This window comes from Paraburkholderia sp., from assembly GCF_028283785.1.
GTDB lineage: Bacteria > Pseudomonadota > Gammaproteobacteria > Burkholderiales > Burkholderiaceae > Paraburkholderia.
This window is the reverse complement of the sequence record NZ_JAPWKB010000021.1, coordinates 1-170790: the sequence shown is the minus strand read 5'-3', so window position 1 is coordinate 170790 and position 170790 is coordinate 1. Positions and strand designations below refer to the sequence as shown.

The following is a 170790-nucleotide window of genomic DNA, read 5'->3' as shown; positions in this document are numbered from 1 at the left end:
CCGTGAACGAATCCCGCCATCACCGCGCCGACACCTGAGCCATCGACGACGCTCGGCGCGAGCATGCCTTGCAACCCGAGTTCGCCCTGAAACGCGATCGGCACGACGATAAACATGAACAGGCACAGCAAGCCCGACGAAAAAATCGCCTTGAACGTGTCCTTCTGCGGATCGCGGAATTCGCGGGTGTAGCAGACCGCCGTTTCGAACGCGAAGGTGGACCAGCATGCGAGGAACATTGCGCCCATCGCGGTGCTGACGCCTGCCGCGTTCCAGTGACCCATCACGGCCGCGCCGGACGCGTCATGCGTCAACGGCAGCAGCGGCAGGAAATGCGTGGACGGCATATCGCCGGTGACGAGCGGCACGATCGACACCACCAGCAGCGGCGCCAGCGATGCAATGCCCAGAATGCGCTGCGTCTTCGCCGCCGCCGACACACCCGCGTGTTGCAGCTTGAACGCGATCAGCAGGAACGCAGTGGCGAGCAGGAAGGTCGCGTTGATGCGCAGCGTCAGCCCTTTGGTGATGAAGCCCAGATCGAGCAGCGTCAGATGCCATGTATTGATCGCCGCGTCGGCCGGGAACAGACAACTCAGCATGTAGCCGGCAGCGAGACTCGTGCCGAGCGCGAGCATCGGCGACCACGCAATCCAGTTGCACCAGACGGACACCGGCGCGACGAACTTGCTATAGCGGACCCAGCCGAGCGCGCCATACACCGACGCGCCGCCCGACTTGTGCGGATAGAGGCCGGAGATCTCCGCGTAGGTGAAGCACTGCGCGAAACCGATCAGGATCGCGACGATCCAGATAAACCACGCGGGTTGGCCGATCGTCGCCGCGACGCCGCCGATCGTGAACAGCACGCCCACCGGCACGCCGCTCGTGACCCAGAACGCGTCTTTCCACGTCAGGTCGCGCTGGAGTTCATGGTTGTCCCCGGCCGCGTGGCCGGTTTTGCCCATCTGACTGGTTTGAGGGTCCAGCACGCGTGCCTCGGTCGATGCAGTGCGCGCGGCGTCGGAAGCCGCAAAGGTTTCGTCTTGCACGCTCATCATCGCTCTCCTTGGCGCAGCGCGTCGGCTGCGGGTGCGAGCGTCGCGCATTGCGCAACGTCGGAAATGGCTGTCTGCATGGATGTCACTCTCATCTCGGGGTTGTACGGCGATCTCGCGATGAGTGAATCCTAAGCACACAAATTACGCGTGTGTATACTTTTTTACCCTAATACCGTTGCAATGCGCAGTTTTGTCATTTGAATTTTGCGCTTTGCGCATAACAGGTGCGTGGTGCACCGATGCCGTGCGGCACGGATGCGCATCGCGTGAAGTGGGATCTGGCGTGGCGCGCGCCCGCAGCACCGGGCAATGGCCGGACTGGGAACGCATTCGGGGAGATAGGAAGGCGCGCGCGAAGCATGCACGATGCGCCATTTTGAAGCATCCGGACTGCGCGATGCGCAATTCCGGACTGTCATTCTTGCGCAACATTACTTGCGTCGCTGCCCGTGCGGATTGCGCAACACGACGGCGCGCGCCGCCGGTTCCGCAAACGTGCGCACGGTCAGTCTTCGGCTTGCGCTTCGAGCGGGGGAATCGTGAAACGGATTTTGTGGACCTTGACCTCGTGCATCATCCGCACCGCCAGCACGCCGGGCAGCGCACGCACCTTTTGCTGCAACGCGAACAGCGCTTCGTCGTCGCGACACAGCACTTGCACGCACAGATCGGCGCCGCCGAGCGTGGTGGACAGATAGCTCACTTCGGTCCAGCGGCCGAGGTTATCGACCGTGCGTTCGTGATCCTGCGGCGCGATATCCACGAACAGCAGCGCGAGTTTCGCGTCACCCAGTTTGGACGGATTCGTGAACGCGAGAATCTGCAGGATACCCAGTTCCTGCAAGCGTTTGACGCGCGTGCGAACCGTCGCTTCGGGCACGTTGACGTTGCGCGCGATCTCGCGGAACGCGCGTCGTCCGTCCTCCTGCAGTTCGCGAACGATCTGAAAGTCGAGGGGATCGAGAGTCGAAGTGGGCATAGGCGATAGTCGGTTGGAAGGAGGTGCGCAAAAACGCACCCATATTTTAACGCATTGCAAACAATTTAATGCCGTAGTAGATTGAATGCGCAATCCAAGGACACGAAAAAAGCGATTAGGGCCAATTCGAGCCGTCTGGACTGCGCAACGCGCAATATATTTGACCGTGTTCTGCGCGTTGCACGATTGCGGAGCCGTACGTTCCGCTACGGCCTGAAGCCCTCTTCGAGCGTTGATCGACATGCCACCCACCGACTTTTCGCCCCGTCGCACCTACCGGACCCGCCACGCGGAACCGGTCGGCGCACGCACGCGACTCGTCGCGGCGCGGCTCAATCCTGCGGTCAACGTGATCCTCGCTTTCTGGGCGCTGTTCCACTGCCGCCACGCGCGCCCTCCGCTACCGCCGCGCGTCTACGGCCGCTGATCGGTACACAACGCCGCATTCGGTCGCGCGCGGCATACGCGCCGCACACACGGGTCGCACATCGCCGCCCATTGCTATCCATTCGTGCTTCCGCACTTCGCGGAGGACGACCCACGCGCCAACGCGCGAAGAGAGTCACCATGTCATTCGCCAATACCTTTGCTGACGAACAGGAAGCCCTGAATTTTCTCGAACAGAATCCGGATATCGACCTGTTCGAACTTTTTATCGTCGATGCGGCCGGCGTGCCGCGCGGCAAGCTGCTGCATCGTGAGGAACTGCTCGCCGTGTATCGCAGCGGCCGCCCGTTGCCAAGCGCGATCATGAACCTGACGATCAACGGCGACGACACCGAAGACAGCGGGCTCGTGTGGGACGTCGGCGATATCGATTGCCGCGCGTATCCGTTGCCGGGCAGCCTGGTCCGCCTGCCGTGGCGCAAGATGCCGACGGCCGCCGTACAGGTGCAGATGCATCCCGTGGAAGGCTTGCCTGCCGGTGTCGCCGATCCGCGTCAACTTCTCGCTCGCATCATCGACGGTCTGCAAGCGGACGGCTTGTATCCGGTGATGGCGTGCGAACTGGAGTTCTATCTGTTCGACGCGAAGCGCGATGCGAAGGGCCGTCCGCAACCCGCGCTCGATCTCGACGGCGACCGTCCGCGCACGACGCAGGTGTACGGCTTGCGCGAACTCGAACAGATCGAGCCGTTCCTGAAAGACCTGTACGACGCGTGTCGCGAACAGAAGATTCCCGTGCGTACCGCGATCAGCGAATACGCGCCCGGTCAGGTCGAAATCACACTGGAACACGGCCCCGCGCTCGAAGCGATGGATCACGCAGTGCGCTACAAGCGCATCGTCAAGGGCGTGGCCGCCGCCCACGGGATGAACGCGTGCTTCATGGCGAAGCCTTTCGCCGAGATCGCCGGGTCCGGCATGCATATGCATGTGAGTCTCGCAGACAAGGACGGCGTCAACCTGTTCGCGTCAGAAGACAAGGCCGGCACGCCGCTGCTGCGCGAGGCTGTCGGCGGCATGCTGCACGGCCTGCTCGATTCGATGCTGCTGTTCTGTCCGAACGCGAACTCGTACCGCCGTTTCCAGGCGAACAGCTACGCACCGTTCACGCCGACATGGGGTGTCGATAACCGCACCGTGAGTCTGCGTGTGCCGGGCGGCCCGGCGTATAGCCGCCACGTCGAGCATCGCGTCTGCGGCGCTGACGCCAACCCCTATCTCGCCGCAGCGGCGATTCTCGCGGGATGTCATCACGGCGTGCGCGAGAAGCTCGATCCGGGCGCACCGGTCGAAGGCAACGGCTATGCGCAGGCCACCGCGCTGCTGCCGACCGACTGGCTCAGCGCCCTGAATGCGCTGGACCGCTCCGACTGGGCGAAAGACGTGTTCGGCGCGAAGTTCCTGAAGGTGTTTATGGCGATCAAGCGTGCCGAGTACCGGCAGTTTATGAGCGAAGTCGGCGAGCAGGACTGGCGCTGGTATCTGAACCAGGCGTGAGCATCGCGCGACGCGAAACCCCGACTTTGATCAGGATCACCAGGAACTCGTGATGAATGCAGCACTCCCTCTCAACGCGGCTGCGCCCGAGCGCAGCCCGTCGTACTACACCGCGACGATCGGCCAGGAGACCGCCTATCCGCAACTGGAAGGCGAGCAAACGGTGGATGTCGCGATTATCGGTGGCGGCTTTACCGGCGTCGCAAGCGCCGTCGAACTGGCCGAGCGCGGCCTGAAAGTTGCCATCGTCGAAACGAACAGGATCGGCTGGGGCGCGAGCGGTCGCAACGGCGGACAGATTACCGGCAGCCTGTCGGGCGACGCCGCGATGCGCAAGCAGATGCGCGCGACGCTCGGCAACGACGTCGACGACTTTATCTGGTGGCTGCGCTGGCGCGGTCACGAGATCATCGAATCGCGCGTCAAGAAGTACGGTATTGCGTGCGATCTCAAGCACGGCCATTTGCATGCGGCGATGAAACCCGCGCACATGCGTGAGTTACAGGAAGGTCTCGAAGAAGCGCAACGGCGCGGACTGGGCGACGCGGTCGAACTGCTCGACCGCGACGGCGTGAAAGCGATTCTCGACACCGATCTCTACATCGGCGCGCTGAAGAATATGCGCAACATGCACGTTCATCCGCTGAATCTGTGCATCGGCGAGGCGGCCGCGGCCGCGCAACTGGGTGCGCTGATTTACGAGCATTCGGAAGTGCTGGATATCGTGCATGGCGCCAGGCCTGCGGTCATCACGTCGGGCGGCAGGATCAACGCGCGACAGATCCTGCTCGCCGGCGACGTCTATCACAAGCTCGAAAAGAAGCAGCTGGACGGCAAGATCTTTCCGGCGATGGGCGGCATCGTCGCGACCGAGCCGTTGGGCGAGTTGGCGTCACGGATCAACCCGCAGGATCTCGCGGTGTACGACTGCCGTTTCGTGCTCGACTATTACCGCCTGACCGCCGATGGCCGTCTTCTGTTCGGCGGCGGCGCCAACTATTCGGGCCGGACATCGCGCGATGTCGCGAGCGAACTGTTGCCGTGTATCGAGCGCACGTTTCCCGCGTTGAAGGGCGTGCGGATCGATTTCGAATGGACGTGCGCGATGGGGATCGTCGTCAACCGGATTCCACAACTGGGCAAGCTGTCGGACAACGTCTGGTATTGCCAGGGCTATTCGGGGCACGGCGTCGCCACCAGTCACATCATGGGCGAAATCATGGCCGAAGCGATCTCCGGCACGCTGGAACGGTTCGATACGTTCGCCGCGTGCCGGCATATTCGCGTGCCGATGGGTGGGTTGATCGGCAATCCGTTGCTGGCAGCGGGTATGTGGTACTACCAGATGCTGGAGCACATGCGGTAGCGGTGGGCGTGGGGTTTATTTCCCACGCGTCACTCGACACACTCCCCCACCTTGCGCTCAGCGCAGTCACAACCGATCGCCCGCATCCCGTACTCACGACCCGGCGTCAGATTCCGCAATGAAAGCGCATGGCGGCGCACTTCTTTCGCGGGCAACGGCCCGCCGTGCCCCATATGAAAACGCTGCATGCCCGCGTCGACCATGCCCATCAGTTCAGCACCGACGGCATGCGGATCGTCCTCGAACGGTGGCCGTATCGCGTGACTCGTGCGGATCAATCCGCCAAGCAGGACGCCGGACGCGACGAGGTCGCCGACCAGTGCGTCGCCACTACTCAGTTCAACCGATACGGAGCCCGCCGTGTGGCCGGGCGTGTGCCTTGCCACGCCGTCGATGCCATAGCGGCTCAAATCGAAACGGGCGTTGTCCTGCAGCAGGATGTCCGGTGTGAAAGCCGAGTACGGCTCGCCGGGCACGCCCGATCGCAGGAACAGCGGTCCCCACCAATGGGCGACGCAGTACGTCATTTCCTTGCGCCGCTCGTAGTAATCCAGATCGCCGGCATGCGCGAGGATCGGTGCGCCCGTCAATTCGCGTAAGCGCGCCGCCGAACCGGCGTGGTCCGTATGCGCATGAGTGACCACGATCAAGCTGACATCGCTAAAACTGCGACCGTGCTTCGCCAGCGCGCGCCCGATCTTGTCCTCCGAGCCCGGCGTGCCCGTGTCTACGAGAACGCAGCCCTTTTCGCCGATGATCAGGTGGCAGTGAACCATGCCGAACGGCAGGATCGGAATCGTGATGATGGTCGGTGTGTTCATGATGTGCGTCCCAGTCGGTTATTCATGGCGTCATTCCCCGGACGGTTCAGTTCAACCCGAGCGGATTGGCGACCAACTCGACCGCTGCAACGAATCGCGCGATGATCTGCGCCACCTCGTCCGGTGCTTCTAGCGGCGACAGGTGCCCGGTTCCCGGCAAAATATGCATCCGTGCATGCGGAATACGCGGCAGCAGTTCCGCCTGCAAGGTGGCGACGCGATCCACCTGGTCAAGCTCGCCGGAGATCACAATGGTCGGCGCGTCGATCGACGCCACCGCTGCGGTGATGTCTTCGCGCATGCCGATGTTCGGCCACGCCGCCTTCGCCTGCGGTGCCGCCTTCAGGCTGTCCTCGATCACTTGCTCCCGGCGCGCAGCGTCGAGCGGTTTTGCGGTGAGCACGTGATCGATCACGAATTCGACCGATTCACGCGACTGATACGCGCCGGTCAACGTCGCGCGCTGCTCGTCGGAAAGACACATCGGCGACGGAGGCGACGGCGCAACGAGAACAAGCCCCTCCAGCCCGGCCGGCCGGCGCGATGCGATCAGTTGAGCCACCTTGCCGCCCATCGAATGGCCGACCAGCACATAGCGCTGCAAACCCAATGCATCGATGACACCTTCGGCGTCGGCGGCAAGATCGGCAATCCGGTAGCCGTCGGCGGGCGCATCGGAATCGCCCCAACCCCGGTGATCGATCGCAACGATCCGGTAGCGATCGGCCAATTCACTTGCGACGCCGTCCCAGGTCCGCGCCGAGCCACCGTAGTAGTGCAGGAACACCAGCGCCAGCTCGCCGTGGCCGCGCTGCGTGACATGAATCTGCGTACCGTTCGATCCGATTTTCATCTTCCTTCCCCTCACCATTGCGTAGTGTTCGAATGGTAGATTCAAGTGGCCAGTTTGATAATTGCCGGATTGATGTATTCAGTCGATAATGCTGTTATCGAATCGGAGGACACAATGGACCGCCTGACGAGCCTTGGCGTGTTCGTCTCTGCTGTAGAAGAAGGCAGTTTTGCCGCTGCCGCGCGCCGTTTCGGGCTATCCGCAGCAATGGCGGGCAAGCATGTCAGCGCAATCGAGGCCGAGCTGAATACGCGGCTCCTTCAGCGCACCACGCGTCGCTTGAGTCTGACCGACGCCGGCCAGACTTACTACGAGCGCAGCAAGCGGATTCTCGAAGCATTCGACGAAGCGAATCGTGAAGCGGGCGATGCGCAAGGCACCGCGCGCGGCGTGCTGCGCGTCGCCGCGCCCGTCACGTTCGGTGCGATGCACCTGGGCGAGGTGGTCGCGCGCTACCTGGACGACCATCCGCACGTCAACGTGGAAGTGGTGCTCGGAGACCGCTATGTCGATCTGATGGATGCGGGTGTCGACGTGGCGATCCGGATCGGACGGTTGCAGGATCCCGGTCTGGTCACGCGCCGGCTTGCGCCGTGCCGGATGGTCGTCTGTGCGTCCGCCGCATACCTCGAACGCCACGGAACGCCACGCAAGCCCGAAGACCTGCAACGCGCGCAGCGGCTTGCTTTCAGCGAGGCCGTGTCGGCCGGCGACTGGACGTTGTTCGATGCGAAAAACCACGCGCACGTTATCGACGGTCCGTGCCGGATGGCCGCTAACAATACGCAAATGCTGCTCGCGGCCGCCCTCGCCGGCGCCGGCATCGCATACGGCCCGACCTTCGTATTTGGAGAACACCTCCGGCGTGGCGAACTGGTGGCGCTGCTGCCCGCTTATCGCGCGGCGGATCTGGTGATTCAAGCGGTGTATCCGAGCGCACAGCGCATCCCGCTCAAAGTGCGTCGATTCGTCGACTATCTTGCCGAAGCATTCGGCGATGAACCGCCGTGGGACCGGAAGACGGGGTTTTGAAGAGCGCTCGGCGCCGCATTTCAAAGACCCAGCTTCCGCTCGCTCATCCATTTCACGATCGCCGGATCGCGATGAGAGAAGAAGCTGCTCTTGCCCGTCTCCAGCGTGGTGACGAACTGCATATCGTCTTCGGATAGTTCGAAATCGAAGACGGCCAGGTTCTCCTGCATCCGCTCTTTCCGCACGGATTTCGCGAGCGCGACGACACCGCGTTGAACCAGCCATCGCAGCACGACCTGTCCAACGGTTTTGCCGTAGCGCCCGGCGATCGCCACAAGGTGCTCGTTCTGAAACAGGTTGTTCCGGCCTTCGGCGAAAGGCGCCCACGCCTCCGGCTGCACGCCCAGCTCACGCATGAAGTCGATGCTTTCGGTTTGCTGGTGGAAGGGATTCACTTCGATCTGGTTGACGGCGGGCTTCACGTCGTTGAAAGCCGTGATGTCCATCAGCCGGTCCGGCTGGAAGTTGCTGAGTCCGATCGCGCGCAACTTACCCGCGCGGTGCGCGTCTTCCATCGCTCGCCACGCGCCGTGAACGTCCGAGAACGGCTGATGGATCAGAAACAGGTCGAGGTAATCGAGGCCGAGCCGCTTCAGCGACTGGTCGATCGCCACGCGCGCGCGTTCATACCCGGCGTCTTCGACCCACAGCTTGCTGGTGACGAACAACTCGTCACGCGGTACGCCGCACTGCTTGAGGCCTCGCCCGACGGCTGCCTCGTTCTTGTAGGACGCAGCCGTGTCGATCAGCCGATAGCCGGCCTGTACCGCGTCCACGACGCAGCGTTCGCATTCCGCGTCGTCGGCGATCTGGAAAACGCCGTAGCCGAGGATCGGCATCTTCATGCCATTGTTCAGTGTCACGTGTTGCATGGTTGATCTCTTGTGTGGATAGTCGATGGAACCGGCAGGAACGCTCAGGACGCCGGGGATGCCGCGTTCCCGGCGTGTCATGCCGCTTCGTGTCAGCGACCGACGCGAGCCTGCAGCGCGGCCGGGTAGCGGTCGCCATGAATGGCGACCGATGCGAGTGCCTGTGCAATAAGCTGAAGATCGGACGCAGACAGTTCCACTGCTGCGGCGCCCAGGTTTTCGTCTAGTCGATGCAATTTCGTCGTGCCGGGGATCGGGACGATCCAGGGCTTCTGGGCGAGCAACCAGGCCAGCGCGATTTGCGCCGACGTCGCGCCCTTGCCGCGGGAAATTTCGCCAAGCACGTTCACGAGCGCCTGGTTGGCCTCGAGCGCTTCGGACGTGAAACGCGGAACGACGCTGCGGAAATCATCGTTGCCGAAGGTGGCGTTGCTGTCGATCGCGCCGGTGAGAAAACCCTTCCCGAGCGGGCTGAACGGCACGAAGCCGATACCCAGCTCCTCCAGCGTGGGCAGGATTTTGTCTTCAGGCTCGCGCCACCACATCGAATATTCGCTCTGAACAGCAGTCACGGGCTGGACCGCGTGCGCACGCCGGATGGTCTGCTCGCCCGCCTCCGACAGGCCGAAGTGCTTCACCTTGCCTTCGGCGATAAGCGCCTTGACGGTGCCGGCGACGTCCTCGATTGGTACGTCCGGATCGACGCGATGCTGATACAGCAAGTCGATGACGTCGGTCTTCAGCCGCTTGAGCATCCCATTGACCGTCTGGCGGATGTGATCCGGCCGGCTGTTGAGGATTTGCTGCTTGCCGTCGTCGCCGAAAGTGAAGCCGAACTTCGTCGCGATCACCACCTGGTCGCGGAACGGCGCCAATGCTTCACCGACCACGTCCTCGTTGACGTAGGGCCCGTACACCTCGGCGGTATCGAAAAACGTCACGCCGCGGTCGAAGGCGGCGCGAATCAGCGCCACGGCTTGCGGCCGATCGGTAGCCGGTCCGTAGCCGTGGCTCAGACCCATACAGCCCAGACCAATCGCCGAAACTTCGAGCCCGGACTGACCGAGTTGTCTTGTGTTCAAGATGCGCTCCTGGTAGTAGACGACAGGGCCAGTGGCCCGATGTCCATGACTTTAAGCGCCTCAGTTTCAAGCGAATAGCCGAGTTTGACTTGTTCCAGTATCAATCTATGATTGATACTGACGATCGGCGCGTGCGCGCTTTTTGCGCCCGGCACACGGAGTGAACATGCCCATCAACGACTTCAAGGCCATCGCGACGTTCGCGAAAGCCGTCGAGCTCGGCAGTATCCGGCAGGCTGCGCTGGCGCAAGGCGTCACGCCTCAGGCGGCCAGTCAGGCCATCGCGCAACTGGAGCAACATCTCGGCGTCCGCCTGTTGCACCGGACGACGCGCAGCCTCGCACTAACCGAGGAAGGGCAACGTTTCCTGGAGAACACGCAGCCCGCACTGGCGGCGCTCGACAGGGCGCTCGCACTGGTGCGGGAGTCCAAAGAGGACATTGCCGGACCGCTGCGTATCGTTGGCCCGAAATCGTCGTTTGCGACCATTCTGATGCCGCTGCTCGACGCGTTCTGCCGCGAGCATCCCGGCATTCGGCCCGATGTCCAGCTCGACGACGGTATCGGCAACTGGGTGCTGGACCGCGTCGATGTCGGCTTCCGGATCGGCGAGTCGGCCAGCGAGGGCGTCATCGGCCGACAACTGTTCCCGATCCAGATGATCGTGTGCGCGACGCCTGAATACCTGAAGGCGCATGGGACGCCGTCGAGTCTGGATGACCTGACCGCGCACCGCTGCAGCGTGTTTCGGCATCCGGTCACGGGAAAGGTCACGCCCTGGTATTTGACCGTCGATGGAAAACTCGAACATCGACAGATGTCTCCCACGTTCGCCACCAACGATTCAGAGCTTGAATTGCAAGCCGTGCTGGCAGGGCAAGTGATGGGACAGCTCGCGAGTTTCTCCGCTGCAGCCCATATCCGTTCGGGACGACTGGTGCCGGTGCTGCTGGAAAACATGAGCGCCCACATCGGTTTGCATCTTTATTACGGAAACAGGACAGCACAGCCCAAGCGGGTGCGCGCATTTCTGGATCTTGCGCTCGCTCGCCTGCATGACTGCAGCGACTACGTCCTCTCCGACAAAGAACTGGGGCGATTTAGCGCGCGACCGAAGCGGTCCGGTCGCGTGGAATCTTGATCCCTGTTGAACCCATTGGCCGGGCGATCGGCCACGTCGCGAAGCGGGCATTCTCCTTGCATCGTTCAAGCGTCAGCGATGGGTCGCTTTATGGCAGTCGCGGGCCCCGAAACAGGTGCGCCCGATGCGCCCGCGCATGCCGTGCTGCACGGCCGGCGCGCGCCGCAAAGCGCACGCGGCTCAGAAAAGAAGCGGCCCCAGCACGTCCGGTCGGCTATCATGCCACTCCTCTCCGAAGTAGCTCCTTATGATTTCCGTCCGTAATCTCACGCTCCGCCGCGGTATCAATGTCGTACTCGACCGCGCATCCATCACCTTCACTCCCGGCGAAAAGATCGGTCTCGTCGGCCGCAATGGCGCGGGAAAATCGTCCTTCTTCGGTCTTCTTAGCGGCAAATTGCACGAAGAAAGCGGCGAATTCTCGATTCCCGCTGCGTGGAAGATGGGCCAGGTCGCGCAGGACATGCCGGAGACCGAGCAAAGCGCCACCGACTTCGTGGTCGAAGGCGACACCGTGCTGCTGGCCGCGCAGGCCGAAGTGACCGAAGCCGAAGCCAGCGACGACGGTATGCGCATGGCGCACGCGTACATGGCCCTGCACGACGCCGGTGCACACGATGCCCCCGCACGTGCTCAAGCGCTGATCCAGGGCCTTGGCTTCACCGCTGCGCAGTTGAGCCAGCCGGTCAACAGCTTCTCCGGCGGCTGGCGCATGCGACTGCAACTGGCGCGCGCGCTGATGTGTCCGTCCGACCTGCTGCTGCTCGACGAACCGACCAATCACTTGGACCTCGACGCACTGGTCTGGCTGGAAGCGTGGCTCAAGCGCTATCAGGGAACCATGGTCGTGATCAGCCACGACCGCGAATTCCTCGACGCGGTGACGCAGGTGACGGTGCACGTCGACAACGCCAAGCTCGTGCGTTACGGCGGCAATTACAGCAAGTTCGAAGAGATGCGCGCCGAACAGCTCCTGTTGCAGCAGGCAGCGGTAGCACGGCAGGCGGACAAGATCGCTCACCTGCAGAAATTCATCGACCGTTTCAAGGCCAAGGCCTCGAAGGCGAAACAGGCGCAGAGCCGGGTCAAGGCGCTGGAACGTATGGAGAAGATCGCACCGGTGCTCGCCGACGCGGAGTTCACCTTCGAGTTCAAGGAGCCCCTCAACGTCCCGAATCCGCTGTTGTCGATGCTGGACGCGAGCTTCGGCTATCCCGCGCCGACCGACGCACTGCCGGGCACGCCGCCTACAGTCATCGTCCAGGGCATCAACCGTTCCGTGCTGGCGGGCCAGCGCATCGGCATTCTCGGTGCCAACGGCCAGGGCAAGTCCACGCTGGTGAAGACGGTAGCGCACTCGCTGGCGCCGATCGCCGGCGAAATCAGCGAAGGCAAGGGCCTGAATATCGGCTACTTCGCCCAGCAGGAGCTCGACGTGCTGCGCCTGCTCGACACGCCGATGGAACACATGATCCGGCTCGCGAAGGACACGCCGGCTCATATGCGCGCGCCAGGCCAGAGCGGAACCGAGCAATCGCTTCGCACCTTCCTCGGCACCTTCAACTTCAGCGGCGACATGGTCCATCAGGTGGTCAGCACCATGAGCGGCGGCGAAAAGGCGCGGCTCGTGTTGTGCATGATCGTGTGGCAGCGCCCTAACCTGCTGCTGCTCGACGAGCCGACCAACCACCTGGACCTGGCCACCCGCGAAGCGCTCGCGATGGCGCTCAACGAATTCGAAGGCACGGTGATGCTGGTCAGTCACGACCGGGCCCTGCTGCGCGCCGTGTGTGACGAATTCTGGCTGGTCACCAAGGGCGGCGTCGAACCCTTCGACGGCGATCTCGACGACTACCAGCAGTTCCTGCGCGACGAAGCCCGTCGCATGCGCGACGAAGCTGCGGCCGAGCAGAAGGTCGTCGGCTGACGTACGGCTACGCCGCCATTCGAACCCGACACGTAGATCGCCGACACGGGGACGTGTCGGCGTCGGCCCACTCGCAGCAGCGTGTGACGGCACTGCGCGTCAAGGTTCTTCACGCGCAAATGCCGCAACCAGATAGTCGATAAACACCCGGACCCTCATCGGTACGCGGCGACCCGCTGGATAGACAAGGTGAATCGGCACGCGCTCGGGTTGCAGATCCGGCAGCACCACGTCGATCTCGCCGGACTGAATCTCTTTCGCCATCAGCCAGTACGGCGCCTGGGCAATGCCCAGGCCGCACAACACGGCCGCTCGAATATGCTCCGCATCGCCCGTCAGCAGCGAGCCGTGCGGCACATACGACACTCGCTCCTTCCCAACCTTCAGCGACCACGGATAACGCTCGCGGCCATTCGCAAAAACGATGCAGGTGTGCTGATCGAGGTCCGCAAGCCGCGTCGGAATGCCGTGAGCCGCCAGATAAGCCGGGCTTGCCGCAAGCACGAAGTCGGTCTCGGACAGCTTGCGCGCGGTCAGGGACGAGTCCACCAGCCGTCCATGACGAACCGCCAGATCGACGCCGTCGCCGACCAGATCGACATGCCGCTCCGACACCGACAACTCGATCGCGACGTCCGGATACTGACGAAAAAACGCCGGTAGCAGCGGCGTAATACAAAGCCGGCCATGCGCCGGCGCCGTATTGACTCTGACCACGCCGCGTGGCGACTGCTGGCGCTCACCGACCGACGACTCGAGCGCGTCGAAGTCGTCCACCAGTTGCCTCGCCGACTCGTAGAACGTTTGTCCCGCGTCCGTGATCACGACCTGGCGCGAAGTCCGCAAAACGAGCTGGGCACCCAGATGCCGCTCCAGCGCACCGATCTGCTTGCTGACCGCAGGCTGTCCAATGCCTTCCTCCCTGCCGACGGCGGAAAAACTGCCGCACTCGACGAGGCGTACAAACAGGCGAATCGCGTTCACTCGATCCATAGGGGCTACTCGCATCAATTCCAGAATGGAATGGATGGTATGTCCTGAGACAGCGTTTCGGCAATGACTGAAGTTGCTTATCGTACGGGTCATGCAGTCACCGACACCTAAACCAGAGGATCTGAACGATGAAAGCGATTTGTGTAACGCCTGGCCGCGAGCTTGAGGTTCGTGACATCCCGACGCCGAACGAACCTGCGCCCGGTCATGTGCTGATCGACATGGATGCGTCGGCGATCAACCACGGCGACAAGACTTTCCTGAAGATGCCCACGGCGGCCGGCAATGCGTTCGTGCTGGGTCAGCATGACGTGTGGGGTGCGTCGGGAGCCGGACGCGTGATCGCGGTGGGCGCCGGCGTACCCGTCGAATATATGGGCAGGCAGGTGGCGATCTACCGGTCGCTCGACAGACGCCCGGAGAGTGTCGGGCTGTGGTGCGAACGGGCACATGTGCCTTATATGGCCTGCCTGATCTTGCCGGAGCATGTCCGCACGCGCGACTATTGCGGCTCGCTCGTCAACGTAATGACGGCCTACGCGTTTCTCGACGAGATCGCCGACGCGGGCCACAAAGGTGTCATCGTCACGGCCGGGAATTCGGCCACCGGCCACGCGCTCGCTGCGCTTGCGCGCAGCAGAAACATGCCGGCGATTTTTCTGGTGCGGACCACGGCCGCGCGCGACGCGCTGTCCCGTTTGGGCGTCGAGCATGTCATCGTCACCACCGAGGGGCTTCACCGACACGCTCGGTGCGCTGGCCACCGAACTCGGAACGACGGCGGTATTCGATGGCGTCGGCGGCGACCTGCTAACGACAATCGTACCCAGCTTGCCGATGAATTCGACGATCTATTTCTACGGGTTTTTGGGCGGCGCTGCGCCGGTCTCCATTCAGTCCGTCCTGTTCATGATGAAGAACCTGACCATGAAGCGGTTCAGCAATTTCGAAAGCCGGACGGTAAAGGAGCAGACAAGGCTCGTTGCCGCGCTGAAAACGCTTGAAGGCATGATCGACGATCCCATGTTCACGACCCGAATCGGCAAGGAATTCCGTAGCGATCAGATCGAACTCGCGATGGCTTACGGGTCGCCGGATGGGGCTAAAGCGGTGCTCGTGATGTAGGTGTTTGCGGACCCGGTCGCAGCGTACGCAGGCCGGGTTACATACTCACGAATCGCTGTAGAAGCCGTCGTTATCGAGCCGCGCGCAGAGATACAATTTCTTCTCTCCCCATGCCCGAATTTCGCGATTTTCGCGGCATGAAGCGCAAAATTTTTGCGCGTGTGCGGGGATCGCGTGTGTACAGAGTCGCTTGCCGACCTGGCCGGTACGGCGACCGACAACGTCGTCTGCTCCGAAGCAGGTATGGCACTGTCGAAGATGCCGGGTGGCTCGGCATTTGTCGAAAAGATAGCGAGAGGACGGGTATCTCAAGCCCGCGCAGTGAACTGGCGTGTCCCCACGCCAGTTGAACTTCCGGCGAAGCGTCCTCTCGACGCTCACTTCGCGTTGCTATCCAGCTTGGGCTCCATATGCGTCAGGTCGAACACATTGGCTGCGCCGTCCGGCTGATTGCCATTGTCCGGCGGCGGAACCGGTTGCGTGTCGTCCTTCTCCGTCCAGTTATCGGTTTTATAGTTGAGCGATTTTCCGCGGATATAGCCGTACCGGTCCGCTGAGATCGCTTTCAATGTGGACGCGTCCTTTACGATCACCGGCCGCAGAAAGATCAGCAGGTTCGTCTTTACTCTGCTCTTCGTTTCGTTCCTGAACAGATATCCCAACAACGGTACCTTTGAAATCCACGGCAGCCGGCTGTTCGCATTGTCATACGCATCGCTTATCAAGCCGCCCAGCACCACGATCTGACCATCGTCGGCAAGGATCGTGGATTGCAGCGAGCGCTTGTTGATACTCGATCCGCCGGCATTGTCCGCCGATCCGCTGATGACACTCGAATCTTCCTGATAGAGCTGCAACTTGATCGTTCCGCCCTGGTTGATCTGCGGCTTCACGTCCAGCATGATCCCGACGTCCTGGCGATCGTACGTATTGAATGCCGACGCAGAAGAGGAACTCGTACTCGCGGTCGAATACGTACCGGTCTCGACCGGAATGTTCGTTCCGACGAGTATCCGGGCTTCGTGGTTGTCGAGCGTAACCAGACTCGGCGTGGATAAAATATTCACGTCGGAGCTCGTCTGTATGGCCTGGAATAGACCTTTGGTGCCGAGAATATTTCCAAAGCCCGCGACGATCCCCACATTGGTCGTCGTTTCGGCGAGGGCCGCGAGGCCGGTCGTGGTCAGCCACTGAATACCGAACTGCCCGGTTTTATCCGACGACACTTCCATGATCAGCGATTCGATATAGACCTGAACCTTGCGTTGATCCAGCCGGCTGATAATCGTACTGAGATTCCTGAAGACGGGTTCCGACGCGGTGATGATCAATGAATTGGTCGACACATCGGCGACGATTTCGCCGCTCGCTTTATCGTCGCCGTCACCTGTTCCGCCTGAAGCACTTCCGGTGGCGCCGCTAAACGGAGACGACGATGAAGACGACGTCGACGACGTGCTCGACGTACCCGAAGAGCTTCCGCTACCGGAACTGGGTAATGGCGGCAATGAGCCATCGCTATCCGAAAGCTTGGATGCGCTTTGCCCGCTGCTTTTGGATTGGCTCGTGCTGTCGGTCGAATTCCCGGCGCTCGACAGACCCAGTACCTTGCGAAGCGTCTTTGCCATTTCTGTAGCATCGGCATTTCGCAGGCTAACGATGTGAATATTTCCCGGCGTCCGAACCGGTGTATCGAGCTTGATAACGAGTGCTTCCGCCTCGCTCAGGCGCGCGGCCTCATTCGTGCGCAGCACGACCGAGTTGGTGCGGGGGTCCGCCGCGACGGTCACTTTCTGCGTCGGGTCCGATTCACCAAGCGCACTTAAATCCAGCAGCTTTTGAAGCTGGGGAACAATGGTCGCAGCATCGGCGAAGTTGAGCTGTACGACATCGATATGCGCGTCGGAAGCGGCGTCGATACCGGCGATAACCGCCGCGATTCTCCGGATATTGTCCGCGTAATCGGTGACCACAACCGTGTTGTTGCCGGAATAGGCGCTGACCGTGTTGTTCGGCGAAATGAGTGGGCGCAGGATCGGCAAGACGCTACTCGCGGAAGCCCTGCGCAGGTGAAACACTTGAGTGACAACCTGGTCGCCTTTGGCGACGGGCTCATTTCCAACATAGGTCGACACGCCTTGCAGCTTTGCGTCAGCCTCCGGCACGATCTTGTATACGCCGTGATCCTGTAATAGCGAGAACCCCTGCATCCGCAATGCGGACTGAAGTGTCTTGATGGCCACCTCCTCGGACACAGGTTTTTCCGATGTCAGATCGATGATGCCTTTCACTCGCGGATCGACGATTATGGTCTTTCCGGTGGCCACGCCGATCGCGCGCGCCACCTCAGTGATATCCGCACTCGCAAAATTCATCGTGACGCTGGCCTGGGACTCATGCGAACAAAGCAGAAGCGATGTACAGACCACGGAGGAAAACAGACTGCGAAGAGATTGTCGTTTCATGTAGATTGTTTGCCGAATAATCGATGAACTTGCCGCTGATTCTTTGGATTAATTTCGGCGATATTTTTTATTTTTCACTAAACAGTCACAGATATTTCGAAAAGTTTCTAATTAATTCGTGCTGCAATGAGTTTGCATACATATTAAAAATCTAAAATTTCGTGGCGAAAAAGCGGATTATATGGCGATGTAGTTTCGGTATTAAGAAAGCGTGCATTTGATTTTCTAACCGAAACTTTTGATAATATTTTGCAATATCTGGCTGTATCGGCAGCCGCAATCATTGAGGATTTGCTGGTCTTGCGCCACGCGTCGCGGGCACTCGGGAAGCCATTCGTTGCGCCCAACCTCGCAAGCCGGAATCCATGCCGGCTGATGTCTTGCGAGTGGGCACGGCAGCACCTGACACAGCGCGACCATTCGGTCCGTATCCGCAAACAGCGAGACGAAGAGAGAACATTCGAAGAAATATCTCGAATGTAATGAAACTTTAAAAATGTAAATTTACGATGCGCGATTTCCCCCGGTCTTGTCCTTAAGGATTTCCGCGTATGTTTCAGCTAAATAGCAGATCTCTCCAGATTGCATCATTCGTGAGCCTGGCATTGCTTTCTGCATGTGGCGGCTCCAATTCAGCAACGACCGCAAGCTCGACGACCGTGCCGTCGGCGCCTGCCGACCCGAGTACCGTCGACAGTGCGCCGGTCAACACGTCGGTTCCGGCCTACGTCGACACCTACTACACCAATCTGGCGGACAATTCCTGCTACGACTCGGTCACCACCAACGCTGCGGTCCGGGCGCTCAAGGGCTTCCTGGATCTGTGGACGCCGGTTACCGCCTATGTCGATGCCGATACCTACAGTGGTTCCGGCTTGAGCGCGAGCACCGACCCGGATACCGGCGTCGCCTGCGCATCGGTTCCTGCCTCGACGTGGGACGGCACGGCCAGCAGCGGCGGCACGATTCTCAACAGCAGCATCATCAGCACCAACACCAGCTACGTCGAATCCGTCGCAGCCAGCCGCGACAACAGCGTCAACGGCACCTCCAATACCGCCAAGGACAGCGACGGTGAAGTCGCGTACAAGGTCGATGTGGGCTCGAAGGATTACAACCTCGGTGAAGGTGCCGGCGTGCTGGCTACCGCCTGGCGCAGTGGCCTGGACGCGACTGAAACCATCACCTACGTCAACGCGACTTCCGGTAGCAGCGCCACAGTCTCGGAAGGCGATGCGTCGGGCCAGCTGGCCAACGTTTTCACAATGGCCGGCAGTAGCGGTGTCGGCAGCTTTGCGACGGGCAACACGACCAAGTACTACTTCAAGTACGCGCGGCCGTACATGTGGTCCAGCCAGGGCGTGAGCATCGTGGTGCCGGCGTTGCAGTCCGCGCAGACCCCGACAGCGGGCCTGAGTGCTGCAAAGAACGGTGGCTTTGCGAGCGGCCACGAAGCCGAATACGTGCGTCGCGCCGCCGCGATGGCCTATGCGCTGCCGGAACGCTTCCAGGAGTTCTACTCGGCGGCGCTCAAGTTCGGCGAATACCGCATCATCGCTGGCGTGCACTCACCGCTGGATGTGATGGGCGGCCGCGTGGTCGGCCTCGCGGCAGCGGCGGCCAATCTGTACAGCGCAGAGAATTCCGCGCTCGCCAGCAAGTACGTCAATACCATCCTGACCACGAGCTTCAAGACCTCGACCCGCAGCCAGGCGCTCTCGACGATGCAGTCTGCGGCAGGCACAAGCACGTGGAAAGACTTTTACGACTATCTGCACTCCGGCACGCAGAGCACGGACAGCACCGCCAGTGGCTTCGACCTGTACTACGACCACGACAAGAACAAGACCGAGTTCGAGCGCCGCATGACGGTTGGCATGTCGGGTTACGCCAACCTCTACTCGACGACCACGGATCCGATCGTGCCGAAGGGCGCCGAAGTGCTGCTCGAAACGCGCTATCCGTACCTGAGCGCCGATCAGCGCCGCGTCGTGCTCAAAACCACCGAGCTCGCGTCGGGTTACCCGGTCATCTCCGATGCCGAAGGCTGGGGCCGCCTCGACATGTTCAAGGCAGGCGATGGATATGGCGCGTTCAACGGTCTGGTTACCATCAGCATGGATTCTTCACTCGGCAGCTTCGCCACTTACGACATCTGGCGCAATGACATTACCGGTTCGGGCAAGCTCAAGTTCAAGGGTGACGGCACGCTCGAACTGGCGGGTGCGAACACCTACAGCGCGGGTACGGAAGTCGAGGGCGGCACGCTCGAGGCAGGATCTGCCACCGCGTTCGGTACTGGCGACGTGTACCTTGGGGCAGGCACTATCACCATTGCCGCATCGGTGCCGGTGAAGGTGGCGGGCAAGTTCACCGAACTGGCCGGCACGACGCTTGAACTGGACATCGATGGACAGGGCGGCGGCCAGTTGTCGGTGGGTGACCAGGTGACCGTTGCTGGCGGCACGCTGCACGTGACATTCGTCAACGGCTATACGCCGAAGGCGGGCGACACGATCACGTTGATCAATGGCGCAGCGGCCAGCGCAAAGTTCACTTCGGTCGTGGTGGATGGCGGGTTGAAGGGCACGCTGACGTATTCGTCGAGCGGCGTGTCGATCAAGCTGTCGGCCTGATCGAGAAGCACAGACGGTTTGATCAACGCGTGATCGTCAGGCGGTTGGCATCGGTGACCACCATGCCAACCGCCGATCTACAGACGGGCGTTGTATTTTTCCTGGATGGGTCGTATCAGGATTTGACGCGACGGTGTGCACGACACCGCCGCGTCAAGATCCAGAACCCCATCAGTCGAACTTCACCAGATCCTTGAAGATCAGTTGACCCCAGACGTTTCCACGCGCGTGCACGAGCAGTCCCCCTTCCGAAAGCCCGCCCAGTTTGATCGGCGCGAAACCGAGATTTTCCGCAAGCGTACCCATCTCCGTTGCGGCGGCGTCATCGTCGCTCGCGAGGAACACGACTCGCCTGCCACCACGTGCCACCGGATCTTGCGCTAGGACGGAAGCACCCAGATGATTGAAGCCCTTGACCAGTCTACCGCCGGTGAAGGCCTGCGCGACCGCCCTGGAAGAAGGTTGTCCGCCCAGTTCCTCAGGGGATACACCGTAGGTATTGGTCACATCGACGATGGTCTTGCCCTCCCAGCTGGGCAGCGCCTTCGCGACATCCCGATGCGACTCGAAACGGACAGCCAGAAAGACGATGTCCGCCTTGACCGCATCCGCCAGTGTCTTGGGAATGATCTTGGGTCCGATCGCGGCCGCATCGGAAGCAAAGCTTTCCGGATCGCGAGTGGTTGCAACGGATACTTCGATGCCGCTTCGGGCAAATGCCTTGGCCAGCGCCTGGCCGATCTTGCCGAAACCGATAATTGCGTAGCTCATCTATTTTCCTTGGGTTGACCACGCCCGACGGGCTCCGGATATCGATTGGAGCGACCGGCCGGGCGCAGCGTGTGTGCGTGCTTGCGTAGCGTGTCAGAGTTGCGCAAGGCCGCCGTCGACGGCGACCTCGCTGGCGGTCATGAAGCTGCTGTCCGGCGACGCGAGAAAGGCGGCCACCGCTGCGATCTCCGCAGGATCGGCCATGCGCTGAAGCGGCGTCATCGACGCGAACACTTTCTGACCCTCCTCGCCTAGCGCTTCCTTCGCGAGTTCGGTCGCCGTCGCTCCGGGTGACAACACGTTTATCCGGATGCCGGTGCCCTTCAGATCCTCCGCCCAGGTCCGCGCAAGATTGCGCACGGCCGCCTTGCTCGCGCTGTAGGCGCTCATTGCCGGAGCGCCCGTGGTGCCGGCGCTCGATCCGGTCAGGATGATCGAACCGCCGTTGCCCATCAGCGGCAGCGCCTTCTGGACCGTGAAGATCGTCCCCTTCACATTGGTGTCGAAGGTTTCGTCGATGTGCGCGGCGGTGATCTTGCCGAGCGCAAGCTGGCTTCCCGCTCCGGCGTTGGCGAAGACGATGTCGAGGCTTCCGCGCTCGGCTTTCACCGCCGCGTAGAGCCGGTCGAGGTCGTCCAGATCGGAGACCGAGCCTTTGACCGCACGCGCATTGGGCCCGAGGTCGGCCACAGCGGCGTCGAGCGCGTCCTGCCGCCGGCCGAAGATAAAGACGAACGCGCCCTCGTCGATGAAGCGCTTTGCTGCGGCGCGGCCGATGCCGGTCGCGCCACCGGTGATCACAGCGGTCTTTCCATTCAATCTGTTCATGTCATGCATCCTTCGAAGCAAAAGTGACAAACACGATTCTGAAGGGCTTGATTCATGAAGCCAATTGACTAAATATCTATATGTTCCATCTACTCTTTAGATACCTATGCTCGATAACGTCACGATCAATCAGCTTCGGGCCTTCGTTGCCGTGTGTGACCAGGGAAGCTTTTCCGGGGCTGCAAGGGAGTTGAGGCGTGCGCAGTCGGCGATCAGTCACGCGATCAGCGCGCTCGAGAGTGCGTTCGATGTGCTGCTGTTCGAGCGCAATGCGCGCAAAGCGACGCTTACGGCCGCGGGCCGCAGCCTGCTGCCTGATGCGCGTGCGGTGATCTCACGCACCGAGGAAATGAAGATGCGCGCGGTGGCGATTGCTGAAGCGGGGGTGCCGCAGGTGTCGATTGCAGTGGATACCTATTTTCCGCGCGCGCACCTGATCGAATGTCTGCGCAGCCTGCAAACGGACTTTCCGACCGTTGCAATCAATCTGCGCATGACGTCGATGCAAGGCGGCGAGCGTCTGGTTCTCGACGGCACGTGCGCATTGTCGGTGACGATCACCGACGTGCCGGAGCTGAGCCCGGGCACCATCGAGAGGCTGCATTTATGTGAAGTGCAAATGGTGACCGTCTGTGGGCCATCGCATCCGCTGGCTGCAATCGCGGGGCCGATCCCGCGCGAAGAATTTGGCCGGCATATCCAGCTCGTCGTCACCGACAATCAGCCCGATGCGGAAAAGACCCAACAGGGGGTCGCCGGTGAACGTCAGTGGCTGGTGAATGACCTCGGCGCGAAGTACGATTTGCTCAAGGGCGGCTTATGCTGGGGGCACATGCCGCATCACGTGGTCGCGGAAGACCTTGCGAATGGAACGCTTGTCGAACTTCAACGGCGCGCATGGCACATGCGCCCGCTGACGTTCATGATCTCGCAGCGGCGCGGGTACTCGTTTTCCGAATCCGAGACACAGCTGGTCGATCTACTTGGCAGTTGTCAACGCGCGGCGAAGCGTACGGGCAAACGCTCTGTTTCACGTAAAGGCAAGGATGCGTGAGGGGCTGGGCCTCGCCACCGATGCGTATTCCAACGCCATGCGGCCGACATAGCCCGTCGCGCCGCAAATCATCAGCGTCTTCATGTCAGTGCTGCCACTCCTTGTAGACGAATTCGACACTATAGCCGTCGGGATCGCGAACCTGAGCCGCGTAGTAGCGCGGGTCGTAATGAAGCTGCGCTCCGGGCGGATGGATTTTAGTGGCGCTTGCGGCTATCGCCGCGGCAAAGGCCGCATCGACCTCGCGCTTGCCGTTCGCGATGAAGCCCACATGAGCGGCACGGCCTTCGACCGTCCCTTCGCGCAACCAGAAGAACACGCGACCGTTCGCGCCGAAACCCTTGAGGTCGGGGTGGCCGGCAGGGCCTAACCTGCCGTCGTAGTCGACCGCATGCGTAATGCCGAGCGGTCCAAGCGTTTTCTCGTAGAAAGCAATCGAGCGATCGATATCGCTGACGGAGATAAAGACGTGGTCGAGCATGGTGTTCCCTCGTCGATTCAGATGATGTAGCCGCCAGCCACTTCGATATTCTGGGCGTTGATCCAGCGATTCTCTTCGGACAGCAGGCTGGCGATGACGCCGCCGATCTCTACCGGCTCACCGACCCGGCCGAGCGCCGTCTGTCCCGCAAGCATGGCCTCGAATTCATCGTTCAATCCACCACCCAACTCAGTACGGATCGCGCCGGGCGCGATCGAGTTCGCCCTGATCCGGCGCTCGCCGAACTCCTTCGCCATGTAGCGCGTCAGCACCTGCAGGCCACCCTTGAAGGCCGCATAAGGCGCGACGCCGGCAGTGGCAACACGGCTGGTCGCACTCGTGACGTTGACGATATGGCCACCGTCTTCGATGAGCGGCAAGAGCGCCTGAGTCAGGAAGAACGGCCCCTTGAGGTGGACGTTGAACAGACCGTCGAACTGCGCCTCGGTTACGTCCGGGATCGGAGCGTAGAGCCCGTACCCGGCGTTGTTGACCAGGAAGTCGAAGGTCTTTCTGTCCCAGATGGCATTGAGCTGTGCAGACAGCGTTTGGCGAAACTCGGGAAACGAGCGGCTATTGCCGACGTCGAGCTTCAGAGCGACCGCCTTCCCACCCATCCCGGCGATGGCCTTCACGACGTCTTCCGCCTTTTCCGGATTGCTGTTGTAGGTGACGACCACACCCATGCCGCGCCTCGCGCATTCGAGTGCGGTGCTGGCGCCAAGGCCGCGACTGCTGCCGGTCACGATGACAATCTTCATTGCGTCTCTCCTGTGTGTCTGGTGAGTGTGAAGATACGACTCCCGACCGTTGACTACTCACCCGATCCTCCTCGAAACTTGCCTATTTCTGCTTTCACGTTGCGTGCGCTGATGGCCTCTGTTAGCGTCCGACCATGGAACAGCAACTGCAAGAACTGAGAGCACTGGCCTCCCGGGCAGAGAACAGGCGCACGGAAACCGGCATTCCGCGTGTGGCAATGGTTCAAGGTGAAATCCCAGAGCACCGCCTTGCTGCCGTCTACGATCCAATGGTCAACCTGATCCTGACGGGGTCCAAAACGATGACAATCGGCGACCGGACGTTTCACTACGATCCGGCGACCTACTTCGTCATGTCCGTGGATCTCCCGGCCGTCGGGGCCGTCCATCCTTCAGCGACCGGCGCACCGTATCTTGCGGTCAGCCTGACGCTCGACGCCGCTATCGTCGCGGCGCTTATCCGCGACCTGCCGGTGAAGGTCGGCAGCGCGCTGTCCGACTCGGGATTCTCGGTTGCGCCGGTCAATGGTGAGCTTCTCGACGCATGGATCCGAATGCTTCGGCTGATCGAAAAACCGGACGAGATCGCGGTGCTTGCACCGTCGTACGAGCGGGAGATTTTGTTCCGCGTACTTCAGGGGCCGCTCGGCTGGATGCTGCGAGACATCGCATCGCCGGACACGGCGCTTTCGCGTATCGGTGTCGCAATCAACTGGATACGCGGCAACTTTGCCGAACAGATAAGAGTGGAGTCGCTGGCTGAGATGGCAGCGTTGAGCGTGTCGGCATTCCATCGCCATTTCAAGGCGGTGACGGCGTTGAGCCCGTTGCAATATCAGAAGCGAATCCGGTTGTTGCACGCACGGTCGCAACTGATCGCCGGCCAGGGCAGCGCGACGTCGATCGCATTCAGCGTCGGCTACGAAAGCCCGAACCAGTTCAGCCGCGAATATGCGCGCCTGTTCGGGCTACCGCCTTCCAAAGATCTTGCGAAAGCCACGCGAGAATTCCGGGGCGTTTAACAACTGCGCGAAGAACAGATTTGAGGCGGTGTTCGTACGCGCATCGAATATCCGAGGTGCACCTTCGATGGAGATACCGGTCATCGTGAGAAACGGCAATAGTGCCGTGAAGCATGGGTAACAGGCCTCTAAGCAAAAGCATAAAAAGTCGAAGTAGCACCGCTCACACTCTGGCGCGTCACTACAGGCTTTGTCGGCAGACGCTATCAATCGTTGAATCTGTATGGTGACATGCCCGCGCACCAGGTCCAAACACGATGACGCCGAGTAGTGCCAGCACCCACGCTCCAACCATCCCGTACAGCATAACGAGTCCGAAACCATGCACGAGCGCGTCATGGACGATCACGCCCCGTGGGTCGGCGACAGCGAGTTCGGCGCTGTCCTGAGCGATCCGGGACATGCCGCCTGCGGCGATCTTTTCCGCAAGCACGCGCAATAACGCGGGTTGTGAGAAAGCGGGAAGCGCGCGCGTGAGGTACGCATGCACGCCTTCGACAAGAATCAGCCCCATCAGCGCGATATTGATGGCCAGGCTGATCATCCTCGCGCTCATGTCGATACCGGAGGCCATGCCCGCACGGTTCGAGGAAACCGAACCGGTGGCGGTGTTGGTAACCGGCGTATTGGTCAGGCCCAGCCCGACGCCACACAACAGGCAACCCGGCAGCATCGACAGCCAGCCAGCGTGCTCCGTCGTCACACCGAACCTCATCAACATAAATCCCGCGCCGATCGTGAACAGTCCCAACGGGATCACCCTGCCCGCACCGAACCGTAGAACAAGCCGCTCCGCAACCGGCGGGATCACGAGCGTCGGTAACGTATAGGCGAGGAGCGACAGTCCGGTCTTAACGCTCGAATAGCCGAGCCCAACCTGAAAATAGATCGGCAGATAGATCATGAACGGCCAGTAACTGAAGTTCATGCCCATCGATCCGAACATCGCGCCCGAAAACGGGCGGACCCGGAACACCGAAATATCGAACATCGGTCGAGGACTACGCATCTCGACAACGATAAAGGCGATCACACTCGCCACTGTCGCGCCGAATACGCCGATCGCGCCGGCACTAGCGAATCCCATTACTGGCGCCTGCGTAATGAAATAGACCAGCCCGAAGACCGACATCGACAGCGTCACCACGCCTGGCACGTCCAGGTGTTGCGCATTCGGATCGCGCGATTCCTGCACGCCGGCGAAGAGAAGCCCGAGCGCCACGATCGAGATCAGCACGTGGACCAGAAAAACCCATTGCCAGTTGGCAACCGCAATGATGAGCCCACCGACGATCGGACCGAATCCCAACCCGATGCCGGTGACGATGCCCCACACGGCAAATGCCCGGCTTCGTTCACGGCCCGCCTGAAACTGATGCGAAAGCACGGCGACCTGGCAGATCAGCATCGCGCCGCCGCCCATGCCTTGCAGAAACCGGCTGACGATCAGCACCGGCGCACTGTGCGCATATCCGCAAACAAGCGACGTCATCGCGAACAAAACGATACTGGCTGCATAGATGCGCTTACGTCCGAAGCGGTCCGCCAGCGCACCGGTCGCCATCAGAACCGTGGTACACGCGAGCGTATAGGCGTTCATGATCCACTGCATCTGCCTGAAGTCCGCGTGTAGCAGTGTCTCCAGCGTGGGAAGCACGGTCGGGACGCCAGAGATCTCGAGGCCGAACATCAGCGAGGTCAGGCAAACCGCGGCGAGTGCCAGCGCGTTGTGTGGAAGACGGGAAAGAGTCATGACAGTCACGGAAGAATGAGCGTTTTGCCCGTACGCATGCGCCGTACACGGCAGCAGCGGCTGATACATCAACTTGCCGGATGTACTATATCGGGAACTGCATTCCCGATTGACGCACGTTTTTCCCAGAATTTATTCCACAAAGGACCCAATGTGACGGACAAACTGGATGGCGTGGCGGTGTTCGTTCAGGTCGTCGAAGCCGGCAGCTTTACGCTTGCCGCTGAGCGCCTGAATGTCACGCGCTCGGCCATCGGCAAGGTGATTGCACGACTCGAAAGCCGACTCGGTGTGCGCCTGCTTCAGCGGACGACGCGCATTCAGACGCTAACCGAAGCGGGCCACGCGTATTACGATCGATGCGTGCGCGCACTGGCCGAACTCGACGCTGCCGAGGCAGAACTCGAGAGCGGGCATCGCGAGCCACGCGGCCGTCTGCGAGTCAGCGTGCCGATCGCTTTCGGCCATCTATGCGTGGCGCCCGTGTTATTCGGCCTCGCACGCAAGCATGCCGGGCTCCAGATCGACATCTCGTTCACAGACCGTCAGGTCGATCTGATCGAAGAGAACATCGATCTCGCGGTGCGCATCGGTGCGTTGCGGGATACGACGAGCCTCGCGGCACGACGCCTTGGCGTTCAGGAGATCAGCATTGGCGCCGCGCCTTCGTATCTGACGCGTCATCGCACGCCCATCGGCATCGACGACTATGCGGGACATCAAGGCATTGCCTACTCTCGTGCCGGTGCGCCTTTGCCCTGGCGCGTGCTCGACCCGCACGGCGTCGAGCATGAGTTGCGGATCGAGCAGCAGTTGAGCCTCGACGACATTCAGGCCATAGCCGGAGCCGGCATCGCAGGGCTCGGACTCGTCCAGTTGCCGTGCTGGCTCCTGACGCGGTACGTGGCGACAGGTGAGCTTGTAGCGTTGTGGGAGCGCTGCGGCGTCCGACCGGAGGAGATCCACGCGGTGTGGCCCAAAACGCCGTATCTGCCACTCAAGACCCGCTGCGCGATCGACGCGTTAGCCACGGAAATTCCAGCGATGAATCTGGGTTAGGAAGATTTAGTCTTGTGGTGTTTGTGACGCGCGGTCGGAACGCCGTCGGCCACTTTCGACTGTTCGACATCGTCGATGAATTCGTCGACAATCAAACGTAACGCCACGCGTTTCGCTGCACGCGGATAGCTCGGCTCACTTTGCAGTTCCAGTCCGCGGAGACCGACCGTATAGCGAAGGCAATCGCATCGACACACCCGTGCAATTGAAATCCCTGACAAGCAAAAACCAGATTACCTATAGTCTTTTTTCGTTAAGTCGTTGGGGCTTATTCACCAACGAGCGGATCAGCGAACACACTCAGAGCGGCGATCGCCATAGAATTACGCCGCTGTAGAGCCCGATCAAACCGTCGAAGGACGTTAGTACCGCACAACGCACTCGCTCCGTGAAGCGAGTATCGAAGATCAATAAAGGTCGAGTATCAACTTACGACCGACTGAGAGCGGCTAAAAAACTCGCCTTATGGGATTGCCCAGTCGGGCAATGAGTTTGCACCTAACCCTAATAGTAAAACGGTCTCCCGTATTGGATTCTTAAGAGCGTGAAAACGTTGTTGACCCCAATCTGGAGGCTGTCATGTCGGAACCGAAAGAACCCGCAGAGCCCGGTGCACGCAGAGCATTTCTAAAGAATGTCGCAGTCGTTGGTGCAGCAACCGGACTGTCAGGCGTTGTCGGGGAAACGTTAGCTCAATCCACTTCTGTAAGGTCTACTAGCGCTGCCAATAAACCGGCAACGCGTGCGACGCTCGATATCAACCGACAGTACGCAGAATTTCTGTCATTCGCCGATACGCAGGATTTCGACGATGCCAGTCGCGGGCTCGTCGCAACGCTTCCCGAGCCGGTCATCATCAAGGGAACAGGCGATTATCCCGCGTGGGATCTACAGCAGTTCTCCTTCATCAAGGGCGGCCCGGAAAACAACGCGCCACCGACGGTCAACCCGAGTCTCTGGCGCAATGCCAAACTCAACATGCATCACGGCCTCTTTCAGGTGGTCGACGGCATCTGGCAGGTACGCGGCTACGATCTGTCCGTGATGAGCATCATTCGTGGAGACCAAGGCTGGATTGTGGTCGATCCGTTCGTCACATCAGAAGTCGCAACGGCTGTCTGGAAACAACTGGTTATTCCGCATCTTGGCGATAAGCCCATCACGCATGTCATCTACACGCATAGCCACGTCGATCACTATGGGGGCGTACGCGGCCTTGTCAGTGAGGACGACGTCAATTCGGGAAAAGTGAAGATCGTCGCGCCGGCAGGATTCACCGAAGCGGCCGTGGGTGAGAACATCATCGCGGGTAACGCAATGGGCCGGCGAGCAAGCTACATGTACGGCTCGTTATTGAACCGTAGCCCGACCGGCGGCGTCGATGGTGGTCTCGGCAAGACAACCTCAGTCGGCACCATTACCCTGATCACGCCAACGGTATTCGCCGAGAAGACCGGACAGAAAATGACGCTCGATGGCGTCGACATTATCGTGTTGATGGCACCCGAGTCGGAAGCGCCGTCTGAATTCATGTTCTACCTGCCGAAATTCAAGGCATTCTGTGCCGCGGAAGATGCGACGCATACGCTCCACAACCTGTACACGCTGCGAGGCGCGAAGGTCCGCGATGCGTTGCTCTGGTCCAAGTACTTGCAAGCCGCTATCGACATGTTCGGCGGGGATATGCAGGTGCTGTTTGCATCGCATTACTGGCCTACCTGGGGAAACGACCGCATCGTCCCCTTCCTCGGTGCGCAGCGCGACATGTACCGCTATCTGCACGACCAGACCTTGCGACTCGCGAACATGGGCTACACGCCGCGCGAAATCGGCGAGACGATCCGTTTACCCGACAGCCTCGCCAAGCACTGGTATTGCCGCAGCTATTACGGCACGGTCTATCACGACGTAGTCGCCCAGTACAACCTGCGCCTCGGCTTCTTCGACGGCGTGCCTGCCAATCTGCATCAACTGCCGCCAGCAGAGAACGGCAAGCGCTATGTCGAATTCATGGGCGGGAGTGCTGCGGTGTTGAGCAAGGCGCAGGCGTATTACGACAAGGGTGAGTATCGGTGGGTTGCCGAAGTCGTCAATCACGTCGTCTTCAGCAACCCGCAGAACACTGCCGCAAAACAGCTTCTGGCGGATACCTATGAGCAGCTCGGCTATCAGTCCGAGTCCGCGTCATGGCGCAATTTTTATCTGACTGGCGCGATGGAATTGCGTGACGGCATCAAAAAGGTACCAGCGCCTGCGCCGCAGAGCCCGGACACGATTCGTGCGATGCCACTCGATATGTTTCTCGATTATCTCGGCATACGCCTCAATGCCGATCGCGCGGCGGGCAAAGCGGTGTCGTTTAACCTGGCGCTTACCGACACGAAAGAACAGTACGTATTGGGCGTCGAAAACAGCGCACTGCATTACTCGAAAGGCAAGACCTCGAGCAACGCAAACGCGACCATCACCATGACGCGTGCCGACCTCAATAACATCATGCTAGGCCAGACGACCATGCAAAAACTGGTGATGGCCGGAGGCGCGAAAATCGACGGCGATAGCCAGAAACTCGGTGAGTTCGTCTCGTGGCTCGACAATTTCGAATTCTATTTCAACATCGTCACCCCCTGAGGTGCTGCAATGTGTGCAATCTGCGATTTCAAGATCGAGTTCAGCGTTGGGCATCCGCAGGCGCTGACAGTCGCTGTCGCGACACGAAAGGCAATCGAGGCCGACCTGCTCCGGCAAGTCGAGGTAGAAGGGGCACTTGCGCAAGCACGCTTGAGGATCACAGCGGTCGAAACGCTTAACGGCCTGCAAGACCGTATTCAGGAAGCCTTGCCGGTCGATCAGCTTTTGAGTCTGCCGGATTTCTATGTATTGCTCATCGAGAACGACACGTGGGGTTTCTTCCATGCAACGCCGGAGGGTTTTGATCCCGACATCGTGCCGGACCTGCCAGATATTCTTTCCGACAACATCGACGAGCGCAGCCTCGTCATCGTGACCTCTCAGGTCGCGCTGCAAGCATGGCTGGGCGGGGAGATAAACACGCGTCAGCTCACGACGGAAGCCCTCCTGTTTATCGATGGACCGCGCGAGTTGAGCGACACACTCCTCTCGACGCTGCACGCGGCTGCGGCGACTCCCGTTAAGGATGAGGCCGTTGCGGCATGAGTCCGGGGCGCGGGTCGTCTACGGGCCGCGCAATACGCATGACAACGCGAGTCTGGAGACTCATCGACCATTCACAAAATAAATTTGATGTGCCACTATGGGCTGCATGGAACTCCGTAACGTCCTGATCCGATTTCATCACCACGGTCGCAAACACTTGCGCCGTGGTTCGTTACGTCCATAGCATTGAATTCGACCTCACCGGTCCAACTCGATGTGCAAACGATCAAGGCGCCTAAGGCGCCTTTTTTTATTCCGCCCTAAAGATCTGACGATGACCGAGCCGATACGCTATCGACGCGCAACCATAGACGACACGTTGACCATTTGCGAATTGGGTCAAATCTTGAACGCGATCCACCACCACGAACATCCCGACATCTTTGCCGATGCCACGACCGCGTTCGACCGTGACAAACCGCACTGGCTGCCTAGCCTTCAGGAAGCAGACCGCGCGACCTTTCTCGCCGAGTGTGGCAGCACGCCTGTGGGCTTCATTACGATTCAGGTGGTGACGCTGACAAGCCCGCTATTGCAGCCGATGGTGGTGGGTCGCATCGGCTCGGTGGCTGTTTCGGAACACGTCAGGGGTCGCGGCGTCGGCGGCACGCTGATGACACTCGCCGAACAGTGGGCGCTAAAACAAGGTGCGACCGATATCAGACTGGGAGTCTGGGCGTTTAACGATCGCGCGATCGATTTATACCGGGAGCTTGGCTACGCAATTCGCGCGTTCGAGATGGGCAAGCCGCTGCAGCTTTCGCAAGCGGATTAGATAGCGAGTGGTCTCAAGTGGGCCGATCGTCCCGATCCCAAGGAGGCGTCCCGCCGAACGCATCGACCAGAAAATCGATCATCACACGCACTCTGGCACTCAGGTGTCGACGGCTCGGGTACATGGCGAGTATGTCGATCTCCGGCAGACGATACTCACGCAACACGGGAACGAGCGTGCCGGCACGCAGATCGTCGCCGATCAGGAAGGTGGGTTGCCAGATCACACCATGCCCGGCGAGCGCCGCTGCGCGCGCCGTATCGCCGTTATTCGTATGCATGTGGCAATCCACCTTGACCGTGTGCGTCTTGCCGCCACGGTCGATCAGTTGCCACTCGTCGCCGGTGGCGGCATACGTGTACCCGATGCAGCGATGGTCGATCAGGTCCGGCGGCGCTGCCGGAACGCCGGCGCGCGCCAGATAGGCCGGCGACGCGCACAGGATGTTTTGCGAAGTCGCCAGCTTGCGGGCTGCATGGCTAGTCGAACCGGCACGCGAAATCCGAATGGCGAGGTCGTAGCCTTCATCGACGATATCGACGACGCGGTCGATCAACCCGACGTCGAGCTCGATGCCAGGATATTTCGACATGAACGCGGGCCATAGCGGCGCCAGATACTGGATGCCAAAGCTCACGGGCGCATTGATCCGCAAGCGTCCGCGCGGCTCGACCGATGCGGACGACACCAGCCCCTCGGTCTCGGCGACATCGTCGAGGATCGACTTGCTGCGAGCGTAAAGCGTCTCGCCGGCCTCGGTCAGAGACAGCGTCCGGGACGTCCGGTTCAGCAGTCGCGTGCCGAGGTGCGCCTCCAGTTCGTTCACATAGCGGGTCACGTTGGCGGGCGACGTGCCGAGCATATCCGCCGCGCGCGCAAAGCCGCCCCGGCTTACCACCGTCACGAAAACCTCGAAGGCACGCAGGCGGTCCATACCACTCTCCCGACATTCACAAAAAGTGAATGATAGGACCACGTTTTAGGCCTTTCTGCCATCAGGACTGAAGCCTATATTGCTTTCACCGGCCGACGCACAGTGCACTGGCCAACCAGAAGCATCAGGAGAAAGAACATGCAACGCTTGACAGGAAAAGTCGCCATCGTGACCGGTGCCAGCGCAGGAATTGGCCGGGCAACCGCAAAGCTGTTCGCAAAGGAAGGCGCCAAGGTGGTGATTGCGGCGCGCCGCGCGACGGAACTCGAAGCGCTCGCTGCGGAGATCGTCGGCGAAGGCGGCGAAGCTGCGTATCTGGCCGGCGACGTGCAGTCGGAGGACTTCGCGAAGGCACTGGTCGAATTCGCAGTGAGCCGCTTCGGCCGCCTGGACATCGCCTACAACAACGCGGGCACGCTGGGCGAGATGGGTCCGACCACCGGCATTTCCGAAGCGGGCTGGAACGCCGCGCTTGCGACCAACCTGACCAGTGCCTTCCTGGGCGCGAAGCACCAGATTCCCGAAATGCTGAAGCAAGGCGGTGGATCGATCATCTTCACATCGACGTTCGTCGGTTACTCGTTCGCGTTCCCCGGCACTGCGGCCTACGCGGCGAGCAAGGCCGGACTGATCGGCTTGACGCAGGCACTCGCCGCCGAGTACGGTGCGCAAGGCGTGCGCGTCAACGCCGTGCTGCCGGGCGCGGTGGACACGGAGATGTATCGCGACATGAACGACAGCGACGAATCGCAGGCGTTCATCACCGGGCTGCATGCGCTCAAGCGCGTCGCCAAGCCGGAAGAACTGGCGCGTCCGGTCCTGTATCTCGCGTCGGACGATTCGTCCTTCGTGACCGGCACTGCTTCACTGGTTGATGGTGGCGCATCGATTACACGTACGTGAACTTCCTCGCGGCATCCGACGTGTGAATTCCGATGCCGCCATTTCTCCTTCATCTTTTAAAAGGGCATCAATCATGGATCTGAATCTGACAGGCAAACTCGCACTGGTGAGCGGCAGCACAGCCGGCATCGGTCAAGCAATCGCCAGCACGCTGGCACACGAGGGCGCGCGCGTGATCGTGAATGGCCGCTCCCAGTCATCCGTGGATGACGTGGTCGCGCAACTGAAAGCGGAGACCGGCAGCGACGTGCTGGGTTTCGCTGGCGATCTCAGTACGGCGGCGTCAGCAGAAGAACTCGCGCGCCGCTATCCGGGCGTCGAAATTCTGGTCAACAACCTGGGCATCTTCGAGCCGAAGCCGTTCGAAGAGATTCCCGACGCGGACTGGCAGCGGTTCTTCGACGTCAATGTGTTGAGCGGCGTCCGTCTCGCCCGGCTGTTTTTGCCCGCGATGAGGCAGGCCAACTGGGGGCGCATTATTTTCATTTCGAGCGAAAGCGGGGTGCAGATTCCCGCCGAAATGATCCACTACGGGATGACGAAAACCGCGCAGCTGGCGGTGTCGCGCGGACTCGCTGAATCTGTCGCCGGCACGGGCATCACGGTCAATAGCGTGCTGCCGGGTCCGACGAAATCGCGGGGCGTGGGTGAATTCGTGGAGACGCTTGCGAAGGCCGACGGCAAATCGTTCGAAGCGTTCGAGAAGGAGTTCTTCGAGAAGGTCCGTCCCACCTCGCTTATCAAGCGATTTGGCACGCCGCAGGAAGTCGCATCGCTTGTCGCGTATATCGCCAGTCCGCTTTCGTCGGCGACGACGGGCGCTGCGTTGCGCGCCGACGGTGGCGTGATCAAGAGCGCGTTCTAGCACTCAATCAGCATTCGGCCGGGCTTTCCGTGTGTTTCGTCGATCAGGATTCCGACGAAACTCCACCGGCGCTGCTGCCGCGCGTTTTCGACCGCTTTTTCCGGGTCAGCGCGGATATCGAAGGAACCGGGCTCGGTTTATCTATCGTGTGCGACGCGAAAGTTAGCAGAGAATGAGGACGACGCCCGATGGTTGGGATGCGCGCGGTTGCGTTTTCCTGATGCGATTCCCCCGCTCCTAAACCCGAAGCGCCAACTCATCGATACTGCGCTGCTGTTCCTTTGCGCGCGCAAGCAACCAGCGATGAAACGCCCGGCACTGCGGGCGATCGAAAGTACTCTCGCGCCAGCTCAGAAAATACGGCGACGGCAACGGAATCGCCGTAGCAACGGGCATCGAAAGCCGTCCGGCTGCGAGATCGTCCGCAACCATCGAGCACTGCGCGAGCACGAAACCCTGGCCGTCGATCGCCGCCTGTATCGCGACGCTCGACAGCGAATGCACCTGATGCGGCTCGCGCAGCGTCGCGGTGTCCAACCCGTTCGCGGCGAACCAGTCGCGCCACGACGGCGGCGACGCGAACTTCGGCAGCCAGTCGACTGCGATCAACTCGAACCCGGCGAGATCGGCAGGCTTCAGCGCAACCTTGCCCTTGCGCGGCAGGAGCTGCGGACTGCATACCGGCACGACACTATCGCGGAACAGTTCGATAGACGTGCCCGCGTCATCGATACGATCGCCGTAGCTGATCCGGAAATCGATCTCATACACATCCGGCGACGGCTCCGCATGCGAGCCGTCCAGATACACGTTGATGTCCGGATGCGTCTTTTGCCACGCATTGATGCGCGGCGCCAGCCATTTCGATAACAACGACGGCAACGCGCTGACGTTGAGACTGCGCACGTTTTTCGAACGTTCGATGTCGTCCTGCGCGATGCGCAAGGTTTCGAGCGCCGCGAGACAACTCTCATGATATCGACGGCCTGTCGCGGTCAGGCGCAGCCGTCTCCCCTCTTTCGTGACGAGCTTCACACCAAGCGACGTTTCAAGCAGCTTGATTTGCTGACTGACCGCACCGGGAGAAATGTCGAGTCTGCGCGCCGTCTCGACGAGACCGTCGCAACGGCCAAGCGTTTCGAAAACCTGGATCGCGCGAAGCGGAGCGAGCGTGTTCATGTCGAATTCGATCAGGGATGATATTTTAGAAATTCTAAAGTAAATCGCACTTTCTACCTGCTGTTCTTTTCTATTTTGATTTTCTACAGTCGATGCAAAGGCTGCGGGACGTAGCACGCAGGCCCGGTTGCGGTGAATACAGGGGAAGTAGCGATGTTCGTCAGAAACGCGTGGTACGTCGCGGCGCGCAGCGCCGAAGTCCAGCAGTGCCTTATGCCGTTGAAACTGCTTGGCGAGCGGGTTGTGCTGTTTCGCACGCCGGAGGGCGCCGTGGCCGCGCTCGAAGACGCGTGCCCGCATCGCAAGCTGCCGCTGTCGATGGGTCGATTGCTGGGCGACCGGATCGAATGCGGATATCACGGCCTGACCTTCGACTGCGCCGGCGCATGCGTGCGCGCGCCGGCCCTCGCACGCATTCCACGCTCGGCGCAGGTCCGCAGCTATCCGGTCGAAGAGCGTTACGGTCTGGTCTGGATCTGGATGGGCGACGCCCAATCCGCCGACGCCGCCCAGATCTTCGATGTTCCCGAATGGGGCGACCCCGCGTGGGGTTTGAACGAAGGCGATGCGATGACAGTGGCGTGCAACTATCTGTACGTGACCGATAACCTGCTCGATCCGTCGCACGTCGCGTGGGTGCATCCCGGCTCTTTCGGCAACGCCGCGTGTGAAGCCGAGCCCCTGAAAACCGTTGCAAGCGATGCCGGCGTGACCGTCTCGCGCTGGATGCGCGATGTCGAGGTCGCGCCGTTCTATGCGAAGTTCGTCAAGTTCTCAGGACGCTGCGACCGCAAGCAGCACTATGAGGTGCGGTTTCCATCGCACGCGATCATCAAGGCCGTCTTCACGCCGACAGGCACAGGTAGCGACGACGGCTCGCAGCACCCCGACGTGTTCCTGATGAATTCGTACAACTTCATCACGCCGATCGACGAATCGCATACGCGCTATTTCTGGTTTCAGATGCGCAATTTCGACCAGCAAGACGAAGCCGTGTCGCGCCAGTTCAACGAGGACGTGCGCCACGCATTCGACGAGGACCGCGTCATTCTGGAAGCCGTGCATGAAGGCATGGCGAACCGGCGCACACCGAATCTCGACCTGGGCATCGACGCTGGACCGCTGAAGTTCCGTCGCGGTGTGCAGCGGCTCGTCGATGCCGAAGTTGCCGCGACGGACTCCGCGCCGCTTGTCGTGTAACACACGACGGGTACTGTGCAGCGCCACATCATCAGGTCCGACACGATACGGGAGCGACAATGAGCGCCATTTTCTCCGACATGCCGAATTTCGCCGATCAGCGCGAGCGCTTTCTCGCGGCGGCCGCGCGCGCCAACGCGACGCACATCGCCTATCCTCACCCGATGCGCGGCCCACGCGGCGAAGCGCTTTCCACCGACGTCGCGATCGTCGGCCGCGCCGATGCGCACAAGCGCCTCGTGATGATGTCGGGAACCCACGGCGTAGAGGGCTATTACGGCTCCGACAGTCAGATCGCGTTACTCGATACGCTGCAGGACCGCGCGTTACCCGACGACACCTGTGTCGTGCTCATGCACCTCGTCAATCCGTGGGGCACCGCGTGGCTGCGTCGGGTGAATGAAGACAACGTCGATGTGAACCGCAACTACATCGACTTTTCTCGGCCGCCACCGACAAATACCGCTTACGAAGCGCTGCACGAGATCTATCTTTGCCGCGATCTCGATGGTCCGGAGCGTCGTCGTGCGGATGAGCAATTCGCGATGCACATACGCGATCTCGGCGAAACATGCGTGAGCAATATCGTCGAAGCGGGACAGTACCTGCATCCGGACGGCATCTTCTTCGGTGGCAAACAGCAGACGTGGACCAACCGCACCGTGCGTCGGATCATGCAGGACCATGTCGCGGGCGCGCGCACAGCCATCGTCTTCGATCTGCACACCGGCGCGGGTCCGTACGGACATCCGATGCTGATGACAATCGCCGAGCGCAAAGTGCCCGCGCACGACACCGCGCAAGCACTGTACGGTCCCTGGCTGTACACGATCCTCACTGCGGCGAACGCGTCGTCCGACAGCGGCGTCGCCGCGACGGCGACCGGTTATGCGTCGCAGGCACTGATCGATGAGCTTGCGGACGTGGAGTTGATGCCGCTCGTCATCGAATGCGGCACCTACGACGGCACGCGCGGACACGCGTTGCTGCGCGACGATCATTGGCTGCATCTTCATGGCGATCCTTTCGACGCGACCGGACGACGGATCAAAGCCACTTTGCTAGAGCACTACTACCCCGCCGATTCCGACTGGCGCGATCTGATCGCGCTGCGCACGCGGCAAATCTGGCAGCGTGCACTCGACGCACTGACGAAGATGTGACCGCGAAGACGGTCGCACGACACGGTTATTTCACCCCACGCACCGGCGACAACGTCGTGGCGTAACACACGAACGGGAGCGCATATGAAACGCATCATGTTGGGTGCCGTGCTGGCAATGGCTGCACTGGCCGCCCAGACCACGCAGGCGAAAGATCAGACGGAGTTACGTTTTGGCGTCGATCCGACTTACGCGCCGTTCGAGTCGAAGTCGCCTTCCGGGCAACTCGTCGGCTTTGAGATCGATCTGGGCGACGAAATCTGCAAGCGCGTGAAGATGCATTGCGTGTGGGTCGAGACGGGTTTCGACGGCATTATTCCCGCGTTGCAAGGCAGGAAATTCGACGCGATTTTGTCGGCGATGTCTATTACGCCGAAGCGCGAAGAGCAGGTCGCGTTCTCGCAACCGCTGTTCAACACGCCGAGCCGGTTGATCGCTAAAGATGGTTCAGGTTTGCTGCCGACCGTTCAGTCGTTGCGGGGCAAGGCCGTTGGCGTCGCTCAAGGTTCGACGCAGGAAGCGTATGCGAAGGCGAATTGGGCGACGGCGGGGATTAACGTGGTGTCGTACGCGAATCAGGAACAGGTCTATCCGGATCTGCGCTCAGGCCGGATCGATGCAACGTTTACCGATGCGCTTGCGGGTATCAACGGTTTTCTGAAGACACCGCAGGGAAGTGGGTACGGCTTCGCCGGTCAAGCGGTTAGCGATCCGCAGACGCTTGGCAAAGGGGCCGGCATTGGCTTTCGCAAGGATAATCCGGCGTTACGCGAGAAGGTCGATCAGGCTATTGATTCGATGCTGAAAGACGGTACGTATAAGCGGATTGAAAAGAAGTACTTTGATATTGATATTCATGGGAGTTGAGGGGATTCCTGGATGGGCGATGGGGGATCGCGTTGTGCTTGATCGTAGATCCAATCATGTAGTTGAAAAGATCACATCGCAGCGACGGCCCCCCTTCAAGTCTCATCTGGTAGCGTTGGTGAGTCCAGCACCGCTGCTTTCGCCCGTAGCAATGCATCGGGCGTGACGTCCAAGCGTCGCAGCCAGGCATTGCTCGACGTTTGTTGTACACGGCGCGTCGCCGCTCACCGTGCCGCGTTGCAGGCTGCTGACGCTGCTCGCCAGAATCTCTCGCCCGGTCTTTGATTTCTTCCCCAATACTCCCCTACCGTCCCCCCTTCCCCGTATCGCTATACCGCATCCCCGCAGGCAACCGCCCTTCCACCCCATCCTCGAGCTTCCCCCGCAACCGCCCGATAAAATCCCTCGCCGTCGCCGTCAACAACGCCTCACTCGCATAAGCGAGGTACATCCCGACCCGCGGCGGCGGCTCGACCAGACTCAGCAACCTGATCTCGCCCGCCGCCGCACGTTGCGACAACAGCGGCATCGCCAGCGATGTAAACACCGACACCGCTTCCATCTGCATCGCCAGATCGAGGTAGAGATTCATCGCGGAACACCGCATCGTTCGTGCGGGCAGCGGCAGTCCGTACTCGCCGAACAGCGTCGCGACAAAGCTCGACTCGTCGTCCGGCGAATCGAGCAACAGCCACGGCAACGTATGAATCTGCTCGACCGACAGCCGGTCACTGCCCTGATACGACGCGGCAATCGTCAGTTGCACATCGAGTTCGTACAAACGCTGCCACTCGAACGCGGCATTCTTCGGCTCGCCGTATTGCGTGAAAATCGCAACGTCGATCGTGCCGTTGCGCAGTCCGTCCGCGATGTTCTCGCCACGCCACTCGATCACCTGCAACTTCACCGCCGGCCGCGCGACGGTCAGCTCGATCAGCGAGTCGGCAAGCGCCCGCGTCGACGCAGGCGGCGTGACGGCGAGCGTCAGCTGGCCGCCCAGTTCGCCGCGCGCGGTCTGCGCGTCTTCGACGATGCGCCCGACTTCACGCTGCACGACCAGCACCCGTTTGAGCATGTGATGCGCGAACGGCGTCAACGTCGCGCCGTTCGCCGACCGGGTCAGCAACTGCATGCCCAGCTCGACCTCCAGTTCCCTGATGGACCGGCTGATCGCGGGCTGCGTCAGGAACAGACGGCGGCCCGCTTCATGAAGGCTGCCGGCTTCGGCAACCGCCCGCAGCGCTTCGAGTTGTCTCAGCTTCACAGGGCTCCCAGATCGTGTCGGTCAGGAACATAGCTTAGCGGGACAAAAATCGATCCGGGCGCGTGCGACCGTCAGGCCGCCGACTTCGGCAGCGGTGGCTTCACGCCCTCCGGAATCGGACACACATACGGCTCTTCCGCGAGGCGCTCCGCCAGCTCCGTGCGCGCCGCCGCGAGCAGCAGCGGATTCGTGTACAACTCCAGCGCGGTGGCCGCCATCGTCTTCGCCGCGAGCACCATGCCCTTGTGCGCGATGGCGCTCTTGCCCTGCGCGACCCACTGCCACGAATGCGGCGACGTGCCGAATGCAAAGCACGCGGTCATGCACTGCACCGTCGGCGTGACCCAACTGACGTCGGCGACGTCCGTCGAGCCGCCCATCTTCGACGGCCGGTCGTTGTCGAGCGCGTCGATGCCGTCGAACAGCGCCTTCGGTTGACGCCACGCCGCGGCCAGCATCCGCCCCGACATCTCGATCTCGTCCGGACGCGTCGTGCGATGGATCGACTCCGCGAATTCCAGCTCGGCACTGTCGTACTTCGGCGCGCCGAATTCCTTCAGTTTTGCATGCATCAGTTCGTTCAGCGTCGTATTGCGGATCAGGTTCGAGCACGCCGAATGAACCTCGATCTCCAGTTCGCAATCGGTCATCATCGCCGCGCCTCGCGCGATGTTGCAGACGCGTTCGTACAGTTCCTGTGCATCGCGATTGCGCGGCGCGCGGATCATGTACAAGGCCGCTGCATTCGGCTGCACGACGTTCGGCGCGACGCCGCCCGCGTCGGTGATCGCGTAGTGCACGCGGGCGTCCGGAATCATGTGCTCGCGCAGAAAGTTCGTGCCGATGTTCATCAGTTCGAGTGCGTCGAGCGCACTGCGGCCGAGATGCGGCGACGCGCCCGCATGCGCGGCGACGCCCTTGAAGCGGAAATACGCCTGTTTGACCGCGAGACTCTCGATGTTCATGATCGTGTTGGCGACGCCGGGGTGCCACGTGATCGCGGCCGATACGTCGTCGAACAGGCCTTCGCGCGTCATGAAGGTCTTGCCCCAGCCACCCTCTTCGGCCGGACAGCCGTAAAAGCGCACCGTACCTTCGAGGCCGTTGCGCTCCAGCGCATTCTTGACGGCGACGGCCGCCAGATGCGCGCTCGTGCCGAGCAGATGGTGACCGCAGCCGTGACCGTTACCGTTGACGATCTCGCTCGACGGGCAGCAACTGATCGCGAGGCTTTCCTGGGTCAGCCCGGACAACGCATCGAACTCGCCGAGTATGCCGATCACCGGGCCGCCCGAGCCCGCTTCCGCGACGAACGCCGTCGGAATGCCGGCGACGCCTTCGCGTACGGTAAAGCCCGCCGACTTCAGAAACGCAATATGCGCGGCCGCGGATTTCTGTTCGGTGTAACCCAGTTCGGCGTATTGCCAGATATCGTCGGACAGCTGTATGTACTTGTCCTTGCTGCTTTCGATGAAGTCTTGAACCATGTCGATCGACACAATATGCTCCTCAGTCAGGGTGGCAAAAAAGGATGCGCGACGCACGCGCATCAGAATTGATGGTTGACGCCGAGCGTGACGCTCGTCACGGTCCGTCCGGCTGCGGGCGCGGGCGATCCGCTGTCGTAGTTGTAGGTGACGCTCGAATGCGGGCCGTTGCGCATCAAGCCGACGCGGCCGTACAGCGATGTGCGCTTCGACAGGAAGTGATCGATGCCGAGCGTCGAGCCGTACGCGTAGTTGCCCGAGATGCTGGTATCGCGAAACGCCGCCGTCGCGCGCAACAGATCGACGCCGAGCCACTTCTGCATCCCGATCAGGTAGAGACTGGCAATCGCGTTGCCTGCCATCTTTGGCACGTAGCGGATATACGCACCCTGCGCGACGAACGGGCCCACATCGACCATCACGCTGGAGAGATACGTGTCGGTGCGCTGCGTCGGCGCGACGGTGCTGGTGCTGCTGGCGCAACTGCCGCTCATCGACGGATCGCACCAGCTCTGGCCGAACGCGAGCGTCACGCTGGTGCGGCCGTCCGCGTAAGACACCATCGCCGAACGCTGGTGGACGGCGGGCCCGACGGTCTGGTCGCCCTTGAACGAATAGCTCACATCGATGCCGAACGGCCCGAAGCGCGGCGAGATATAGCGCAACGTGTTCGGCAGGCGGCCAAGCGCGTCGCTGCTCGCGCCGACACCGAGATCCGATGTGCCGAGAAAATACGTGTAGACGGATTCATGCGCGACACCGAGAAACGGATCGGCGCCCAGCGCGGCCGCACCGGCCGACGTGTACTGACGTCCCGCGAGCAGTTCGCCGTAGTGCGGGTTTTGCATCCCAACATACGACGCGCGATTGAACAGCGAGGTCGAATCCTGCGCCGCGCCGCGATTGGACAGAAAGCCGTTTTCGAGGCGGAACAGCACCGTCCACTGATCGCCGATATATTCCTGCCCGTAGAAGCCGAACTTCGATGTCAATGCGCCGCCCGACTGCACGCGCTCGATCGTGTCGGGACCGGCCTTCGTATAGTTGAGGCCGGTGTCGATCGTGCCGTACAGCGTCACGAAGCTGCGTTGCGGCGCGACGCCCAGCGTTTGCGGGCCCAGTCCGCCGCCCCAGTAACCGTACATCGACTGCATCTGCGTGATGTCCGCGTAGGCGCCGCCAGGCGCGCCGACGCATAGTGCAACGAATAGCGCATGCCACTTCCACGTCTTCATTACCGATCTCCGCTTGCGTATGTCGTGTCGTGAACCGTCGGGACAACGGCGCGAACCGTCCTCTCGCCCATCGCGCCGACGCGATGTCGATTCACTTCGTGTTGTTGGAAAAATCAGGACACAGCGCCGGACCGATGCAACGGCGTCGTTGCCGTCCGCCGCGCGATCAGGCGCGTCTGCCGCGCTCGGGCAGACTTGCGATCGCGCAGAAGGCGACCACGCCGCACGCGAACATGTAGATCGCAAGCGACAGCGGGTTGCCGGTCTTGCCGAGCAGCCAGGTCGCGATGAATTGCGCGGAGCCGCCGAACAGCGCGACACCGATGCTGTAGATCACCGACAAGCCGCTTGCACGCACGCCGGCCGGGAACATCTCCATCAGCAGCAGCAACAGCGACGCGCCGCCCAGACTGCTGATCGCCGTCAGGATCGCCGTCACCGCCAGTGCGAGCGGAACGCCGGGATACGCGTTGATCAGCCAGAACGCCGGATAGACCAGCAACGCGGTGAGTGCGACGGACGTGAGCGCAATCGGCTTGCGTGCCACGATGCGGTCGGCGAGACGTCCGGAGACGAGGCTCATCACGAACATCGTGCCGCCCGATACGCATCCGGCCATCAGCGACAGCGAGGTCGGCAGATGCAGGACGCGCACCAGATAGGTCGGCATGAAGAACACGATCAGATACATACCGACCGTCCCCGCGACGATCGACAGCACGCCGCGCACGATCTTGCTGCCGTGTGCGGAGAACAGCGTCGCCAGCGGATGCGATTCGGCGACGGTGTGGTCGAGCGTTTCGTCGAGATGCGCGCGGATATACAGCCCCACCGGCGCGATCAGCAGACCGAGCAGGAACGGCAGGCGCCAGCCCCACGACTCCAGCGCGAGCGGCGACAGGCTCGCGTACAGCACCGCGCCCGTCAGCGCGCCGAGCAAAGCCGAACAGCCCTGGCTCGCGCCCTGCCAGCTGATCCGGAAACCGCGGCTGCCGAAGCTGCCCGCTTCCATCAGCATCGACGTCGATGCGCCGATTTCGCCACCGAGCGAAAAGCCCTGCAGAATCCGCCCCGCGACGATCACCAACGTGCCGAGCGCGCCCGCCGTCGCATAGGTCGGCGCGCACGCAATGCACAGCGTGCCCGCGACCATCAGCGAAATCGTGAGGGTCATTGCTGCCTTGCGGCCGCGCCGGTCGGCGAAACTGCCGATCACCAGCGCGCCCAGCGGCCGCATCACGAACCCGATGCCGAACGTGCCGACCGCCAGCAACAGCGAGCTGTACGCGCTGTCGGCCGGGAAGAACAGCTTGCCGATCAGCATCGCGAAGAAGCTGTACACGGTGAAGTCGTACATCTCGAGCGCGTTGCCGATCGAACATGCGGCGATCGTGCGCCATTGAGGCGTCGAGCGGCGAACCGGGCTCACAGCGGAGTCGGCGGAGGACGGCAAGGTGAGGTTGGTCATGGGTATCGAGCGAGAGCGATTGCCGTGGGCAAGCAGTCGGCCGCACCGTGTCGCGGTGTCGGCTTCGTGCCTGGGATGAATCGAGTATTCGGGCATCAAAAAGATCTGCCTATTCACATTTTTTTGGGCCGATAACTTTTTTTCAGCAGACACGACGACACGCGTTAGCGGCACGGCGCAGGATCTGGCGACAACAGACGTGATCCCGGCGACGTGCCCGGCAATGCAGATGGGTGCAATACGGATGGGAGGCGGTGCGGATGGCGCGCCGGACGGGACGCTTTAATTGCCCTCGCTCTGGACGGTCAGCTTGCTACGGACGTTCCAAGCGGCATCTGCCGACGACACACCGACAGCACCAGCTGCCGCAACCAGCGATGCACCGGGTCCACTTCCAGACGCGGATGCCACATCTGCGAGACCGATATCTGCGCCGTCGCCACGGGGAGCTCGAAAGCGAACGTCGTGACGCACGCGTCGTCGGCTTGCGGCGTTGCATGAAGGCCCAGAAACGATGCGGGCACGAGTGCGATCAGATCCGACGCGCGCGCGATAGCGAGCGCGGCCGGAAAACCCGGCACCACGGCGACGATGGTGCGTTCGAGACCTGACGCCGCCAACGCTTCATCGACCGGCCCGCTCGCGCGTTCCCGTCGCGACGCGACGACATGGCCGAACGCAACGTAGCGTTCAGCGGTGACAGCGCCGTCGCGTTCCAGCGGATGGCCCTTTCTGACCACCCCGACGAACCGGTCCCGGAACAGCAACTGAAGGCGCACCTCCGGGCCCATTTCCGACGCCACGCCAATTTCCAGATCCGCCGATCCGTCTCGCAGATGCGTGGCGGTTTTCTCCAGTTTCGGCGCGAAACGCAAACGGACGTGCGGTGCCACCTCGGTTGCCGCCGCGATCAGCGACGCGCCGAATGCTTCGACAAAGCCGTCGTTCGCGCGAATCGTGAAGCTTCGGCGCAACGTCGGGAAATCGGGCTCCGTGCCGGAAGGTCGAAGCACGGCGCGCGCGTCATGAACCGCGGTGTGAGTGCGCTCACGGATAGCTTCGGCATAGGGCGTCAGGACCATATTGCGTCCGGCGCGCACCAGCAACGGGTCGCCGGTCGCGGCACGCAGCCGGGTCAGCGTTCGGCTCATCGCCGACGCACTCAGCCCCAGTCGACGCGCAGCGCCCGCCACGCTTCCATCGGCAAGCAGCGTATCCAGCGCAATCAGCAGATTCAGATCGGGTTCGGACATGCCCGATCCTAACATCGCCAATCGGGACGAGGCGTCCGGTGCAGGTTATCAATGCAGCGGCGGCGTCTTCCGCCCTGTCCCACGCGTGGCTATATTGCCTGGACCGTCCCGCTCATCACGCGCGTTATTTCCACGCTGCGTTCGCTGCGTCATTTATCGGAACAGATCCCATGCAAACCTCGACTTCACAAAAAACCGTCCTGCTGATCGGCGCATCTCGCGGTCTCGGCCTGGCGATGACCGACGCATATCTCAAACGCGGCTGGCGCGTGATCGCCACCGGACGGGCGGCGTCCACGGACAGGCTCCGCCAGCTGGACGGCGCACTGGAGATAGAGACGGTCGATATCACGCTGCCCGACCAGGTCGCGGCGTTACGCACGCGGCTGGCGGACCGGAAGCTGGACCTGCTGTTCGTCAATGCGGGCGTCAAGAACGACGATCGCGAAACCATCGCCGACGTATCGACCGACGAATTTATCCGCGTGATGGTGACGAATTCCCTCAGCCCGATGCGAGTTGTCGAGGCGTTTCAGGACCTGGTCAAACCCAGCGGAACGATTGGCGTGATGTCGTCCGGACAGGGCAGCGTCACGAACAACGTCAATGGCAATTACGAGGTCTATCGCGGCAGCAAGGCCGCGTTGAACATGTTCATGCGCAGTTTTGCGGCCCGTCACGCCGACGATCCCCGCACGCTATTGCTGATGGCGCCGGGTTGGGTACGCACCGACATGGGCGGTCCCGGCGCGCGTTTGAGTATCGACGACAGCATCCCGAACCTGTTGAACACCATCGACGCTTACGAAGGACGCTCAGGGTTGCATTACCTGGATTACCTCGGAAGAGTCGTGCCGTGGTGAGCGGCCGGGACATACCACAGGCATTCACACGGCTTCGACGGCCACACTTCGTAACAGGTGCTGCTCACGTATCAGCGCCGTCAGCGCGTGAACCACCGTTTCGATCCGTGTGCCAGGACCGAACACATGCGCCACGCCGCGATCCAGCAAGACCGGAACATGCGACGCCGGAACGATGCCGCCGACAATCACGCCGATGCGCGCATCGCACGCGTCCAGTTCGGCAAGCAACTGCGGCACCAGCGATAGATGCCCGCCCGCCAGCGTCGATATGCCGATCACGTCCGCTTGCCGTGCCACCGCCGACGTCACCGTCGTCGCGACGGACTCGAACAGCTGCCCTTCGGTGACGTCGAAACCGGCATCGGCCAATGCAGTCGCGACGACTTTCGCGCCGCGATCGTGGCCATCCAGTCCGAGCTTCGCGATGTGAATGCGCGGCCGGCGACCGAGTTCACGTGCGAGCAGTTCGAGCGCGTCGCACGCATCGCGCCATGCACGGTCGCCATGTCGCGCGTCGCCGTATTGGCCCGCGCCGCGCGTCGAAGGCGGCACATACCGTGGCCATACGACTTCCAGCGCCTGCGTGCATTCGCCGACCGTCGCACGCAAACGGATGCAGTCGATCGTCGCCGCGAGAAGATTGCCTTCGCCGCTTCGCGCGCACGCCGTCAGCCGTTCGAGACTCGCGACCACGGCGGTGCCGTTTCGGCGGCGACGCACATCGTCGAGACGACCCGCCTGAAGCGCGCGAACGTGCGCGTTGTCCACTTCGCGACACGTCGACGGCGCATCGGAAGTCTGATCTTCAAAGCAGTTCTCGCCGACGATCTTGCGCTTTCCCGAATCGATCTGCGCCTGGGTCGTCGCCGCGCACTCGCGGATGCGCCGTTGTGCCCAACCGGATTCGACGACGGCCAATACGCCGCCTTGCGCGTCGATCTCCGCGATCAGCGCTTCCGTGCGCGCGACGATATCGGCGGTCAACGATTCCATCATGTACGACCCCGCCCACGGATCGACGACATCGCAGACGCCCATTTCGTGCTGGAGGATCAGTTGCGTGTCGCGCGCGAGTCGCGCGGACGATGCGTCCGGCAATGCAAGCGCCTCGTCGTATGCGTTGGTATGCAAGGATTGCGTGCCGCCGAACACCGCCGCCAACGCCTCGATCGCGGTGCGCACGATATTGTTGTGCGGCGTCTTCGCGCCCAGCGACCATCCCGACGTCTGGCAGTGCATTCTCAACGCGACGGCTTTGGCCGTGACCGCGCCCAGTTCACCGGCGATACGCGCCCACACGATGCGCGCCGCCCGCAGTTTCGCGATTTCGACGAAGAAATCCGTGCCGACGCCAAAGAAGAAACTGATTTGCGCGCACACCTGATCGACCGTTCGACCGCGCTCGCAGAGCGTCGTCACATACGCGCGCGCATTCGCAACGCTCAGCGCAAGTTCGAGCACCGGATCGGCGCCCGCTTCCTGAAAGTGATAGCCGGACACCGACAACGCATTGAAACGCGGCATCTGTTCGGCCAGATAACCGGCGACATCCGCGACGATACGCATCGACGGTTCCGGCGCGTAGATCCACGTATTGCGGACCACGTACTCTTTCAGAATGTCGTTCTGGATGGTGCCGCTGAGTGTGTCCGCCGCGACGCCGCTTTCCTGCGCCGCCACGATAAACGCCGCGAGCACCGGCAACACCGCGCCGTTCATCGTCATCGAAACCGACACGCGGTCGAGCGGAATGCCGTCGAACAGCCGCGCCATATCGTCGGCCGTGTCGATTGCGACGCCCGCCATGCCGACGTCGGCATGGGCCGCTTCGTCGGTGGAATCGTAGCCGCGCTGCGTCGGCAAATCGAACGCAACCGACAAGCCCTGCGCGCCGTTGTCCAGTGCCGTGCGAAACGCGAGATTGGAATCCGTTGCATCGGCGTAGCCCGTGTATTGCCGGATCGTCCACGGCTTTTCCGTGTACATCGACGCATATGGACCACGCACGAACGGCGCTTCGCCGGGCATGCTGTCGAGATGCGCGATGCCGCCAAGATCGTCCCGGGTATAGAGAGGTTTGAGCGGTATCGTTCGCGACTTTTGTTTGCCGTTCATTCGCGTCTCCAGCGCTTTTTCGTCACGACGTCGGCAATTTTCCGGCCGTCGCTCGCGCGTGATATTTCGCACCAATGAACCAGTGCCTCGTCATTCACCGCGTGCGCGGAGAAGCGCACATCGAGCGAGTCGCCGACGTTGATATTGCCGTGAAAAAACATGTCGCGGCGCGCGGTAAGCGGCGGATTGAGAAAGCGGTGAACCTGCCATTCCGCACGATCGACATACGCGGCAAAGCTCGCGAAGTACAGAAAATCCGCGCCGTTGAAATCGTTGTTCGGACAAGGGGTGAACGTGACGGCCGGACCGTTGCCGGATGCGTCGCGCGCGATGTCCGCCATATCCACGATGTCGCGCAGGTCGCCATTGCGGATACGCTTGCCCGCTTCGCTCATCGTCACGGCATCCGCCGGCAGCGGCACGATATCGCCCGCGAGCGCCTTGAACGCCGCGCGCACCACCGACCGGTTGTTGCCCGCCTCGACACGATTGACGAAGGTGGACATCATGCTCAGCGTCGCGACCGTGTGCTGCGAACCGGCAATACGATGCGTACTGAAATGACGCACCGGCCCCACCCGGCACAACGTGGTGTCGATATCGAACGTGTCGTTTTCGTCGATACCGTCCAGCGCCGCTCCGCGCAAACTCAGCGCGGTGAATGCGGCATACGAGCGCCGTCCGTCATCCGCGATAAAGTCCGGCACGCGACGCGCCGTATCGGCGGCGAGCGCTTCCCAGTGACGGTGACCGCATTCTTTCAGCAGCCAGTTTTCCGACAGTCCCGTCAAACTCAGATGCGGCATGCCCGCACGATAATGCCCCGTGGATTGCTGCATCGGCTAGGCCGCCAGCGCTTCGGCGCCGACGTCGCGCGCCGCGCAGATCGCATCGACGATGTATTGCGCATCGCGTGCGATGCCCGAGAAGCGACCCGAGCCCCACGTATGCAACCACGGCAAGCCGACGAAGTACACGCCGCGCACGCCAGTGACGCCGCGCTGATGCACGGGCTGTCCGCGTCCGTTGAAAACCGGCGCGTCGAGCCAGCCGAAGTCAGGCCGGAAACCGATGCACCACACGATCGACGTAATGCCGCTCGCGTCGAGATCGAGCGACGTGCGTTCGCCTTGCGGCTGCCATACCGGCGCATACGCTTCACCGGTCGGCGCATCGATCCCTTGCCGTTCGATATAGCTGTCGATGCTGCTGTTGATGCGGTTGTAGGTGTCGTCGGCATCGTCGAGATTCGCGGATAGATTCGGCGCGAACACGAGCGCGCCGTCGCGCAAATCGCTGAGCGAGCCGAACAGTTCCATGCCTTCCTGCGCAAAGCGGCGCAAGTCGATATCCCGTCCGCCGTCGCGACCGGTGACGTAGTGATTGGTGTTGTCACGTACGCCTTCGCGCAACGGATGTTCGTCGACGGACATATCGTAGTAGCGCATATCGGCGAGCCAATCCACGACGTCACGGCCGCGATAGAAGCGTGCGCAACGCGGCGCCTGCCCCACCGCGAGAAACACTTTCTTGCCCGCCAGATGCAGGTCTTCCGCGATCTGTGCGCCCGATTGCCCCGAGCCGACCACGAGCACCGCGCCTGCGGGCAACGCGGCCGCATTGCGGTATTCGGACGACTGAAGCTGCACGATGCGCGCAGGCAGGCGCTCGGCCATCCGCGGCACGATCGGCGTGTGATAGCCGCCCGACGCGACCACGATCTGATCGGCGGTAAATTCGCCTTGCGTGGTTTTGACGGTGTACACGCCGTCGATCCGGCGCGTGACCCGTTCCACCGAAGCATGCTCGATCACCGGCGCGTTGACGCTGGCAATAAAGCCGTCCAGATACGCGATGATTTCGTCCTTCTTCATAAAGCCGTGCGGATCGTCGCCGCGATACGGATACCCCGGCAACGCGCATTGCCAGTTCGGTGTCACGAGACAAAACGCGTCCCATCGCTGGTTGCGCCACGTATGCGTCACGGTCTCTTTTTCGACGACCAGATGATCGATATTCGCTTGCTGAAGAAAGTAGCTGACGGACAGACCCGCCTGTCCGCCGCCGACAATCAGCACGCTGAAGTGGCTCGCATTCGAAGGGCGTGGCTCGATTTCACTGAGTGGCTTTGACATGATCTTTCCTGATTGACTAAACGGGTCGCGACGCGGAATCTCTGCTGACGATGCGAGTGCTTTATCGCAACAGGTATGCCAATCAGACGACGCGATCATGCGATCACTACGCAATCAATAAAATGGAAAGACGGCGACGCGTTCGGGAATTTCCGGACTGACGAGCGTCGTGCGCGACACTCGACTACGTTCGCAACGCGCCAGAACGTCCGATACGCACAGCGATCGCACGCCGACGCCAAGCGATGGTGCATCGTCACCCCGAAAGCGTGCACCGATGCAATCAATCCAATCAGGCACGCGATAAGATGCGATCTGCAACCATCAAGGAGATTTCATGACCAGCACTTACCGGATCGCCGTGATTCCCGGCGACGGCATCGGCGTCGAAGTGATGCCCGAAGGTTTGCGCGCACTCGAAGCTATCAGTCAGCGCTTCGGCATCCAGTTCGATTTCCGCCACATCGAATGGGCGAGCTGCGACTACTACGAGCAGCACGGTCAGATGATGCCCGACGACTGGAAAGCGCAACTGCAGGATTGCGATGCGATCCTGTTCGGCGCGGTCGGCTGGCCCGATCGCGTGCCGGACCATATCTCGCTGTGGGGCTCGCTGCTGAAGTTCCGCCGCGAGTTCGACCAGTACATCAATCTGCGCCCCGCGCGTCTGTTCGAAGGCGTGCCGTCACCGCTCGCAGGACGCAAGGCAGGCGATATCGATTTCATGATCGTCCGCGAAAACACCGAAGGCGAATATTCGTCGGTGGGCGGCACGATGTTCGAAGGCACCGAGCGCGAAGTGGTGATGCAGCAGGCCATTTTCACGCGTCACGGCACCGAGCGCGTGCTGAAGTTCGCGTTCGAACTCGCGCAGCGTCGCGAGAAGAAAATCACCGTCGCGACCAAAAGCAACGGCATCTCGATCAGCATGCCGTGGTGGGACGCGCGCGCCGCCGAAATGGCCGCGCGCTATCCGGAGATCACGTGGGACAAGCAGCACATCGACATTCTGTGCGCGCGCTTCGTGCTGAACCCGGACCGCTTCGACGTGGTCGTCGCCTCCAACCTGTTCGGCGACATCCTGTCGGATCTCGGCCCGGCCTGCACCGGCACGATCGGCATTGCGCCGTCGGGCAACCTGAATCCCGAGCGCAATTTCCCGTCGCTGTTCGAACCAGTTCACGGCTCGGCGCCTGACATCGCCGGCAAGCACATCGCCAATCCGGTCGCGATGATCTGGTCGGCGGCGATGATGCTCGACTTCCTCGGCCACGGCAAAGGCGTCGAGCGTGAAGCACACGACGCGATCCTGTCGGCCATCGAAAGCGTGCTGAAAGAAGGTCCGCACACCGGCGACCTCGGCGGCAACGCCAACACGGCCGAAGTCGGCAAGGCCGTCGCGGCGCGCATCGCGAAGACTCACTAGCACGCCATACTTAAATTCGGGCAATCGCCCGTCTTTCGCGCTGAAAATCCGGCAAATCCACACAGAACCATTAAAAGGATTGCCGACTTTCAGCGCGATCGTTACAGCGTAGGATGCAGTCCATTGCGACATTCGGACGCTGTTTGGAACCGGTTCCAACTATAATGCCGTTCGCGAAAGCAGCCTATGGCGACTCTGCCGCGTTGTCTTGACTGCGCTGGCTTCGACGCCTCGCGCGGCAGCAACGTGGTCTGCGGCGATCCAACGCCTCGCTCATTAAAACGTCATTCACTGCGGAAAGCAGGTTCATGAAATTACGCCTTGGAACGATCAGTTTGCTGCTCGCGGCCGCACCGGCCGCGTATGCGCAAACGAGTGTCACGCTTTACGGCCGCCTCGATGGCGGCATCGAATACCTGAATCACGTCGCCAACGCGACCGGCGGCAATGCGAGCCGCTGGAGCGCGGAAGGCGGTGATTGGGGCACCAGCATGTTGGGTTTGCGCGGCACCGAAGATCTCGGCGGCGGCCTGTCCACCTTGTTCAACCTCGAAACCGCGTTGCAGGTGATGGACGGCACGAGCGGCGGCGGCAAGATGTTCTCGCGGCGCGCGTTCGTGGGTTTGAAGGACGAGACCTGGGGTCAGGTGCAAGCCGGCCGCAACCTGTTCATCGACAGCGACGGCGTGTGGGAATTCGACCCGATGGTGCAGCAGGCGGTGTCGTCGGCGTCGCTGGTGCGCGGCCGCAACTGGCAGCAATCGAGCAACAACGTCGAATATCACAGCCCGGTGATCGGCGGTTTCGACGTGCAAGGTCAGTACGCATTCGGCAACCAGACGAACGGTTTCAACCGTGGCGCATCGGATGATTTTGGCCGCTCCGACGGCGTCATGCTGACCTACCATTCTCCTGTAGTCGACGTACGCGGCATCTACGATGAACTGCGCGACTCGAACGGCCGGTTCAGCAATATCTTCACGTCGTCGCGCGAGTTTTTCGTCGGCGCGAACGTGCGCGTGCAGAAGTTCAAGTTCCAGGCGGCTTACACGCATTATTCGGCACCGGACAGCCCCGCAGGCGTCGCCGACAGCGCCGATCACTACTGGCTCGGCGCAACGTATCAGGCCGATCAGCGCTGGGCAGTCACTGCCGCCGGCTTTTACATCAAGGTCGGCGACGGCGCCGGCGATGCGTCGCACGATCCGTCCAGCCACGCGATGCTCTATGCGCTCAGCACGACCTATAACCTGAGTAAGCGCACGTTCCTGTACGGCACGGTCGCGTATCTGCGCAACAGTTCGCGCGGCACGTTCTCGGTATTCGCGAATGCCCGCGACTCCGATTCGTCCACCAGTCCGATGGCCGGCGAATCGCAGACGGGTGCGTACATCGGGATGATGCACACGTTCTAGTACCCGTTTGGCCCATCCGTTGCACACTGTGCGACGGGGCAGGAACGAGCAGTGCTAATGCAGCGGTCGTGCAACGTATCGCAGATCGCTTTTTTCACTGGGGCATACAGATGCGGCAGGTTTCACGCGTTATCTGTGACGCCCCGGCAGTCTCAACCTTATAGAATTTCAAGAGGTCTACATCATGCAGAAGCGTGCATCATTAGACGTAGCCCGTCTCCTGAGTGTCCTGTTCGCTGCGTTATCCGGCTTGTATCTGCTGGTCGGCGGCGTCTGGCTGACGGCGACCGGCGGGTCGCTGTATTACGTCGTCGCCGGTATTTTCATGCTTGCGGTGGCCGTGCTCATCCAGCGCCGCAAGCCGCTCGCGCTCGGGCTCTATGCGTTGCTGCTGCTTTGCACCATCGTATGGTCGTTGTGGGAAGTCGGTACCGACTTCTGGGCGCTCGCACCGCGTCTCGACGTGCTGGTGATTTTCGGCGTGTGGCTGTTGCTGCCGTTCGTCTATCGCAGCTTTATCGCACCGGCCAAATCCGCGGCGACCCTTCTCGGCGCGTCGCTGGTCATCAGCGTCATCGTGCTTGCGTATGCGGTCTTCAACGACCCGCAAGAGATCAACGGCACGCTGAGCACCGCCGACGCCGCTACGGCCGCGTCCGGCGCGGCCGCTTCGCCGTCCGACGCCGACTGGCCTGCTTATGGCCGCACGCAACACGGCACGCGTTACTCGCCGCTCAAGCAGATCACCGCGGACAACGTGAAAGATCTGCAAGTGGCGTGGACGTTCCGCACCGGCGACATGAAGCGTTCGACCGATCCAGGCGAAATCACCGACGAAGTCACGCCGATCAAGGTCGGCGACATGCTGTATCTGTGCTCGCCGCACCAGATCCTGTTCGCGCTCGACGCAGCGACCGGTAAGGAAGTGTGGCGTTTCGATCCGAAGCTGAAGACCGATCCGAGCTTCCAGCACGTGACGTGTCGCGGCGTGTCGTATCACGACTCGACCGTTGCAGCCGCTGCAACGAGCGCGGCGCCGGTTGCCGCGAGCGATGCGGCAAGCAGCGCGTCCGACAGCGCCGCTGCGGCGACGCCTGCCAGCACCGGCGACAACGGCCAGACGTCGGCTGCGACGGCCACGACGCCGGCGATCTGCGCACGTCGCGTGATCCTGCCGGTCAACAACGGCCATCTGTACGCGCTCGATGCGAAGACCGGCCAGTTGTGCCCGGACTTCGGCAATCATGGCGATCTCGATCTGCAAGCGGGCCAGCCGGTCACGACCGCCGGTCAATATGAACCGACGTCGCCGCCCGTCGTCACCGACAAGGTGATCGTGGTTGCGGGCGCGGTCGAGGATAACTACTCGACACGCGAGCCGTCCGGCGTGATTCGCGGTTTCGATGTCAACACCGGCAAGCTGCTGTGGGCATTCGATCCGGGCGCGAAAGATCCGAGCGCCGTGCTCGGCGAAGGTCAGCACTACTCGTTCAACTCGCCGAACTCGTGGGCGCCGTCGGTCTACGACGCGAAGCTCGACCTGGTCTATCTGCCGATGGGCGTGACCACGCCGGACATCTGGGGCGGCAACCGCACGCCCGAACAGGAGCGCTTCGCAAGCGGCCTGCTCGCGCTGAACGCGACCACCGGCAAGCTGGCGTGGTTCTACCAGACCGTCCACCACGATCTGTGGGACATGGACCTGCCCGCGCAGCCGACGCTCGCCGACATCACCGACCAGTCGGGCAATGTCGTGCCGGCCGTGTACGCGCCGGCCAAGACCGGCAACATCTTCGTGCTCGACCGTCGCACCGGCAAGCCGATCGTGCCGGCGCCTGAAAAGCCGGTTCCGCAAGGTGCCGCGCAGGGCGATCACGTGTCGCCGACGCAGCCGTACTCCGATCTGACGTTCCGTCCGAGCAAGAAGCTCACGGGCGCGGATATGTGGGGCGCAACGATGTTCGACCAGCTGGTCTGCCGCGTGATCTTCCAGCGCCTCGACTACGACGGCACGTTCACGCCGCCGTCGGAAAAGGGCACGCTGGTATTCCCGGGCAACCTGGGTATGTTCGAATGGGGCGGCCTCGCGGTCGATACCGATCGTCAGGTTGCGATTGCCAACCCGATCGCACTGCCGTTCGTGTCGAAGCTGATCCCGCGCGGTCCGGGCAACCCGATCGAACCGGGTGCCAACGACAAGGGCGGCAGCGGCACTGAATCAGGTATCCAGCCGCAATATGGTCTGCCGTTCGGTGTCGAGCTGAATCCGTTCCTGTCGCCGCTCGGCTTGCCGTGCAAGCAACCGGCATGGGGCTACATCTCGGCGGTCGATCTGAAGACCAACGCGATTGTCTGGAAGAAGCGCATCGGTACGGTGCGTGACAGCTCGCCGCTGCCGTTGCCGTTCAAGATGGGTATGCCGATGCTCGGCGGCCCGATGACCACGGCCGGTCACGTGTTCTTTATCGGCGCCACCGCCGACAACTATATCCGCGCGTTCAACACGAACACCGGCGACCAGTTGTGGGAAGCGCGCCTGCCCGCAGGCGGCCAGGCCACACCGATGACGTACGAAGCGAACGGCAAGCAGTTCGTGGTGATCGCAGCCGGTGGTCACGGCTCGTTCGGCACGAAGCTGGGCGACTACCTGATCGCCTACGCGCTGCCTGACAAGAAGTAAGCCTTGTAACACCATCGGGCGAGCGCGCGAAAGCGTGGCTCGCCCGAAACAGCGCATGCGACAATCGATCGTCGGATGCGCCGACAACTGATCGTTTCACATCGCGCGTACGTGCAAACGTCGCGCGCGATGCCCCGGCCGCGCCGCGCAATCTTGTGCGGCGCGGCCGCTTTTATGGTTCGCCCGCGAGGCAACGAAGTCATGCGTCTGATTCCCTCTTTTTCCTGTCGTACGCCCAACCGCGCGCGCAAGCGACCCGTCTGCGCGGCGGCGGTGTTGCTGACGCTCGGCACGGGTGCGCAATACGCGCACGCGCAAAGTTCGGTCGCGCTATACGGCGTGATCGACACCAGTATCGAAGTGACCAATCCCGGTTCGTCGTGGACGCCACGGATGGATTCCGGCGCGTATCGCGGCTCGCGCGTCGGCCTGCGCGGCTCGGAACAGATCAGCGCGGATACGAAGATCCTGTTCGACATCGAGAACGGTTTCAGCTCCGCCGACGGCACGCTGGCAACTGCGGGCACGCTGTTCAACCGGCAGGCGTGGATCGGTGTCGGTGCGCCGTGGGGCGAGTTGCGGATGGGTCGCCAGTATTCGCCGATCTACATCCCGTTCAAGGGACAACTCGACGCGTTCGGCGCGGGCACGATCGCGTCCGGGCTGAACAACCTGTCGAAGATCACGCCGTACACCGACAACGGCCTGACGTATCTGTCGCCGAACTTTCATGGTTTTACGACGACCTTGATGGTCGCCATGCGCGATAGCGGCGATGGCAACGGGCTGTCCGGCAACTACGAGACGTTCGCATATCGCAATGGTCCGTTCCGCGTGTCGTATGCGCATCAGCAGACGCACGGCGACACGGGACTGCGCGCGAATCTGGGCGGTGTGTCGTACCGGATCGGCAAGACCACGGCGTTCGTGTCGTACTTCAATGGCGATGGCGGCTCACCGCGTTATCACGACGACGGCATGTCCGTCTCGGCGCGCTACGCGATTTCGACGCGCTTCCGGGCGTCGCTGGGCTACACGTATATGCGCGACCGGTCGGGAGCCGACAACAACGCCGATCAGTTCAGCGCCGCATGCGAGTACGACGTGTCGCCGAAACTGATGCTGTATGCGAGCGCCGCAATGCTGCGCAATCATGGCGACGCCGAATTCACGCTGCGCGGCGTCAACGTGACGGGACTCACGCCCGCTTATCCAGGCGCGCCGGTTCGCGGCGTGCAACTTGGAATGATCGACCGCTTTTGAGCGGCAATAAAAATGCCCTGACGGAACACGATTCGATCCGTGTCCGGCCAGGGCATCAGGCTAAAGCGCCAGGCGTCAGGCGCTACTCGCTCACGTTCAGATCGACACGCAGATCTTGCCGAAGTGCGCGCCGGCTTCTTCGTGCCGGAATGCGTCGGCGAGATTCGCCAGTTCGAAGGTGCTGTCGATAACCGGTTTGATGCCGGTGGTTTCGAGCGCACGAATCATCTCCAGCTGTTCGTGCCGGCTTCCGACGATCAGCCCTTGCAGCCGCTGATGTTTCGCCATCAACGCCGCCGTCGGCACCTGACCGCCGCGGCCGGTCAACACGCCGATCAGCGCGATATGTCCACCGATCTTGCATGCGGTGATCGATTGCGGCAACGTGCCGGGACCGCCCACTTCGACGACGTGATCGACGCCGCGTCCGCCCGTCAGTTCGAGCACCGCGCCGCCCCACTCCGGATTGGTTTTGTAGTTGATCGTATGGTCCGCGCCGAGCGCGCGCAGCTTCGCGAGTTTCGCATCCGACGACGACGTGGCGATCACCGACGCGCCCATCGCCTTTGCCATCTGCAACGCGAAAATGGACACGCCGCCGGTGCCGAGCAACAGCACGGTTTCACCGGCTTTCAACTGACCGTCCACCACGAGTGCGCGCCAGGCGGTCAAACCCGCCGTGGTCAGCGTCGCGGCTTCGGCATGGCTATAGCCGTTCGGCGCGCGCGTGAACCAGTGCGCGGGGAGCACCACCGCTTCGCGTGCGTAACCGTCTACGCCGTCGCCGGGTGTGGTCGAGAAATCGGCGATCGGCGGCGGGCCGTTTTCCCAGAACGGGAAGAAGCACGACACGACGTGGTCGCCGGTCTTGAATGCCGTGACGCCCGCACCGACCGCTTCGACGACGCCCGCGCCGTCGGCCATCGGAATGCGGTTTTGCGCCGTGGGAATCATGCCCTTGACGACCGCGTAGTCGTGGAAATTCAGCGAGTTCGCGTGAATGCGAACCCGGATCTCGCCCGCGTTGGGCTGACCCGGATCGGGCAGATCGACGAGCTTCAGGGTATCCAGCGTTACGGGTGAACCGACTTGGACGGCTTTCATGACGAACACGCTCCTTCAATGCAGAGCGTGCAGTTTACGCCGGTCCCCGCGTTTGCGTATGCCGCTACAGCGTCTACAACGCCTACAGATAGCAGGTGCCCGCGACATAGGCCTTGCGCCAGCGCGTGATCGTCACGCGCTCGAACAGACCGGCCTTCGAAAACGGATCCTGTTCGATAAAACGTTCGGCCGCCTCGCGGCTGTCCAGATCGACGACATAGAAACCGCCGCCCGCGTTGGTGCCGTCGTCGTTCAGTTTTGCGCCGCAGGCCAGCAGCAGGTCGCTATGGTCCGCGAGAAACGCCAGGTGTACGCCGCGTTCGCGCGTGCGGACTTCGGCATGACCCGGTTTGTCGAAGGTTTCGATGATGTACGGCATGCGCGGCTCCGGTCAGTTTTGTGCAATCGCCGACGGATGCTGCGCGAGCGGCGTCACGTCGATGGCCATATACGGAAACAACGGCAGCGCGCTGAGCAGGTTGTGCAGTTCGTCGTTCGATTCGACGTCGAACACGCTGTAGTTCGCATACTGTCCCGCCACGCGCCACAAATGCCGCCACTTGCCTTCGGTCTGCAGCTTTTGCGAGAACGCCTTTTCTTCGGCCTTCAGGCGATCGGTAAAAGCCTTGTCGGCATCGACGGGAATCTGAACCAGCATGTGAACGAGAAACAGCATCTTCACTCTCCAATGAGAAAAAACATCGCCGGGACGCGCCTGTTCGGCAGCGTCCCGGCGTCAGTAAGTAACCCGGCGGCGTTAGCCCCAGGCCAGAATCGCAACCGTATACACGATACCGATCCAGACCATCATGATCACGGTGTAACCCATGATGTCCTTCAGCTTGAGCTTCGACAGCGCGAGCGCGGGCAGGATCCAGAACGGTTGAACCAGGTCGTTCCATGCATTGCCGAGCATCACCGCGGTGGCCGTATGGCCGACCGACGCGCCGATCGTCTTCGCCGCTTCGATCATGAACGGCCCCTGAATCACCCAGTGACCGCCGCCCGAAGGCGCGAAGAAGTTGATGACGAACGAGCTGATGAGCCCCCAGAACGGCAGCGTTGCAGGCGTCGCGATCTTCACGAAGTAAGCCGACAAGGTATTGACCAGCCCCGACGACGCCATCACCGCCATGATCCCGGCGTAGAACGGATATTGCAGAATGATCCCGCCAATCGTGCGAATGCCTTCATTCAGCTTTTCGACGTAACGGATCGGTGTACCCAGCAGGATGATGCCGAGGAACAGGATGATGAAGTTGATCAGGTTCAGGTCCATCGAACCGCCGCCGCGGAAATACAGCACCACGTAGGCCACGGCGATCGCACCAATCAGGTAGCTCAGCAGGCGGCTGTTGTTCAGACGGCTGGCAAACGTGTTGCCGTCTTCGACGTCCACGACCGGCGCGGCCGCTTTCGATTCCGCCTGGAGGGCGAGATCGATTTCCGTGACCGGTTGACCCGGCTTCGGATGCAGCCATGCGTTGAGCAGCGGCAGCGTGACGATCACGACCAGACTCGTGATCAGCATGGTCGGCGAGAAGATCGTTTCCGACAGCGGAATTACGCCCATTTGCGCTTCGAGCGGATGACCCTTGGTCGAGATCAGCACCGGAATACTCGCCGACAAACCCAGCCCGTAAAGCGTAAAACCGCTATACGCCGACGCGATGATCAAAGGATAGTGCACGCCCTTGATGCTCATCGCGAGCTTGCGCGCCACGATCCCGCCGATCACCAGACCGAAGCCCCAGTTCAGATAACTGCCGATTCCGCCCACCAGCGTCGCGACGATCACGGCCATGCGCGGATCGTGCACCTTCGCGACGACGCGATCGAGGAAACGCTCGGTCAACGGTGCGGTCGCCAGCACGTAACCCATGGCCAGAATCACCGCCATTTGCGTCGTAAACGCCAGCAGCGCCCAGAAGCCCTTGCCCCAGCTCGCGGCCAGCGCGGTCACCGCCTGCCCTTGAACCAGCACGGCCAGCACCATCGTCAGCAAGGTCAGGCCGATAGCGAACACGAACGGGTCCGGCAAATACCGGCGCATCAGTTCGGTGAAAAATGCGGTGATTTTCTGCATGTGACTGTCTCTTCTTTCAGGTCGAATATAGTTATCGGGTCATGCACGGGCCCGCGCGGCGGCGGGCGAATTCAGGAATCGTTTTGCGCCTGCTCCTTGCGATACCGGGCCAGATTCATCAATGCGCGGTCGCGCCATGCGACGCGTCGATCCCACTCGTCGAGCGGCAAGCTTTCGCGTCGCGCGGCTTCGACGCCGGCCACGAGTTGCGGTGTCCACGGATCGTCCTGACCGCGTTCCGCGCCCATGCGCGCGTACGACGGTCCCATCTTTTGCGCGTGCGATGCGATCCCGCCGCGCGTATTCAGATCGACGGTTTCGAACGGACCGATCACCGACCAGCGCAAGCCGAGTCCTTCGCGCATCACGGTGTCGATATCGTCCACCGACGCCACGCCATCGCGCACCAGACAATAGGCCTCGCGCAACACCGCGCCTTGCAGACGGTTGAACACGAAACCTTCCACTTCCTTCGCGACGCGCACCGGCTTGAGTCCGGCATCGCGGAACAACGCCACGGCGCGGTCGATCGCGGCTTCGTCGGTGAATGGCGCGGGCACGATTTCCACTACGGGAATCAGGTAGGGCGGATTGCCCGGATGCGCGACGAGACATCGCGCGCGACCCGGCAACGTGTCGTCGACAAACTTCGACGTCGCGAGAAACGACGACGCACTCGCGAGAATCGCGTGCGCGGGCGCAGCACGATCGAGCTGGATAAACAGATCACGTTTGATGTCTTCGCGCTCGGGCGCGCACTCCTGAATCAGATCCGCGCCGGCAGCGGCGGCGTCGAGCGACGCGACGATTTCCACGCGCGCCGCAACTTCGGACGCGGCTTCGTCGAGCAGGCCGAAACGGGTCAACTCGTCGAGCCGTTGCACGATCTCCGCATGCGCCACGTCACGTCGTGCGGCAGCCGGATCGAACAGCCGCACCCGCCAGCCCGCCTTGGCAAACACCACCGCAAACGCGATGCCGATACTGCCGCCGCCGATAATCCCCGCGCGTCGCGCCGACTGCCCGCTCATCGTCAGACTCCCGCGACGCCGACGGTCATGCCGCCGCAGACGTACAGCACCTGGCCGGTCACGAAGCCGCTGCGCGCATCGAGCAGATACGACGCGGCATGCGCGACGTCGTCGGGCGTACCGACCCGCTTCACCGGCACGCTGTCGATGATGGCCTGGGTACGCGGCGCGCCGGGCGGATTCGCGCGGTCGAACAGTTCCGTGCGGATCGGGCCGGGACCGATCGCGTTCGCGGTCACGCCGAACTCGCCGAGTTCGAGCGCCCACACGCGCGTCATGCCGAGCAGCGCCGCCTTGGTTGCGGAATACGCGGTGCGCAATTCCTTGCCGAGCGCCGCGCGCGACGACATGTTCACGATGCGCCCGAAGCCTGCGGCCTTCATGCCCGGCAACAGCGCCTGCATGCATTGCAGCGACGTGCGCACGTTCAGCGACCACGCGCGATCCAGTTCGTCGAGCGTCTGGCTCGCCGCGTCGGCGGGGACGACCAGGCCGACGTTATTGATCAGCCGCGTGATCGGGCCGCCCGCAAGCGCGCGTTCGAGTGCATGCGTCGTTGCTTGCGGGTCCGACAGATCGGCGATCAGACCGTCGCCCATGCGATCGATCACGACGACTTCGTAGCCGTCTGCCTTGCAACGTTCCGCGCAGGCGGCGCCAATCCCGACGGCACCGCCGGTGATCAAAACTCGTTCTTTGGCCATGATTCCGTGACTGGAGTGACTGGAAGTAAAAAGACGGCCGCGCGACCGCGCGGCATGCTCAAACGGTGGCGATCGGCGTGACCGGCGAGCCCATTGCTCCTGGCAGGCGCAGCGGCGGCGCGGTCAGCATGAAACGTGAGCGGCCATTGGCGCGCAACCACGTCGCGAGATCGCGTAGGTACCAGAGTTCGCCGAGCGGCAAACCCAGTTTGAACAGACAGTGATGATGCAGCGGCATCAACGGATGATCGCCGGGCGTCGCGGGCGGCCGCGCCGGGTAGCGTTCGACCGCGTAGTTATCGGCGGCGAGTGCGGCGATACCGGAATCGGTGATCCATTGCAGCAGCTTGCCGTCGCGTCCGTCGAGCGCGCAGCAATGGCTGCCGAGCACGGCTTCGTCGGGCGTGCGGTTCATTTCAAGCACCATTTCCGCGAAGCCGGTACGCAACACCAGCATGTCGCCGGATTCGATTTCGACGCGATCGGCGTCGATCGCAAACATCAGGTCGTCATAGCCGACCGTGCGATGCTCGCGACCGTAATGCGCGGCCAGATCGACCAGCACGCCTCGCCCCTGCATGCCCTTGACCGCGAGATTTTCGATGCCGAGCACGTCGGCGTGGCTGTGTTCGCCGCCGCACGCGTGCGGCGCGAAGTTGTCGTCGGCGCGATAGTCGATCGGTCCGACGATGTCCGCATTCGCGCGAAACCCGTTGTAGTAGACGCTTTCCGCGATGCCGTCGCCGTCCGCGTCGAAGCGTGCGCCGACGTGTGCGAGCGAGTCCCATTGGGTCGAATACTGCAGGCTCAGCAACACCTGATCGTCGCTGACGACGTCGGTGGCGCCCGCTTCGTTGCGTGCGAACGGGAAGTTCACATACGGCATGCCGTCCTTGAACGTAGGACGCAGCACCGGCGGATGACGCCGCACGTTGAGCTTGTTGTCGCCGGGAAAATCGAGCGGCAACGACAGACAGAAGGTCAGTCCGGCGCGAATCTCGCGCGCACCGGCCATCACCTGCTGCGAGCCGATCAGATTGGGACGCCCGAGTTGATCGTCGTCACCGAAAGCGCCCCAGTTGGCGCCCTCCGGTTTGTTCTTCCAGCGCATGCCGACATCCTTTCAGTCTTGCTTCTTCGAACGACCTGAACGGTGTGGACCATGACGCCGTGCAGACGTCATGCTGAATTCACGCAAGCAGGCCTTGCGGAATGTCCCCGTAGATCCTGAGCAGCGCATCGACCGCGTGCTCTTCATTTCTCAACAGACGCGCCTTCGGGCCGCCGATCACCAACGCGAACGCTTCGCCGTGAATCAGGAAACCGCGCGCAAGACCCGCGACGTCCTCGACGTTTTCGCCAGTCGAACGGTGCCAGCCATTGACCACGCCCTGCTCGACTTCCTGTTCGAGCGTCGTGCGATCGATCACCGAGCCATCCGTCGATGCCGTCAGCGGCTCGCAACTGTCCAGCAGCTTGCGGCGCGCGTCCGGCGCCAAAGCGCCGAGCAAGGCCTTGCCGGCCGCACTCGCGTGGACGTACATAAAGCCGCCGGGTTCGTCGCTGTAGCGGATTTTCTGGCGCGATTCCATCACGTCCAGATACACCACCCGATTGCCCGCGAGGGTCGCAAGCGCAGCGGTCTCGCCGGTCGCGTCGCGCAATGCGCTCAGCAGCGGCTGAAACAGCAGCGTCAACGGATCTTCGCTACAGATGTCGCGCGCCACGTGCAGCAGACGCTGCGTCGGGTAATAACCGGCCTTCACGCCCGGCGCATACAGGTAACCCTTCGCGACCATCGTCTGCAAAAGCGCATGACAACTGGACAACGGAATCTCAGTTCGACGCGCGATCTCGCTGTAGATCATCGGTTGCCTGACTTCGGCAAAGAGGTTGATCACATCGAAGACGCGCACTGCAGTTTTCACATCCATGAGAATATTATCGGCATTTCGACAGCAATGTGGCAATAGGTCGCGGGTTTACACCTACGACTCCCTTACGACGCTTCGCGGCACGTCGCAGCACGCCCTTGAATCAACAAGGGTTATCCCTGAATTGACGCATTCGTCAGACGCTATTTACATTCGCGCCTTTCGGTTCGCTTAAAGAAGTCATGTTCTTTATGCGAACATTTTTGTACCGTTCGGTGAACCCGCGTCGGATCGACGACGCGGGGAACGCCTGAACCCAGGAGACGACATGAACGCGACAGCGCTCGAAACACAGCACCGGAATGCCCGCAAAGCGGGGATTGCGTCCTTCGTCGGCACCACGATCGAGTGGTATGACTTCTACGCGTACAGCACGGCTGCGGCCCTCGTGCTAGGCAAGATTTTCTTCCCGACGACCTCCGCGCTCGCCGGCACGCTGGCTGCATTTGCGACGTTCTGGGTGGGCTTTCTCGCTCGCCCGATCGGCGGCATCATTTTCGGTCATATGGGCGACAAGGTCGGCCGCAAGAAAACCCTGATCATCACGTTGATGCTGATGGGCTGCTGCACCACCGGCATGGGTCTGTTGCCCACGTACAACCAGGTCGGGCTGGTCGCGCCCGTGCTGCTGATCCTGCTGCGTCTGCTGCAAGGCATTGCGATGGGCGGCGAATGGGGCGGCGCGGTCGTGCTGTCGTCCGAACATGCGCCGAAGGGCAAGGAAATTTTCTACTCGGCGTTCGCGCAACAAGGTTCGCCCGCAGGCAATCTGCTCGCGACGGTCGCGTTCCTGCTGATCTCGATGCTGCCCGATCACGAGTTCATGACCTGGGGTTGGCGCGTGCCGTTTCTGTTTTCGGCCGCACTCGTCGCCGTGGGCATGATCATCCGGATGAGCGTCGAGGAATCGCCCGCGATGCAGGCGCTGAAGGACACCAACAAGGTCGAAAAACTGCCGATCGCCGAAGTGTTCCGCAGCCATAAAGGGCTGGTTGCAATGGGTGTCGGCGCATGCGTGATCGCGTTGTCGGCGACGTACTTCAAGACCACGTTTGCGTTGTCGTGGGCGGTGACGAGTATCGGTTTCGACCGCACGCAATTTCTCGGCGTGATTACGTTTGCGATCATCGTTCAGTTGTTCGTGCAACCGTTCGGCGCCGTGCTCGCATCGAAAATAGACCTTAAAAAAGCGGTCATTTACATGCTGGTGCCGGAAATCATCGCGTTGCCGCTGATGTTTTCGCTGATCTCGACCGGCTCGACCAAACTCGCGATGGTCGGGATGGCGCTCGCGTCGATTCCGCACTCGCTGTACTACGCGGCCATGGCCGGCATTCTCGCGAAGTCGTTTCCGGTTCAGGTCCGCTACACGGGTATCTCGCTGTCGTATCAGATCTGCGGCATGCTGTTCGCCGGTACGACGCCGATTCTCGGCCAGTATCTGCTCGGCGCAACCGGCACGATTCTGTCGGTCGTCGCGTTGGGCGTCGTGCATGTGCTGATTACGCTGTTCTGCGCACTCGGCCTCGTCACGCGCATGCGTCAGGAAGATGCGCGCGGCGTCGCGCGCGAAGCGCTGGCGCAAGTCTGACGCATCAATCGATACGCCGCGTGATCGCAGCCGCTGCAATCCAGCGCTGCCATTGCGCGGCGAAGTCGAACGCCGGGTCCAATGCAAACGCGGCATCGAGTGCGGTATCGAGCGTCGCGCCGTGCTGAAGCGCAACGAAAGCCGCATGCGCCGCTTCGCTGTGGACGAGCACCGAAGGCCGCCATAACGGCCGCACCGTCACACACCACGATCGCGTATCGAGCTTCTGCGGAAACACGCCGCCCGGTCGATGCGCGAGCCAGATCTCCGCAGCCGGACAGCCCGACGCGATCGCCACGCAAGCCGGATGCGTAGCGAGCCGCGCACCGAGCAGCGTTGCGCCATCCATTGCTTGCCATTCGTCCGGTGTCAGAATCGCTGCATCGCGCGCGAAATACGCGAGATGCAGCGCCCATTCGAGCCGCGCGACATCGGCGAAATAGCGAAACTGCGGGTCTTTTACGTAGCGTCCGATAAATTCGCCCAGCGCCGCGCCGAAACCGTTGAGATCGCCGCCGCGCGACGGATGCACGCGGCCATAAGCGATTGCAAGTGCATCGAAATAGTCGGCACCCACCAGCGCCAGCAACACCGGATAAGCCTGCGCCAGCGCGTTACGCCAATGACTGCGCACGCTGCTCGCATACAGATCGACGCGCGCGCCGACATGCGTTTCGTCGCCCTGCGCGAGCGCCGACAACACGTGCGGCTTGCAATCCGGATCGGATAACGCCTGTGCGAAGCGCTGCTGTAGCGACTCAAGCGGCGATGTCATTTGCGCATTCCTTTGCGACCTGACGCGCCAGGCGCACTTCTTCGACGAGTATGTCGAGCGGCGGTAGATCCGTGTCCCATTCGATCAACGTCGAGGTCATGCCGAAACGCATCAGCGCCTGCCGATACAACGCCCATACCGCCGACGTCACGCGCGAACCGTGATCGTCGATCACGGCCAGATCCGTCACCCGATGACCGCCCAAATGCATCTCGCCGACCACACCCAGCGGCAATGCGTTCATCGCGGTAATCGCGTCCTCGCGATGATTGCGCTGGTTGACGTAGAGGTTGTTGACGTCGAGTAAAACGCCGCAGCCGGTGCGCGCGGCGAGTGCCGCGAGGAATTCCGTCTCGCTGTATTGATCGTCACGAAAACGCACGTACGTGGATACGTTTTCGATCAACACGGGACGTTGCAATGTGTCTTGCAGTTTCGCAATTCTCGCGCTCAGCAGATCGAGCGCGGGCTCGGTCAACGGCATCGGCAGCAGTTCGTTCAGATGACCCGCCGACGTCGCGCCCCAGCACAAATGTTCCGACACGACGAACGGTTCGATGCGATCCACCAGACGCTTCAGCTTCGCAAGATGCGCAGCATCGAGCGGTATCGCCGAACCCAGTCCAAGCCCGACGCCGTGCAGACTCACCGGCCAGTCGCGACGCACCGCACCCAGCACGTGCAGATCGTAGCCGCCGTCGCCGAAGTAATTCTCGCTGTGCACTTCCACCCAATCGACGTCGGGTCGCGCGTCGAGAAACGCATCGTAGTGCGCATGACGCAACCCGACACCGACGCCGTTCATTGCCGTCACACCGACGCTCAACCGTCGATCTTGCCGCCGAGTTTCTTGCAGGTGCCTTTAGGCACGGTCTTGAAGTCGCCCTTGTCGTTATCGACCTTGGCTTCGCCCGAGCAGCTATGCACGCCGGTCTTGCTCGCACAATCGTTCTGCCCGGCTTTTGCGATCCCGTAGCACTGCACTTTCTCTTCGGCGTTCGCGACCGTGATGCTCGCGGTCGCCAATCCCGCCAGCGCGGCGGCGACCAGTGCCTGACGGCTGAGAGTGGATGTCATCGATGATCCTTACACTTTGATTACTCAGACCCGATCGACGATCGGACGCTGAACGGTGCATCTATTGTAGATCGGCAAAATGGCCGGATTCGATAGCCGGACGTGCGCGAAAAGCACTACGTGGTATGTTTTGACACCTGACACCACCACGGAGGCGATGTGAAAGTCCCAGACTGGATTCGCCACTCGAACGGCTTTGGCGGAATCGAAAGAATCGAAGCATTCTTTCAAGGTCACGGCTATGACATGCATCGGCACGACACGTACGCGATCGGCATCACGCTCGGTGGTGTGCAGTCGTTTCGATATCGTCGCGCGCGTCGCGACAGCTTGCCGGGTCAAACCATCGTGCTGCATCCGGACGAGCCGCACGACGGCGAAGCCGGTACCGACGACGGTTTCATGTACCGGATGGTCTATGTAGCACCGGCGCTGTTGCAGCAGGCGCTCGGCAATCAGCCGTTGCCGTTCGTGCCCGGCGGTATCTCCGACGACCCGCGTTTGCACGCCGCCGTCGCCGCCATGCTCGCCGACGATTCCCGCGCCGATCCGCTCGCGCAGGACGACGCGCTATTCGATCTGGCAACGGCCCTCAGTGCCGCAGCGGGCACGCCCGCGAGACAGCAGAAAGGCGATTTCGCGGCGGCGCAAAAAGCGCGCGAATTTATCCATCAGACACTGGATCGCCCGCTCACGCTCGACGAACTGGCGCGCGTCAGCGGTCGCGACCGATGGAGTCTGTCACGCGAGTTCAGGCGCTACTTCGGCACGAGCCCGTATCGCTATCTGACGCTCAGACGACTCGACCGCGTCAGACAGATGATGCGGTGCGGCGACTCGCTTGCCGATTGCGCGGCCAGCGCCGGTTTCGCCGATCAGAGTCATATGACGCGACAGTTCGCGCAGGCATTCGGGGTGTCGCCGGCACGCTGGCTCAAGACCGTCGATGCCGGTGATACCGGCACGCACCCGACGCGCACGATCGTTCAAGACCGCTGATTCACCGGTCGCTATGCTCGGCGCTTTCAATCTTGCACGGAGCGCAGCATGGCCACGCCGAATCAACCGTCACAGGCTCATCAGGTACAGATCGATCCGGTCAATTTCGCCGCGAAGTTATCGCTGATTCACGACCATTGGCAGCCGCGCGTGATCGCGGAAATGAACGACTACCAGTTCAAGATCGTCAAGATAGAAGGTGATTTCGAGTGGCATCGGCATACATCCACCGATGAAGCATTTCTCGTGCTGGAAGGCACGTTGCGTATCGATATGCGCGACCGGTCGGTGCTGGTGCGGGCGGGCGAACTGTTCGTCGTCGCGAGAGGCGTGGAACACAAACCGTATGCCGAACACGAAGTGAAAATGCTGCTGATCGAACCGCGCGGCGTCGTGAATACCGGCGACGCCACCAGTGCGCGCACCGCCGAAAACGACCGCTGGATCTAGGCGCCGATCACCCGCGACTTCCCGACGATATCGACGATAAACGCCATCACCGTGCGAAGCGGCGCGGCGTGTCGCAAATCCGCATGCACGACCAGCCAGATCTCGGGCGCGAAGCGCTCGCCGTCGAACGGCAGCCGTTGCAATTCCGGATCGGCATCACCGATGAAACGCGGCAATCCCGCCACGCCGATCCCGGTTCGCACCGCCGCATACTGGCTCGTGATATCGCTCACTTCGCACACCACCGGACGCTCGCCGCGCACCGCGTTTATCCACTTCTGATGCGGCATGTCGTCGAGCGACGCATCGTAGGCGATAAATTCCCAATCCGACGGCTGCTTCAGATGCGCGTAGAGCCGGCTCGCGTACAGCGCGAACGGCATATTGCCCAGCTTGCGCGCGACGTTGCTCTGTTCCGTCGGACGCACGAGGCGCACGGCGATATCGGCTTCACGACGACTGAGCGACACACGGTGCGTGTGACTGGCGATGGACAGTTGTATCTCCGGATGCAATTGCCTGAACGCGAATAGCTGACTCGCGAAAAAGTTGGCGGCAAGCACGGGTGGCGCACTGATCGTCACCTTCGTGGCCAACGGCGTCTGTCCCGCGCGCGCAGTCCGCTCGATGGCAAACGCACTCGCCTCCATCTGCGCACTGAGCGTAAAAATCTGCTGACCCAGCGCCGTCAATCGGCACGAACGCGGCAAGCGATCCACCAGCCGCGCCTGCAAATCCGTCTCCAGCGCGTTCAGGCGACGGCTGACCGTTGCGTGATCGACATTCAACGCGCGCGCCGCCGCCGACAGGCTCCCGCCTTGCGCGACGGCCAGAAAATGGCGGAGATCTTCCCAGTCGAACATCTGTGCAAAATTCCCAGTGTGATATGCGATTTTACGGAATTTACGCACAGAACGCCGAACCTTAAGCTTGAGTCCGATCGCCCATGCTCATTGCTACAAGGAAGTCTCCCGTGCCGATTCAATCCAGTCGTCAGCTTCGTATTGTCCAGGTCGCCGCATGCCTGGGTTTCGTGATCGTTCTTCTCGACGTCAGCGTGGTCAACGTCGCGCTCGAATCGTTGCGCAGTGCGTTCGGTGCAAACGTCACTGGCCTGCAATGGGTCATCAACGCGTATGCGCTGATCTTCGCGGCCTTGCTGCTGACGGCGGGCGCGCTCGGCGACCGGGTCGGCGCGAAACGTGTGTACATGAGCGGCCTCGCATTGTTCACAGCCGCGTCCGCAGGGTGCGGACTGGCTACGGCGCTGGACGGGCTGATCGCTTTCCGGATCGCTCAAGGTCTGGGCGCGGCGTTGCTCGTGCCGTCGTCGTTGTCATTGATCCGGCAGGTCTTTCACGACGCGGACATGCGTAGCCGCGCGATCGGCTGGTGGGCGGCAGGCGGCGGAATCGCGCTCGCGGCGGGACCGGTGATCGGCGGTGTGCTGATCGGCGCGCTCGGTTGGCGCAGCATCTTCCTGATCAACCTGCCGATCGGTGTGCTCGGGCTCGTGCTGGTTGCCCGCTATGCACCCGCTTCCACGACGCCGGTTCTGACGGCAACCCAAGCCCAACAGAACCGCGGACTCGACCTGCGCGGCCAATGTGCAGGCGCGTCGAGTCTCGCAAGTCTCACCGTCGCGCTGACCGAAGCGAGCCGGCTGGGCTGGACGCATCCGCTGATCGTGGGCGCGTTCGCAGGCTTTGTCGTGACCGGGGCGCTCTTCGTGTGGATCGAGGCTCGCAGCCCTTCGGCCATGCTGCCGCTCACGCTGTTTTCCGACACGACCGTGTCGAGCGCCACCGTCATCGGATTGATCGCGAACCTCGCGTTTTACGGCATCGTGTTCGCATTCAGCCTGTACTTTCAATCCGTGCGACATCTCGACCCGACGCGAACCGGCATCGCCTTTCTGCCGATGATGGCCATCCTCGTCGTGATGAACATCGCGGCGGGACGTATCGTTACCCGCTTCGGTGCACGCACGCTGACCGTCGCCGGATTGCTCGTTTCCGCGTGCGGCTATCTGTTGCTGTTGTCGGTGTCGGCGACGCAACCGTATGCGCTGCTCGCGATCCCGATGCTGCTGGCGGGCGGCGGTATCGCGCTGACGATTCCCACCATCACCAACGCGACCCTTGCGGCCGTGCCGCATACGCAAGCCGGCATCGCGTCGGGTTTGCTCAATGCAGCGCGTCAGGTAGGCGGGGTGATCGGTGTCGCGCTGTTTGGCTTCTTTATCCGCGATCCGGACCCTGCGCGCTTTATCGACGGCTTGCACGTCGCGTTGATCACGTCGGCGGTGTTGCTCGGCATCGCGGCGTTGATCGGATATCTCGGCGTCAAGACAAGAACCGGCGACGACACACCCGCATTGGCATGCATCGCCGCCACTACGGTTAGAACTTCACGCGCAAGCCGCTAAGCAATGCCGCTTGCCGGTTCGTCGACGAAGCGGTGCCGATATCGGCGATCGCCGCGATCTTCTGATAACCGGAGCCAACAGCGGTCGATGCGTCGCCGGAGGCGAGCTGATACACGCCCGAGAGATACACGTCGGTGCGTTTGCTCAGCGCGTAATCGACTCCTAGCGTGAACTGATGCCAGCGCGGCTTGAGCGTCTGTCCGTTGGTGCCGGAAAGGCCGTTCGCGCGACCATCGGTAAAGGTATACACGCCGATCAACGATACCGCGGGCGTGAACTGATAACGCAGGTTCGCATCGTAATTGTTGAACTTGCGCGATGAGCCGTCGTTGTAATTGAGTTGCGTATGGCTGAACGCGAGGCCAATTGTCGCTCGTCCCAACGCATAGTTGCCACCGGCAACCGCAATCTGTTGACGCGCAACGCCACCGTTCAGGCCATAGAAGAATGCGCCGCTATAGTCGTCGCCCGCGCTCGTCGATGTGCCGCCAACTGCGCCGCTCGTATTCGACGTCGAATCCGGATGATTGAGCACGACATAGCCGCCGCCTAAAGACAGCGGCCCGTTCACGTAATTCGCCGCCACGCCCCATGCGCGATTATTGCCGAAGCCCTGGCTGCTGTCGCCGCTCGCCTGATTGCTGAACGCATAAAGGGCATCGACCGTGAATCCGGCAATCGCATCGCTGCGAAACTTCACTGCGTTGTTGATGCGGAACGTCTGGTTCAGGTTGTCGTTATCGCCGATGTGCGTCGCCGGCGACCAGAATCCCGAACCCGCATACGGCGAAACCAGGTCGGTGACCGGTTCGTACTGGCGCCCCAGCGTGACCGTGCCGACGCCCGTTTTCGCGACTCCGACAAAGGCCTGGCGGCCAAATTCGCGGCCCGCCTGGCCGAGCGTGCCGTCATTGGTTCGAAAGCCGCCTTCGAGTGTGAAGACCGCTTTCAACCCATCGCCAAGGTCTTCGGTACCGCGCACGCCCCAACGACTTCCGCTGAGCTTGCCGCTGGTCTGCTGCACGTTGCTCGCGCCTTTCTGATTGTTCGTATAGCCAATACCCGCATCGACGACTCCGTACAACGTCACCGAGCTCTGTGCACGTGCCAGACCCGGCGCGATGGTGAGAATGCCAGCTACGCTGGCGAGAGCGACTCGTTTCACGATTTCCCCTTGTTTCGTTAATTGAATACGTTTTGAGGAAGCCGATCTTAGGGACGCCGTCACGCCACCGGAAGGATCGATTTTCAATGTGCAATCCCACCGGAATGGAATTTTCAATTGCGAAAATCGCAACGATTCCTTATGCCAAGCGATCCTGACTAATTCGCTGAATCCGACGCAAATGCCGGATGCCGTTGCACGGAAAATCATGGCGCTGCATCGCGTAATGCAGCGCCATGCACATCGTTAGCATGATTTCTTGCTTAGGCGCCGCAGACCCCGCCGTTACCATCGAACCACACCGCACGGCGCTTTGCCGCAGGCGTTAATTCATTCTGCGAGACTCGATTGAATACTTCCGTTCCACGCCACTTGCATCTGAACGTCAACATTCTCCACTCCGGGTTCGTGCCGTCGGCATGGCGACTGCCCGACGCCGATCCACGCGCGTTTATCGACGTCGCGCACTATGTCCGTGTCGCGCAACTCGCGGAATCCGCCGCGTTCGACGCAGTCTTTCTCGCGGACAACGCAGCAATCGCCGATCAGATCGACTTCCGTCCGATCACCGCACTCGAACCCACGGTCCTGCTCGCGAGCATCGCCGCGGCTACGACGCATATCGGCCTGATCGGCACGGCATCGACCAGCTACAACGAGCCATACAACATCGCGCGGCGCTTCGCGACGCTCGATCACGTCAGCGCAGGCCGCGCGGGCTGGAACGTCGTGACCACCGCCGATCTCGCGTCGGCGCGCAACTTCGGACGCGATGCGGTGCCCGTCCACGGCGAACGCTATGCACGCGCGGCCGAATTCACCTCGGTGGTCAAGGCGCTCTGGAATAGCTGGGAAGACGACGCGTTTATCGGCGACAAAGCAAATGGCCGCTTTATCGACACGTCGAAAGTGCATCCGGTCGGACATCGCGGCGACGCGTTGGGTGTCGCCGGCGCATTGAACCTGCCGCGTTCGCCGCAGGGTCATCCCGTGTTGATTCAGGCCGGCGGTTCGGCGGACGGCCGCGATCTGGCCGCGCGTCACGCCGAAGCGGTATTCTCCGCGTCGCAATCCTTCGACGAAGCGGCGGCCTATGCACGCGATCTGAAAACACGGGCGGCCGCTTTTGGCCGTGGCGCCGACGCGATCCGCGTACTGCCCGGCCTCACGACGATCATCGGCGCGACGCACGCACAGGCCCTGCAACGGCGTGACGAACTGGTCGAGCTGATCCCGTGGACCTACAGCCTCAACCGGCTGGCAGGCACGCTCGGCATCGCACCCGAACGCCTGAAACTCGACGCGCGTCTGCCCGACGACCTGGCGTTGCCCGGCGGCGGCAACGGCAATCACACGTTTTTCCACGCGACACTCGCGCAGGCGCGCACGCATGGCTACACCGCGCGTGAACTGATTCGCGCGCTGGCGGGCGGCGGCGGACATCGGGTCGTCGTCGGCACGCCCGAGCAGATCGCCGACGATATCGAGCACTGGTTCAAAGGCGGCGCAGCGGACGGTTTCAACCTGATGCCGGATGCGTTGCCCAGCGGCCTGCAGGATTTCGTCGATGGCGTGGTGCCGATTCTCAGGCAACGCGGGCTGTTTCGCCGCGAATACGAAGGCCGCACGCTGCGCGATCATTTCGCGCTCGAACGTCCGGCGAGTCCGCATTCGACGCGCGATCGGGCCGCCAGCGCGGCTTGATCCGATGCGCGGCGTGCCGTGCAATGCCTCAGTTCGTCGCCAGTTCGCCGCCGGCGACGACGGGCGGCTGGCGGTTCCAGCGAGCCGCGTGACCTCCGTCGCGTAACGAAGGTGTCGCCGACATCAACTGACGCGTGTACGCGTGAGCAGGCGCGTCGAATACCTGCGCCGTGTCTCCCGCTTCCACGACACGCCCATCCTTGAAGACGAGCACACGGTCGCTGACATGGCGCACGACATCGAGATCGTGCGAGATAAACAGCAACGACGTGTCCAGCCTCGCCTGCAACGATGCGAGCAGGTCCAGCACCTGCGCCTGCACATAGACGTCGAGCGCCGACACGGGCTCGTCACACACGATCAGCGCCGGTTCCGGCGCGAGCGCACGGGCAATCGCAATCCGTTGCCGTTGACCGCCGGACAACGACGCAGGACGGCGTTCGAGAAACGCCGCGTCGAGACCCACCTGTTCGAGCAGTTCGACACTGCGATCGCGCACTTCTCTTTTAGACAGTGCTCGCGAAAACAACCCTTCTTCGAGCAGTTGACGCACCGTGTGCCGGGGATCGAACGAGCCGAGCGGGTCTTGCGGGATCGTCTGAAGACGCGGTCGCAACGCGCGCCGTTCGCGTTCCGTGTGGTTGCCGCCGTTCCAGCGTCCACCGAGAAACTCGACGCTGCCCGCATCGGGCGCAAGCAGGCCCAGCACGATTTTCGCGCATGTGCTTTTGCCCGAACCGGACTCACCGACAATCCCGACGACTTCGCCTTTGCGCACGTCGAACGACACGTCGTCCAGCGCGGTGAAGCTGTCGCGACGCCCCGCGCCGCGATGCGGATAACGCTTGCCGACGTGTTCGACCCGCAACACGATTTCATCCCGAAGCGGCGCGCGGGACGGCAACGGTTCACGGACGATCAGCGGCGTCGACAGTGCGGAACGGTCGTCGTTCGTCGTGACGATCCGCGCCGAACTGAGCCGGAAACCGCGCGAGTCAGCCGACGGTTGTGCCGCCAGCAATTGCCGCGTGTACGGGTGCGACGGCCGGTTCAACACGGCTTCGGTCGGGCCGCTATCGACCACTTCGCCACGATGCATCACCAGCACACGATCGGCAATGCCCGCGACGACCGCGAGATCGTGACTGATCAGCAACACACCGACGCCTTCGCGCAGGCGCGCGGCAAGCACCGCGAGCACTTGCGCCTGCACCGTGACGTCGAGCGCGGTGGTGGGTTCGTCGGCAATCACCAGGGCTGGCCGCGCGGCGATCGCCGAAGCAATCAATGCCCGCTGACGCAAGCCGCCCGACAGTTCGTGTGCATACTGGGCCGCACGACGCTCCGGGTCCGGGATGCCGACGTCGGTCATCACACCGCGCACGCTTGCAGCGCGCTCGCGTCGCGATCGCACACGCCGACTCAGACGCAGGCCTTCACCGATCTCCGCGCCGACCGTGCGGAGCGGGTCCAGCGAAACCAGCGCATCCTGCATCACCAGACCGGCAAATGCGCCGCGTAATGCCCGCCATTCGCGCTCGCCGTGATGCAAGGCCGACTGTCCGTCGATCTCGAAACGCGCCGCGTCGATCACCGCGTCTCGTCCCGACAGGCCGATCAGACTGCGAGCCGTCAAGCTCTTGCCCGACCCCGACTCACCGACCAGCGCGACGCATTCGCCTGCGCGTATCGTCAGGTTGACGCCGCGAACCAGCGCCCTGCCGTCGTTCGCGTACGGAAAGCGGATACTCAGATCGCGGACATCGATCAGCGTCCGCACAGGCTGAATCTCGTGCTGCACATCGCGTGGCAGATCGTTTTTCATCGGGTACGTACCTCGTATTTTCGCTGAAGAAATTTGCCGATCACCGAGAATGCAATCACGGTCAACGTCAGTGTCAGGCCTGGAAATACGCTCGGCCACCACGCGACGCGCAACACATCGCGCCCTTCGGCCAGCATCACACCCCACTCCGGCGTCGGCGGTTGCGGACCGAGTCCGAGAAAGCTCAAGCCCGACACCGCGATGATCGCGCTGCCGATATCGATGGTCGCGATCACCGGCACCACGACCAGCACGTTCGGCAGAATGTGGCGCCTGAAAATCTGCGCACGCGACAGACCATAGCTGACCGCATGCGTCACGTAGTCCGCGCGACGAACCAGCAAGGTTTGCGAACGCAGCACGCGACCGAACTTCGGAATACCCGCAATGCCGACTGCGACCGCGATATTGACGATGCCCTGCCCGAGAAACGTCACGACGAACAACGACAGCAAAATAGGTGGAAACGCCGACAGCACGTCGAAAACACGCGACGCGCCTTCGTCCACCGGGCGTCGTCCGAGCCCTGCCGTCATGCCGATCGCGAGTCCTGTCAGCATCGCCACCAGCATGCTCGACAAGCCGATCAGCAACGAATAGCGCGCGCCGTAGATCACGCGCGCGAACACGTCGCGGCCGATCCGGTCGGTGCCGAACCAGTGCGCGAGATCCGGCGCCTGCATCGCATGCGCGACGTCGCTGACGAGCGGATCGTAGGGCGTCACGATACGTGGAAACGCCATCGCGAATGCGAGCACGAACAGAAACGCCACGGCCAGCGACGCGCCGAACGGCAACGGCAACGGCCACGACCAGCGCGGCCGAGCAAACGCGGAAGTGTGAGTCAGATCGCTCATTGGCTGCGTAACCGTGGGTCGATGAAGAGATAGGCGATATCGAGCAAGGTAGACATCAGCACGTGCACGAACGCCGCCAGCAACACGACCGCCAGCACGACCGGCACGTCTTGCGACGTCACCGCGCTCAACGTCACACTGCCGATGCCGGGCCGGCCGAACATTTTCTCGGTGATCACCGCACCGCCGAGCAGGCTGCCGATCAGCCAGCCGCCGAGTGTCACGACCGGCAACAACGCATGACGCAACACATGCCGCACGCGCAGCGATAGTTCCGATACGCCGCGCGCCCGCACGGTCGTGACGAACGGCTTGTCCAGCGCCGCCTCCAGCGCCTCGCGCATCACCTGCGACAGAATCCCCGCCGTGGGCAGCGCGAGCGTCACGGCGGGCAGTACCAGCGAGCGCCAGCCCGATGCGCCCGACACCGGGAACCACCGTAACTGGAACGAGAACGCGATCAGCAGCATCATGCCGAGCCAGAACACCGGCGTCGATGTAAAACCCAGTTCGAGCGTGGACGCGATGCGCGTCGCCCACGCGCCTTTGCCCGCACCCAGACCCGCCGTCGAGGTCGCGACCAGCAACGCGAGCGCAACCGCGAGCACGCCGGCGGAGACGGCCAGTTGCACGGTCGGCCATAACTGGCTGCCGAGCACCGCGAGCACGGGCTGCTGCATCACGAACGACGTACCGAGATCGCCGTGCGCGAGTCGAAGCAGAAAACGGCCGTACTGCCACGGCAAACTGTGATTCAAGCCCCATTGCGCGGCAATCGCCTCGCGCAAACCCGGGTACGACAGATCGCCCGCGAGAACGTCTTCGATGCGTCCCGGCAACGCGTGGATCGCGACGAATGCCGCGCTTGCCGCGAGCCATAACACCAGCAGGCCGGTCAGTATCCGGGTAACGATCTGTCTGGGCACGTCAGCCTCCTGCCTTGTCGATCCAGATGTCGTACGCGCTTGCCGGGCCGTCCAGTTCCGGCTCGAAGCCGATGCCATGTACCGTCGATTTCGCGGCGAGGTGATACGCGGGTGCGAACAGCGGCACGATAAACGCCTGATCGACCGCGCGATGCTGGATCTCCGCGAGCAACGCGCGGCGGTTCTGTCCGACCGGCAACAGGCGGGCGCGGTTGATGGCGTCGGTGATGACGGGGTCGGGATTCGCGATTGCACCGTAGAGGAAACCCTTGTCACCGAGCATGTCCCACAGTTCCATCGCGACGTCCGACGGGTTGTCGGTGTTCGGATAGATCGTCCAGTTACCGGTCGCTTTCTGATTGGCGAAGTCGCCGGCCGTGGTGATCTTCAGCCCGAGATCGAGACCGATGTTCTGCCGTAACGCCGACTGGATCGCGCGAATCAGCACGTCGCGGCTGTCGCGCACATAAGGCTGCGGATAGCCCACTTCGATCGACAGGCGCTTGCCGTCGCGCGTGCGGAAGCCGTCGCTGTCGCGCTGTGTCCAGCCCGCTGCGTCGAGCAGTGCATTGGCCTGCGCGATGCGATTGCCCCATGTGCCCTTCAACGCCGCGTTGGTATCGGGATTGTCCGGGCCGATATTCGACCACGCGCGCTGCACCGTGCCGAGATACACGCTCTTCACGATTGCATCGAGATCGAAGCCGTCGCGCAACGCGCGGCGTACACGCACATCGTTCGCGGGCGCGACCGTGTAGTTGATATTCAGCGTGAACGATGTCGTCGCGGACGGGCCGGTCAGATACTGAAAACCGTCTACCTTGTCGAATACGCTGGCGTCGGTCGGTTGCACGCCTTCGATCAGATCGACTTGTCCCGAGCTAAGCGCGCCCGTACGCACCGCCGCTTCCGGCAGGAAGCGATACGTGACCCGATCCAGATATGCGACGCCTTGATGCTGCGAATTGCCAGGTGCCCATGCGTAATCCGCGTTACGTTCGAACACGGCGGCCTGGCCGCGCTGGTAAGACTTGAACACGAACGGTCCGGTGCCGACGAGGCCCGCTCCGCCGCTGCACAAATCCTTGTTCTGCGCGAGCGCTTTCGGCGAAATAAAGCCGAGCTTCACACTCGACAACGATTCGAGCGTGGTCGAATCGGGTTGCTTCATCACCAGCTTCACGACGTACGGCGAGACGATTTCCGCGTGATCGTAATGCACCAGCAACGACGCCGACGCCGAGGTCGTACTGACGTTATCGAGGATATAGTCGAAGTTGGCCTTGACGGCCGCTGCGTCGAACGGCGTGCCGTCGGTGAACTTCACGTCGTCGCGCAGGTTGAACGTGTAGCTCTTGCCGTCGTCGGCGACGCTCCACGACTTCGCGAGCCACGGCGCATACGTACCGTCGGTTTTCTTGCTGATCAGCGAATCGATAAAATTGCGGATCACCCAGAACGCATTCTGTTGCGACGCACGATGCGGGTCGAAACAGGCGGGTTCGGTCGTCACGCCCCACGTCAATGCGCCGCCTTTCTGCGGCGTGAGCGCCTTTTGCGTCGTCTGTTTCGAGGCCGCCGCCTGATCTGCCTTGTCGCAACCCGTCAACGTCAAACCGATCGCCACTGCGAGTGCGCCATTCAGCGCGAAATGTCGGACCGTCATTGAATGCGCGGCCTCCGCGAACGGAGTGCGAGTCCGATTTGTCTGGGGACCAGCGCGAATCGCGCGTCGAGCTGCGCTTGAGGGAGTACGGATCGGGTCATTGCAAGTCATGGACGGAAGTGAATACGCAAGCGTAAATTCACCACCGTCCCACCGGCAACGAAGCAAAGATGCTAACGATATGTGCGGCCAAACCGGCCGTTTGCTCAAGCGCCGGTTATCGCATCATCGCGTTCGATACCGCTATGTTTGCACGCGCCGCGCGGCCGCCCGATATTCGCGCGCGAGCCGGTCCACCAGCACGCGCACCGGCTCCACCGTATCGATATTGCCGACGCCCTGACCCGCGCCCCACACGTCGCTCCACGCTTTCGGGCGCGTCTGGCCCTTGCTGTAATCCACCGTGCTACGTTCTGCCGGCAACGCGTCCGGATCGAGTCCGGCCGCTCGCACGCTGTCCTTCAGATAATTCGCCGGCACGCCGGAAAAGAACGGCGTATAGACGATATCGCGGGCACTCGCGGCAATCACCATCGCCTTGTGCGCGGACGACGCGCCCGCCTCTTCCGTCGCAATGAAGCGCGTGCCCATATACGCGAGGTCGCAGCCGAGCGCACGCGCGGCAAGCACCGACGCGCCATCCGTCATCGCGCCGGCCAGCACCAGCATGCCGTCGAAGAAACGCCGCACTTCGGCGACCAGCGCGAACGGATTGAGCGTGCCGCCATGACCGCCCGCGCCCGCACAGACCAGAATCAACCCATCGACGCCCGCCGCTGCGGCCTTGCGCGCGTGATGCACGGTCGTCACGTCGTGCAGCACGCGGCCGCCATACGCATGCACCCGTTCGACCACGCGATCCGGTGCATGCAGCGACGTAATCACGATCGGCACCTGATGCGCGACGATCGTGTCGAGGTCGGCGTCGAGTCGCACGTTGCTCGGATGCACGATCAGATTGACCGCAAACGGCGGTTGCGTTTCGCCGAGACGCGTTTCGATCTCGGTGAGCCACGTGTCGAGTTGCGCCTGCGGCCGCGCATTGAGCGCCGGAAAACTGCCGATTACGCCCGCTTCGCATTGCGCGACGACGAGGTCGGGATTCGACACGAGGAACATCGGCGCGGCGAGGACCGGCACGCGCAACGTGCGCGACAGGTCGTGATGACGTGACGCGTCGCGTGGCGCGTTTTGCAGCGTGCCGGTCGTCATGTTGGCTCCCGCAGATGCGCGGACGCTTCGTCTTCGATCCGCTGCCAGATTTCGACGGCCATCGGACGTTCGGCTTCTTCCATGATGTGCCCGACCAGACCGATCGCACGCGCCATCACGCCGAAGCCGCGCACGATGCGCCACGGAAAACCGAATTCGCAGCAGATCGCGCCGATCGCGCCAGTCGCGTTGATCGGCAACGATTTGCCGGTGACGCGCTCCGCTTCCGCGCCGATCGATTGCATCAGCTTCACATACGGGCCGGACATGCCGTTTTGCGCGGCGAGTTCGAACAGCCGCGGTGTGCGCGGATCGACCGGCTTATGCAGCGGATGCCCCAGGCCCGACAACGCGACGCCGCGCTCGCGATACGACGCCACCGTCGCCCGCGCTATCGCGTCGAAATCGACATCGTCACGACCTGTCGCCTCGGCCGGCATCGCTTCGTAGAGCATCCGGCACGCGCCTTCCATACTGCCGACGAACACCGATCCCAGTCCGCACAAACCCGCCGCGACCGCCGCCTGAAGCGATTCCGGCGCGCCCGCGTAAGTCATCCGCGCGGCAATCGCACTGGGCGTCATCCCATGCTCGACCAGCGTAATCAGGATTGCGTTGAACATCGCGGATTGCTGCGGCGTCGCGGCTTTGCCGGTCAGTTGCAGATACGCGAAATCGCCGAGATTCATATGGCCGAGCACCTCGTTCGGCAAGTCCTTGCCGCGCACGGAAATGCGTTCCGGCGTGCTGTACGCGATGTCGGACCGGATAATGGGTTTGGGGCTTCGCGGCATAAAAAGTCCTTGTTTAAAGCGGTTTTCGCGCTGCGCGGGAATCGGCGACGAGGGTCCCCGTCAGCGCAACTCGGCGCGGCCGTTGTTCAGCACCAGCACGTCGCGTTCGAGCACGCGCGAGCGGAACCCGACCGTCTGGCCGTCGATCCACAGTTCGGTGCGAATCGTTTCGCCAGGATAAACCGGCGCGGTGAATCGCGCATACAGCATCGCGAGACGTTCGGGACGGCTGTCGCAAGCGGTCTTCAGCACCGCGTGACCGGCCACGCCGTAGGTCGCGAGACCATGCAGGATCGGGCGATCGAAACCGGCGGCGCGCGCGGCGGCGGGATCGACGTGCAGCGGGTTGTCGTCGCCGGACAGACGGTAGATCAACGCGCTTTCGGGCCGCGTGACCAGATCGCAGATCGCATCGGGCGTGCGGTCGGGCAACGGCGGCGGCGCGGCAACCGGCTCGTCGCTCGGCTGCGTGCGCTCGCCGTTTTCATGCTGCGGTCCCTGCGTGCTGTATCCGCCGTCGCCGCGACAGAAGTTCAGTTGACTGACGGTCGCGAGCAGTTCGCCGCTGGGTTTGTCGGTGATCGTCCGTTCGATCAGCACCAGCGCGCCTTTGCCCGGCCCTTTATCGACGATTTTCGCTACTCGCGACTGACCGATCACCGTCGCTTCGCGCGGCAGCGGCCGATGAATCCGCAGCATCTGTTCGCCGTGCAACAACTTCACCCAGTCGATGCCGGTGCCGGGATGCTTCGCCCAGAAACCCGGATAGCCGAGCACGTTCGCGAAGGTCGGCGACACCCGCAACACTTTCTCGTAGACAAACGGCAGATCGCCTTCGTCGAGCGGATCGACGCCATAGCCGAGCCCGAGGCTGTACAACATCGCGTCGCGCGCGGTGTAGGTGTGTTCCAGCGGTTCGAACGGCCAGTTTTTCAGCGTGTCGTAATGGATCGTCATTGCGCGGGCCATTGAAAAAGAGGCGACGCCTTGTCGCGAAAGCGCTGCACTGCCTCGCGGTGATACGCAGTCGAAAACGCAATGCCCTGGGTCGCCGATTCGAGTTCGAGCATGGTGCGCAGATCGCTGCCGAGCGACATATTCAGCGCGCGTTTCGCCAGCCCGAATGCCGCTGGCGACGCATCTGCCAGCGCGCGCGCGATCGATGCGCTGCGCGCATGCAAGCGTTCCGGCTCGACCACTTCGAGCGCCGCGCCGATCTCGCATGCGCGCCGCGCATCGATTTCGCGCGCCGTGAAAATCAGCTCTTTGGCGCGCGCCATCCCGACGATGCGCGGCAACGTATAGAACGCCGCGCAATCCGGCACGAGTCCCACTTTCATAAACGGCATGCAGAAACGCGCGCGATCCGACGCGATCACGAGGTCGGCGGCGAGCGCCAGACTGAAACCCGCGCCATACGCCACGCCATCGACGGCGGCGATCACCGGCCGGTCGAGATCGAGCAGTTGCGCGATCCAGCCGTGCAGATCGTCGAGCCGGTTACGCCCTTCTTCCGCGCTTTCCACCGTCATCCCGCGCACGTCGCCGCCGGAGCAGAAGTCGTTGCCCGCGCCGCGCAGAATCACCGCGCGCACCGAGCGGTCCTGACGGATCGCGTAGATCGCGTCGCGCAATGCGGCGCGCATCGGCAGATTCAGCGCGTTTTTCGCTTCGGGACGATTCAGCGTCAAGGTCGCAATGCCGTCGTCATGGTCGATCAGCAATTCGCTCATGCGGACACCTCGCTTGCGAGATCGGCCAGCGCAAAGTCGAGCGCATCCAGCAGATGCGACGCGTCCACGCCCGCGAATTCCACATCCGTGCGTGCGAGGAATGCGTCGATATGCGCGCCGCAGGCTTCGCGTTCGGCCGGCAAACCGGCAAAGCCCGCTTCGAGCCAGTCCACCGAACGCGTCGGACGCGGATGCCAGTCGCCGTTGACGATCGCGCGGACAATCACGCCATCGCGCACCAGCAGGCTCAGCCAGATCAAACCGGCAGGCGCCTTGCGACGACCGCGTCCGATCCGGTCGCCGTCGCGCATCAACGGTCCATACCGGCTTGCCTCGCTCTTTTCGACGAACCACGTTTGCGCCGTCAGCTGCAACGCGGCCTGTTGCGCGAGCGCATCTTCGTGCGCGCTGAGTTGCCCCGCTTGCAGACGCGCGCCGCCGAACGCGCGACGCATGCACGCGTCGACCCACGCAACCAGTTCTTGATGAGTGATTTCGCGCGACAACTCCTGCTCCAGAAACGTATAGCGCGAGCCGAGATCTTTATGCTTCTTGTCCTTCACTTTCTCGGGCGCCATCGGCATTGCCCGTGCGGCGATTGCCGTGTTGATCGCCTTGATGTTCAGCAGAATGCGGAACGTCATCACGCCATCCTCGATCTTCAGCGAGGTTGCGATTAGCTTGCGTCCGTCGATCTCGACGTCGTTCAACGGCCGGTATGCCGCCTGCAAGTCGAACACGTCGTTCAGACTCTGCGCGACATGCGCGAGTATCGACGGGAACGCCTCGGTTGCGGTCGCGGGCACGCCCGGCAATTCCGACGGCAGATACAGGCATAGAAACGCCGAGCCTTTGCCCGCGTAAATCGCACCGCCACCGTTCACGCGACGCCGCGCGACGATGCCGTTGGCGCGACAGAAGTCGAGATCGAGCACCTGCTCCGGATCTTCGTTGACGCCGATCGTAATGCTGTCGCCATCGAAGATGTTCAGATAGACGGTCGGCGGCGCGACGCCGTCGGCCACCGCGCGTTCGACCGCCGGCGACACCGAAATCGAAAAATCCGCGTAACTGCCGTGCCCGACGATAAAACGCCACGGCTGGGCGGCTGCGTCGTCGCGCTGACTGGATGCGTCGTTCATGCGAGCGTGCTCCTTTGATCGATGACAGCTTCGTTGCCTGCCAGGTGTTCGACGACCTCGACCGCGTCTGCGGCTACGAGGGTCTGTTCTTTGAAGCGCCGCGTAATCGCTGCGAGCGCGTCGTCGTCGGGCGTGCCTTCGATTTGCAGCAGCACGTGATCGCCTCCCGCAGGCTTGCGCCACAGCACCAGCCGCAAACGGCTCACCCGCTCGATACCGAGCAGCATCGTGCCGAATTCCGACGGATAGAGCTTCACGCCCTTTACCTTGACCATCGCATCGACGCGGCCGAACACAACGCCAGGCAAGGACACGCTGCGTCCAAAGAGCGGCTGCGTGCGGCGCATCACCGTCAGATCGCCCGTGCGATAGCGCAGCAGCGGCTGCAATTCCTTGCGCAGATGCGTGAGCACCAGTTCGCCGCGTTCGCCTTCGGCCACCGGCTGGCCGGTGTCGGGATCGATCACTTCCGCGTAGACCAGTTCGTCGAACACGTGCACGCCCGTGCCTCCCGGAAAAGTGCGCGCGACCGGCAGGCATTCGGACAGCGAAAAGCTGTCGATCAACAACGTGCCGGGCATCGCCTGGCGCACGCGCTCGTAGAGCACGGGATTGCCGGTGAACGCCTCACCGCCCGCGAAGAACACGCGCGGCACCGGACAACCGGCCTCGATCAGCTTCAGTGCGTGCGACGGATTGCCCGCAAGCACCGTGACCCCGCAGCGTCGCGCGAGGTCCGCAGCGCGTTCGGTTTCGCCGGGACCGTGCGGAATGCACGCGACGCCGCGCGCTTCCATCTGACTTTGATAGAACAGTCCGGCGACGAACAGGTGATAGCCGAACGTCACCATGCATACGTCGCCGGGACCGATGCCGCATGTGTCGAGATGGGCGCCGCACGCGGCTTCCATCGCGCGCAGGTCGGCGGCGCTTTGCATGATCGGCACCAGCGACGCGCCCATCGGCGTCAGGTTGATCCGCACGGGCGGCGTCTGCGGTTTGAATGCGCCGTAACCGGGACGCGCCATTTCGGCGGTAAAAGCGGCGCGCGTCATCAGCGGGACCCGCGCCGCGAAATCGGCTTCGCTGACCACGCGATCCGGTACGCGTCCCCGGTAGAACGGGTGGTCTCGCAGCCGCGCGAGTTGTGCGTTCAATGCGTCGAGCATGTCTCCTCGCTCCTTTTTTATCGCTGCATCCGACGATGAACCTACGCGCGCTCGAAAATCGCCGCAATGCCCTGACCGCCGCCGATACACATCGTCTCCAGTCCGTAGCGGCCGTTTCTGCGCTGCAGTTCGTGCAGCAACGTCGTCATCATCCGCACGCCGGTCGCGCCGATCGGGTGACCCAGCGAAATGCCGGAGCCGTTTACGTTCAGACGGCTATCGTCGCGCCAGCCCCAGCCTTTCAGCACCGCGAGCACCTGACAGGCGAACGCTTCGTTGAGTTCGACCAGATCGAGGTCGTCGAATGAGAGACCGGTTTTTTCGAAGAGCTTGTGCACAGCCGGCACCGGGCCGATCCCCATCGTCGACGGTTCGCAGCCGCTCGCGGCCCAGCCGGTCAGATAGCCGATCGGCGTGAGGCCGAGCGCGTCGAGCCGGTCTTCCGCGACGATCAGGCAGGCGGCGGCCGCATCGTTTTGCTGGCTGGCGTTGCCGGCCGTCACAGTGCCGTCCTGGATCAGCGGACGCAGCTTGCCGAGCGACGCCGCCGACGCTTCCGGCCGCACGCCTTCGTCGCGCGCGAACACGACGGCATCGCCTTTGCGCTGCGGCACGCTGACCGGTACGACTTCATCGGCGAACCGGCCTGCGTCCCACGCAGCCGCCGCGCGATGATGGCTGCGCGCCGCGTATTCGTCCGCTTCGTCGCGCGAAATCCCGTAGTCGCGGGCCAGGTTTTCGGCCGTCTCGATCATCCCGGAGATGTAGCCGAAGCGCGCCTCCGGTTGTGAGCGTTCGCGTCCGCGATCGAGCCGGTCGTGCAGCTTCACCGATCCCGCGCGCGATCCCCAGCGCATATCCGTGCTGTAGTACTCGATATTGCTCATGCTTTCGACGCCGCCCGCGATCACCACGTCGGCGGCACCGCTTTGCACCATCATCGCGGCAGTGACGACGGCCTGGAGTCCGCCGCCGCAACGCCGGTCGAGTTGCATGCCCGGCACATGCACCGGCAAGCCGGCTTCGAGCGCCGCCCAGCGGCCCACGCACGGCGTCTCGCTGTTCGCATACGACTGCGCGAACACCACGTCCTCGATCCGCGCCGGATCGACGCCGCTGCGCGCAAGCGTCGCCTTGATCACCGTCGCGGCGAGGGTTTCGACCGGCACCGGACGCAGGCTTCCGCCGAAAGTGCCGACCGGCGTGCGCACGGGCGCCACGATCGCTGCTCGTTTCATCGTTTGTCTCCTGTTTGTGGGGCTATGACGACGCGTATGCGGATGTGCCGCCGCGTCGATGCGTACGCAGATGCGCCTCTTCGTCGAGCGTTGCGCGCAGATGCGGAGCCGCGACGTCGATCATCTTGCGCACGCGTTGCGACAGGCTCAGGCCGCGCAGATCCGCGATGCCGTACTCGGTGACGATCACGCCCGCGTCGCTGCGCGGCGTACTGACGGGGCCATTCAGACGCGACACGATGCGACTGCCGTTGCGCGTCGTCGCCGGCAATGCGACGATCGGCACGCCGCCGCGCGAACGCGCCGCGCCGCGCAAGAAATCGACGCCACCGCCGACGCCGCCGAGATAGCGACCGTTCGCGCTTTCCGCGTTGACCTGCCCGGTCAGATCGACTTCGAGCGCGGAGTTGATCGCGACAAAGCGGTCGATACGGCCGAGCACGTCGATATCGTGCGTGTACGACGTGCCGCGAAACTGCACGCGCGGATTGCGATGCGCGTAGCGATACGCGCGCTCGCCGCCCATCATCACGCCCGCCACGCTGACACCGGTATCGATCGACTTGCGCGCGTTCGTAATCACGCCGCGCTCCATCAGGTCGGCGGCCGCATCGCCGAACGTGCCGCTATGCATGCCGAGATCGCGACGCTCGCTCAGCGCGGCGAGAATGGCTTCGGGCAATGCGCCCATGCCGAACTGCAAGGTCGCGCCGTCTTCGACGAGGGTGGCGGCATGCGTGGCGATCTTCGCGTCCGTGGCGGATGCTTGCGCGCGGTCGAGCGTCATCGGCGCGCGTTCGGTGTGGACCAGCAGATCGAAATCGCGCGCAGTCAACGTGCGCGATCCGTATGTCCAGGGCGCGCACGCGTTGACTTCGGCAATCACCACGCGCGCCGAATCCAGATACGGCAGCAGATATTCATGTGCGATAGACAGGCTGTAGTGCCCATCGCGGTCCGCTGGTGCCACCTGCACCAGCAACACATCGACATGCACGCTGCGCGCGAACTGCGAGTAGTGCGTCGGCAGGATCTGCAGCACGCCCGCTTCCGACAGCGCGCGGTTCGTGCCGCCGCCGGTGTACGACACGATGTCGATCGAATCCGCGTGTTCGGGCCGCACGGTATCCGACCATTGCACGCCGATAAACACGCCGAAGCGCTCGCCGACCTGTTGCCGTGCGGCGATCAGCGCTTGCGTCAAGGTCAGCGGCTCCGCACCGCACTGTCCCCACGCGACGACGTCGCCGGGCCGCACGCAAGCGGCAATCTGCAACTGCGACGCATCGACGGTCCGTGCGTCGCGGATCACACCGGGTCCCAGCTGAACACGTCGGCGGACACGTCGAGCGAATGGAACGACGACTTCAGCGCCGGCATCGCATGCTCGGCGATGCTTTCCGGCGTCCAGCCTTCGCTGCGATGTACGGAGCGCAGCGGACGCGGCTGGCTCATCACGAATATTTCGTTATTGCGTACCGCGAAGATCTGACCGTTGACGTCGGCGGCGGCGGCGCTGCCGAGATAAACCGCGAGCGGCGCGATTTTCGCGGGCGTCATCTGCTTGATCTTTTCGACGCGCGCGGCCTGTTCGTCGGAGTCGATCCTGATCGAGCTGATCATCCGGCTCCATGCGAACGGTGCGATACAGTTCGAGCGCACGCCGAATTTTTCGAGGTCGAGCGCGATCGATTTCGACAGGCCCGCGATACCGAGTTTGGCGGCGCTGTAATTGGCCTGCGCGAGATTGCCGATCAGGCCGGACGTCGACGTCATATGCACGAATGCGCCGGAACGCTGCGCCTTGAAGGGTTCCGCCGCGGCGCGCGACACGTGATACGTGCCGTACAGATGTACCTTCAGCACGGCGTCCCACTCTTCGTCGCTCATCTTGTGGAAGAAGCGGTCGCGCAAGATGCCCGCGTTATTGACGACACAATCGACGCGGCCGAATACGTCCAGCGCGTTCTGCACGATATGGCGTGCGCCGTCCGCATCGGCGACGCTGTCGGTATTCGCGGTCGCGCGCCCGCCGAAGGCTGCGATTTCGTGCACCACGTCCTGCGCGGGGCCGGCGCTCTTGCCCTCGCCTTCCAGCGATGCGCCGATGTCGTTGATCACCACCCGCGCGCCGCTTTTCGCCATCAGCAATGCGATATCGCGACCGATGCCGCCACCCGCGCCCGTCACGATTACCACCTTGTCCGCCATCATCTGTTGCGTTGTCATCCTTCGCGTCTCCTGAATTTTTACTTCAGTGCAGCTTGACGCATCGATTGCGGACGGACAATTTGCAAATGCCGAATCCCCGTTTCGGCTCGTATTAACCCGTAATTCCGCTAATGGCAGACGGCGCGTATCGGGTGCACTATCGAAGCTGCACTGTTGCGTATCGGTCCAGGAGACCCATGCATTTCGATCTTGTCGACCTCAGACTCTTCACTCACATCGCCGAACAGAGCAGTCTCACGCGCGGTGCGGAGCGCTCGCACCTGTCGCTGCCCGCAGCCAGCACGCGTATCAAGAATCTCGAAGAACAGGTTGGCGTCAAACTGTTGAGCCGCACGAGTCAGGGCGTCACGCTGACGGGACCGGGCGAGACATTATTGCTGCATGCGCGGCGCGTGCTGCAACAACTGGAACAACTGACCGGCGACCTGCACGAATATTCGAATGGCGTGAAGGGGCATGTGCGGATTGCGGCCAACACCACCGCGACCAGCGAGTTTTTACCCGCGGTCCTGCGCACCTATCTGGTGAACTATCCGGACGTCTATATCGATCTGCACGAGCGCCTGAGCGGCGACGTGGTGCGCGCGGTGCAGGAAGGCACCGTGGATATCGGCCTCGCGGCCGGCAACGTGCGCACCGACGGCTTGCAGGTGATGCCGTACCGGCGCGACCGTCTGGTTCTTGCGACCGCGCTGAGTCATCCGCTCGCCGACTCGCAAAAACTGAATTTCGCGGAAACGCTCGCGTACGACTTTATCGGTCCGCCGGAAGCGAGCGCGATTTACGGCTTTCTGAAGCGCGCATCGGCGGAATTGCAACGCCCGATGCGCTGGCGTATTCAGGTCAGCAACTTCGAAACCGCATGCCGGATGATCGAAGCGAATATCGGCATCGGCGTGCTGCCCGAAGCCACCGCGCTACGTCACGCGAAAACGATGGCGTTGCGCATCGTGCCGCTGAAAGACGAATGGGCGGTGCGCAATCTGCAGATTCTCGTCTCCGACCTGACCACGTTGCCGCTATTCGCGCGCAAGCTGGTCGATCTGCTGGTGGCCGACGGCGTCGGGCGCCTCGAATAGCGCGGCCGCAGCGCCACAACGCGCAGCGTGCGGCTCATCAAGGTTTAGCGCGCGAAATACAGGTCGTGCAACGTATCGATGTTCACGTCTTTCGCGCGTTGCGTCAGCGTGATCTTGCCGCCTTGCATCAGATAGACCTGATCCGCGATCCGCAGCGCCATGCTGGTGTTCTGCTCGACCAGCACGATCGTGCGTCCCGCCGCCTTCAGCCTCGCGAGAATCTCGAACACTTCCTGAACGATCACGGGCGCAAGCCCCAACGACGGCTCGTCGATCAGCATCAATTCCGGCGACGACATCAGACCGCGCCCCAACGCGAGCATCTGCGCCTGGCCGCCCGACAACGTGCCCGCCTGCAATGCGCGCCGCTCCTTGAGCAGCGGAAACAGCGTGAACACTTCGTCGAGCTGTGCGTGCGCGGCGGCTCGTTTCGCCTTCGGAAACGCGCCCATCATCAGGTTTTCCTCGATGCTCATGTCGCGGAAAATCAACCGGCCTTCCGGCACCATCGCGATGCCGCGCGCGAGTAGATCCCACGTGGACACGCCGCTCAACGGCTTGCCGTCGAGTTCGATCTGCCCGCGCTGCAACGGCAGCAAGCCCATGATCGCGCGCAACAGCGTGGTTTTTCCCGCACCGTTGGGTCCGACGATGGTCGTCACTTCGCCGCGCGTCACCTGCATCGACACGTCCCACAACACGTTGATTGCGCCGTACCCGGCGCGCACGCCATTGATCTCAAGCACCGACCACCTCGCCCGTATAGCTCTTCACCACCGCCGGATCGCGGAACACGTCCGCAGGCGGACCGTCGGCGATCAACTCGCCGAAATTCAGCACGCACACGCGGCGGCATAGATTCATCACCGTTTCGATGTCGTGCTCGATGATCAGAATGCCGACCTGATAGCGCTCGTGGACGTCGCGCAGCATCTGCATGAAACGTCGCTTGCTGGCGGTTTCGAGTCCGCCCAGCACTTCGTCGAGCAGCAGCAGCTTGGGGTGGGTCGCGAGCGCCTTGCCCACTTCGAGCGCCTTCAGTTCGGTCAGCGCGAGTTCCGTGGCCGCATTGCGCTGCGCCTTGCCGTCGAGTCCGACAAACGCGAGGATTTCATCGATGCGCGCAGCGTCCACGCGTCCCGATCCGAAGCGTTGCGCGACGATCAGATTTTCGCGGACCGTCAGTTCGTGCATCGGTTGCGGCACCTGGAATGTGCGCCCCAAGCCGAGCCGCGCGCGCTTGTGCAGCGACGCCTTCAGTACGTCTTCGCCGTCGAAGCGGATCGTGCCTTGCGTGGGTCGCACGAGCCCGGAAATCGCGTTGAACAGCGTGGTCTTGCCCGCGCCGTTCGGTCCGACCAGACCGACCAGGTCGTGCGTGCCGATCGTCATCGAGACCTTGTTGACTGCCGTGATGCCGCCGAAACGGATCGTCACGTCGTGCAGTTCGAGTTCAGCTTGCGGCATACGCGTCTCGCCTCGTGCGTTTTTTGAACTTCAGCGCGGTCAGACCGGCAGGACTGACGATAATCATCGCGACCAGCAACACGCCGAGCACGATCTGATGACCGGTCGGCAGAATGCTTTTCAGCACCAGTTGATCGACCAGATACACGACCACCGCACCCGCCAGCGGTCCGATGATCGTCCGGTAGCCGCCGAAGATCGCGGCGATGATCGGCACCACGGCCCACGTCGCGCTGAATGCGTAGTCGGGTTCGAGGAAGTTGATGGTATGCGCGTTGAATGCGCCGACAATGCCGGTCATCAACGCCGACAGCATCAGCATGCACGTCTTTAGAAACGCACTGTTGACACCGACCACGCGTGTCGCATCCTCGCTTTCGTGCATCGCGCGCAGTGCGAGACCCACGTAGCTGCGCCGCAGAAAGTAGTACGCGGCGGCGAATATCAGCACCAGGGTGAGGATCACCAGATAGCCGCCGGTTTTCGTGCCGAAGTCGAAACCGAACACGGTCGGCAAACCGGGAATGCTCGACAGTCCGCTCGATCCACCGGTGATGCCGGACAACTCCGTCGCGAGAATCCGGAAGATTTGCGCGTACGCGAGAATCGCCAGCGCGAAATACGGGCCTTTGAGCCGCAACGCAGGCAACATCGCGAGCGACGCGATCACTGCGCCGAGACCGCCCGCGAGCATCGCGGGGAAAACCGGCCAACCGGCTTTCAGCGTCAGCAATGCCGACAGATACGAGCCGACGCCGAAAAACGCCGCGTGTCCGAAGCTGACCATACCGCCGAGATTGCCCAGCAACGCCCACGCCAGCGCGATGCCCGCAATGGTCAACGACGCCACCACCAGACTCATCAGATACAGATCGTGACCGACGACCATCGGCACGCCCACATACAGCGCAAGCAGCGCGACCACAAGCATGACGATGCGGTTCATCCACGTCTCCTGGCGACGCCGAACAGCCCGTTCGGCAACACATACAGCACGAGCAGAAACAGCAGCATGCCGGTCAGTTCCTGCATGGCCGAGCTATACAGCGTGACGGTCAACGCCTCTGCAATGCCGAGCAGCATCGCGCCGAGCAGCACGCCGGGAATCGAGCCGATCCCCGCCAGCACGGTGATGATGAACGCCTTCACCGTCAGCGCTTCGCCGATGGATGGCTGGATCGCGCTGCTCGCGTAGATCGAGACACCCGCGCACGATGCAAGCACGCCGGCCACCAGAAACGTCACGAGTTCGATCTTGCGTGGATTGATGCCCATCAGTTTCGCCGCGTCGCGATTGCTGGAAATCGCACGCACCGCACGGCCGTACCACGAGCGCGTCAGCCACCACCACAATCCGCCCATCAGCACGACACTGATGCCGAACGACAGTATTTCGCTGCGCATGCTCATCACGCTGCCGATGCTCACGCTGTCCTGCAACCACGGCGATCCGCTCGACCGCACGTCCGCGCTCCAGATCAGCAGCACCGCGTTCGTCAGGATGATGCCGAGCCCGTACGTGAGGATCAGAGAATTCAGCTCGCGATCCTGCTTGATGCGGCTCACGAGCCAGTACGCAGCCGCCGCCGACGCGCAGACCACCGGAATCGCGAACGGAATCGCAAACATCGGATTGATACCGAGCTTGGTTTCGAGCGTGTACGCGATATACGCGGCGAGCAGCACGAGCTCGCCGTGCGCGAGGTTGATCACGCGCATCGCACCGAACACGAGCGCAAGCCCCAGCGCGACGAGCGCATACGCGCCGCCCATCAGCACGCCGGAGTACAGCGATTGCAGAACCAGTTCGGTCATCGCATTTCCTTTGCGGTTGAGTGCGCGTTCACCACGGTAGCGCCGGATATTTCAGCGTGCCGGTCGCTTTGTCCTTCGGCCATACGATCGATACCTTGCCGTCCTGAATCTGCGCCATGTTGTTCAGGAACGCCGGGTTGTCGCCGTTCGAATCGAAGCGCACGGTGCCGATCAATGTGTCGAACGGTTGCGCGCGCAACGCTTTCGCAATGCCGCCGCTCTTCAGCGTGTTCGAATCGGCGGCTTTCGACATCGCGTCGAACAGCAGCATCGATTGCACGTACGCGAATTCGGCCAGATAGTCCGGCTCCTTGTGATACGCCTTCTGGTATGCGGCAACGAACGCCTTGCCGTCGTTCGATGCGAACTGCACCGGATGCGGCAGCATCGCCGTGCCGATCGTGCCGTTGACGAGCTCGCCAAATTCCGACGACATCTTCGGCGTCGCCAGCGACCACGCGCCGACAATCGTCTTCAGTTGCGGCTTCAGCACCTTGGCCGCGCGCAGGATGCCGATATAGTCGTTTTCATAGCCGATCATCAGCATCGCGTCGGGCTTGTCCTGCAACTTGATCTTGTTGACGATCGGCTTGAAGTCGGACATGGCCGGATCGAACGCATGTTGGGTGACGGTGATGCCCTTCGCCTGCAACGCAGCGGACACGTCCTTCGCGAGATCGGACGTCGCCTGCCGGGTCGACGATACGATCGATACCGACTTCACGTTCATGTCGCCGAGCAGACCGACGATGGCCTTCGAATAACCGGAAGCCGGTCCGACGCGAAAGAAGTTCTTCAGGCCGCGCGAGGTCATCGCGCTGTCCACGCCACCCGACGTGATGTAGACGAGCCCCGCTTTTTCCGCCGCTTCGGAGGCCGGGCTGACCGCGTTCGATCCGTAACCGCCGGTGATCGCGAGCACGCCTTGCGAGGCGAGCTTCTCGACGGCCGACACGGCTTTCGCCGGTTGCGCTTCATCGTCGATCACATTCAGTTTCACGGTGTGTTTGCCGCCACGCGCGTTGAACACGTCGGCGGCGACCTTGATGCCTTCGAGTTGCGCGTTGCCCGCGCGCGCCATGCCGCCCGTCAACGGCAACTCGACGCCCACCGGCAATTCGATCGCGAACGCGATCGGTGTCGTCGCGAGTGCGGCGATCGCGGCGCCCGTCATCATCCAGTAGCGGCTCAAGCGCTTGCTCAACGTCATACGGGTGTCTCCTGTTTTCTTATGTGTGTCGTGCCCCGCACGCGCGGGCAACGATGCCTACTGCCCGGATGCGGCGCGAATCATGTTGCGTGCAATCACGATCTGCTGGATCTGCGTCGTGCCTTCGTAAATGCGGAACAACCGCACATCGCGATAGAAGCGCTCGACGCCGTAGTCGGCTACATAGCCCGCGCCGCCGTGAATCTGCACCGCGCGATCCGCCACCCGCCCGACCATCTCCGACGCGAACAGCTTCGCGCACGACGCTTCGGTGCTGACGTTGTCGCCCGCATCGCGTTTGCGCGCGGCATCGACGACCATGCAACGCGCTGCGTAGAGTTCGGCCTGACTATCGGCGAGCATCGCCTGGATCAGCTGGAATTCGGCGATCGGCTGACCGAACTGTTTGCGTTCGATCGCATAGCGCAACGCATCGTCGAGCACGCGCTGCGCGACGCCGACGCAGATCGCCGCGATATGAATGCGTCCTTTGTCGAGCACTTTCATCGCGGTCTTGAAGCCGACGCCTTCCTTGCCGCCGATCACATTCGCGACCGGCACCTTGCAGTCTTCGAAGATCACATCGCAGGTATGCGCGCCTTTCTGGCCCATCTTGCTGTCACGCTTGCCGAAGCTGATACCCGGCGTCTTCGCATCGACGATGAACGCGGTGATGCCGCCCGCGCGCGGATTGTCGGGATCGGTGCGCGCCATCAGCGTGAACACGCCCGCTTGCGGCGCGTTAGTGATGAAGCGCTTTGTGCCGTTGATAACGTAGTGATCGCCGTCGCGTTTCGCGCGCGTTTTCAGCGACGCCGCGTCCGATCCCGACTCCGGCTCCGTCAGCGCGAAACTCGCGATCACCTCGCCGGTCGCCATTTTCGGCAACCACGTCTGCTTCTGCTCGTCCGTGCCGTCGATCACGATGCCTTGCGAACCGATGCCCACCGTCGTGCCGATGATCGAACGGAACGCAGGCGAGGTTTTTCCAAGCTCGAACATCACCCGCACTTCCTCTTCCATCGTCAGATCGAGGCCGCCGTATTGCTCGGGAATCGTCAGGCCGAACAGGCCGAGCGCTTTCATGTCGTCGACGATATCGGCGGGGATTTCGTCGGTTTCCGCGACGCGCTCCTCGTTCGGCACCAGCCGCTCGCGGACGAAGCGCGACACGTTGTCGAGCAACACATTCATCGTTTCCTGATCTCGGATCATGGCTGTCTGGTTTTCCGCTTTCGAGGTGAGGTAAAGGTCAATGGCCCGCACGGGCTATGCGTCTGGCCTCTGCGGGCGGTCACTGCCACGGCACGCCGGGATACTGCGGCTTGCCGGTCGAATAGCTGGCGGGCGACACGACGACGAGCTTTCCGTCGCTGCGGAACTGGCCCATGTGCGCGACGTAGCCGGGGTTGTCGCCGCGTGCGTCGAATGCGACCTTGCCGAGGAACGAGCCGTCGCCGTTGCCGCTGCGCAATGCGTCCGCGAGTCCGCCCTTCGGCAGCGCGCCGCTGTGGCCGGCCGCGCCGATCGCGTCGAACAGCAGTTGCGCGTATGCGAACGACGTTTGCGACTGGTAGTTCGATTCGGTCTTGAACAGACGCTGATAGGTCTCGGAGAATTCTTTCTGATCGGCGGAGCGGTAATCGGCGGGCGACGCGAGCACGGTCGCTCCATACACGTTCGGCACGAGGTCGGGAAACGACGCGGCCATTTTCGGGCTCGCGAAGGCCCACGGCGCAGCGATCGCCTTCAGTTGCGGCTTCAGCACTTTCGATGCGCGCAGAATTCCGACGTAGTCGTTTTCGTAACCGATCATCGCCATCGCATCGGGCTTGTCCTGCAGCTTGACCTTGTTGATGACCGGCTTGAAGTCGGTCATCGACGGATCGAACGGATGCATCGTGGTCGTGACGCCTTTCGCCTTCAGCGACGCGTCAAGCTGTTTCGCGAGATCGCTGGTCGCATCTTTGGTCGAGTAGACGATCGACACCGATTTCACGCCGAGCGAATCGAACAGTCCGAGCATGCCCTTCGCATAGCCCGGCGTATTGCTGACGCGAAAGAAAGTCTTGAGGCCGCGCTTGATCAGATCGTCGCTGGTGCCGCCCGATGTCATGTAGACGATGCCAGCCTTGTCCGCGGCTTCGGAAGCCGGTCCTGCGCAGTTTGAGTTCGCCGCACCGGCAATCGCCACGACGTTCTGCGACGCCAGTTTCTCGACTGCCGCGACGGCTTTCGCCGGATTCGATTCGTCGTCGATCGCGATCAGCGAGATCTTGTCCTGCGGATGACGCCGGTTGTACACATCGGCGGCGACCTGGATGCCGCGATACATTTCGGTGCCCGCCTGCGCGAGCGGACCGGTGAACGGCAATTCCACGCCGACCCGATAGTCGGCGGCGTTCGCGGTCTGCGCGGCCAGCGTGCCGAGCAGCAGACACGCTGCGGCTGCAATGTGTTTCATCGTCTCCTCCAGGCGCCATCCGTGGGCGCATCGTTTTTTCGAGGGTGCTGCGGCGTTGCGGCGTTGCGGTGTTGCGGTGTTGCCCGATACGGTTCGCTGCGGGTTATCCGGTGAGCATCTCCTCGACCAGCGCGCGCAGCCGCTGCTTCAGCAATTTGCCGCTGGCCGTGGTGGGTATCGTGTCGAGCGGGACGATTTTCGACGGCCGCTTGTACGCGGACAGCCGGGCTTCGAGAAAGCGCTGCAACTCGTCGACGTCGAGCGTCGCGCCGCCGTTCATCTCGACGAAGGCGATCACTTCTTCGTTGTTGTCCGCCGTGCGACGACCCACCACCGCCGATTGCCGGATCGCCGGATAGGTGTTGATCACCGACTCCACTTCGATCGGATACACGTTGAAACCGGAGCGGATGATCAGGTCTTTGGTGCGACCGACGATAAATAACGCGCCGTCCGGTCCGAGCTTGCCGATGTCGCCGGTGTTCAGCCAGCCGCCTTCGCGCAGCGCTTCGGCGGTCTGCGCGGGCGCGCGGTAATAGCCGTGCATCACGCCGGGGCCGCGCACCCACAGTTCGCCGGGTTCGCCGCGCGGCACGTCGTAGCCGTTCATATCCACCACACGCAGCTCCGCGCCTTCGACGATCTCGCCGGACGACACGTCGCTGCGCGGCCGGTTCATCCGCGTGATGAACAGCGAACCGGCGTATTCGGTCATCCCGTAGCCGTGATGCAGCGGCTGGCCGAAGGTCGCTTCGACATCGCGTTTGAGCGTGGGGTCGAGCGGGCCGCCGCCCGTGTACAGGTAGCGCAATCTCGGCGCGGACACGTCGATGCGATGCTCGCGCAGATGCGCGAGCAGACGCGTGAACATCGTCGGCACGCCTTGCAGGATCGAGATTTCGCCTTCGGCCAGCGCGTGCACCACGTCGTCCGGCTTGAAGCGTGCGAACAGATGCAGGCTCGCGCCCGCTTCGAACGTGGCGAGCAACAGCGTGGCGAGACCGAAAATATGCGAGATCGGCATCACGGCGTACGCGCAATCGTCCGGCGTCATGTCGCGCGAGGTGGCCGACACCCGCGCGAAATGCATCAGGCCGCGATGCGTCGCCATCACGCCTTTCGGCTTGCCGGTCGTGCCCGACGTATAGATCAGCAACGCCACTTCGCGCGCGAGCGCTTCGGGCTCGCGTTCGCTTTCCGGATCGAAGCCGCCGATCATCAACGGCCCCAGGCCCGGCGGCGACACATCCCGCGCGCGATACTGCACGCCGTGGCGCACCGCATCGGGCGACGCCTTGTGCGTGAAGATCATCAGACGCGGCGTGCAATGCGCGCGAATCGACTCGATCTCGCGCTCCGACAGCCGCGCGTTGACCACCGCGGGCCACGCGCCGAGTTCGGACAGCGCGAACAGCAACGTGATCGACGCGGTGCAGTTTTCAGTGACGATCATCACGCGATCGCCGATGCCGACGCCATGCTCGCGCAGGAAAACCGTCGCCGCTTCGATATTCGCCCACAGCCGCCCGAAACTGACGACTTCGCCTTCCTCGCGGATCGCCACGCCGGTCGGCGTCGCCGCGGCCCAGCGGCGCGGAATATCGCTGATCCGCGATGAAGTTTCATGCTCGTGCGTGATATGCCCGCCTGAGGTCATTCGCCGTGTCCTTGTGCTGTTAGCCGGTTGACTGTCGCCGGCACGCTGTGTCGTGGGTTGCGCGCCTTTTTACCTGCTGCGCCAGTGTCGATGCCAGTGTCGTTCAGGCTCGGGCGGCTCACAATTTGTCATCGCTGAAGTGGGGATTTCGCCGCGCTGAAGTCGGGGTTAGTACCGACGTGAAAAACCTGATGCGCACTCGCCCGGAACACTGCCCGGCATCCGGCATTTTGCGAGAACGACCCGCAATTCGCGCTGTATGTGGGGCCGCGAACATAATCCGGCCATTTAATCGCTTTACACGCGCCGTCTCGTGGACTTTTATTATCAGCACTATGACTGCGATGATTTAAACCACTATCCAGCAGTAACCGGAACGGGCACGCGTCGTGTTTTATGCAGTCGTTGATTCCGAGGTAACCGAATCATGGCGAATGAAACGTTAATATCCGGCGGCGCAAGCGATGACCCGGCCGCGATTCCACCCGCGACGCTGCGCGTCAAAAGCGACCGGCCGCTGAAGAAAATCGTCGTGGCGATTCACGGCGTGGGCAGCCAGCAGCGCAGCGCGACAATCCGCACCGTCGCCAGTTGCCTCGGGCGGCTGGACAAGCCGCCGCTGCCGGTGATGCCGCTCGGCTTTTTCAGCGTCGGCAATGCCGATGAAGTGCATGTCTGCCAGCTCGACGTACCGCGCCAGCATGTACTGTGGAATGTCGGCTTTGCCGAAGTCTATTGGGCCGACGTGCCGCGCGGCGTCGTGACGATGGGCGACACGCTGGAGGAAAGCAAGGCGTGGGGCTCGACGATCGTGGGGCGTGCGCAGGCGCTGTATCGCAGCAGTCTCGATCCGAGCGTGCCGAAATTGACCGACGACGATTTTTCGCTTGCGTCCGGCGTAACCGAAGAGATTATCGAAGCAGTCGCGGTGATGGAAAACCTGCTATGGACGGCAGGCAAAGCCGGGATTTTCAAATTCGATCTCGGTTCGCTGCTGACCGATTATATTGGCGACGTCCAGCTGGTTGCGGAATTCGAACGTTATCGCAAACAGATCGTGAACCGGTTTCATCTGGCATTGACGCAAATCGTCGCGCGGTTTTATGAACATGCCGAAAACAACGAAGAGCCGGAAATCTATGTGATCGCGCATAGCGAGGGCACGGTCATCAGCTTTTTGGCAATGCTGCAGGCGCTGGCGGCGCAGGCCGCGCTGCCGGGCGACACGGACGTACCGCGCGTCGAGAGCGGCGCTACGCCCGGTCATCAGTGGATCCGGCATGTTCGCGGCTTTATGACGATCGGCTCGCCGATCGACAAGCATCTGCTGCTGTGGCCCAAACTCTGGCCGAACGAACCGTTCACGTCGCAAGCCATCGTGCGGCCGATCAGATGGCGCAACTACTACGACTACGCCGATCCCATCGGCTTCGAACTCGACACGGCGCGCCAGTACCTCGGCGAGCGTCGTTGCGGCGCATTCGAGTTTCGCCAGCACGACGACTTCGGCTTCAGCCGCTACTGGTTCCCCGGCAAGGCGCATAACGATTACTGGACCGATCGCAAGCTGTTCCGTCATTTCCTCGACGACGTGGTGCTGGCCGACGAACCCCGCAGCACCGAAGCCGAGGCCGACCGTCAGGAGGCGAGGCCGGCGAAACCGGTCGGCGCACCGAAATCGAAGGCGCTACCGGCGGCGTTCAGTCTCGTCGTGCCGTATCTGTTGTGCTTCGTGCTGCACCTCGCGGCCGTCTACGTGATGTTCAAGGCGGTCACGACGTTCCTATGGCCCGACGACCATCCGTGGAGCCTTCACGAGGTGTTCACCAGCGTGGTTGCGCTCGCGTTTCTGCTGACCGCCGAGACCGTCGCAGGCCGTCTGCCGCGGCTCGTCAAACGCTCGACGCCGAAATGGTGGCTGCTGGCGGTCGCCGTGTTCGTCGTCGGCGTGGCGGTGTGTCTGCTGATGCTGCCGGTCAAGGTGGTCACGTTTCTGTCCGCACCGCTCGCCGGCTTCCCCGGGCTCGCCGACGTGTTTGGCGACGGCACGGGAAACGCCGTGCTGATTCTCGCGTCGGCGGCGATCGCGCTGGTGTGCTGGCTGATTCCGCGCAAGCCGGGATGGGGACGCAGAACGATGGTCGGGCTGGGCACGGCCTTCGTCGCGGTCGCGGTCGGCTACGCGTACTGGTTCAAGGTCAGCAGCGACGGGCCGGGCGCGAAGTTGTGGCCGCTGGTGCTGTCCGCGCTTCTGTTCATCTATTTGTGGTGGCTCGGCATCCTGCTGTTCGATCTCGCCTTCATCTGGCATCGCTACATCCGCAATTCCGTCGCGCTCAAAAGTATCCGGCGATGGCGCAACAACCGGCCCGCCGCCGCGCCGCCTGCCGCGCAACCGGGTGGTAACCGCTAGAATTGCGCCTTTAGCCTGGAATACGCCAATGTCTTTTGCCTCGCTTGGCCTGATCGAACCCTTGCTGCGTAATGTGCAGGATCTCAATTACCAGACACCTACGCCGGTGCAGGCCAAGGCGATTCCTGCTGTGCTCAGCGGCAAGGACGTCATGGCTGCCGCACAGACCGGCACCGGCAAAACAGCGGGTTTTGCGCTGCCGCTGTTGCAACGCCTGGTGCAACACGGCCCGGCCGTGTCCAGCAACCGCGCGCGCGTGCTGGTGCTGGTGCCCACCCGTGAACTGGCCGAACAGGTGCTGCAAAGCTTTGTCGAATATGGCAAAGGCCTCGACCTGCGTTTTCTGGCCGCGTACGGCGGTGTGAGTATCAACCCGCAGATGATGACGTTGCGCAAAGGCGTGGACGTGCTCGTTGCCACGCCGGGCCGTTTGCTCGATCTGAATCGCCAGAACGCGGTGCAGTTCGATCAGGTACAGACGCTGGTGCTCGATGAAGCCGACCGGATGCTGGATCTCGGTTTCGCGCGCGAGCTCGACGCCGTGTTTGCTGCGTTGCCCGCGCAGCGGCAGACCCTGCTGTTCTCGGCCACGTTCACCGACGACATTCGCGAGATGGCGGCGGGCATTCTGCGCGCCCCGATCGATATCAGCGTCAGTCAGCCTAATGCCACGGCGAGCCGAATCAAGCAGTGGGTGGTGACGGTCGATAAAAAGAACAAGCCCGACCTCTTCATGCACCTCGTCGCGGAGAACCACTGGGAACACGCGTTGGTGTTCGTCAAAACCCGCATTGGCGTGGATTACCTGGCGGCGATGCTCGATGAAGCGGGCTATGCGGTCGACACGATCCACGGCGACAAACCGCAACCCGCGCGTCTGCGTGCGCTGGAGCGCTTCAAGACGGGCGCAGTCAATATGCTGGTCGCCACCGACGTGGCTGCGCGCGGACTGGATATCGACGACCTGCCGCTGGTGATCAACGTCGATCTGCCGATCGTCGCGCAAGACTATGTGCACCGGATTGGCCGAACCGGCCGCGCGGGCGCCAGCGGCGTGGCGGTTTCACTGGTGTGCGCCGATGAAGCGCCGCAACTGGCCGCGATCGAAGCGCTGATCCGGCAAACGCTGCGCCGTGAAGAAGAGCCGGGTTTCGAAGCCGAACACCGCGTGCCGCAAACCAGTGCGACGGGCGAACTCATCAAGAAACCCAAAAAGCCCAAGAAACCCAAAGTGCCACACGCTGCGCTGGGTGCCGCGCAGGCGCCCGGCAAAAAGCCGCGCCCGCAAGGTGGCGAAAGCAAACGCAAGCCTGCGGCGCCGGGTAAAGGCGCGAGCCTGTCCAGCGGTAGCCCGTTCGGCGCGCAAAAGCCGCGCAGCAAACCCGCCGGCAAGCCGGCTGCGGGTCCACGTAACCCGGCTGGTAAACCCGCTGGCGGCCGCGGCAAACGCCAACCCTGATAACGCGCCTCTGATGCCCTCGCGGCTAGGGCCGGTGTCGTCGCCGGCCCGAACGATTTCCGGGACTCGGTTCCGGCAGCTAAAAAGACTCACGCTGACGCACGACCATCATTCACTGCGCCGCGGCTGACACATCGGCTGCCGGTTAACGGCCGCAAAAACACGAACTTTAGGCCGCGCCCGACGATATTTTCGAGGGCCGCCTCGGTTCGTCGAAAATCAGGCAAAACCCTTATCCAGATACGCTTTCGTCACATAGACGTCACGCACCGACGACCATAATCCCCGCGCCAAATCAGACAAAAGCCCTCCAGGGCGACAAGAGACCAGAAGGCGCCACGTTTTGTTCCGGGGATTCAAATCATGACCATTCGTCACCGCATCACCCTGCTGGTTGTCCTGATGCTCGTCGCACTGGCGGCCATCGGGGGATATGCCGTCTATCAGACTCGCACCAGCGCCGCCGATGTACGCAGCGTCACCCAGGGCGTCGTGCCGAGCGCACTGGCTTCCGCCGATCTCGTCTCGCAGGTCAAGGACGTGCAGCTCGCGACCATGACCCTCGTGTACGCGCCCGACGCGAATATGGTGTCGCAGGCGCAAGACCAGTTGAAGAACAAGGAAGCCTCGTTGCGCGCCGCACTCGACGTGCAGCAGAAAGCGGCTCACAGCCAGGCGCAAACCGGTCTGGTCACGCAGGCGCGCGAAAGCCTGTCGAACTATTTCGACGCGATCAACGACACCGAAAAAATGAAGGCGGCGGGCAAGAACGAACTGGCGCAAGCCTATCTGTTCGCCAACGTCGCGCAGTATCGCGACGAACTCGAAGGTATTGTCGAGACGCTGCGGATCGAAAAGAACCGTCAGAAAGACGACGCCATCGCGGCGCTGAACGGCGCGCTCGCGACGACGACCACCGCGCTCGCCGCGGCCACCGGCGCGGCCGTCGTGTTGCTGCTGGTCATCAGCTCGCTGCTGTACCGGCAGATCACGCGTCCGCTGAGCCGCATGCAGACGATGATGAGCGAGATCGCATCGAGCCAGGACTTCACGCGCCGCGTGCCGGTCGGGCGGATGGACGAGATCGGTCATTCGATCGTCGCGTTCAACGGCATGATCGAGAAGATCGAGCACAGCTCGCTGCAACTGAAGCAGAAGACCGCCGACATTCAGGCGATGCTGCAAAACATGCAGCAAGGCATTCTGACCGTGGTGGATGGCGGTCGCGTGCATCCGGAATACTCGGCGTACCTCGAAGCGATCTTCGAGCGCCGCGATATCGCCGGACGCGCGCTGCTCGATCTGGTGTTCGAAGGCACCGATCTCGGCAGCGATGCGCTGTCGCAAGTCGATGCCGCGTTGCATGCGTGCCTCGGCGAAGACAGCATGAACTTCGAATTCAACCAGCATCTGCTCGTCAACGAAATCTCGAAGACGATGCCCGACGGCCGCGTGAAGACGCTGGATCTGAGCTGGTCGGCGATTACCGACGAAGCCGATGTGGTCGTGCGGTTGATGCTGTGCGTGCGTGACGTCACCGAGTTGCGCGCGCTCGCCGCCGAAGCGGGCGAGCAACGCCGCCGGCTGGAAATGATCGGCGAAATTCTCGCGGTCAGCGAAGACAAGTTCCATCACTTCGTCGAAAGCGCGACCGGCTTTATCAGCGCGAACGAGAAGATCATCCGCCAGCATCCGCAGGTCAATCACGATGCCGTCGCGGAGTTGTTCCGCAACATGCACACGGTGAAGGGCAATGCGCGCACGTATAGCCTGCAACATCTGACCAGCATCGTGCATGAAACCGAGCAACGCTACGACGCGCTGCGTCAGTCGGACAACCACGATCTGTGGGATCAGCGTCTGCTGATCGAAGACCTCGAACGGGTGAAGGCCGCGCTCGAAAGCTACACGACCATCAACGAAGTCAGCCTCGGGCGCAAGGCGTCGGCGCGCGGCGGTGTCGCGGGCAACGCAGACCGTTATCTGATGATCGACCGTCAACTGATTCAGGAGCATCTGCATCTGCTCGAAGGCGCCGATCCGCACGACGTCACCGCGCTGCTGACGATGCGCGAAACGCTGAGCCGTTCGCTGCGTCTGCTCGGCACCGAAACCCTCGACCATGCACTGTCGGGCGTGACGGGATCGTTGCCGTCGCTGGCGGCGGAACTGGGCAAGGCAGCGCCGCGCGTCACCATCACCGACAACGGCTATCGCGTGCGCCCGCAAGCCGGCGCGACGCTGCGCAACGTGTTCATGCATCTGCTGCGCAATTCGATGGACCACGGCATCGAAGCGCCGGAAGAACGGATCGCGGGCGGCAAGGCCGCAGCAGGCGCGATCGGTCTGGAGATGGGCGTCGACGAGCACGCGTTGCAGATCACCGTCAGCGATGACGGCCGCGGCCTCGCATTGGCAAAGATCCGCGAGGTCGCGATTGCGCGCGGCTGGCTCGACGCGGACGCGCATGTGAGCGACGAAGCCATCGCGGAACTGATCTTCCGCCCTGGCTTCTCGACCGCGCAAAACGTCAGCGAAGTGTCGGGACGCGGGGTCGGCATGGATGCCGTGCGCGACTTCCTGAAGCGCGAAAACGGCCGGATCGAACTGCGTTTCACCGACGACCATCAAGGCGCCGCTTTCCGGCACTTCCAGACCATCGTGTCGCTGCCGGAAGAATGGGCGGTCGATAGTCTGGGCGAATCCGTGGTATCGACATCAGCCGCCGCACCGGCGCGTGCCGATGCAATTGCAAGCTAGCAGGACGGGAGCAGTCAGTGTCTGGAAGCTATTTTCTGGTAGCAGGCGCGAGCGGCGCGATGGTCGCGCTCGCCGCGTGGTGCCTGCATCGATGGAGCGCGGCGAAAGCCCGCATCGCACACAGCGCGCAGGTTGTGCAGCAACACGCATTACTGGCCGAAACCGACCGCGTGCATCGACAGCGTATCGCTGACGACGAACAGCTGCGCGACGCGCTCGAAGCCGATCTCGCGCGCGTGAACGATGCACTCGCGCAAAGCGTTCGCGACGCCGCCGACGCGCACGCCGCCGTGGCGCTCGCAAGCGGCCACGCCGACGATTGGCGTCAGCACGCCGCCCGTATCGCGCACGAGGCGGAACGCCTGAAAGCGCTCGCCGTCACGTTCGAACGCTGGCACGAGCAGATGATCTCGCTGATGTCGCAGAACCGCGACATGCACACGAAGAATCACGAACTGTCGTCGATCGTCAACCATGTGCTGATCGTGTCGCTGAATGCATCGATCGAAGCCGCGCGGGCAGGCGCGGCCGGACGCGGCTTTTCGATTGTCGCGGGCGAAGTGCGCTCGCTGGCGTCGCGCTCGCAGGAACTGTCGAAGAGCTATCGCGACAGCCTGAATCGCAACGACCTCACGACCACCGCGACGTTTCAGGACATTCAGGCGGGCGGCAAGCTGATCACCGCCGCGCTCGGCAGCGTCGAAATGCTGGCGCGGCAGTTCCAGTCGAAGCTCGAACAGGCGAAGGCGGCCGCGTGATCACCGACCACGCCCGCCGCAGCATCGAAGCGATCTTCTGTCACGCGGCGCGCTCCCGCCTGACGCTTCGCGCCGGCGATCGCTGCGAGACCGTCGCGGTCGATCTCGCCCGCCGCCCTGCCCCGCCCGGCAAGGACGCGGTGGTGCTGACGATCTCCGCGATCGCGTTCCGTCTGCTGATCGTGCTGCATTTCAACGACGACGAAGCGACCCGCCGCTACTACGTCGGCGATAACGCCGAACGCACAGTGCCCGAGGTGCTGATGGAAGTCGCGAACCTCTGCTGCGGCTTCGTCAATCAGCAACTGGTCACGCACTTCCCCGATCTCGGCATGTCCACGCCGTACGCGTTGAGCAGCCTGTGCGTCGATTACCTCGAAGAACTGAAGCCCGATTGCGCATGGGCGTTCGACATCGTCGTCGACGGCGACGTGCAACTCGGCGCGACGCTGTGCGTATGCGCGAACGCGCCGCTCGACTTCGTCGCGACCATCGAAGCCGAAGCCAGCAGCGAAGGCGAGCTCGAACTGTTCTAGCGCAGCACGCCTGCAAGGAAACACAGCAATGAATGCAAACAAGCCCGTCAGCAAGGTGCTCGTGCTCGACGACTGTCCAGCCCACGCCGACGCCATCAAACGCTTCTGCGGCGAGCACAACCTGATCGCGCTGAAGGCACGCAGGCATCGGTTGATGACCGTGTTGCGCTCGAATATCGACCTGGGCGGCATCGTGCTCGGCGAGGATTACGGCGGCTCGATCGAAGAAGCGTCGGCGGTCGCCGCGCGCATCGATGCATTGCGGCCCGAGTTGCCGATCATCCTGCGCCGTGCGGGCGCGGCGAACCTCGACGGTTTGCCCGCGCCGCTGCGGCAGGCGGTGTGCGCGACCTTCAATGCGGACGACCTCGACACGCTGCGTGCGGCGGTCGATGAATTCATCTTCAGCATCGACTTTCCGAATGCGCTGGTCAGAGGCATTTCCGACATTACCGAAACGCGTCTGGGCAGCCTGTTCAAGAACCTGACGGTGACGTGGGACACGCCCAGCGTGGTGCGCGACCGGATCATCTTCGGCGAAGTGTTCAGCCTGATTCCGCTCGAAGGCGCGTGGTGCCGCGGTTACATGATGATGCAAACCGAGGAGCGCCCGCTGCTGGAGATTCTCGGTAACGGGAACGGCAATGGCGGCGTCGACCCGGACGGCGAACCGGCCGGTTTCCGCGACATCAACAGCCTGCTCGGCGAACTGACCAACCTGATCTGGGGCGCGTTCAAGGATCGTTTTCTCGACCAGCAGAACATGGCGCCGCGCGCTGTCGTGCAGGTGCCGCTGCTGGTCAACCACAAGCACCGCTATATCTCGTTCGGCTCGAACAACCCGCAACTGTGCTTTCGCTACCGTCTGACCGACGACAACACCGGACAGTCCTTCACGATCGATCAGCGCTTCGTTTTCAGCCTGAGCTGGTCGCCGGAGGATTTCTCGGAGAAAACGACGGACATGGACGCGCTGGTCGAAGCGGGCGAGCTGGATTTATTTTGACAAAACGCGTCGACGACGCACGGAGAAGACAATGGCAAAGATTCTGGTGGTAGACGATTCCAGCACGGTTCGCGATGAAGTCGCGGGCTTCCTGACCAAAAACGGCCTCGACGTGGCAACGGCCATCGACGGTAAGGACGGTCTGGCGAAACTGAAGGCCGATGCAGGCATCCGCCTGATCGTCAGCGACGTCAACATGCCGAACATGGACGGCCTGACGATGGTCGAAAAGATTCGCGGCGAACTGGCGAACAGTGTCGTCAACGTGATCATGCTGACCACGGAAAGCAGCCCGGCGATGAAAGAGCGCGGCAAGGCGGCCGGCGTGAAAGGCTGGATCGTGAAGCCGTTCAAGGGCGATGCGGTGCTGGAGACGTTCAGGAAGCTGGCCGCCTGACCGCATATCGACGGCTTCGCGCCGTTGACGACACGCCCGTTACGACACGCGAGCGCCCTGCGTCGCGCCGAGCAGCAGCGTCGCCGTGGTGCCGGGCTGGTTGTCGGTGAACGCGACGCTGCCGCCGTGCAGCGTCGCCACGGCCGCGACCAGCGCCAGTCCCAGACCGACACCGGGCGTGCCGCGACTGGCATCGCCGCGATAGAAGCGCCCGGTCACCTTGTGCCTGTCGCGCTCGGGAATGCCAGGGCCGTTGTCCGACACCGAGATCGAAATCGAGCCGTCGGCGTTGCGCTGTGCGGCGACGTGGATCGTGCCGTTCGGCGGCGTGAATTTCAGCGCATTGTCGATCAGGTTGCCGACCGCCTGCGCGATCAGCAGATGATCGGCGACGCGGCGCAAATCGCCCACACATGCCACCGACAGACTCAGCCCGCGCAACTCCGCGACCGGCAGATAGAACTCGCCCGCGTCCGACACCAGATCGCCGATATCGGCATCGACGAAACCCGCCTGGCGGATACCCGCATCGATTTCCGCGAGCCGCAGCAGCGCATTGAAAATCGCGATCACGCGATCCACATCGGCCAACGCCGCCTCGACTTCGCCGAACGTTTCTTCGGGCGCGGGCCGCATCACCGCCAGCGATTCGAGACGTGAGCGCAATTCGGCAAGCGGCGTGCGCAGATCGTGCGCGATCGCGTTCGACACGTTGCGCACGCTATGCATCATTTCGGTCAGTTCGGCTTCCGCGCGCTTGCGCGTTTCGATCTCGTCGCGCAGCCGCGCGTTGTGCGTCAGTTGCAGCTTTTGCAGCGTCCGCAGCTTCAGATGGGTGTTGACGCGCGCCGCGACTTCCTCGACCTGGAGCGGCTTGGTCACGTAATCGACCGCGCCCGCCTGAAAACCGACGACCTTCTCTTCGGTCTGCGTCAACGAGGTCATGAAGATGACGGGAATGTCACGCGTGCTGTCCTGCGCCTTCAGACGCCGGCACGTCTCGAAGCCGTCGATGCCGGGCATCATCACGTCGAGCAGGATCAGATCGGGCTGGCTCAGAGCCGCGCGACTCAACGCTTCGGCGCCGTCGCGCGCGATCGTCACGCGCAGCCGGTGCGATTCCAGACAATCGACCACGACGCCGAGATTGGCGGGCGTATCGTCGACGACCAGAATCATCGGAGTGGTTTCGTCAAAACCGCCGTCCATACCTATTCGACCTTGACCAGATGAGATTCGATCAGGCGCAGCAGCGCCTGCGATTCGAAGTTGGCCGCGAGTTGCTGCAACTGCGCGGCAAAAGGCGCATACCGGCGATCGCTCTGTTCGAGGCGCTGCGCGCGCCGAACGATGTCGCGCATCGAGCCGAGCAGCGCAAAGCGGTGCAACACCGCCATTTCATCGGCGGGCGGCACGACCACGGTTTCCGCCGGTGCGTCGACATCGGCGACCGCACACGACAATGCCGGCTGATGCGTCCACGTCAGCCCGAGCAAGCCGCCGATCGTGCCGAGCAACTGGTCGAGATCGACCGGTTTGGGCAGGAACGCATTCGCGCCCGCATCGAGATTGCGGCGCACGTTGGCGTGCGAGACGTCGGCGGAAATCGCGATGACCGGCAACCTCGCCGTGCTCGCTGCGCCCCTGATCATCTGCAGCGTATCGACACCGCCGAGTCCGGGCATCACCGAGTCGAGCAGCACGAGATCGGGCGGCGCCACGCGAATCTTCTCCAGACCGTCGCCACCATCGCCGCTTTCGATCACATCGAAGCCCACGCGCGTCAACGTATCGACGATAAACAGCCGGTTAGCCTCGATGTCGTCGATCACCAGCACGCACTTTCGCGGCCCGTCGTAGCCCGTCACGCAGCGTTGCGACGCGGTTCCGCGCTGCTCGGCATGCGAGGCCGGCGCCACCAGTTCGAACCAGAACAGACTGCCGGAACCGACCGTGCTGGCGACGTGAATGTCGCTGCCCATCAGCCGGATCAACTGACGGCTGATCGCGAGCCCCAGCCCCGCGCCGCCGGTGCGTCGGGTGACTTCGCCGGTTTGTTCGAACGGTTCGAAGATCGCGTCGAGCCGGTCGCCGCGAATGCCGATGCCGGTATCGCGCACTTCGAAGCGCAGCCGGTCCGGCGCGACGCCGCGCACGTGCAGACTGACCGTGCCGCTGTCGGTGAACTTGATCGCATTGGCGAGCAGGTTCAGCAGCACCTGCCGCAAACGCCGTTCGTCGATGCGGATCACTTGCGGCAAATCCGTTGCGGCGTCGAATTGCAGAAACAGCCGCTTCTGTTCGGCGCGTACCCGCACGATCTCGGCAATCACATTCAGAAAGCGCGCCAGCGCGACATCGGTGACGTCGAGTTCGAGCTTGCCCGCTTCGATACGCGAAAAGTCGAGAATATCGTTGATCAGCGTGAGCAGATGTTCGCCGCTTTGCTGGATCACGCCGACACCCGCCTGCTGCCGGTCGCTAAGCGTCGCGTCGCGCCGCAGAATCTGTGCGTAGCCGAGAATGCCGTTGAGCGGCGTGCGCAACTCGTGGCTGATATTGGCGAGAAACTGGTCTTTCGCGCGGCTCGCCGCTTCCGCCGTGTTGCGCGCGTCGCTGACCACGGTTTCGAGTGCCTTGCGCGGCGAAATATCTTCGACGATAGCAATGGTGTGCAGCGGCTCACCCGACGCATCGCGCTGCAACGCCACCGATACATTGACCCACACGGCTTCGCCGTTACGCGTGACGAGCTGCTTTTCCTGCGAATAATGCTGGATCTCGCCGCGCAGCAGACGCGCCAGATTGCCGACGCTGACGTCGAGAAACGAAGCCTCGGTGACGTCGCGAAAATTCATCTGCAACAACACCTCGCGCGGATAGCCGACGATTGCGCAATAGCGCTGGTTCACGCGCAGAAACCGGCCGTCGAGCGTGCAATGCGCAACGCCTACTGCGTCGATTTCGAAGGTGCCGCGAAACCGCGCTTCGCTTTCGCGCAACGCTTCTTCCGCGCGCTTCAGTTTGGTGATGTCCACCACCGTGCCGGTAAAGCGCACCGGCCTGCCGCGCGAATCGCGCAACGCGGTGCCGCGCACCAGCATGTGCCGGTAGACGCCGTCGGCGCGCAACACGCGGTTTTCGAGTTCGAACGACGCGACGCGGCCGCTCAGATACGCATCGACGGCCTGTTTGGACGGCACGCGGTCGTCCGGATGCACGACCTTCATATACGACGCGGGCGTGAGCGTGTCGGCGGGCGCGCCGTAACCGAGCCGCTCCCAGATGTTCGTGAAGTGCGCGCGGCCGTTCATGAAATCGCCGTCCGGCATATCGACTTCCCACACGCCGATATCCGAGCCTTGCATCGCGACTTCGAGACGCGCGTTGGTCTTGCGCAGCAAGCTGGCCTGCTCCGCCTGACGACGCTCCGACACGTTGTGGAACACCACGACCACGCCTTCGACGCTCGCGCGATCACCGGCGATCGGCGACGCGCTGGCTTCGATCGGCGTGCGGCGGCCGTCGATGGACACCAGCACGGTATCGGAGACCGCGTCCGCAATCGAATCCGCGACGATATGCGTGGCCGCGCCGGACGCGAGCACGCGCGCGGCGGGGTCGTCGATGGGCTGACCGCTCGCTTCGTCGATAGCGACGAATACATCGCTGAGGGGCTGGCCAAGCGCGGCGTCGCGCGGCCAGCCGGTCAGCGCTTCGGCGACCGGATTCATGAAGGTGATGCGGCATGCGCGGTCGGTGGCGATCACGGCGTCGCCGATACTCGACAACGTGATCGCATAGCGCCGTTCGCTTTCGCGCAGGCGCGCTTCGGCGCGATGCTTGTACAGCGCCATCTCGACGACAGTGCGAAGTTGCAGATCTTCGAACGGCTTCAGGATGTAGCCGAACGGTTCCGCGTGCGCCGCGCGCTCGACCGTTTCGCTGTCGGCGTAAGCGGTGAGAAACACCACCGGAATCCGGCAGCGGTCGCGCAACTGGCGCGCCACGTCGATGCCGTCGATCTCGCCTTCGAGCCGCACGTCCATCAGCACGAGGTCGGGCGCGGTATCGAGCGCGAGTTGCAGCGCGTCTTCGCCCCGCGCCGTCACGCCCGCGATGGTGTGACCGATGCGCTGTAACTGCTGCTGGATATCGCGAGCGACGATCCGGTCGTCTTCGACGATGAGAATGCGCGCGTGCTCCATATCAATGGTTCCGCTTGTTAGCGGCGTCGAACGTGACGGTAAAGCAGGTGCCACCGTCACTGTCGACGGCGAGCGTGCCGCGCATCTGCTGGGTCAGGTCGTCGACCAGTTGAAGACCGAGCGAATCGGCGTGACCGGCAACCACGTTACGGCCGACGCTCGCGCCGATACCGATGCCGTCGTCGGCGACACACAGCCGGCATTGCCCGTCGTCCGCGCGCTGCAACGTCACGCGCAGATGACCGCCGCGACCGGCGAACGCATGCTTCAGCGCGTTCGATACCAGCTCGTTGATGATCAGTCCGCACGACGTCGCGGTATTCATGTCGAGTTCGATATCGTCGACGGCAAGTTCGAGTTCGACGCGCTGCCGGTGCAGATCGTAGGCGCGCGCCAGATGCCCGCACAGCCGTTCGATATGCATCGCCATCGGGATGCGCGCGAAATTGCCTGCACGGTAGAGGTTTTCGTGCACCAGCGCCATCGAGCGCACGCGGTTGCGACTATCCGAAAACAGCCCTGCAACCACGGGATCGTCGACGTTCGCGGCCTGAAGATTCAGCAGGCTGCTGATCAGTTGAAGATTGTTTTTCACGCGGTGATGCACTTCCTTGAGCAACGCGTCCTTCTCTTCGAGGAGCGCTTCCTTTTGTTGTAGCGACGCGTTCTCGAGCGAAATCGCCGCTTGCGACGCCAGCAGCCGCAACACGGTCACGCGCGACGGCGTGAACACGCCCGGCATCAGGTTGTTTTCGAGGTACAGCGCGCCGATCGGCCGTTTCTGGTTCGTCAGCGGCAGACACAGCGCGGAGCGCGGATGCGCGCTGTGCAGATAGGGATCGTTGGCGAACTGCGGCGGCGCGGGCTGGGTGTCGTCGAGCAACACGAACTGCTGCGTGCGGATCGCGTAGTGCAGCAACGACAACGGCAGCGCATGCGCCGACACCTCGCGCGAACCGGTCGTCATCTGCATGCCGGTGCGCCCGGTCGCGGCCTCGGCTTCGATCCACAACGCGTCGCCGCGCGGAATCACCAGCAGGCCGCGCCCGGCCCCGGCGTGTTCGAGCATGATGCCCATCAGCGTGCGGATCAACCGCTCCAGCACGACTTCGCCGGACAGCGCCTGCGACGATTCGACGATACCGGCCAGATCGAGGCTGTCGAGCGACACGGTCGTGCGCGCGACTGCGTGCCCGTCGGGCTGGGCCAGCGCGGCCGATGCGCCGGCGTTGGCCATATCGAGCCGATCGATGGCCGCGACGCGGTTCGCGGCGCCCCATCGCTGCCACGCGGCCCGCGCGTTCTGCCGGTACAACTGGGCAATCGCGGCAAATCCGCCTGCGTCGTAAAACGCGGCGGCACGTTCATGCGCGAGCGCATCGATATGGACGAAATCGTGCGCGCGCGCGTCGGCGATCGCGCGATCGTAGTGACGCATCGCGTCGCGCTGCGCGCCGTCGCGTGCCGCGAGTTCCGCCTGCACGAGACTGAAGCGGCACGCGAAATTGTCCGGGCAATGCTCGGCCCATTGCGCCAGTTGCGCGTGATGCGCGCGCAGTGCCGGCGTCAACGCATCGCCGGGCGCGATCGCCGCGAGCCGCGCGAGCATCGCGTAGAAATGAAACTCCGCGACTTCGAAGTGCCCGGACGACGTCCACAGCAACGGCTCCGCGCGGTCGGCCGCGCGCTGCGCCGCAGCCGTATCGCCGCCCAGGAAGCTCGCCTGCAACTTGCGAATCCAGTACCAGCACTCGGCAATCGCCAGGCACGGATCGGACGCGAGATGCGCCTCGAACGCGGTTTCGTCGAAGCCGGCATCTTGCGGCACGCCGCGCAGGATTCGCACCAGCCGCAACTGACCGGTGACGATGTCGACGATCAAACCGAACTTCGCGGCTTGCACCAGTTCGAGCCGCTCTTGCGCCTGCCGCTCGATATCGACGAGGTTCGCGCCCGCCGCGAGCAGGCTCGTGATCAGCGTGCACGAACTGAAGCCCATATACGTCAGATCGCCGCGCTCGCTGGCGGCGTCGAATGCGCGGCGCAGCAGCGGCAGGCCGGTGGCGATATGGCGCGTCCACGGCATTACGTGATACGCGAAGCACATATAGACGCGCGCCTGAAAGCGGTCGAGCCCGCGTTCGTCGACCAGCGCGAGGCCGAGTTTGCCGAACTGGAAACCGGCCTGATAGTCGCCGAAACACGGCCCGGCGACCATCCCGAGATACGCATAACCCAGCGACGACGCGGCGCTGTTGCCATACGCGAGGCTCAGGTTCGCCATCCGGCACAGCACGAGGCAGACCAGATTCTGGTCGCTGAAAAATGCGGGCGGCAGCACGGCTGTCAGCACGTCGAGCGTCGCGCGGCGGTCGCGGTCGCTGAGCAACGGCAAGTCGATCAGCGACGCGATCGGGCGGCCGTCGATCTGCGCGAGCAGCGCATCGTATTCGGCCAGCGCGTCGTCACGGGACGGATGCGCGGTCCAGTCCACGCCGACGCTGCGCAGATAGTCGAGGCACAACTCCACGGCGACGTCGCTGCGGTCGAGCGCGGTGAACAGCGTGACGCGCAGCCACGCGACTGCCGCACGATCCACGAGACTGTCGGCGCGGGTCGCGAGTACGCCGAGCCGCGTGCGGGCGCGGTCAGTGTCGCCCGTCAGGAACTCGCATTCGGCGAGGTGGTAATCGAGCGCGAACGCGAGCGGATAGTGGTCGGCCCAAACGTTCGCGTCGCACAACGCGAGGCCGGTGCCCAGATACAGCTTCGCCGACGCATACGCGGTCGATCCTTTCGCGCGCCGCGCCGCCATCAGGTTCAGGTTGGCCGCCTGCACGCGCTCGACCGGATCGACGATCAGATCGAGCGCGCGATTCAACTGGCTGACGATCTCGAACACGCCGCGCTCGATCTGCGCGTGCGGCGTTTCGCCGATCAACGCACGCGCGATTTTCAGGTGCATCGCCGCGCGCGCGCCGGATGCGATGGTCGCGTACGCCGCTTCCTGCACGCGGTCGTGGATCATCCGGTAGCCGCCGTCGGCGTGATACACGAGGCCCGCGGACAGCGCATCCGCGAGCGCCGCCTCGATTTGCTCCGGCGCGACGCCGCTCGCACGCGCGAGCGTCGGCAGCGACACGGCGTCGCCGAGACACGCGAGATGCGCGAGCGCTTCGCGGCACGCCGCCGACAAACCGTCGATCTTCCCGACCAGCAGATCGACGATATCGCCCGCCGACAGATGCGCGCGAATCGCGGCGAGATCCCAACGCCACGCGCGAACGGCAGGGTCGAACGCGATCCTGCCGGTGTCCGCCATCGTCATCAGCAACTGGTTCGCGAACAGCGGATTGCCGAGCGTCTTGTCGTACAGCAGGTCTGCGAGCGGTTGCGCGGTGGCGGCATCGCTGCCGAGCGCATCGACGATCAGCCGGTGCACGTCGGCGGCGGCAAGCGGGTTCAGCACGATGTCGCTGACCTGACCGCCCGCCGTCCGGATCGCGTCGATCACGCGCGTCAACGGATGCGTCGCGCCGACTTCATTGTCGCGATACGCGCCGATGATCAGCAGATCGTGGACCGGCGCGACGGCGGCGAGTTGTTCCAGCAGCGTCAACGTGGCCGCGTCCAGCCATTGCAGATCGTCGAGAAACAGCACCAGCGGCTCGCCGGGCTGACCGAACGCCGCGACAAAGCGGCGCATCGCCGTATGGAAGCGCGCCTGAGCGTCGTGAGGCGGCAGTTCCGGCAACGCCGCTTGCGGTCCGATCACCAGTTGCAATTCCGGAATCAGATCGACCAGCAACTGACCGTTCGGCCCCAGCGCGTCGCGCAGACGGGCGCGCCAGTGTTCGACCTGTTCGCAGCTACCCGCGAGAATCTGCCGGATCGACGCCTGGAATGCCTGCGCGAGCGTTGCGTATGGAATGTCGCGCTTGTACTGATCGAACTTGCCCGCGACGAAGCGTCCGCACAGATCGCGCGCGAACCGCCCGACCAGCGCCGACTTGCCGACGCCCGACGGCCCGGCGACCAGCACCAGTTCGCAGCGGCCCGCGCGACGCACGCGTGCATGCGCGACCTCGAGCTGCGCGAGATCGGCGCGGCGTCCGTACAGTTGATCGGGGATCGTCAGCCGCTTGACGGCGTGGTGCGGCGTCAGCTCGAACGGCGCGATTGCCGCGTCGGCGGTCCATTGTTCGAGACAGCGGCGCAGATCGGCTTCGAGCGCGGCGGCCGTCTGATAGCGGTCGTCCGCGCTTTTCGCCAGCAGTGTCGTCACGATCGCGGCGACGACCGACGGCACGCCCGGCACGCGTTCGGCGAGCGGCGCCGGCTGGCGGGTCATATGCGAATGAATCCACTCGACCGCCGTACTCGCCGTGAACGGCAAGTCGCCGCAGAGCATCTGATACAGCACCACGCCGAGCGAATACAGATCGGCGCGCGCATCGACGGGACGGCTCATCCGGCCGGTCAGTTCGGGCGCGACATAGATCAGCGAGCCGATTTCCGCACTGACGGGCGATGCCGCGTCGAGCGCCCGACGCTCGCGCGACACGCGCGCGGCGAAGCCGAAACGCGTGAACGCGACCGCGCCTTCCGGCGTGACGAGAATTGCAGCAGGACGCACGTCGCGCACGATCAGGTCGCGCCGATGCAACTCGCCGAGCGCAACCGCCAGCGCCACGGCAACGTCGAGAAAACGGCCGGTCGGCCAGCGCGCGGCGAGCATGCCCGCGAGCGGCATGCCGCCGGGATCGTCGAGCATCAGCGCGGGACGGCCGTCGAGTTCGATCAGTTCACACGGACGCGCGACGCACGGCAGGTCGAGCACGGAACGCAGCGACAGCGCATGCGCAAAGCGGTCGGCGAGACGCGCGACGGGCTGCGTGCAATCGCGCGCGGGCGACAGCGTCAGAAACGTGTCGGCGTCGGCGCCCATCCGCGACAGCACGAGTTCGCCGTCGTCGTACAGGACGCTTGCGGCAGCCATCGTGTGATCGGACATACGCGTTCCTCGACAGCCCCGGTCAAACCACCGGGCAAAAAATGATTCGGATAGGTCAGTCGTCGGCGGTCAGCATGTAGCCCGCGTTGCGGACCGTGTGCAGCAGCGAGCGCGCAAAACCCGCATCGATTTTCTGCCGCAGCTTGCTGACGTGAACGTCGATCACATTGGTTTGCGGATCGAAGTGGTAGTCCCAGATGTTTTCCAGCAACATGCTGCGCGTGACGACCTGATCGGCGTGGCGCATCAGGTACGCGAGCAGCTTGAATTCGCGCGGTTGCAGCAAGATCGCCTTGCCGGCGCGGGTCACCTTGCGCGAAATCAGATCGATGCACAGATCGTCGACCGACAACGTTGTCTCGGTCGGGCTGTCTTGCGTGCGACGCGCGAGCGCGTCGATACGCGCCAGCAGTTCACCGAACGCAAACGGCTTGACGAGGTAGTCGTCGCCGCCCGCTTTCAGCCCGCGAATGCGTTCATCCACGGCGGCGAGCGCGCTGAGAATCAGGATCGGCACCTTGTTGCCCGTGCCGCGCAGCCGCGCAATGATGTCCAGTCCGTCGATATCGCCGGGCAACATGCGGTCCATCACGATCACGTCGTAGGTGCCGCGCGTGGCGAGTTGCATGCCGGTCCGGCCGTTGTCCGCGTGGTCGATGGCGTGTCCGGCTTCCACCAGACCCTTCTTGACGAAGTGGGCGACCGGCTCGTTGTCTTCGACGAGCAAGATATTCATTCGGCTCTCATGTGGACTCACCCACTCTTCTGAAACGCTTCCGGAACCCCGCTGAAACCTAGGGCAGGCAAGGCGGAACGCCTTTCGGCTGTCATTGTATCGTCGCTTGAACGGCGTTCGCGCGCAGCGTGCTCACGGCACGAACCCGTTGCGGCGCCGCGCGGGCGTCGGACCGGACGCCGGAATTCCCGTCATCATGCCTTCGAAATCAGCGCGACCGCGTCGCCCGCTTTATTAAATTTCGTTCATGTCCGGAATCGCGGGCCGCCGCACGCGCCTTTCCTTACCGGGAATTTTCTAAAATATCGTTCATGTTCGGGGTTTGTGCGGCGGGGTGACATAGGATGCGATCCAGCAGGCACGAACAGAGGTAACGAATCATGCTCGAACAGACAGTGGCGACGGCACGGCAGAAGGATTCACTCGGGTGCGTCTCGAACCGTCTCGTCAAAGATATCGAACTCAATACCGGCGATTTCCGGTTCTTCCGGAAGTGCACGCAAAACCAGCGTCTCAGTTCGGTCACGACACCGGCATCGGATCGCGGCGTGCTGGTGGGCGTGTCGTTGAACGCGGGGCATCATCGGCGGGTTTTTTCCGGACGGCGTCAGGTATCGCAGCGTTTCGAGCACGACTCGGTGTACGTGCGCGATTTCTCCGACGACTACAAGGCCGACATGCACGGCGATTTCGATTTCGTGCTGGTCGAGATGTCGGCGGAGTATGTCGGCAACGCGATGTACGAACGCAGCGGCGTCAACGCGCCGGGCTTCTCCACGCCGCCCGTCCGACGCGATCCGGTGCTGGGCCATTTCGCAAAAATTCTCGCGCATATGCTCGAACATCCCGACCAATCGAGCGATCTGTTCGTCGAGCAACTGGGCGTGACCATCGGCACGCACATCATCGAGCAATACGGCGGCGTGCCGTCATCGCCGTCGCTGCCTGCGAGTAGCACGCGCCGCCTGTCGCATGTGCACGAAACGCGCGCCAAAGAGATGCTGATGGCCAGCGACGACGGCACGTCGATCGAACAGATCGCGAAAGCCTGCAACCTGTCGCGCAGCTACTTTATCCGCGCGTTTCGCGAGACCACGCATTGCACGCCGCATCAGTGGCAATTGCAGCAACGGATTCATCGCGCGCGGGAGTTGCTGGCGAGTTCGGATGCGTCGCTGTCGGAGATCGCACTGACTTGCGGCTTCTCCGATCAGAGCCATTTCTCGCGGAAGTTCTCGCAACTGGTCGGCACGCCGCCGGGGAACTGGCGGCGTACGGCGGGGAAGTGAGAGACGCGGTGAATGGCGTCGTCCCACCAACTTTCGTCCAGCGAATGACGCTTCTGCGTCACCGCCCCGCCTCGATCGCATACGTCCCCGGCCCGACATTGTCGATATAGCGATACGCACCGCCGTCGCTGGCAACTGCGTTTGGATCGAGTGCCGAGCTAGAAGCGGTCGCGACCGCCTTGCCGTTGACCGTCACGGTTCCACCCGAAGGCACGGCGATCGTGCCGGTGGTGCCCGTCGGCACCACGACGTTCATCGCGACCGAGCCCGTCGTCGAGACTGCCCATTTCACCGCAATCGCGCCATGCGGCGTCGGCGCCGAGCCGACCACCCAGCTCAGTCCACCCGTTTGCGGCTTGATCAGCCACTGACTGTAGCCCGGCGCGGCGGGCCGGATACCCAGCACATAGCGCGATAACGCCGAGGTCGGTCCCGACGACCAGCCGTGCGCGAGACTCGTTTGCGTACTCACCGGCTGACCGCTCGCATTCAGCGCTTCCCAAGTCGTGCCGGTGGCATAGTCGCCCTCGACGATCATGTTGCCCCACAGCGTGGAAATCAACGCCAACGCGCCTTTCGTGTCGCCGGTTTCGAAACGCGCGCGCACTTCGGCGTCGCTCGCATACGGACTGACCACCACCGCGCGTCCGCTGTCCGACGAAAACGCCAGCCGTCCGACACTGCTCGCGAGGCCGTCCGCGATGCGCGCCAGCAGCGACGCCGCCTGACCCGAAGACGCCACGCCGCTCGACACCGCCAGCGCATTCGCATCCTGCGCGAGCGCCGTCAGGTTCGACGCGCTCATCCCGTAGAAGCCCGTTGCGCTGTTGTACAGATGCGCGTTGATCGCGGTCTTCAACGCGGCCGCCTGCGCAGTCCACGTCGCAGCCGTCGATGTCGCGCCGAGCGCCTGCGCAAGACTCGCGGCCTCGGTCAGCGTGCGGTAGTACAGCACGTTGGTGGACGTGACTTCGCCCGTCACCGGATTCGTGAAATCGGGCAACCAGTCTTGCGCATTCGCCGCCGTCACCGATATCAGACCGTTCGAATCCACCAGCGTCTGCAAATAACCCAACTCGCCTTGCACTGCCGCGAACTGCTCGTTGACGAGCGATGCGTCGCCGGTGAACTGGTAGTAATCGTGCAGCAAACGGATGAAGTACATCGAATACTGCGCGGAATAGAAGTTCGACGAACTGTAGGTATCCGCGGTGCCGCTGATCAGCGGATCTTGCGGACTGTGGGTGGTCGACACCTCGCCGTTCGCGAGCCGGTAACTGCCGAGCAGACGGATCGAGCCCGCAATCGCATCGGTCTGGTTCGACGTGTAGAACAGCGTCGGACCGGCCACGGCGATGTCCGCGCCCCACACCGTGCGGTCACGCTTCGCGCCGTCGATCAGTTGCGCGAGCGCGTTGGTATTCGCGGAGAAGTCGTCGAGCGCGGCGCTCGTGGTCAATGCATTCGCATACAGCGCGCCGTTCGATGCATCGGTAATCGACAGATTGCGATAGGTCGCCTGGTGGCCCGGTTCGTTGAAAAATCCCGCACTGCCGTAGTTCGACAACAGGATCGACGATGCACCGAGCGCGGCGGAATCGAGCGTGCCGATCGATGTGCCGTCGAGCGACACGTCGATCGTCGCGCCGCTCATTTTAGTCTTGACGGTATGCCATGTGCCGGTCGCGACGCTCGACGGCAACGCGAGCGACGCGAGCTTCGTGCTGCCGCCGGTAAACGTGCTGAACGCGTCGAATTCGAGCGTGTCGGGCGTGCCGGTCGTGTCCGATGCGCTGCGCAACACGAAGCGCAGACTCGTCAGGTTCGACGTGTTGCGCATTACCCAGCCAGCGCCATTGAGATTCACGCGCACGTCGAACGACATCGTGTAGTCGCTCGGCCAGTTGCCGCTCTTCTGCACGATGCCGGTGCCGCTCGTACCGATCGTCACGCCGTCGCTGCCGGCCTGCCATGCGAGCGGCAACGACGATGCCGCCAGCCGCGTCATTTCCACCGTGTAAGCGCCTGCCGTCCAGATGCTGTTCAGCGTGTCGGAACTCGACGCGAACGAACCGGTGACGGTCGAGGTAGGTGGCGTGTACAGCGATTCGATACCGGCGGCGCTCAGCGTGACCGCGCCTGGCGTCGTCAGTGAAATTGCTTCGTAGCGTTCGCCGCCCTGGATCGCCGCGCTGGTGATCGTGCCGGTCGTCGTCACCGGATACAGGCTCACGCGATTCGGATCGACCGATACCGTCAGCCCCGCGCCGACGTCGCCGGTCGTGGCGTTCGGACGGCTTTCGCTGAACGCTGCCGACAGCATCGGCGAGCCGCTTTGCGCGGAGACGTCGAAGTACGGCAAGCCGCCGACTTCGCGTCCGTAATCGAGCACGACCACAGGCGGCGTGCCGCCCGCCGAGTATTGCAGCGTCGCCGATCCACCCGACAGCAGCGAGTCCGCGCCCGACACGCTGCCGCTCACGCTGACGATCTTCACCGCTTTGAGTTTGCCGGTCGCGGGCTGCCACGACGCATTCGTCACGCTCGACGGCCACGATGCGGCCGTGTCACTGGTGGTATTGCCGCCGCATGCGGACAGCGCCAGTGCCGCCGTGATCGTCATGCACGCGAACGGTCCGACACGCGACGGGATTCGCCTGTTCATTGTTATGTCTCCGGTGTTGGGACTCGCCCGCGATAAAACGCGCCGGTCCGTTTTTTGTAGGTCGATGCACGACCATCGTAGAGGAAGGCCATAACCGGTGACGCCACGTTTGGCGATACCTGTCATCACGAATCGCGATAGGCGCGACGCCCGATACACGGGGAAAACCCGGCCCCGCGAATTGCGATACCTCCTATCGCAAAACAGGCGCGCAGACGCGAAGCGCCATCCGTAGACTCGCTCCGAGTCATCCACACCGATGAGATGACCGATCTAATAATCCCCAAAGGAGACAGCATGCCCCGTCCCTCCGGCAGATACGCCGCGCTGGTCGTCGCTCACGTGGCCGGCATGATCGACCTGGTTGCCTTGCCCGTCTGGGTCGGCACGCTGATGCAGTACTTCCACTTCGATGCGCAGCGCGCGGGCATGCTGGTCACGTTGTATCTGCTGTTTGCCGTCGTGTTCTCGGCGTTCTTCGCGCCACGCTTCGACCGGATTCGCGGCCACCGCGCCGCGCCCATCGGTTTCGCGCTCGCCACGGCGGGTTTCTTCGCGCTGTCGCAGACCGGCAGCTTCGGCGGCATGTGCGTCGCGCATGCGCTGGCCGGTGCCGGCACCGGTTGCGGGCTGTCGTTCGCGCACGGTGCAATCGGCCGCTCGAAAAATCCGCATCGGCTGTTCGCGGTCTCGCATCTCGCGCTTGCGCTGTTCGCTGTGGTGTTCCTCGGCGGCGCGCCGCAAGTGATCGTGCATGCGGGCGGCGCGTCGCTGTTCATCCTGTTTGCCGCACTCGCGGGCACCGCGTGCATCGTCACGGCAATCGGTTTTCCGCGTGGTTCCAGCTCCGCCTTCAGCGCGACCGGCACGGCACGCATCGCCGGAACGCCGCTTCCGGCCGGCTGCTGGAGCGCGATTTTCGGCATCGTGTTCATGGCTGTGAATCAGGCGCTGGTGTTCAGTTTCGTCGAGCGGATCGGGGTGACGCGCGGCTTCGGCAGTCCGAAGATCAACGCGGTGCTGATCGCCGTCGGTCTGGTGAATCTGTTGCCGCCGCTGCTGGCCGCGCTGCTGCAAAAACGCCTCGACGCACGCACCGTCGCGATTGCCGGACCGGTCGCGCAGGCGGTGCTCGCACTGACCATCACGCGCGCCACCAGCTTCGCGCCCTACGCGGTCGCGACCGCCCTGTGGGTGTTCGCGATGATCTTCACCCATACGTTTCTGTTCGGGCTGCTGGCCCGCATCGATACGACCGGCCGCGCGGTGGCATCCACACCGGCCATGCTGATGGCGGGTTCCGCCGTCGGCCCGATTCTCGGCGGCGCGCTGATCGTGCACGCCGGATTCGAAGCGATCGGCATCGCCGCGACCGTTATCGGCGCGATCAGCGTGCTGTTCATGCTTCGCCTGCGTGGCGTGACGCTGATGAGCGCGCCGCTCGATGGTGCTCACGCCACCCGTGCGTCCTGACTTTTCTACGACTCTTTTTCCCGAGGTTTACATGGCAGTCACTGTGTTCAACGACGTTCGCGTATTCGACGGTAGCGGCGCGCCGTTATTCCCCGCGCAAGTGCGCGTCGAAGGCAACCGGATCGTCTCGGTGAAGTCGCTCGACGACGCGATGCCCGCGCAAGACGGCGACACGGTTTTCGATTGCAAGGGCGCGGTGCTGATGCCCGGCCTCGTCGAAGCGCACGCGCATCTGTCGTGGCCCAGTTCCGTCGAGCGCTTCGTTCCGGGCATGTCGTTGCCGCCCGAAGAACTGGTGCTGACGACCGCGCGCAACGCACGCATCCTGCTCGATCACGGGTTCACCAGCGCGTATTCGGCGGGTTCGCTGAGCAAGCGAGTCGAGGTGGCGCTGGTCGCGCAGATCGAAAGCGGCGGGATGCCGGGACCGCGTCTGATTGCGTCGTCGATCGAGCGCACGCCGCCGATCGCATCCGACGAACAGGCGCTCAACCCCGGCGAGATCGATCCGCACGGCACCGGCCCCGACGCGATCCGCGCGTTCGTGCGCGGCTGCGCGGAGATGGGCGCGCGCTCGGTCAAATTCCTGCTGTCCGGCGAAGACGCATTGCAACCGGGCGCATCGCAACAACTGCTGTACACCGACGAAGAAGCACGCGCCGCCGGCGAAGAAGCGAAGGCGTCAGGCGTGTGGCTCGCGGCGCACGCGCAAGCCGCCGAAGCGGTGAAGATGGCGTTGCGCAACGGCTTTCGCGTGCTGTATCACTGCACCTACGCCGACGCGGAAGCGCTCGATATGCTCGAAGCGCACCGCGACGAGATTTTCGTCGCACCGGCGATCGGCATCATTCAGGCGACGCTCGACGCCAACCCGCCGCCGCACTTCGATATGCGCGAAATGAAGCGCAGCGCCGCCGAAGTCCGCGAACGGCAACAGAAACTGATTCCGGAACTGCGCAAGCGCGGCGTGCGGATTCTGCCGGGCGGCGACTACGGCTTCCCGTTCAATCCGAACGGCCGCAACGCGCGCGACCTGCAACTGTTCGTCGAACTGTTCGGCTATACCGCATCGGAAGCCTTGCATGCGGCGACCGCGCTCGGCGGACAGATCATGGGTCTCGGCGATGAACTCGGCCGCATCGAGCCGGGCTATCTCGCCGACCTGCTGCTGGTCGATGGCGATCCGACGGCCGACGTGTCGATTCTGCAGGACAAGCGCCGCCTCGCCGCCATCATGAAAGACGGCCAGTTCCACAAGATGCCGTTGCATCTCGTCGAACACGCTGTTCACGCGTGAGGACGTCGCGATGACCGCATTCGACGACACCGTGCACGCGGCTCGCGCCGCCACCGAACTCGACGCATCGATCCGCGCGTTGGGTGCGGTGATCGATGCGCCGCGCGTGAAAGGCTGGTATGCGCCGTATCGCGTCGATCAACGCACCGACGGCGCGACGCTGCGCAGCGACATCGCCTACGGCACCGACGCGCGCCATACGCTCGACGTGTACACGCCCAATCCTTCCGGCACGTCCGGCACTGCCGACGCGCTGCGTCCGTTGCTGCTGTTCGTGCATGGCGGCGGCTTTATTCGCGGCGACCGGCGCGAGCGCGCGAACGTCGGCTGGCGCATGGCGCGCGCCGGTTACGTCACCGTGTTGCCGAACTACCGGCTCGGTCCGGATCATCGATGGCCGGCGGGCGCTGAGGATGTGGCCGCCGCGTGGGCATGGGCGCATGAACACGCCGCCGAACTCGGCGTCGATCCGCAGCGGATCGTGATCGCCGGGGAATCGGCTGGTGCAGCGCATGCGGCGGCCGCCACGCTGATGTCGCGCTTCCGGCATCCGCAAGTGCCGCCTCCCGCAGCCGCCGTGCTGATTTCCGGCGTCTACAACGCGCAACTCGAATGGCTCGCGCGCCGACAGTTCGGTATCGCGACGCCCGATCCGCGCAACGAAGCGTATTTCGGCACCGACGCCAGCCGCTATCCGGCGATGTCCACAGTCGAGCATATCGACGCGCAACCGTTCCCGGTGCTCGTCACCTATGCCGAACTCGATCCGCCGCAAATGCAGGTGCAGGCGGGCGAACTGTTCGCGCGACTCGTCACCCGACACGGCTTCGCGCCCGACCTGAACGTGATCGCCGCGCACAACCATCTGTCGCAACTGGAAGCGGTCAACACCGTGGACGACGTACTCGCATCGACGCTGCTCGGCTTCCTCGACCGGATCACGCAGCGCTGACGACACGCACCGTAGCAAAGCCGCGAAAGCGAACGACCTAAAACGACAACAGGAGACACCCACTATGAAATCGATCCAGCGGATCGCGATTCCGTGCGCTTGCGCCGCGCTGTTCACCTCTCACGCGGCGCACGCCACTGAAGGCGGCGGCACCGTCGTGCCGATCGGCGTGCAGACGATTGCCTCGGGCGTGTTGCAGGACCCGGGCGACTATCTGCTGAACTACAACACGTGGGTCTACGCCGACAAGTTCCCCGGCAACGACGGCAAGAACACGCTGCCCAACGGCGACCTGCGCGTGCAGGCGCATTCGCTGCGCTATCTGCATGTGTTCGAAAACCTGAAGCTGTTCGGCGGCGATACTGCATTCGAAATCGCGTCCGCGTATGTGACGACCACGCTCAGCTCGCAATACGCAAACGGCCATAACAACGGGATCGGCGATACGTCGCTGGGACCGTCGATCGGCTGGCATAGCCCGACGCTACATCAGATGGTGTCGCTGCTCGCGGTGCTGCCGACCGGTTCGTACGACCCGAATCGCGCGGTCAACGTGGGCCGCAACTACTACGCGCTGCAAGCCGATTACGCGGTGTCGTGGTTCTTCGCGCGGCAATGGGAAGCGAGCGGGATGATGAAGGTCATCTTCAACAGCAAGAACCGCTCGGACGGCTACAAGTCGGGCGTCGAAACCGATCTCGACTATGCGCTGAACTATCACTTCACCAACGGCGTGTTCGCGGGCGTGGGCGGCTACTGGCACAACCAGTTGTCGAACGACACGCTCAACGGCTCGCTCGTCAACGGCGACGGTTATCGCGTGCGCGATGTCGCCGTCGGTCCGCAAATCGGGTGGGGGAATCAGAAGTTCGGCGGTTACGTCGCGTGGCAACACCAGGTGTATGCCCGCAACACCGCCAAGGGCGACCTGTTGTGGGTCAACGTGTTCTACAAGTTCTGACGCGCGATACGCCGTTGTCCGCATCGTCGTCGATGCGGGCAGCCGTGTCGATCAGCAGTTGACGCACCCAGTGATGGCACGGGTCCTTGTCGCGATACTCGTGCCATTGCAGACACTCGCGCACTTTGGGAATCGCCAGCGGCGGTTCGATCAGACGCAGCGGATAGCGCCGCGCGAATTCGTTCGCGAGCCGCCGGTGCACGGTCGCGATCAGTTGCGTGCCGACCAGCGCGGGCGCCACCGAACCGAAATCCGAAGTCGTCACCTTGACATGCCGCTTGAGACCGTTCGCGTCGAGAAAGCGGCTTTCGTAGGTCGGCGCGCGCGGCCAGCCGAGCAGCACGGCGACGTGGCCCATCTGCGTGTATTTCTCCAGACTGACGCTGTGTCCGACCGACGTGTTGTCGTCCCAGACCGCGCAGACGTAGTCGTCTTCGAAGAGCGCCACGCGCGGCTGGTCGTCGGCGAGGAAAGGTTCGGGAATGATCAGGAAGTCGTATTCGCCGCGCCGCAGCTTTTCGGCGGTGTCCTCGACTTGCGGCATGAACTCGATCGTGATGTTCGGCGCGAGCCGTTCGAGCAGCGGAATCGCCTTGCGCAGAAAAATAGAAATCACATAGTCGGACGTGGCGATCTTGAAGTGCCGTCGCGCGGTGGACGGATCGAAGCCGGGATTGATCGCGACCACGGTTTGAATCTGCAACAGCACGTTCCTGACGGGCGTCACGAGTTCCAGCGCGAGCGGCGTGAGTTCGAGCGTGCGGCCGACCTGCACGAGCAGTTCGTCGTCGAAGTATTCGCGAAGGCGTCCGAGCATGCCGCTGATCGCGGACTGGCTCAGACTTAGCCGCTCCGCTGCGCGCGTGATCTTGCGCTCGTCGAGCAGTGCATCGAGCGCCACCAGCAGATTCAGGTCGAGTTTGTTGAAACGCATTGCCACTGTCTCCATAAGACGGCGGCCGCTCATGGGCGGCCGCTTTTATCCGGTGCTTGCGATGGTCGCGCCGCCGCGTGCGATCCGGCGCGCTATCGGGCGTGCTATCCGGCGGGATGCGCGCGATGCATGTCGGCGCGGGCCGATCGTGCCACCGATTGATCCGGCATCTCCGCTGCATCCGTCGCGTCATGGCCCGCGCCGTTCGCCGGAAGCGCGCCGATCTCGACGCGTCCCAGTGCGATCACGATGGCCGCGATAGCCAGCGCGCCCGCGAAAAGGGCGAACGTATAAAGCGGTTCAGGGTGAATCGACGCCACCACGCCGACCACGACGGGCCCAAGTATGCCACCGATCCGGTTCAATCCGACGGCCACGCCCATGCCCGTGCTGCGCACTTCGGTACGGTACGACATCGCCTGATAATTGTTCAGCACGGCTTGCGCGCCAAACGCGAAAAAGCCGGTCGCCGCAATCAGCACGACACCGACCGGCCTGCCGAGTGCGAACGCGAGACTCGCCATGCCGAGCGCCGCGAGCGCATAGCCGATCGTCATCGCGCGGATGCGGCTGCGCATCCGGTCGGCGAGCCAGCCCATCGCCACGCCGCCGAACACCGACGCGACCATCACCAGCGTTCCGTATGCAAACGCCGACGACACGCCCTGTCCTTTCGCGACCACCAGCGACGGCAGCCAGCCAGTCAGGCCATGAATGCAGAACAGACTCAACGCGCCCGCGATCCAGTGAACCAGCGTATTGCGACGATACGGCGGTGCGAGCAACGCCCCGATCGAACCCGCGCGCGCCACACGCGGCACCGGCGCGACCCGAGCGTTTGCGTAGAGATCGGCGCGCTCCGGACGGGCGCGGGCAAGCAATGCGAGCACATCGGACTGACGGCCGCGCAACGCCAGATACTGGACCGATTCGGGCAGCCATTTCATTGCCGCCACGGCGACCAGCGCGGACAGCACGCCCACGCTGTACATCGATTGCCAGCCGAAGCGCGGCGTCAGTGCGATGCCTGCGAGTCCCGCGCAGATCCCGCCTGCGGAAAAGCCGAACTGGAACACCCACGTGGCGAACGTGTTCGCGTTGCGGCGCGGCGCCCATTCGTTGATGCACGTGAGCGCGAGCGGCGTGACCATGCCGAGCGCCGTGCCCATCGCGATCCGGACCGCGATGAAACCCGCCACGGAATCGACCACGGTGGCGAGCAGCGCGCTCGCCGCCGTCAGCGCCCAGAGCGCGATCAGCATGACCTTGCGGCGGCCGATCCGGTCCGCGAGCAGGCCTTGCACCACCGACCCGACCGACAGCCCGACGATCCCGCTCGCGAGCATCATGCCGATGGTCGAAGGATCGGGATGCCATTGACGGCGAATCAGCGGAATCACGTAGGCGGCATTGAACAGGTCGTAGCCGTCGAAGAACATGATGAAGCCGACCAGCACCGCGAAGCACAGATGAAACCGTCCGACGCGGGCTTGCGCGAGCTCTTCGCGCACGTTGATGAGCGTTGTCACCGCTGTCTCCTTGAGCATGGTCGCGGCGCCGCATCTGTCGTGCGATTACGCCGCTTGCCGGCAGGCTGTGCCGGAATCGTGCGGGACCGGCCGCGACGGCCGCGTTGCGGCGGCCGTCGCGAGGTAGCGTCAGGCCGCCACGGTTTGCGCCGGATGCAGCGTCGCGATGAGGCTCGCGAGTTCGCGTTCGAGCGCATCGGCGTCGGCCGCGATGCCGTACACGTAGTGGTCCGGCCGCACGATCGCCGCCACGCACTGGTTGCGCGTGAACCAGCCGGCCAGCACGCCGTCGAGTTCGACCACGGAACGCGTACCGTCGGTGGTGGCGTGATGCGCGTCGCCATCCGGTGCGAGCGTGACGATCTGCGCACCGAGTGCGTCGGCCGCGCTCGCGACCTTCGGCGTAACCGGCGCGTTGCCGACTGTCACGACGCGCCAGCCCTCGCCGACGACGATATCGAACAGCGCATGCGCATCGTCACCCGCGCTCCGGTGGACGACACGCGGCTGCGGAAACAGCGCGCCGTTGGCCGGATGCGCATTGGCCGACAGCAGACCGCCGTCGAGCTTCGGCACGATATCCTGACGCGCGATCGTCTTGACGACGCCGCCCGCTTCGCGCAACAGACGCGCATCGCGTTCGCGCGCCGCAGCGGGATCGCGTTCGCAGATCAGACGGCCGATGTCCTTGATGCGCGTGGTCAACTGCTTCACGTGCGTGCTGCGTTCGGTCTGATACGTATCGAGCAGCGACGCGTCGGCGTCGCCACGGATCACCGCGTTCAGCTTCCAGATCAGATTGACGACGTCGCGCACGCCCTGGCACATGCCCTGTCCGATAAACGGCGGCTGTTGATGTGCCGCGTCGCCCGCGATAAACACGCGGCCGCGCCGCCATTCCTTCGCGACCAGCGCATGAAAGCGATAGCTCGCCGCACGCCACAGTTCGCCGTCCTGCGGCGTCAGCCAGCGGCCGAGCAGCGTCCACACCGCGTCGTCCTGCTGCATCGCGCGCGGGTCTTCGCCTTCCATCAGCATGATTTCCCAGCGACGATGACCGCCCGGCCCAACGATATACGTGCACGGCCGCGACGGCTCGCAATACTGGATCGCGACCTTCGGCAGCTTTTCGACGCCTTGCTCGTTGACGCGCACATCGACCACCAGCCACGGTTCGTCGAATTCGAGGTCTTCGTAGGCGATGCCGAGTTGCGTGCGCACCGTGCTCGACGCGCCGTCGCAACCGATCAGGTAGTCGCACGTGACCGTGCGCGTCGCGCCGGTGTCGTCCTTCAGGTTCACGGTGACGATGCCGTCGGCTTCGACGAAATCGACCACTTCCGTGCCGAGCGCAATCTCCACGCTGTCGTACGACGCCGCGTGCTCGCGCAATGCCGCTTCGACCGGCGGCTGCGTGAACACCATCGTCGGCGTATAGCCGAGCGGATAAGGCTTCGGCACCGTGTCGATACGCTTGATCAGCTGACCGTCCACGCCGTAATACTCGGACGGCGGAAACACCGCGACATGTTCCGCGATCCGGTCCACCACGCCCAGTCCCTGAAAGACCCGCATGATTTCGTGATCGACCGCGATTGCGCGCGGCTTGTCGTAGACCGCGCGCGCGCGGTCCACGCACAGCGCGCGGATGCCGAAATTGCCGAGCAGGCCCGCCGCCACCGCACCCGACGGTCCAAACCCAACGACGACTACAGCGAAATGATTGTTCATCGTGCTCACCCGGCGGTCACTTCGTCCTGCACCGTATTTTGCAAACGGCCGACACGTTCGATATCCACTTCGACGCGGTCGCCGTGCTTCATCCAGACCGGCGGATTACGCGCCCAGCCCACACCGGCCGGCGTGCCCATCACGACGACATCGCCCGGCTCCAGCGTCAGCACTTCCGTCAGCAGCTCGATGGTTTCGGCGACGCCCCAGATCATGTCCGACGTGTTCGCCTGCTGCATCGTCTCGCCGTTCAGGATCAGCCGCAGCGACAGGCCTTCCGCGCCGGGCGGCAATTCGTCCGGCGTCACCAGCCACGGACCGAATGCGCCGGTGCCGTCGAAGTTTTTGCCGATGGTCCATTGCGACGTGCGCTTCTGGTAGTCGCGCACCGACGCGTCGTTGAAACACGCATAGCCGAACACGTAGTCGAGCGCCTGTTCGCGCTTCACGTGACGCGCGCGCTTGCTGATCACGATGGCCAGTTCCGCTTCGTAGTCGAGCTTCTCGGAGACTTGCGGGCGGATCACCGGATCGTCGTGCGCGATCAGCGACGACGCGCCACGGAAGAAGATCAGCGGATACACGGGCTTCAGGTTGCCGCCTTCCTTCGCGTGATCGTAGTAGTTGTGGCCGAGGCACACGATCTTGCCCGGCTCCGGCACCAGCGGCGCGAGCGTCACCGACGCATACGGCACGCGATGATCCGAACCGCTGTCGATCACGCGCTGCGCGGCCGCGACGAGATCGAAGCCTTGCTTGAGCGCGCTGCGCAGGTCGGTGGGAATCGATGCGTCGGCCTTGTTCAGATCGATCACGTCGTCACCGTCGATTACGCCGACGCGCGTCTCGTTACCCGAGCGGAAAGTCACCAGTTTCATTGTCTCTGCCTCTGATTGAGAATGTATTCAAGCGAATCGTTATGCGGCGTGCGCGCGAAAGAAAATCGACTTCTGCGCGGCCCTCAGGCGGTCGCTCGGCGATTTGCCGATGCCCCATTGATCGATGCGTCCGGGCGGCCATTTCCAGTCGTCCGGGCCGCCGGTGCGATAGGTGTCGTCGACCTGTTGCACTTCGGCGGTGTATTCGATGACGAAGTCGAACGGGCCGAGAAAATACGCGAACGCGTTATTGCCCGGACCATGACGGCCGACGCCCCATTCGATCGGATAACCGGCGTCGTTCATCCGGCCACCGCCGCGCATCACCGAGTCGAGATCGGGCATCACGAACGCGATGTGGTTCAGGCTATTTTCCTGCGCGTCGGCCAGCGCGATGCAGTGGTGGTCGCTGGAACACCGCATGAACGCCATGATCCGCGTGCGGTCCGACAGTTTGAAACCGAGCGCGTCTTCGAAGAAACGCTGGGCCACCGCCACGTCCACGCTGTTCAGCACGACGTGCGTGATCTTGACCGGGCGGTCCCTGACTTCGGCGGTATCGGCATGGCGCGCGTCGCCGGCGATAAAGCGCAGCGTGCGGCCTTGCGGATCGAGCACGTCGAGTTGCACGCCGCCGCCAGGCGCGTCGCTGGCGCGCGGCGCGGCCAGCACTTCGCCGCCGTGTTCACGCACGGACGCCGCGATACGTTGCAGATCGGCTTCCGACCCGACGTTGAACTCCACCGCGCGCACGTCGGCGCGCTCGCTTCTGACCAGCGTCAGAACATGATGGGCCGCGCCGGTGCCGCGCAGATAGACGGCGTCCGCCGTGCGCGCGACGCTCGCGAGATGCCAGGTACCGATATAGAAACGTTCCGCGCTTTCGAGGTCGGGCACGCCGATCTCGATGCCGCGCAATCCTGTGACAAGACACTCACTCATGTATCGCTCCATCAACTGACTGTCAGACGATGCCCAGAAAAGTCTGGGCATTTCGATAAACCAGACGCTCGACCGTCGATTCCGCGAGACCCATCGCTTCGACCGTCGCGACCGGCTGCGACTCGCGAAACGCAAACGGATAGTCGGTGCCGAGCATCAATTGGGTGTCGCCATACAAGCCGATCAGATGCCGCAACGTCGCGTCGTCGAACACCAGCGCGTCGTAAAAGAGCGTGCGCGCCTGCTCGGACGGCGCGGCGTGCAGCGTCTCGCGCAGCGGCGCGAACACCTTGCCCGCCTGTTCGAGACGCGGCAGCAACGACGCCAGCGTGCCGCCGCCATGACTAAACGCGATCCGCAGTTTCGGACGACGCACCGGCAGATTCGCGGTAATCACCGACGCCGCCGCGAGCCCGACATCGGTGGGATAACCGAGCGCCTGAACCAGCTGCGGCGGTCCGACGAGGCGCTCCTTGCCCGCCGGGCGCAGCGCGTGCACGAACACCGCCGCGCCGAGCGCTTCGGCGGCCTCGAAGAATGCGTCGAATTGCGGCGCACCGATCGGCACGCCGTTGATATTGCTGCCAATCTCGACGCCGGCGAAACCCGGTGTTTTCATCAACTGTTCGAGTTCGCGGATCGCCAGATCGACCTGTTGCAGCGGCACCGCGCCGAGTCCCGTCATCCGTCCCGCGCTGGCGTCCACCATCCCGGCAATCACGCCGTTCAGGTACTGCAGCAACGGCAACGCGTCCTGCGCGCTCATCCAGTACGACAGCAATTCGGGCATCGGCGAGATGGCCTGCACGGCGATCCGCTGCGTGTCCATGTCGGCGATGCGTTTGGGCGTGTCCCAGCACAGATCCGCGACGGTGCGATACACCTTGTCGTCGATCATCACGTGACGGTGACACGCATGCGCAGGCGCCATCGACGGCCAGTCGCGCGGGATTTTCGCGCCGAGACAGGCGGGAAAATCCGAAGGAACGATATGCGTGTGCATGTCGATGCCACGGCATCCGCACGCGTGCTTCAGTTCGAACGTCATCGCGATTACCGGTGCGACAGGCCGGCGGCTTCGATACCGGCGATGCAGATCAGTTCGTCTTCGTCGCCGGTGCCGCCACTCGCGCCGATCGCGCCGAGCACCGTGCCGCTCGCCGATGTAATCACTACCGCGCCGGTCTGCGGCACGAACTTTCCGCTCGTTGCCGTGCCGATTGCGTTGAAGAAAGCGGGGTTATCTTTTGCCCGTGCCAGCAGCGTGCGCGACGCGACGCCCATGCCGAACGCCGCCGACGCCTTGCCCTCGGCGATCTCGATCCGCAACGCGGTCGCGCCGTCGTCGCGGGACACCAGCTTGACCTGCCCGGCTGCGTCGAGCACGACGATGCCCATCGGCTTGAAGCCTGCCTGCTGCGCACGTTCACGGGCGGCAGCCACGATGCGGTTCGCTACGTCGAGAGAAAGCTGTTCCATTCGAGAAGTCTCATATCATCGGGTCGATTCACCAATAATATATACAAAACCTGTTTTCGTGAATCTTTGTGTATTGTTTTAGGGAATTCCCCTGGTCATGCAGGTTGACCGTAAAAAGACCGAGTTCCGATATACTTGGTGCAATTTGATCTGAATCGAGGTGTTGCTTGTCACGTATCGTTGCGACTTCCGGCGCCACCGCGGGTGCGGCCGGCCCTTCGGCGGCCACGTTGGCAACGACGCTGTACGACCGGATCCGCGCGGATCTGCTCGACGGGCTGCTGGAGCCCGGCCGCAAATTGCAGATCGAGTTTCTGTGCGACCACTATCAGGCAGGGCAGACGCCGGTGCGCGAAGCACTGAACCGTCTGACGTCCGACGGCCTGGTCGAGCGTCGCGATCAGCGCGGCTTTGCGGTGGCGGGCATCAGCGCCGACGATCTGCGCGAGATCACCAAAACGCGCTGCTGGCTGGAAGAGGTGGCGTTGCGCGAGGCTTTCTCGGCGCGCTCGGCGGAATGGGAAGAACAGGTGGTGCTCGCGTATCACCGTCTGTCGAAGGTGCCGCGCTCGCTGAGCGAGACCGAGTACAAGGAAAATCCCGAGTGGGAACGCCTGCATCGCGCGTTTCACCGCACGTTGATCGGCGGTTGCCAGTCGCGCTGGCTGATCAACTTCTGCGAGCAGCTCGCCGATCAGCTGTATCGCTACCGGCAGTTATCGGTGCGGCGGGTCTATCCGAAACGCCATGAGCGCGAGGAACATCAGGCCATGCTCAACGCCGTCACGTCCGGCGATGTCGCCGAGGCGATCCGCCTCGTGACCTCGCACTATCAGAAAACCGCCGACATCATCCTGACGGACGCCGAACTGTTCCCGGCCGAGGCCTGAAGCCGCGCCGCGTCACTCCATCTGACCTTCTCGCGGCAACAGATACGGCATGTCCTGCTCTTCGTATAGCGCGTAGATCAGGTCGAGCATCGTGCGCAGGTCTTCGGATTCGTCGAGCATCCGCATGCTCATGATGATCGGCGAGACCAGATTCGGATCGTCCAGCTCGCAATACGTGACGTCGTCGCGCTTCAGACCATGCACGCTGCTCGGCACGATCGAAATACCCTCGCCTGCACCGACAAGTCCGAGCGCGATCTGCAATTCGCGTGTTTCGTAAATTCGCAGCGGCTTCAGCCCGCGATCGTGATACGCGGCGAGCACCTGATCCGCGTAACTCGGACGCGGCGCTTTCGGAAAGATGATCAGCGTCTCGCTGGTCAATTCGTGCAGCGACAACACCGGCTTCGCCACCGACAGCGGATGACCGAGCGGCAACGCGACGATCATCCGCTCTTCACGCAATACCACGCGCCGGATGCGCGGATCTTCGTGGCGAATGCGCCCGAAACCGACATCGATGCGCCCTTCCTTCAGCGCCTGAATCTGGTCCATCGTCGACATTTCGTGCAGGCTCAATTCGACCGCGGCGTTCTCCGCGCGAAAGCGCCGGATGATCTTCGGCAGCATGCCGTACAGCGTCGAGCCGACGAACCCGACCGACATGCTCCGCTCGATCTTGCCGACCCGCTTCGTCATCGACTCCAGCTCGGCCGTCTGCGCCAGCAATTGCACCGCGTGAACGTAGAAGAAGCGTCCGGTATCGGTCAGCTTCAGCGGCCGTGCATTGCGTTCGAATAGCTGCACGCCGAGCATTTCTTCGAGTTGCTGGATCTGGCGGCTCAACGGCGGCTGCGCGATATGCAGCCGCTTCGCCGCGCGCGTGAAGTTGCATTCTTCCGCTACGGCGATGAAATAACGCAGGTGCCGAAGCTCCATGAGAATACCTTTTAGATATGGCGCTGATACTAAAACGGTGTTGGACGACCCAAACGACGGTCAATATCCTGTGATCAACGCGGTCAACCCAATTCAATAATACCTTTCGAGCATTGTCTCCGAGGGTATTCCCTGGAACCGCCCATCCCCGACAGGCAGCCGCACGGACAGATCCGGATCGCGCACGAGCCTGCACCACAGATCACAGATCAGGAGACAGTGGATGATCCCCATCTACCCGGACCGCAGTCCGACGCTTCGCCATATCGACGACTTTCTGGTCGAAGACAAGGCACGCGGCGATTACCGTCTGCACCGCAGCGCATTCACCGATCCCGCGTTGTTCGAACTCGAAATGCAGCATATTTTCGAGGGCAACTGGATCTACCTCGCGCACGAAAGCCAGATTCCGAACAACAACGATTACTTCACGACGACCATCGGCCGTCAGCCGGTCGTGATCGCACGGAACCGTCAGGGCGAACTCAATGCGCTGATCAATTCGTGCACGCATCGCGGTGCGGTGCTGTGCCGTCACAAGCGCGGCAACAAGGCGACCTATACCTGCCCGTTCCACGGCTGGACCTTCAACAACAGCGGCAAGCTGCTGAAGGTGAAGGACCCGGAAGGCGCCGGCTATCCCGACTGCTTCAACAAGGACGCGTCGCACGATCTGAAGAAGGTCGCGCGCTTCGAAAGCTATCGCGGCTTTCTGTTCGGCAGCCTGAATGCGGACGTGTTGCCGCTGAAGGAATATCTCGGCGAAGCCGCGCGGATCATCGACATGATCGTCGATCAATCGACGGACGGTCTCGAAGTGCTGCGCGGTTCGTCGACATACACCTACGAAGGCAACTGGAAGCTGACCGCCGAAAACGGCGCGGACGGTTATCACGTGTCCGCGGTTCACTGGAACTACGCGGCCACCACCAGCCATCGCAAGGAAGAAAACGCGCGCGAGGACACGATCCGCGCGATGGATGCCGGCAAGTGGGGACGTCAGGGCGGCGGCTTCTATGCGTTCGAACACGGCCACATGTTGCTGTGGTCGCGCTGGGCGAATCCGGAAGACCGTCCGAACTTCAGCCGACGCGAAGAGTTCGCCGTGCGCTGCGGCACCGAAACCGCCGACTGGATGATCCAGAACTCGCGCAATCTGTGCCTGTATCCGAACGTGTATCTGATGGACCAGTTCGGCTCGCAGATTCGGGTCTTGCGCCCGCTGTCGGTCAACAAGACCGAAGTGACGATCTATTGCATCGCGCCGAAGGGCGAATCCGATACGGCGCGTGCGCAGCGCATCCGGCAATACGAAGATTTCTTCAACGTCAGCGGCATGGCGACACCCGACGATCTCGAAGAATTCCGCGCCTGTCAGCAAGGCTATGCGGCGCGCGCGCTCGAATGGAACGACATGTGCCGCGGCGCGACGCAGTGGATCGACGGTCCCGACGAAGCCGCGCGCAAGATCGGCCTCGCGCCGATTCTGAGCGGCGTCAAGACCGAAGACGAAGGGCTTTACACCGTGCAGCACCGCTATTGGGTCGACACGATGAAAAAAGCGTTGAGCGTCGAAAAGGAAACCGAAGGGAGTGCAGCATGAGCACTGTCGTGGACCCGATCACGCTCGCCGATATTCAGGCTTTCCTGTACCGCGAAAGCCGCCTGCTCGACGACGAGCAATGGGACGAATGGCTGGCCTGCTATCACCCGGATGCGGTGTTCTGGATGCCGTCTTGGGATGACGAGGACACGCTCGTCACCGACCCGCAACGCGAAATCTCGCTGATCTACTACCCGAACCGCCAGGGGCTCGAAGACCGCATTTTCCGCATCAAGACCGAGCGCTCCAGCGCGACGATGCCCGACACGCGCACGAGTCACAACATCGCGAACGTCGAACTCGAAAGCGAGGACAACGGCGTCTGCACGGTGCGTTTCAACTGGCACACGCTGAGTCATCGCTACAAGACGAATTACAGCTACTTCGGAATGGCGCGGTATGTGATCGATTTTTCGGCCGCGCAACCGCAGATTCTGAACAAGTACGTGGTGTTGAAAAACGACTACATCAATCAGGTCATCGATATCTATCACATCTGAGCGGATGCGATCGAGGAGCAGGACATGGAACACAGCATTGCACTTCAGTTCGAAGACGGCGTGACGCGCTTCATCGCGTGCCGCGAAGACGAAACGCTTGCCGACGCCGCCTACCGGCAAAAGATCAACGTGCCGCTCGATTGCCGCGACGGCGCGTGCGGCGCATGCCGCAGCCTGTGCGAATCGGGCCGCTACGATTTGCCCGAATCGAGTTATATCGAAGATGCACTGAGTGCCGACGAAGCCGCGCAAGGCTATGTGCTGGCGTGTCAGACACGGCCGCGCTCCGATTGCGTGATTCGCGTGCCGGCGTCGTCGGCGGTGTGCAAGACTGCGGTGGCGCGGCACGAAGGGACGCTGGCGTCGGTCGAGCAGCTGTCCGGATCGACGATCCATTTTTCGATCGATCTCGACGACGCCGCGCAACCCGACTTCCTCGCCGGTCAGTACGTGAACGTCGATATTCCGGGCAGCGACGCGTACCGGTCGTATTCGTTCAGCTCGGCGCCGGGTGCGTCGCGCGTGTCGTTCGTGGTGCGCAACGTGCCGGACGGCAAGATGAGCCAGTACCTGTCCACGCAAGCGAAACCCGGCGCACGTATCGCGTTTTCGGGTCCGTACGGCAGTTTCTATCTGCGCGCGCCGGTTCGTCCCGTGCTGTTCCTCGCAGGCGGAACCGGCATTGCACCGTTTCTGTCGATGCTCGACGTGGTCGCGGCCAACGGCGGCGCGCAACCGGTCCGCCTCGTCTACGGCGTGACGAACGACACCGATCTCGTGTGTGTCGACCAACTGGACGCAGCGAAGCAGAAGCTGGCCGGTTTCGACTATCGCACCTGCGTCGCCGACAGCGCGAGCGCGCATCCGCGCAAAGGCTACGTCACCGGACATATCGACCCGGAATGGCTGAACGGCGGCGACGTCGATGTGTATCTGTGCGGCCCGGTCGCGATGGTCGAAGCGGTGCGCGGCTGGTTGCACGACGAAGGCGTGACGCCGGCTAACTTCCACTATGAAAAATTCTCGGCCAGTGCGGCGGCTTGACAGCATGACGACATCGACACGTTTTCAGGAAAAGGTCGTCGTCGTGACGGGCGCGGCGCAAGGCATCGGGCGCGGCGTCGCGATCACGGCGGCACAGGAAGGCGCGACGGTCGTGCTGTGCGACCGGTCGGATCTGGTGCACGACGTCGCGAACGCGATTTCGGCGCGCGGCGGACGCTGTCTGCCGGTACTCGCGGACCTCGAACACTATGCAGGCGCGAGCGCGCTGATGCACGCGGCATGCGACGCTTACGGCCGGATCGACGTGCTGGTCAACAATGTCGGCGGCACGATCTGGGCGAAGCCGTATCAGCATTACGACGACGTGCAGATCGAAGCCGAAGTGCGGCGCTCGCTGTTTCCGACGCTCTGGTGCTGCCACGCGGTGCTGCCGACGATGATCGCGCAGCAGCGTGGTGCGATCGTCAATGTGTCGTCGATTGCGACGCGCAGTATTTATCGCGTGCCGTATGCGGCGTCGAAAGGCGGCGTCAATGCGCTGACCGCAAGCCTCGCGTTCGAACACGCCGACGACGGCATTCGCGTCAACGCGGTGGCGACCGGCGGCACCGAAGCGCCGCCGCGCAAGGTGCCGCGTAACGCCGAGCCGCAATCCGGACAGGACGCGGCGTGGTATCAGCGCATTGTCGATCAGACGATCGCATCGAGCCTGATGCACCGTTACGGCACGATCGACGAACAGGTCCGCGCGATCCTGTTTCTCGCGTCCGACGATGCGTCGTACATCACCGGCACGGTGTTGCCGGTGGGCGGCGGCGATCAGGGCTGAAGCCGATATCCGCCATGCCGGCTTCGAAACGGCGGATCACTTCACGCGCACCGTGCGACAGTTGCCGCCGAGCGGCCACGCACAGATGCAGCTTCAGCGGCTTCAGATGCGGGTCTTTCAGCGGCAGGAAATCGAGCTGGCCCGCCGCCACGTCCACCGCGACGTCGAGCCAGCACAGCACCGCGACGCCCACGCCCTGACGCACCAGCGAGCGCATCATCTGCGTGTTGTTGCAGGCCATGAAGCGCTGCACGTCCGTGTGATGACGAACGAACAGCGACGTCACGCGTTCGCTGATCACGAGCGGCAACGCGGGCAGGATCGGTTTGAAATCGAGCGTGTGACTGACACGTACGTCTTCGCCGGTCTGCAACGCATGGCCGGGCTGAAACGCGACGCCCAACGGCGCGTCGGCGGAGGCGCGAATCTCCAGGTCTTTCATCGAATCGGGTGCGAGCAGCAGCCCGAAATCCACCTCGCCCGCCGCGATCTTTCGTGCGACGTCTTCGTTGTCGAGCACCTGAACGCCGACCGTCAGGCCCGGATGGTCCACCGCGAGCGTCGCAATGACCTCGGCGACGAACCCTTCCGTCAGAGCATCGATGATCGCGACTTCGATATGTCCGCGCTTCAATCCCTGTAGCTCGTCGATCTGCGTCAGCGCGCGGCGATAGTCGCGTTGCCAGCGGCGCATCAGATTGATGAACACCTCGCCCGCTGCCGTCAGACGCAAACCGCCCGGAATCCGCTCGAACAGCGGCGCGCCGATCTCCGTCTCCGCCTGAAGAATCTGCCGGTCGATCGCCGACGCGGAAATGTGCAGCGCCTCGGCCGCCTTGCGGATGCTGCCGTGATCGACGACCGCCGTGAAGTAATGCATGAAGCGGGAAAACGTAATCATGGACGCGTTGAGTTTTTTGCAACGGGGTAGCGAGAATTTGATTGTTTATTGGAACGGCGTCGTCCGCAAAAATCAAGTCATCAAATTTCGCAGACCGCGCATTGCAGCGGTATGCAGACCCCGCAAACCCTGTTCAGGAAGCCCATGACTCCCGCCAAGGCCATCGTCTCGCCCCCGCCCAACTGCACGTTCGACGCCCACGACTGGCAGCTTCTCGCGATGCACTGGTATCCGGTCGCGCTGAGCGAAAACGTGAAGGAAGCGCCCGTCGCGGCGATGCTGCTCGACGAGCCGCTGGTCATCTATCGCGTGGACGGCAAACTGGTGGTCGCGCGCGACGTGTGTCCGCATCGCGGCGTGCCGCTCAGTCTCGGCACGCACGATGGACAAGGCGTGGTGTGCCGCTACCACGGCCTGCGTTTCGGCGACGAAGGCCGCTGCAACCGGATTCCGGCCAGCCCGAATCTTCCGATCCCGGCCAAGCTGCATTTGCGCACTTATCCCGCCGTCGAACGTTACGGCCTCGTCTGGACCTGCATCGGCGCGCCGATGAACGACGCTGCCGCCGCCGAACCGGCCATTCCCGAGATGCCGTTCTGGAACGACGCGAGCTTCCAGCAGATCGTGTGTCCGACCGTGGATATCGGTGGATTTGCCGGTCGGCAGATGGAAGGTTTTCTCGACGTCGCGCATTTCGGGTGGGTTCACACCGACACCTTCGGCGATCCGGACAACACCGAAGTGCCCGCGTATACGCCTGTCGATACGCCGGACGGCTTTTTCGCGGACTACCGGAGCAATGTCGGCAACTATCCGATCGGCGCGATCCAGCGCGGCCAGGAAGGCTTCGAATGGCTGCGTCATTTCGAAGTGCATCTGCCGTTCACGGCGACGCTGACGGTTCATTTCCCGAACGACGGCCGCCTCGTGATCATGAACGCCGCGTCGCCGATGTCCGCGAGAAAGACCCGTCTGTTTGCGCCGATCGCCCGCAATTTCGACACTGACCAACCGGTCGAAGCCGTCCACGAATTCAATCTGCGCGTGTTCGAGGAAGACCGCATCGTGGTCGAAACGCAGAAGCCGGAATGCCTGCCGCTCGACCCGTCGCTCGAAGCGCACATTCCGGCGGACCGCAGTTCGATCGCGTATCGCAAGGGTTTGCGCAAGCTCGGTCTCAGCCCGATCTTTGCCGCTTGAGGAGTTGCACCCATGAATACGATCCGCGTAACGGTGTCGTCGATCGACGAACAGGGGCGCGGCAACCGCCGCGTCGAACTCGTTCCCGCCGACGGTAGCCTGCTTCCCGCCTTCGACGCCGGTGCGCATATCGACGTGCGCATGCCCGGCGGTCTGGTGCGTCAATACTCACTCGCGAATCCGCCGTCGCAACGGCATCGTTACGAGATTTGCGTGCGGCGCGACGCGCAATCGCGCGGTGGCTCCGCGTATCTGCACGACGTGTTGACGCCGGGTCAGCATGTCGAGATTTCAGCGCCGCGCAACTGCTTCGCGCTCGAGGACGCCGCGCATTACGTGCTGATCGCGGGCGGCATCGGCATCACGCCGTTGCTGTCGATGGCGCAGTGTCTCGCGGAACGCGGCGCGTCGTTCGAACTGCATTATTACGGCCGCAGCGAAGCCGATGCGCCCTATGTGCAGCAACTGCGCGCGGGGTTCGGCGGCGTCGGTGGCGCAACGGTCGCACTGCATTTCAGCGAAACCGGCGACAGTCTGCGCAACGCGTTGCCGGCATCGTTGCGTACGCCTTCCGCGCAAACGCTGGTTTACGTGTGCGGCCCTGCTGCGATGATGGATCACCTTCGCGCCGAAACCTCCCGTATCGGCTGGCAGGACTCGCAGATCCGCAGCGAGGCATTCCACGCCGAACCCGTGACCGCGCTATCCGGCGATGGCACGTTCGAAGTCGAACTGGCTTCTACGGGCCGCGTATTCGTCGTGCCGGTCGGAAAGACGATTGCCGGTGTATTGCTCGACAACGCCGTGGACGTGTCGCTGTCGTGTGAACAGGGTATTTGCGGCGCCTGCCTGACCGGCATCAAATCCGGCCGCGCCGATCATCGCGACGAAGTGCTGTCCGACGAAGAAAAACAGGCGAATACGTTGATCGCGGTGTGCTGTTCAAGAGCCCAATCGGCGAGAATCGTGCTTGATTTATGAAGTTTTGACGGCGTTCGCGATCAACGCCGTCACCATGGCGCCGAGACGGATCAATGCATTTTCCGTGGTCGCAGCGCAGCCGTAGCTGTAGTTCAGGCGGATGAAATTGCGGTACGCGTCGCGCGTCGAAAACAGATAACCCGGCGCAATCGTGATGTGCTGATCCAGCGCCATCCGGTACAAGACCAGCGAATCCACTTCGCGCGGCAACTCCACCCACAGCACGTAACCGCCTTTGGGTTGCGACGTGCGCGTGCCAACCGGGAAGTATCGCGAGATCAGCGTGCGCATCACGTCGGCGTGTTCTTCATACGCCTTGCGAATGCGTCGCAGATGATGCTCGTAGCGCTCGTTTTTCAGGTACTCGGCGATCGCCAGTTGCGGCCGCGACGGCGTCGTCAGCGTATTCAGAAACTTCAGTTTTTCGACCTGTTCGCGATAGCGGCCAGGCATCGTCCAGCCGACCCGATGACCTGTCGTCAGGCTCTTCGAAAACGACGAGCAATGCAATACGAGGTCGTTTTTATCGAAGGATTTCAGCGAGCGTGGATGGACATCGCCGAAGTAAAGCTCGTGATACACGTCGTTTTCGATAACCGGAACGTCGTGCTTCGTCAGCAGCTTCATCAGCTTCTGCTTGTTCGCATCGGACATCCGGAATCCGAGCGGATTCTGGAAGTTCGGCATCACCACGCAGGCAGCGATTTTGTCCCGCTTCAACACGCGCGCAAGCGCATCGACGTCGATGCCTTCGTCCGGGTGCGTGGCGATTTCCACCGCGCGCATGCCCATACGTTCGATCGCGTTCAGCAACGCATAGAAAGTCGGCGACTCGACCGCGATCGCGTCGCCCGCTTTGGCGACCGCTTGCAGACACAGGTTGATCGCTTCGGTCGCACCGACCGTCACGATGATCTCGGCGGGATCGACGGTCTGGCCGTTCTCGCTGTAACGCCGCGCGATCTGCCGGATCAGATGCGGATCGCCGGGCGGCAATTCGTCGGTGACACCCCATTGCGCCTGCCGACGCGCGATCGCATTCCCGTAACCATCGATCCGCTTCACCGGAAACAGCGACGGGTCCGGATACGGCGAACCGAGCGGCACCGCGTCGTCGCTTTGAATTGCGCGTAACGTGGACAGCACGAGACGGCTCACATCGACCGGCGGTTCCGGTTCCTGTGCAGCGAGAGTCGGCGCGCGTGGATCGGCGTTGGCATCGACATTGGCATCTGCATCGGCCTTCGCTCCGCGCGCACGGCGTGGCTGCGGCCTCGCATGAACGAAGTAACCCGACTTCGGCCGACTCTGGATCACGCCTTTATTTTCGAGCAGCAAATACGCGTGCAGCACCGTCTTGATGCTGAGCCGATGTTGCTGGCTGATCTGCCGGACCGATGGAATCCGGTCTCCAGGCAGAAACACCCCGCTCGCGATCTGCGCATCCATTTCCGCAGCCAGTTTCTCATAAAGCTTCACGACTTCTCCATTACCTCGTCATACGCCTTATAGACATGCGCAGAGCCGACCGATATATTCTACGGGATATAACGAGAGAGGTTTTGATGGAAGCGGTAACGCAGCAGGCAGTGGGTGGAAAGTACGTACTGGAATCGATGAAAGTCGCACGTGACAAGACGTGGGATGTCGTGGACAGAATGAGCCGGATCGTGCGGCCGGGGATGCTCGAATCGGAAGCGAACGTCGAGTGCAAGAAGCTGTTGGTCGAACTCGGCATGGACCGCATCTGGCATCCGATCCTGATCCGGTTCGGCGAGAACACGCTAAAAACCTTCAAGCAGCGCGCCGACGTCGATCCGCGTCTGAACGACGACGATATTTTCTTTATCGATCTCGGCGTGGTCTGGGACGCGCATGAAGGCGACGCAGGCGCGACCTTCGTGGTCGGCAACGACGCGGACATGCAGGCCTGCGCCACTGCCGCCAAAACCGTATTCGACGATGTCGAACAGCATTGGCGCAGCACGGGCGCGGGTGGCAAGGCGCTGTACGACTACGCCGCCGAACGCGCCGCCGCGCTCGGCTGGAAATTGAATCTCGACATCAAAGGGCATCGCGTCAGCGATTTCCCGCACGCAATCTTCAAGGCAGGCGATCTCGGCAGTTTCGAATCCTGTCCCGATGCCGGTCTGTGGATCCTCGAAATTCAGCTCGCGCATCCGACGCGGCCGTTCGGCGCGTTCTATGAAGATCTGCTGATATGAATCACGCATGAGCCCGACGACAGGCTCACCCTAACGATACGGGCCGGCCAGCGACATGTTTATCCGTCAACTGCACTATCTCGTCACGCTGGCCCGCGAGCAGCACTTCGCGAAGGCAGCGGAAATCTGCAATGTGTCGCAGCCCGCATTGTCGTCCGCGATTCGCAGCCTCGAAACCGAACTGGGTCTCGTGATCGTCAAACGCGGACGCCGCTTTCTCGGCCTGACCGAAGAAGGCGAACGCGTGCTCGGCTGGGCGCGTCAGACGCTGGCGACGCTCGAACACATGCGCCAGGATGCGTCGGCGGCGCAGGTGCGGTTGACGGGCACGCTGCGCATCGGCGTGATTCCGACCACGATGCCGATCGTCAGCCTGTTGCTCGGCGCGTGCCGCGCGCATCACGACGCGATTCGCTATACCGTGCGCTCGCTGAGCGCCGACGCGATCCTTCGACAGCTCGACGACTACGAAATCGACGTCGGCTTTACCTATCTCGACGATCGCGTGCAAGCGGGCTTTGCGGTGTCGCCGCTGTATCGCGAGCGATATTTTCTGCTGTCGCCGGCAAACTCGAACGCGAACGCTGGTGTCAACCAGTGGGACGCGCTGGGCGAGTTGCCGTTCTGTCTGCTGAGCACCGCGATGCAAAACCGTCAGGTCATCAGTGCTGCGTTCCGGCGCGCGGGCGTTCAACCGACCGTCGTGCTCGAAACGGATTCGCTGCTCGCGTTGTATTCGAACGTGCAATACGCTGGCTTGCACAGCATCTTGCCGCACAGTCTGTTGAGCGTGCTCGATGCGAAAAGCGGCGTCACCGCGACGCCGCTCGAACCCGAACTCACGCGCGAGATCGGGCTCATCACGCGCAACACGCCGTCGATGCCGCCGCTGGTCGCGGCGATGTGGACCGCCGCCGCGCAACTCGATCTGCAACACCGCTTCGATTCGCTCTTGCCGCGACCCGCTCCGGCCGTGCGCTGATCCACGCTTCGCCGCGCGTTGATAAGCGTCGCTTATCAGCCAATCCGTTCAAACGATTGGACCCTGTCGATTCACTCAAAGACACTGTGCTCATCGATGTATCGCAAGCAACACATCGATCGCACCGGCAGACATCGTCATGCCGGATCGACATTTAAATTGAGTGGAGAGAGACAACATGGCCAAGGTTCTTTGCGTGCTTTACGACGACCCCGTCAACGGCATGCCGAAAAAGTACGCGCGCGACGACGTTCCCTCGATCACGAAGTATCACGACGGACAAACCGCTCCGACGCCCGAAGCAATCGACTTCACGCCGGGCGAATTGCTCGGCAGCGTGTCGGGCGAACTCGGCTTGCGCCGTTATCTGGAATCGCAAGGCCACACCCTGGTCGTCACGTCCGACAAGGACGGCCCGAACTCCACGTTCGAACGCGAATTGCACGACGCCGAAGTGGTCATCTCCCAACCGTTCTGGCCCGCGTACCTCACCGCCGAACGGATCGCAAAGGCGCCGAAACTCAAGCTCGCGCTGACAGCCGGCATCGGCTCGGATCACGTCGATCTGCAAGCCGCGATCGAACGCGGCATCACGGTCGCCGAAGTCACGTACTGCAACAGCATCAGCGTCGCCGAACACGTCGTGATGATGATCCTGTCGCAAGTGCGTAACTATCTGCCGTCGCACGAATGGGTCAAGAAGGGCGGCTGGAACATCGCCGATTGCGTCGAGCGCGCCTACGATCTGGAAGGCATGCACGTCGGCACGGTCGCGGCCGGGCGCATCGGCGCGGCGGTACTGCGTCGCCTGAAGCCGTTCGACGTGAAACTGCATTACACCGACCGCCATCGTCTGCCGGCAGACGTCGAACGCGAACTCGGCGCGACGTGGCATCCGAACGTCGAATCGATGGCGAAGGTGTGCGACGTGGTCACGATCAATTGTCCGCTGCACCCGGAAACCGAGCATCTGTTCGACGAAAAGATGATCTCGAAGATGAAGCGCGGCGCGTACATCATCAACACGGCTCGCGGCAAGATCTGCGACCGCGACGCGATCGTGCGCGCACTCGAAAGCGGCCAGCTCGCCGGTTATGCGGGCGACGTGTGGTTCCCGCAGCCGGCCCCGCGCGATCATCCGTGGCGCACCATGCCGCATCAAGGGATGACGCCGCACACGTCCGGCACGACGCTGTCGGCGCAGGCGCGCTACGCGGCGGGCACACGGGAAATCCTCGAGTGCTGGTTCGACAAGCGGGCGATCCGCGACGAGTACCTGATCGTCGATGGCGGCAAGCTGGCCGGTGTGGGCGCGCACTCGTACTCGGCGGGCAATGCGACCTCCGGTTCCGAAGAAGCCAGCCGGTTCAAGGTTGCATGAGCGGGCTGAATAAACCCATCTGACCGATGTCGCAATACATCGCGACGCGCGCTGTCCTGCATGTTCCGGCACGCAGGACAGCGCGCGCTTTTTTTGGGGGCTTCAATGGAGAATATTTCAGAACCCGCAAGCGACGGCGTCCGACGCGCGTTTCGCGTGGTCGCGCGGCCCGCGTTGCTGGGGTTTCTCGGCGGCACGCTCGCGATCGGCGTGCTCGGCATGCTGGCCAGTTCGACCGGCTTGCCGTTGCTGATCGCGCCGTTCGGTGCGTCGAGCGTGTTGCTGTTCGCCGCACCCGACAGCGCGTTCGCGCAACCGAAAAACCTCGTGCTCGGGCATCTGATCGCGTCGGCGGTCGGGCTTGCGGTGGTGGCCGTCGGTGGCGTCGGCATCTGGCAGATGGCCGTTGCGGTCGGCCTTGCGATTGCCGCGATGCAACTGACGCGCACCGTCCATCCACCGGCCGGCGCCGATCCGCTGGTGATCATGCTCGCCGGCGGCGTGTCCGCGCAGTTTCTGATCGTGCCGGTGCTGGCCGGCGTGCTGTCCTTGCTGCTGATTGCGCTGCTGTTCAACAACGTCGTGCGCGGCGAGCGGTGGCCTCGTCGATAGTGAGTGCCTGCTGACTTGATGCGGCGACGTCGTCGCCACGCGCGCCGCCGCATCGTCGAAAGTAATACGTAATTTTTTGGAAGCGCGTTGCACACGGTTCCATAAGCTAATAACGGAAATGCCTTTGTCGCAGGGCGGCGGCGCCTGTACCCTCGCGTCTTTGCCCGCAGCCACAGCATGTCCACTACGTTTCCGTCCGAACTTCGCCCCGCCGATTCAAAAGGCGCGACCACCCTGCCGTCCGTCATCCGTTCCGCCGCCGACGTTTCCCGCCTGGTCAACATCGGCGCGGCCGCCGGCAGCGACGCACGCATCGTCGTGGCGATCGCGCTCGGCGGTGTGTTTCTCGACGCCTACGATCTCGGCGCGCTCGCGTTTGGGCTGAAAGACGTGGCGCGCGAGTTTTCGCTGACGCCGACCGGCACAGGCCTGGTCGCATCGGCGATCACGTTCGGCGCGATCGTCGGCGCATGCCTCGGCGGTTTCCTGACCGACCGGATCGGCCGCTACCGCGTGTTCATGGCCGACATGTTCTTCTTCGTGATCGCCGCGCTTGCTTGCGCATTCGCGCCGAACGCGTGGGTGCTCGGCGGTGCGCGCTTCGTGATGGGTCTGGGCGTCGGTATCGATCTGCCCGTCGCAATGGCGTTTCTCGCCGAATTCTCGCGGCTGCAAGGGCGCGGCAACAAAGCGTCGCGGGTGGCCATGTGGTGCCCCGTCTGGTATGCCGCGATCAGCATTTCATATCTGCTCGTGCTGGCGTTCTATTCGACGCTGCCCGCGAGCCATTCCGGCTTGCTGTGGCGTCTGATTCTGGGCTTCGGCGCGGTGCCGGCAATCATCATCATTGCCGTGCGTAGCCGCTACATCAGCGAATCGCCGGTGTGGGCCGCCAATCAGGGCGACCTCGAAGGCGCCGCAAAAATCCTGCGCCGCTCGTACGGCATCGACGCGAAAGTCGCCGACGACGTCGCCGCGAAGCCGGGCGTACGCACGGTGCGCAAGTCGTCGTGGGCGAATTACGGTGCGTTGCTGCGCGGCGTGTATCTGCGACGCACGGTGCTGGCGACGGTGATCAGCATTGCGTCGTCGTTCGCGTACAACGCGGTGGCGTTTGGCTTGCCGGTGATCATTTCGAGCTTCCTCGCGCAATCGATGCTGACCACGATCCTCGCATCGCTGGTGCTGAATCTGGGGTTTGCGTTCGTCGGCGGACTGATCGCCGTGCGCACGGTACCGCGTTTCGGCGCGTGGAACATGACGGTGGTCGGCTATGTGTTTCAGTTCATCGCGCTGGTCGGGCTGGCGCTGGTCGGCAAGCCGCACGCCACCGGCGAAGTCGCGATTGCGGTCGGCATGCTTGCGCTGTTCCTGTTCGGCCAGGGCGTCGGCCCGGGTTCGCACACGATGACGTTCGCGTCGCTGAGCTATCCGACCTCGTTGCGCGGCGTCGGCGTCGGCCTGAACCAGACGCTGATGCGTTCGAGCTCGACCGTGTCGCTGTTCCTGTTCCCGGTGCTGGCCGCCGCGCTGTCCACCCGCGTGTTCTGGATCATCGCGATCGCGCCGCTGGTCGGACTGATCGCATTGCTGGCGGTGCGTTGGGAACCGTCGGGCTATGACGTCGACGCCGAAGATTTCGTCGACGGCAAAGCCGCTGCGCAAGCGTGACGCGTCGCCGCTAAGCCCGCAAGGGCGTCAGGACCGGAAAGCCCGCATTCGTGAGAATGCGGGCTTTTTTGCTTGAATCGCCGTGTCGCCGGATCGCGGGGCGCCGCCTCGTCTACACTGGATACCGAAGCACGATCCACCACGACTCACCGATGGAGCAGTCTCATGTCTTACGTCTTCAAGCTGATGGACTCGCCGGTCGGCCAGCTGAAACTCATCGCGAAAGGCGCGCAACTCGTCGCGATCCTGTGGGAGGACGACCGCCCCGATCGCGTGCGGCTCGGCCCGATGAGCGAAGCCAGCCATAGCCCGATCCTCGACGACACCGAGCGCCAGTTGACCGAATATTTCGCGGGCCGGCGCACCCGCTTCGAACTCGATCTCGCGTTCGAAGGCACCGCGTTCCAGAAACAGGTGTGGGACGCATTGCTGACCATCCCGTTCGGCGAAACGCGCAGCTACTCGGACATCGCCGCGCAGATCGGCAATCCGAAGGCGGTGCGCGCGGTCGGCGCAGCCAATGGCCGGAACCCGATTTCGATCATCGCGCCGTGTCATCGCGTGATCGGCGCGGCGGGTCATCTCACCGGTTTCGCGGGCGGCCTCGAAGCCAAAGCAATCCTGCTCGCGGTCGAATCGGTGGATACGATCACGGTCACGGCCGGATCATCGGGCAAGCGGATCCGCAAGGCCGCACACGCCGATGCGCATCCCGGACAGCTGTCGCTGTACTGACTTTTTGGGTGGTCGGACGGAATATCCAAAGTCCGATTGATCACTTCAGACAATATTTTCTGCGCGGTACAGTGAAGGGCGTTAGCCCTCTCAACCGATGTCCTGACCGCACAGGAAACCATGATCCGATCCCGCCGCCTTGCGCGCACTGCCTTCAACCCGGTCTGCGCGCTGGGCGCAGCCTTCGTCCTGAGCATCGGCGCGTTGCCGGTCGATGCGTTCGCAGCATCGAAAACGGTAGTGTTCTGCTCGGAAGGCAGTCCGGCGGGTTTCGACTCCGCGCAATACACGACCAGCACCGACTTCGACGCGGGCGCGCACGCCGTCTACGACACGCTGGTCGAATTCAAGCGCGGCTCGCTCGATCTGGTGCCGGGCCTCGCCGACACGTGGGACGAAGCGCCCGACGCAAAGAGCTTTACGTTCCATCTCCGTCACGGCGTCAAATTCCAGTCCACCGCGTGGTTCAAGCCGACCCGCGACTTCAATGCGGACGACGTGCTGTTCACGTTCAAACGGATGATCGACCCGAACGACGCGTTCCAGAAAGCGCATCCGGTCAGCTTTCCGTATCTGACCGATCTCGGTTACGACAAGAACATCGCATCGGTCGACAAGCTCGACGACTACACCGTCAGGTTCACGCTGAAAACGCCGGACGTCGTGTTCGTGCGCAACATCGCGATGGAGTTCGCATCGATCCTGTCCGCCGAATACGCGGCCCAGTTGCTCAAGCAGGGGCATACCGAAAACATCAACACGCAGCCGGTGGGCACCGGCCCGTTCATCCTTCGCGACTATCAGAAGGACGCGACGATCCGCTACGACGCGAATCCGACCTTCTGGAACAAGAAGGACGTGCATATCGACAAACTGGTGTTCGCGATCACGCCGGACGCGTCGGTGCGAATGCAGAAGCTCGCCAACGGCGATTGCCAACTGACGTCGTTCGCGCGTCCGACCGATATCCAGACGGCACGCAAGAATCCGAACCTGACGGTGCTGTCGGGCGTGGGCTTCAACGTCGCCTATGTCGGCTACAACACGCAGCACAAGCCGCTCGATAACGTACTGGTGCGTCGCGCGCTCGACATGGCGGTGGACAAACAGGCCATCATCAAGACGGTCTACGAAGGCGCCGCGACCGTCGCCGCGAATCCGATGCCGCCGTCGCAATGGTCGTTCAATCCGAACCTGAAAGATGCGCCGCGCGATCCGGCCAAAGCGCGCGAACTGCTGAAGGAAGCAGGCTTTCCGAACGGCTTTTCGATCACGCTGTGGGCGATGCCGGTTCAGCGTGGCTACAACCCGAACGCAAAGTTGATGGCGCAACTGATTCAGTCCGACTGGGCGAAAATCGGAGTGAAGGCGAATATCGTCAGCTACGAATGGGCGGAGTACAACAAGCGCGCGAAGCAGGACGGCGAACACGACGCCATCCTGTACGGCTGGATGGGCGACAACGGCGACCCGGACAACTGGCTCGGCACCACGCTCGGTTGCGACGCGGTGCATGGCAGCAACGTCGCGAAGTGGTGCAACAGGACGTTCGACGACCTGCTCGCCAAGGCACGGTTGATCCCCGATCAAAAAGCGCGCACGTCGCTGTACGAGCAGGCGCAAGTGGTCTTCAAGGACCAGGTGCCGTACACTCCGATCGCGTACGCGAACGCGTATCAACTGGTGTCGAAGCATCTGAAAGGCTACGAGATCAGCCCGCTCGGCGGTCACCGGTTCGACGGCCTGACGCTCGATTAAACCGTCCGGCAGCGCAGCGCGACGCCCTCCGTCACGCTGCGCGATCGCTGCCCGCGCGTTGCATGCCGTCGTCGAGTGCGGCGGTGATGCGCGCCAGCAGTCCGCGCACCGCGTTCGACAAGCGCCGCTCGCGCATCGTCATCACCCACAGCACCCGCTGATTCAACACCGGTTCGTCGATCCGTTTCGCGATCAGCGACAGGTCGTCCTTCAATCCCGTCAACGACAAACGACTGCCGAGCGTAATCACATCGGCGAGCGACGCGAACGCGTGCAGCGCGCTGGAGTTATTGCTGCTCAACAGCGGCTCGATCTTGATGCCGCGCATCGAACAGCACCAGTCGAACAACTGACGCGCGGTCGTGCCGCGCTCCAGCAACGCCACCGGATACTGCTGCAAGTCGGCAAGCGTCAGCAGATCGCGCGCGGCGAGCGGATGCGTGGGTCCGAGCAACGCGCACACCGGCACTTCGGCGCTGTATTCGACCCGCACCCGGGTCGCATCGCCGGTTGAAAACGCGACGCCCACATCCACCTCGCCGACGGCCACCCAATGCTCGACCTGGCCCGGCGTGCCCGAGCGCAACATGAAGCGCACCTGCGGCACGGCCGCGTGATGATCGGCCAGCACGCGCGGCAAGAACGAGCGCGTGAAACCCTCGGTACAACCGATCCGCACCGCCCCGCTGCCCAGCGCCTGCGACGTCGAAATTTCGCTGAGCACGGCGTCGCCTTCGAGCAGCGACCGGCGCGCGTGATCCGCGAGTATTTCGCCGGACTCGGTCAGGACCATCCCGCGCGGCATCCGCTCGAACAGCGGCGTGCCGACATCCTGTTCGAGCTTGCTGATCTGGCGGCTGATCGCCGACACCGCGACGTGCAGATTTTCCGACGCCGCCGCCAGCGACCCGGTGCGCGCCACCTCGACGAAGTAGCGCAAAGCGATTCCGTGAAGCATGAGCGTCGATCCTGTCTGCGTTGCCAATTCGGCAATGCTATCCGCAATTTTTGAAATTGTTGCGAATTTTTGACGTTTCTAGACTGGCCATATCTGTTTCGAAAAGCCAGTAAGCCAGCATTCAAGGAGCCACCGTGACGGCAAGTCAGACTACCCGCGCCACCCGCCAGCAAGCCATCGACGCCGCAATGCACGTCTACGATTCGGGCGCGCTGTTCAGCGACCTGGCGCGCCGCGTCGCGTTCAAGACCGAGAGCCAGAACCCGGACCAGGCGGACGCGCTGAGCGCCTATCTGACCGACGAAATCGCGCCGACGCTCAGCGCACTCGGTTTCACGAGCCGCGTCGCCGCCAATCCGGTGGCCGGGCGCGCGCTGTTTCTGGTCGCCGAACGGATCGAGGATCCCGCGTTGCCGACCGTTCTGACCTACGGCCACGGCGACGTCGTGCGCGGTTACGACGAGCAGTGGCGCGCGGGCATTGCGCCGTGGACGCTGTCGAAAGACGGCGACCGCTGGTACGGCCGCGGCTCCGCCGACAACAAAGGCCAGCATTCGATCAACTTCGCGTCGCTCGCTGCGGTGCTCGCCGCGCGCGGCGGCAAGCTCGGCTACAACGTGAAAGTGATCTTCGAGACCGGCGAGGAAATCGGCTCGCCGGGACTCGATGAAGTCTGCGCCGCCGAACGCGACGCACTCGCCGCCGACGTCTTCATCGCGTCCGACGGTCCGCGCGTGTCGGCCGAACGGCCCACGGTGTTTCTCGGCTCGCGCGGCGGCGTCTCGTTCGAACTGCTGGTCGATCTGCGCGAAGGCGGACATCACTCGGGCAACTGGGGCGGCGTGCTGCGCAACCCTGCCATCGTGCTGTCGCATGCGATCGCGAGCCTCGTGGACCGCAACGGCGCAATCGCCGTCGAAGGATTGCGGCCGCCGCCGGTGTCGGACACGGTGCGTCGCGCGCTGGCCGATATCGAACTCGGCGGCGACGAAGACTCGCCCGAAATCGATCCCAACTGGGGCGAACCCGGCCTCACGCCGACCGAACGCGTGATTGCGTGGAACACGCTCGAAGTGCTCGCGTTCAAGGCGGGCAATCCGGATGCGCCCGTCAACGCGATTCCGCCGGTTGCGAAGGCGACCTGCCAGTTGCGTTTCGTGGTCGGCACCGATTACACGCGCGTCGGCGCGCATCTCGAAGCGCATTTCGCGCAGCACGGCTTCCGCGAGGTCAAGGTCAAGGTCACGCACACCGCCGCCGCGACCCGTCTCGATCCGGACGACGCGTGGGTTCACTGGGCGCTCGATTCGATCCGCACGACGACCGGCAAGAAGCCCGCGTTGCTGCCGAATCTCGGCGGCACGGTGCCGAACGACGTGTTCGCCGAAACCCTCGATCTGCCGACGTTGTGGGTGCCGCACTCGTATCCGGCGTGCGCGCAGCATGCGCCGAACGAGCATCTGCTGGGTTCGGTCGCGCGTGAAGCGCTTGGCGTGATGGCCGGCCTCTGGTGGGACCTCGGCGACAACGCCGGCGCGATCGTCGCTACCCGCAAAACCCACGATGGGCACACGCCCGTTTCATCCTACGCAGTTCTTTAGTCGCCCGAGGGCCCCATGTCCACGAAAAAGTCTCTCAGCCTGACCCAGATCGTCATTGCGACATCAGCGGGCAATGCGCTCGAATGGTTCGACATCGCGATCTATGCGTTTTTCGCGGTGTATATCGGCAAGAACTTCTTCCCGGCGACCAACGAAACCGCGTCGATGCTGCTCACGTTCGGCTCGTTCGGCGCGTCGTATCTGGTGCGTCCGATCGGCGGGATGGTGCTCGGCGCCTACGCCGACAAACGCGGCCGCAAGGCGGCGCTGATGATGACCGTCGCGTTGATGATGGTCGGCACGGCGATCATCGCGCTGATTCCGACCTATGCGCAGATCGGCCTGATCGCGCCGGTCGGCGTATTCGTCGCGCGGCTGATTCAGGGCTTTTCCGCGGGCGGCGAGTTCGGCGCATCGACGGCCATGCTGATCGAACACGCACCGCATCGCCGCGGCTTCCTGGCGAGCTGGCAGTTCGCGACGCAAGGTCTTGCGACCTTGCTGGCGGCGTCGTTCGGTTTCGGGCTGGCCAAGCTGATGCCCGCGTCCGAACTGGCTGCATGGGGCTGGCGCGTGCCGTTTTTCTTCGGCTTGCTGATCGGGCCGCTCGGGCTGTATCTGCGCCGCTTCCTCGAAGACGCGCCCGACTTCACCGAGGCCACCCACACCGAGACGCCGGTACGCGAAGTGTTCGCGCGTCAGAAGCTGATGCTGGTCGCGTCGATCGGCGCGCTGACGGTGTCCACCGCCGTCAACTATCTGCTCCAGTATCTGCCGACTTTCGCGATCCGCGAATTGCATCTGCCCGCGTCCACCGGCTTTGCCGCGACGATGGCAGGCGGCGTGATCCTCACGCTGGTGACGCCGTTCGCCGGTTATCTGTCGGACCGGATCGGCCGACGCAAACAGATGACAACCGTCGCGTTGCTGTTCGCCGTGACTGCCTATCCGGCGTTCTCGTACACGGTCGCGAACGTGTCGGCATTGACGCTGTTTGCGCTGGTCGGCTGGCTGGCGTTGCTGAAGGCGATCTACTTCGGTGCGCTGCCCGCGCTGATGTCGGAGATCTTCCCGGCCGCGACGCGCGCGACCGGCATGTCGATCGGCTACAACATCGGCGTGACGGTATTCGGCGGTTTTACACCGGCGATCATCACGTGGTTGCTGAGTGCGACCGGCGACAAGAGCGCACCGAGCTTCTACCTGATCCTGACCGCGATGATCAGCCTTGCCGCGCTGGCATCCGTCAGCCGCATCAAGACGAAGCCGTTCAACGCGACGCTCGCCGCGTGATCCGGCTCCGAAGCGGTGGCGTATGCCGCCGCTTCGCGTGTGAGCCGATGACCGGCGTCGTGCACAGACCCGTAACGCGCATGTTGAAGCAGGCGCTGAAGTAAAGCGCGCATACGCCGTGCCGCATCGCGACAGTTCGCAACGCGCGGCGGAAAGAGCATAAAGCTTGTCCGCTTTTCACCAGACTATTCGCAGTATCGTTATTTCGCGGCCGAATGAAAAACCCGAGACCAACGATCGACGGACAGCGAATGTGCTGCGTGGGGCGGACTTATGCACGAAAACGACCAGCCTGACTCGCGCACGGCACCGAGCGTGTTCGAACGCGTGGTGCCGCAGAATCTGCTCGACTTCATGAACGCCTCGATCGACGATGCGCGCGATCGATGGTGGCCGCGTGACGGCCGTCGCGCGTCACCGACCGCGCATAATTTCGCCAGCCTGCTACGCGGCCTCGACGCATTCGACGCGGCGGAAACGCAAGCTTGTCAGTCCGCGCGACGCTGGGCATCGACGATGCTCGGCAAGGAATGCGGCGGCGAGCCGATCTGCATGTTGCGATGCGTCGATGTGGGATCGCCGTCGCAAAGCTATCTGCGGCACTTCGATTCGCACATCCTGACCTTGCTGATTCCGTTGCAACTCGCCGCATCGGGCGAGCGAAGCGGCGATCTGATCATGTACCGGCAGCCGCGCCGATCGGTGTCGGCAATGTCGAACGTGATCACCAAGGCGCGACTTTTTCTCGAACATGGAATGCCGGTGATCGCGCGTCGTGCGCTACTGATGCGCGACCTCGAACGCGGCCTGTGCGAGCGGATTGCGTGCACACCCGGCAACGTCTATGCGTTCAACGGCTTCGTGACGATGCACGGCAATCTCGACGTTGCGTCGGGCGAACGCCGGACCTTGATCATTCACTATTACGATCCCGGCCGGACGGTGGGACTGCGCGTGATCACGCGCACGATGCGCGCATTCAGGGATCGGCTCGCGGATCTTTGAGCTCTGGCGTCAGACGCGTTGCGCGACCGCAGTGCCGACCGCGTTCCCCACCGATACCGTGCTCGGATCGGGCACGGGCGCGGTGATGGATTCCGGTTTGCCGGACGGCTTGCTGGACGGTTTTCCCGCCGCTTGCGCGTTCGACGCAACCGCCATTTCGCACAAGCGGCTTGCGCAGATCGACCCGGCGACCGCGCACAGCACGGGAATCAGCAGATCGTGATCGATGCGCGTGAATTCCGCGACCAGCACGATCGCGGTGACCGGCATATTCATCGACGTCGCCAGAAAAGCGGCCGCGCCGACGATCGCAAATGCACCCGGCGCGACGCCCGGCCACATCATGCTCCACACGCCGCCGAGCACGATCGCGAACAACGCGCCGATCGTCAGCCCCGGCGTCAGCAATCCGCCTTGCGCGCCCGCCCGCAAACTGGTCGTGACGATCAGCAGTTTCATCAGCAGCAAGGTGCCGGCGACGCCGATCGTCAATGCGTTGTCGAAGCCGAGTTGCGCCGGGCCTTTGCCGTTCCCCGCGAGTTGCGGCAACCACGCGACCAGCATGCCGACCATCACGAAATTGGCGAGTGTGAGTGCAGGCAGTTGCCAGCCCGAGCGCGGCGCGGCGACGCGTGCCGCGTTGGTTAGTCGCGCGAACGACCACGCGGCGATGCCGAAGATCGGGCCGGTCAGCACGGCCCAGATCACCAGCGTTTTGCTGAGTGCGAAATGCGGGACGAGGTATTGGGTTTCGTCACCGAGACCGATCCACGCGACCAGCGCGCCGATCACCGACGTCGTCAATGCAATCACGACCGCTGTTGCGCTGAAGGTGCCGAGCAGCACTTCGAGCACGAATACCGCGCCGCCGAGCGGCACGTTGTAGACCGCCGCGAGGCCCGCACCCGCGCCGCACGCGACGATCAGGCGGCGCTCGTTCGCGCCGAGTCCTGCGTAGTGCGCCAGCCAGCCGCCGACCAGCGCGCCGACTTCGCGCGGCGCCACTTCGCGTCCGAGCGGCGAACCCATCGCAACCGTCACGATCTGCAGAACCGCGTGCGCGAGCGTCGAGACGACGGGCATCCGCTGCCCGCCGTTCGACAGAGCCTGCTTGATGCTGACGAGCGGCGTGCCGAAGCGCGACACCGCGAGCCAGCCGAACCCGGCGATCAACCCGCACACCGTCAGCACCAGCACCCGACGTTCGGGCGACGCGCCGCTGACGCCCTGGAGAAAGCTTTCGGTGGCGCTCAGCGTGTCGAGACTGTATCCGTACGCTAGATGCTGAACCGCGCGCAGCAGCAACGCCAGCGACATCCCGCCGAGACCCGCGCCGATGCCGGTCAATACCGTGACGACGGCAAGTCTGATCAGCGGGTTGAACCGGTTTTGGGCGCTGGCGGGCGCAGTGGCCCTGGGTTGGAATGACATGATCTCGGACACACGGCGGCTAATGGAATCCTTAGACTTTACGACGTGCGCGTTTATTTGTGAAATTCATTTGTTTTCTCAATAGATGAGGGAACCGCATTAGCCCTCATCCCGCCCCGCACCACCCAGTTGTAACCCGCGCCCGCGACCATCAACACGGCGGTCCCGAGAAACACCGAGCGCATTCCCAGATGCCCGCCGATAAACCCGCCGGCGAGCGGCCCGATCACCTGTCCCGCGTATTGCGCGGACGTCGAATATCCGAGCATGCTGCCCGCGACTTTCGGCGGGACGTTATGACGGATCACGCTCGCCACGCACGGCAACAGACCGCCCAGCGCCAGACCCATCAGAAAGCGCAGCGCGATCAGTTGCCAGCCTTGCGATACGAACGCCTGCGGAATCAGCAGCAAACCGGCGATCACGAGACACACGATCAGCACGTTCCAATGACCGATGCGGTCGGCCAGCTTGCCGAGCCGCGACGCCGATAGAATGCTGCCCAGCGCCGCGCCCGACATCACGATCCCGGCGATCATCGTCACCTGCGCGGCCGGCACGAGTTGCGCGACGTACACGGTGATGATCGGCTCGATCGACATGTTGGCGAGCATCAGCAACATCCCCGTGACGAGCATCGCGATAACCGGACGCCGGTCGGCAATCGCCGCCCAGCCGTTGTCCCGCGAGCCGGTCTTGCCCGCCGCCGCCGGACGGTCGCCCTTGATCAGAAACACGGTGCCGAGAAAGGTCACGAAGATCAGCGCGCCCGCCGCAATGAACGTCGCGCGAATGCCGATCAGCGGCGGCAACGATCCGCCGATCAACGGTCCCGCGAGGTTGCCCGCCATGATCCCCGACGACAGAATCCCCAGCGCCCAGCCGCAGCGGTCCTTCGGCGTCTGCGTCGCGACTAGCACCATCGATCCGGACGCGTAGCCGCCCAGCAAGCCGATCGCCAGCCGCAACGCCACCAGTTGATACACGTCGTGGACCATGCCCATCAGCGACATCGCGATCGCCATGCCGAGGCTCGCGCGGATCAGCATCAGCTTGCGGCCGTAGCGGTCGGCGAGACGGCCCCACAACGGCGCGGTCAGTGCGGCCGAGAAGAACGTCGCGCCATAGGCGACGCCCGACCACTGGACGATGGCCGCGTGTCCGCTCACGCCCATCTGCTCGATATAGAGCGGGAGAAACGGCAACATCAGCGTCATTGCAACGATGGTCGTGAATGAGCCGAACACGCATACGGTCAGATTGCGGCGCCAGTGCGCGAAGCCGTCAGCCTCCGCGACGGTGGTCGCGGACGGGCTCTGTGATTGAGTCATTGTTATACCTGGAACGCCAGTCAGGATTGAGGGGCCGAAAACGCTTCCCGATGCTACGACGTCCCGCGTGATGCAACCAGTCCAGCGACGATACCGGTATGGTGACTACCCGTGTGCGCAGACGGCCTGGATGGCCGCGATCAGCGCGTCGGCGGGATAGGGTTTGCGCAGCGCAGTCCACGCAAAACCGAGGTCGCCACGGTCGGAAACCGTGTTTCCGGACGCGAAGATCACCTTCACGTCGTGCTGGATATCGACCGCGTGGCGTGCGAGATCGATGCCGGACATGCCGGGCAGCATCACATCCGTGAGCAGCACGTCGAAGGTCTGCGAGCGCAACGACTCCAGCGCTGCAACCGGCGTCGCGGCCTTGACCGGCGTGTGGCCCATCATCGTCAGCAATTCGGACACGGCTTCGAGCGACGCCGCATCGTCCTCGACCACCAGCACCCGGCGCGCTTGCGGTTCCGCGTCCGCCGCGGCCTTCGCGGCGGCGGCCGCGACTTCGGTCGCTTCGGATTCTTCGACGGCCGGACTGGCCGGTCCCAACACCTGCCGCACCTTGAACGCGAGTTGCTCGCGGCTGTACGGCTTGCTCAACAGTTCGACGCCCTGATCGAGCCGGCCGCCATGGACGATCGCGTTTTGCGTGTAACCGGACGTGAACAGCACCTTCAGATGCGGCATCGCTTCTTTCGCGCGCCGCGCCATGTCCGGACTGCGCAGCGGCCCCGGCATCACGACGTCGGTAAACAGCAGATCGATATGCACGCCGCTGCCGACCACCGCGAGCGCCTGCTGCGCGTCATCGGCCTTCAGCACCGTGTAGCCCAGACCCGACAGCATGTCGATCACCGTGGACTGCACTTTCAGATCGTCCTCGACCACCAGCACCGTCTCGTTGCCGCGCCGGACGCCGCCGCCCGGCATAGGACGCAAATCGCTGGCGGCTTCCGTGGAACGACGCAGATAGATCTTGATGGTCGTGCCGTGCCCCGGCTCGCTGTAAATGCGGATATGGCCGCCGCTCTGCTTGACGAAACCATAGGCCATGCTCAGACCGAGGCCCGTGCCCTGACCTTCCGGTTTGGTCGTAAAGAACGGGTCGAACGCGCGTTCCGCGACGTCGTGCGTCATGCCGGTGCCGGTATCGGTGACGGCGAGCATCACGTATTGCCCGGCGGCCACGTCGGTATAGGCGGCGACGTAGCTGTCGTCGAGCATCGCATTGGCGATTTCGAGCGTCAGCTTGCCGCCTTCCGGCATTGCGTCGCGCGCGTTGATCGCGAGATTCAGGATCACGTTTTCCAGTTGATGCGCATCCACCGACGTGTTCCACAAACCGCCCGCCACCACGGTTTCGATTTCGATCGGCTCGCCGAGCGCACGACGCAGCAGATCGTCGATGCTGTGCAGCAAACGCGCCGGGTTGACCACGACCGGTTGCAACGCCTGCCTGCGCCCGAACGCGAGCAGATGCGACGCCAGCCGCGCGCCGCGCTCGACCGCGTCGATCGCTTTCGAGAGCCGGTCGCGCGACCATAAATCGCGGCTATGGCGGCTTTCGAGCAGTTCCAGATTGCCGCGCAGCACTTGCAGCACGTTGTTGAAGTCGTGCGCGACGCCGCCGGTCAGCTTGCCGAGCGCTTCCATCTTTTGCGCCTGAAACAACGCGCTGCGCGTCTGTTCGAGCAGTTCCGCCGCCTGCCGGCGCTCGGTGATGTCGCGCGTGACCTTCGCGAAACCGATCAGCTCGCCATCCTGGCGAATCGCGTCGATCACGACGTGCGCCCAGAACCGGCTGCCGTCGCGCCGCACACGCCAGCCTTCCGCTTCGAAACGGCCGTCGCGACGCGCGGTTTCGAGACCGTGATACGGCACGCCCGCCGCGATGTCTTCGGGCGTATAAAAACGTGAAAAATGGGTTCCAACGATCTGCGCTTCGGTGTAACCCTTGATGCGCCGTGCGCCTTCGTTCCAGTTGCTGACGTGCCCGTCCGGCGACAGCATGAAAATCGCATAGTCGGTGACGCCTTGCACCAGCAGACGAAAACGCTGCTCGCTTTCGAGCACCGCGTCGTGCACGGCTTTTTTGTCGCTGACGTCGCGTACGACTTCGCCAAAACCCATCAGGCTGCCGTCGGGCGCGCGCAACGCGGTGATCACGACATTCGCCCAATACGGCGTGCCGTCCTTGCGCTGACGCCGGCCTTCCGCGACGAAGCGGCCGGTGTCCTCGGCAGCGCGCAGCGCGGCGGCGGGCTCGCCCGCCTCGCGTTCGGCGTCGGGATATAGCGCGGAAACCGGCTGGCCGACGATTTCATCGGCGAGATAGCCGTGCATCAGTTCGGCGCCGCGATTCCACGTCAGAATGCGTCCGTCCGGTCCGAGCGCGAAGATCGAATAGTCTTCGGTCGAGCCGACCCACAGCCGGAGCCAGTCCGAGATGAAATTGCCCGATGTGCTGTCTGCTTCGTTCATAAGCCGTTCCCAATATCTTGCCAACTACCTGCTTCGGGACCCGTTGAACCGCACATCGATGGGCAATCGTTCGAGTCATGCACAGACTGCTGGGCCCGTATCAAGCGAAACTGTACCCCAAGCCCGGACCGTCGCGGGACTCTCCAATCCGCGCGTCGCGCCGCATCGCAGCGAATCGCGCGCGGCTTCACTGTTTTTCGATGTGCGCGCGGCCGCATTGGAGCGGATAAAAACGCGTCGAAGTCAGCATTTTCGGCCGCATGCGCGCGATGAATTCGCTGATTTGGTCTACGCTATACAAAGGGATTTCAAGCGCGATCCAGCGCGTTTTAAACCTCGTCGCACGTACTCGTCCATTGCACGCCCGCCGTCCGGTATCGCATCCGCTGAGCCACTTAAGACTTCGCTTCATACACGGTGCGTCGGACCGGATTGCCGGCACCGGAACGGCCGTGATCGTGTGCCGACTACCCACCAGGAGACCGACCATGTCGATCAGATTAGGAGAAGAAGCACCCGACTTCACGGCCGACACGACCGAAGGCACCCTCCATTTTCATGAATGGATCGGCGACCACTGGGTGATCCTGTTCTCACACCCCAAAGATTTCACGCCGGTCTGCACCACCGAACTCGGCTATATGGCCGGACTCAAACCGGAATTCGACAAGCGTCACACCAAGGTCATCGGACTGAGCGTCGATCCGGTCAGCGATCATCTGAAATGGGTCAAGGACATCGAGGAAACGCAAGGCCACGCGATCAATTATCCGATGATCGGCGATGCCGATCTGAGCATCGCGAAGCTGTACGACATGATTCATCCGAACGCGAGCGGCGGCACCCGCACCGCCGTCGATAATGCGACCGTGCGCTCGGTGTTCATTATCGGACCGGACAAAAAGGTCAAGGCGATGCTCGTCTATCCGATGACAGCCGGGCGGAATTTCGATGAAGTGTTGCGCCTGCTCGATGCGCTTCAACTCAACGCGAAACATACGGTTGCCACGCCGGTCAACTGGAAGCCGGGCGACGACGTGATCATTCCCACGTCCGTCACCGACGACGCCGCGCGGCAAAAATATCCCGAAGGCTTCAGGACGTTGAAGCCGTATCTGCGATTCGTCGCACAACCGAAATAAGCGATGCAATACGTCCGACTCGCCCGACCCGACACGCCGGCGCGGTCGAGCTGCCGGACGGGCGCATCACGAGGCCGGAGGCCCATCACGTGTTGATCTTTCGACAGCTATTCGACCAGCAGTCATCCACTTACACCTACCTGCTCGGCGACACCGACCTGCGCGAAGCCGTGCTGATCGATCCCGTGTTCGAGCAGGTGCGGCGCGACGCGGCGCTGATCGACGAACTCGGTCTGCGCCTGCTTTATACGATCGACACGCACGTTCACGCCGACCACGTGACCGGCGCGTGGCTGCTCCGGCGGCGCGTCGGCAGCCGCATCGCGATCTCGGCGACCAGCGGCGCCGAAGGTGCGGACCGCTACCTTCAGGACGGCGAACGCTGCGAATTCGGCTCGCGGCATCTGACCGTGCGCGCGACGCCCGGTCATACCGGCGGCTGCATCTCGCTCGTGCTCGACGATCGCAGCATGGCGTTCACCGGCGACTGCCTGCTGATTCGCGGCACCGGCCGCACGGATTTCCAGAGCGGCGATTCGCGCGCGCTGTTTCGCGCGGTCCACGAACGGATTTTCACGTTGCCGGATAACTGTCTGCTGTATCCGGCGCACGATTATCGCGGTCTGAGCGTCACCAGCGTCGGCGAGGAAAAGCGCTTCAATCCGCGACTCGGCGGTTCATTGTGCGAGGACGATTTCGCCGGCTATATGACGAATCTGCGTTTGCCGCATCCGCGCCAACTCGACGTCGCGGTGCCGGCCAATCTGAAATGCGGACTCGCGCCGATCGATCCCACGCGCAAGGCCGAACCCGACTGGGCGCCGCTGACATACACGTTCGCGGGCATCTGGGAGATTCATCCGCAATGGCTCGAAGAGCATCGGGACGCGGTGCAACTGGTGGACGTGCGCGAACCGGATGAATTCGAGGGCCCGTTAGGACGCATTCACGATGCGCGGCTGATCTCGCTGGGTCAGCTTGGCGAACAGGCCGCGCAACTCACGCACGACCGGCCCATCGTGACGGTGTGCCGTGCAGGCGGACGATCCGCGCAGGCCACCGTGATCTTGCGTGCGGCGGGCTTCGAGCAGGTCGCGAATCTGGCGGGCGGAATGCTGCGATGGCACGCCGAAGGGCGCGCGGTCGATAACGCGTCGGACTAGCGGCCGTTGGAAGGCGCTGGCCGGCGCGGGCCGTCGAGCGCGCGTTCCAGATACTTCGTGCCTTCGACCGGATTGAACACGTACGCGGGAATCGGCTTGAAATCGAGCGACGCGTAAAGCTGCAACGCAGCGGTCATGCTAGGCAGCGTGTCGAGCCGGATCCGCGAATAGCCCGCCCGTTCAGCGGCCTCGCAGATGCGCACCGCGAGTTGCCGTCCGAGCGCCAGACCGCGCGCCGCCGGACGGATATAGAGCCGCTTCATCTCGCAGACGTCCGGATCGAGCGGACGCATCGCGACGCAACCGAGTAGTTCGCCGTCGCGCGTCGCCAGCAGCACCGTTCCATCCGGCGACGCGTATTTGCCCGGCAACGCGGCCAGTTCCGCATCGAAATCCTGAAAGCCAAGGTCGATGCCGAGGCTCGCCGCGTACTCGCGAAAAATCGTCTGCACGGCGTCGAGGTCGTCGGGAAACCGGGCTTCGCGGATCTGGATCATGCGTCACGCTCCTGTGAGTTGCGCGTTACCAGCCGACCGCCGCGCCGTCGCTGCGCGGATCGTGGCCACCTTCGAACAGACCGTTCGGAAAACGGACGATCGCGCCCGCGTGGCCCATCGTCTCGTCGTACGCTTGCAGGACATCGACATCGTGTCCGAGCCGGCACAACGCGTCGACCGTTTCCGCCGGGAAACGCGACTCCAGCTTCAGCGAATCGCTCGACTGACCCCACGTGCGGCCGAGCAGCCAGCGCGGCGCGTCGATCGCCGTTTGCGGGTCCCATCCATACGACGCGATCCGCGTGAATACCGCGCTTTGCGATTGCGGCTGACCGTCGCCGCCCATGTTGCCGTAGACCAGCGTGCGGCCGTCGTCGAACCGCGCGAGCGCCGGATTCAGCGTGTGGAACGGCCGACGGCCCGGCATCAGCGGATTGCGCGAATTCGGGTCGAGCGAAAAACCGCAACCGCGGTTCTGCCAGTTCACACCCGACGACGGCAACACGATGCCGCTGCCGAACTCGTGATAGATGCTCTGGATAAAACTGACCGCGACGCCATCGCCGTCGATCGCGCCGAGCCAGACCGTGTCGGCCGGACCGAGGCCTTGGCCCCACGCCGCCGCCTTTTCCATCGAAATCTTCGCCGCGAGCGAGTCGAGATGGGCCGGATCGAGCAACGCTTGCGGCTCGACGTCCATGTAATCCGGATCGGTCACATGCGCATCGCGAATCGCGAACGCGAGCTTGGTTGCCTCGACGCACGCATGCACGTACTCGGGGCCGAGCGGGTCCATGCCCGCCTTCAGCACGCGATCCAGCATCCCGACGATCAGCAGCGACACGATGCCTTGCGTCGGCGGCGGCATGTTGTAGACCGTGCCGATCGAATGCGTGAGCGCCATCGGCGTGACATGACGCGCGCGATGCCGTTCGAGATCGCTCAACGCGACCGGACTGCCGAGCGTTGCCAGTTCCGCCGCCATGCCGCGTGCGAGATCGCCACGATAGAAGTCGTCGAGACCCGCGCGCGCGAGATGATCGAGCGTCGCCGCGAGGCGTGGTTGCATGAAGCGCTCGCCGGTTTGCGGCAGGCGTCGGGGTGCGTTTGCGTTGTTCGCGTTGTTTGCGTCGTGCGTGTCGTCCGACATCAGGAAGGTGTCGGCGAAGCCCGGGATCTGCGCGAGTTCGTCGCGCTTCGCGGCGACGCAACGCGACTGGCTGCTGGTGACCGGCACGCCGTGCGACGCGTAGCCGATTGCATCTTCGAGCAGCCGCGCGAGCGGCAGGCGGCCGCCCAGCGACGCTTTGGACCACTGGAACGCCGCATCCCAACCCGACACCGTGCCGGCGACCGTATTCGCCGCGAGCGGTCCGCGATGCGGAATGCTGTTCAACCCTTGCTCGCGATAGCGCTCGATGGAGGCCGACATTGCAGCCGCGCCGCACGCCTCGATACCGACCGGATCGCTACCGGGGCGCGAGATCAGCCAGAAGCCATCGCCGCCGATGCTGTTCATATGCGGATAGACGACCGCGATCGTGGCCGCAGCGGAGATCATCGCCTCGACGGCGTTACCGCCTTCGCGGAGCACGGCGGCAGCGCTTTGCGCGGCCAGCGAGTGGGGCGCGACGGCCATGCCGTGCGTGGCGCGGGACGGGTTGAAGAGTTGAGCGGGCATAGTCGGACGGTGTGAATTGGAATGTTGACGACGTTGCGGTGCGGGTGCGGCTGCTCCGCGTGGGCGAGCTGGATGAGTGCATGCACGGCTTGCGATGCGTGTCTCACGTGCATGGCAGCTTGCGAAGAATCTTACCGCAGCGCGAATGCGAAACGGGATCGGCGCGCGACGCGCGGCCGATCCCGTTGCAGTGACGGTTGGCGAGACAACAGGTTCAGAGTTGGCTCATACCGCCGTCGACGATGATTTCAGTACCGACGATAAACGCCGATTCCGGTGCGCTCAGATGCAGCACGGTGGACGCGATTTCTTCGGGCGTACCGAAGCGGCCGACCGGAATCTGGCTGAGGATTTGCGCGGCCGTGGCTTCGAGCGCGGCGGCATCGAGGCCGAGTTTGCCGTACAGCGGCGTTTGAACCGGACCGGGGCTGACGACGTTGACGCGCACGCCGTGCGGCAGCAACTCGGCGGACAGCGTTTTGGCGAGCGAGATCACCGCCGCCTTGCTAGCCGCATACACCGACGACGACGGCATGCCGATGCGTGCGTTGATCGAACCGTTGATCACGATCGACGCACCGCGATTGAGCAGCGGCTGGAGCGCCTGGATCTGGAAGAACGGGCCTTTGACATTTGCGTTGAAGGTCGCGTCCCAGAGGTCTTCGGTGACATCCGGGAGCGGAGCGAACCGGGCCGCGCCGGCGTTGAGGAAGACAGCGTCGAGCGTGATGTTTTTGGCTTTGAGTGCCGTCGCGAGCTCGCGGGCGCTGTCGGGGGCGCCGCTATCGTTCTGGATCGCGATGGCGTTGGCGCCGAGGGTTGTCTGGGCTTTGTCGAGGGCCGCGGCATCGCGGCCGGTGATGATGACGCGGCCACCTTCGGCGATGAAGGCCTGCGCTGCGGCCAGGCCGATGCCGCTGCTGCCGCCGGTGATCAGGATGGTTTTGGTTTGGAAGCGGGACATTTTGGTTTCTCCACAAGGGGTTAAGGTTCGTTGCGGTGCGCTTTGGTCGTGCTGTGGAAATATAGTGCGCTTTTGGTTTGCTCTTGACGTGTGGTCTCGTTGATTAACATGTGCGGTTTTTTCGAACGTTTTTTTTGTTTGGCTGAGGGTTGTGGGGGTGGTTGTCCCGTTTTCACGTCGGTCTGCCTGGATCGTCCCTGTGCGGGACCGCACCTACTTTTCTTTGCTCGCGCAAAGAAAAGTAGGCAAAAGAAAGCGCGTTTACCTCGCGCTTCGTAGCGATTGGCGTCTACTGACTTTCGGGTAGTGGACCGCGCACGTTTGGACTCGGCGGTCCGTTTTTCCCGGTGGTCCGCGCCCGCACATCCCGCCCGCTTCGCGGCGGTAGCCTGCTTCAAAACCCCATTTTCGCCACGTCATTTGCTCGCCGTTTCGACGGTTCCGGCGTCCGGCCCAAGGTGCGGTTGGCTCAGCATCCGCACGTCGTTAGGATCGTTCCGGCGTTGGCTCGCAGCCCGGTTTGCGCCGCGCCATTCACCCGCTTTCACGACCGTTCCCGCGCCCAACTCAACGCCCCGTTTGCGCCACGGAGTTCACCCGCCTTCACGATGGTTTCGACGTTCCGCGTAGCTTGGAATTTTGCGCGCGAGACCCGACCGGCGCATGCCAGGAAAATGGGTGTTGTGACCGACGGAGTTCGGCGCGCGAATGACGCCGAGAGAAAAAGACGGGGCTGTGCCCGTCGGCTGTCGCGGAGCGAACAGCCGGAACTAATGACTGCCTTTATATGGACGCCTCCCGTTTGCCAAGGGATTTCGTGTGTGTTGGTAGACAGGAAGGCTGCGGCTTTATATCCGGCCTTGTTGCAGGTCGAACCCGCTGGCCTCGATGGAATCCGCTGGCTCACGCCTCACTTGACACACGGGCTGTTAGCCCGCAAGGCAGTTCAGGTTTGGTGAGTCCCGGTCTGACCTGTGTGCCATCACACTCAATTACCTTGCGCAACCTTTGACATCCCATCTCCTGCAAAACCGGTTTATTCAGTCATTGCAGCGCTTACGCCGCTCGCGTACTCACATAGCCTTTCTCGTACGTACGCCCGTGCGCCAGCAGCGCCCAAATCGTTCGGGCCATCTTGTTGGCCAACGCAACGATTACCACGTTATGCGGGCGCCGCCGGCCCAACTGCTCGATCCACGGGCCTGGCTCTTTCGCGCGCGCGAGCACCGATCGTGCACCGTGGATCAGCAGTGTGCGCAGATACACATCACCGCGTTTGCTGATCCCATGCAGTCTGATCCGGCCGCCGGTGCCGGTCTGTCTGGGCACCAGACCCAGCCAGGCCGCAAACTCACGTCCTGAATGAAACGCTTTGGGGTCGCCCATCGTCGCCACAGCAGCGGTCGCTGTCAGCAGCCCGACGCCGGGAATGTCGGCGATCTGCTTAAGCAGGCACGCTCTTCCTTCATCCAGTCCGAGAGTTTGGCTGTTCGATTCGCGCAATCTGCTCATCGAGAACGTCAAGCCGCTGCCACTGCTCACGCAGCGTGTCCACCAGCATCGTGGGCAAACGCGCCTCCAGGCGCGCCAGCACATCAGCCATCGCCCGGTTCAGCGCGGCGCGGCCTACCGCCATCACTTCACCGTATTCCGTCAGCAGCCCACGCAATCCATTGATCTGCATCGTGCGAAACCTGATCAGTTGCTGGCGCATCCGGTGCAATGCCAGCACGGCCTGCTGCGATTCAGTCTTGACCGTCACGGACCTCACGCCCGACTGCTGTACCGCGGTCCAGATTGCCCGTGCATCAGCCACGTCGCTCTTGTTACCGCTCACAAACGCCTTGACCGCCTGGCCCGGCATCAACTTCACCTGATGACCCATCTGCTCCAGATGACGCGCCCAGTGCTGGGAACCGCCACACGCTTCCATGCCGATCAGGCACGGCGCGCGATTTGCAAAGTGCGACAGAAACGTGGCGCGTCGGATCTGCCGGCTGACGACCTCGCCTGTTTGCGGATCAACCCAGTGGACCTGGAACACCTGCTTCGCAATATCGACACCAACCGGAGTAAGCTTCATTTGGGTTCTCCTTCCTCAAGTGGTACGTTGCCCAACTTCCACTCTGGCACATCTGAGGCCGTCGGTTGCGAGAACCCACCTTCCTGGTCGCGCCCCGACCATTCGATCAGCAGCCCTCGCGAGGGGGAGGCGTCCATACCATTTGTCACCAAGGCAAGCGGTGCGGCAACTCAAATCGTGCGCGGACCACTACCCGATAATGAATAAACGCCACTCGCTACGGAGTGTCGGTGTAAACGCGCTTTCTTTTGCCTACTTTTCTTTGCGCGAGCAAAGAAAAGTAGGTGCGGTCCCGCACAGG

140 protein-coding genes and 2 pseudogenes are annotated in these 170790 nt (G+C 63.0%); 62 read left to right on the top strand and 80 right to left on the bottom strand.

Translation table 11 applies throughout. The annotated features are described in order from the left end of the window. Positions 1-968: APC family permease (locus tag PW947_RS31170; RefSeq protein WP_299636752.1), on the bottom strand; the 968-nt coding region annotated here is incomplete at its 3' end. A 598-nt stretch (positions 969-1566) separates the two neighbouring features. Then, entirely contained in the window at positions 1567-2040 is a 474-nt protein-coding gene (locus PW947_RS31165; protein ID WP_299636737.1) for an Lrp/AsnC family transcriptional regulator, read from the bottom strand. Between the two features lie 241 nt (positions 2041-2281). Here PW947_RS31165 and PW947_RS31160 point away from each other — a divergent pair, with 241 nt between their 5' ends. The 3 genes from PW947_RS31160 (at position 2282) to PW947_RS31150 (ending at position 5350) form a co-directional block, all read left to right on the top strand. After that, positions 2282-2467 (top strand): hypothetical protein, encoded by a 186-nt coding sequence (locus PW947_RS31160; protein ID WP_299636735.1) that lies wholly within the window; start codon positions 2282-2284, stop codon positions 2465-2467. Positions 2468-2607: 140 nt separating this feature from the next. Next, complete coding sequence (locus PW947_RS31155) at positions 2608-3984, top strand: glutamine synthetase family protein (RefSeq protein ID WP_299636733.1); 1377 nt, start codon at positions 2608-2610, stop codon at positions 3982-3984. A gap of 52 nt (positions 3985-4036) precedes the next feature. After that, positions 4037-5350, top strand: coding sequence for an FAD-binding oxidoreductase (locus tag PW947_RS31150; protein WP_299636732.1), 1314 nt, complete (start codon positions 4037-4039; stop codon positions 5348-5350). A 29-nt stretch (positions 5351-5379) separates the two neighbouring features. Here the strand turns inward: PW947_RS31150 and PW947_RS31145 are convergent, their stop codons facing one another. Together PW947_RS31145 and PW947_RS31140 are read right to left on the bottom strand one after the other, a co-directional pair. Then, on the bottom strand, positions 5380-6171 hold the full coding sequence (locus tag PW947_RS31145; RefSeq protein ID WP_299636731.1) for an MBL fold metallo-hydrolase: 792 nt from the start codon (positions 6169-6171) through the stop codon (positions 5380-5382). A 46-nt stretch (positions 6172-6217) separates the two neighbouring features. After that, on the bottom strand, positions 6218-7024 hold the full coding sequence (locus PW947_RS31140) for an alpha/beta hydrolase (RefSeq protein ID WP_299636730.1): 807 nt from the start codon (positions 7022-7024) through the stop codon (positions 6218-6220). Positions 7025-7138: 114 nt separating this feature from the next. On the opposite strand from PW947_RS31140, the gene PW947_RS31135 reads away from it, so the two are divergent. Beyond that, positions 7139-8056, top strand: coding sequence for a LysR family transcriptional regulator (locus PW947_RS31135; protein ID WP_299636729.1), 918 nt, complete (start codon positions 7139-7141; stop codon positions 8054-8056). A gap of 20 nt (positions 8057-8076) precedes the next feature. Here PW947_RS31135 and PW947_RS31130 read toward each other — a convergent pair whose 3' ends face one another. Further along, positions 8077-8928 carry an aldo/keto reductase gene (locus PW947_RS31130; protein WP_299636727.1) on the bottom strand — a complete coding sequence of 284 codons (852 nt, stop codon included), beginning with the start codon at positions 8926-8928 and terminating at the stop codon, positions 8077-8079. A gap of 92 nt (positions 8929-9020) precedes the next feature. Beyond that, entirely contained in the window at positions 9021-10010 is a 990-nt protein-coding gene (locus PW947_RS31125; protein ID WP_299636726.1) for an aldo/keto reductase, read from the bottom strand. A gap of 166 nt (positions 10011-10176) precedes the next feature. Between PW947_RS31125 and PW947_RS31120 the strand changes: the two genes are divergently transcribed. Together PW947_RS31120 and PW947_RS31115 are read left to right on the top strand one after the other, a co-directional pair. After that, a complete protein-coding gene (locus tag PW947_RS31120) occupies positions 10177-11151 on the top strand; it encodes a LysR family transcriptional regulator (RefSeq protein WP_299636724.1) in 975 nt (324 codons plus the stop codon). A gap of 247 nt (positions 11152-11398) precedes the next feature. Further along, the gene (locus tag PW947_RS31115; RefSeq protein WP_299636722.1) at positions 11399-13078 is read left to right on the top strand and encodes an ATP-binding cassette domain-containing protein; all 1680 of its coding nucleotides are present in this window, start codon (positions 11399-11401) and stop codon (positions 13076-13078) included. A gap of 99 nt (positions 13079-13177) precedes the next feature. Here the strand turns inward: PW947_RS31115 and PW947_RS31110 are convergent, their stop codons facing one another. After that, positions 13178-14071 (bottom strand): LysR family transcriptional regulator, encoded by an 894-nt coding sequence (locus PW947_RS31110; protein ID WP_299636721.1) that lies wholly within the window; start codon positions 14069-14071, stop codon positions 13178-13180. Positions 14072-14199: 128 nt separating this feature from the next. Between PW947_RS31110 and PW947_RS31105 the strand changes: the two genes are divergently transcribed. Both PW947_RS31105 and PW947_RS31100 read left to right on the top strand, forming a co-directional pair. Beyond that, complete coding sequence (locus PW947_RS31105; RefSeq protein ID WP_299636720.1) at positions 14200-15075, top strand: hypothetical protein; 876 nt, start codon at positions 14200-14202, stop codon at positions 15073-15075. A gap of 286 nt (positions 15076-15361) precedes the next feature. After that, a pseudogene (locus tag PW947_RS31100) lies at positions 15362-15475 on the top strand (branched-chain amino acid ABC transporter substrate-binding protein); the annotation flags it as partial. Positions 15476-15573: 98 nt separating this feature from the next. Here the strand turns inward: PW947_RS31100 and PW947_RS31095 are convergent. Beyond that, positions 15574-17661, bottom strand: a complete 2088-nt coding sequence (locus PW947_RS31095; RefSeq protein ID WP_299636718.1) for a secretin N-terminal domain-containing protein — start codon at positions 17659-17661, stop codon at positions 15574-15576. Positions 17662-18212: 551 nt separating this feature from the next. Between PW947_RS31095 and PW947_RS31090 the strand changes: the two genes are divergently transcribed. Further along, positions 18213-20297 (top strand): phosphatase PAP2 family protein, encoded by a 2085-nt coding sequence (locus PW947_RS31090; RefSeq protein ID WP_299636716.1) that lies wholly within the window; start codon positions 18213-18215, stop codon positions 20295-20297. A gap of 171 nt (positions 20298-20468) precedes the next feature. Here PW947_RS31090 and PW947_RS31085 read toward each other — a convergent pair whose 3' ends face one another. After that, positions 20469-21068: an NADPH-dependent F420 reductase gene (locus PW947_RS31085; protein ID WP_299636714.1), complete on the bottom strand. Its 600-nt coding sequence runs from the start codon at positions 21066-21068 to the stop codon at positions 20469-20471. A 93-nt stretch (positions 21069-21161) separates the two neighbouring features. After that, the gene (locus PW947_RS31080; RefSeq protein ID WP_299636750.1) at positions 21162-21896 is read right to left on the bottom strand and encodes an SDR family oxidoreductase; all 735 of its coding nucleotides are present in this window, start codon (positions 21894-21896) and stop codon (positions 21162-21164) included. 106 nt (positions 21897-22002) lie between these two features. Here PW947_RS31080 and PW947_RS31075 point away from each other — a divergent pair, with 106 nt between their 5' ends. Next, on the top strand, positions 22003-22950 hold the full coding sequence (locus tag PW947_RS31075) for a LysR family transcriptional regulator (RefSeq protein WP_299636712.1): 948 nt from the start codon (positions 22003-22005) through the stop codon (positions 22948-22950). Positions 22951-23035: 85 nt separating this feature from the next. Here PW947_RS31075 and PW947_RS31070 read toward each other — a convergent pair whose 3' ends face one another. Together PW947_RS31070 and PW947_RS31065 are read right to left on the bottom strand one after the other, a co-directional pair. Then, entirely contained in the window at positions 23036-23431 is a 396-nt protein-coding gene (locus tag PW947_RS31070) for a VOC family protein (protein ID WP_299636710.1), read from the bottom strand. Between the two features lie 17 nt (positions 23432-23448). Next, a complete protein-coding gene (locus tag PW947_RS31065; RefSeq protein ID WP_299636708.1) occupies positions 23449-24192 on the bottom strand; it encodes an SDR family oxidoreductase in 744 nt (247 codons plus the stop codon). A gap of 134 nt (positions 24193-24326) precedes the next feature. Between PW947_RS31065 and PW947_RS31060 the strand changes: the two genes are divergently transcribed. Beyond that, entirely contained in the window at positions 24327-25214 is an 888-nt protein-coding gene (locus PW947_RS31060; RefSeq protein WP_299636707.1) for an AraC family transcriptional regulator, read from the top strand. Between the two features lie 181 nt (positions 25215-25395). Here PW947_RS31060 and PW947_RS31055 read toward each other — a convergent pair whose 3' ends face one another. Beyond that, entirely contained in the window at positions 25396-26967 is a 1572-nt protein-coding gene (locus tag PW947_RS31055) for an MFS transporter (protein ID WP_299636748.1), read from the bottom strand. A 153-nt stretch (positions 26968-27120) separates the two neighbouring features. Between PW947_RS31055 and PW947_RS31050 the strand changes: the two genes are divergently transcribed. The 4 genes from PW947_RS31050 (at position 27121) to PW947_RS31035 (ending at position 31978) form a co-directional block, all read left to right on the top strand. Then, positions 27121-28026, top strand: coding sequence for a LysR family transcriptional regulator (locus tag PW947_RS31050; RefSeq protein ID WP_299636705.1), 906 nt, complete (start codon positions 27121-27123; stop codon positions 28024-28026). Between the two features lie 579 nt (positions 28027-28605). Next, positions 28606-30657: an alkyl sulfatase dimerization domain-containing protein gene (locus PW947_RS31045; protein ID WP_299636703.1), complete on the top strand. Its 2052-nt coding sequence runs from the start codon at positions 28606-28608 to the stop codon at positions 30655-30657. A 9-nt stretch (positions 30658-30666) separates the two neighbouring features. Further along, positions 30667-31203, top strand: a complete 537-nt coding sequence (locus PW947_RS31040) for a hypothetical protein (RefSeq protein ID WP_299636701.1) — start codon at positions 30667-30669, stop codon at positions 31201-31203. 274 nt (positions 31204-31477) lie between these two features. Continuing rightward, positions 31478-31978 (top strand): GNAT family N-acetyltransferase, encoded by a 501-nt coding sequence (locus tag PW947_RS31035; protein ID WP_299636699.1) that lies wholly within the window; start codon positions 31478-31480, stop codon positions 31976-31978. A 13-nt stretch (positions 31979-31991) separates the two neighbouring features. Here the strand turns inward: PW947_RS31035 and PW947_RS31030 are convergent, their stop codons facing one another. Beyond that, positions 31992-32912: a LysR family transcriptional regulator gene (locus tag PW947_RS31030; RefSeq protein WP_299636697.1), complete on the bottom strand. Its 921-nt coding sequence runs from the start codon at positions 32910-32912 to the stop codon at positions 31992-31994. Between the two features lie 138 nt (positions 32913-33050). Between PW947_RS31030 and PW947_RS31025 the strand changes: the two genes are divergently transcribed. Then, positions 33051-33815 carry an SDR family oxidoreductase gene (locus PW947_RS31025; RefSeq protein WP_299636696.1) on the top strand — a complete coding sequence of 255 codons (765 nt, stop codon included), beginning with the start codon at positions 33051-33053 and terminating at the stop codon, positions 33813-33815. 73 nt (positions 33816-33888) lie between these two features. After that, on the top strand, positions 33889-34680 hold the full coding sequence (locus PW947_RS31020) for an SDR family oxidoreductase (protein WP_299636694.1): 792 nt from the start codon (positions 33889-33891) through the stop codon (positions 34678-34680). A gap of 237 nt (positions 34681-34917) precedes the next feature. Here PW947_RS31020 and PW947_RS31015 read toward each other — a convergent pair whose 3' ends face one another. Beyond that, entirely contained in the window at positions 34918-35859 is a 942-nt protein-coding gene (locus PW947_RS31015) for a LysR substrate-binding domain-containing protein (RefSeq protein ID WP_299636692.1), read from the bottom strand. Between the two features lie 153 nt (positions 35860-36012). On the opposite strand from PW947_RS31015, the gene PW947_RS31010 reads away from it, so the two are divergent. From PW947_RS31010 to PW947_RS31000, 3 genes are all read left to right on the top strand, one after another. Further along, a complete protein-coding gene (locus tag PW947_RS31010) occupies positions 36013-37059 on the top strand; it encodes an aromatic ring-hydroxylating dioxygenase subunit alpha (RefSeq protein WP_299636690.1) in 1047 nt (348 codons plus the stop codon). Between the two features lie 59 nt (positions 37060-37118). Continuing rightward, positions 37119-38222: a DUF2817 domain-containing protein gene (locus PW947_RS31005; protein WP_299636688.1), complete on the top strand. Its 1104-nt coding sequence runs from the start codon at positions 37119-37121 to the stop codon at positions 38220-38222. An 84-nt stretch (positions 38223-38306) separates the two neighbouring features. Next, a complete protein-coding gene (locus tag PW947_RS31000) occupies positions 38307-39089 on the top strand; it encodes an ABC transporter substrate-binding protein (RefSeq protein WP_299636687.1) in 783 nt (260 codons plus the stop codon). A 304-nt stretch (positions 39090-39393) separates the two neighbouring features. Here the strand turns inward: PW947_RS31000 and PW947_RS30995 are convergent, their stop codons facing one another. The 5 genes from PW947_RS30995 to PW947_RS30975 all read right to left on the bottom strand — a co-directional run bounded on the left by PW947_RS30995 (position 39394) and on the right by PW947_RS30975 (position 45796). Next, complete coding sequence (locus tag PW947_RS30995) at positions 39394-40353, bottom strand: LysR family transcriptional regulator (RefSeq protein ID WP_299636685.1); 960 nt, start codon at positions 40351-40353, stop codon at positions 39394-39396. Positions 40354-40424: 71 nt separating this feature from the next. After that, positions 40425-41855, bottom strand: a complete 1431-nt coding sequence (locus PW947_RS30990; RefSeq protein WP_299636747.1) for a M20 family metallopeptidase — start codon at positions 41853-41855, stop codon at positions 40425-40427. Positions 41856-41902: 47 nt separating this feature from the next. Further along, positions 41903-43075 (bottom strand): porin, encoded by a 1173-nt coding sequence (locus PW947_RS30985; RefSeq protein ID WP_299636683.1) that lies wholly within the window; start codon positions 43073-43075, stop codon positions 41903-41905. Between the two features lie 166 nt (positions 43076-43241). After that, the gene (locus PW947_RS30980; RefSeq protein ID WP_299636682.1) at positions 43242-44543 is read right to left on the bottom strand and encodes an MFS transporter; all 1302 of its coding nucleotides are present in this window, start codon (positions 44541-44543) and stop codon (positions 43242-43244) included. A gap of 305 nt (positions 44544-44848) precedes the next feature. After that, positions 44849-45796 (bottom strand): LysR family transcriptional regulator, encoded by a 948-nt coding sequence (locus PW947_RS30975; protein WP_299636681.1) that lies wholly within the window; start codon positions 45794-45796, stop codon positions 44849-44851. A 170-nt stretch (positions 45797-45966) separates the two neighbouring features. Between PW947_RS30975 and PW947_RS30970 the strand changes: the two genes are divergently transcribed. Further along, the gene (locus PW947_RS30970) at positions 45967-46659 is read left to right on the top strand and encodes an SDR family NAD(P)-dependent oxidoreductase (protein ID WP_299636679.1); all 693 of its coding nucleotides are present in this window, start codon (positions 45967-45969) and stop codon (positions 46657-46659) included. Between the two features lie 24 nt (positions 46660-46683). Here PW947_RS30970 and scpA read toward each other — a convergent pair whose 3' ends face one another. Genes scpA through PW947_RS30955 form a run of 3 tightly spaced genes read right to left on the bottom strand, consistent with a single transcriptional unit; the run spans position 46684 to position 50912 of the window. Beyond that, entirely contained in the window at positions 46684-48777 is a 2094-nt protein-coding gene (gene scpA / locus PW947_RS30965) for a methylmalonyl-CoA mutase (RefSeq protein WP_299636678.1), read from the bottom strand. Then, complete coding sequence (locus PW947_RS30960; protein ID WP_299636676.1) at positions 48774-49616, bottom strand: Pnap_2097 family protein; 843 nt, start codon at positions 49614-49616, stop codon at positions 48774-48776. The genes scpA and PW947_RS30960 overlap by 4 nt, the downstream gene beginning before the upstream one ends. 3 nt (positions 49617-49619) lie before the next feature. Beyond that, the gene (locus PW947_RS30955; RefSeq protein WP_299636674.1) at positions 49620-50912 is read right to left on the bottom strand and encodes an MSMEG_0569 family flavin-dependent oxidoreductase; all 1293 of its coding nucleotides are present in this window, start codon (positions 50910-50912) and stop codon (positions 49620-49622) included. Positions 50913-51249: 337 nt separating this feature from the next. Here PW947_RS30955 and PW947_RS30950 point away from each other — a divergent pair, with 337 nt between their 5' ends. The 4 genes from PW947_RS30950 (at position 51250) to PW947_RS30935 (ending at position 57696) form a co-directional block, all read left to right on the top strand. Then, positions 51250-52338 (top strand): tartrate dehydrogenase, encoded by a 1089-nt coding sequence (locus tag PW947_RS30950; protein ID WP_299636672.1) that lies wholly within the window; start codon positions 51250-51252, stop codon positions 52336-52338. A gap of 308 nt (positions 52339-52646) precedes the next feature. After that, the gene (locus PW947_RS30945; protein ID WP_299636671.1) at positions 52647-53753 is read left to right on the top strand and encodes a porin; all 1107 of its coding nucleotides are present in this window, start codon (positions 52647-52649) and stop codon (positions 53751-53753) included. Between the two features lie 184 nt (positions 53754-53937). After that, a complete protein-coding gene (locus PW947_RS30940) occupies positions 53938-56433 on the top strand; it encodes a glucose/quinate/shikimate family membrane-bound PQQ-dependent dehydrogenase (RefSeq protein WP_299636669.1) in 2496 nt (831 codons plus the stop codon). Positions 56434-56634: 201 nt separating this feature from the next. After that, positions 56635-57696 (top strand): porin, encoded by a 1062-nt coding sequence (locus tag PW947_RS30935; protein WP_299636668.1) that lies wholly within the window; start codon positions 56635-56637, stop codon positions 57694-57696. Between the two features lie 96 nt (positions 57697-57792). Here the strand turns inward: PW947_RS30935 and PW947_RS30930 are convergent, their stop codons facing one another. The 8 genes from PW947_RS30930 to PW947_RS30895 form a co-directional block, all read right to left on the bottom strand. Continuing rightward, the gene (locus PW947_RS30930) at positions 57793-58800 is read right to left on the bottom strand and encodes an NAD(P)-dependent alcohol dehydrogenase (protein WP_299636666.1); all 1008 of its coding nucleotides are present in this window, start codon (positions 58798-58800) and stop codon (positions 57793-57795) included. Positions 58801-58882: 82 nt separating this feature from the next. After that, positions 58883-59179, bottom strand: coding sequence for a YciI family protein (locus PW947_RS30925; RefSeq protein ID WP_299636664.1), 297 nt, complete (start codon positions 59177-59179; stop codon positions 58883-58885). A 12-nt stretch (positions 59180-59191) separates the two neighbouring features. After that, the gene (gene catC, locus PW947_RS30920) at positions 59192-59476 is read right to left on the bottom strand and encodes a muconolactone Delta-isomerase (RefSeq protein ID WP_299636662.1); all 285 of its coding nucleotides are present in this window, start codon (positions 59474-59476) and stop codon (positions 59192-59194) included. Positions 59477-59557: 81 nt separating this feature from the next. Next, positions 59558-60886, bottom strand: coding sequence for a TIGR00366 family protein (locus PW947_RS30915; RefSeq protein ID WP_299636661.1), 1329 nt, complete (start codon positions 60884-60886; stop codon positions 59558-59560). A gap of 71 nt (positions 60887-60957) precedes the next feature. Continuing rightward, positions 60958-61917, bottom strand: coding sequence for a 3-hydroxyacyl-CoA dehydrogenase (locus tag PW947_RS30910; RefSeq protein ID WP_299636659.1), 960 nt, complete (start codon positions 61915-61917; stop codon positions 60958-60960). A 2-nt stretch (positions 61918-61919) separates the two neighbouring features. After that, positions 61920-62621: an SDR family oxidoreductase gene (locus tag PW947_RS30905; RefSeq protein ID WP_299636657.1), complete on the bottom strand. Its 702-nt coding sequence runs from the start codon at positions 62619-62621 to the stop codon at positions 61920-61922. A gap of 58 nt (positions 62622-62679) precedes the next feature. Then, positions 62680-63732 carry a cyclase family protein gene (locus PW947_RS30900; RefSeq protein ID WP_299636655.1) on the bottom strand — a complete coding sequence of 351 codons (1053 nt, stop codon included), beginning with the start codon at positions 63730-63732 and terminating at the stop codon, positions 62680-62682. A 79-nt stretch (positions 63733-63811) separates the two neighbouring features. Continuing rightward, entirely contained in the window at positions 63812-64555 is a 744-nt protein-coding gene (locus PW947_RS30895) for an IclR family transcriptional regulator (protein ID WP_299636653.1), read from the bottom strand. Between the two features lie 268 nt (positions 64556-64823). Here PW947_RS30895 and PW947_RS30890 point away from each other — a divergent pair, with 268 nt between their 5' ends. After that, on the top strand, positions 64824-66146 hold the full coding sequence (locus tag PW947_RS30890) for an MFS transporter (protein WP_299636651.1): 1323 nt from the start codon (positions 64824-64826) through the stop codon (positions 66144-66146). Between the two features lie 4 nt (positions 66147-66150). On the opposite strand, the gene PW947_RS30885 is transcribed toward PW947_RS30890, so the two are convergent. The 3 genes from PW947_RS30885 to PW947_RS30875 are packed head-to-tail and all read right to left on the bottom strand — an operon-like array spanning position 66151 to position 67998. After that, the gene (locus PW947_RS30885; protein ID WP_299636649.1) at positions 66151-66921 is read right to left on the bottom strand and encodes a DNA-binding domain-containing protein; all 771 of its coding nucleotides are present in this window, start codon (positions 66919-66921) and stop codon (positions 66151-66153) included. Further along, positions 66905-67726 carry a DUF692 domain-containing protein gene (locus PW947_RS30880; RefSeq protein WP_299636745.1) on the bottom strand — a complete coding sequence of 274 codons (822 nt, stop codon included), beginning with the start codon at positions 67724-67726 and terminating at the stop codon, positions 66905-66907. The genes PW947_RS30885 and PW947_RS30880 overlap by 17 nt, the downstream gene beginning before the upstream one ends. Before the next feature lie 17 nt (positions 67727-67743). Beyond that, positions 67744-67998, bottom strand: coding sequence for a DUF2282 domain-containing protein (locus PW947_RS30875; RefSeq protein ID WP_299636647.1), 255 nt, complete (start codon positions 67996-67998; stop codon positions 67744-67746). Between the two features lie 159 nt (positions 67999-68157). Here PW947_RS30875 and PW947_RS30870 point away from each other — a divergent pair, with 159 nt between their 5' ends. Together PW947_RS30870 and PW947_RS30865 are read left to right on the top strand one after the other, a co-directional pair. Next, positions 68158-68997 (top strand): AraC family transcriptional regulator, encoded by an 840-nt coding sequence (locus PW947_RS30870; protein WP_299636645.1) that lies wholly within the window; start codon positions 68158-68160, stop codon positions 68995-68997. A gap of 48 nt (positions 68998-69045) precedes the next feature. Further along, positions 69046-69447, top strand: coding sequence for a cupin domain-containing protein (locus PW947_RS30865; protein ID WP_299636643.1), 402 nt, complete (start codon positions 69046-69048; stop codon positions 69445-69447). Here the strand turns inward: PW947_RS30865 and PW947_RS30860 are convergent. Then, complete coding sequence (locus PW947_RS30860) at positions 69444-70310, bottom strand: LysR family transcriptional regulator (RefSeq protein ID WP_299636641.1); 867 nt, start codon at positions 70308-70310, stop codon at positions 69444-69446. The two genes, PW947_RS30865 and PW947_RS30860, sit on opposite strands and share 4 nt — an antisense overlap. Before the next feature lie 110 nt (positions 70311-70420). On the opposite strand from PW947_RS30860, the gene PW947_RS30855 reads away from it, so the two are divergent. Then, the gene (locus PW947_RS30855) at positions 70421-71875 is read left to right on the top strand and encodes an MFS transporter (RefSeq protein ID WP_299636639.1); all 1455 of its coding nucleotides are present in this window, start codon (positions 70421-70423) and stop codon (positions 71873-71875) included. Here PW947_RS30855 and PW947_RS30850 read toward each other — a convergent pair. Next, positions 71850-73040 (bottom strand): porin, encoded by a 1191-nt coding sequence (locus PW947_RS30850; RefSeq protein ID WP_299636638.1) that lies wholly within the window; start codon positions 73038-73040, stop codon positions 71850-71852. The genes PW947_RS30855 and PW947_RS30850 overlap by 26 nt on opposite strands. A gap of 348 nt (positions 73041-73388) precedes the next feature. Here PW947_RS30850 and PW947_RS30845 point away from each other — a divergent pair, with 348 nt between their 5' ends. Continuing rightward, on the top strand, positions 73389-74744 hold the full coding sequence (locus PW947_RS30845; RefSeq protein ID WP_299636637.1) for an LLM class flavin-dependent oxidoreductase: 1356 nt from the start codon (positions 73389-73391) through the stop codon (positions 74742-74744). A 28-nt stretch (positions 74745-74772) separates the two neighbouring features. Here the strand turns inward: PW947_RS30845 and PW947_RS30840 are convergent, their stop codons facing one another. From PW947_RS30840 to PW947_RS30780, 13 genes are all read right to left on the bottom strand, one after another. Continuing rightward, the gene (locus PW947_RS30840) at positions 74773-76569 is read right to left on the bottom strand and encodes an ABC transporter ATP-binding protein (RefSeq protein ID WP_299636636.1); all 1797 of its coding nucleotides are present in this window, start codon (positions 76567-76569) and stop codon (positions 74773-74775) included. Beyond that, positions 76566-77426: an ABC transporter permease gene (locus PW947_RS30835; RefSeq protein ID WP_299636634.1), complete on the bottom strand. Its 861-nt coding sequence runs from the start codon at positions 77424-77426 to the stop codon at positions 76566-76568. The genes PW947_RS30840 and PW947_RS30835 overlap by 4 nt, the downstream gene beginning before the upstream one ends. Then, positions 77423-78352: an ABC transporter permease gene (locus tag PW947_RS30830; protein ID WP_299636633.1), complete on the bottom strand. Its 930-nt coding sequence runs from the start codon at positions 78350-78352 to the stop codon at positions 77423-77425. Before PW947_RS30830 ends, PW947_RS30835 begins: the two co-directional genes overlap by 4 nt. A gap of 1 nt (position 78353) precedes the next feature. Next, positions 78354-80018, bottom strand: a complete 1665-nt coding sequence (locus PW947_RS30825) for an ABC transporter substrate-binding protein (protein ID WP_299636632.1) — start codon at positions 80016-80018, stop codon at positions 78354-78356. A gap of 243 nt (positions 80019-80261) precedes the next feature. After that, positions 80262-81230 carry a nitronate monooxygenase gene (locus PW947_RS30820; RefSeq protein WP_299636631.1) on the bottom strand — a complete coding sequence of 323 codons (969 nt, stop codon included), beginning with the start codon at positions 81228-81230 and terminating at the stop codon, positions 80262-80264. Further along, entirely contained in the window at positions 81227-82024 is a 798-nt protein-coding gene (locus PW947_RS30815) for a citryl-CoA lyase (protein WP_299636630.1), read from the bottom strand. Before PW947_RS30815 ends, PW947_RS30820 begins: the two co-directional genes overlap by 4 nt. A 60-nt stretch (positions 82025-82084) precedes the next feature. Next, positions 82085-82981 carry a MaoC/PaaZ C-terminal domain-containing protein gene (locus PW947_RS30810; RefSeq protein ID WP_299636628.1) on the bottom strand — a complete coding sequence of 299 codons (897 nt, stop codon included), beginning with the start codon at positions 82979-82981 and terminating at the stop codon, positions 82085-82087. Then, on the bottom strand, positions 82978-83757 hold the full coding sequence (locus PW947_RS30805) for an enoyl-CoA hydratase/isomerase family protein (protein ID WP_299636627.1): 780 nt from the start codon (positions 83755-83757) through the stop codon (positions 82978-82980). The genes PW947_RS30810 and PW947_RS30805 overlap by 4 nt, the downstream gene beginning before the upstream one ends. Then, entirely contained in the window at positions 83754-84899 is a 1146-nt protein-coding gene (locus tag PW947_RS30800; RefSeq protein ID WP_299636626.1) for a hypothetical protein, read from the bottom strand. The genes PW947_RS30805 and PW947_RS30800 overlap by 4 nt, the downstream gene beginning before the upstream one ends. Continuing rightward, positions 84896-86068 carry an AMP-binding protein gene (locus PW947_RS30795; RefSeq protein ID WP_299636625.1) on the bottom strand — a complete coding sequence of 391 codons (1173 nt, stop codon included), beginning with the start codon at positions 86066-86068 and terminating at the stop codon, positions 84896-84898. The genes PW947_RS30800 and PW947_RS30795 overlap by 4 nt, the downstream gene beginning before the upstream one ends. Before the next feature lie 41 nt (positions 86069-86109). Further along, entirely contained in the window at positions 86110-87306 is a 1197-nt protein-coding gene (locus tag PW947_RS30790) for an acetyl-CoA C-acetyltransferase (RefSeq protein WP_299636623.1), read from the bottom strand. A gap of 22 nt (positions 87307-87328) precedes the next feature. Further along, the gene (locus PW947_RS30785) at positions 87329-88618 is read right to left on the bottom strand and encodes an acetyl-CoA hydrolase/transferase C-terminal domain-containing protein (protein ID WP_299636622.1); all 1290 of its coding nucleotides are present in this window, start codon (positions 88616-88618) and stop codon (positions 87329-87331) included. Further along, positions 88615-89520, bottom strand: coding sequence for an SDR family NAD(P)-dependent oxidoreductase (locus PW947_RS30780; protein WP_299636743.1), 906 nt, complete (start codon positions 89518-89520; stop codon positions 88615-88617). Before PW947_RS30780 ends, PW947_RS30785 begins: the two co-directional genes overlap by 4 nt. A 194-nt stretch (positions 89521-89714) precedes the next feature. Between PW947_RS30780 and PW947_RS30775 the strand changes: the two genes are divergently transcribed. Next, positions 89715-90617, top strand: a complete 903-nt coding sequence (locus PW947_RS30775) for a LysR substrate-binding domain-containing protein (protein WP_299636621.1) — start codon at positions 89715-89717, stop codon at positions 90615-90617. A gap of 44 nt (positions 90618-90661) precedes the next feature. On the opposite strand, the gene PW947_RS30770 is transcribed toward PW947_RS30775, so the two are convergent. The 8 genes from PW947_RS30770 to PW947_RS30735 all read right to left on the bottom strand — a co-directional run bounded on the left by PW947_RS30770 (position 90662) and on the right by PW947_RS30735 (position 99230). After that, entirely contained in the window at positions 90662-91363 is a 702-nt protein-coding gene (locus PW947_RS30770) for an ABC transporter ATP-binding protein (RefSeq protein ID WP_299636619.1), read from the bottom strand. Then, positions 91356-92084 carry an ABC transporter ATP-binding protein gene (locus tag PW947_RS30765; RefSeq protein WP_299636617.1) on the bottom strand — a complete coding sequence of 243 codons (729 nt, stop codon included), beginning with the start codon at positions 92082-92084 and terminating at the stop codon, positions 91356-91358. The genes PW947_RS30770 and PW947_RS30765 overlap by 8 nt, the downstream gene beginning before the upstream one ends. Continuing rightward, positions 92071-93030 carry a branched-chain amino acid ABC transporter permease gene (locus tag PW947_RS30760; RefSeq protein WP_299636616.1) on the bottom strand — a complete coding sequence of 320 codons (960 nt, stop codon included), beginning with the start codon at positions 93028-93030 and terminating at the stop codon, positions 92071-92073. The genes PW947_RS30765 and PW947_RS30760 overlap by 14 nt, the downstream gene beginning before the upstream one ends. Beyond that, entirely contained in the window at positions 93027-93899 is an 873-nt protein-coding gene (locus PW947_RS30755; protein ID WP_299636614.1) for a branched-chain amino acid ABC transporter permease, read from the bottom strand. The genes PW947_RS30760 and PW947_RS30755 overlap by 4 nt, the downstream gene beginning before the upstream one ends. A gap of 28 nt (positions 93900-93927) precedes the next feature. Further along, positions 93928-95109: an ABC transporter substrate-binding protein gene (locus tag PW947_RS30750; RefSeq protein ID WP_299636612.1), complete on the bottom strand. Its 1182-nt coding sequence runs from the start codon at positions 95107-95109 to the stop codon at positions 93928-93930. Between the two features lie 57 nt (positions 95110-95166). After that, on the bottom strand, positions 95167-96324 hold the full coding sequence (locus tag PW947_RS30745) for an acyl-CoA dehydrogenase family protein (protein WP_299636610.1): 1158 nt from the start codon (positions 96322-96324) through the stop codon (positions 95167-95169). A gap of 79 nt (positions 96325-96403) precedes the next feature. Continuing rightward, a complete protein-coding gene (locus PW947_RS30740) occupies positions 96404-97573 on the bottom strand; it encodes an ABC transporter substrate-binding protein (RefSeq protein WP_299636608.1) in 1170 nt (389 codons plus the stop codon). A 103-nt stretch (positions 97574-97676) separates the two neighbouring features. Continuing rightward, a complete protein-coding gene (locus tag PW947_RS30735) occupies positions 97677-99230 on the bottom strand; it encodes a class I adenylate-forming enzyme family protein (protein ID WP_299636606.1) in 1554 nt (517 codons plus the stop codon). Positions 99231-99657: 427 nt separating this feature from the next. Here PW947_RS30735 and PW947_RS30730 point away from each other — a divergent pair, with 427 nt between their 5' ends. From PW947_RS30730 to PW947_RS30700, 7 genes are all read left to right on the top strand, one after another. Then, a complete protein-coding gene (locus PW947_RS30730; RefSeq protein ID WP_299636605.1) occupies positions 99658-101643 on the top strand; it encodes an MFS transporter in 1986 nt (661 codons plus the stop codon). A 28-nt stretch (positions 101644-101671) separates the two neighbouring features. Next, entirely contained in the window at positions 101672-103102 is a 1431-nt protein-coding gene (locus PW947_RS30725) for a DEAD/DEAH box helicase (protein ID WP_299636603.1), read from the top strand. Between the two features lie 363 nt (positions 103103-103465). Next, on the top strand, positions 103466-105862 hold the full coding sequence (locus PW947_RS30720) for an ATP-binding protein (protein WP_299636601.1): 2397 nt from the start codon (positions 103466-103468) through the stop codon (positions 105860-105862). A gap of 17 nt (positions 105863-105879) precedes the next feature. Next, a complete protein-coding gene (locus PW947_RS30715) occupies positions 105880-106620 on the top strand; it encodes a methyl-accepting chemotaxis protein (RefSeq protein WP_299636599.1) in 741 nt (246 codons plus the stop codon). Next, on the top strand, positions 106617-107156 hold the full coding sequence (locus PW947_RS30710; protein WP_299636597.1) for a hypothetical protein: 540 nt from the start codon (positions 106617-106619) through the stop codon (positions 107154-107156). Before PW947_RS30715 ends, PW947_RS30710 begins: the two co-directional genes overlap by 4 nt. 28 nt (positions 107157-107184) lie before the next feature. Next, positions 107185-108162 carry a chemotaxis protein CheX gene (locus PW947_RS30705; protein WP_299636596.1) on the top strand — a complete coding sequence of 326 codons (978 nt, stop codon included), beginning with the start codon at positions 107185-107187 and terminating at the stop codon, positions 108160-108162. A gap of 31 nt (positions 108163-108193) precedes the next feature. Continuing rightward, entirely contained in the window at positions 108194-108559 is a 366-nt protein-coding gene (locus tag PW947_RS30700; protein ID WP_299636595.1) for a response regulator, read from the top strand. A gap of 39 nt (positions 108560-108598) precedes the next feature. Here the strand turns inward: PW947_RS30700 and PW947_RS30695 are convergent, their stop codons facing one another. From PW947_RS30695 to PW947_RS30680, 4 genes are read right to left on the bottom strand one after another with little or no spacing between them, the layout of a single operon-like run. Beyond that, positions 108599-109768, bottom strand: coding sequence for a hybrid sensor histidine kinase/response regulator (locus PW947_RS30695; protein WP_299636593.1), 1170 nt, complete (start codon positions 109766-109768; stop codon positions 108599-108601). 2 nt (positions 109769-109770) lie between these two features. After that, the gene (locus PW947_RS30690; RefSeq protein WP_299636591.1) at positions 109771-112767 is read right to left on the bottom strand and encodes a PAS domain S-box protein; all 2997 of its coding nucleotides are present in this window, start codon (positions 112765-112767) and stop codon (positions 109771-109773) included. A 1-nt stretch (position 112768) separates the two neighbouring features. Further along, on the bottom strand, positions 112769-117781 hold the full coding sequence (locus PW947_RS30685) for an AAA family ATPase (protein WP_299636589.1): 5013 nt from the start codon (positions 117779-117781) through the stop codon (positions 112769-112771). 55 nt (positions 117782-117836) lie between these two features. Next, positions 117837-118517, bottom strand: a complete 681-nt coding sequence (locus tag PW947_RS30680) for a response regulator transcription factor (protein WP_299636587.1) — start codon at positions 118515-118517, stop codon at positions 117837-117839. A gap of 380 nt (positions 118518-118897) precedes the next feature. On the opposite strand from PW947_RS30680, the gene PW947_RS30675 reads away from it, so the two are divergent. Then, positions 118898-119806 (top strand): AraC family transcriptional regulator, encoded by a 909-nt coding sequence (locus PW947_RS30675; protein WP_299636585.1) that lies wholly within the window; start codon positions 118898-118900, stop codon positions 119804-119806. Between the two features lie 58 nt (positions 119807-119864). Here PW947_RS30675 and PW947_RS30670 read toward each other — a convergent pair whose 3' ends face one another. Beyond that, positions 119865-122471, bottom strand: a complete 2607-nt coding sequence (locus tag PW947_RS30670) for an alpha-L-rhamnosidase C-terminal domain-containing protein (protein WP_299636584.1) — start codon at positions 122469-122471, stop codon at positions 119865-119867. Between the two features lie 297 nt (positions 122472-122768). Between PW947_RS30670 and PW947_RS30665 the strand changes: the two genes are divergently transcribed. The 4 genes from PW947_RS30665 (at position 122769) to PW947_RS30650 (ending at position 127154) form a co-directional block, all read left to right on the top strand. Next, positions 122769-123944 carry an MFS transporter gene (locus PW947_RS30665; protein ID WP_299636583.1) on the top strand — a complete coding sequence of 392 codons (1176 nt, stop codon included), beginning with the start codon at positions 122769-122771 and terminating at the stop codon, positions 123942-123944. A 31-nt stretch (positions 123945-123975) separates the two neighbouring features. Then, the gene (locus tag PW947_RS30660) at positions 123976-125241 is read left to right on the top strand and encodes an amidohydrolase family protein (protein WP_299636582.1); all 1266 of its coding nucleotides are present in this window, start codon (positions 123976-123978) and stop codon (positions 125239-125241) included. Positions 125242-125251: 10 nt separating this feature from the next. After that, the gene (locus PW947_RS30655) at positions 125252-126193 is read left to right on the top strand and encodes an alpha/beta hydrolase (protein ID WP_299636581.1); all 942 of its coding nucleotides are present in this window, start codon (positions 125252-125254) and stop codon (positions 126191-126193) included. 64 nt (positions 126194-126257) lie between these two features. Then, positions 126258-127154, top strand: a complete 897-nt coding sequence (locus tag PW947_RS30650; protein WP_299636580.1) for a transporter — start codon at positions 126258-126260, stop codon at positions 127152-127154. Here PW947_RS30650 and PW947_RS30645 read toward each other — a convergent pair. The 7 genes from PW947_RS30645 to PW947_RS30615 all read right to left on the bottom strand — a co-directional run bounded on the left by PW947_RS30645 (position 127132) and on the right by PW947_RS30615 (position 134647). Continuing rightward, complete coding sequence (locus PW947_RS30645) at positions 127132-128088, bottom strand: LysR family transcriptional regulator (protein WP_299636579.1); 957 nt, start codon at positions 128086-128088, stop codon at positions 127132-127134. The two genes, PW947_RS30650 and PW947_RS30645, sit on opposite strands and share 23 nt — an antisense overlap. A 104-nt stretch (positions 128089-128192) precedes the next feature. Beyond that, entirely contained in the window at positions 128193-129617 is a 1425-nt protein-coding gene (locus PW947_RS30640; protein WP_299636578.1) for an MFS transporter, read from the bottom strand. Between the two features lie 129 nt (positions 129618-129746). Then, entirely contained in the window at positions 129747-131348 is a 1602-nt protein-coding gene (locus PW947_RS30635) for a bifunctional 3-(3-hydroxy-phenyl)propionate/3-hydroxycinnamic acid hydroxylase (RefSeq protein WP_299636576.1), read from the bottom strand. 5 nt (positions 131349-131353) lie between these two features. After that, on the bottom strand, positions 131354-132226 hold the full coding sequence (locus tag PW947_RS30630) for a fumarylacetoacetate hydrolase family protein (protein WP_299636574.1): 873 nt from the start codon (positions 132224-132226) through the stop codon (positions 131354-131356). Positions 132227-132265: 39 nt separating this feature from the next. Next, the gene (locus PW947_RS30625; RefSeq protein ID WP_299636572.1) at positions 132266-133168 is read right to left on the bottom strand and encodes a VOC family protein; all 903 of its coding nucleotides are present in this window, start codon (positions 133166-133168) and stop codon (positions 132266-132268) included. A 22-nt stretch (positions 133169-133190) separates the two neighbouring features. Beyond that, a complete protein-coding gene (locus PW947_RS30620; RefSeq protein ID WP_299636570.1) occupies positions 133191-134216 on the bottom strand; it encodes an amidohydrolase family protein in 1026 nt (341 codons plus the stop codon). 5 nt (positions 134217-134221) lie between these two features. Then, positions 134222-134647 carry a heme-binding protein gene (locus PW947_RS30615; protein WP_299636568.1) on the bottom strand — a complete coding sequence of 142 codons (426 nt, stop codon included), beginning with the start codon at positions 134645-134647 and terminating at the stop codon, positions 134222-134224. A gap of 167 nt (positions 134648-134814) precedes the next feature. Between PW947_RS30615 and PW947_RS30610 the strand changes: the two genes are divergently transcribed. Continuing rightward, positions 134815-135537 (top strand): GntR family transcriptional regulator, encoded by a 723-nt coding sequence (locus PW947_RS30610; protein ID WP_299636566.1) that lies wholly within the window; start codon positions 134815-134817, stop codon positions 135535-135537. A 12-nt stretch (positions 135538-135549) separates the two neighbouring features. Here PW947_RS30610 and PW947_RS30605 read toward each other — a convergent pair whose 3' ends face one another. Continuing rightward, positions 135550-136476, bottom strand: a complete 927-nt coding sequence (locus PW947_RS30605; RefSeq protein WP_299636564.1) for a LysR family transcriptional regulator — start codon at positions 136474-136476, stop codon at positions 135550-135552. 223 nt (positions 136477-136699) lie between these two features. On the opposite strand from PW947_RS30605, the gene benA reads away from it, so the two are divergent. The 4 genes from benA to PW947_RS30585 are packed head-to-tail and all read left to right on the top strand — an operon-like array spanning position 136700 to position 140413. Then, positions 136700-138079: a benzoate 1,2-dioxygenase large subunit gene (gene benA / locus PW947_RS30600; protein WP_299636562.1), complete on the top strand. Its 1380-nt coding sequence runs from the start codon at positions 136700-136702 to the stop codon at positions 138077-138079. Further along, complete coding sequence (benB, locus tag PW947_RS30595) at positions 138076-138579, top strand: benzoate 1,2-dioxygenase small subunit (RefSeq protein WP_299636561.1); 504 nt, start codon at positions 138076-138078, stop codon at positions 138577-138579. Before benA ends, benB begins: the two co-directional genes overlap by 4 nt. A gap of 24 nt (positions 138580-138603) precedes the next feature. Further along, positions 138604-139623 carry a benzoate 1,2-dioxygenase electron transfer component BenC gene (benC, locus tag PW947_RS30590; RefSeq protein ID WP_299636559.1) on the top strand — a complete coding sequence of 340 codons (1020 nt, stop codon included), beginning with the start codon at positions 138604-138606 and terminating at the stop codon, positions 139621-139623. A 4-nt stretch (positions 139624-139627) separates the two neighbouring features. Beyond that, on the top strand, positions 139628-140413 hold the full coding sequence (locus PW947_RS30585) for a 1,6-dihydroxycyclohexa-2,4-diene-1-carboxylate dehydrogenase (RefSeq protein WP_299636558.1): 786 nt from the start codon (positions 139628-139630) through the stop codon (positions 140411-140413). Here the strand turns inward: PW947_RS30585 and PW947_RS30580 are convergent. Further along, positions 140370-141314, bottom strand: a complete 945-nt coding sequence (locus tag PW947_RS30580; RefSeq protein WP_299636556.1) for a LysR family transcriptional regulator — start codon at positions 141312-141314, stop codon at positions 140370-140372. The genes PW947_RS30585 and PW947_RS30580 overlap by 44 nt on opposite strands. Positions 141315-141458: 144 nt before the next feature. On the opposite strand from PW947_RS30580, the gene PW947_RS30575 reads away from it, so the two are divergent. Both PW947_RS30575 and PW947_RS30570 read left to right on the top strand, forming a co-directional pair. Then, positions 141459-142514 (top strand): aromatic ring-hydroxylating dioxygenase subunit alpha, encoded by a 1056-nt coding sequence (locus PW947_RS30575; protein ID WP_299636554.1) that lies wholly within the window; start codon positions 141459-141461, stop codon positions 142512-142514. Between the two features lie 12 nt (positions 142515-142526). Continuing rightward, positions 142527-143495 (top strand): PDR/VanB family oxidoreductase, encoded by a 969-nt coding sequence (locus tag PW947_RS30570; RefSeq protein WP_299636552.1) that lies wholly within the window; start codon positions 142527-142529, stop codon positions 143493-143495. Here the strand turns inward: PW947_RS30570 and PW947_RS30565 are convergent. Next, the gene (locus PW947_RS30565) at positions 143490-144974 is read right to left on the bottom strand and encodes a PLP-dependent aminotransferase family protein (protein WP_299636550.1); all 1485 of its coding nucleotides are present in this window, start codon (positions 144972-144974) and stop codon (positions 143490-143492) included. The two genes, PW947_RS30570 and PW947_RS30565, sit on opposite strands and share 6 nt — an antisense overlap. 86 nt (positions 144975-145060) lie before the next feature. On the opposite strand from PW947_RS30565, the gene PW947_RS30560 reads away from it, so the two are divergent. The 7 genes from PW947_RS30560 to PW947_RS30530 all read left to right on the top strand — a co-directional run bounded on the left by PW947_RS30560 (position 145061) and on the right by PW947_RS30530 (position 152859). Next, entirely contained in the window at positions 145061-145720 is a 660-nt protein-coding gene (locus tag PW947_RS30560; protein ID WP_299636548.1) for a M24 family metallopeptidase, read from the top strand. A 55-nt stretch (positions 145721-145775) separates the two neighbouring features. Then, the gene (locus tag PW947_RS30555) at positions 145776-146702 is read left to right on the top strand and encodes a LysR family transcriptional regulator (protein ID WP_299636546.1); all 927 of its coding nucleotides are present in this window, start codon (positions 145776-145778) and stop codon (positions 146700-146702) included. 178 nt (positions 146703-146880) lie between these two features. After that, positions 146881-148083: an NAD-dependent formate dehydrogenase gene (locus PW947_RS30550; RefSeq protein WP_299636545.1), complete on the top strand. Its 1203-nt coding sequence runs from the start codon at positions 146881-146883 to the stop codon at positions 148081-148083. Positions 148084-148188: 105 nt separating this feature from the next. Further along, positions 148189-148695, top strand: a complete 507-nt coding sequence (locus tag PW947_RS30545) for an HPP family protein (protein WP_299636543.1) — start codon at positions 148189-148191, stop codon at positions 148693-148695. A gap of 177 nt (positions 148696-148872) precedes the next feature. After that, positions 148873-150366 (top strand): MFS transporter, encoded by a 1494-nt coding sequence (locus PW947_RS30540; RefSeq protein ID WP_299636541.1) that lies wholly within the window; start codon positions 148873-148875, stop codon positions 150364-150366. Positions 150367-150531: 165 nt separating this feature from the next. Beyond that, positions 150532-151101: a methylated-DNA--[protein]-cysteine S-methyltransferase gene (locus tag PW947_RS30535; protein WP_299636539.1), complete on the top strand. Its 570-nt coding sequence runs from the start codon at positions 150532-150534 to the stop codon at positions 151099-151101. Positions 151102-151221: 120 nt separating this feature from the next. Next, on the top strand, positions 151222-152859 hold the full coding sequence (locus PW947_RS30530) for an ABC transporter substrate-binding protein (RefSeq protein WP_299636537.1): 1638 nt from the start codon (positions 151222-151224) through the stop codon (positions 152857-152859). Positions 152860-152890: 31 nt separating this feature from the next. Here the strand turns inward: PW947_RS30530 and PW947_RS30525 are convergent, their stop codons facing one another. Further along, entirely contained in the window at positions 152891-153817 is a 927-nt protein-coding gene (locus PW947_RS30525) for a LysR family transcriptional regulator (protein WP_299636535.1), read from the bottom strand. Positions 153818-153951: 134 nt separating this feature from the next. Between PW947_RS30525 and PW947_RS30520 the strand changes: the two genes are divergently transcribed. The 3 genes from PW947_RS30520 (at position 153952) to PW947_RS30510 (ending at position 157716) form a co-directional block, all read left to right on the top strand. Then, positions 153952-155418 carry a M20 family metallopeptidase gene (locus PW947_RS30520; protein ID WP_299636533.1) on the top strand — a complete coding sequence of 489 codons (1467 nt, stop codon included), beginning with the start codon at positions 153952-153954 and terminating at the stop codon, positions 155416-155418. 15 nt (positions 155419-155433) lie between these two features. Continuing rightward, positions 155434-156711 carry an MFS transporter gene (locus PW947_RS30515; protein ID WP_299636531.1) on the top strand — a complete coding sequence of 426 codons (1278 nt, stop codon included), beginning with the start codon at positions 155434-155436 and terminating at the stop codon, positions 156709-156711. Between the two features lie 273 nt (positions 156712-156984). Then, complete coding sequence (locus tag PW947_RS30510) at positions 156985-157716, top strand: hypothetical protein (protein ID WP_299636530.1); 732 nt, start codon at positions 156985-156987, stop codon at positions 157714-157716. Between the two features lie 9 nt (positions 157717-157725). Here PW947_RS30510 and PW947_RS30505 read toward each other — a convergent pair whose 3' ends face one another. From PW947_RS30505 to PW947_RS30495, 3 genes are all read right to left on the bottom strand, one after another. Continuing rightward, positions 157726-159147: a chloride channel protein gene (locus PW947_RS30505; protein ID WP_299636528.1), complete on the bottom strand. Its 1422-nt coding sequence runs from the start codon at positions 159145-159147 to the stop codon at positions 157726-157728. A 53-nt stretch (positions 159148-159200) separates the two neighbouring features. Further along, entirely contained in the window at positions 159201-160478 is a 1278-nt protein-coding gene (locus PW947_RS30500) for an MFS transporter (protein WP_299636526.1), read from the bottom strand. Between the two features lie 105 nt (positions 160479-160583). Then, positions 160584-162959, bottom strand: coding sequence for a PAS domain S-box protein (locus PW947_RS30495; RefSeq protein ID WP_299636525.1), 2376 nt, complete (start codon positions 162957-162959; stop codon positions 160584-160586). Positions 162960-163447: 488 nt separating this feature from the next. Between PW947_RS30495 and PW947_RS30490 the strand changes: the two genes are divergently transcribed. Next, the gene (locus PW947_RS30490; protein ID WP_299636523.1) at positions 163448-164101 is read left to right on the top strand and encodes a peroxiredoxin; all 654 of its coding nucleotides are present in this window, start codon (positions 163448-163450) and stop codon (positions 164099-164101) included. A 92-nt stretch (positions 164102-164193) separates the two neighbouring features. Continuing rightward, positions 164194-165264: an MBL fold metallo-hydrolase gene (locus tag PW947_RS30485; protein WP_299636741.1), complete on the top strand. Its 1071-nt coding sequence runs from the start codon at positions 164194-164196 to the stop codon at positions 165262-165264. Here PW947_RS30485 and PW947_RS30480 read toward each other — a convergent pair. The 4 genes and pseudogenes from PW947_RS30480 to PW947_RS30465 all read right to left on the bottom strand — a co-directional run bounded on the left by PW947_RS30480 (position 165261) and on the right by PW947_RS30465 (position 170489). Next, on the bottom strand, positions 165261-165761 hold the full coding sequence (locus PW947_RS30480) for a GNAT family N-acetyltransferase (RefSeq protein WP_299636522.1): 501 nt from the start codon (positions 165759-165761) through the stop codon (positions 165261-165263). The two genes, PW947_RS30485 and PW947_RS30480, sit on opposite strands and share 4 nt — an antisense overlap. Before the next feature lie 25 nt (positions 165762-165786). Continuing rightward, complete coding sequence (locus tag PW947_RS30475) at positions 165787-167442, bottom strand: gamma-glutamyltransferase family protein (RefSeq protein ID WP_299636520.1); 1656 nt, start codon at positions 167440-167442, stop codon at positions 165787-165789. A 214-nt stretch (positions 167443-167656) separates the two neighbouring features. Further along, positions 167657-168406, bottom strand: coding sequence for an SDR family oxidoreductase (locus tag PW947_RS30470; protein WP_299636739.1), 750 nt, complete (start codon positions 168404-168406; stop codon positions 167657-167659). Positions 168407-169462: 1056 nt separating this feature from the next. Then, positions 169463-170489, bottom strand: a pseudogene (locus PW947_RS30465) (IS110 family transposase). Between the last annotated feature and the right edge of the window lie 301 nt (positions 170490-170790).

Excerpts from the sequence above, each read along its gene's own strand:
- PW947_RS30930 (WP_299636666.1), bottom strand. The coding sequence starts at position 58,800 with ATGAAAGCCGTCCAAGTCGGTTCACCCGTAACGCTGGATACCCTGAAG.
- PW947_RS30480 (WP_299636522.1), bottom strand. The coding sequence starts at position 165,761 with ATGATCCAGATCCGCGAAGCCCGGTTTCCCGACGACCTCGACGCCGTG.
- PW947_RS30795 (WP_299636625.1), bottom strand. The coding sequence starts at position 86,068 with ATGCTCGACGCATTGAACGCACAACTCGCGCGGCTGCGAGACCACCCG.
- PW947_RS31035 (WP_299636699.1), top strand. The coding sequence starts at position 31,478 with ATGACCGAGCCGATACGCTATCGACGCGCAACCATAGACGACACGTTG.
- PW947_RS31165 (WP_299636737.1), bottom strand. The coding sequence starts at position 2,040 with ATGCCCACTTCGACTCTCGATCCCCTCGACTTTCAGATCGTTCGCGAA.
- PW947_RS30615 (WP_299636568.1), bottom strand. The coding sequence starts at position 134,647 with ATGGAACAGCTTTCTCTCGACGTAGCGAACCGCATCGTGGCTGCCGCC.
- PW947_RS31140 (WP_299636730.1), bottom strand. The coding sequence starts at position 7,024 with ATGAAAATCGGATCGAACGGTACGCAGATTCATGTCACGCAGCGCGGC.
- PW947_RS30725 (WP_299636603.1), top strand. The coding sequence starts at position 101,672 with ATGTCTTTTGCCTCGCTTGGCCTGATCGAACCCTTGCTGCGTAATGTG.
- benC (WP_299636559.1), top strand. The coding sequence starts at position 138,604 with ATGGAACACAGCATTGCACTTCAGTTCGAAGACGGCGTGACGCGCTTC.
- PW947_RS30755 (WP_299636614.1), bottom strand. The coding sequence starts at position 93,899 with ATGACCGAACTGGTTCTGCAATCGCTGTACTCCGGCGTGCTGATGGGC.
- PW947_RS30695 (WP_299636593.1), bottom strand. The coding sequence starts at position 109,768 with ATGGACGGCGGTTTTGACGAAACCACTCCGATGATTCTGGTCGTCGAC.
- PW947_RS30680 (WP_299636587.1), bottom strand. The coding sequence starts at position 118,517 with ATGAATATCTTGCTCGTCGAAGACAACGAGCCGGTCGCCCACTTCGTC.
- PW947_RS30800 (WP_299636626.1), bottom strand. The coding sequence starts at position 84,899 with ATGAACGACGCATCCAGTCAGCGCGACGACGCAGCCGCCCAGCCGTGG.
- PW947_RS31155 (WP_299636733.1), top strand. The coding sequence starts at position 2,608 with ATGTCATTCGCCAATACCTTTGCTGACGAACAGGAAGCCCTGAATTTT.
- PW947_RS30865 (WP_299636643.1), top strand. The coding sequence starts at position 69,046 with ATGGCCACGCCGAATCAACCGTCACAGGCTCATCAGGTACAGATCGAT.
- PW947_RS30705 (WP_299636596.1), top strand. The coding sequence starts at position 107,185 with ATGAATGCAAACAAGCCCGTCAGCAAGGTGCTCGTGCTCGACGACTGT.
- PW947_RS30735 (WP_299636606.1), bottom strand. The coding sequence starts at position 99,230 with ATGACCTCAGGCGGGCATATCACGCACGAGCATGAAACTTCATCGCGG.
- PW947_RS31030 (WP_299636697.1), bottom strand. The coding sequence starts at position 32,912 with ATGGACCGCCTGCGTGCCTTCGAGGTTTTCGTGACGGTGGTAAGCCGG.
- benA (WP_299636562.1), top strand. The coding sequence starts at position 136,700 with ATGATCCCCATCTACCCGGACCGCAGTCCGACGCTTCGCCATATCGAC.
- PW947_RS30675 (WP_299636585.1), top strand. The coding sequence starts at position 118,898 with ATGCTCGAACAGACAGTGGCGACGGCACGGCAGAAGGATTCACTCGGG.
- PW947_RS30885 (WP_299636649.1), bottom strand. The coding sequence starts at position 66,921 with ATGACATCGCCGCTTGAGTCGCTACAGCAGCGCTTCGCACAGGCGTTA.
- PW947_RS30530 (WP_299636537.1), top strand. The coding sequence starts at position 151,222 with ATGATCCGATCCCGCCGCCTTGCGCGCACTGCCTTCAACCCGGTCTGC.
- PW947_RS30625 (WP_299636572.1), bottom strand. The coding sequence starts at position 133,168 with ATGAGTGAGTGTCTTGTCACAGGATTGCGCGGCATCGAGATCGGCGTG.
- PW947_RS30915 (WP_299636661.1), bottom strand. The coding sequence starts at position 60,886 with ATGCAGAAAATCACCGCATTTTTCACCGAACTGATGCGCCGGTATTTG.
- PW947_RS31080 (WP_299636750.1), bottom strand. The coding sequence starts at position 21,896 with ATGAACAGATTGAATGGAAAGACCGCTGTGATCACCGGTGGCGCGACC.
- PW947_RS30550 (WP_299636545.1), top strand. The coding sequence starts at position 146,881 with ATGGCCAAGGTTCTTTGCGTGCTTTACGACGACCCCGTCAACGGCATG.
- benB (WP_299636561.1), top strand. The coding sequence starts at position 138,076 with ATGAGCACTGTCGTGGACCCGATCACGCTCGCCGATATTCAGGCTTTC.
- PW947_RS31110 (WP_299636721.1), bottom strand. The coding sequence starts at position 14,071 with ATGGATCGAGTGAACGCGATTCGCCTGTTTGTACGCCTCGTCGAGTGC.
- PW947_RS30750 (WP_299636612.1), bottom strand. The coding sequence starts at position 95,109 with ATGACGTTGAGCAAGCGCTTGAGCCGCTACTGGATGATGACGGGCGCC.
- PW947_RS30980 (WP_299636682.1), bottom strand. The coding sequence starts at position 44,543 with ATGACCAACCTCACCTTGCCGTCCTCCGCCGACTCCGCTGTGAGCCCG.
- PW947_RS31045 (WP_299636703.1), top strand. The coding sequence starts at position 28,606 with ATGTCGGAACCGAAAGAACCCGCAGAGCCCGGTGCACGCAGAGCATTT.
- PW947_RS30895 (WP_299636653.1), bottom strand. The coding sequence starts at position 64,555 with ATGGATGTGAAAACTGCAGTGCGCGTCTTCGATGTGATCAACCTCTTT.
- PW947_RS30700 (WP_299636595.1), top strand. The coding sequence starts at position 108,194 with ATGGCAAAGATTCTGGTGGTAGACGATTCCAGCACGGTTCGCGATGAA.
- PW947_RS31005 (WP_299636688.1), top strand. The coding sequence starts at position 37,119 with ATGAGCGCCATTTTCTCCGACATGCCGAATTTCGCCGATCAGCGCGAG.
- PW947_RS30490 (WP_299636523.1), top strand. The coding sequence starts at position 163,448 with ATGTCGATCAGATTAGGAGAAGAAGCACCCGACTTCACGGCCGACACG.
- PW947_RS31070 (WP_299636710.1), bottom strand. The coding sequence starts at position 23,431 with ATGCTCGACCACGTCTTTATCTCCGTCAGCGATATCGATCGCTCGATT.
- PW947_RS30515 (WP_299636531.1), top strand. The coding sequence starts at position 155,434 with ATGTCCACGAAAAAGTCTCTCAGCCTGACCCAGATCGTCATTGCGACA.
- PW947_RS30635 (WP_299636576.1), bottom strand. The coding sequence starts at position 131,348 with ATGAACAATCATTTCGCTGTAGTCGTCGTTGGGTTTGGACCGTCGGGT.
- PW947_RS30560 (WP_299636548.1), top strand. The coding sequence starts at position 145,061 with ATGGAAGCGGTAACGCAGCAGGCAGTGGGTGGAAAGTACGTACTGGAA.
- PW947_RS31015 (WP_299636692.1), bottom strand. The coding sequence starts at position 35,859 with ATGAACACGCTCGCTCCGCTTCGCGCGATCCAGGTTTTCGAAACGCTT.
- PW947_RS30665 (WP_299636583.1), top strand. The coding sequence starts at position 122,769 with ATGCCCCGTCCCTCCGGCAGATACGCCGCGCTGGTCGTCGCTCACGTG.
- PW947_RS30935 (WP_299636668.1), top strand. The coding sequence starts at position 56,635 with ATGCGTCTGATTCCCTCTTTTTCCTGTCGTACGCCCAACCGCGCGCGC.
- PW947_RS30840 (WP_299636636.1), bottom strand. The coding sequence starts at position 76,569 with ATGAAAAACGATCTGCCACGCGATGTGCAGCACGAGATTCAGCCTGTG.
- PW947_RS30730 (WP_299636605.1), top strand. The coding sequence starts at position 99,658 with ATGGCGAATGAAACGTTAATATCCGGCGGCGCAAGCGATGACCCGGCC.
- PW947_RS31055 (WP_299636748.1), bottom strand. The coding sequence starts at position 26,967 with ATGACTCTTTCCCGTCTTCCACACAACGCGCTGGCACTCGCCGCGGTT.
- PW947_RS31075 (WP_299636712.1), top strand. The coding sequence starts at position 22,003 with ATGCTCGATAACGTCACGATCAATCAGCTTCGGGCCTTCGTTGCCGTG.
- PW947_RS31160 (WP_299636735.1), top strand. The coding sequence starts at position 2,282 with ATGCCACCCACCGACTTTTCGCCCCGTCGCACCTACCGGACCCGCCAC.
- PW947_RS30955 (WP_299636674.1), bottom strand. The coding sequence starts at position 50,912 with ATGTCAAAGCCACTCAGTGAAATCGAGCCACGCCCTTCGAATGCGAGC.
- PW947_RS30960 (WP_299636676.1), bottom strand. The coding sequence starts at position 49,616 with ATGCAGCAATCCACGGGGCATTATCGTGCGGGCATGCCGCATCTGAGT.
- PW947_RS30820 (WP_299636631.1), bottom strand. The coding sequence starts at position 81,230 with ATGACGACCGGCACGCTGCAAAACGCGCCACGCGACGCGTCACGTCAT.
- PW947_RS30835 (WP_299636634.1), bottom strand. The coding sequence starts at position 77,426 with ATGAGCGATCTGACTCACACTTCCGCGTTTGCTCGGCCGCGCTGGTCG.
- PW947_RS30940 (WP_299636669.1), top strand. The coding sequence starts at position 53,938 with ATGCAGAAGCGTGCATCATTAGACGTAGCCCGTCTCCTGAGTGTCCTG.
- PW947_RS30900 (WP_299636655.1), bottom strand. The coding sequence starts at position 63,732 with ATGCGCTGGAAGAACAAACCGGAGGGCGCCAACTGGGGCGCTTTCGGT.
- PW947_RS30605 (WP_299636564.1), bottom strand. The coding sequence starts at position 136,476 with ATGGAGCTTCGGCACCTGCGTTATTTCATCGCCGTAGCGGAAGAATGC.
- PW947_RS31115 (WP_299636722.1), top strand. The coding sequence starts at position 11,399 with ATGATTTCCGTCCGTAATCTCACGCTCCGCCGCGGTATCAATGTCGTA.
- PW947_RS30525 (WP_299636535.1), bottom strand. The coding sequence starts at position 153,817 with ATGCTTCACGGAATCGCTTTGCGCTACTTCGTCGAGGTGGCGCGCACC.
- PW947_RS31095 (WP_299636718.1), bottom strand. The coding sequence starts at position 17,661 with ATGAAACGACAATCTCTTCGCAGTCTGTTTTCCTCCGTGGTCTGTACA.
- PW947_RS30660 (WP_299636582.1), top strand. The coding sequence starts at position 123,976 with ATGGCAGTCACTGTGTTCAACGACGTTCGCGTATTCGACGGTAGCGGC.
- PW947_RS30760 (WP_299636616.1), bottom strand. The coding sequence starts at position 93,030 with ATGAACCGCATCGTCATGCTTGTGGTCGCGCTGCTTGCGCTGTATGTG.
- PW947_RS30685 (WP_299636589.1), bottom strand. The coding sequence starts at position 117,781 with ATGTCCGATCACACGATGGCTGCCGCAAGCGTCCTGTACGACGACGGC.
- PW947_RS30645 (WP_299636579.1), bottom strand. The coding sequence starts at position 128,088 with ATGCGTTTCAACAAACTCGACCTGAATCTGCTGGTGGCGCTCGATGCA.
- PW947_RS30745 (WP_299636610.1), bottom strand. The coding sequence starts at position 96,324 with ATGATCCGAGATCAGGAAACGATGAATGTGTTGCTCGACAACGTGTCG.
- PW947_RS30655 (WP_299636581.1), top strand. The coding sequence starts at position 125,252 with ATGACCGCATTCGACGACACCGTGCACGCGGCTCGCGCCGCCACCGAA.
- PW947_RS30585 (WP_299636558.1), top strand. The coding sequence starts at position 139,628 with ATGACGACATCGACACGTTTTCAGGAAAAGGTCGTCGTCGTGACGGGC.
- PW947_RS30775 (WP_299636621.1), top strand. The coding sequence starts at position 89,715 with ATGCATTTCGATCTTGTCGACCTCAGACTCTTCACTCACATCGCCGAA.
- PW947_RS30670 (WP_299636584.1), bottom strand. The coding sequence starts at position 122,471 with ATGAACAGGCGAATCCCGTCGCGTGTCGGACCGTTCGCGTGCATGACG.
- PW947_RS30950 (WP_299636672.1), top strand. The coding sequence starts at position 51,250 with ATGACCAGCACTTACCGGATCGCCGTGATTCCCGGCGACGGCATCGGC.
- PW947_RS31020 (WP_299636694.1), top strand. The coding sequence starts at position 33,889 with ATGGATCTGAATCTGACAGGCAAACTCGCACTGGTGAGCGGCAGCACA.
- PW947_RS30825 (WP_299636632.1), bottom strand. The coding sequence starts at position 80,018 with ATGACGGTCCGACATTTCGCGCTGAATGGCGCACTCGCAGTGGCGATC.
- PW947_RS30505 (WP_299636528.1), bottom strand. The coding sequence starts at position 159,147 with ATGTCATTCCAACCCAGGGCCACTGCGCCCGCCAGCGCCCAAAACCGG.
- PW947_RS31065 (WP_299636708.1), bottom strand. The coding sequence starts at position 24,192 with ATGAAGATTGTCATCGTGACCGGCAGCAGTCGCGGCCTTGGCGCCAGC.
- PW947_RS30720 (WP_299636601.1), top strand. The coding sequence starts at position 103,466 with ATGACCATTCGTCACCGCATCACCCTGCTGGTTGTCCTGATGCTCGTC.
- PW947_RS31090 (WP_299636716.1), top strand. The coding sequence starts at position 18,213 with ATGTTTCAGCTAAATAGCAGATCTCTCCAGATTGCATCATTCGTGAGC.
- PW947_RS30790 (WP_299636623.1), bottom strand. The coding sequence starts at position 87,306 with ATGAAACGAGCAGCGATCGTGGCGCCCGTGCGCACGCCGGTCGGCACT.
- PW947_RS30545 (WP_299636543.1), top strand. The coding sequence starts at position 148,189 with ATGGAGAATATTTCAGAACCCGCAAGCGACGGCGTCCGACGCGCGTTT.
- PW947_RS30740 (WP_299636608.1), bottom strand. The coding sequence starts at position 97,573 with ATGAAACACATTGCAGCCGCAGCGTGTCTGCTGCTCGGCACGCTGGCC.
- PW947_RS31010 (WP_299636690.1), top strand. The coding sequence starts at position 36,013 with ATGTTCGTCAGAAACGCGTGGTACGTCGCGGCGCGCAGCGCCGAAGTC.
- PW947_RS30570 (WP_299636552.1), top strand. The coding sequence starts at position 142,527 with ATGAATACGATCCGCGTAACGGTGTCGTCGATCGACGAACAGGGGCGC.
- PW947_RS30555 (WP_299636546.1), top strand. The coding sequence starts at position 145,776 with ATGTTTATCCGTCAACTGCACTATCTCGTCACGCTGGCCCGCGAGCAG.
- PW947_RS31135 (WP_299636729.1), top strand. The coding sequence starts at position 7,139 with ATGGACCGCCTGACGAGCCTTGGCGTGTTCGTCTCTGCTGTAGAAGAA.
- PW947_RS31025 (WP_299636696.1), top strand. The coding sequence starts at position 33,051 with ATGCAACGCTTGACAGGAAAAGTCGCCATCGTGACCGGTGCCAGCGCA.
- PW947_RS30650 (WP_299636580.1), top strand. The coding sequence starts at position 126,258 with ATGAAATCGATCCAGCGGATCGCGATTCCGTGCGCTTGCGCCGCGCTG.
- PW947_RS30945 (WP_299636671.1), top strand. The coding sequence starts at position 52,647 with ATGAAATTACGCCTTGGAACGATCAGTTTGCTGCTCGCGGCCGCACCG.
- PW947_RS31105 (WP_299636720.1), top strand. The coding sequence starts at position 14,200 with ATGAAAGCGATTTGTGTAACGCCTGGCCGCGAGCTTGAGGTTCGTGAC.
- PW947_RS30690 (WP_299636591.1), bottom strand. The coding sequence starts at position 112,767 with ATGGAGCACGCGCGCATTCTCATCGTCGAAGACGACCGGATCGTCGCT.
- PW947_RS30875 (WP_299636647.1), bottom strand. The coding sequence starts at position 67,998 with ATGACATCCACTCTCAGCCGTCAGGCACTGGTCGCCGCCGCGCTGGCG.
- PW947_RS31150 (WP_299636732.1), top strand. The coding sequence starts at position 4,037 with ATGAATGCAGCACTCCCTCTCAACGCGGCTGCGCCCGAGCGCAGCCCG.
- PW947_RS30905 (WP_299636657.1), bottom strand. The coding sequence starts at position 62,621 with ATGGCCAAAGAACGAGTTTTGATCACCGGCGGTGCCGTCGGGATTGGC.
- PW947_RS31085 (WP_299636714.1), bottom strand. The coding sequence starts at position 21,068 with ATGAGCTACGCAATTATCGGTTTCGGCAAGATCGGCCAGGCGCTGGCC.
- PW947_RS30985 (WP_299636683.1), bottom strand. The coding sequence starts at position 43,075 with ATGAAGACGTGGAAGTGGCATGCGCTATTCGTTGCACTATGCGTCGGC.
- PW947_RS31120 (WP_299636724.1), top strand. The coding sequence starts at position 10,177 with ATGCCCATCAACGACTTCAAGGCCATCGCGACGTTCGCGAAAGCCGTC.
- PW947_RS30495 (WP_299636525.1), bottom strand. The coding sequence starts at position 162,959 with ATGAACGAAGCAGACAGCACATCGGGCAATTTCATCTCGGACTGGCTC.
- PW947_RS30620 (WP_299636570.1), bottom strand. The coding sequence starts at position 134,216 with ATGACGTTCGAACTGAAGCACGCGTGCGGATGCCGTGGCATCGACATG.
- PW947_RS31060 (WP_299636707.1), top strand. The coding sequence starts at position 24,327 with ATGGAACAGCAACTGCAAGAACTGAGAGCACTGGCCTCCCGGGCAGAG.
- PW947_RS30475 (WP_299636520.1), bottom strand. The coding sequence starts at position 167,442 with ATGCCCGCTCAACTCTTCAACCCGTCCCGCGCCACGCACGGCATGGCC.
- PW947_RS30860 (WP_299636641.1), bottom strand. The coding sequence starts at position 70,310 with ATGTTCGACTGGGAAGATCTCCGCCATTTTCTGGCCGTCGCGCAAGGC.
- PW947_RS30630 (WP_299636574.1), bottom strand. The coding sequence starts at position 132,226 with ATGAAACTGGTGACTTTCCGCTCGGGTAACGAGACGCGCGTCGGCGTA.
- PW947_RS30815 (WP_299636630.1), bottom strand. The coding sequence starts at position 82,024 with ATGCCGCGAAGCCCCAAACCCATTATCCGGTCCGACATCGCGTACAGC.
- PW947_RS31000 (WP_299636687.1), top strand. The coding sequence starts at position 38,307 with ATGAAACGCATCATGTTGGGTGCCGTGCTGGCAATGGCTGCACTGGCC.
- PW947_RS30535 (WP_299636539.1), top strand. The coding sequence starts at position 150,532 with ATGTCTTACGTCTTCAAGCTGATGGACTCGCCGGTCGGCCAGCTGAAA.
- PW947_RS30580 (WP_299636556.1), bottom strand. The coding sequence starts at position 141,314 with ATGATTACGTTTTCCCGCTTCATGCATTACTTCACGGCGGTCGTCGAT.
- PW947_RS30890 (WP_299636651.1), top strand. The coding sequence starts at position 64,824 with ATGAACGCGACAGCGCTCGAAACACAGCACCGGAATGCCCGCAAAGCG.
- PW947_RS30575 (WP_299636554.1), top strand. The coding sequence starts at position 141,459 with ATGACTCCCGCCAAGGCCATCGTCTCGCCCCCGCCCAACTGCACGTTC.
- PW947_RS31145 (WP_299636731.1), bottom strand. The coding sequence starts at position 6,171 with ATGAACACACCGACCATCATCACGATTCCGATCCTGCCGTTCGGCATG.
- PW947_RS30910 (WP_299636659.1), bottom strand. The coding sequence starts at position 61,917 with ATGAGCGGGCAGTCGGCGCGACGCGCGGGGATTATCGGCGGCGGCAGT.
- scpA (WP_299636678.1), bottom strand. The coding sequence starts at position 48,777 with ATGAACGGCAAACAAAAGTCGCGAACGATACCGCTCAAACCTCTCTAT.
- PW947_RS30500 (WP_299636526.1), bottom strand. The coding sequence starts at position 160,478 with ATGACTCAATCACAGAGCCCGTCCGCGACCACCGTCGCGGAGGCTGAC.
- PW947_RS30805 (WP_299636627.1), bottom strand. The coding sequence starts at position 83,757 with ATGAGCGAATTGCTGATCGACCATGACGACGGCATTGCGACCTTGACG.
- PW947_RS30975 (WP_299636681.1), bottom strand. The coding sequence starts at position 45,796 with ATGTCCGAACCCGATCTGAATCTGCTGATTGCGCTGGATACGCTGCTT.
- catC (WP_299636662.1), bottom strand. The coding sequence starts at position 59,476 with ATGCTGTTTCTCGTTCACATGCTGGTTCAGATTCCCGTCGATGCCGAC.
- PW947_RS30470 (WP_299636739.1), bottom strand. The coding sequence starts at position 168,406 with ATGTCCCGCTTCCAAACCAAAACCATCCTGATCACCGGCGGCAGCAGC.
- PW947_RS30765 (WP_299636617.1), bottom strand. The coding sequence starts at position 92,084 with ATGCCGCAAGCTGAACTCGAACTGCACGACGTGACGATCCGTTTCGGC.
- PW947_RS31130 (WP_299636727.1), bottom strand. The coding sequence starts at position 8,928 with ATGCAACACGTGACACTGAACAATGGCATGAAGATGCCGATCCTCGGC.
- PW947_RS30810 (WP_299636628.1), bottom strand. The coding sequence starts at position 82,981 with ATGACGATCCATTACGACACGCTGAAAAACTGGCCGTTCGAACCGCTG.
- PW947_RS30970 (WP_299636679.1), top strand. The coding sequence starts at position 45,967 with ATGCAAACCTCGACTTCACAAAAAACCGTCCTGCTGATCGGCGCATCT.
- PW947_RS30880 (WP_299636745.1), bottom strand. The coding sequence starts at position 67,726 with ATGAACGGCGTCGGTGTCGGGTTGCGTCATGCGCACTACGATGCGTTT.
- PW947_RS31040 (WP_299636701.1), top strand. The coding sequence starts at position 30,667 with ATGTGTGCAATCTGCGATTTCAAGATCGAGTTCAGCGTTGGGCATCCG.
- PW947_RS30780 (WP_299636743.1), bottom strand. The coding sequence starts at position 89,520 with ATGATGGCGGACAAGGTGGTAATCGTGACGGGCGCGGGTGGCGGCATC.
- PW947_RS30510 (WP_299636530.1), top strand. The coding sequence starts at position 156,985 with ATGCACGAAAACGACCAGCCTGACTCGCGCACGGCACCGAGCGTGTTC.
- PW947_RS30925 (WP_299636664.1), bottom strand. The coding sequence starts at position 59,179 with ATGCCGTACATCATCGAAACCTTCGACAAACCGGGTCATGCCGAAGTC.
- PW947_RS30540 (WP_299636541.1), top strand. The coding sequence starts at position 148,873 with ATGTCCACTACGTTTCCGTCCGAACTTCGCCCCGCCGATTCAAAAGGC.